General features: G+C 63.4%; 217 protein-coding genes, 1 pseudogene and 1 riboswitch (2 of these 219 cut by a window edge). Of the genes and pseudogenes, 104 read left to right on the top strand and 114 right to left on the bottom strand.

Annotated features, from left to right (window positions below; translation table 11 throughout):
* The 7 genes from HGP13_RS28920 to HGP13_RS28890 all read right to left on the bottom strand — a co-directional run.
* Positions 1–143, bottom strand: partial view of a Gfo/Idh/MocA family oxidoreductase gene (locus HGP13_RS28920; protein WP_172234883.1) — the beginning only. The gene continues 931 nt to the left of window position 1, outside the view; only the first 143 of its 1,074 coding nucleotides appear in the window; it begins with the start codon at positions 141–143; the stop codon falls past the left edge of the window.
* Positions 139–468 (bottom strand): L-rhamnose mutarotase, encoded by a 330-nt coding sequence (locus HGP13_RS28915; RefSeq protein ID WP_172232095.1) that lies wholly within the window; start codon positions 466–468, stop codon positions 139–141. The genes HGP13_RS28920 and HGP13_RS28915 overlap by 5 nt, the downstream gene beginning before the upstream one ends.
* Before the next feature lie 10 nt (positions 469–478).
* A complete protein-coding gene (locus tag HGP13_RS28910) occupies positions 479–1,591 on the bottom strand; it encodes a mandelate racemase/muconate lactonizing enzyme family protein (RefSeq protein WP_172232092.1) in 1,113 nt (370 codons plus the stop codon).
* Positions 1,592–1,596: 5 nt separating this feature from the next.
* A complete protein-coding gene (gene ugpC, locus HGP13_RS28905; protein ID WP_172232089.1) occupies positions 1,597–2,694 on the bottom strand; it encodes a sn-glycerol-3-phosphate ABC transporter ATP-binding protein UgpC in 1,098 nt (365 codons plus the stop codon).
* 4 nt (positions 2,695–2,698) lie between these two features.
* Complete coding sequence (locus HGP13_RS28900) at positions 2,699–3,565, bottom strand: carbohydrate ABC transporter permease (RefSeq protein WP_172232086.1); 867 nt, start codon at positions 3,563–3,565, stop codon at positions 2,699–2,701.
* Positions 3,565–4,461, bottom strand: a complete 897-nt coding sequence (locus HGP13_RS28895) for a sugar ABC transporter permease (RefSeq protein ID WP_172232083.1) — start codon at positions 4,459–4,461, stop codon at positions 3,565–3,567. Before HGP13_RS28895 ends, HGP13_RS28900 begins: the two co-directional genes overlap by 1 nt.
* Before the next feature lie 126 nt (positions 4,462–4,587).
* Complete coding sequence (locus HGP13_RS28890) at positions 4,588–5,907, bottom strand: sugar ABC transporter substrate-binding protein (RefSeq protein ID WP_172232080.1); 1,320 nt, start codon at positions 5,905–5,907, stop codon at positions 4,588–4,590.
* 169 nt (positions 5,908–6,076) lie between these two features.
* Between HGP13_RS28890 and HGP13_RS28885 the strand changes: the two genes are divergently transcribed.
* Together HGP13_RS28885 and HGP13_RS28880 are read left to right on the top strand one after the other, a co-directional pair.
* On the top strand, positions 6,077–6,862 hold the full coding sequence (locus HGP13_RS28885; RefSeq protein WP_172232077.1) for an IclR family transcriptional regulator: 786 nt from the start codon (positions 6,077–6,079) through the stop codon (positions 6,860–6,862).
* A gap of 65 nt (positions 6,863–6,927) precedes the next feature.
* Positions 6,928–7,767 (top strand): amidohydrolase, encoded by an 840-nt coding sequence (locus HGP13_RS28880; RefSeq protein WP_172232074.1) that lies wholly within the window; start codon positions 6,928–6,930, stop codon positions 7,765–7,767.
* A 64-nt stretch (positions 7,768–7,831) separates the two neighbouring features.
* Here the strand turns inward: HGP13_RS28880 and HGP13_RS28875 are convergent, their stop codons facing one another.
* From HGP13_RS28875 to HGP13_RS28865, 3 genes are read right to left on the bottom strand one after another with little or no spacing between them, the layout of a single operon-like run.
* A complete protein-coding gene (locus HGP13_RS28875; protein ID WP_172234882.1) occupies positions 7,832–8,977 on the bottom strand; it encodes a carbohydrate ABC transporter substrate-binding protein in 1,146 nt (381 codons plus the stop codon).
* A gap of 14 nt (positions 8,978–8,991) precedes the next feature.
* Positions 8,992–10,152 (bottom strand): CaiB/BaiF CoA-transferase family protein, encoded by a 1,161-nt coding sequence (locus HGP13_RS28870; protein ID WP_172232071.1) that lies wholly within the window; start codon positions 10,150–10,152, stop codon positions 8,992–8,994.
* A 2-nt stretch (positions 10,153–10,154) separates the two neighbouring features.
* A complete protein-coding gene (locus HGP13_RS28865) occupies positions 10,155–10,706 on the bottom strand; it encodes a MaoC family dehydratase (protein ID WP_172232068.1) in 552 nt (183 codons plus the stop codon).
* A gap of 65 nt (positions 10,707–10,771) precedes the next feature.
* Here HGP13_RS28865 and HGP13_RS38805 point away from each other — a divergent pair, with 65 nt between their 5' ends.
* On the top strand, positions 10,772–11,245 hold the full coding sequence (locus HGP13_RS38805) for a hypothetical protein (RefSeq protein ID WP_348647099.1): 474 nt from the start codon (positions 10,772–10,774) through the stop codon (positions 11,243–11,245).
* A gap of 126 nt (positions 11,246–11,371) precedes the next feature.
* On the opposite strand, the gene HGP13_RS28855 is transcribed toward HGP13_RS38805, so the two are convergent.
* Both HGP13_RS28855 and HGP13_RS28850 read right to left on the bottom strand, forming a co-directional pair.
* A complete protein-coding gene (locus HGP13_RS28855; protein ID WP_172232064.1) occupies positions 11,372–12,352 on the bottom strand; it encodes a Tim44 domain-containing protein in 981 nt (326 codons plus the stop codon).
* Positions 12,353–12,429: 77 nt separating this feature from the next.
* A complete protein-coding gene (locus tag HGP13_RS28850) occupies positions 12,430–12,729 on the bottom strand; it encodes a zf-TFIIB domain-containing protein (RefSeq protein ID WP_172232061.1) in 300 nt (99 codons plus the stop codon).
* Positions 12,730–12,761: 32 nt separating this feature from the next.
* Here HGP13_RS28850 and HGP13_RS28845 point away from each other — a divergent pair, with 32 nt between their 5' ends.
* Both HGP13_RS28845 and HGP13_RS28840 read left to right on the top strand, forming a co-directional pair.
* On the top strand, positions 12,762–13,031 hold the full coding sequence (locus HGP13_RS28845; RefSeq protein WP_172232058.1) for a hypothetical protein: 270 nt from the start codon (positions 12,762–12,764) through the stop codon (positions 13,029–13,031).
* A gap of 80 nt (positions 13,032–13,111) precedes the next feature.
* A complete protein-coding gene (locus HGP13_RS28840; protein ID WP_172232055.1) occupies positions 13,112–14,758 on the top strand; it encodes an acetolactate synthase large subunit in 1,647 nt (548 codons plus the stop codon).
* A gap of 35 nt (positions 14,759–14,793) precedes the next feature.
* Here the strand turns inward: HGP13_RS28840 and HGP13_RS28835 are convergent, their stop codons facing one another.
* Entirely contained in the window at positions 14,794–15,441 is a 648-nt protein-coding gene (locus tag HGP13_RS28835; RefSeq protein ID WP_172232052.1) for a GNAT family N-acetyltransferase, read from the bottom strand.
* A 178-nt stretch (positions 15,442–15,619) separates the two neighbouring features.
* Between HGP13_RS28835 and HGP13_RS28830 the strand changes: the two genes are divergently transcribed.
* Genes HGP13_RS28830 through HGP13_RS28815 form a run of 4 tightly spaced genes read left to right on the top strand, consistent with a single transcriptional unit; the run spans position 15,620 to position 19,956 of the window.
* Positions 15,620–16,921 (top strand): ArgE/DapE family deacylase, encoded by a 1,302-nt coding sequence (locus HGP13_RS28830; protein ID WP_172232049.1) that lies wholly within the window; start codon positions 15,620–15,622, stop codon positions 16,919–16,921.
* The gene (locus tag HGP13_RS28825) at positions 16,918–17,976 is read left to right on the top strand and encodes a phosphotransferase (RefSeq protein ID WP_172232046.1); all 1,059 of its coding nucleotides are present in this window, start codon (positions 16,918–16,920) and stop codon (positions 17,974–17,976) included. Before HGP13_RS28830 ends, HGP13_RS28825 begins: the two co-directional genes overlap by 4 nt.
* On the top strand, positions 17,977–19,287 hold the full coding sequence (locus tag HGP13_RS28820; RefSeq protein ID WP_172232043.1) for an aspartate aminotransferase family protein: 1,311 nt from the start codon (positions 17,977–17,979) through the stop codon (positions 19,285–19,287).
* 12 nt (positions 19,288–19,299) lie between these two features.
* Positions 19,300–19,956 (top strand): GntR family transcriptional regulator, encoded by a 657-nt coding sequence (locus HGP13_RS28815; RefSeq protein WP_172232040.1) that lies wholly within the window; start codon positions 19,300–19,302, stop codon positions 19,954–19,956.
* Between the two features lie 23 nt (positions 19,957–19,979).
* Here the strand turns inward: HGP13_RS28815 and HGP13_RS28810 are convergent, their stop codons facing one another.
* From HGP13_RS28810 to HGP13_RS28790, 5 genes are read right to left on the bottom strand one after another with little or no spacing between them, the layout of a single operon-like run.
* Entirely contained in the window at positions 19,980–21,284 is a 1,305-nt protein-coding gene (locus HGP13_RS28810; RefSeq protein WP_172232037.1) for an FAD-dependent oxidoreductase, read from the bottom strand.
* Positions 21,281–22,264, bottom strand: a complete 984-nt coding sequence (locus HGP13_RS28805) for a branched-chain amino acid ABC transporter permease (protein WP_172234881.1) — start codon at positions 22,262–22,264, stop codon at positions 21,281–21,283. The genes HGP13_RS28810 and HGP13_RS28805 overlap by 4 nt, the downstream gene beginning before the upstream one ends.
* The gene (locus HGP13_RS28800) at positions 22,261–23,169 is read right to left on the bottom strand and encodes a branched-chain amino acid ABC transporter permease (RefSeq protein WP_172232034.1); all 909 of its coding nucleotides are present in this window, start codon (positions 23,167–23,169) and stop codon (positions 22,261–22,263) included. Before HGP13_RS28800 ends, HGP13_RS28805 begins: the two co-directional genes overlap by 4 nt.
* A complete protein-coding gene (locus HGP13_RS28795) occupies positions 23,166–23,915 on the bottom strand; it encodes an ABC transporter ATP-binding protein (protein WP_172232031.1) in 750 nt (249 codons plus the stop codon). The genes HGP13_RS28800 and HGP13_RS28795 overlap by 4 nt, the downstream gene beginning before the upstream one ends.
* On the bottom strand, positions 23,912–24,712 hold the full coding sequence (locus tag HGP13_RS28790; RefSeq protein ID WP_172232028.1) for an ABC transporter ATP-binding protein: 801 nt from the start codon (positions 24,710–24,712) through the stop codon (positions 23,912–23,914). Before HGP13_RS28790 ends, HGP13_RS28795 begins: the two co-directional genes overlap by 4 nt.
* Before the next feature lie 125 nt (positions 24,713–24,837).
* Here HGP13_RS28790 and HGP13_RS28785 point away from each other — a divergent pair, with 125 nt between their 5' ends.
* From HGP13_RS28785 to HGP13_RS28755, 7 genes are all read left to right on the top strand, one after another.
* Positions 24,838–25,572 (top strand): GntR family transcriptional regulator, encoded by a 735-nt coding sequence (locus HGP13_RS28785; RefSeq protein WP_172232025.1) that lies wholly within the window; start codon positions 24,838–24,840, stop codon positions 25,570–25,572.
* The gene (locus HGP13_RS28780; RefSeq protein ID WP_172232022.1) at positions 25,569–26,057 is read left to right on the top strand and encodes a DUF3830 family protein; all 489 of its coding nucleotides are present in this window, start codon (positions 25,569–25,571) and stop codon (positions 26,055–26,057) included. The genes HGP13_RS28785 and HGP13_RS28780 overlap by 4 nt, the downstream gene beginning before the upstream one ends.
* A 1-nt stretch (position 26,058) precedes the next feature.
* A complete protein-coding gene (locus tag HGP13_RS28775) occupies positions 26,059–26,412 on the top strand; it encodes a TIGR04076 family protein (RefSeq protein ID WP_172232019.1) in 354 nt (117 codons plus the stop codon).
* Positions 26,409–27,464, top strand: coding sequence for an aldo/keto reductase (locus HGP13_RS28770; RefSeq protein WP_172232016.1), 1,056 nt, complete (start codon positions 26,409–26,411; stop codon positions 27,462–27,464). Before HGP13_RS28775 ends, HGP13_RS28770 begins: the two co-directional genes overlap by 4 nt.
* The gene (locus HGP13_RS28765) at positions 27,461–27,889 is read left to right on the top strand and encodes a hypothetical protein (protein ID WP_172232013.1); all 429 of its coding nucleotides are present in this window, start codon (positions 27,461–27,463) and stop codon (positions 27,887–27,889) included. Before HGP13_RS28770 ends, HGP13_RS28765 begins: the two co-directional genes overlap by 4 nt.
* A gap of 49 nt (positions 27,890–27,938) precedes the next feature.
* Positions 27,939–29,198, top strand: coding sequence for an ABC transporter substrate-binding protein (locus tag HGP13_RS28760; protein ID WP_172232010.1), 1,260 nt, complete (start codon positions 27,939–27,941; stop codon positions 29,196–29,198).
* 215 nt (positions 29,199–29,413) lie between these two features.
* Entirely contained in the window at positions 29,414–30,811 is a 1,398-nt protein-coding gene (locus tag HGP13_RS28755) for an FAD-binding oxidoreductase (RefSeq protein WP_172232007.1), read from the top strand.
* 1 nt (position 30,812) lies between these two features.
* On the opposite strand, the gene HGP13_RS28750 is transcribed toward HGP13_RS28755, so the two are convergent.
* The 8 genes from HGP13_RS28750 to HGP13_RS28715 all read right to left on the bottom strand — a co-directional run bounded on the left by HGP13_RS28750 (position 30,813) and on the right by HGP13_RS28715 (position 39,074).
* Positions 30,813–31,613 (bottom strand): ABC transporter permease, encoded by an 801-nt coding sequence (locus HGP13_RS28750; protein WP_172232004.1) that lies wholly within the window; start codon positions 31,611–31,613, stop codon positions 30,813–30,815.
* Positions 31,610–32,443: an ABC transporter permease gene (locus HGP13_RS28745; protein WP_246707145.1), complete on the bottom strand. Its 834-nt coding sequence runs from the start codon at positions 32,441–32,443 to the stop codon at positions 31,610–31,612. The genes HGP13_RS28750 and HGP13_RS28745 overlap by 4 nt, the downstream gene beginning before the upstream one ends.
* A 32-nt stretch (positions 32,444–32,475) precedes the next feature.
* Positions 32,476–33,579 (bottom strand): ABC transporter ATP-binding protein, encoded by a 1,104-nt coding sequence (locus HGP13_RS28740; RefSeq protein WP_172231998.1) that lies wholly within the window; start codon positions 33,577–33,579, stop codon positions 32,476–32,478.
* 76 nt (positions 33,580–33,655) lie between these two features.
* Positions 33,656–34,681 carry an ABC transporter substrate-binding protein gene (locus HGP13_RS28735; protein ID WP_172231995.1) on the bottom strand — a complete coding sequence of 342 codons (1,026 nt, stop codon included), beginning with the start codon at positions 34,679–34,681 and terminating at the stop codon, positions 33,656–33,658.
* A gap of 52 nt (positions 34,682–34,733) precedes the next feature.
* Positions 34,734–35,732 carry an AraD1 family protein gene (gene araD1, locus HGP13_RS28730; RefSeq protein ID WP_172231992.1) on the bottom strand — a complete coding sequence of 333 codons (999 nt, stop codon included), beginning with the start codon at positions 35,730–35,732 and terminating at the stop codon, positions 34,734–34,736.
* 35 nt (positions 35,733–35,767) lie between these two features.
* A complete protein-coding gene (locus HGP13_RS28725) occupies positions 35,768–36,547 on the bottom strand; it encodes an SDR family oxidoreductase (RefSeq protein ID WP_172231989.1) in 780 nt (259 codons plus the stop codon).
* An 11-nt stretch (positions 36,548–36,558) separates the two neighbouring features.
* Positions 36,559–38,286 (bottom strand): IlvD/Edd family dehydratase, encoded by a 1,728-nt coding sequence (locus tag HGP13_RS28720; protein WP_172231986.1) that lies wholly within the window; start codon positions 38,284–38,286, stop codon positions 36,559–36,561.
* Positions 38,283–39,074: a FadR/GntR family transcriptional regulator gene (locus HGP13_RS28715; RefSeq protein WP_172231983.1), complete on the bottom strand. Its 792-nt coding sequence runs from the start codon at positions 39,072–39,074 to the stop codon at positions 38,283–38,285. Before HGP13_RS28715 ends, HGP13_RS28720 begins: the two co-directional genes overlap by 4 nt.
* Positions 39,075–39,135: 61 nt before the next feature.
* Between HGP13_RS28715 and HGP13_RS28710 the strand changes: the two genes are divergently transcribed.
* On the top strand, positions 39,136–40,065 hold the full coding sequence (locus HGP13_RS28710) for an aldose 1-epimerase (protein ID WP_172231980.1): 930 nt from the start codon (positions 39,136–39,138) through the stop codon (positions 40,063–40,065).
* Between the two features lie 28 nt (positions 40,066–40,093).
* Here HGP13_RS28710 and HGP13_RS28705 read toward each other — a convergent pair whose 3' ends face one another.
* From HGP13_RS28705 to pcaQ, 8 genes are all read right to left on the bottom strand, one after another.
* Positions 40,094–41,539, bottom strand: a complete 1,446-nt coding sequence (locus HGP13_RS28705; RefSeq protein ID WP_172231977.1) for an aldehyde dehydrogenase — start codon at positions 41,537–41,539, stop codon at positions 40,094–40,096.
* Positions 41,540–41,578: 39 nt separating this feature from the next.
* Complete coding sequence (locus tag HGP13_RS28700) at positions 41,579–42,364, bottom strand: coniferyl-alcohol dehydrogenase (protein WP_172234880.1); 786 nt, start codon at positions 42,362–42,364, stop codon at positions 41,579–41,581.
* A gap of 2 nt (positions 42,365–42,366) precedes the next feature.
* A complete protein-coding gene (locus tag HGP13_RS28695) occupies positions 42,367–43,434 on the bottom strand; it encodes a branched-chain amino acid ABC transporter permease (protein WP_172231974.1) in 1,068 nt (355 codons plus the stop codon).
* Positions 43,431–44,327: a branched-chain amino acid ABC transporter permease gene (locus HGP13_RS28690; RefSeq protein ID WP_172231971.1), complete on the bottom strand. Its 897-nt coding sequence runs from the start codon at positions 44,325–44,327 to the stop codon at positions 43,431–43,433. The genes HGP13_RS28695 and HGP13_RS28690 overlap by 4 nt, the downstream gene beginning before the upstream one ends.
* Positions 44,324–45,052 (bottom strand): ABC transporter ATP-binding protein, encoded by a 729-nt coding sequence (locus tag HGP13_RS28685; RefSeq protein WP_172231968.1) that lies wholly within the window; start codon positions 45,050–45,052, stop codon positions 44,324–44,326. The genes HGP13_RS28690 and HGP13_RS28685 overlap by 4 nt, the downstream gene beginning before the upstream one ends.
* Positions 45,049–45,792: an ABC transporter ATP-binding protein gene (locus tag HGP13_RS28680; protein WP_172234879.1), complete on the bottom strand. Its 744-nt coding sequence runs from the start codon at positions 45,790–45,792 to the stop codon at positions 45,049–45,051. The genes HGP13_RS28685 and HGP13_RS28680 overlap by 4 nt, the downstream gene beginning before the upstream one ends.
* Before the next feature lie 21 nt (positions 45,793–45,813).
* Positions 45,814–47,130, bottom strand: a complete 1,317-nt coding sequence (locus tag HGP13_RS28675; protein WP_172231965.1) for an ABC transporter substrate-binding protein — start codon at positions 47,128–47,130, stop codon at positions 45,814–45,816.
* Positions 47,131–47,271: 141 nt separating this feature from the next.
* Positions 47,272–48,189 carry a pca operon transcription factor PcaQ gene (gene pcaQ / locus HGP13_RS28670; protein ID WP_172231962.1) on the bottom strand — a complete coding sequence of 306 codons (918 nt, stop codon included), beginning with the start codon at positions 48,187–48,189 and terminating at the stop codon, positions 47,272–47,274.
* Positions 48,190–48,282: 93 nt separating this feature from the next.
* Here pcaQ and pcaD point away from each other — a divergent pair, with 93 nt between their 5' ends.
* From pcaD to HGP13_RS28635, 7 genes are all read left to right on the top strand, one after another.
* Positions 48,283–49,092 carry a 3-oxoadipate enol-lactonase gene (gene pcaD / locus HGP13_RS28665; protein ID WP_172231959.1) on the top strand — a complete coding sequence of 270 codons (810 nt, stop codon included), beginning with the start codon at positions 48,283–48,285 and terminating at the stop codon, positions 49,090–49,092.
* The gene (pcaC, locus tag HGP13_RS28660; protein WP_172231956.1) at positions 49,085–49,492 is read left to right on the top strand and encodes a 4-carboxymuconolactone decarboxylase; all 408 of its coding nucleotides are present in this window, start codon (positions 49,085–49,087) and stop codon (positions 49,490–49,492) included. Before pcaD ends, pcaC begins: the two co-directional genes overlap by 8 nt.
* The gene (gene pcaH / locus HGP13_RS28655) at positions 49,482–50,237 is read left to right on the top strand and encodes a protocatechuate 3,4-dioxygenase subunit beta (RefSeq protein WP_172231953.1); all 756 of its coding nucleotides are present in this window, start codon (positions 49,482–49,484) and stop codon (positions 50,235–50,237) included. The genes pcaC and pcaH overlap by 11 nt, the downstream gene beginning before the upstream one ends.
* Positions 50,237–50,851 (top strand): protocatechuate 3,4-dioxygenase subunit alpha, encoded by a 615-nt coding sequence (gene pcaG / locus HGP13_RS28650; RefSeq protein WP_172231950.1) that lies wholly within the window; start codon positions 50,237–50,239, stop codon positions 50,849–50,851. Before pcaH ends, pcaG begins: the two co-directional genes overlap by 1 nt.
* A gap of 19 nt (positions 50,852–50,870) precedes the next feature.
* Positions 50,871–51,923, top strand: coding sequence for a 3-carboxy-cis,cis-muconate cycloisomerase (locus HGP13_RS28645; protein ID WP_172231948.1), 1,053 nt, complete (start codon positions 50,871–50,873; stop codon positions 51,921–51,923).
* Positions 51,923–53,095 (top strand): 4-hydroxybenzoate 3-monooxygenase, encoded by a 1,173-nt coding sequence (gene pobA, locus HGP13_RS28640; RefSeq protein ID WP_172231945.1) that lies wholly within the window; start codon positions 51,923–51,925, stop codon positions 53,093–53,095. Before HGP13_RS28645 ends, pobA begins: the two co-directional genes overlap by 1 nt.
* Before the next feature lie 294 nt (positions 53,096–53,389).
* Positions 53,390–54,424 (top strand): LacI family DNA-binding transcriptional regulator, encoded by a 1,035-nt coding sequence (locus HGP13_RS28635; protein ID WP_172231942.1) that lies wholly within the window; start codon positions 53,390–53,392, stop codon positions 54,422–54,424.
* Here HGP13_RS28635 and HGP13_RS28630 read toward each other — a convergent pair.
* The 3 genes from HGP13_RS28630 to HGP13_RS28620 form a co-directional block, all read right to left on the bottom strand.
* Positions 54,412–55,362: an alpha/beta hydrolase gene (locus tag HGP13_RS28630; protein WP_172231939.1), complete on the bottom strand. Its 951-nt coding sequence runs from the start codon at positions 55,360–55,362 to the stop codon at positions 54,412–54,414. The two genes, HGP13_RS28635 and HGP13_RS28630, sit on opposite strands and share 13 nt — an antisense overlap.
* 18 nt (positions 55,363–55,380) lie before the next feature.
* A complete protein-coding gene (locus HGP13_RS28625) occupies positions 55,381–56,529 on the bottom strand; it encodes a Gfo/Idh/MocA family oxidoreductase (RefSeq protein WP_172231936.1) in 1,149 nt (382 codons plus the stop codon).
* A gap of 269 nt (positions 56,530–56,798) precedes the next feature.
* Entirely contained in the window at positions 56,799–57,560 is a 762-nt protein-coding gene (locus HGP13_RS28620; RefSeq protein WP_172231933.1) for a DeoR/GlpR family DNA-binding transcription regulator, read from the bottom strand.
* 161 nt (positions 57,561–57,721) lie between these two features.
* Here HGP13_RS28620 and HGP13_RS28615 point away from each other — a divergent pair, with 161 nt between their 5' ends.
* The 12 genes from HGP13_RS28615 (at position 57,722) to HGP13_RS28560 (ending at position 69,321) form a co-directional block, all read left to right on the top strand.
* Entirely contained in the window at positions 57,722–58,522 is an 801-nt protein-coding gene (locus tag HGP13_RS28615; RefSeq protein ID WP_172231930.1) for a class I fructose-bisphosphate aldolase, read from the top strand.
* A gap of 3 nt (positions 58,523–58,525) precedes the next feature.
* Positions 58,526–59,476 carry a PfkB family carbohydrate kinase gene (locus HGP13_RS28610; RefSeq protein WP_172231927.1) on the top strand — a complete coding sequence of 317 codons (951 nt, stop codon included), beginning with the start codon at positions 58,526–58,528 and terminating at the stop codon, positions 59,474–59,476.
* 90 nt (positions 59,477–59,566) lie between these two features.
* Complete coding sequence (locus HGP13_RS28605) at positions 59,567–60,712, top strand: ABC transporter ATP-binding protein (RefSeq protein WP_172231924.1); 1,146 nt, start codon at positions 59,567–59,569, stop codon at positions 60,710–60,712.
* Positions 60,713–60,836: 124 nt separating this feature from the next.
* Positions 60,837–62,084, top strand: coding sequence for a sugar ABC transporter substrate-binding protein (locus HGP13_RS28600; protein ID WP_172231921.1), 1,248 nt, complete (start codon positions 60,837–60,839; stop codon positions 62,082–62,084).
* Positions 62,085–62,218: 134 nt separating this feature from the next.
* A complete protein-coding gene (locus HGP13_RS28595) occupies positions 62,219–63,115 on the top strand; it encodes a sugar ABC transporter permease (protein WP_172231918.1) in 897 nt (298 codons plus the stop codon).
* Between the two features lie 5 nt (positions 63,116–63,120).
* Positions 63,121–63,963, top strand: a complete 843-nt coding sequence (locus HGP13_RS28590) for a carbohydrate ABC transporter permease (RefSeq protein WP_172231915.1) — start codon at positions 63,121–63,123, stop codon at positions 63,961–63,963.
* 62 nt (positions 63,964–64,025) lie between these two features.
* Positions 64,026–64,847, top strand: a complete 822-nt coding sequence (locus tag HGP13_RS28585; RefSeq protein ID WP_172231912.1) for a sugar phosphate isomerase/epimerase — start codon at positions 64,026–64,028, stop codon at positions 64,845–64,847.
* A gap of 11 nt (positions 64,848–64,858) precedes the next feature.
* Positions 64,859–65,935 (top strand): Gfo/Idh/MocA family oxidoreductase, encoded by a 1,077-nt coding sequence (locus HGP13_RS28580; protein WP_172231909.1) that lies wholly within the window; start codon positions 64,859–64,861, stop codon positions 65,933–65,935.
* Entirely contained in the window at positions 65,935–66,756 is an 822-nt protein-coding gene (locus tag HGP13_RS28575) for a sugar phosphate isomerase/epimerase (RefSeq protein WP_172231906.1), read from the top strand. Before HGP13_RS28580 ends, HGP13_RS28575 begins: the two co-directional genes overlap by 1 nt.
* Positions 66,753–67,586, top strand: a complete 834-nt coding sequence (locus tag HGP13_RS28570) for an alpha/beta hydrolase (protein WP_172231903.1) — start codon at positions 66,753–66,755, stop codon at positions 67,584–67,586. The genes HGP13_RS28575 and HGP13_RS28570 overlap by 4 nt, the downstream gene beginning before the upstream one ends.
* The gene (locus tag HGP13_RS28565) at positions 67,583–68,305 is read left to right on the top strand and encodes a ribulose-phosphate 3-epimerase (protein WP_172231900.1); all 723 of its coding nucleotides are present in this window, start codon (positions 67,583–67,585) and stop codon (positions 68,303–68,305) included. The genes HGP13_RS28570 and HGP13_RS28565 overlap by 4 nt, the downstream gene beginning before the upstream one ends.
* Positions 68,302–69,321, top strand: a complete 1,020-nt coding sequence (locus HGP13_RS28560) for an ROK family protein (RefSeq protein ID WP_172231897.1) — start codon at positions 68,302–68,304, stop codon at positions 69,319–69,321. Before HGP13_RS28565 ends, HGP13_RS28560 begins: the two co-directional genes overlap by 4 nt.
* Before the next feature lie 72 nt (positions 69,322–69,393).
* Here the strand turns inward: HGP13_RS28560 and HGP13_RS28555 are convergent, their stop codons facing one another.
* The gene (locus HGP13_RS28555; RefSeq protein ID WP_172231894.1) at positions 69,394–70,722 is read right to left on the bottom strand and encodes a dicarboxylate/amino acid:cation symporter; all 1,329 of its coding nucleotides are present in this window, start codon (positions 70,720–70,722) and stop codon (positions 69,394–69,396) included.
* Between the two features lie 303 nt (positions 70,723–71,025).
* Between HGP13_RS28555 and HGP13_RS28550 the strand changes: the two genes are divergently transcribed.
* The 3 genes from HGP13_RS28550 (at position 71,026) to HGP13_RS28540 (ending at position 74,715) form a co-directional block, all read left to right on the top strand.
* On the top strand, positions 71,026–72,846 hold the full coding sequence (locus HGP13_RS28550) for a sensor histidine kinase (RefSeq protein WP_172234878.1): 1,821 nt from the start codon (positions 71,026–71,028) through the stop codon (positions 72,844–72,846).
* Entirely contained in the window at positions 72,843–74,228 is a 1,386-nt protein-coding gene (locus HGP13_RS28545) for a sigma-54 dependent transcriptional regulator (protein WP_172231891.1), read from the top strand. Before HGP13_RS28550 ends, HGP13_RS28545 begins: the two co-directional genes overlap by 4 nt.
* Before the next feature lie 64 nt (positions 74,229–74,292).
* Positions 74,293–74,715 (top strand): GNAT family N-acetyltransferase, encoded by a 423-nt coding sequence (locus HGP13_RS28540; RefSeq protein ID WP_172231888.1) that lies wholly within the window; start codon positions 74,293–74,295, stop codon positions 74,713–74,715.
* Here HGP13_RS28540 and HGP13_RS28535 read toward each other — a convergent pair.
* From HGP13_RS28535 to HGP13_RS28515, 7 genes are all read right to left on the bottom strand, one after another.
* Positions 74,712–75,827, bottom strand: a complete 1,116-nt coding sequence (locus HGP13_RS28535) for an anhydro-N-acetylmuramic acid kinase (protein WP_172231885.1) — start codon at positions 75,825–75,827, stop codon at positions 74,712–74,714. The two genes, HGP13_RS28540 and HGP13_RS28535, sit on opposite strands and share 4 nt — an antisense overlap.
* A gap of 242 nt (positions 75,828–76,069) precedes the next feature.
* Complete coding sequence (locus tag HGP13_RS38635) at positions 76,070–76,627, bottom strand: TonB-dependent receptor (protein WP_281410979.1); 558 nt, start codon at positions 76,625–76,627, stop codon at positions 76,070–76,072.
* The gene (locus HGP13_RS38630) at positions 76,624–77,178 is read right to left on the bottom strand and encodes a TonB-dependent receptor (protein ID WP_281411007.1); all 555 of its coding nucleotides are present in this window, start codon (positions 77,176–77,178) and stop codon (positions 76,624–76,626) included. Before HGP13_RS38630 ends, HGP13_RS38635 begins: the two co-directional genes overlap by 4 nt.
* The gene (locus HGP13_RS38075) at positions 77,112–78,257 is read right to left on the bottom strand and encodes a TonB-dependent receptor plug domain-containing protein (RefSeq protein ID WP_246707144.1); all 1,146 of its coding nucleotides are present in this window, start codon (positions 78,255–78,257) and stop codon (positions 77,112–77,114) included. The genes HGP13_RS38630 and HGP13_RS38075 overlap by 67 nt, the downstream gene beginning before the upstream one ends.
* A 133-nt stretch (positions 78,258–78,390) precedes the next feature.
* Positions 78,391–79,275 (bottom strand): AraC family transcriptional regulator, encoded by an 885-nt coding sequence (locus HGP13_RS28525; protein WP_172231882.1) that lies wholly within the window; start codon positions 79,273–79,275, stop codon positions 78,391–78,393.
* A 126-nt stretch (positions 79,276–79,401) separates the two neighbouring features.
* Positions 79,402–80,757 carry a glutamine synthetase family protein gene (locus HGP13_RS28520; RefSeq protein WP_172231879.1) on the bottom strand — a complete coding sequence of 452 codons (1,356 nt, stop codon included), beginning with the start codon at positions 80,755–80,757 and terminating at the stop codon, positions 79,402–79,404.
* Positions 80,758–80,978: 221 nt separating this feature from the next.
* On the bottom strand, positions 80,979–81,677 hold the full coding sequence (locus tag HGP13_RS28515; RefSeq protein WP_172231876.1) for a GntR family transcriptional regulator: 699 nt from the start codon (positions 81,675–81,677) through the stop codon (positions 80,979–80,981).
* A gap of 420 nt (positions 81,678–82,097) precedes the next feature.
* Here HGP13_RS28515 and ftsZ point away from each other — a divergent pair, with 420 nt between their 5' ends.
* From ftsZ to HGP13_RS28430, 17 genes are all read left to right on the top strand, one after another.
* Positions 82,098–83,135: a cell division protein FtsZ gene (gene ftsZ, locus HGP13_RS28510; protein WP_172231873.1), complete on the top strand. Its 1,038-nt coding sequence runs from the start codon at positions 82,098–82,100 to the stop codon at positions 83,133–83,135.
* A gap of 142 nt (positions 83,136–83,277) precedes the next feature.
* Positions 83,278–84,663 carry an SWIM zinc finger family protein gene (locus HGP13_RS28505; protein ID WP_246707143.1) on the top strand — a complete coding sequence of 462 codons (1,386 nt, stop codon included), beginning with the start codon at positions 83,278–83,280 and terminating at the stop codon, positions 84,661–84,663.
* A complete protein-coding gene (locus HGP13_RS28500; protein WP_172231867.1) occupies positions 84,660–86,087 on the top strand; it encodes a DUF5691 domain-containing protein in 1,428 nt (475 codons plus the stop codon). Before HGP13_RS28505 ends, HGP13_RS28500 begins: the two co-directional genes overlap by 4 nt.
* 29 nt (positions 86,088–86,116) lie before the next feature.
* Positions 86,117–87,196, top strand: a complete 1,080-nt coding sequence (locus HGP13_RS28495; protein WP_172231864.1) for an AAA family ATPase — start codon at positions 86,117–86,119, stop codon at positions 87,194–87,196.
* A gap of 4 nt (positions 87,197–87,200) precedes the next feature.
* Positions 87,201–89,444: a DUF5682 family protein gene (locus tag HGP13_RS28490; protein WP_172231861.1), complete on the top strand. Its 2,244-nt coding sequence runs from the start codon at positions 87,201–87,203 to the stop codon at positions 89,442–89,444.
* Complete coding sequence (locus tag HGP13_RS28485) at positions 89,437–90,672, top strand: VWA domain-containing protein (RefSeq protein WP_172231858.1); 1,236 nt, start codon at positions 89,437–89,439, stop codon at positions 90,670–90,672. Before HGP13_RS28490 ends, HGP13_RS28485 begins: the two co-directional genes overlap by 8 nt.
* Positions 90,673–90,909: 237 nt before the next feature.
* Complete coding sequence (locus tag HGP13_RS28480; protein WP_172231855.1) at positions 90,910–91,884, top strand: sugar-binding transcriptional regulator; 975 nt, start codon at positions 90,910–90,912, stop codon at positions 91,882–91,884.
* A gap of 45 nt (positions 91,885–91,929) precedes the next feature.
* The gene (locus HGP13_RS28475) at positions 91,930–93,375 is read left to right on the top strand and encodes an extracellular solute-binding protein (protein ID WP_172231852.1); all 1,446 of its coding nucleotides are present in this window, start codon (positions 91,930–91,932) and stop codon (positions 93,373–93,375) included.
* 159 nt (positions 93,376–93,534) lie between these two features.
* Positions 93,535–94,458 (top strand): sugar ABC transporter permease, encoded by a 924-nt coding sequence (locus HGP13_RS28470; protein ID WP_172231849.1) that lies wholly within the window; start codon positions 93,535–93,537, stop codon positions 94,456–94,458.
* A 9-nt stretch (positions 94,459–94,467) separates the two neighbouring features.
* A complete protein-coding gene (locus HGP13_RS28465; protein ID WP_172231846.1) occupies positions 94,468–95,325 on the top strand; it encodes a carbohydrate ABC transporter permease in 858 nt (285 codons plus the stop codon).
* A gap of 2 nt (positions 95,326–95,327) precedes the next feature.
* Positions 95,328–96,446, top strand: coding sequence for an ABC transporter ATP-binding protein (locus HGP13_RS28460; RefSeq protein ID WP_172231843.1), 1,119 nt, complete (start codon positions 95,328–95,330; stop codon positions 96,444–96,446).
* Entirely contained in the window at positions 96,443–97,567 is a 1,125-nt protein-coding gene (locus HGP13_RS28455; protein ID WP_172231840.1) for an ABC transporter ATP-binding protein, read from the top strand. The genes HGP13_RS28460 and HGP13_RS28455 overlap by 4 nt, the downstream gene beginning before the upstream one ends.
* Positions 97,567–99,120, top strand: coding sequence for an FGGY-family carbohydrate kinase (locus HGP13_RS28450; RefSeq protein WP_172231837.1), 1,554 nt, complete (start codon positions 97,567–97,569; stop codon positions 99,118–99,120). Before HGP13_RS28455 ends, HGP13_RS28450 begins: the two co-directional genes overlap by 1 nt.
* A 10-nt stretch (positions 99,121–99,130) precedes the next feature.
* Positions 99,131–100,171 (top strand): 2-hydroxyacid dehydrogenase, encoded by a 1,041-nt coding sequence (locus tag HGP13_RS28445; protein WP_172231834.1) that lies wholly within the window; start codon positions 99,131–99,133, stop codon positions 100,169–100,171.
* A 45-nt stretch (positions 100,172–100,216) separates the two neighbouring features.
* Positions 100,217–101,734, top strand: coding sequence for a glycerol-3-phosphate dehydrogenase (locus HGP13_RS28440; protein ID WP_172231831.1), 1,518 nt, complete (start codon positions 100,217–100,219; stop codon positions 101,732–101,734).
* Entirely contained in the window at positions 101,734–102,792 is a 1,059-nt protein-coding gene (locus HGP13_RS28435; protein WP_172231828.1) for a class II aldolase, read from the top strand. Before HGP13_RS28440 ends, HGP13_RS28435 begins: the two co-directional genes overlap by 1 nt.
* A gap of 49 nt (positions 102,793–102,841) precedes the next feature.
* Positions 102,842–103,783 (top strand): TIM barrel protein, encoded by a 942-nt coding sequence (locus HGP13_RS28430; RefSeq protein WP_172231825.1) that lies wholly within the window; start codon positions 102,842–102,844, stop codon positions 103,781–103,783.
* Positions 103,784–103,846: 63 nt separating this feature from the next.
* Here the strand turns inward: HGP13_RS28430 and fba are convergent, their stop codons facing one another.
* Positions 103,847–104,911 (bottom strand): class II fructose-bisphosphate aldolase, encoded by a 1,065-nt coding sequence (gene fba, locus HGP13_RS28425; protein WP_115143709.1) that lies wholly within the window; start codon positions 104,909–104,911, stop codon positions 103,847–103,849.
* 275 nt (positions 104,912–105,186) lie between these two features.
* Here fba and HGP13_RS28420 point away from each other — a divergent pair, with 275 nt between their 5' ends.
* From HGP13_RS28420 to HGP13_RS28410, 3 genes are read left to right on the top strand one after another with little or no spacing between them, the layout of a single operon-like run.
* The gene (locus tag HGP13_RS28420; protein WP_172231822.1) at positions 105,187–105,951 is read left to right on the top strand and encodes a DeoR/GlpR family DNA-binding transcription regulator; all 765 of its coding nucleotides are present in this window, start codon (positions 105,187–105,189) and stop codon (positions 105,949–105,951) included.
* A gap of 23 nt (positions 105,952–105,974) precedes the next feature.
* Complete coding sequence (locus tag HGP13_RS28415; RefSeq protein WP_172231819.1) at positions 105,975–106,733, top strand: triose-phosphate isomerase; 759 nt, start codon at positions 105,975–105,977, stop codon at positions 106,731–106,733.
* 28 nt (positions 106,734–106,761) lie between these two features.
* Positions 106,762–107,202 (top strand): RpiB/LacA/LacB family sugar-phosphate isomerase, encoded by a 441-nt coding sequence (locus HGP13_RS28410; RefSeq protein WP_172231816.1) that lies wholly within the window; start codon positions 106,762–106,764, stop codon positions 107,200–107,202.
* On the opposite strand, the gene dhaL is transcribed toward HGP13_RS28410, so the two are convergent.
* The 4 genes from dhaL to HGP13_RS28390 all read right to left on the bottom strand — a co-directional run bounded on the left by dhaL (position 107,199) and on the right by HGP13_RS28390 (position 110,898).
* A complete protein-coding gene (gene dhaL / locus HGP13_RS28405; protein ID WP_172231813.1) occupies positions 107,199–107,834 on the bottom strand; it encodes a dihydroxyacetone kinase subunit DhaL in 636 nt (211 codons plus the stop codon). The genes HGP13_RS28410 and dhaL overlap by 4 nt on opposite strands.
* 15 nt (positions 107,835–107,849) lie before the next feature.
* Positions 107,850–108,863 (bottom strand): dihydroxyacetone kinase subunit DhaK, encoded by a 1,014-nt coding sequence (locus tag HGP13_RS28400; protein ID WP_172231810.1) that lies wholly within the window; start codon positions 108,861–108,863, stop codon positions 107,850–107,852.
* Positions 108,864–108,925: 62 nt separating this feature from the next.
* The gene (locus HGP13_RS28395) at positions 108,926–109,399 is read right to left on the bottom strand and encodes a 6,7-dimethyl-8-ribityllumazine synthase (protein WP_172231807.1); all 474 of its coding nucleotides are present in this window, start codon (positions 109,397–109,399) and stop codon (positions 108,926–108,928) included.
* Between the two features lie 77 nt (positions 109,400–109,476).
* Positions 109,477–109,623: riboswitch (FMN riboswitch) on the bottom strand.
* A gap of 99 nt (positions 109,624–109,722) precedes the next feature.
* Positions 109,723–110,898 carry an MFS transporter gene (locus HGP13_RS28390; protein ID WP_172231804.1) on the bottom strand — a complete coding sequence of 392 codons (1,176 nt, stop codon included), beginning with the start codon at positions 110,896–110,898 and terminating at the stop codon, positions 109,723–109,725.
* 48 nt (positions 110,899–110,946) lie between these two features.
* Here HGP13_RS28390 and HGP13_RS28385 point away from each other — a divergent pair, with 48 nt between their 5' ends.
* Positions 110,947–111,486, top strand: coding sequence for an Lrp/AsnC family transcriptional regulator (locus HGP13_RS28385; RefSeq protein ID WP_172231801.1), 540 nt, complete (start codon positions 110,947–110,949; stop codon positions 111,484–111,486).
* A gap of 31 nt (positions 111,487–111,517) precedes the next feature.
* On the opposite strand, the gene mtnA is transcribed toward HGP13_RS28385, so the two are convergent.
* Together mtnA and mtnK are read right to left on the bottom strand one after the other, a co-directional pair.
* Positions 111,518–112,612, bottom strand: coding sequence for an S-methyl-5-thioribose-1-phosphate isomerase (gene mtnA, locus HGP13_RS28380; RefSeq protein WP_172231798.1), 1,095 nt, complete (start codon positions 112,610–112,612; stop codon positions 111,518–111,520).
* Positions 112,609–113,883, bottom strand: a complete 1,275-nt coding sequence (gene mtnK, locus HGP13_RS28375) for an S-methyl-5-thioribose kinase (protein ID WP_172231795.1) — start codon at positions 113,881–113,883, stop codon at positions 112,609–112,611. The genes mtnA and mtnK overlap by 4 nt, the downstream gene beginning before the upstream one ends.
* Positions 113,884–114,018: 135 nt before the next feature.
* On the opposite strand from mtnK, the gene HGP13_RS28370 reads away from it, so the two are divergent.
* From HGP13_RS28370 to HGP13_RS28360, 3 genes are all read left to right on the top strand, one after another.
* On the top strand, positions 114,019–115,530 hold the full coding sequence (locus tag HGP13_RS28370; protein WP_172231792.1) for a sugar ABC transporter ATP-binding protein: 1,512 nt from the start codon (positions 114,019–114,021) through the stop codon (positions 115,528–115,530).
* Between the two features lie 81 nt (positions 115,531–115,611).
* Positions 115,612–116,607, top strand: coding sequence for an ABC transporter permease (locus tag HGP13_RS28365; protein ID WP_172231789.1), 996 nt, complete (start codon positions 115,612–115,614; stop codon positions 116,605–116,607).
* 107 nt (positions 116,608–116,714) lie between these two features.
* Positions 116,715–117,704, top strand: coding sequence for a substrate-binding domain-containing protein (locus tag HGP13_RS28360; RefSeq protein WP_246707473.1), 990 nt, complete (start codon positions 116,715–116,717; stop codon positions 117,702–117,704).
* Between the two features lie 66 nt (positions 117,705–117,770).
* Here the strand turns inward: HGP13_RS28360 and HGP13_RS28355 are convergent, their stop codons facing one another.
* Complete coding sequence (locus tag HGP13_RS28355; RefSeq protein WP_172231783.1) at positions 117,771–119,825, bottom strand: bifunctional aldolase/short-chain dehydrogenase; 2,055 nt, start codon at positions 119,823–119,825, stop codon at positions 117,771–117,773.
* A gap of 86 nt (positions 119,826–119,911) precedes the next feature.
* Positions 119,912–120,877: a sugar-binding transcriptional regulator gene (locus HGP13_RS28350; protein WP_172231780.1), complete on the bottom strand. Its 966-nt coding sequence runs from the start codon at positions 120,875–120,877 to the stop codon at positions 119,912–119,914.
* A gap of 199 nt (positions 120,878–121,076) precedes the next feature.
* On the opposite strand from HGP13_RS28350, the gene HGP13_RS28345 reads away from it, so the two are divergent.
* The 5 genes from HGP13_RS28345 (at position 121,077) to HGP13_RS28325 (ending at position 129,875) form a co-directional block, all read left to right on the top strand.
* Positions 121,077–122,717, top strand: a complete 1,641-nt coding sequence (locus tag HGP13_RS28345; protein ID WP_172231777.1) for an acyl-CoA synthetase — start codon at positions 121,077–121,079, stop codon at positions 122,715–122,717.
* A gap of 432 nt (positions 122,718–123,149) precedes the next feature.
* Positions 123,150–123,755: a TetR family transcriptional regulator gene (locus HGP13_RS28340; RefSeq protein WP_172231774.1), complete on the top strand. Its 606-nt coding sequence runs from the start codon at positions 123,150–123,152 to the stop codon at positions 123,753–123,755.
* Positions 123,756–123,803: 48 nt separating this feature from the next.
* The gene (locus tag HGP13_RS28335; protein ID WP_172231771.1) at positions 123,804–124,946 is read left to right on the top strand and encodes an efflux RND transporter periplasmic adaptor subunit; all 1,143 of its coding nucleotides are present in this window, start codon (positions 123,804–123,806) and stop codon (positions 124,944–124,946) included.
* Between the two features lie 243 nt (positions 124,947–125,189).
* Entirely contained in the window at positions 125,190–128,330 is a 3,141-nt protein-coding gene (locus tag HGP13_RS28330; protein WP_172231768.1) for an efflux RND transporter permease subunit, read from the top strand.
* Between the two features lie 189 nt (positions 128,331–128,519).
* Complete coding sequence (locus HGP13_RS28325; RefSeq protein WP_172231765.1) at positions 128,520–129,875, top strand: LLM class flavin-dependent oxidoreductase; 1,356 nt, start codon at positions 128,520–128,522, stop codon at positions 129,873–129,875.
* Positions 129,876–129,935: 60 nt separating this feature from the next.
* Here HGP13_RS28325 and HGP13_RS28320 read toward each other — a convergent pair whose 3' ends face one another.
* The 16 genes from HGP13_RS28320 to HGP13_RS28245 all read right to left on the bottom strand — a co-directional run bounded on the left by HGP13_RS28320 (position 129,936) and on the right by HGP13_RS28245 (position 147,445).
* Positions 129,936–131,645 (bottom strand): APC family permease, encoded by a 1,710-nt coding sequence (locus HGP13_RS28320; protein ID WP_172231762.1) that lies wholly within the window; start codon positions 131,643–131,645, stop codon positions 129,936–129,938.
* 252 nt (positions 131,646–131,897) lie between these two features.
* Positions 131,898–134,267, bottom strand: coding sequence for an aminomethyltransferase family protein (locus tag HGP13_RS28315; protein WP_172231759.1), 2,370 nt, complete (start codon positions 134,265–134,267; stop codon positions 131,898–131,900).
* Between the two features lie 268 nt (positions 134,268–134,535).
* Entirely contained in the window at positions 134,536–135,159 is a 624-nt protein-coding gene (locus HGP13_RS28310) for a sarcosine oxidase subunit gamma family protein (protein ID WP_172231756.1), read from the bottom strand.
* Positions 135,152–138,133 carry a sarcosine oxidase subunit alpha gene (locus HGP13_RS28305; RefSeq protein ID WP_172231753.1) on the bottom strand — a complete coding sequence of 994 codons (2,982 nt, stop codon included), beginning with the start codon at positions 138,131–138,133 and terminating at the stop codon, positions 135,152–135,154. The genes HGP13_RS28310 and HGP13_RS28305 overlap by 8 nt, the downstream gene beginning before the upstream one ends.
* A complete protein-coding gene (locus HGP13_RS28300) occupies positions 138,133–138,408 on the bottom strand; it encodes a sarcosine oxidase subunit delta (protein WP_172231750.1) in 276 nt (91 codons plus the stop codon). Before HGP13_RS28300 ends, HGP13_RS28305 begins: the two co-directional genes overlap by 1 nt.
* A 10-nt stretch (positions 138,409–138,418) precedes the next feature.
* Positions 138,419–139,672 carry a sarcosine oxidase subunit beta family protein gene (locus HGP13_RS28295; protein ID WP_172231747.1) on the bottom strand — a complete coding sequence of 418 codons (1,254 nt, stop codon included), beginning with the start codon at positions 139,670–139,672 and terminating at the stop codon, positions 138,419–138,421.
* A gap of 36 nt (positions 139,673–139,708) precedes the next feature.
* The gene (gene glnT, locus HGP13_RS28290) at positions 139,709–141,016 is read right to left on the bottom strand and encodes a type III glutamate--ammonia ligase (protein ID WP_172231744.1); all 1,308 of its coding nucleotides are present in this window, start codon (positions 141,014–141,016) and stop codon (positions 139,709–139,711) included.
* 34 nt (positions 141,017–141,050) lie between these two features.
* Entirely contained in the window at positions 141,051–142,379 is a 1,329-nt protein-coding gene (locus tag HGP13_RS28285; protein WP_172231741.1) for an FMN-binding glutamate synthase family protein, read from the bottom strand.
* A gap of 6 nt (positions 142,380–142,385) precedes the next feature.
* Positions 142,386–143,117, bottom strand: a complete 732-nt coding sequence (locus HGP13_RS28280; RefSeq protein ID WP_172231738.1) for a GXGXG domain-containing protein — start codon at positions 143,115–143,117, stop codon at positions 142,386–142,388.
* Between the two features lie 4 nt (positions 143,118–143,121).
* Complete coding sequence (locus tag HGP13_RS28275) at positions 143,122–144,018, bottom strand: glutamine amidotransferase family protein (protein WP_172231735.1); 897 nt, start codon at positions 144,016–144,018, stop codon at positions 143,122–143,124.
* A gap of 85 nt (positions 144,019–144,103) precedes the next feature.
* Entirely contained in the window at positions 144,104–144,433 is a 330-nt protein-coding gene (locus tag HGP13_RS28270; protein ID WP_172231732.1) for a hypothetical protein, read from the bottom strand.
* Positions 144,430–145,119, bottom strand: coding sequence for a hypothetical protein (locus HGP13_RS28265; RefSeq protein WP_172231729.1), 690 nt, complete (start codon positions 145,117–145,119; stop codon positions 144,430–144,432). The genes HGP13_RS28270 and HGP13_RS28265 overlap by 4 nt, the downstream gene beginning before the upstream one ends.
* A 45-nt stretch (positions 145,120–145,164) precedes the next feature.
* Positions 145,165–146,559 carry an APC family permease gene (locus HGP13_RS28260; RefSeq protein WP_172231726.1) on the bottom strand — a complete coding sequence of 465 codons (1,395 nt, stop codon included), beginning with the start codon at positions 146,557–146,559 and terminating at the stop codon, positions 145,165–145,167.
* Positions 146,560–146,573: 14 nt separating this feature from the next.
* Positions 146,574–146,735: a hypothetical protein gene (locus tag HGP13_RS28255; protein WP_172231723.1), complete on the bottom strand. Its 162-nt coding sequence runs from the start codon at positions 146,733–146,735 to the stop codon at positions 146,574–146,576.
* A gap of 32 nt (positions 146,736–146,767) precedes the next feature.
* Positions 146,768–147,145 (bottom strand): hypothetical protein, encoded by a 378-nt coding sequence (locus HGP13_RS28250; RefSeq protein ID WP_019856864.1) that lies wholly within the window; start codon positions 147,143–147,145, stop codon positions 146,768–146,770.
* Positions 147,146–147,157: 12 nt separating this feature from the next.
* Positions 147,158–147,445, bottom strand: coding sequence for a hypothetical protein (locus HGP13_RS28245; RefSeq protein WP_172231720.1), 288 nt, complete (start codon positions 147,443–147,445; stop codon positions 147,158–147,160).
* Between the two features lie 286 nt (positions 147,446–147,731).
* Here HGP13_RS28245 and HGP13_RS28240 point away from each other — a divergent pair, with 286 nt between their 5' ends.
* Genes HGP13_RS28240 through HGP13_RS28225 form a run of 4 tightly spaced genes read left to right on the top strand, consistent with a single transcriptional unit; the run spans position 147,732 to position 151,515 of the window.
* The gene (locus tag HGP13_RS28240) at positions 147,732–148,865 is read left to right on the top strand and encodes an aminomethyltransferase family protein (protein ID WP_172231717.1); all 1,134 of its coding nucleotides are present in this window, start codon (positions 147,732–147,734) and stop codon (positions 148,863–148,865) included.
* Positions 148,866–148,906: 41 nt separating this feature from the next.
* Complete coding sequence (locus HGP13_RS28235; protein ID WP_172231714.1) at positions 148,907–149,503, top strand: dimethylamine monooxygenase subunit DmmA family protein; 597 nt, start codon at positions 148,907–148,909, stop codon at positions 149,501–149,503.
* On the top strand, positions 149,500–150,465 hold the full coding sequence (locus tag HGP13_RS28230; RefSeq protein WP_172231711.1) for a PDR/VanB family oxidoreductase: 966 nt from the start codon (positions 149,500–149,502) through the stop codon (positions 150,463–150,465). Before HGP13_RS28235 ends, HGP13_RS28230 begins: the two co-directional genes overlap by 4 nt.
* Before the next feature lie 9 nt (positions 150,466–150,474).
* Positions 150,475–151,515 (top strand): DUF3445 domain-containing protein, encoded by a 1,041-nt coding sequence (locus HGP13_RS28225; RefSeq protein WP_172231708.1) that lies wholly within the window; start codon positions 150,475–150,477, stop codon positions 151,513–151,515.
* A 166-nt stretch (positions 151,516–151,681) separates the two neighbouring features.
* Here HGP13_RS28225 and HGP13_RS28220 read toward each other — a convergent pair whose 3' ends face one another.
* Positions 151,682–152,395 (bottom strand): XRE family transcriptional regulator, encoded by a 714-nt coding sequence (locus HGP13_RS28220; protein ID WP_172231705.1) that lies wholly within the window; start codon positions 152,393–152,395, stop codon positions 151,682–151,684.
* Positions 152,396–152,659: 264 nt separating this feature from the next.
* Here HGP13_RS28220 and HGP13_RS28215 point away from each other — a divergent pair, with 264 nt between their 5' ends.
* Entirely contained in the window at positions 152,660–154,018 is a 1,359-nt protein-coding gene (locus HGP13_RS28215; RefSeq protein ID WP_172231702.1) for an NAD(P)/FAD-dependent oxidoreductase, read from the top strand.
* 6 nt (positions 154,019–154,024) lie between these two features.
* Here HGP13_RS28215 and HGP13_RS28210 read toward each other — a convergent pair whose 3' ends face one another.
* The 9 genes from HGP13_RS28210 to HGP13_RS28170 form a co-directional block, all read right to left on the bottom strand.
* Positions 154,025–154,825 carry a hypothetical protein gene (locus HGP13_RS28210; protein ID WP_172231699.1) on the bottom strand — a complete coding sequence of 267 codons (801 nt, stop codon included), beginning with the start codon at positions 154,823–154,825 and terminating at the stop codon, positions 154,025–154,027.
* A 7-nt stretch (positions 154,826–154,832) separates the two neighbouring features.
* Positions 154,833–156,812: an ABC transporter permease subunit gene (locus tag HGP13_RS28205; RefSeq protein ID WP_172231696.1), complete on the bottom strand. Its 1,980-nt coding sequence runs from the start codon at positions 156,810–156,812 to the stop codon at positions 154,833–154,835.
* Positions 156,809–157,882, bottom strand: a complete 1,074-nt coding sequence (locus HGP13_RS28200; protein WP_172231693.1) for a glycine betaine/L-proline ABC transporter ATP-binding protein — start codon at positions 157,880–157,882, stop codon at positions 156,809–156,811. The genes HGP13_RS28205 and HGP13_RS28200 overlap by 4 nt, the downstream gene beginning before the upstream one ends.
* Positions 157,883–157,959: 77 nt before the next feature.
* Positions 157,960–158,934 carry an ABC transporter substrate-binding protein gene (locus tag HGP13_RS28195; protein ID WP_172231690.1) on the bottom strand — a complete coding sequence of 325 codons (975 nt, stop codon included), beginning with the start codon at positions 158,932–158,934 and terminating at the stop codon, positions 157,960–157,962.
* Between the two features lie 26 nt (positions 158,935–158,960).
* Positions 158,961–159,116 (bottom strand): hypothetical protein, encoded by a 156-nt coding sequence (locus HGP13_RS28190; protein ID WP_172231687.1) that lies wholly within the window; start codon positions 159,114–159,116, stop codon positions 158,961–158,963.
* A gap of 236 nt (positions 159,117–159,352) precedes the next feature.
* Positions 159,353–160,117 carry an SDR family oxidoreductase gene (locus HGP13_RS28185; RefSeq protein ID WP_172231684.1) on the bottom strand — a complete coding sequence of 255 codons (765 nt, stop codon included), beginning with the start codon at positions 160,115–160,117 and terminating at the stop codon, positions 159,353–159,355.
* Between the two features lie 59 nt (positions 160,118–160,176).
* Positions 160,177–160,764 (bottom strand): hypothetical protein, encoded by a 588-nt coding sequence (locus HGP13_RS28180; protein WP_172231681.1) that lies wholly within the window; start codon positions 160,762–160,764, stop codon positions 160,177–160,179.
* A 97-nt stretch (positions 160,765–160,861) separates the two neighbouring features.
* Entirely contained in the window at positions 160,862–161,731 is an 870-nt protein-coding gene (locus tag HGP13_RS28175) for a DUF427 domain-containing protein (RefSeq protein ID WP_172231678.1), read from the bottom strand.
* 175 nt (positions 161,732–161,906) lie between these two features.
* Positions 161,907–163,562, bottom strand: coding sequence for an ABC transporter substrate-binding protein (locus tag HGP13_RS28170; protein ID WP_172231675.1), 1,656 nt, complete (start codon positions 163,560–163,562; stop codon positions 161,907–161,909).
* A gap of 114 nt (positions 163,563–163,676) precedes the next feature.
* Between HGP13_RS28170 and HGP13_RS28165 the strand changes: the two genes are divergently transcribed.
* The gene (locus HGP13_RS28165) at positions 163,677–164,579 is read left to right on the top strand and encodes a LysR family transcriptional regulator (protein WP_172231672.1); all 903 of its coding nucleotides are present in this window, start codon (positions 163,677–163,679) and stop codon (positions 164,577–164,579) included.
* 18 nt (positions 164,580–164,597) lie between these two features.
* Here HGP13_RS28165 and HGP13_RS28160 read toward each other — a convergent pair whose 3' ends face one another.
* From HGP13_RS28160 to HGP13_RS28125, 8 genes are all read right to left on the bottom strand, one after another.
* Positions 164,598–166,640: an ABC transporter ATP-binding protein gene (locus tag HGP13_RS28160; protein ID WP_172231669.1), complete on the bottom strand. Its 2,043-nt coding sequence runs from the start codon at positions 166,638–166,640 to the stop codon at positions 164,598–164,600.
* Complete coding sequence (locus HGP13_RS28155) at positions 166,633–167,511, bottom strand: ABC transporter permease (protein WP_172231666.1); 879 nt, start codon at positions 167,509–167,511, stop codon at positions 166,633–166,635. Before HGP13_RS28155 ends, HGP13_RS28160 begins: the two co-directional genes overlap by 8 nt.
* Positions 167,508–168,461, bottom strand: coding sequence for an ABC transporter permease (locus tag HGP13_RS28150; RefSeq protein ID WP_281411006.1), 954 nt, complete (start codon positions 168,459–168,461; stop codon positions 167,508–167,510). Before HGP13_RS28150 ends, HGP13_RS28155 begins: the two co-directional genes overlap by 4 nt.
* A 72-nt stretch (positions 168,462–168,533) precedes the next feature.
* Positions 168,534–170,198 (bottom strand): ABC transporter substrate-binding protein, encoded by a 1,665-nt coding sequence (locus HGP13_RS28145; RefSeq protein ID WP_172231663.1) that lies wholly within the window; start codon positions 170,196–170,198, stop codon positions 168,534–168,536.
* Positions 170,199–170,462: 264 nt separating this feature from the next.
* A complete protein-coding gene (locus tag HGP13_RS28140; RefSeq protein ID WP_172231660.1) occupies positions 170,463–171,647 on the bottom strand; it encodes a mandelate racemase/muconate lactonizing enzyme family protein in 1,185 nt (394 codons plus the stop codon).
* Between the two features lies 1 nt (position 171,648).
* Positions 171,649–172,755: a mandelate racemase/muconate lactonizing enzyme family protein gene (locus tag HGP13_RS28135; RefSeq protein WP_172231657.1), complete on the bottom strand. Its 1,107-nt coding sequence runs from the start codon at positions 172,753–172,755 to the stop codon at positions 171,649–171,651.
* Positions 172,756–172,790: 35 nt separating this feature from the next.
* Positions 172,791–173,483, bottom strand: coding sequence for a GntR family transcriptional regulator (locus HGP13_RS28130; protein ID WP_172231654.1), 693 nt, complete (start codon positions 173,481–173,483; stop codon positions 172,791–172,793).
* A 110-nt stretch (positions 173,484–173,593) separates the two neighbouring features.
* Entirely contained in the window at positions 173,594–174,382 is a 789-nt protein-coding gene (locus HGP13_RS28125) for a 2OG-Fe(II) oxygenase (protein ID WP_172231651.1), read from the bottom strand.
* A gap of 102 nt (positions 174,383–174,484) precedes the next feature.
* Between HGP13_RS28125 and HGP13_RS28120 the strand changes: the two genes are divergently transcribed.
* Complete coding sequence (locus HGP13_RS28120) at positions 174,485–175,393, top strand: LysR substrate-binding domain-containing protein (RefSeq protein WP_172231648.1); 909 nt, start codon at positions 174,485–174,487, stop codon at positions 175,391–175,393.
* 44 nt (positions 175,394–175,437) lie between these two features.
* Here the strand turns inward: HGP13_RS28120 and HGP13_RS28115 are convergent, their stop codons facing one another.
* Both HGP13_RS28115 and HGP13_RS28110 read right to left on the bottom strand, forming a co-directional pair.
* Positions 175,438–176,592, bottom strand: coding sequence for an efflux RND transporter periplasmic adaptor subunit (locus tag HGP13_RS28115; RefSeq protein WP_172231645.1), 1,155 nt, complete (start codon positions 176,590–176,592; stop codon positions 175,438–175,440).
* A gap of 15 nt (positions 176,593–176,607) precedes the next feature.
* On the bottom strand, positions 176,608–179,796 hold the full coding sequence (locus tag HGP13_RS28110) for a multidrug efflux RND transporter permease subunit (protein ID WP_172231642.1): 3,189 nt from the start codon (positions 179,794–179,796) through the stop codon (positions 176,608–176,610).
* Between the two features lie 53 nt (positions 179,797–179,849).
* On the opposite strand from HGP13_RS28110, the gene HGP13_RS28105 reads away from it, so the two are divergent.
* Positions 179,850–180,203: a hypothetical protein gene (locus HGP13_RS28105; protein WP_172231639.1), complete on the top strand. Its 354-nt coding sequence runs from the start codon at positions 179,850–179,852 to the stop codon at positions 180,201–180,203.
* A gap of 76 nt (positions 180,204–180,279) precedes the next feature.
* Positions 180,280–180,870: a TetR/AcrR family transcriptional regulator gene (locus tag HGP13_RS28100; protein ID WP_172234876.1), complete on the top strand. Its 591-nt coding sequence runs from the start codon at positions 180,280–180,282 to the stop codon at positions 180,868–180,870.
* A 416-nt stretch (positions 180,871–181,286) separates the two neighbouring features.
* Here HGP13_RS28100 and HGP13_RS38625 read toward each other — a convergent pair whose 3' ends face one another.
* The 11 genes from HGP13_RS38625 to HGP13_RS28045 all read right to left on the bottom strand — a co-directional run bounded on the left by HGP13_RS38625 (position 181,287) and on the right by HGP13_RS28045 (position 191,694).
* Positions 181,287–181,418: a hypothetical protein gene (locus tag HGP13_RS38625; protein ID WP_281411309.1), complete on the bottom strand. Its 132-nt coding sequence runs from the start codon at positions 181,416–181,418 to the stop codon at positions 181,287–181,289.
* Between the two features lie 68 nt (positions 181,419–181,486).
* Positions 181,487–182,515, bottom strand: a complete 1,029-nt coding sequence (locus HGP13_RS28090; protein WP_172231633.1) for an ABC transporter permease — start codon at positions 182,513–182,515, stop codon at positions 181,487–181,489.
* A complete protein-coding gene (locus tag HGP13_RS28085) occupies positions 182,512–183,897 on the bottom strand; it encodes a sugar ABC transporter ATP-binding protein (RefSeq protein ID WP_172231630.1) in 1,386 nt (461 codons plus the stop codon). The genes HGP13_RS28090 and HGP13_RS28085 overlap by 4 nt, the downstream gene beginning before the upstream one ends.
* Positions 183,898–184,000: 103 nt before the next feature.
* Positions 184,001–185,158, bottom strand: coding sequence for a fumarylacetoacetate hydrolase family protein (locus HGP13_RS28080; protein ID WP_172231627.1), 1,158 nt, complete (start codon positions 185,156–185,158; stop codon positions 184,001–184,003).
* A 166-nt stretch (positions 185,159–185,324) separates the two neighbouring features.
* On the bottom strand, positions 185,325–186,194 hold the full coding sequence (locus HGP13_RS28075) for an aldose 1-epimerase (RefSeq protein WP_246707142.1): 870 nt from the start codon (positions 186,192–186,194) through the stop codon (positions 185,325–185,327).
* 16 nt (positions 186,195–186,210) lie between these two features.
* Positions 186,211–186,966 carry an SDR family oxidoreductase gene (locus HGP13_RS28070; RefSeq protein WP_172231621.1) on the bottom strand — a complete coding sequence of 252 codons (756 nt, stop codon included), beginning with the start codon at positions 186,964–186,966 and terminating at the stop codon, positions 186,211–186,213.
* 15 nt (positions 186,967–186,981) lie between these two features.
* The gene (locus HGP13_RS28065) at positions 186,982–187,713 is read right to left on the bottom strand and encodes an ATP-binding cassette domain-containing protein (protein ID WP_172231618.1); all 732 of its coding nucleotides are present in this window, start codon (positions 187,711–187,713) and stop codon (positions 186,982–186,984) included.
* Between the two features lie 3 nt (positions 187,714–187,716).
* Positions 187,717–188,694, bottom strand: a complete 978-nt coding sequence (locus HGP13_RS28060; RefSeq protein ID WP_027058271.1) for an ABC transporter permease — start codon at positions 188,692–188,694, stop codon at positions 187,717–187,719.
* A gap of 76 nt (positions 188,695–188,770) precedes the next feature.
* Complete coding sequence (locus HGP13_RS28055; protein ID WP_172231615.1) at positions 188,771–189,748, bottom strand: sugar ABC transporter substrate-binding protein; 978 nt, start codon at positions 189,746–189,748, stop codon at positions 188,771–188,773.
* Positions 189,749–189,772: 24 nt separating this feature from the next.
* Positions 189,773–190,975: a mandelate racemase/muconate lactonizing enzyme family protein gene (locus tag HGP13_RS28050; RefSeq protein WP_172231612.1), complete on the bottom strand. Its 1,203-nt coding sequence runs from the start codon at positions 190,973–190,975 to the stop codon at positions 189,773–189,775.
* Complete coding sequence (locus tag HGP13_RS28045) at positions 190,972–191,694, bottom strand: FadR/GntR family transcriptional regulator (RefSeq protein WP_172231609.1); 723 nt, start codon at positions 191,692–191,694, stop codon at positions 190,972–190,974. The genes HGP13_RS28050 and HGP13_RS28045 overlap by 4 nt, the downstream gene beginning before the upstream one ends.
* Positions 191,695–191,797: 103 nt before the next feature.
* On the opposite strand from HGP13_RS28045, the pseudogene HGP13_RS28040 reads away from it, so the two are divergent.
* The 8 genes and pseudogenes from HGP13_RS28040 to HGP13_RS28005 all read left to right on the top strand — a co-directional run bounded on the left by HGP13_RS28040 (position 191,798) and on the right by HGP13_RS28005 (position 199,062).
* Positions 191,798–192,705: pseudogene (locus HGP13_RS28040) on the top strand (SMP-30/gluconolactonase/LRE family protein).
* 199 nt (positions 192,706–192,904) lie between these two features.
* Positions 192,905–193,789 carry an ABC transporter permease gene (locus tag HGP13_RS28035; protein WP_172231606.1) on the top strand — a complete coding sequence of 295 codons (885 nt, stop codon included), beginning with the start codon at positions 192,905–192,907 and terminating at the stop codon, positions 193,787–193,789.
* Positions 193,786–194,607, top strand: coding sequence for an ABC transporter permease (locus HGP13_RS28030; RefSeq protein WP_172231603.1), 822 nt, complete (start codon positions 193,786–193,788; stop codon positions 194,605–194,607). The genes HGP13_RS28035 and HGP13_RS28030 overlap by 4 nt, the downstream gene beginning before the upstream one ends.
* A 25-nt stretch (positions 194,608–194,632) precedes the next feature.
* Entirely contained in the window at positions 194,633–195,700 is a 1,068-nt protein-coding gene (locus tag HGP13_RS28025; RefSeq protein ID WP_172231600.1) for an ABC transporter substrate-binding protein, read from the top strand.
* A gap of 266 nt (positions 195,701–195,966) precedes the next feature.
* Complete coding sequence (locus HGP13_RS28020) at positions 195,967–196,575, top strand: cupin domain-containing protein (RefSeq protein WP_172231597.1); 609 nt, start codon at positions 195,967–195,969, stop codon at positions 196,573–196,575.
* Positions 196,565–197,650 carry an ABC transporter ATP-binding protein gene (locus tag HGP13_RS28015; protein ID WP_172231594.1) on the top strand — a complete coding sequence of 362 codons (1,086 nt, stop codon included), beginning with the start codon at positions 196,565–196,567 and terminating at the stop codon, positions 197,648–197,650. The genes HGP13_RS28020 and HGP13_RS28015 overlap by 11 nt, the downstream gene beginning before the upstream one ends.
* A gap of 355 nt (positions 197,651–198,005) precedes the next feature.
* Entirely contained in the window at positions 198,006–198,359 is a 354-nt protein-coding gene (locus HGP13_RS28010) for a SnoaL-like domain-containing protein (protein WP_172231591.1), read from the top strand.
* 352 nt (positions 198,360–198,711) lie between these two features.
* On the top strand, positions 198,712–199,062 hold the full coding sequence (locus tag HGP13_RS28005; RefSeq protein WP_172231588.1) for an ArsC family reductase: 351 nt from the start codon (positions 198,712–198,714) through the stop codon (positions 199,060–199,062).
* Positions 199,063–199,109: 47 nt separating this feature from the next.
* Here the strand turns inward: HGP13_RS28005 and HGP13_RS28000 are convergent, their stop codons facing one another.
* The 3 genes from HGP13_RS28000 to HGP13_RS27990 form a co-directional block, all read right to left on the bottom strand.
* Entirely contained in the window at positions 199,110–199,463 is a 354-nt protein-coding gene (locus HGP13_RS28000; protein WP_172231585.1) for a DUF488 domain-containing protein, read from the bottom strand.
* 23 nt (positions 199,464–199,486) lie between these two features.
* Positions 199,487–200,743 carry an aminopeptidase gene (locus tag HGP13_RS27995; protein WP_172231582.1) on the bottom strand — a complete coding sequence of 419 codons (1,257 nt, stop codon included), beginning with the start codon at positions 200,741–200,743 and terminating at the stop codon, positions 199,487–199,489.
* Between the two features lie 82 nt (positions 200,744–200,825).
* On the bottom strand, positions 200,826–201,740 hold the full coding sequence (locus tag HGP13_RS27990) for a LysR substrate-binding domain-containing protein (RefSeq protein ID WP_172231579.1): 915 nt from the start codon (positions 201,738–201,740) through the stop codon (positions 200,826–200,828).
* Between the two features lie 96 nt (positions 201,741–201,836).
* Between HGP13_RS27990 and HGP13_RS27985 the strand changes: the two genes are divergently transcribed.
* The 3 genes from HGP13_RS27985 to sbmA all read left to right on the top strand — a co-directional run bounded on the left by HGP13_RS27985 (position 201,837) and on the right by sbmA (position 204,722).
* The gene (locus HGP13_RS27985; protein ID WP_172231576.1) at positions 201,837–202,061 is read left to right on the top strand and encodes a hypothetical protein; all 225 of its coding nucleotides are present in this window, start codon (positions 201,837–201,839) and stop codon (positions 202,059–202,061) included.
* Between the two features lie 129 nt (positions 202,062–202,190).
* On the top strand, positions 202,191–203,348 hold the full coding sequence (locus tag HGP13_RS27980; protein ID WP_172231573.1) for a YbfB/YjiJ family MFS transporter: 1,158 nt from the start codon (positions 202,191–202,193) through the stop codon (positions 203,346–203,348).
* A 114-nt stretch (positions 203,349–203,462) separates the two neighbouring features.
* Entirely contained in the window at positions 203,463–204,722 is a 1,260-nt protein-coding gene (gene sbmA / locus HGP13_RS27975) for a peptide antibiotic transporter SbmA (protein WP_172231570.1), read from the top strand.
* Between the two features lie 25 nt (positions 204,723–204,747).
* Here the strand turns inward: sbmA and HGP13_RS27970 are convergent, their stop codons facing one another.
* Positions 204,748–205,755 (bottom strand): polysaccharide deacetylase family protein, encoded by a 1,008-nt coding sequence (locus tag HGP13_RS27970; protein WP_172231567.1) that lies wholly within the window; start codon positions 205,753–205,755, stop codon positions 204,748–204,750.
* A gap of 194 nt (positions 205,756–205,949) precedes the next feature.
* Here HGP13_RS27970 and HGP13_RS27965 point away from each other — a divergent pair, with 194 nt between their 5' ends.
* Both HGP13_RS27965 and der read left to right on the top strand, forming a co-directional pair.
* Complete coding sequence (locus HGP13_RS27965) at positions 205,950–206,615, top strand: tetratricopeptide repeat protein (RefSeq protein ID WP_172231564.1); 666 nt, start codon at positions 205,950–205,952, stop codon at positions 206,613–206,615.
* Between the two features lie 63 nt (positions 206,616–206,678).
* Positions 206,679–208,118, top strand: a complete 1,440-nt coding sequence (der, locus tag HGP13_RS27960) for a ribosome biogenesis GTPase Der (protein WP_172231561.1) — start codon at positions 206,679–206,681, stop codon at positions 208,116–208,118.
* A gap of 18 nt (positions 208,119–208,136) precedes the next feature.
* Here the strand turns inward: der and HGP13_RS27955 are convergent, their stop codons facing one another.
* Positions 208,137–209,054: a LysR substrate-binding domain-containing protein gene (locus HGP13_RS27955; RefSeq protein WP_172231557.1), complete on the bottom strand. Its 918-nt coding sequence runs from the start codon at positions 209,052–209,054 to the stop codon at positions 208,137–208,139.
* Between the two features lie 120 nt (positions 209,055–209,174).
* Here HGP13_RS27955 and HGP13_RS27950 point away from each other — a divergent pair, with 120 nt between their 5' ends.
* The 7 genes from HGP13_RS27950 (at position 209,175) to HGP13_RS27920 (ending at position 214,701) form a co-directional block, all read left to right on the top strand.
* The gene (locus tag HGP13_RS27950; protein WP_172231554.1) at positions 209,175–210,461 is read left to right on the top strand and encodes an MFS transporter; all 1,287 of its coding nucleotides are present in this window, start codon (positions 209,175–209,177) and stop codon (positions 210,459–210,461) included.
* A 142-nt stretch (positions 210,462–210,603) separates the two neighbouring features.
* Positions 210,604–211,788 (top strand): cell wall hydrolase, encoded by a 1,185-nt coding sequence (locus HGP13_RS27945; RefSeq protein WP_172231551.1) that lies wholly within the window; start codon positions 210,604–210,606, stop codon positions 211,786–211,788.
* 256 nt (positions 211,789–212,044) lie between these two features.
* The gene (locus HGP13_RS27940; RefSeq protein ID WP_172231548.1) at positions 212,045–212,452 is read left to right on the top strand and encodes an AtpZ/AtpI family protein; all 408 of its coding nucleotides are present in this window, start codon (positions 212,045–212,047) and stop codon (positions 212,450–212,452) included.
* Positions 212,453–212,509: 57 nt separating this feature from the next.
* Positions 212,510–213,268 carry a F0F1 ATP synthase subunit A gene (locus HGP13_RS27935; protein WP_095198738.1) on the top strand — a complete coding sequence of 253 codons (759 nt, stop codon included), beginning with the start codon at positions 212,510–212,512 and terminating at the stop codon, positions 213,266–213,268.
* A 63-nt stretch (positions 213,269–213,331) separates the two neighbouring features.
* The gene (locus HGP13_RS27930; protein ID WP_010914827.1) at positions 213,332–213,556 is read left to right on the top strand and encodes a F0F1 ATP synthase subunit C; all 225 of its coding nucleotides are present in this window, start codon (positions 213,332–213,334) and stop codon (positions 213,554–213,556) included.
* Positions 213,557–213,617: 61 nt separating this feature from the next.
* Positions 213,618–214,199 carry a F0F1 ATP synthase subunit B gene (locus HGP13_RS27925; RefSeq protein ID WP_172231545.1) on the top strand — a complete coding sequence of 194 codons (582 nt, stop codon included), beginning with the start codon at positions 213,618–213,620 and terminating at the stop codon, positions 214,197–214,199.
* 10 nt (positions 214,200–214,209) lie between these two features.
* On the top strand, positions 214,210–214,701 hold the full coding sequence (locus tag HGP13_RS27920) for a F0F1 ATP synthase subunit B (RefSeq protein ID WP_172231542.1): 492 nt from the start codon (positions 214,210–214,212) through the stop codon (positions 214,699–214,701).
* 241 nt (positions 214,702–214,942) lie between these two features.
* Here the strand turns inward: HGP13_RS27920 and HGP13_RS27915 are convergent, their stop codons facing one another.
* Complete coding sequence (locus HGP13_RS27915; RefSeq protein ID WP_172231539.1) at positions 214,943–215,638, bottom strand: ribonuclease HII; 696 nt, start codon at positions 215,636–215,638, stop codon at positions 214,943–214,945.
* A 151-nt stretch (positions 215,639–215,789) separates the two neighbouring features.
* The gene (locus HGP13_RS27910) at positions 215,790–216,944 is read right to left on the bottom strand and encodes a PA0069 family radical SAM protein (protein WP_172234875.1); all 1,155 of its coding nucleotides are present in this window, start codon (positions 216,942–216,944) and stop codon (positions 215,790–215,792) included.
* 150 nt (positions 216,945–217,094) lie between these two features.
* On the opposite strand from HGP13_RS27910, the gene HGP13_RS27905 reads away from it, so the two are divergent.
* Together HGP13_RS27905 and HGP13_RS27900 are read left to right on the top strand one after the other, a co-directional pair.
* The gene (locus tag HGP13_RS27905; RefSeq protein ID WP_172231536.1) at positions 217,095–217,622 is read left to right on the top strand and encodes a glycosyltransferase; all 528 of its coding nucleotides are present in this window, start codon (positions 217,095–217,097) and stop codon (positions 217,620–217,622) included.
* Between the two features lie 146 nt (positions 217,623–217,768).
* The gene (locus HGP13_RS27900) at positions 217,769–218,743 is read left to right on the top strand and encodes a hypothetical protein (protein WP_172234874.1); all 975 of its coding nucleotides are present in this window, start codon (positions 217,769–217,771) and stop codon (positions 218,741–218,743) included.
* Positions 218,744–218,746: 3 nt separating this feature from the next.
* Here HGP13_RS27900 and moaB read toward each other — a convergent pair whose 3' ends face one another.
* From moaB to HGP13_RS27870, 6 genes are all read right to left on the bottom strand, one after another.
* Positions 218,747–219,292, bottom strand: a complete 546-nt coding sequence (gene moaB, locus HGP13_RS27895) for a molybdenum cofactor biosynthesis protein B (RefSeq protein WP_172231533.1) — start codon at positions 219,290–219,292, stop codon at positions 218,747–218,749.
* Positions 219,279–220,199, bottom strand: a complete 921-nt coding sequence (locus HGP13_RS27890; protein ID WP_172234873.1) for a 4-(cytidine 5'-diphospho)-2-C-methyl-D-erythritol kinase — start codon at positions 220,197–220,199, stop codon at positions 219,279–219,281. The genes moaB and HGP13_RS27890 overlap by 14 nt, the downstream gene beginning before the upstream one ends.
* 5 nt (positions 220,200–220,204) lie before the next feature.
* Positions 220,205–220,390: a membrane protein gene (locus HGP13_RS27885; protein WP_013896713.1), complete on the bottom strand. Its 186-nt coding sequence runs from the start codon at positions 220,388–220,390 to the stop codon at positions 220,205–220,207.
* A gap of 83 nt (positions 220,391–220,473) precedes the next feature.
* Positions 220,474–221,334, bottom strand: coding sequence for a S49 family peptidase (locus HGP13_RS27880; protein WP_172231530.1), 861 nt, complete (start codon positions 221,332–221,334; stop codon positions 220,474–220,476).
* Between the two features lie 79 nt (positions 221,335–221,413).
* A complete protein-coding gene (locus tag HGP13_RS27875; protein ID WP_172231527.1) occupies positions 221,414–222,214 on the bottom strand; it encodes a tRNA1(Val) (adenine(37)-N6)-methyltransferase in 801 nt (266 codons plus the stop codon).
* The gene (locus tag HGP13_RS27870; protein ID WP_096455869.1) at positions 222,214–222,438 is read right to left on the bottom strand and encodes a DUF2007 domain-containing protein; all 225 of its coding nucleotides are present in this window, start codon (positions 222,436–222,438) and stop codon (positions 222,214–222,216) included. The genes HGP13_RS27875 and HGP13_RS27870 overlap by 1 nt, the downstream gene beginning before the upstream one ends.
* 202 nt (positions 222,439–222,640) lie before the next feature.
* On the opposite strand from HGP13_RS27870, the gene HGP13_RS27865 reads away from it, so the two are divergent.
* From HGP13_RS27865 to HGP13_RS27845, 5 genes are all read left to right on the top strand, one after another.
* Positions 222,641–223,657: a polyprenyl synthetase family protein gene (locus HGP13_RS27865; RefSeq protein WP_172231524.1), complete on the top strand. Its 1,017-nt coding sequence runs from the start codon at positions 222,641–222,643 to the stop codon at positions 223,655–223,657.
* Between the two features lie 113 nt (positions 223,658–223,770).
* On the top strand, positions 223,771–224,439 hold the full coding sequence (locus tag HGP13_RS27860) for a GntR family transcriptional regulator (protein WP_172231521.1): 669 nt from the start codon (positions 223,771–223,773) through the stop codon (positions 224,437–224,439).
* Between the two features lie 106 nt (positions 224,440–224,545).
* A complete protein-coding gene (locus HGP13_RS27855) occupies positions 224,546–225,139 on the top strand; it encodes a biotin transporter BioY (protein ID WP_172231518.1) in 594 nt (197 codons plus the stop codon).
* A complete protein-coding gene (locus tag HGP13_RS27850; RefSeq protein ID WP_172231514.1) occupies positions 225,136–225,573 on the top strand; it encodes a DUF1284 domain-containing protein in 438 nt (145 codons plus the stop codon). Before HGP13_RS27855 ends, HGP13_RS27850 begins: the two co-directional genes overlap by 4 nt.
* Positions 225,574–225,756: 183 nt before the next feature.
* Positions 225,757–226,574: the 5' portion of a tetratricopeptide repeat protein gene (locus HGP13_RS27845; protein WP_172231511.1), read on the top strand. The gene runs 958 nt beyond the window's last position; 818 of the gene's 1,776 nt are visible here — the first part of the coding sequence; the start codon lies at positions 225,757–225,759; its stop codon lies off the right edge, out of view.

Below are 226,574 nucleotides of genomic sequence, written 5' to 3'. Positions count from 1 at the left end.
GCAATCGGAAAGCCGGCCTTTCTGTAAGCCGGAAAATGCGCGTCGCCGACGATCGATCCGGCACCGAAAGTGACGATCGGCCTGGGCTTCGACGGTTTGGGCCAGGATTGGACGAGCGAGGCTGGGTCGAAGCCGCCCTCAATCATGATGGAAGACCTCATCCATGCTCGCCCACCACTCGCCCTGCTTGCGTGTCGCCAGCGGCTCCTGGCAAGGCATGCAGACGGCCCACCATTCCTGGGTCCTGGGGTCGGCGGCCATCCTGGCCATGTCAGCCACATAGTCGGTGCCGTGGTATTCGAAGGTGGAAAACAACAGGTTCTCCGGCCGCTTCAGGTAGATCGAATAATTCTTGATGTTGCAGACCGAGATCATGGTCAGCACGTCAGGCCAGACGGCGGCGTGGAGGCGGACATACTCCTCGACCTTTTCCGGCTTCAGCCCCAGCACCATCCCGATCCGCTGCATGCCCGTTCCCCTATTTGGTGATCGCCGTGGTGAATTCGGCGATGCTCATGGCCTTGACCGCGTCCCAGTCCCAATCGATGCCGATGCCCGGCTCGTCGGGCGCCAGCGCGTGGCCATCCTCGATGCGCATATGCTTGCCGGTCAACTCATCGAGTTGCGGAATGTACTCGACATAGCGGCCGTTCTGAACAGCGCAGGTCAGGCTGACATGCAGTTCCATCAGGAAATGTGGGCAGACCGGAATGTCGAAGGCTTCCGCCGCATGCGCGATCTTGAGCCAGGGGGTGATGCCGCCGATGCGGCCGACATCGACCTGCACAATCGAGCAGGCGCCTTTCTGCATGTATTCGCGGAAATGCCGGATGGAGTAGAGCGACTCGCCAATGGCGATCGGCGTCGGTGTCGAGTTCGACAACCTGATATGCCCGTCGATATCGTCGGCCGGCAACGGTTCCTCGATCCAGGCAAGGTCAAGCTCGCGCAGCCGCGCCGCGCGCCGGATCGCCTCGTCGACCGAAAACCCCTGATTGGCGTCGGTCATGATCTCGTAGCCGTCCCCGACCGCCTTGCGCACCGCCGACAGGCGGGCGAGGTCCTCCGATCCGTGCGGCCTGCCGATCTTCACCTTCGAGCCGCGAAATCCCTTGGCCTTGGCCGCCAGCGCATCATCGACAAGTGCTGCCGTCTCGATGTGCAGCCAGCCGCCCTCGGTCGTGTAGAGCGGGCAGCGGTCCTTGGCGCCGCCGGCCAGTTTCCACAGCGGCAGCCCCTGCTTCTTCGCCCTGAGATCCCAAAGTGCCGTGTCGATCGCAGCGATGGCGATGGCGGTGATCGCGCCGATCGTGGTGGCGTGCGTGGCGAATTCGAGATCGTGCCAGATCGCCTCGATCATGTCGGGGTCGCGGCCGATCAGGCGCGGCACCAGATGGTCGGACAAGAGCCGCATCACTGACGAACCGCCGGTGCCGATCGTGTAGCTGTAGCCGGTGCCGACCGCGCCGTCGGAATCGGTGATGGTGACGATCGGAGTTTCCTGGCTGACGAAACTCTGGATGGCGTCGGTACGCTTGACCTTGGGCACAAGGTCCACCATCCGCAGTTCGACTTTCTCGATTCTGGCCATGTCCGTCAGCTCCGCAATGTCTTTCCGGTCTCGGTGGCGAACAGATGCGCCTGCGACAGGTCGAGGCTCATGGCCACCCGCTCGCCCGGCCTAAGCGACCTCGGGTTCAGCATGCGGGAGACCCAGTCGGTACCGTTGAATTCGACGAACACCAGCGTCTCGTTGCCGAGCGGCTCGGTGACCGTGACCGGCAGCTCGATCTGGTGGACGTCGGCAGCACCGCCGGAGCTGATGCCATGACCAGCCGGATAGATGTCGTCGGGACGTAGCCCGAACACAACCTTGTCGCCGGTGGCGACATTGGCCTTGAACTGCCCGGGCAGGGGCAGCTTCTCGCCGCTGGAAAAGACCATCTGGCCGTCATCGATCGTTGCCTCATGCAAATTCATCGGCGGCGAGCCGATGAAGCCGGCAACGAAGCGTGTCGCCGGCCGCCGGAACACCTCGTCGGGCGTGCCAACCTGTTCGATATGGCCGTCGCGCATGATGACGATGCGGTCGGCGAGCGTCATCGCCTCGACCTGGTCGTGGGTGACATAGATCACCGTCGACTGCACCTTGGCATGCAGCTTCTTGATCTCGGTGCGCATCTGCGTGCGCAATTTGGCATCGAGATTGGATAGCGGCTCGTCGAACAGGAACACGTCGGGATCACGCACGATGGCGCGGCCCATGGCGACGCGCTGGCGCTGGCCGCCGGAGAGTTGCGATGGGCGGCGGTCGAGCAGCGTATCGAGACCGAGAATGGCCGAGGCTTCGGCGACGCGGCGCTCCATGTCTTCCTTGGCAGCACCGGCGATCTTCAGCGAGAAGCCGAGATTCTCGCGCACCGTCATGTGCGGATAGAGCGCGTAGGACTGGAACACCATCGAGATGTTGCGCGAGCGCGGCGGCAGATCGTTGACGACGCGCCCGCCGATCTCAATCGAGCCGGCGCTGATCTCCTCGAGCCCTGCGATCATGCGCAACGTCGTCGACTTGCCGCAGCCGGAGGGGCCGACCAGCGCGATGAATTCGCGGTCGGTGATATCGAGATCGATGCCATGCACGATCCCGACATTGCCGTAGCGCTTGGTCAGCTTTTTGAGGGAAACCGTTGCCATGGGATCAGCCTTTCACCGCGCCGGAGGTCAGGCCGCCGACAAGATGTTTCTGGACGATGTAGGTGAGGGTGAGCGCCGGAATGATCATCACCACGGCGAGCGCGCACATGCCGCGCCAGTCGATGGTGAACTCGGCCGTATAGTCGAGCAGGCCGACCGGCAGCGTCTTGGCGCTGACCGAGCGGGTCAGCTGCGAGGCCAGCGCGAATTCATTCCAGCAGGTCAGGAAAGCAAAGATCGCGGCCGACGCAATGCCCGGCCCGGCGAGCGGAAACTCGACCTGCCAGAAGGCCTGCCAGCGCGTACAGCCATCGATCTGCGCGGCTTCTGCGAGGTCTTTGGGCACCTGGCGGAAAAAGCCGTCGATCAGCCAGATCGTGAACGGCAAGTTGAGCGCGACATAGGCGAGGATCAGCCCGAAATGCGTGTCGATAATGCCGAGCCGCACATAGAGGAAGAACAGCGGCAGCGACAGCGCGATGCCGGGCACCGTGCGCGTCAGCATCAGGCCGAGGAAGACGCTGGATTTGCCGCGGAAGCGGTAGCGCGCGAAGGCATAGCCGCCGGCCATGCCGATCGCCACCGCAATGACAGTCGAGGTTACCGAGATGATCAGCGAGTTGCGGAAATATTCGATGACAGGGATGCCGCCCTTGCCGATGCCTGAGAACATCGAGACATAGGCATCGAACGAGACTTCTTGCGGAATCCAGACCGGCGGCTTGGCCATGATCTCGACGGTCGGCCGCAGCGACGAGATGACGATCCACAGGCCAGGCAGGCAGATCGTCAGCATCGCCAGGAACAAGCCGATGCGATAGACGATGCCAAGCAGCCGGCGCTTCAGGCGGGCGGAAGAATTCTCGTCCATCACCACTCCGCACCGATCTGCGTGCGCGCCGCGGCGAGCTTGTTGAAGAAATAGACGGTGAAGGCGATCGACAGCAGGATCGAGAAATAGGCCATGGCGTTGGCCATGCCCATGCGCCCATCGCTGTAGGCGGTGCGCGCCACCAGCGTCCACAACAGTTCGGTGCGGCCCGCAGGTCCGCCATCGGTCATGATCTTGACGATGTCATAGGCGCGCGCGACGTCGAGCGAGCGGATGGTCATGGCGATGTAGGCGAAAGGCATGACGAACGGCCACGTCACATAGCGGAACGTCTGCCACGGCGTGCAGCCATCGACACGTGCCGCCTCGATCGGCTCCTTCGGCATGGCCAGCAGGCCGGCTAGGATCAGGATGGCGAAGATCGCCGTCGACGACCAGATTTCGGCGATAGAAATGGCGATGAAGGCGAGATGACCCTCAATCAGCCACGGTATGGCGTCCTGCGTAATGCCGAGCGACTGCAGGGCATTGTTCACCAGGCCGATATTGTCGTTGAACATGAACTTGAACTGGAAGCCGACGAGGATCGGCGAGAACATCATCGGAAACATCATCAGCGTGCGCAGGATGCGCTGGCCGCGCGTCGCCTTCTCGACCAGCATGGCGAGGCCGAGGCCAAGCAGCATTTCGAGATTGAGCGCGATCGTCAGCAGCAGCACCGTGCGGCCGAACGCCCACCAGAAATCGGTGTTGGCCAGGATCGACAGATAGTTCCGGAAACCGATGAAGACATAGAATGTCTCGGGCTTGGTCAGGCGGAAGGGTGTGACGCTGGAATAGAGCGAGAGCAGCAGCGGCACGACGACGACCGCCGCCAGCACGATGAAGGCCGGAAGCAGCAGCAGGAACGGCGCGGATGGCTTGAAGCCCTTCATCAGAATTCCTGAAATGTTGCATTAGACTGGCGCTGACGCGACGAAAGGGCCATGTATCGCCGAGCATATGCCAAGACGCGATCGCCTCCCCCATCACGATGGGGGAGGCTGCCTTGGAAGTCGTTTCTACAGCTTGCCGGCGTCCTGGAGGATCTGCGTCGCCTTGGCGGCGGCTTCGTCCAGTGCCTGCTTCGAGGTCTTGTCGCCAAGGATTGCCGCCTGCAGTTCGGGATAGACGGCGTTCGAGATTTCGATCCATTCAGGTGTCTGCGGCACGGCGAAGGCGTGCTTGGCTTCTTCCTGGAAGGCGGAGAGAACCTCCTTCTTGTAAGGATCGTTTTCGGCCTGCTTCAGATCCCAGTCCCAGACCGCGGTGCGGGTCGGCAGCGGGCCGGCGGCGGCCTCGAGCTTCTGGCTGTCCTCATTGGTCAGCCACCACACCAGCGAAGCCGCTGCCTCCTTGTGCGGGCAGTTTTCGGTCACTGAGAAGCCGTGGAAGCCCGACCAGCCGGTGCGCTTGCCCGAAGATCCCTTCGGCGCGACTTTCACGCCGACATTGCCGGCGACCTTCGACGACTTCGGATCGTTGAAGAAGCCGGCCCAGCCCGGCCAGTCGAGGTTGATGGCGACGGTGCCCGAGGCAAAGCCCTGGCCGAGATCGTCCCAGAGGTAATTGGTGGTTCCGGCCGGTACGGCCTTGGCCTTGTAGAGATTGACGAACCAGTCGAGCGCCCGGATGCCGGCCTCGGAGTTGAAGACCGGCTTGCCGTCCTTGTCGAGATATTCGCCACCCTCGGCGACGACCATCTCGTAGAAACGGCCGTTGATCGCCTCTTCCTTGCCGGCAAATTGCGTGCCGTAGAAATTGGGCGGATTGGCGAAGAACTCGGCCTGGTCGGTGACCTCCTTCCAGGTGTCCGGCGGCATCAGATCATAGCCGTATTTGGCCTTGAACTTGGTCTTGTTGTCGGCGTTGTCGTAGAGGCTCTTCTGGTAGTAGAGCGCCGAGACGTCGAACTGCGCGCGCGGCAGCATCTCCAGCTTGCCGTTGATGGTCGCCGACTTGATCGTCGATGGCACGAAGGCGTCGATCTCCGACTTGGGCAGCAATTTGCTGAGGTCGGTGTAGAGGCCGGTGTACTGCGGCGCGAAGGACGAATGGTTCCAGCCGACGCACCAATTGGTGCTGCCCGAGGCGATGTCGGACTTGAGCTCCTTGTCGATGTCGAAGCCGTTCTTCTTGGTCAGGATGTTGACCTTGGCGCCGGTCGCCTTCTCCCATTCGGGAATGCGCTCGTAGAGCTTTTCATATTGCTGGCCGCCGATCAGTTTCACGTCGACGGTCACGCCTTCGAACTTGCCGGGCAAGTCGCCGGCAAGGGCCGTACCTGCACCTGACGCAAGCAACAATGCGCCGGCGGACACGCCGGAAAGCAGTCTGTTCATTGGTATCCTCCCTTGGTGCGCCTTGGCAGGCGACCGCAACTCGTCTGATGACAAGAAGTGCTACATTCATATACAAACAAAACATTCATGGATACGTCAAGGCGAAATTTGTTTCCGCCGGCAGCGTTCGTGCGTATATGAAGGGCAGAATTCACTGGAGAGATGGCCCATGGATGACAGCGAAGACGAGCGCTACCGCGCGCCGGCGCTCGACAAGGGGCTCGACATCCTTGAGTTGCTGGCTGGCGTCGACGGTGGCCTGACGCAGGCCGAAATCGCCAAGAAACTCGACCGCAGCCCCAATGAGTTCTACCGCATGCTCGATCGGCTGGTGCGGCGCGGCTATGTCACGCGGCTGGATGGCGACCGCTACTCGCTGACGTTAAAACTGTTCGGCCTGGCGCAATTGCATGCCCCGGTGCGGCGGCTGGTTTCCTACGCCACGCCGCTGATGCGCGAACTGGCCGAGACATCGCAGCAGGCCAACCAACTCGTTGTTTTTGATCGCGGTTCCGCCGTCGTCATCGCCCAGCAGGAGGCCCCGGACTACTGGGGCATCTCGATCCGGGTCGGCTCCCACATCAGCCTCTTCGACACCGGATCTGGCCATGTGCTGCTCGCCTTCCGCTCGCAGGAAGAGCGGCAGATGATGATTTCCGAATACGTCCGCAGCACCGACAAGACACCGCAGTCGTCGGAGTTCTTCACTCGGCTCGACCAGATCCGCGACCGCGGCTACGAGATGATGGCCTCGATGCAGACAGCCGGCGTCTTCAATCTCTCGGCACCGGTGCGCAGTTCCGATGGCAGGGCGATCGCCGCGCTGTCGATCCCCTACATCACCGTCATCAACACGCCTGCCGCACCGGACATCACCCGGACCATCGAGCTGTTGCTGGCAACGTGCGAGAAGCTGTCGCACCTGGCAGGCTCGACTGTCGGATCATCGGCGTAAATTCTTATTTGAATGAAGAATTCCTCCGTGAGATGATTTGAACAGCCAAGAGGAGGAGCCGCGCCATGATCATCGACACCCACCTGCATCTCATCGATCGTTCGGCCCTGCGCTATCCCTGGCTTGCCGGCGTGCCGGCGCTCAACCGCGATTTCTCTTATGAGGAATACGCCACTGAAGCGCAGCGTGCCGGCGTCGAGCGCGTGCTGCACATGGAGGTCGATGTCGATCCGGCCGATATCGAAGCCGAGACCGCACGGGTCGAAGTTCTGTCGCGGCAGGCAGACAGCATGCTCACCGGAGTGATCGCATCGTGCCGGCCGGAAGAGGCTGACTTTGCCACCTATCTCGAACGCCAGCGGGTCAATCCCTTCGTCAAGGGCTTCCGTCGCGTCCTCCACGTTGTGCCCGACGATCTCTCGGAACGCGCGATGTTCCGCGACAACATCAAGCGGCTTGGCGGCACCGGCCTGACCTTCGATCTCGTCGTGCTGCCGCACCAGATCCCCAAGGCGATCGCGCTGGCCGACCTGGCGCCCGACGTCCAGTTCGTCCTCGACCATTGCGGCGTGCCCGACATCAAGGGCAGAGCCGAGCATCCCTGGCGCGAGTATATGAGCGACATCGCGAAGCGTCCGAATGTCATGGCCAAGATTTCCGGTGTGGTCGCCTATGCCGATCCCGGCAGTTGGGCGGTCGCGACGTTGCGGCCTTATGTCGAGCACACCATCGCCGCGTTCGGCTGGGATCGTGTCGTCTGGGGCAGCGACTGGCCGGTCTGCACGCTTGGCGGCGGCCTTTCGACCTGGGTGGCAGCGACCCATGCGCTGCTTTCAGGCTGCAGTGCTTCGGAGCGCGAGGGCTTGCTGTCGGGCAATGCCCGCAAGCTGTGGCGGCTGAAATAGTTGGATTTGCATCGGCGCCTCGCCGCGGCGTGGCCTGCGGAAGTTCTCCTCCGGTCGGTTTCGTTCAGGCCCCTCCACCGGCAACGCCGGACACCTGCACCGGAGAACTCTCCCCGAACAGGCGAATGAGATCGGCAACCACCTGTGCGGCTTTGTGCCCGGAGATCATGCCGGAAAGGATGCGGTCGGATGCCGCCTGCTGGAACGCCATGTAGCCGTCATGGCGCGGCCGTACCCATGCGCCCTCAAGCGTCGCGCGCGTATCCCGATAGAAATTGCCGGTCGCGGCGTTGACCGTCTGATCTTCCCAGGCCGCCGCATGGCCAGGCTGGCCGCCAGCGGCGGCATAGGGACCAAGCTGGACGTCACCGCTGGCGACCCAATAGGCGAAGTCCGTCGCTGCATCTTTCGCTTTGGAAAAGGCCGACACCGCTATGCCCGTGCCACCGAGCGCCGAGCCGATTGGACCGTTGGAGCCGACGGCCGGGATGTCGGTGAAGGACAATCGGTGTGCGCGAAACCCTGATATCGCATAGGAGACATAGCCATAGATCAGCGGCGCACAGACGATGCGGGAACCGGCCTCCGCCATGCGTTCCGAAATGGCGATCGGATCCATCTCGAAGCAGGCGGGCTCGACCAGTGCTGTGATCTCGCGCATCGCTTCGAAGACTTGGCTGCCGGTCTCGATGTCGATGAGATCGCGGGACGGTTCGGTCGCGCAGGGATGACCGAGATTGCCGGCAAGCGTGTAGAACGTCATCAGCACGTGCGGCGGCCGCAACGGCAACAGCACGCGGGCTTGCCGGGCGAGATCGAGCACATCGCTCCAGCGCGCCGGCGGCGCATCGAGCACATCCGGCCGCCACGCCTGGACCTGGCTGGCCGCATCGATTGGGAAGGCCCATTGCCGTCCCTGCCAGTTGTAGCTCGGATAGGACTGGCCCACGCTGCCCGAAGCGATTGCAGCGCGCGCCGCCTCGCGGCCGGCAACATCCAGCGGCGAGAGGCAGCTCTCCGCCGTGATCTGCCCGACATGAGGATGGTCGATGACGATGAGGTCATAGGCACGCGCCAGTTCCTCGACCGGGAAGGATTCAAAATCCTGCAGCGAGCGCCTGTCCCATGCGATGGCGACGCCGGTTTTTTGCTGCCAGAGGGCCGAGCAGGCGACCATCGGATCGTAGCCGCGCGGATGGCTCCAGGTCATGCCCTTGAGCGTGGTCACAGGCCGAACTCCGCGCGGATCGCGGCACTGTGCTCGCCGATGCGCGGTGCGGCGCGATCGACCTTGGCCCTGATCCCATCGACCCTCAGCGGCGAACTGGTGGTGAGGATCGAGACATCGTCGTCGCGGGTCACCGTCTGCAGCATGTCGAGAGACTGAAAGCCCTCGCTGGCCAGCATCTCCGGCCAGGTCAGCACCTTGGCGCACCAGATGTCGGCGGGCTCCAGAATGGCCAGCCACTCGTCGATGGTTTTCGTCGCAATCCTCTGCGCGATGATCGCCTTGATATCGTCGCGCGCGGTGAACCAGGATGCGGGTTTGTCGCGATAAGGGGCCAACTCCTCGAGCGACAGCAGATCGGCGAGTTTGGGGATCGGCGTCATGGCGATGGCGAGGTAGCCGTCCTTGGCCGGATAGACGCCATAAGGCGCCGATAGGTAGGCGTGCGCGCTGCGGAAATTGGAGCGCTTGGGCAAGCGGCGGCCATCATTGAGATGCGTGGTCAGCACCTCGAACTGGAAGTCGACCAGCGCTTCGAGCAGGCTGGTTTCGATATGGCTGCCCAGCCCGGTGATGCCTCGCCGCACCAAGGCGGCCAGAATGCCTTGCGCGCAGGCCGCACCCGCCAGCATGTCGCCAATGGCGAGGCCGAACGGCACCGGTCCCTGGTCCTCATCGCCGTTCAGCCACATCACGCCGGAGCGTGACTGTGCGAGCAGGTCCTGGCCGGGCCGCTTGACCCACGGGCCGTCTTCGCCATAGCCGCTGATCGAGGCGTAGACGAGCCGCGGGTTGATCTTGCGGACGGCCTCATAGTCGAGGCCCAGTCGCTCGATGACACCCGGCCGGAAATTCTGGACCAGCACGTCGGCCTTGACCACCAGGCCGCGCAGCGCCTCGAGATCGGCCTCGTTCTTGAGGTCGATTGCAAAACTCTCCTTGGCCCGGTTGATGGCGTGGAAAATCGTGGAATCGCCGCCGATCTCGGTATCGCTGAGATAGAGCCGGCGCGACAGGTCGCCGCCGTCGGGGCGTTCAATCTTGATGACCCGGGCGCCGAGATCGAGCAGCCTGAGCGAGCAATAAGGCCCTGACAGGAACTGGCTCATGTCGACGACGACAAGACCGGCAAGCGGCAATTCGGCTGGCGCCGGCATCTCTATTTCTCCGTCTTGCCGACGAAATCGGCCGGGTTGCGGTACTTCACCGTCTGCAGATGCTCGCAATAGAGAACGAGCTCACCTTCGCCCTTGAACACTTCGTAGCTGGCGCGGATCAGCCCCATTTCCTTGTAGCGAGGCTTCTTGTCGAGGTTGGAGCGGATCGAATAGATCGTGTCGCCGATGAAGACAGGCTTTATGAAACGCAGTCTGTCGTAGCCATAGGAAAAGGCGTTGACGCAGTTGGTGGCGACCAGCCCGAGGCCTGCCGAAAAGACAAAGGCGCCGGCGATCAGCCGTTTGCCGAAAATGCCTTCGCTCTCGGCAAACATCTGGTCCTGCACATAAGGGTGGATGTCGAGCACCAGCGTGTTGAACAGGTGGCTGTCGCCCTCAGCCATGGTGCGCCGCAACGAGCGGATTTTCTGGCCGACCGGCCAGTCCTCGTAGAACCAGTTCTCGGCATTCCACACCGGCAGCGCGGCATGGTCCTCCGGCATGTTCTGGGGATACGTCGAGGCAATGCCGACAGTGGGTGCGAAGTCGTTCATGGCCGGCCCTGTCGCTCTCGCGAAAGGGTCCGGACAGCCGTTCGAACGCACGTCAAGGCGCCTGATTGCACGACGTCTCCTCCCGCCAATCTTCTTTTGTAAATAGTATTTTCACATATGGGGTTTCGTTGCAAGCGAGGACAGGCGAAATTTTGGCCAATCCCGCAACCCTCGAGCGCAGGCGGGCAGGGGAGGAAAAGATTAGCAAGGATTGTCTGGTGTTTGTCGGCAGCCTGAACCGCGAAGCGCCTTATTTTCAGGGTGCGCGCGGCGTCGGCCTCAGCGTCTACAGTTTCGAGGAGGCGACGCTGGAAATACGAAAACTGGCCGATGCAAATGACGTCGACCCGACCGTTTCGTCCATGGCTCCAAGCGTGGCCACGACGGCGTCGTCATCATGGCGATCGACCAGCAGACCGGCTCGCTCGGCCTCGTCGGCTATGTCCCTTGCGGCGGTGCAACACCGCGCAATCTGGCGCATTGTTCTCCGCCAACCAGAATGCCGACCGCATCTCGATCTTCGCGCGCGACCCGGCTAGCGGCCTGTTGACCGATACCGGTCGGACCATCGAGATCGGCACCGATGTGCGTCAAGATCGTCCAATGATTGCCGGCAAAGCCGGCAATCATTGTCGTCAGAGTGGCGGGCCGATACCCGCTTGGTGTCAAGCCTGCTGTATTGCCGAGAGCTTCCAGCTCGAGCCATTCTCTCGTGTGAATGTCCACAGCTCCGTCGTCTCTGTCGGATGGTCCTCGTCGCCCTCGACAACCTTGTTGGTGGCCCGTTCTCGCATCACGTCGCGGGACTCGTAGCGCAATGCGGCCGTGGCGTAGTCGCGGTCATCCTCGCGCCAGCTTTCCGCCACGTCGGCCTGCAGCAAAGTGATGTCGGATACCTCGTTCCTGAGACCTTTCTGGGCATTGTCGGCCAGCTCTTCCGAGAGATAGGACACCATCTCGGGCGTCGTCGCCCGGCGCAGGGCGGCATGGTCTTCGCGCCCGAATGCTTCCTGGACATCGGTCAACAACTGCTGGAACGTATCGAGATCGATCTGGGCGAGCGTGATCTCTTCAGAACCGGCGGCTGGAGAGCCCCCGCCTGAACCGCCACCAAAGCCGGGAATTGTGAACGAGCCCGCAGTTTGCTGCTGTGCCGCAGCACGGTTCTCAAATATCGACGCCTGGGCATTGCCGGCACCGGCGAGCGCGGGCGCAGGGCCACGCGCTGACTGCGACCTGAAGAAGCGGATGGCCAGCATGATCGCGCCACCGATGAGAAGGGCCTGAAGCAGGAAGCCGAACATGCCGGCCAGGCCGCCGAAGCCTTGGCCCAAGAGCAGCCCGATCAGGCCACCGATCAGCAGGCCGCGCATCATCGTCCCGCCGAAGCCGCTCATGAAGCTAGGTCTCTGCACCTGCGGCTGGCGGGCGGCAGAGTTCACACCGGTGTTGGGCGTCATCGAACGCTCGATCGGAGCGGTTGGCGCCGGTGCGGTCCGGGTCGGCGGCGCCGACTGGAACGTGCGCGTGCCGCGACTGCCAAAGCTGCCGCCGCGCCGCGCCTCGGCATGATCGATCGCAACCATGGAGAATGCCAGGAACAGCCCTGCAAAGAGGGTGGCAAATCGGCTTGTACGAGACATCATCGGCGTTGGCCTTTATTGACGTGTTTTTTAGAAAGTTTCAGCACGTGCTGACCCGGGTATCGTGCGGCGGCACGCAATCAATCGAACAATTCTTCGAAGAATGATTTCTTCCGCTTCGGATAGCGGTGTCCGTGCGAGCGGGAATAATCGTCGTCGAGGGATTGGCCGTGCGGCGGCTGTGAGAACACTGCTTGCTGCGGCTGCAGCGCGGGTGATGCCTCCCTGCCGGAACGTTCGATGATCTTGTCGAGTTCGCCTCGATCAAGCCAGACGCCGCGGCACTGCGGGCAGTAGTCGATCTCGATACCCTGGCGTTCGCTCATTGTGAGCGCGACGCGGCAGGAGGGGCAAACCAGGCCAAGGAGGGAAGTTGTCATACGCGGCTCCAAACCGAAAAGATTAAGCCCGCTTGACCGAAAAGGATGGAAACGGGCCCGTTAAAGCGGTCCGACATCACAACCACAGAAGCGATCGTCAGAGGGGCCCGGCCCGCACCAAACAATTAGGGATGCGGAGCCGTGCCTTCAAGGGCGGTATTGCCGCGAAAAATGATTTGTTCGCCGTTGCGGTTTTTCAGCCAGTTATCTGGCGCGTGGTCTTCGCCGAGCCCGAACCCAGCGATGCACTGTCCGCCGACCAGGTCTCCGAACCGCAACACGCGCCTTTGACCTGCGCTTGAAGACTGGCCCTTTGAGCTGTGGTGTTCCGGTGCCATATGAAGGTGCTGACGGAATGTGCGCATTGCAGGAGAGACGGTTGATGACCAAAGGTTCGGATCTGTTCGTCGCGGCCCTCGAGAATGAAGGGGTTGAGCGGATTTTCGGCATTCCGGGCGAGGAAAACCTCGACATCGTCGAATCCATCCGTCGCTCGTCGATCCAGCTGATCCTGACCCGCCACGAGCAGGCGGCGGCCTTCATGGCCGCCACCTATGGCAGGCTCACCGGCAAGGCAGGCGTTTGCATCACCACGCTTGGCCCCGGCGCGCTTAATCTGACGACCGGCTCGGCCTATGCGCTGCTCGGCGCGATGCCGATGATCATGATCACCGGTCAGAAAGGCATCCTGTCATCGCGACAGGCGCGCTTCCAGATCGTCGACATCGTCGCGGCGATGAAACCGCTGACCAAGCTCTCGCGCCAGATCGTCTCGCCCAAGATGATCCCGTCGCTGGTGCGCGAAGCTTTTCGCGTTGCCCAGGAAGAACGTCCCGGCCCCGTGCATCTGGAACTGCCGGAAGATATCGCGGCGGCGGAGTGCGAGCCGATCGCATTGGTGCCGACGCACCCGGTCGAACTGCCGCTGGCAAGCCCGGGCGCGCTCGATCGCGCCGCCCGCATGATCATGGAAGCCAGGCGCCCGCTGCTGATGTTCGGCGCGGCGGCGTCGCGGCCGCGTGTGACGCCCGATGTCGCCCAGTTCGTGCTGCGCACGCAAATTCCCTATTTCACCACGCAGATGGGCAAGGGCACCGTGCCCGGCGGCACCGAACTCTACATGGGAACGGCTGCACTCTCGGAGCGCGACTATGTGCACGAGGCCATCGAACAGGCCGACCTGATCATCACCATCGGCCACGACACGGTCGAGAAACCGCCCTTCATCATGGGGGCGAAGGGGCCGAAGGTGATTCACGTCGGCTATCAAACGGCCGATGTCGAGCAGGTCTATTTCCCGCAGGCCGAGATCGTCGGTGACCTCGGCCCCTCGCTGGCGCTGCTGGTGGATCGCATCGAAGGCAAGATCCCCAATGCGCAGGCCCTGCTCCCGCTCAGGGAAGGCATTTTGAGCCGGATCGCCGCGCGCGCCACCGAAGACCGTTTCACGCCGCAGCGCATCGTGTATGACGTGCGCACCGTGATGCCGGCCGACGGGATCCTGGCTCTCGACAATGGCATGTACAAAATCTGGTTCGCGCGCAATTACCGCACGCGCATGGCAAACACGCTGCTGCTCGACAATGCGCTGGCCACCATGGGTGCCGGCCTGCCGTCGGCGATGATGGCGGCACTGCTATATCCCCAGCGCCGCGTCATGGCGATCTGCGGCGATGGCGGCTTCATGATGAACAGCCAGGAACTGGAAACCGCCGTCAGGCTCAAGCTCAACCTCGTCGTGCTGCTGCTGGAGGACCATGCCTACGGCATGATCCGCTGGAAGCAGGCGGTCGACGAATTCCCGGATTTCGGCATGACCTTCGGCAATCCCGATTTCGTCAAATACGCCGAGGCCTACGGTGCCAAAGGGACCAGGGTTGATACGATCGCCGACTTGCGGCCGGCGCTGGAACAGGCCTTTGCCGGCGGCGGCGTGCATCTCGTCGTCGTGCCCATCGACTACTCCGAGAACACCAGGGTTCTTGTCGACGAATTGCGCGAGCGGCTGCCGGCACCGCAAACGCCCTGACGGCAGCGACAAAGCCGCCGTCAGGGCGTCTGGTCTCATTTGACCCCACTCCCCCATTCCGTTTCGATCAACGGGATCTGCGGGGCCGCATCGCGCGGCAGGGTTCCGTTGAGTCGGGGATCGTCGGTGATTTCGAAACCGGCCGCAAAGGGCTCAAACCCGCAAGCCCTGTAGAAACCGATGACGCTGTGATGATCGATACTGCTCGTGTGCAGCCAGATGCGGCCGGGGCCGAGGCGCCATGCCTGATCGAGCGCGCCGGCCATCAGCCGCTTGCCAAGGCCCCGGCCGGTCAGCAAGGGGAACAGGCCGAAATAGGTGATCTCGATCTCATCGTCGTCGGTCACGCAGAATTCGACCATGCCGACATGGTCGCCGCTATCATCATGGCCGTAATAGACATGCTGGCGAGGGTCGGAAAAATGCGCTGATATGTCGGCATCCGACATTTCGGCGGCGCGGTCCCACAGCCAGGGAGCGCCGATCTCGAGGAAGATCGCGCGGTAGCAGCCACTGTCGGGCTTGGTGATCCGTGTCATTGCCAAGGGTTGGGCGAGGCCCGACACCGGGGCACGCGCTTCCATCCATGTCACCGCATTGACGATCTTGCCGGCCGGCACGCGCCGGTAGCCGGACGACAGATCGGTGATTTCATCCGGCAATGCGCCTTGGGTGACCAGCATCTGTCCTCGATCTCTGCCACGCAACTTCGCTGGCATGCGTTAAGCTGATGCCAACTCTGCGCCCGCCTGCCAAGAGGTTCCCGGGTTGGGCCATCGTTTTGGCCTGACCTGTCTCTTTGGTTTTTCTTAGAATGGCATATGAGATATGATACATCATTCCCTAGGAAACCGGAATATCATGCCTGAGCGAATTGCCGACGAAGCCATTTTGGGCGCGGTCGATGACGGCTTCGCGCGGCAAGTCGCATTCCTGGCGGATCTCGTACGCTTTCCCTCCCAGCGTGGCGAGGAACACGCCGCGCAATCCTTCATGGCGGCTGCCTATCAGGCCGATGGCTATGCGGTTGACATGTGGCGCGTCGATGTCGACGCGATCCGCGACCTTCCGGGCTTTTCACCTGTTGCGGTTTCCTATGACGATGCCTTCAACGTCGTTGCCGCTCACACGCCGCGAAACGCCACCGGCCGCTCGCTGATCCTCAATGGCCATATCGACGTGGTGCCGACGGGACCGCTCGACCGCTGGGTGCGCTACCCCTACGACCCGGCCATCGAGGATGGCTGGATGCATGGTCGCGGCGCCGGCGACATGAAGGCCGGGCTGTCGGCCTGTCTCTACGCGCTGACCGCCTTGCGCAGCCTCGGCTATCAGCCGGCAGCGAACGTCTACCTCCAGTCGGTGGTCGAGGAGGAATGCACCGGCAATGGCGCGCTCGCTTGCCTGCAGCGCGGCTACCGCGCCGACGCCGCCTTCATTCCCGAACCGCTGGAACCAAGGCTGATGCGGGCGCAGGTCGGGCCGATCTGGTTCAGGGTCGAGGTCGACGGCGATCCGCAGCACGCCTCCGGCGCCTTCTCGGCCGGCGCTAATGCCATCGAAAAAGCATTTCTCATCATCCAGGCGCTGAAGCAGCTCGAAATCGCCTGGAATGCGCGCAAGGTCGATGACAAGCATTTCTGCGATCATCCGCATCCGATCCGCTTCAACCTCGGCAAGATCGAGGGCGGTGAGTGGACATCGAGCGTTCCGGCGCGCTGTGTCTTCGAAATGCGGGTCGCGACCTATCCCGGCCAGAAGCTGGAGGATGCGAGAGCCGAACTCGAAGCCTGCATCGCCGATGCAGCGCGCGCCGATCCGTTCCTGGCCAATCGCCCACCTACAATGACCTATAATGGCTTCATGGCCGAGGGCTATGTGCTGGAGGATGCCGACGAGATGGAAGCCGCGCTGCGCCGCAGCCATACCGCCGTCTGGGGCGAGCCGCTGACGGAGCACGTCACCTCGGCGACGACGGATGCGCGCTTCTTCGGCCTCTATGCCGACACGCCGGCGATCGTCTACGGCCCGATCTGCCGCATGCCGCATGGCTATGACGAGGCCGTCGATCTCGATTCTGTGCGCAAGGTCACCCAGACCATTGCGCTGTTCATCGCCGACTGGTGCGGCCTCGAGCCGATCGATCCGGAGGCGAGCTCATGAACGCGGCCGTGCCTGACGGTTTCGGCGAAACGCTCGCCGAGGATGCGCCTGACGTTTCGATCGCCGACGCGTTGGCCATCTTGCGCCGGCACTACGGCCTCACCGGCAGCGCGCGTCCGTTGCCCGGCGAACGCGACCACAATTTCCATATCCAGACCGAAGGCGAGGGCGAGTTCGTCCTCAAGTTCTCCCACCCGGCGGAAGAAGCTGGCTTCACCGATTTCCAGAACAAGGCGCTCGACCATATCCTTGCGGTTGATCCGACCTTGCCGGTCCCCTCGGTGCGCAAAAGCCTCGAGGGCGAAGCGCAATTCACGGTCAGTGTCGGTGGATCGGCGCCGCGCATCATCCGGCTGGTTACCTATCTGCCCGGCCAGTTGCTGTCGCGCTCGCCAACGTCGGCTGCACAGGATCGCAATCTCGGCATCTTCCTCGCCCGGCTTGGCCGGGCGCTGCGCGGCTTCTTCCATTCGGCCGCCGGCAGCGACCTTCTCTGGGATATCCGCAAGGTCGCCAAGACACGGCCGATGATGGCGCATATCGCTGATGGCGGCCACCGGGCCATGGTCGAACGTGTGATGGACGCCTTCGAGGAGCATGCTGCGCCGGTCATCCCTGGGCTACGCGCGCAGATCGTCCACAATGACATGAATTCCTACAATGTGGTGATGGATGCGTCGCGGCCGGAGGTCGTGACCGGCATCCTCGATTTCGGCGACATGATCCATTCGCCGCTGATCTGCGACATCGCCATCGGCGCCGTCTACCGTTGGCCGGCGCAAGGTCATCCGCTGGCACCGGCCGCGCGCTTTGTCGCCGGCTATCAATCCGTGCAACCGCTGGAGACCGAGGAGATCGGCATCCTCTTCGATCTGATCCGTGCCCGCCTTGCGCTCATCGCCAACATCGCCAGCTGGCAGGCGGAACGCTTCCCGGCCAAGCGCGACTATGTGCTGCGCCTCATCACCGAGGTCTGGGCCTCGCTCGAACGGCTGGATGGACTGTCGTCCGCGGATGCCCGCCGCTATTTTCTCGATCATTCCAATCCGGAGTAGATGCCCGTGTCCCAGTCCTCGCCATATCCTGCAAATGCCGACCCGACGCCATCCGAGCAAGCCCTGCTTGAGCGCCGCGCCAGGCTGCTCGGGCCGACCTATCGCGCCTTCTACCGCAACCCGATCCATCTGGTGCGCGGCAGCGGCGTCTGGCTCTACGATGCGCAGGGCCGCAAATTCCTCGATGCCTACAACAATGTCGCCTCGGTCGGGCACTGCCATCCGCGTGTCGTCGAGGCGCTGTCGGGGCAGGCCGCCACGCTCAACACGCACACGCGCTATCTCAGCGAGATCATCCTCGACTACGCGGAAAAACTGCTCGGCACCGTTCCGGCCCATCTCGGCCATGCCATGTTCACCTGCACCGGCAGCGAGGCCAACGACCTTGCCATCCGCATCGCCCAGCATTCCACCGGCAACATCGGCGTGATCATCACCGACTTCGCCTATCACGGCGCCACGATCGCCACCGCACAGCTGTCTCCGGCCGCGGTCGGGGCAAAGGGCGTGCCCGCGCATCATCGGACCGCGGCAGCGCCGGACACGTTCCGCGACCATGGCCGCGCCGCGCATGATTTCGCCAAAAATGTCGCGGCGGCAATCGAGGATATGCTCGCGCAGAATATCCGTCCGGCGGCGCTGCTGCTCGACTCGGCCTTTTCCAGTGACGGCATTTTCTTCCCCGACGCGGCGGTGATGCGCGAAGCGGCGGATCACGTCAGGAAGGCCGGCGGCATCGTCATTGCCGATGAAGTCCAGTCCGGCTTCGGCCGGCTTGGTCAGGGCATGTGGGGTTTTGCCAATTACGGCATCGAGCCTGACATCGTCACCATGGGCAAGCCGATCGGTGATGGACATCCGATGGGCGCGGTGCTGGTGCGGCCGCGGCTTGTTTCATCCTTCGGCTCCAACACCGGCTACTTCAACACATTCGGCGGCAATCCGGTCGCGGCCGCCGTCGGCATCGCCGTTCTGAACGTGATCGAAGGCGAGGGGCTGATCGAGAACGCGCGCAATGTCGGTGCCTATACGGCTGAGCTGTTGCGCGCGCTGCAGGGCCGGCATGGCATGGTCGGTGACGTCAGGCATAACGGCCTCTATTTCGGCGTCGAGTTGACGGCCGATGGCGACGAGGCCTTGGCCGCAAGCAAGACATCGGCGGTTGTCGAAGCCATGCGCCAGGATGGCGTGCTGATCTCGTCCTGCGGTCCGCGCGGCAATGTCCTGAAGATCAGGCCGCCTCTGCCCTTCGCCAGGGATAATGCCGAGCAACTGGCCGAGACGCTCGATCGCGCTTTATCGAACTGGTGATCGGGACCGCGCATGCTGAAGCTCGAACATCAAACCCTCAACGATCGCGCCTATGGCGCGCTCAAGCAGGAATTGATTTCAGGCGGCTTCAGCCCGGGCCAGACGCTGGTCATTCGCAAGCTCGCCGAGACGTTCGGCATCTCGACGACGCCGATCCGCGAGGCGCTGCAAAGGCTGGTCGCCGAGCGGCTGCTCGAAATGCAGAACAACCGCTCGATCATTGTGCCGCTGCTGTCGGCCCCTGCCTTTGAGGAACTGACCCACATCCGCATCGCCGTCGAAGGGCTGGCGGGTGAGATGGCCGCCACGCGGATGAACGAGAGTGGGCTGGTCGATATCCAGGCGACGCTGGCCGGCATGCAGAGCGCTATCGAGGCCGACGACGCCAGGGCCTATCTCTCGCTGAACGAGGCGTTTCACTTCGCCATCTACCAGCATGCCGGCGCGCCGATCCTGTTGAACATGATCCGCGATCTCTGGGGCCGCGTCGGACCCTACCTGAAACTGCTGATGCAGGCCGATCGCTACATTCCGCAATCGAACGACGCGCATCGCAGGATTGTTGCTGCGCTGGAGCAGCGCAATGGTCCCGCCGTCCGGGTCTCCCTCGAACAGGACATCGCCGTGGCAGCCGCGGTTCTCTCCGAAAATCTGCGCACGACGGCCTGATCCGCGCGGCAGGCTGGGTCGGCCTATCTCGCCTCGTCCAGCCGGTCGCGCAGCATGCTCCAGCCGAGCAGCATGTTGGGCGCGTGCCGCAGCAGCGCGTGGAAGGGAATTGGTGCCGGCGGTGCGAATGGCAGCGGCAAGTCACGCGCCTCGGTTCCCGCAGCCCAGTCGGCCAGCACCTTGCCCATCGCCGTCGTCATGGCGATGCCGCGCCCGTTGCAGGCGCGACCGGCGATCAGGCCCGGTCCGAGGTCCAGGAGGTGCGGCAGGAAATCCGGTTCGACCGCGGCCATTCCCGACCAGCCATAGGCAAGCGACGGCAGGTCAGGCAAATCGAGATGCCCGGCGAGGCGCCGCCAGATCGTCTGTGGCACGCGCGTGTCGGCGCCGGCGCCCAGAATATGCATGCCGCCGCTGATCAGCCGGTTGTCGGCATCGAAGCGAAAGGTGAAGAGATTGCGCCTGGTGTCACCGGCGCCTTGGCCGCCGGGAAGCAAACGCGTGCGGATTTCGCGCGGCAGCGGCTCGGTCGCAATCTGAAAAACCTTTAGCGGAATATAGGTTCGCTGCAGCAGCGGATTGAGCGACCCGCCATAGGCGTTGGTTGCGATTAGCACCTTGCCGGCACGCACCGAGCCCGACGGCGTTTTCAGTGTCCAGCCATCGGCCGCGCGATCGATCGAGGTGACCGGCGTGCGCTCGAAAATCTTGGCGCCAGCCGTCTCCGCTGCATCGGCCAGCCCGTGCGCGTAGCCGACCGGATTGAGCACCCCGCCCGAACGATCCATCCAGCCGCCGGCATAGCCGCGCACGCCCGTCAGCGCCTCGACGTCCTGCCAATCCAGGCTAACAGCCGGCCGGCCTCGCCGTGCCCATTGCCTGGCACGCAATTTGACCTTCTCGAAGGCGGCGGGCGAATGCGCCGGCTGGATCCATCCGTTCTGCACGGCGTCGCAGTCGATGCCGTGCCGCCGGATCAGGCCGAAGACCAGCTCGGCGCTGCCGGCGGCGAAATCGATCAGCCTCTCGCCGCGCTCGGGGCCGAGATGCGCAAGGATGCTGTCCGGGTCCATCTTGGCAAAGTTGGGCACGACGAAACCGGCATTCCTGCCGGTCGCGCCCCAGGCGACGATTTCGGCTTCGAGAACGGCAACGGAAAGTCCTTTCCCGGCGGCGTGCAGCGCGGTCGACAGGCCGGAAAAACCGCCGCCGACAATGGCGAGGTCGACATTGATCCCGTCGTGCAGCGCCGGCCGGTCGCGGCGGTTGCGGCTGACGGCATGCCAGAGTGAAGCGCCATGCGCTTCCTGCCGGATCGCATCGGTCATGAGCCGGAACTGCTCTTGGCCGTAGTCACCTTCGCTCGCTTGCCCGGACGTGGCCGCCGCAGTCTGTCGCCGAACAATCCGTTCGGCCGGATCAGCAGGATGACGCAGAGCATGACGCCGATGGCGACGATCTGCAGCGAGGCGGCGCGGGCCTGCTGCTCCGGCGCAAACAGCACGCTGGTCAGCGTGCCCGATCCAGCCCATATCCCCCACACCAGGATGCTGCCGATGACGGCGCCGAGATTGCTGCCCGAGCCGCCGACGATCAGCATCACCCAGACCTGAAAGGTCAGGATCGGCAGATAATTGTCCGGTGCGATGAAGCCGGTGAAATGCGCCTGCAACGCACCGGCCAGCGCCATGATGGCGCCGCCGACGGCAAAGGCCTGGACGCGGTAGAAGCGCGCGCTTTTGCCGAGCGAAATCGCCGCCCGCTCATCCTCGCGCAATGCCTTCAGCACGCGCCCCCACGGGCTGCGCGACAGATGCTCCAAGGCGAGATAGGCGATCAGCGTCACCGCCGCGACCACTGCAAGGTTCGACAGGTTGAACAGCAGCGGCGTCTCGGCAAGGCTGCCGAAGGGGCGCGGGATGAAGCCGATGCCGAACGGGCCGCCGGTCAGCTTCTGCGCGTTGAGCGCGACGAGTTGCACGACCACGGCGACGCCGAAGGTGGTGATCGCCAGATAGTCGGATCTGAGCCGCAGCGTCGCCATGCCGGTCAGCGCTGCGGCAATGCCGCCGACGACCATGGCACCGAGCCAGCCGACAAGGATCGGCAGGCCGAAGCCACCGAGCCGAGCGGCATCGTCAGGCGTGGTCAGCAGCGCGGATGTATAGGCGCCGATGGCGACGAAGCCGGCGAGGCCGACATTGAACAGGCCGGTCAGTCCCCACTGCAGATTGAGCCCCAGCGTGACCAGCGAAAAGATAAGCGCGGTGGTCAGGAAGAAGGCGCCGTAGCCGAGCAGGTCCATCAGCGTTCCCTCACACCAAACAGGCCGATAGGCCGCACGAACAGCACCGCCATCAGGATGATGAAGGAGACGGCGGCGCGCCATTCGGCACCAATCAGCTGCACTGCGCCGGCTTCGGCCAGCCCGATGATCAGGCCGCCGAGCACCGCGCCCGGAATGCTGCCGATGCCGCCGAGAATGGCGGCGGCAAACATCGGCAGCAGCATGTCGAAGCCCATGAACGGGCGGATCTGCACCAGAATGCCGATCATCACGCCGGCGACGCAGGCCAGCGCCCCGCCGATGATCCAGGTGACGCGCACCACGCTGGCGACATCGATGCCGACGATGCGGGCCAGCGCCGCATTTTGGCTGAGCGCCTGCATCGAGCGGCCGGTCTGCGTGCGTGTCATCAACAGGTGCACGCCGAGCACCAGCACTGCGGTCAGCAGCAGCAGCGCGATCTGGTCCGGCGTGATGCGGATGCCGAAGCCGACCGGCATGGCGATCTGGATCGCCCGGCTGAAATAGGTTGGGCGTGAGGTGAAGGTGAATTCGAGCAGGCTTCTAAGCGCCATCGAGGCACCGAAGCTTGCCATCACCACGATGATCGCTTGCCCCTGCGAGCGCAGCCGCGAAAACAGAACTCTGTCGAGCAGCAGTGCCAGCAAGGCGGTGAACGCCATGCCGGCGACCAGCGCAACCAGCAGCGGCCAGCCGAAAGACAGCGGGCCAATAGGCGCCACCTTGCCGAATATCGCGCCGATGGCGCTGACGGCGGTGAGCGTCGCATAGGTGCCCCAAGCCATGAAGTCGCCATGGGCGAAGTTGGAAAAGCGCAGGATCGAATAGGTGAGCGTAACGCCGATGGCGCCAAGCCCGATCATGGAGCCGGTCAGCAATCCGTCGACGACAAATTGCAGGCTCATACCGCGCCTCCCTTGCCGGCGTGAGAAGGGCGTTGGCCCAGGTAGAGCTCAGCGACGACCGGATCGTTCCAGAGCTCCGAGGCAATGCCTTCGTGCCGGTCCTTGCCCTCGACAAGCACATAGGCACGGTCGCCGATGGCCAGTGCCGCCTTGGCGTTCTGTTCGACCAGGAGGATGGTGACGCCGGATTTGCGGATGCCGGCCAGCATCTCGAACACCATCGAGACGAATTTCGGCGACAGGCCGGCCGACGGCTCGTCCAGCACCAGCACCTTGGGATGGACGATCAGCGCCCGTGCAACAGCGAGCATCTGGCGTTGCCCGCCCGACAGGTTACCGGCGGCAGTGCGGCGCGGGCGGACGAGGTCGGGGAAGGCGGCATACATTTCCTCGATGCGGCCAGGGATGTCGCGCCGTTCGAGGATACCGCAGGCGACCTTGAGATTGTCCTCGACCGACATCAACGGGAAGATGTTTTCGGTCTGCGGCACGAAGGCAAGGCCAAGCCGCACCATGGTGTGGGCCGGCGCGGCGGTGATGTCCTTGCCGTCCAGGAACACCGCGCCGCCGGTGATCGGGACAAGGCCGGCGATCGCCTTGATGAAGCTCGACTTGCCGGCGCCGTTGGGGCCGAGGACGACGACGATTTCGCCCTTGCTGACGGTGATCGAGGCGCCGCGCACGATAGGCACGCCAGGTTCATAGCCGGCTTCGAGGTCGCGCACATCGAGGACGATTTCGCTCATGCGACACCCCCGAGATAGGCCTCGATGACGCGCGGGTCGCGGGCGACCTCTTCCGCCGTGCCTTCGCTGAGCAACTGGCCGCTCGCCATGACCAGCACGCGATGGCAGAGCCGCGTCACCATGTCGATATTGTGCTCGATCAAAAGGAAGGTGATGCCGCGCGCATTGATGTCGCGGATGCGGTCGATGATGACTTCGAGCAGCGTTGCGTTGACGCCGGCCGCGGGTTCGTCGAGCAAGATGATCGCCGGGTCGGCCATCATGACGCGGGCAAGCTCAAGCAATTTGCGTTGGCCGCCGGAAAGTACGCGCGCCGGCTCATGCGCGAGATGGGTCAGGGTGACGAGTTCCAAAAGGTCGAGCGCCTTTGCCCTGGCCGCTTTTTCCTGCGCCGCCACCCGCCACGGCGTGACGAAATTGGCGAGAAGCTTTTCTCCGGCCTGGCCCTGTGCCGCCAGCAGGATGTTTTCGATCAGCGTCAGATTGGGCAGCGGGCGCGGGATCTGAAAGGTGCGGCCGAGCCCTCGGCCGATGCGCAGGTGCGCGGCTTCGCCCGAGACGCGCGTGCCGTTGAGGAGGATATCGCCGCTTGTCGGCAATATGCTGCCGGCAAGCAGGTCGAACATGGTCGTCTTGCCGGCGCCATTCGGTCCGATCAGGCCGAGGATCTCTCCTGGTTTGACATAAAACGAGACATCATTGACGGCGACAAGGCCGCCGAACCGCCTGACGACATGGCTTGCCGTCAGAACCGGTGCCCGGGTCTCCTGCCCTTGGCGCTCCGCTGCCTCGCTCATCAAACCCTCTGGCCGAAGACGATCGTCGCCGCCTCCTGATTTTTGATTTGTGATCACACTTGCTTTGATCACGCTATTCGGCTTTAATTTCATCCGCAAGCCGAAAACGGGGCAAAAGCCGGGTAATGCAGAAGGCTGCCATCGAAAAGAACAACGAAACGATCGCAGCCCAGCTGACGCCGGTCGGCCGTGAGACCGTGCAGGATCGCGTCTATTCCGAGCTGCGCCGGGCTCTGATCGGCGGCCTTTTCGAGCCGAACCAGGTGCTGACCATCCGTGGTCTCGCCGATGCGCTGGTCACCTCGACCATGCCGGTGCGCGAAGCACTCGGCCGGCTGATCACGGAAAAGGCGCTGGAGGCGCTGCCCAACCGCTCGGTGCGTGTGCCGCCGATCACGCTGGAGCGTATCGACGACCTTTTGCGCGCCCGCTCACTCATCGAAGGCGAAGCGATTGCGCTTGCCGCCACGCGCATGAGCCAGCGCCAGATCGCTTCCATCGAAGCCATGCTCGGCGAGTGGGACGAGATGCGGGCACTGAAGCACAAGAAGGATATCGACCGCGAAGCGACGCTCAACCAGAGCTTCCATTTCGAGATCTACCGCTGCTGCGGCTCGGCCGTGCTGATCCCGATGATCGAAAGCCTGTGGCTGCAATCGGGACCTTGCATCCGCGTCGCCATCTACGCCTTTTCCGAAGCCGGCGAGGTCGACACCGCGCACTATCACCGCGGCATCGTCGCGGCTCTCGCCAAACAGGATGCGCAAGCGGCGCGCGAAGCACTGGTGGCCGATATCAGCCGGCCCTTTGCTTTCCTGCGTGACAAGCTTCAATCCGCTGCCACGAAAGATCCGACATGACGAAGCCAGCCATCAGCATCACCGAGCCGCGCTCGAAGCTTTCCGTGACGGCGCTGTTGCTGCCCGAAAAGGCGCCGGAAAATGCCGCCTTTCTCCAGGCGTATCTCGCCGCGCCACGCGTCGTTCCGGGCATTCATGCGATGTGGACGGGACCTGAGATTTCCTGCCCGGTTCCGTCAGCCGATCTCGATGGCCAGTCCTATGCCCGGCCTCTGCCGGCGGAGAACGCAACGCTGACGCCGCAGCCGGGAGACATCGTGCTGTCCTATGTGCCGCCGCGCATGTGGGGCGGCAATCCCAATGCCATCTTCGACATCGGCTTGTACTACGGGCAAGGGGCGCGGCTTTTGTTTCCGATCGGCTGGCTCGCCGGCAGCGTGGTGGCGCAGGTGCGCGCCGATCAGCGCGACCAGTTCGCCGCTGCCTGCAGCGTGATCCGCCGCAATGGCGCCTGCGACATAACCTTCAGCCTGGTGGAGGCCTGACATGGCGGACGACAGTTTCGAGCTCTTCGATCTTCGCGTCGAGGCGGTCATCCCCGAGGGCAAACCGATCTATTGCGGCGCCAAATCAGGCGACTATTTCGAGCTCAAGGGCGAGATGCTGTCGATGCCGGCAGGGCAGAGTTTTTCGATCTATTCGCTTGCCTCCGTATTGCCGTTTCTCGCGGCAAAGCAGCGCTCGACCGACCGCAATGACTGGATGACATCGGACGCCGAGATCGCTTGTCCCGATCCCAATTGCGCCAGCCGGCTGCGGATCGTCAGGCTGGCCAAGCGGCGGTTCAGCCATGCCGAAACCACGGCCGTGCCGCTGCCGAAGGAGAACGACCAGACATGACCGCCAAGACCTTCGAACTCGGGCCTAGCTACACGATTTCGCGCGTCATCCGCGGCGGCTGGCAGCTCGCTGGCGGCCACGGCGCCGTCGAGCGCCAACAGGCTGTGAGCGACCTGATCGCAGCCTTCGATGCCGGCATCTGGACCTATGATTGCGCCGACATCTACACCGGCGTCGAGGAGCTGATCGGCGCCGCGCGCTTGCGGCTGGCCAGCGAGCGTGGCCTCGATGTCGCCGCCAGGATGAAGGTGCACACCAAGCTGGTGCCAGACCTCGAACGGCTCGCCGGCATCAGCCGGGACTACATCAGGGGCATCGTCGACCAGTCGCTGCGCAGGCTGAAGACTGAACGGCTCGATCTCGTGCAGTTCCATTGGTGGGACTATGATCAGCCTCGTTATGTCGAGGCGATGGGCTGGCTCAACGAGCTTCGGCTGGAAGGCAAGGTGCGCAATCTCGGTACCACCAATTTCGACACGCCGCGGCTTGCCGAAATCCTCGCCGCCGGCATTCCGCTGGTCAGCCAGCAGCTGCAATATTCCGTGCTCGATCAGCGGCCGGGCAACAGCCTCGCCGCACTGGCAAAGCAGAACGGCGTCAGCTTCCTCTGCTATGGTTCCGTCGCCGGCGGCTTCCTCAGCGACAAATGGCTTGGCGTGGCCGAACCCGCCACGCCGCTCGAAAACCGCTCACTGGTCAAATACAAGCTGATCATCGACGATTTTGGCGGCTGGGACCTGTTCCAGCAACTGCTTCAGGCGCTGAAGGCAGTCGGCGACCGCCACGGTGTCGACATCGCCACCATCGCCAGTGCCTGGGTTCTGGAACAGCGCCAAGTGGCGGCCGTCATCGTCGGTGCCCGCAACCAGGCGCACGCATTGGCCAATGCGAAAATCATGGACATTGCACTCGATGCCGACGATCGCGCGCGCATTGCTGCCGTCATCGCGCAAGGCGCCGGCCTCAAGGGCGATGTCTACACGCTGGAGCGCGACCGCCATGGCCGCCATGGCTCGATCATGCATTACAACCTCAATGCGGGGAAGAAATGAGCGGCGAGCCTTCCCTGTTTTCGCGTGCCAGCGCCGAGGTCATCGACCTGCATCGCTTCTTTGTCGACTGGTTCGTCGCCGCGCGTGCCGACACGGTGGATTTCAGCCGCTTCGAGCGCGCCATGGGTGACGGCCTGAGCATGGTCGCGCCGGACGGCAAGGTGCTCGATCGCGCTGCGGTCGTCGACCATGTCCGCTCAAGCCGGGCTTCTTGCGACGACGGCTTCGCGATCTCGATCGAGGACATCCGGCCCGGCTGGCAAAGCGCCGATACGATCGTTGTCTTCTACGTCGAGGCGCAGCTGCGCGCAGGCAAGCACAGCCGCCGCCAGTCGAGTGCCGTCTTCACCACCAGTTCATCGGCGCCCAATGGCGTCGAATGGCGACATCTGCATGAAACCTGGCTGCAGGTGCCGGAACGCTGAACAGGCTCCAGAGATCAAGTTAGAGTCGAGTAACGAAAGGGGAACAACAATGACAAAGACGATACTCCAACTCACCACGGCACTTGCCCTCGTGACGATGGCCGGTGCGGCGCAGGCCGCCGATTGCAAGATCACCGTCGGCCTCGTCATGGAACTGACCGGCCCGGCCGGCGAATACGGCCAGGCCGGCGCCAAGTCTGTCGAAATGGCTTTTCGCGATATCAACGCCGCCGGCGGCGTGCGCGGCTGTGATCTCGCCACCGACACACGCGACAGCCAGAGCCAGGGCAACATCGCGGTCGATGCCGCCACCCAGCTGGTTCAGGTCAAGAAAGTGCCGGTCATCATCGGCGGCATCATCTCATCGGTCTCGATCCCGATCCTGACCTCGGTCACAGCGCCGGCCAAGATCGTCCAGGTCTCGCCGGCTTCATCGTCGCCGACACTGACGGCGCTCGGCCGCGACGGCAAGACCAACGGCATCTTCTTCCGTACCATCACGTCCGATGCGCTGCAGGGCGTCGCCGCCGCCAAATACGCCATCGACAAGGGCTTCAAGAAGCTGTCGATCATCCACGTCAACAACGATTTCGGCGTCAACATGGTGGCCGAATTCTCGCGCGCCTACAAAGCGCTCGGCGGCACCATCGTCTCCGACACGCCCTACAATGAAAAGCAGTCGAGCTATGCCTCGGAAGTCACGGCGGCGATGGCTGGCGAACCGGACGGGCTCTATCTGGTCAGCACGCCGGTCGACGGCGCAACGGTAGCCCGCACCTGGATTTCGCAAGGCGGCGTGCAGAAATTCCTGCTCAATGACGGCATGAACAGCCCGGACTTCATCGAGTCGGTCGGCGCCGATTATCTGAAGGAAGCCTATGGCACGTCGTCCGGTACCAGCCCGACGGCTTCCACCGACTACTTCATGAAGAACTACAAGGAATTCTCCGGCATCGAGCCGTCGAACCCGGCAGCCGACCGTTCCTACGACGCCGGCGCCATCGTCGGGCTTGCCATCGCCATTGCCGGCTCCGAGGATCCGGCCAAGATCAAGGATGCCATGTACAAGGCCGTCGATCCGGCCGGCACGCCGATCTTCGCCGGCAAGGACGAGTTCGCCAAGGCGCTCGGCCTGATCAAGGACGGCAAGCCGATCCGCTACGAAGGTGTCATCGGCCCGGTCGCCTTCGACAAATATGGCGACATCACCGGCCCGTTCCGGCTGTGGAAGATCGTCGACGGCAAGGTGACCACGGACGGTGAAATGACCACCGACGACGTCAACGCGCTGCAGGCCAAGCTTCAGTAAGGCCGCGCAACTTCTTCCGGCATCAATCGCCTCACATCGCGATTGATGCCGGCATCGCCTAGGGCAGGCCGATATCGCTTGCACGGCAGGCGATCCCGAATAGGATCGGCCGGCTGCAATTGAGGGATGGCGAGCGTGTCGGACGGAAATACTCATCGGGCCATCCGGTCGGCGGATGCCGACGATGCGCTTCGCCACACAGGCGCCTGAGCCCGATGTCGCCCGAAACGCAACGACTTCTCTCCGCTCTTGGCGATCGGCTGGGTGCGGGCGGTGTGCTCGCCGGCTCCGATGTCGACCAGCGCTATCGCGACGACCCCGACGGCAAGCTTGGCGTGCTGCCCGAAGTGGTGCTGCGTCCGCGCGATACCGTTGGCGTCGCGGCAGCACTCGCCGGCTGCAATGCTCTGGGTCAGCCGGTCGTCGTCCAGGGCGGACGCACCGGGCTGGCCGGCGGTACTCGTGTCCAGCCGGGCGAGATCGTGCTGTCGCTGGAACGCATGAGCGGCCTCGCCGCGCCGGACGCTCAAGCCGCCACCATCATCGCCGAAGCCGGTGCGACGCTGCAGGCGGTGCAGGAGGCGGCCGATGGCGCCGGGCTGATGTTCGGTGTCGATATTGGCGCGCGCGGTTCGGCCACGGTCGGCGGCAACATCGCCACTAATGCCGGCGGCATCCGCGTGCTGCGCTACGGCATGTACCGTGCGCAGGTGCTGGGAGTGGAAGCGGTGCTTGCCGACGGCAGCGTGCTGTCCTCGCTAAAAGGCCTGCCCAAGGACAATTCCGGCTACGACCTCAGCCAGCTCTTCATCGGTGCGGAAGGGACGCTTGGCGTCGTCACCCGCGCCGCGCTCCGGCTGCATCCAAAGCCGGCATCCGAGGTGAACGCCTTCTGCGCTCTCGCTTCGCTCGATGCGGCCATCGCTCTGCTCGGGCTGCTCAGGCAAAAGCTCGGCCCGTTACTGTCTGCCTATGAGGTGAATTTCGCACCGCTTTATGACGTCATGGTTGCCAGCATGGCCATGCCGGCGCCGTTGCCGGCTGGCTCGCCCGTCTATGTGCTGGCCGAAATCCAGGGCAGCGAGCCCGAACGCGACGGCGAGCGCTTCGCGGAGGTTCTGATGCAGGCGGTCGAGGACGGCGTGGTCGACGATGTCGTCGTCTCGCAGTCGCCGCGCGAATTCCGCGCGCTGTGGGACGTGCGGGAGGATGCCAACCGCATCCTGTTTTCGATAAAGGGTCTGATCGGCGTCGACATCAGCATTCCCCTGGCACGCATGGGAACATTCCTGCAGGAAGCCGACGCCGCCATCCACGCCGTCGACCCCGCCGCCGACATCTACGTCTTCGGCCATCTCGGCGACGGCAATCTGCACTATCAGGTGCTGACGGCGGATCCGGCGGCGGCTTACGGCATCGTCTATCGCGGCGTGGCGGCGGCGGGCGGCGGCGTTTCGGCCGAGCATGGCATCGGCCTCGACAAGAAACAGTGGCTGCATCTGGTGCGCAGCGACGCTGAAATCACCGCGATGCGGCGGTTGAAGACAGCGCTCGACCCGAGGAACATCCTCAATCCGGGGCGCGTCTTCGACCTCGATCCAATTCTTCGATAACTCAGGTGCGTTCCGTCGCCATCTGCCTGGGGATCAGGAAACGGGCGGCGAGCACGCAGAGCAGCACGGTGAACATCAGGATCAGCGCCACCAGCGCATTGATGTCGGGTGAGAAGCCAAGCCGCATCATCGCCCATAGCCTGACCGGCAGGGTGCTTTGCGTGCCGGTGACCAGGATGGTGATCATCGTCTCGTCGAACGACAGCGCGAAGGCCAGGATCGCACCGCCGACCATGGCGCTCGACAGGTTCGGCAGGATGATGCGCCAGAAGGTCTGCCAGCCGGTGGCGCCGAGATCGTAGGAGGCTTCGACCAGCGTGCGGCTCATCGACTGCAGCCGCATCAGCACTGTGCGATAGACGATCGCCAGCACGAAGACGGTGTGGCCGATGACGACCGTTAGCAGCGAGCGTTCGAGGTGGATTTCGCGAAAGAAGATCAGCAGCGCCAGGCCACTGATGATCGGCGGCATCAGGAACGGCAGGAAGATGATGAACTGCAGGAAAGAGCGTCCGGATCGGCGGCTGTGATAGTAGAGCGCCAGCAGCGTTCCGCTGACCACCGAGAGCACGACGGTGCAGACGCCGACGATCAGCGTGGTGCGCAAGGCAGACAGGATGTCGTGATTTTCGGCCAGTGCCACATAGGTCGAAAGCGTCGGTGACGACCAGTCGACATTGCCATGCGAAATGGTGAAGAACGACGACACGATCGGCACGAACAGCGGGCTGTAGAGCAGCACCGCGACCAGTGTCGTGATCGCGGCCAGGAAGATGGTGGAGGGCCGGGGCAGGGCGTTCATATCGATGTCCCCCGGTTGCGTCCGAAGCGTTCGCCGATGAGGATGGCGCAGATCACCACGATCGCCAGCGCCACCGAGAGTGCTGCGCCGAACGGCCAGTTATAGGCCGTGCCGAACTGGCTGTAGAGGATGCGGCCGAAGGTGAAGCCGCTGATCCCGCCGACCATCTGCGGCGTCAGGAAATCGCCGATCGCCAGCACGAAAACGAAGCTCGCCGCCGAGGCGACGCCGGGCAGGCTGAGCGGCAGAGTGATGCGCAGGAATGTCTGCCAGCCGCTGGCGCCAAGGTCATCCGAAGCGCGCAGCAAGGTCTGCGGGATGCGCTCCAGCGACAGGAAGATCGGCAGGATGGCGAAGGGGATCAAAAGCAGGCTCAGCGTCAACAGGATGGCGTTCATGTTGAACACGAAAAGCGTCGACGGCTGATCCAGGATGCCGAGCGCCACCAGCGCCTTGTTGAGGAAGCCGTTGAGGCCGAGGATGCTGCGGATGGCATAGATCTTGATGACGTAGCTCATCAGCAGCGGCACCAGAAGCAGCATCAGCAAGGCATAGCGCCAGCGCCCCTTGAGCGTCGTCAGGAAATAGGCGGCGGGATAGGCGAGCAGGATGCAGATGACGGCCACCGACACGCACAGCACGATGGTGTTCCAGAACACCGGCAGGAAGATCGGGTCGGTGAAGAACCTGACATAGTTGCCAAGCGACAGTCCGTAGACGATCGTGCCCTGGTCGACGCTGAAGAAGCTGTAGCCGAGGAAGATCGCCAGCGGTACCAGGACAAATACCACCGGCAGCGCGAAGGCCAGCACCGTCACCAGCAGCGACAATCGCCTTTCCGCGGGATGTGTCGAGCCGGCGCTCATGCCAGCACCAGATGGCCTTCATGCGGCGCAAACGAAAGCGAGACCGTCTCGCCTGACTTGAGTGCGCTGCCGTCGATCCGGCTCGGCATGCGCAGCCGCAGGCGTTGCGCGGCAGTGTCCGCCCCCGCCGTGATGGTGGCGACGGTCGACGAACCGGCAAAGGCGAGGTCGGCGATGGTGCCGGAAAAGCGGTTGCCGCTGTCCGTAGCATCCGCGAGACGCAAGGCCTCTGGACGGAACGCCGCGAAGGCGCTGGCGCCATCGACCGCGGCCTTCAGATGCGGCTGGTTGCTGATCGAACAGACAAGCCGCCCAAGTGCCGTCTCGATCGTCCGTTGATCACCCTGGACAGGACCGAGCTTTCCGGCGACCAGATTGTTCTCGCCGAAGAAGCGTGCCACGAACTCGCAATTCGGCTTGTAGTAGAGGTCGTGCGGCGTGCCGAGCTGGCGGATATGGCCGGCCTGCATGACACAGATCCGGTCGGCCATGCCGATCGCTTCTTCCTGGTCGTGGGTGACGAACAGGAAGGTGGTCTTGATCTCGCGCTGGATAGATTTCAGGAATTCCTGCATCTGCCGGCGCAGCTCCAGATCGAGTGCTGCGAGCGGCTCGTCGAGCAGGATCAGGCGCGGCTGGCAGATCAGCGCCCGAGCGAGTGCGACGCGCTGGCGCTGGCCGCCGGAAAGTTGCGCCGGAAAACGGTCGGCGAAACGCCCGAGCTGCACCAGTTCGAGGGCTTCCGCGACACGGCGCGCGATCTCCTTGCGCTGGATATGGCGCACCGAAAGTCCATAGCCGACATTGCCGGAAACGGTCATATGCGGGAACAGCGCATAATCCTGGAACACGGTGTTGAACGGCCGCTTGTTGATCGGCATGCGGCTGATGTCCTGACCGTCCAGCCGGATCTCGCCCGCGGTCAGCGGCTCCAGCCCGCCGATCAGCCGCAGCACTGTGGTCTTGCCCGAGCCCGACGGTCCAAGCACGGTCAGGAACTCGCCGTCCTTGATCGACAGGTCGATGTCGTGCAGCACGGGAACCGTGCCGTAGGATTTCGAGACGGACCGCAGCGTCAGCAGGTCGGCGTTCTGGTTCATAAGCTATTCTCGCATACGCTGCGGCGGTGCGGAATGTCCGGACCGCCGGGTCCTTCGAAGTCGGGTGCGGAAAGGATCAGGGCGTCGCCTTGATCTCGTTCCACAGATCAGAGCGCTTGAGCGGGTCCTCGACATTGTTGAGCCAGACCAGCTTGTCGTTGCCGCCGGCGCTGCTCGACTCGACCACCGTGTTGCCGAAGCCGGTGCGTTCGGAAAGCGCGCCGCTGACCTTCTTCGTCAGCATGAAGTCGATCCATTTCTCGGCCGCCGCATTGTCGCGGACGCCCTTGGAAATGACCCAGTTGTCGAGCCAGGCCAGCGCGCCTTCGCTCGGATTGACGTAGACGACATGGGCGCCGATCTTCTGCAGCGCCTTGACCTGCTGCTGGCCGTAATTGGCCCAGATCAGGGCGACGTCATTGTTCTGGTAGATCTGCTGCGCCTCGTCGGCGGTGGTGTAGAAGCTAAGCACATTGCGCTTGAGTTCGACCAGCTTGGCCTTGACCGCCGCCATCTGCTCGGCGTCGAGATTGAACGGATCCTTGTAGCCTAGCGTCAGCGCCGTGAACGAGAAATTGTGCTCGCCATTGTCATAGGCCAGGATCTTGCCCTTGTAGGCCGGATCCCACAGCACCGACATCGAGGTCGGCGCCGGCTTGACCTTGTCGGTGTCGTAGATCAGGCCGATGGAGTCGAAGCAGAACGGAATGCCGTAGACCTTGCCGTCCTTGGTGTCGCCGCTGACCTGTGACAGATCGCGGAAGCGCGGCAGCACGTCCTTCTGGTTGGGCAGCTTGGTGATGTCGATCGGCGACACCAGATCGGCCTTGATGTAGCGCTGCAGCTGGGCGGTGTTGACGGCGAAGACGTCGAAGTCCTGGCCTTCGCTGCCCTTGATCTTGGCCCAGATTTCATCATCGCTGCCGATGAACACGACATCGACGCCGATGCCGGTGGCGGCGGTAAAATCCTTCACCCAGTCCGGGTCGGCGTAGCCGTCCCAGGCCAGCACGCGAAGGTTCGCGGCCAGCGCCGCCGATGTCATCAGGCCGATACCGAGCCCGATGGTCGCTAATCTCAGAAACGCCTTCTTCAGTCCCATTTTCAATCTCCCATTGTCGTTCTGGTGGACCGTAATTTTCGGGCCTGCGCCGTCACAGCGGGGTGACGGTGACCAGTCCCTCGTCCGGCACCGAGACCATCCGGTTGCGCAATGGCTTGCCGAATGTCTGCGCCTGGATTTCATACTCGTCGCCGGAAGCCGTCTTGACGCCGGAGGCGTAGCTCATCACCGCCGCGCCGAAGAAATAGGCGTGCAGATCGCCCGCCCTGCGGTGCATCGGGTAGCGGAAATGGAAATGTTCGAGATTGGCGACCGAGTGCGACATGTGCGTCTCGCCCGACAGAAACTCCTGCTCCCAGACAACGGCACCGTCGCGCAGGATGCGGGAATGGCCGCGCACTTCTTCGGGCAGGTCGCCGACCAAAAGCTCCGGACCGATCGAGCAGGAGCGCAGCTTGGAATGGGCGAGATAGAGATAGTTCTCGCCCTCCGTCACGTGGTCGGAATATTCGTTTCCGAGTGCATAGCCGATGCGATAGGGATGGCCGTCCGGCCCATTGAGATAAAGCCCGACGATCTCGGCTTCCTCGGCGCCGGCACGTGCGAAGGCCGGCATGGGCAGATCGGCACCAGGCGGCACGACGCAGGTGCCGACGCCCTTGAAGAACCATTCCGGCTGAATCCCGATCTTGCCGACTCCGGGCTTGCCGCCTTCCAGGCCCATCTTGAAGATCTTCAGCGAATCCGATTCTTCGGCGTCCTCGCCATGTGTCAGCAAGTGCATCTGGTTGCGCGCAGCGGCACTTCCTGTGTGGGTGAGGCCGGTGCCGGTGACCAGGAAGCGCGCCGGCTCGGGGTGATCGACAGGAGCCAGCACGCGGCCATCGCGCAACAGTTCATCATAGTCGACCGTTGCCGTGCCCGTCCGCGTCTCGACCAGCGATGCGATGGACACGCCCTCGGCGATCGCCGCCTCGGCGAGTTCCAGCACGCTGCCGGTCTTGTCGAGTGGATGCAGGTGATTGCCATCATCGGAGACACGGCCGACCCGCCTGCTGCCGTCAAGCATTGTGTACTGAACAAGACGCATGAAACTAACCTTCTTCCCTTGTGGTACGGTGCGGGTCACACCCAGCCCGCATCGACGATGAACTGCTGGCTCGTGCACATCAGGCTGTCGTCGGCGGCGAGGAACAGCGCCATGCGCGCGATGTCGGAGGGCTGCAGCCGGTCGGGCAGGCACTGCCTTTCCGCGATCTGGCGTTCGCCGGCCGGGTTCAGCCACAGCCGCATCTGGCGCTCGGTCATCACCCAGCCAGGCACCATGCAGTTGACGCGGATGCGCTCGGGGCCGAGTTCGCGGGCCAGCGCCCGCGTCATGCCGTAGACAGCGGCTTTCGCGGTGACATAGGCCGGGCAATCGGGATCGCCAACCATCCAGGTGATGGAGCCGAAATTGATGATCGAGCCGCCGCCCAGCGCGCTCATTTGCGGGCGAACCGCTTGGGCGGCGAAGAACTGGTGGCGCAGATTGACCGCCATGCGGTCGTCCCAGTATGCGACCGTCACGTCCTTGGTCTGATGGCGGTCATCATTGCCGGCGTTGTTGCACAGAACCTGGATCGGCCCGTTGTGCAGCATGGCCTGGGCAGTTGCTGCCTGCAGCGCCTCGACATTGCGCAGATCGCAAGGAATGAACAGCGGCGCGGGATTTCCTTCGGCGGTGATCGCATCGACCAGACGCTTCGAGGGTTCCTCTGCGAGATCGACGAAGGCAACGCGGCTGCCTTGCGCGCAGAAATGGCGCACCAGGCTTTCGCCGATGCCGCTGCCGCCACCGGTGATGAAGACGCTGCGGCCCTTGAGGCTGGGATAGGTCGCGTAGCTGCCGATCTGATCCGTCATCGCGCGCCTCTCTAATGGGAATGCCGGGGAATGCCGGCGTCGCGCCGGCCGACGAGGAAGTCGAAATCGCAGCCCTTGTCTGCCTGCAGCACGCGTTCGACATAGAGGCTCTGGTAGCCGCCTTCGGGTGGCGCCGGTGGCTGCCAGTCGCGGCGGCGGATCGCCAGTTCCTCGTCTGATACCAGCAACTCGAGCCGGCGCCCGGCGACGTCGAGCTCGATGAGATCGCCGTCGCGCACCAGCGCCAGTGCGCCGCCTGCCGCGGCCTCGGGCGCCACATGCAGCACCACCGTGCCGTAGGCCGTGCCGCTCATGCGCGCGTCCGAAATGCGCACCATGTCGGCGACGCCTTGCTTGAGCAGCTTGGCCGGCAGCGGCATGTTGCCGACCTCGGCCATCCCGGGATAGCCGCGCGGTCCGCAATTCTTCAGCACCATCACCGAGGAGGCGTCGATATCGAGCTCCGGGTCGTCGATGCGGGCGTAGTAATGCTCGATGTTTTCGAACACGACGGCCTTGCCGCGATGCTGCATCAATTCGGGCGTTGCCGCCGACGGCTTGATGACCGCCCCGTTGGGCGCCAGATTGCCACGCAGGATCGAGATGCCGCCTTGCTCGGTCAGCGGCTCGCTCATCGGCCGGATGACTTCGCTGTTGTAGTTGGGCGCACCGTCGATCAGTTCCCCGATGGTCTTGTCGCTGACGGTCATGACGTCGCGATGAAGAAGCCCCACTTCATCAAGCGACGCCATGACCGCAGCTAGCCCCCCGGCATAGTAGAAATCCTCCATCAGGAATCGGCCCGACGGCATCAGGTCGACAATGGTCGGCACGTCGCGGCCGAGACGGTCCCAGTCGTCGAGGTTGAGATCGACGCCGATCCGGTTGGCGATGGCGATCAGATGCAGCACCGCATTGGTCGAGCCGCCGATCGCGCCATTGACGCGGATGGCGTTCTCGAACGCCTCTCTGGTGAGAATGTCCGAAATTTTCACATCCCTGCGGACCAGCTCGACGATCTGGCGTCCAGCCATCTGCGCGAGCACGCCACGACACGAATCCACCGCCGGGATCGCGGCATTGTCGGGCATGCCGATGCCGAGCGCTTCCACCATGCTGGCCATGGTCGAGGCCGTCCCCATCGTCATGCAACTGCCGGCCGACCGGCTCTGGCCTTGCTCTGCGGCGAGGAAGTCGGCGACCGGCATGCGGCCGGCCTTGACCTCTTCGGCGAATTTCCAGACATGGGTGCCAGAACCGATGTCTTGCCCGCGGAACTTGCCGTTGAGCATCGGCCCGCCCGACACGGCGATGGTCGGCAGGTTGCACGACGCAGCCCCCATCAGCAGCGCCGGTGTGGTCTTGTCGCAGCCGACCAGCAGGATGACGCCGTCGATCGGATTGCCGCGGATGGATTCCTCGACATCCATGCTGACCAAATTGCGAAACAACATGGCCGTGGGGCGCATGTTGCTCTCACCCAGCGACATCACCGGGAACTCCAGCGGCAGGCCGCCGGCCTCGTAGACGCCGCGCTTGACGTGATCGGCCAAGGCGCGGAGATGCGCATTGCACGGGGTCAGTTCCGACCAGGTGTTGCAGATGCCGATCACGGGGCGACCGTCGAAAGCGTCGGCGGGAATCCCCTGGTTCTTCATCCAGCTGCGGTGCATGAAGGCGTTCTTGCCTTCACCGCCGAACCACGCCTGGGAACGCAGCTTGCGCTTCTTGTCCGTCACGATGTCTGTTCCCGATCCTGGCGGCGTTTGTTGCGGTTCTCGACGCTGCGGCGCACGTCGTCCTCGGCATTGTCGATGAGCACCAAGAGTGCCTTTTGTGCGCCGGCAGCGTCGCCTACGGCGATCTTCTCGGCCACCTCGCGATGCAGCGGCAAGGAGTGGCGCTGGCCTTCCGGATTGTCGTTGGAGAGGCGAAAGCTCATCACCAATGCGGTTTCGACCAGTGCCGCCAGCGAGCCGATCAGCTCGTTGCCGGTCATGCGCAAAATGGTCTGGTGGAACACCAGATCGGGCTTGGCGAAGCGGTCGCCGTCATCGCTCACCGCTTCCATTTCAGCGAGTGCGGCGTGGATCTCGGCGATCTGCGCCGGGGTGGCGCGCTGGGCGGCAAGTGCTGCCGACATCGGCTCGATGGCGCGCCGCAATTCGAACAGTGCCCGGACATCGTCGGCGCTGACACCGCCGGCGTAGCGCCATGACAGGACGTCCGGATCCAGGAAATTCCAGTCTGCGCGCGGACGCACCCGTGTGCCGGTCTTCGGTCGCGATTCGACCAGCCCCTTGCCCGCCAGAACCTTGATCGCCTCGCGCAGCACCGTGCGGCTGACCCCCAGCATCTCGCTGGAATCGTCGGCGTTGGGCAGGGCCTCGCCGGGCAGGAAATCGCCTTGCACGATGCGCAAACCGATCTGCTCGACGACGGTCGCGTGCAGCGCGGTAGAGCCGCTGGAAACCGCCACGGCAACCCGTGACGTGCGCGCCGTGCTGAAAGATTTCTTATTCTTCATACTATTCATATGATATGTCTTATAGCCATGGCGATTGGAGTCAAGGGACGGGGGAGCGCCGATGACAAAGAATTTTGCTACCGTTGCCGCGCAGCACACGGAGCTGGTCTCGATCAGCGACGGCATTGCGACGGTCGAGCTTGCTCCGGCTGCTGGCGGCGCCCTGGCGTCCTATCGCTGGTGGCACAATGGCTCTGCCCTGGATTGGCTACGCCCAGCGGATCCGGCAGCGATCGGCAGTCGCGATGCCGGCGCCATGGCCTGCTTCCCGCTCGTTCCCTATTCCAATCGCATTAGGGGCGGCTGCTTCGAATTCGCCGGCCGTACCATCCAGCTGCCGACGACCGCCGACGATCCCCATCATGAGCACGGCCATGGCTGGCGTTATCCCTGGACGGTCGTCAGGCATGAAGCCAGCACCATCCTCCTGCGCTATCGCCATGCTGCCGATTCCTGGCCATGGAGCTATGAAGCCGAGCAGGTGATCTCACTGGCTGGCGGCACACTTTGCATGACCATTCAGGTGCGCAACCTGTCCGACGCGCCGATGCCGGTTGGCTTCGGCCTCCATCCCTATTTTCCGTCGACGCCGTGGACGCATGTCCAGGCGCCGGTGTCCGGCGTGTGGGAGACGGATGCGGAGGTTCTGCCCATCCGGCATGTCCTGCCGCCGGTAGGCGCCGATCCATCCATCGGCTTTGACGTATCGGAAGTGGATTTCGATACGGTTTTCACCGGATGGGCGCGCCGCGCCCGGATCACGTGGCCGGAGCAGGGGCGGCAGCTGAACATCGAGGCCGAGGCGCCGCTCGATTTCCTCGTCCTCTACACGCCGCCGGGTGAGCCTTTCTTTTGCGCCGAGCCGGTCAGCAACATCACTGATGCCTTCAACCGGGTGCCCGGCGAGGACATCAACACCGGATGCATTGTGCTGGCGCCCGGGCAGATGCGATCCGCCAGCGTTCGCTTCACGCCGTCATTGGCTGTTTGACCTTCGTTATCGGTTGCCCGAAGCCGGATCAGAACGGGTAGTGCTGGCCCGGATCCTCGATCGTCACCCAGCGCAGATCGGTGAATTCGGCGATCGAGGCCTTGCCGCCGAAGCGGCCATAGCCCGAGCCCTTGACGCCGCCGAAAGGCATCTGAGCCTCGTCGCCGACGGTCGGGCCGTTGATATGGCAGATGCCGGCCTCGATGCGCGCGGCTACAGCCATGGCGCGCTTGATGTCGCGGCTGAACACGGCTGACGACAGGCCATACTCGGTGTCGTTGGCGACACGCACGGCCTCATCCTCGCTCTTCACACGGATCACCGGCTTGACCGGCCCGAAGGATTCTTCGGCATAGACGCGCATCGCCGGCGTGACATGGTCGAGCAGTGTCGCTTCCACCACAGTGCCGGTTCGCTTGCCGCCGGCGACGAGCTTGGCGCCCTTGGCAACAGCGTCGGCGACGAGTTCTTCCATCTTGTCGGCCGCCTGGCTGCTGATCAGCGAGCCCAGCACAACATGGCCGCGCGGATCTCCAGCCGGCAGTTGCGAGGCGCGGGCGGCCAGCTTCGAAACGAACTCGTCGGCGATCTTGTCGTCGACGATCAGCCGCTCGGTCGACATGCAGATCTGCCCCTGATGCATGAAGGCGCCGAAGGTGGCCGCGTTGACCGCGGCGTCGATGTCGGCATCGTCCAGCACCAGCAACGGCGCCTTGCCGCCGAGTTCGAGCAGCGCCGGCTTGAGGTGCCGGCCGGCGAGTTCGGCGATGATCCTGCCGACCTTTGTCGAGCCGGTGAAGTTGACGCGCTTGACCGCGGGATGCGCGACCAGCGTCTCGACGATTGCAGCGGCGTCTTTGGGGTCATTGGTGACGACATTGACGACGCCCTTGGGCAACCCGGCTTCGACCAGCACCTGGCCGATCAGCCGGTGCGTGCCGGGGCACATTTCGGATGCCTTCAGCACCACCGTGTTGCCGCAGGCGATCGGCATGGCAATGGCACGGGTGCCGAGGATGACCGGGGCATTCCACGGCGCAATGCCGAGGCAGACACCGGCCGGCTGGCGGATCGCCATCGCCAGCGTGCCCGGCTTGTCGGAGGGGATGATCTCCCCCGAAATCTGCGTCGTCATCGCCGCCGCCTCACGCAGCATGTTGGCCGCCAGCATGACATTGAAGCCGGCCCAGGGACCCGTAGCACCGGTCTCTTCCATCATCAGCTTGGTGAATTCGCCGACCTTGGAGGCCATCACGTCAGCCGCCTTCGACAGCAGAGCGCGGCGCTCGCCAGGTCCGGTCTTCGACCACGCCGGAAAGGCAGCGGCAGCGGCGTCAACGGCGGCATTGGCGTCGGCAACACTGGCCGCGGCGGCGCGCGTCGCCAGCTTCCCGGTGAACGGGTCCATGCGCTCGTAGGAGGCCGAGCCGGACGCATCCCTTTTGTCGCCGTCGATCAGAAGTCCGATATCCATGACTGTCTCCCTCGCTCCGTCAGGAGCGTATTCATTGAATTAGAAGCCGAACATTTCGGCATTGATCGATGCTTCGAGGCCACCGTCAACCGGCACGTTGGCGCCGTTGATCCAGCGCGCGCCGTCCGAGCACAGGAACAGCACCACAGGCGCGATATCGCCCGACGTGCCGGCGCGCCCGACCCTTGCGATGTCGCTGTCGACGCGGGCGTCGCCAAGCACGGTACGGAACTGTTTCAGGATCGGCGTCTCGACCGGGCCGGGGCTCACCGCATTGACGCGGATGCCACGGCGTTTGAACAGATCCTGATGTGCCGCGCGGAAAGTCCACAAGAGCAGCAGTTCCTTGGAAACGGGATAGCCTTCCTCGTTCCTGACCGCATGGGTGCAGACCACGTCGGTAACATCCGGAAAGCCCTCGATGGCGACCATCGACGCGGCGCGGTTGAGATTGGCGCGCCAGCCATAGCCGGCGATCGAGGCGACGTTGATGATAGCACCGCCTTCGCGAAGTCTTGGCACGAGGCCTTCCGAGAGTGCCCTGAGCCCGAAGAAATTGACGGCCAGCGTCGACGCCGCGCCGGTGTTGCCGGACAGCCCGGCGACGTTGCAGAGCGCGTCGATGCGCTGCGGCAGGCGCGCGATGAGGTCGTCGACGCCGGCCTTCGACGAGATGTCGGCCTTGACGAAACTGCCAACCACTGCCGCCGGCTCGCGCACATCGACACCGATCACATCGGCGCCAAGCTGGCCGGCGAGTTCCGCGGTGCGGGCGCCGATGCCGGAAGCGACACCGGTGATGAGGATCGTCTTGCCGAAAAGCATGGTCATGCCTTCTCCCGATGCTGTGTGGTTCGCTCCGGCGAGGCCGCGGTGCCGTCATCGGCTGGAGCATTTCCCGGGAGCCTGACGCGGTAGCCGACCGGCAGCAGGTGCAGCCCAAAACGCTCCTCGATCGTTCCCCACAGGCCGCGCGGCAGGAAGAGCGAGAACAGCACGGCCGTGGCGCCGAGCCCGACCAGGTACCAGACGCCGGTGCCGCCGAACCAGGTCTCGATGAGGAAGAACACCAGCGCGCCCAAAATGGCGCCCTCGAACGTGCCGATGCCGCCGACCAGCACCATGAAGATCATGTAGGCGGTCCACTGGACGTTGAAGTAGGTTTTCGGCTGGAAGGTGATGGAGGTCGCCAGCCACAGCGCGCCGGCAATGCCGATGCCGAAGGCGGCAAGCACGAACAGCAGCCGCTTGGTGCCGGTGACACGCACGCCGACCGAGGCGGCGGCATCCTCATTGTCGCGGATGGCGCGGATCGCCGCACCGGTGCTGCCGCGCAGCACGCCAAACAGGATGGCGAGCAGGGCCGTCATCGAGGCCAGCGCCAGCCAGTAGATGACAGTCCGCCTTGTGCCGGCGTCGTAGACGTTGAGCGAGATCAGCGACGTTCCGGTTTCGCCTTGCACCAGCCTGTCGAGATTGACGAGCAGATGCGTCAGCGCAGCGATCACCCACATGCCGATGGCGAACTCGCCATTCCTCAGCCGCAGCATGAACAGCGAGAGCGGCCACGAGACCACGCCGACGACAACAGCCGAAACGAAAAGCGAGGCGAAAGGGTTGAGGCCGGCATCGGCGAGCCGGATGGCGAAATAGGCACCGAGGCCGAAGAACACCTGCTGGCCGACCGACACAAGGCCGCCGAAGCCGGCCAGCGCATTCCACATCGCCGCCAGGATCACATAGATGAACAGCGCGGTCATGCGGTCGACCGCGCCGGCCGACAGGAACTGCGGTGCGATGGCAAGCAGCGCGATGATGACGGCTACAGCCACCGCCGCGATCCGCGACGTCGCCGTACCGCGTTCGATGACTGCCGAGGTCGAGACAGCCCTCATGACGCACTCCGGGACGGCAGGCGCAGCAGGCCGCGCAGGCCAAGGCCTGATGTCGAAAGCCGTACGAACAGCACGACAAGGAATACGGCATGGCCACCGATCAGAAAGCCCTGCGGATGCACTTGCGCGCCAAGCGTCTGCGCAAGCGCCAGGACGATGCCGCCGATCAGCGTTCCCCACAGCGAACCGGCGCCACCGATGACCGCGGCTTCGAAAGCAAACAGCAATTGCGGTGCGCCGGCATAGGGATCGAAGGTGGCGCGCATGCCGAGAAAGGCGCCGGCAAGGCCGACCGTGACCATGGCGATGGCCGCGGCAATGGCGTTGGCGCGGCGCGCATCGACGCCGACCAGGCCGGCTGTATCGGGGTCTTCCGAAGTGGCGCGGATTGAGCGGCCGAGCCTGGTGCCAGTGAGGAAAAGCTGCAGTCCGCCGAGCAGGATCACGGCGGTGGCGAACATGATCACGGCGAGCTTGCCGACATAGATGCTGCCCGGCCATTCCCAGGAATCATAGGACAGGCTGCCGATATAGGGCGCCAGCGAACGCGTATCGGCGCCGAACTGCTCGAACAGCATGTTGTCGATGACGATGGCGAGGCCGAATGTGGTCAGGATCGGCAGCAGCGCTCCGCCGCGCGCGCTTCGCTCAAGGAGGAAGCGCTGCAGCGTCCAGCCGATCGCCGCCATCAAAGGCAGCACGATGAGCAGGCCGACAAAGGGCGAGACATGGAACCGCGAGGCCAGCCACCACAACGCAAAAGCAGCGAACACGGCAAGACTGCCATGGGCGAGGTTGATGATGCGCATCACCGAAAACATGAAGGAGAGGCCGCAGGCGATCAGCGCATAGTAGCCGCCGAGCAGAATGCCCTGGATGATCTGGTTGCTCATGCCGGAACGCTCCCGGTGCCTTTCCGGTGCAGGCCGAAATAGGCCTTGGTCACATCGTCGCGCGAAACCTGCTTGCTCGGGCCTTCAAGCGCGACCCGCCCTTCGAGCATGCAGATGACCCTGTTGGATACAGCGAGCGCGCGGTTGAGGTCCTGTTCAACGAGGACGATCGTCGTGCCGGAAGCGATCAACCCTTGTAGTGCCGCATAAACACGGTCGACGATCAGCGGCGACAGGCCGAGCGAAACCTCGTCGAGCAAAAGCACGTCGGGATTGCTCATCAGCGCCCGGCCGATCGCCGTCGCCTGCTGTTCGCCGCCCGACAGATGGCCGGTCTTCGCATGGCGACGCGGCTTCAGATTGGGGAACATCTCGAGGACCTTGTCGACGCTCCAGTCGCCCGGCCGGCCGGCGGTCTTGCCGAGCAGAAGGTTCTCCTCGACCGTCATCTGCACGAACAGTTTTCGTCCCTCCGGCACCAGCGCGATGCCCATGCCGACGCGCCTGTGCGACGGCACGCTGGTGAGGTCAGCGCCGTCCAGCAGCACGCGGCCGGCGGCCGGCTGGTGCGCGCCGGCGATTGCCCTGAGCAGCGTCGTCTTGCCGGCGCCATTGGCGCCGACCAGCGCCAGCGTCTCGCCGCGTTCGATGCTGAAACTCACGCCGCGCACCGCCTGCAACAGGCCGTGCCGGACAACCACGTTCTCGACCGACAGCAGGCTCATTTCGGGCCTCCGCCGAGATAAGCGCGCACGACCTCGGGATCGGCCATGACGGCCTGCGGCTCGCCATCGGCGATGATTTTTCCCGCATCCATGCAGATCAGCCGTTCGGCCACCTGCAGCAGGATATGGACGATGTGCTCGATCCAGACGATGCCGATCTTGCGCCGGCGCAATTCCTTGATCGTGTCGACAAGTTCGCTGGCTTCGCCGTCGGTCAGCCCGCCGCCGATCTCGTCCAGCAGCAGCAGCGTCGGTCGCGCGGCAAGTGCCCGTGCCAGTTCCAGCCGCTTGCGGTCGAGCAGGCCGAGCGTCTCGGCGCGCCGGTTGGCAACGCCCAGCATGCCGCACAGTTTCAGCGAGCCGAGCGCCTCCTCATAGGCCTCGTCGCGGCCAAGCCCTGCGCCATGCGATGCAGCGACGAAGACATTCTCGAAAGTGGTCATGCCGCTGAATGGTTTGGGCACCTGATGCGTGCGCACCAGGCCGAGCCGGCAACGCTGCGTCGCCGGCAGGGACGTCACGTCGCCGCCTTTGAAGCTGACCGTGCCCGCACTCGGCGGAAAGGCGCCGGCGAGCACGCTGAGCAGAGTGGTCTTGCCGGCGCCGTTCGGGCCGACAATGCCGACCGCTTCGTCGGCTGCCATGGCGAAATCGACCGCATCCAGCACCACAAGCGCGCCGAAGCGCTTGTGGATGCCGGCAGCGGCGAGAACAGCCTGTTGTTGCGGATGGGTCACCAGACGGTCCTCGTCAGCGGTCCATCAGCCGTTGTAAGGCAAAAGCTTGGCTTCGACGGGCACTTTCGGGTCGGTGGCGTTCTCGGTCACCACATAGTCGAGCGGGAATTTGCTGCCTTCCTTGGCGGCCACCCACTGCGTGCCGATGATCGGACCTGGCGACACATTGGCCACCGGGCCGCTGGTGAAATCGACCTTGCCGATCATGGTCTCGGTCTTCAGCGTGCTTAGCGCCTTGGCCACGGCCGCCTTGTCCTTGGTGTCGGTGCTGGCCTTCAGCGCTTCGAAGCCGGCGTCGAGAAGCGACATCGAGGCGCCGAGCTGCTGCGTCCACTGTTTGCCGCTGGCCGCCTCATAGCCGTCGGCAAGCTCTGTGCCCGAAACTCCGGTCAGCGGCGACTTGTAGGGGAAGGCCTTATGCCAGTAGGCGGCGCTCGAAATCTTCATGCCGAGATCGCCGAGCGCCTCGATGTCGGACGGGAACAGCCCGGTCTTGGCGACCTGGCAGATCTTGATCTGCTTGATCAGGCCTTGCTGCGCCGCCTGCCGCCAGAACGCGGCGAAGTCAGGCGGGATCGGGAAGGAGTTGAAGATCTCGACGCCTTCCTGCTTGAACAGCGCGATCTGCGAGGAATAGTCGGTGGTGCCGGTTTCATAGGCGCCGGGATCGACAATCGTAAAACCTTGCTTGGCCAGTAGCGGCGCCAGATTGGCGCGGATGGCGTTGCCGTCAGCGTCGTTGGGATACATGACGCCGACCTTCTTGTTGGTCTCGATCAGGTTCCACTGCGAGATGTAGGTCTTGAAGAATTCGCCAACGCCAAAGCCGAAATGATAGGTCCATTTGAACGGCGAGGGCGCGCCCGGCTTGGCGCCACGGCCGAAATACCAGGCTTCCCAGGGCATGACCGTCGACAGGCACGGCACGCCGGCGGCCTCGCAGGCGTCGGCCACCGGGTTGATCACCTCCGGCGTCGACACCGCCAGCATCAGGTCGATGGCCTGGTTGTTGATCAGGTCCTTGGCGAGCTGGCCCGCGCGCGACGGATCCGATTGCGTGTCCTGGTCGAGGATTTCCACGCTGTATTTCTTGCCGCCGATCTCAAGACCGCCGGCCAGCGCCTTGCGCGCCAGGTCGAGCACATAGCCGTCGGTCTGGCCGAAACCGGCCAGCGGTCCGGTACGCGGACTGACGAAGCCGACCTTGAGCGTGTTGCCTGCCTGGGCGAAGGCCTTGCGGCCGCCAAGTGCGAGCGCCGCGCCGCCGGCAATCGAGGTGGCGATGAACTGACGCCGCGAAATGCCGCGAATACTGGATTTGCTGCCGATAGAATAGGTCATGCGTTCCTCCCTCTGTGGCTCCTCCATTGGCACAGTGCACCAGCGTTTTGGTTCGGTAAAATGATATTTTGCGGTGTTTCATTAACCCCAGGGTTATGAGATTACGATCAAGAATCGAGCCGGTCCGAAAAGTCCGACGCCTTATTTGCCCGGTCTGGCCGCCTCGCGAATGGTTTGCAGCAGGATGGTGAAGGCGGGCGAGGGGGCAGTGTCGGTGCGCATCGTCAGGCCGACCGGTCCTTTGGTTTCGTCGGTGTCGACCGGCAAGGCGACGAAGGCGCCGCTGGCGATCTCGTTGGCGACGACGCCGGCCGAAATGATCCACACAGCATTGCTCTGCCGCATGAAGGAGCGGCCGAAGGAATCCGAGACCGTCTCGATCTCGGTCGCCGGCGCGGTCATGCCGTTGGTGATGAACAGGCGATCGACAAAGGGGCGGATGACGGATTCCCGTGTCGGCATCAACACAGGGAATTCGTCAAGCCTGGCGAAGATGTCCGCCCCCAGTTCCAACAGCGGATGTCCGGCCCGCACCACGAACAGCACCTGTTCGGAATAGAGATGCTCGAAGAAGAAGCCGGTCATGTTCTCGGGCGCCGCCAGCCGTCCGACGACGAGATCGAGCGCGCCGGTGCACAACTGTTCCAGCAGCACGGCGTTCTCGCCGGTGACGATCTTGATCGCGGCTCCCGTGTTTTCTCCGAGGAACAGGCTCATGGCCCGCGGCATGACCTTCGCCGACACCGTCGGCAGCGCGCCGATGCGGATCGGATGGCGATTGCTGGCGCCGTCCTGGCGCACGGAATCGACGCCGCGCTTCAAAGCCGTGATCGCCGAGCCGGCATGGCCGAGAAAGATCTCGCCAAGCCTCGTGACGCGGATGCCGCGCCCGTCGCGCTCGACCACGGCGACACCAAGGGCCTCCTCCAGTTCGCGTAACGTCTTGGTCACCGCTGGCGCGCTGACATGCAGGAAGTCGGCGGCGCGGGCCACGCTTCCCTGTCGCGCGACTTCCAGGAATGCCTGCAGGTGGCGGAAACGGATGCGGCTCTCGGCCATGGATCTGATAACCCCTGAGTTAATGAAACGGCGCAAAATATCATTTTACCGAACCAAATGCCTTGTGCAATGTGGAGGCGGAGGATTGAAATCGTGCCATTCGTCACCATCGGCGGCATCACGCTGCATCATCGCCACGTCAAGGCGACCGGCAATGCGCGCACGGTCATATTCATCAATTCGCTCGGCACCGATTTCCGCATCTGGGACGACATCGTCTCGGCGCTTGATGGGGAAATGTCCTCGCTGGTCTATGACAAGCGCGGCCACGGGCTGTCCGATATCGGCGACATCAGGTCGATCGACGATCATGTCGACGACCTCGCGGCGCTCATCGATCATTTCGGGTTGGAGAAGGTGGTGCTGTGCGGCCTGTCTGTCGGCGGCATGATCGCGCAAGGGCTCTATGCCCGGCGCCCCGAGATTGTCAAGGCCATGATCCTGTGCGACACGGCCCACAGGATAGGCACGACGGAGAGCTGGAACACCCGCATCGCAACCGTCAAAAGCAGGGGCATCCAGGCCATTGCCGACGGCGTGCTCAAAGTGTGGTTCACCCCCGCCTTCCACGCGAACCGGGTGGCTGAGCTGGACGGCTACTGGAACATGATGACCCGGCAAGCTGCCGCCGGTTATCTCGGCACTTGCACGGCGGTTCGCGACGCGGATTTCACCGAAGCCGCGCGCCACATCGCCGTACCGACGCTCTGTGTCGTCGGCGACCAGGATGGCTCGACACCGCCCGATCTCGTCCGTTCGCTGGCCGCTCTGATCCCCGGTGCGCGTTTCGAGATCATCCGCGATGCCGGGCACATTCCTTGCGTCGAACAACCCAAGGCACTGGTCGCGCTGATCCGCGATTTTGTCGCATCGCTTGCCCCTGGAGCAGAAACCCATGGATGAAGTCCCCGGCAACGCCGCCAGATATCGCACCGGCCTCGCGGTGCGGCGCTCCGTTCTTGGCGACCGCCATGTCGACCGGGCAGAGGTCGCCGCCACCGATTTCGACCAGCCTTTCCAGGAACTGATCACCGAGGCCGCCTGGGGAACGGTGTGGGCACGGCCGGGTCTCAGCAAGCGCGAGCGCTCGATCGTCACGCTGGCGCTGCTGGCCGCACTCGGCCATGATGAGGAGGTTGCCCTGCATGTGCGCGCCACAGCCAACACCGGTGCCACGCGCAACGATATCTGCGAGGCGTTCCTGCATGTCGCTATCTATGCCGGCGTGCCGGCCGCCAACCGTGCCTTCAGAATAGCCAAGGACGTGTTTTCGGAAATGGACGGAGCCGACAATGCCAGCTGAGTCCGGCTCGAACCGGAGGCCCGAAACCGGCGCCTTCTTCCAGCGCGACCGGACATGGCATCCGCCGGCACTGACGCCGGGCTACAAGAGTTCGGTGCTGCGCTCGCCGCAGAAGGCACTTTTTTCCTTCGACAACACGCTGTCGGAAATAGCGGGACCGGTCTTCGGCCACGCCATGCTGGGTGAACTCGACGCCGACCTGATCCACAATTTCGCCAGGCCGGGCGAGAGCGCCATTGGCGAGCGCATCATCGTCCATGGACGGCTGCTTGATGAGCGCGGCATGGGCGTTCCCGGCGTGTTGCTCGAATTCTGGCAGGCCAATGCCGGCGGCCGCTACCGCCACAAGAAGGATGGCTATCTGGCGCCGCTCGACCCGAATTTCGGCGGCTGCGGCCGCGCCATCACCGATGGGCACGGCGGCTATGCTTTCCGCACCGTCAGACCCGGCCCCTATCCTTGGCCGAACGGGCCCAACGACTGGCGCCCGGCGCATATCCATTTCTCGGTCTTCGGCCATGGCTTTGCCCAGCGGCTGATCACGCAGATGTATTTCGAGGGCGATCCGCTGATCTGGAAATGCCCGATCGTGCGCGGCATCGCCGACAAGGCAGCCATCGAGGCGCTGACGGCCATTCTCGATACGCAGGCGACCATCCCGATGGATGCGCTCGCCTACAAATTCGACATCGTGCTGCGCGGCCGCCGTTCGTCGCTGTTCGAAAACCGGCTGGAGGGCAATTGATGGCCCAAGCGCTCGACCGGCTCAGGGAAAGCCCCTCGCAGACCGCTGGCCCTTATGTCCATATCGGGCTGACGCCTAATTTCTGCGGCATTGGCGGCGTCTATGCGACCGACCTTGGCGCGACCATGGTCAACGACAAGACCAAGGGCGAGCGTATCGGTCTCAAGATCCGGGTGCTGGACGGCACCGGCACGCCGCTCAAGGACGCGCTGATCGAGATATGGCAGGCGGATGCGGACGGGCTCTACAATTCGCCCGCCGAATTGCGCGGTGCCGCCGATCCGAATTTCCAGGGCTGGGGCCGTTGCCCGACCGACACGGAAACCGGCGTCTGCGCCTTCGAGACGATCAAGCCCGGCCGGGTGCCGTTCCGGGATGGCCGCCTGATGGCGCCGCACATCACGCTCTGGATCGTGGCGCGCGGCATCAATCTCGGCCTGCACACGCGGCTCTATTTTTCCGACGAGGAAAAGGCCAATGCCGAGGATCCGATCCTGGCGCGCATCGAGCACCGCGTCCGCGTGCCGACGCTGATCGCCGAGCGCCAGGGCGGCACCTACATCTTCGACGTCCATCTCCAGGGGGAGAAGGAAACGGTCTTCTTCGACAGCTGATGGTCAGGAGGAGCAGGACATGACCGTATCGCCCTTCGACCATCCATTGCTTTCCGCTCTTCTCGGTGACGAGGAGGCATCGAGGCATTTTTCCGTCGAGGCGGAAATCGAGGCCGCCCTGGCGTTCGAGAGTGCGCTTGCGGAAGCGGAGGTCGAAAACGGAGTCATCGCCAGGGATGCCGCGGCGGCGATCGTGGCGGCGCTTGGCACGTTCCGGTCAGACACCGCCCTGCTCAGGGCTGGCGTCGCCAGGGACGGCGTCATGGTGCCGGAATTGGTGCGCCAGATCAGGGTTGCGGTCGGCGAACCGCATGGCGACAAGGCACATTTCGGTGCGACCAGCCAGGACGTCATCGACACGAGCCTGGTGCTTCGGCTGAAATCCGTCGTCGAGCATCTCAGCCTGCTGCTGACCGAGACCATCATACGGCTCACCTCGCTCGAAGAGCGCTTTGGGGGGAGAGCGCTGACCGGCATGACCCGCATGCAGCCAGCGATCCCCATTCAAGTGACGGATCGTGTGAACGCCTGGAATGCGCCACTGCAGCGACATCAGGAAAGACTGTCGGAGCAGTCCAGAAGTCTGCTGGTGGTGCAGTTCGGTGGTGCTGCCGGCACGCTGGAAAAGCTTGGTGGCAAGGGGCCGGCGGTGCGCGCCGCGCTTGCCGCAAAGCTCGGTCTTGGCGATGCACCGCAATGGCAAAGCCAGCGCGACGCGCTCGCCGACTTCGCCGGCTGGCTGTCGCTGCTGACCGGCAGCCTCGGCAAGTTCGGTCAGGACATTGCGCTGATGGCGCAAGGTGGGACCGACATCGCGCTATCGGGTGGTGGCGGTTCGTCGGCCATGCCGCACAAGCAGAACCCGGTGAAGGCCGAAGCACTGGTGGCGCTTGCCCGTTTCAACGCCACGCAGCTTTCCGGCTTGCATCAGGCGCTCGTGCATGAGCAGGAGCGCTCAGGCGCGGCCTGGACGCTGGAATGGCTGCTGCTGCCGCAAATGGCCGTCGCCACGGCCGCGTCGCTGCGCCTCGCCGCCGAGCTGACCGCGCAGATCGAAAGTCTCGGCCTCTGATGCGCACCCAGGTCGCCATTATCGGGTCCGGACCCTCCGGCCTGCTGCTTGGGCAGCTTCTGGCCGGCATCGGCGTCGAGACCGTCATTCTGGAACGCTCGAGCCGCGACCATGTGCTCGGCCGCGTGCGGGCAGGGGTGCTCGAACAGGGCACGGTCGAATTGCTGGAAGAAGCCGGCGCCGCCGCGAGACTGCATGCCGAAGGGTTGCCGCATTCCGGCATTTCGCTCTCTTTCGACGGGCGCCTGCACCGCATCGATCTCGCGGCGCTCACCGGCGGCAAGCATGTCACCGTCTACGGCCAGACCGAAGTGACTCATGATCTGATGGACAAGCGCGAGGCGGCCGGCCTCGTCACCGTCTACGAGGTCGCCAATGTCGCACTGCAGGATTTCGACGGTGCCGCGCCTTTCGTCACCTACGAGAAGGACGGCGTCTCCCATCGCATCGACTGCGATTTCATTGCCGGCTGCGACGGCTATCACGGCGTCAGTCGCAAATCGGTGCCGGAGCGTGCGCTGAAAACCTTCGAGCGGCAGTATCCGTTCGGCTGGCTCGGCGTGCTGGCCGAAGTGCCGCCGGCCGATCACGAACTGGTCTATGCCAACCATGAGCGGGGTTTTGCGCTGTGCTCGATGCGCTCGACGCATCGCAGCCGTTACTATGTGCAGTGCCCGCAGGACGATCGTGTCGAGGCATGGTCCGACGATCGTTTCTGGGACGAATTGCGCCGCCGCTTGCCGGAACAGACGGCGGCAAGCGTCACCACCGGGGCATCCTTCGAAAAGTCGATCGCGCCGTTGCGCTCCTTCGTTGCCGAGCCGATGCGCTTCGGCCGGCTGCTCCTGGTCGGCGACGCCGCCCACATCGTGCCGCCGACCGGAGCCAAGGGCCTCAACCTCGCCGCCAGCGATGTGCGCTATCTCTTTGCCGGTTTTCGCGATTACTACCGCGACAAATCCGTGGCCGGCATCGATGCCTATTCGCAAAAGGCGCTGGCGCGGGTGTGGAAGGCGGTGCGCTTTTCCTGGTGGATGACGACGATGCTGCATCGCTTCCCCGACACCGGCGACTTCGGCCAGCGCATTCAGGAAGCCGAACTCGACTATCTCGTGCATTCGCAGGCGGCATCGACCGCGCTCGCCGAGAACTATGTCGGGTTGCCTTATTGAGGGCTGTGGTATGCGGATTTACCGCCCCAGCAGTTGCGCTCGACTGTCCTCAGATGCGCGAGCATGGCCTGGCTGGCGTTCTCGGGATCGCAGCGCATCGATTCCGTCTGCCATCTATGTGTGGTTTCAGGGCGTCAATAAATAATTTGACGCGCGAAACTCTTTTGCGTTGTACTGGAAACGCGAAAATTTGACTGAACAAATTCGGTCAAGCAATGCTGCCTCATGGCAACGGTCGCAAGACTGATTCTGGCAGGAAGGCTGGCAGAGAGGGCAAAGGGGCCTGAAATATCGATGGCGGAGAAGACCCACCGCACGATGGATGATTTCGCTAGGGCGTCCGGCGTGTCGCGTCCGACCCTGTCGAAATATTTCGACGACCCCGCCAGCGTGAAGCCGGCGACGCGGGCGCGCATCGAGGCGGCGCTGCGGTCCTCGGACTATCAGCCCAACGTTTTCGCACGCAACCTCAACCGCAAGCGCACCCGCAATGTCGGCATCGTCGTGCCGGCGCTCACCGATCCGTTCTATGCCGAGATGGTCAGCCGCATCGAACTGCGCTGCCGCGACGAGGGGTTCTGGCCGATAGTCATCTCTTCGCATGGTTCGCCGAAGCTGGAGGCGGAATCGGTCAGGACGCTGATGTCGCTGAAAGTCGCCGGCGCCATCGTCGCGCCCCTGGGATTGGTCTCCGAACCCGGCGTCTTCGAGCGGATGAGCGAAGAGATTCCGATCGTCTATTTCGACACCTACATCGAAGGCGACACGCCTTTCGTCGGCAACGACAATCACCAGAGCACGTCCACAATCGTCGACTACCTCTGCCGGTCCGGCGAACCGCCGGTCTATGTCGACATTCCGCACGTCAACCACAATTCGGGCGAACGCCTGCAGAGCTATATCGAGACGATGCAGGCCGCCGGCCTGGAACCTGTCGTTCTCGAGGCGGCGGGCGGCTACAACTGGGATTTTGAGCGCATCGGCCATGAGTGGATGGAGAGGACGCTCGAAAAAGGCGGCCTTCCGGCCCGCACGCTGCTTTGCGCCAATGATCGTCTCGCCTTCGGCGTCATGGCGGCGGCTTTTTCGCGCGGGCTGAAGATCGGCCGCCGGGCCGATTGCGACTTCCGTGTCGCTGCCCATGACGATCATCCGCTGAGCCGCTACACCTGCCCCGCACTGACCACCATGGCGCAGGATTTCGCAGCCATGGCCGGCCGCAGCGTCGAGATCCTGCTGGCCTTGCTCGACGAGACTGATCCGCCAGGCCAGGGTCTGGCACGCAACGTCAAGCTCGGCGCGACGCTGGTGATGCGTCAGTCGGCCTGAACGGGCCTCTGCTGTTTGAGCCAGGCCGCCGCCTCGCTCACCACTTGCCGCGCAGCCGGGATGTGGCGGCCCATCGAGACGAAGCCGTGAATCTGACCCGGCCTGTGCCGCAGGATCAGCGGCACCCCATAGGCGCGCAAGCGCTCGGCATAGGCCGTGCCTTCGTCGGCAAGGATGTCATGGCCGGCGATCACGACAAACGCAGGTGCAGCACCTGCGAGGCTCGGCGCCAGCAGCGGCGAAACGCGCCAGTCCGTGATGTCGTCTGGTGTTCGGACATAGTGGTCGCGGAACCAGGCCATGGTGGCGGCGGTCAGTCCGAAGCCATCGCCGAAACGCCGGTAGCTGTCCTCCGTCTGGCGGGCATCGGTGTTGGGATAGATCAGAATCTGGGCGGCAAGCCGGGGTGCAAGCCCGTCTCGGGCAAGCAACGCCAGAACGGCGGCAAGGTTGCCGCCGGCGCTGTCGCCGGCAACGGCGATGCAGGGCGGGTCTATGCCCAACTCGCCGGCATTCTCCACCATGAAGCGCAGCGCCGCCGCGCAATCCTCGAGCCCTGCCGGAAATTTGTGCTCCGGCGCCAGCCGATAATCGGGGCAGACGACGACGGCGTTGGCCAGATTGGCCAGCCAGCGGCAGATCTCGTCATGCGAGGAGAGATTGCCGATGACCCAGCCGCCGCCATGCAGATAGAGCACGGCGCGTGCCCCGATCCGCGGCGCGCCGAGGCCACGATGGATGCGGACCGTGACCGGGCCGTTCGGCCCGTCGACCTCTTGTTGCGAGGTCACCGCCACCGGCTCGATCTCGCCCTGCTGCGTCGGGAACGAGGCGTTGTAGGCGGCGCGCGCCGCCGCCACGCTGCCGTTCTCGAACGGCTCGCCGCCGCCCGCACGGCCAATTTCAAGGACACGCAACGCATCCGGATCGAGCGTCATTGCTGTCTCCGTCATGGACTAGGCGAGCAGGCTGCTTGCTTCATCCTCGGTCAGCAATGCCGGCTGGACGACATCGCCCGTAATGGCGACCGAGCTCTTCGTTTCGCCCGAATGCAGGATCGCCTCCATGATTTCCAGCACGTGCAGCGCCAAATTGCCGGACGCGCGCGGTGCCGCACTTGTCTTCAGCGAGCGTACCAGATCGGCGACGCCTAGCATGCGGTAATTGGCGCGGTCGGGCGCGGCATAAGGCCAATTGCGGGCGCCGTAGAGTTCGCCTTCGCTGGCGAAATCCTTCCAGTCCGCGCCGCGTTCGGACAGCGACACGGTGCCGCCGAACGTGTCGGGATCGGGCAGGCGCAGCGAGCCTTCCGTGCCATGCAGTTCGATCGGATGGTTGGAATGCTTGAAGACATCCCACGAGGCGCCGAAGGTGACGGTGGCGCCCGAGCGGAATTCGAGCAGCGACAGCACGTTGGTCGGCGTGCCGACCTTGAAGGTCGTGTTCTTGAACGGCCCTTCGGCAGTGATCAACCGTTCCTCCTGCCCCTTCGTCGCCATCGCCACCACCCGCGCGACCGGACCAAGCAGATTAACCAGCATGGTGAGGTAATAAGGACCCATGTCGAACACCGGGCCGCCGCCCGGCTGGTAGTAGAATTGCGGGTTCGGGTGCCAGTGCTCCATGCCGCGCCCCATCATGAAGGCGGTGCCGGTGACCGGGCGGCCAATTACGCCTTCATCCATCAGGCGCCGCGCCCGGCGTCCGGCGGCACCGAGGAATGTGTCGGGGGCCGAGCCAAGCAGCACGCCGCGTTTGGCCGCCTCCGCCACCAGCCGGCGCCCGTCGCTGGCAGAAGTCGCCAGCGGCTTTTCGGTGAAGACGTGTTTTCCCGCCGAAAGCGCGGAAACCGAAATGTCGAAATGTGCCGCGGGAATGGTCAGGTTGAGCACGAGATCGATCTCGGGATCGGCCAGCAGCGCATCGACGCTGAGCGCCCGGATGCCATATTCCTTCGCCCGCAGCGCCGCCATGTCGGACGAAATATCGGCGCAAGCGCGCAGCTCAATGCCACCGAAAAGCGCGGCATTGCGCAGGTAGGTCATCGAGATGTTGCCGCATCCGATGACGCCGATTCCGAGCTTATCCTTTGATTTTGCCTGCATTTCTGGCCGTACCTCCCAACTTCGTCATGCTCTGCCGGATCCGTTGCGCCGGCAACGGATCATTCTGGGAAAGCGCTATACAACGTTTTAAATCTTGACGCGCGTAAAATTTTTATAGATCATGCGAAAATGCTGGCGCGACATTCGGGAGGCTGCCAGCCTTGGGAGGAGAAAATGACAGACCTGAAAAAACGGCCGGGCGCCGATGTGAATCCCGTGGGTCATGCGCGAAGTGGATATTTCGGTCGCGGCCAGGGACAGCGACGGGGTCAGGCATAGATCATCTTGGCCCCGGTCCTCTCAAGCTGGCTGCGTATCGGGCCGGACAGGCCATCGTCGGTGATCACAACATCGACGCTCGACAGCGAAAATGCCTTGGAGGTCCCGCTGACGCCCCATTTGCTCGAATCCGCAAGCAGGACGACGCGTCGGGCCATGCGCACGAGGTTTCGCTTCGTTCGCGCCATGTCTTCGTTCACGTCGACCACATCCAGTGACGAGTCAATCGCATGCGCTCCAACAAAGACCTGATGCGCTACCAAGCCGCCGAGAGCCGTGTCGGCATCGGTGATCAGCGTGCTCACCGTGTCTGGATAGACCCGGCCACCGATCATGTGAACGTCGAGCCCGGGCCGATGCATCAGATGCTGCACGATATTCATCGCAGTGGCCGCGACCACGACATTGCTGAGCGGCGGTAACAGCATGGCAACCTGCATCAATGTCGACCCGCCGTCGAAGATGACCGATTGGTTGTCCTCGAACAGCTCTATCGCCGCCCGGGCGATGCGTTTCTTTGCATCGAGGTTCGTCTGCATCCGCCGGGCGAACGCGGCCGTGGTTGAATCCGTGGTCCGGGTCACCGCCCCTCCACGGGTCTTGGTCAGCAGCCCCTTGCGATCCAGTATCTCGAGGTCGGAGCGCACCGTGACTTCCGACACGCCAAAATCGTCTGACAGGTCCTTGATGCGAACCTGTCCGCTGCGTTGCACTTCACCCAGGATCGATTGGCGTCTCTGCTCTGACAACATTGCCCTGTCCTTGCCTCCATGCGCCAGCGATCACCCTGGCCTCGGTTCACTCTACCAAAAATACGCGAAATCGAAAGCTTTCGAAAGATTGCATTTATCCTTTCTTTCGAAAACACTGGGTCCAGGATTTTGAAGTCAATCAATTGGAGAGTTTTGAACTCATGAGCCTCGGAACCAAGGTGCGCCTGGCGCGCCTCTTCTCACATCCATCGGGAAACCTTTTTGGCGGCGCGGTCGACCACTTTGTCGGCTATGGCGACGTGCGCAAAGGAGGTCTTGCCGACCTGCCGGGCGCGCTGGCACGCGTCATGATGGGCAAACCCGACTACGTCAGCATCCAACCTGGCACCGCGCGCCATCTGTGGCCGCAATACGCGGGCAAGGCTGCCCTTGTGATCCAGGCCGGCTGCTTCACTCCGGACGATCGCATCAGTGAACTGATTGCAACGCCCGAGGATGCGGTGCGCGCTGGCGCCGATGCGTTGGCCGTGGCCATTCCGGTGCGTGGCGCGACCGAGGGCAAATACATACGCTGGCTGACCGATTCGGTAAATGCGGCGGCCCGTTACGGCATGCCAGTGGTGGCGCACATCTACCCTCGCGATTTCACCGACGGCGCAAAAATCGTCTTCACCCCCGACGAGATCGCCTATGCGGCACGCATCGGCTACGAGTCCGGCGTCGACGTGATCAAGATCGGCTACACGGGCGATTTCGAGTCGTTTCGAGAGACCGTTCGGACCTGCCCGGTGCCGGTTGTGATCGCGGGTGGGCCGAAGACCGACACGCTGCTCGGCGCCCTTCAGCAGACGGCGGACGCCATCCGTGCCGGCGCGCGCGGTGCCGTGGTGGGCCGCAATCTCTGGGGGCATGGCGATCCGGAAAAGGCAGCGATCGCCTTTCGGGGCGTTATCCATGACGGCCTTTCGGCGCAAGACGCCTTGGCGAAGGCGGGTGCCTGAACGATGCCCACCGTCCCTTCCATCCTCGGCTTCGGAGCTATTGCGATCGACGACATCGTCTATGTCGATCAGCCGTTGTCGGCGGGCAAGGGGAAGGTTCTGCAAAGTGCTCGGGCTTTCGGGGGAAATGTCGCGACGGCACTTGCCGCCGTCGCGCGCCTCGGCGGCCGCGCCGGGGTCGTCGGATGGCTGGGCAGTGCCGCCGACGACGCCGTGTTGTGCGATCTCGTTGCGAGCGGCGTTGAAACCGCATTCGCGCCGCGCCACGCCGAGGCGCGCCCGGTACGCTCGCGCATCACGGTCGGCTCGGACGGAGAGCGGTTCATCGCGTATGACGACGAAGCGATGCTGGGCACCGCGCCGGACTTTCCGGACGAGGTTCTTAGCCGCGCGACCGTGCTGATCGTCGATAGCTATGCGATCCGGTCGCTGGATGTCGTGGCTCGGGCTCGCGATCTCGGCCTTGCGATCCTCGGCGATATCGAATGGAGCAGCGGCCCGGCCACGGACCGGCTAATCGCGCTCTGCGACCATCTCATTCTTCCGCTCGGCTTTGCGCGGACCGCTACGGGTTGCCGATCGCCCGCCGAGATGCTCGATGCATTGTGGTCGCCGTCGCGATCCGCCGTGGTTCTGACCGATGGCGGCAGGGGCGTGTACTATCGCGGACGCGGTGAGACAGGGCTCTGGCACCTGCCTCCGCACCGGGTTGTCGTCGTTGACTCGACCGGTGCCGGTGACTGCTTTCATGGCGCCTATGCCCATGCATTGACGCGCGGTGCCGACACCGCTGGCCGGGTGGCATTCGCTGCCGCAGCGGCGGCCCTTTCGATAACGGGGCGTGGCGGGCGCGAGGCGCTTCCGACCGGCGACCAGGTCACGGAACTCTTGGCGTCGACGAACGCGCCGTCGGCAGTCGAACTGAACTATGCGCAACTAGATACCGGAACATAGCTCGAACTATCCGAGGAAAGTATTTCGCAGGTGAACATGAGCCGAGGAAGAGCATAAAAATCAGTGGCTTAGACTTGTGGAGGGAGGAATATGGCAGAAGTCGTTCTTGAGAATATCTGCAAGACCTACGGGAACAATTTTCACGCAATCGACCAATTGAACCTGTCGGTCGAGGACGGTGAGTTTTTGATTCTCGTCGGGCCGTCCGGCTGTGGAAAATCCACCGCGTTGCGGATGATCGCGGGATTAGAGGACATCACCAGTGGCAGCCTTCGGATCGGTGGTACCGACGTCGTCGACATGCCGCCCAAGGACCGCGACATCGCGATGGTCTTCCAGAGCTACGCCCTTTACCCGCATATGACGGTGTTCGAAAACATCGCCTTTTCGATGCGGCTGGCAGGCAAGCCGAAGGCCGAACGCAAGAAGCGCGTCGACGAGATCGCCAAGACCCTTCAGCTGACGTCTCTGCTGGACAGCAAACCCGCCAACCTTTCCGGCGGACAGCGTCAAAGGGTTGCCATGGGCCGCGCCATGGTGCGCGAGCCGGCCGCCTTTCTCATGGACGAACCGCTTTCCAATCTGGACGCGAAACTGCGCGTGCAAATGCGAGCCGAAATAACCCGCCTGCAAAAGCAGCTCGGCGTGACGACCATTTACGTGACCCACGACCAGACCGAAGCCATGACGATGGGGGACAGGGTCGCCGTGCTGAAGGGCGGCGTGCTGCAGCAGGTCGACACACCCAAGAGGCTCTACGAATCGCCGGTGAACGCCTTCGTTGCCGGCTTTATCGGTTCTCCCTCGATGAACCTTTTCGAGGCGACCATGACGGGCGGCGAACTGATGTCAGGCGCCTTTGCCATTCGGCTGCAGGATGCAGCCTTCGTGCGCAGGCCGGGTTTGAAGTCGTATGCGGGGCGCAAGGTCGTGTTCGGGATACGACCGGAGGATCTCTATGACAGCAGCCTCGAATCCGGCCGCAAGTATCAGACGATACCGGCAAAGGTGACCTCGATCGAAGAACTCGGGTCGGAACATATCGTCCATCTCAACATCGACGCGATCCGGGTGGACTCCGGCGACCCCGACGCGGTGCAGGATTTCGGCCTGACGTCGAATGCGGTGGCGAGATTCGAACCGGACAGCGCAGTCCGCTCCGGTTCGGCAATCCGGTTGGCCCTGGATGATACCAAGCTCCATTTCTTCGATCCCGAGACGCATCTGGCGATCTGAAGAACTGTGGCAGAGCCCGCAGGCGAGAGCGAGGCGCCTGCGAAAGTACGCGTAAGAAGACTTCTGAATGAAGCAGACGATCGGCTGCATTGTGCGGTCGATCCCAGAGAAGGAGGAGAAAGAAATGACGTTTCGGATAAAGCCCGCGATGCTGAAAATAGCCGCGGCCGCATGGTTGCTTGGCGCAACCGCCGCCATGGCAGACACGACGCTGGAATTCACCCAATGGTGGGAGCCTGAGCTGCCCGCAGGCTCCTTGCGGAAAATCATGGACGATTTCGAGGCCGCGAATCCCGGCATCAAGGTGACGCTGGTCAGCGGTCCCTATGCGACCACGCGAGACCAGATCTCGGTTGGTGCTGCAACCGGAACGCTCAGCGACGTCGTCGGTCTCGACGGCGCCTGGGTGAACAATCTGAACGCGCAGGGTGCGCTGGCCGACATGAACCCGATGATGGATGCGAGCAAGTTCGACAAAGCCCAAGTCGCGGATATCATCAAGGTGGACGGCAAGGCGGTGATGTTTCCCGTGGCTTCCTTCGTCTATCCTGTCTTCGTCAATCTGGACCTCGCCGCCCAGGCAGGCGTGACCAAGCTGCCGTCGACCCGTGCGGAGTTTCTCGAAGCCGCCAAGAAGATGACCCACGCCGACAAGAACCAGTATGGCTGGGTGCTGCCGCTGTCGCTGCAAACGCCATCCGGCGTCCAGAACGACATGATGTCGTGGGTTTGGGCTTCGGGCCAGTCGATGATGGCGAACGGCAAGCCGGACCTTGAGGGCAAACCGGTGGTGGATATGCTCACCTTCGTCAAATCACTGAACGACGCCGGCACCATCTCGCCCGGCATCGCCACCAAGACCGAACAGGAAAAGGTCGAGGAATTCGTCAACGATCGCGTCGGGATGATGATCGACTCGCTCGCGCATGTGAACCTCATCCGCAAGCGCAATCCCAAGCTGAACTTCGACCTCATCCCGGTCCCGGTCGTGGACAACTATACCGGCAAGCGCGGCCTTCCCTATGCATCCTGGGGCATCGGCATTTCTGCTGCCTCGAAACATCAGGAAGAGGCCTGGAAACTCGTCCAATATCTGATGAGTGAAAAGGTGAACGCCAAGCTCGTGTCGCTTGCAAACGCCTTCCCGGGAAACGTCAATGCCAAGCCCGATTTCGTGACCTCTGACAAGGCTTTCGCCAAGGCTTTTGAAATCTTCAAGACCGGCTATCTCGCCAATGAGTTCACCGGCCTGCCGGTGGCTGAAGACCTGATGACCCAGTTCGACGTGCAAGCCCAGAAGATGCTCGCCGGCGAGCAGTCTCCGGAACAAGCCGCCGCCGCCGCTCAGAAGGGCTGGATGGCGAAATTCTGATCGGCCTGTTTCCCGTTTATTCGACCGGGTGGCCTGACTTCGGGCAGGCCACCCGGCAACAACGGATCGGCAATTTGAGATGGACCTGTTTTTGAAGCTTACCTTCTCTTGAAGGCGTATCCCAAGGTTGGCACATGACCCGGCAAAAGCGCTCCCACCACAAGCTGAAACGAGCGGTCGCACCCTACCTCTATCTGTCGCCCTCGCTGCTCATCATCGGCCTTCTGATGCTGCTGCCGATGGTGACGGTGATTGCCTACTCGTTCCAGAACAGCGCGGTGCTGCGTCGCGACCCGTCCTTTGCCGGGCTGAAACACTACCAGGCGATCTTCAACGATCCGGTGTTCTGGGCTTCGCTGTGGCACACGCTCTACTTCACTTGCATGAGTGTCATTTTCCACATGACCATCGGCATGATCTTCGCGCTCATGCTGAACAGCGACCGCATCAATCCGATGCTGCGCAATATTCTGCGCGTGCTCTACATCCTGCCCTGGCTGTTCACCGCGGTGATCATCGCGGTGATCTGGCGCTTGCTGCTCGAGCCGAACGGCGTCGTGAACAGCATTCTCCTGCAATTGGGCATCATCGGTTCCAAGGTTGAATGGTTTTCCTCGCCTGAGACCGCGCTGCACGCCGTTACCTTCGCCAATATCTGGGCGGGCTATCCGCTCTTCATGGTCAGCCTGCTCGCGGGTTTGCAGGGCATTCCCAAGGATTTCTACGAGGCCGCCGATATCGACGGGGCGAAAGCCTACCAGAAGCTGATCTTCATCACCATTCCACAGCTGATGCCGATCATCATCAGCATCTCGCTGCTCGACTTCATCTGGACCATGCAGGTCTTCCCATTGATCTGGATAACGACGGGCGGTGGCCCGATCTACTCGACCGAGGTTCTCAGCACCTACACCTACAAGCTGGCGTTTTCGAGCTACAACCTGTCGCAGGCTTCGGCGAGTGCCGTGGTCATCTTGTTGATCTCTCTCGGCCTGACGCTGTTCTACATCCGCTATCAAAAGGCTCGGTAGTCACCATGAGGAAAAGGCATACGTCGAAAGACAGGCTGATCACCGTCGCGCTCCACGTAGCGCTTGCAGCGGGGCTCTTTTTCGCGGCATTCCCGATCTACTGGATGCTGAGCAGTTCGTTCAAATCGAATACCGAAATCTTTGCCCTGCCGCCAACCATCCTGCCCAAGGCCTTCACGCTGGAAGCTTACGCAGCCATCCTTGGCGACCCGGTAAAGCTGCGCTTCTTCTTCAACAGCTATTTCGTGGCGGGAACGGTGACAGTGCTGACGGTACTGATCGCCTTGCTGGCCGCCTACGGGTTCAGCCGCTTCAACTTCCGCGGCAAGGGCAGCCTGAACACACTCATCATCAGCACGCAGACGATTCCGCCGATCACACTTTTGATCCCCTTCTTCGGGCTTGTCGTCTCATACGGTATCTTCGATACCTACGTCGCACTGATCCTGACCTACCTGGTGTTTACGCTGCCCTACGCGATCCTGCTGATGACGGGATATCTGAACACCTTGCCCCGCGATCTCGATGAAGCCGTGGCTGTCGATGGCGGCACCAGTTGGACAGCGCTTTGGCGGGTGGTCGTCCCGATTTCATTGCCTGGTATCGTGGCGACGTCGGTCTACACCTTCCTTCTGTGCTGGAACGAATTTCTCTTTGCGCTCACGCTGACGAAGTCGACTTCGATGCGCACCGTCCCGATCGGCATCCAGCTGTTGATGGGGCAGCACGCCTTCGAATGGAACCAGATGATGGCGATGAGCGTGCTCGGCTCGCTACCGCTCTTGATCATCTACCTCGTTGCCCAGAGGTACTTCCTCGCCGGCATGACCGCGGGCTCGGTCAAATAGGATGTCCTTCCACGGCGACGCAGAGTGGCATCAAGCAATAAGCGGTATCAAGGATTGAAAGGATGAACGTGAAAGACCTCAAAGTCGGCTGCCAGACCTTTACCTGGGAAATGCTCGGCGACCGTTTTACCGGCGGCCCCGACGATCTGTTGAAGGCCATCGCCGATGGCGGCTATTCCGGCATCGAGATCACCGACACCATGATCGGCCGCTACGCCGACCGGCCGTCGGAGTTCGCCGCCGCGCTGAAGTCGTCCGGACTGACGCTCGTTTCCTTCGCCTTCGGCTCGGACAGCGGTTTTACGCTCAAGGAGGAGATCGGCGCCGACCTCGAGGCGGCGAAGCGCTGGATCGATTTCGCTTCCACCTTTCCCGGCGCGCTGGTGTCGATGGGCTCGGCGACCGTGGTGTCCGACGGGCCGCGCGACGACAAGTTCGCCATCGCCGCCGAGGTTTACAACAAGGCCGGCGAGCTTGGTCGCAAGGCCGGCGTCCAGGTGGCGGTGCACCCGAGCTCGCACCACAACACGCTGCTGTTCGACCGCGCTGATTACGACAAGATCTTTGCCTTGCTCGACCCCGATCTGGTCGGTTGGGTGCCGGATACCGGCCACATCTTGCGCGGCCATAAGGACATGCCCGACACGCTGCGCACTTATCGCAACCGCATCCGCTACATCCATTTGAAGGATGTCGATGCCAAAGGCACTTGGGCGATGCTCGGCCAAGGCGTCTGCGACACGCCGGCGGTTATCGAGATCGCAAGCACTGCGCCACACTTCAACGGCTGGCTGGTGCTTGAAGAGGAATCCGACACGGCCGCCGCCGATCCCGCTGGCGCGGTCAAGACCAACCGCCAGACAATGCGCAGCTACGGCGCCTGAAGAACGAGACGATGATCAAGAAACAAGACAGACGCCTCAGGGTCGGCGTGCTCGGCTGCGGCCCCATCGCGCAGTTCGCGCATCTGCAATCCTGCACCAAGGCCGCCAATGCCGATCTCTACGCCATCTGCGATGCAGCGCCCGATCTGCTCGCCCGCATGGGCGCCACCTACGAACCGCAAAAGATGTATGCCGACTACGACGCCATGCTCGCCGATCCTGAGCTGGAAGCGGTGATCGTCGCCACCTCGGATGCCTATCATGTGCCGATGTCGATCAAGGCGCTCGACGCCGGCAAGCATGTTCTCTGCGAAAAGCCGATCGGCACCTCTGTCGAGGAAGGCGAGGCGCTGGCCGCGGCGGTGAAACGCTCCGGCAAGGTGCTGCAGGTCGGCCACATGAAGCGCTTCGATCCGGCGCTGGAAGCCGCCCGCGATTTCGTCCGCGACGAGATAGGCGAGGTGCTGGCGCTGAAGGCCTGGTATTGCGATTCCACGCACCGTTACACCAACACCGACGCCATCCAGCCGCTGCCCGTCACCAGCAAGCTGGCGAGAAAGCCTTCGGGCAATCCAAAAGCAGACCTGCGGCAGTATTTCATGCTGGCGCACGGCTCGCATCTCGTCGACACGGCGCGTTTCCTGTGCGGAGACATCACAGCGGTTCGCGCGCGCCTCAACGAACGCTTCGGCGCCTATTGCTGGTTCGTCGAGACCGAGTTCGCCAGCGGCGCGCTCGGCCATCTCGATCTGACCGTCGCTGTGCGCATGGACTGGCACGAAGGCTTCCAGCTCTATGGCGAGAACGGTTCGGTCATCGCAAAAACCTTCAACCCATGGTATTTCCGTGCCAGCGAAGTCGACATCTTCCACGAGAAGGACGCGACCTCGCGCAAACCGCTCGGGGCCGACGGCCATTTCTTCCGCCGCCAGTTGGAAGGCCTTGCCGACACGGTGCTGAACGGCACGCCGATGCGCGGCGCCAATGTCGAGGACGGCATCGCGTCGATCCGCGCCATGGTCGCGATTGCCCGCTCCGTCGAGACCGGTGAGCGTGTTGAGCTAACCTCGGTTTCGGGTGCGGTCTGATGCGTCTGGGCATCTTCGCCAAGACTTTTTCGGGCACCGAACCGGCCGCGGTGCTGGCTGCGGTGAAACAGGCCGGCTATGAGACGACGCAGTTCAATCCCGCCTGCGCCGGCCTGCCGTCGATGCCGGATGCCGTGCCAGATACAGCCATTCTAGACATCCGTGCCGCCGCGCGATCGTCTGGTGTTTCGCTCGCTGCTCTGTCGGGCACCTACAACATGGCGCATCCCGACAAGGCGGTGCGCGATTACGGTCTTCGCCGTCTCGCCGTCGTCATCGAGATGGCGGCAGCCCTCGGCATCCCGCTGGTCACGCTCTGCACCGGCTCGCGCAATGCCGCCGATCAATGGGCATTTCATCCCGACAACACGACCCCGGCCGCCTGGTCAGACATGGCCGTTGAGATGGAGAAGGCGCTGGCGCTGGCCGAGGAGGCCGGCGTCGATCTCGGTATCGAGCCCGAACAAGCCAATATCGTCACTTCGGCAAGCGACGCGACACGCCTGATAGACGACATGGGTTCTAAGCGTCTCAAGATCGTGCTGGATCCGGCGAACCTTTTCGAGCACGCGACGCCGGACGAGGCGCGTGCGATCGTCGCCGCTGCGATCGACGAAGCCGCCGGCCACATCGCCATGGCGCATGCCAAGGACCGCCATGGTGACGGCCGCTTCGCCACATCAGGGCAAGGCATCGTGGACTTCCCTGATTTCGTCGCGCGGCTAAAGGCGGTAGGCTTCGATGGGGCACTCGTCACCCACGGGCTGTCCGCCGATGAAGCTCCGGGCGTTGCCGCCTTCCTGCGAGGGCTGCTCCGATGAGTGCGGGGCCAACGATCCTGCTGCGCGATGATGCCGCCCTTCGTGTCTTCGACACCGGTCAGGGCAGGGTTCCCGTTATCTTCCAGCATGGTCTCGGCGGCGATGCCGCCCAGGTGGCGCAGAATTTTCCAGACAGCGCGTCATACCGCCGGCTGACGGTGGAATGCCGCGCGCAGGGCGGTTCCGGTGCCGGCAGCAAGCGTCCGTTTTCGATTGCGATGTTCGCCGACGACGTGCTGGCCGCCGCCGATGCGGCCGGCCTCGACCGCTTCGTTGCCGGCGGCATTTCCATGGGCGCGGCGATCGCGCTGCACCTCGCGGCTCGCCACCCGGACCGTGTGCATGGTTTGGTGCTGGTGCGCCCTGCCTGGGCCTTCGATGCAGCGCCGCAGAACATGCGCCCCTATGTCGAAGTGGCCGAACTCATCCGCCGGCTTCCGCTGGCTGCGGCGCGCGACGCCTTCGCTTCGTCCGCGACATCAGCCCGCTTTCGCAGCGAAGCGCCGGACAATCTCGCCTCGCTGCTCGGTTTCTTCGCGCGTGAAAACGCCACCGTCTTCGCCGAGGTGATGCAGGCGATCGCAGCCGACGGACCCGGCGTGACGCGGGCGGAAGCTGCCCGCCTCGCAATACCCACGCTGGTCATCGGCAGCGGCATCGATCTCGTCCATCCCCTGGCGACCGCGCGCGACCTGGCCGAGACCATCCCCGACGCCGCCTTCGCCGAGGTGATGCCGAAAGCCTCAGACAAGGATCGTCATTTCGCCGAAATCCGCGCCGCCATCGGCGGCTTTCTCGACAGACATTTCAACAATCAGGAACAATCATGACTTCAAAGCCCCTGTCAGGCCCCGCCGCCATCGCCGCATTGCCGCGCGATCGCTTGATCGCCGAATTTTCGCTCTGGTCGGCCAATCTCGCCAATTTTGAGAGCGATTTGAGGCGTATCGAACCTCATGTCGATCTGCATCACATCGATGTCGCGGATGGCCATTTCGCGCCGTCCTTCCTGTTCTTCCCCGATCTCGTCGCCCGCATAGCCGGGCTGACGGCCAAACCCATCCATGTCCACCTGATGGTCGATGCTGGAATCGTCGAGGCGCAGACGCGCCAGTTCATCGAGGCCGGCGCCGACATGATCAGCATCCATGCCGAAAACGGGGAAGCGGGATTGCGCGCCGTGCGGCTGGCTCGTGAACTCGGCGCCGAGGCCGGAATCGTGCTCAGGTTGGAGACGCCCGTCGAGGCGGTGACACCTTTCGTTTCCGAGGTCGCCTTCGTCACGCTTCTTGGAACCGCGATCGGGGTCAAGGGCCGGAGCCTGTCGGTGAAGGCCTGCGACAGGCTGGGCGCCACCCGTGCGATCCTGAGAAAGGCCGGTCGCGAGGACGCCGTCGTGCTTGCAGCCGATGGCGGCATCCGCCACGAGACCGTGCCGTTGCTGCGTGCCGCCGGCGCCGAAACCGTTGTTCTCGGTTCGCTCGCCTTTGGCGACAAGGATCTCGCCGGTCGCATCGGCTGGCTGCATGGGCTGAAGGTTGCCGCATGACCACTGAAGTCGCCCTTGCGATCGATCTTGGCGGCACCGAGCTTCGTGCCGCGCTGGTCGACCGTGACGGCAAGATCCTGGCCTTCGCCGCGGTGCCGACACAGGCGCAGGCCGGGCCCGACGTGGTGATCGGCCAGATCGAGGCTTTGGCCGCGACCGTTCATGCCGAAGCGCCGGGGCTTGCCATTGTCGGCGTCGGTGTCGGCGCGCCGGGGCCGCTCGATCCGCTGGCCGGCATCGCCGTCGGGCCGCCGACGCTTGCCGGCTGGCAGGATGTGCCGCTGGCCGACATCCTCGAACGGCGGCTCGGCCTGCCGGTGCGGCTGGAAAACGACGCCAACGCGGCTGCCCTTGGCGAATGGCGCTTCGGCGCCGGCCATGGCGCCCGCTCGCTGGTCTTCGTCACGGTTTCCACCGGCATTGGCGGAGGAGTCGTTGCCGACGGACGCATCCTGCATGGCCGCCGTGGGCTGGCCGCCGAGATCGGCCATATGACCATCACCAATGAGGGCGAGCGCTGCGTCTGCGGCGTCGTCGGCTGTTTCGAGGCCATCGCCTCGGGCACGGCACTTGGCCGCCGCGCCAATGCCGCCACGTCAGCCTTCGACGGCTCGACACTGCGCCGCCTCTCGGCCAATGGCGAGGTCACGGGGCGCCACGTGGTCGAGGCCGCGCGGCTGCAGGACGACCTCGCTCTGGCCCTGCTCGAGGAGGAGGCGCGCTGGCTGGGCGTCGGCTTCACCAATCTGCTGCATCTCTATTCGCCCGACGTGCTGGTCGTCGGCGGCGGCATCGCCAATGGCCTCGACCTGATGCATCCGGTCATCGAGGCGACCATCCGGCAACGCGCCATGCGCGCCTATCGAGATGTGCCGGTGGTCCAGGCCCAGCTCGGCCGCCATGCCGGGCTGGTCGGCGCCGCCAGCCTTGTCCTGTTCGACGATGGCAGCTTGGCGGCTCGCATGCCTGTGGGTCCAAGCACGTTCCCGGAAGCACGGAGGGATTTCAACGGCTGACACGTCAAGGTAAAAAAGTGGCCGGAGGCATCGCTGCCTCCGGCCATTTGCATTGCCATGCGACCGCGCGGATTACTCGGCGGGAACGACATCCGCCGGCAGGCTGTCGTGGGCCGTTCCTGCCAGGGCTCTCGCCAGCTTGGCCTCGTCGAGCTCGCCTTCCCAGCGCGCGACCACCAGCGTGGCGACGGCGTTGCCGATGAAGTTGGTCAGCGCCCGGCACTCCGACATGAAGCGGTCGACACCGAGGATCAGCGCCATGCCGGCGACCGGCACCGAGGGCACGACCGAAAGCGTCGCGGCGAGCGTGATGAAGCCGGCTCCGGTGATGCCCGCGGCGCCCTTGGACGAGAGCATCGCCACCAGCAGCAGCAGGATCTGGTCGCCGATCGACAGATGGATGTTGGTCGCCTGGGCGATGAACAGCGCCGCCAGCGTCATGTAGATGTTGGTGCCGTCGAGGTTGAAGGAATAGCCGGTCGGAATGACCAGGCCGACCACCGAACGCTTGGCGCCGGCCTTTTCCATCTTTTCCATCAGCGACGGCAGGGCGGCTTCCGACGAGGAGGTGCCCAGCACCAAAAGCAGCTCTTCCTTGATGTAGCGCAGCAGCGACAGGATGGAGAAGCCGTTGTAGCGGCAGACGGCACCCAGCACGACGAACACGAACAGAAATGACGTGGCGTAGAAGGTGCCGACCAGCATGGCGAGGTTGATGACCGAGCCGATGCCGTACTTGCCGATGGTGAAGGCCATGGCGCCGAAAGCGCCGATGGGGGCTGCCTTCATCAGCACGCTGACCAGCTTGAACATCGGCGCCATCAGCGCCTGCAGGAAGTTGAGCACCGGTGCGCCCCTGTCGCCGACCAGCGCCAGCGCGATGCCGAACAGCACCGAGAAGAAGAGCACCTGCAGGATGTCGCCATCGGCGAAGGCGCCGACGATCGTGCCGGGGATGATGTTCATGAGGAAGCCGGTGACCGACTGGTCATGCGCCTTCGCGGCATAGGTGTTGACGGTCGAGGCATCGAGCGTCGCCGGGTCGATGTTGAAGCCGGCGCCGGGCTGCACGACATTGGCGACGATGAGGCCGATGATGAGCGCCAGCGTCGAGAAGGTGAGAAAGTAGAGCATCGCCTTGCCGGCGACTCGGCCGACCTTCTGCAGGTCGCTCATGCCGGCGATGCCGGTCGCGACCGTCAGGAAGATCACCGGCGCAATGATCATTTTGACCAGCTTGATGAAGGCGTCGCCGAGCGGCTTCATGCTCTCGCCGACAGACGGATAGTAATGGCCGAGCAGGATGCCGATGGTGATCGCCACCAGCACCTGCACATAGAGTTGGGCATAGAGGGGCTTGCGCTGCGCGGCTGGCGCGCCTGATTGGTCTGCGATGTGCATCGATCTCTCCCTTGCCGGATGGACGGAACCCGCCCTGCGTGACTTCTCCCATCGCGGCGTTCCGGTCGCCCGCCGCTGGAAGGAGTTTTGCAAGCGCTGTGCCAGATCGAGGAAAGACCGGAATCCCGGGATTCCGGGCATTCTTCAGCGGCCTTTGGTCGAGGTTTGTGCGGATTTCCGCACGCGGAAAGTTTGCTTGGGCGGAATTTCGCATTAGAGTGACCGCTAAGCCGCTAGCAAAGGGAGAGGCAGACGCCGCAAGCAAGCACCGATAGCGGTCCCGCAGGGTTTGCCGGTCGCGAACTGCTGCGTGAGGCGGTAGGCCGGCTGCGCGACGGCCGTTGGCTTGTCGTCGTCATCGCGCTTGCGATCCTGGCCGGCGCGATCGCCATTGCCGGGCGCATCGCTGCCGGCCAGGCGGCCGATAATCTGCGCGACACGGCGCTCGCCGCTTTGCCGCTGGCGGCGGGAACGCTGACCGGCGAGATCGAAAAGCAGCGCCTGGTTCCCTTGGTGCTGGCCCGCGACGATGCCGTGCGCGGGGCGCTGCGCCGGGCCGGCAAGATGCAGGAAGCGGCCCTCAACGACAAGCTCAAGGCGATCGCCGGCGACGCCTCGGCATCCGCCATCTATGTCATCGACACTGCGGGCATCGCGATATCGGCCAGCAATGCCGGCGAGCCGACGAGCTTTGTCGGCATCGACTATAATTTTCGCCACTATTTCAACGAGGCCATGGCGAAGGGTTCCGCCAGCCAGTATGGCCTCGGCACGATCAGCGGCCGGCCGGGCCTCTATCTTTCGAGCCGCGTCGACGATAACGGCAAGCCGCTGGGCGTCGCGGTGCTGAAGGTCGAACTCGACGGTGTCGAAACCAATTGGCGCTCCAGCGGCTTTCTCGTTTTCGTCACCGACGAACGCGGTGTTGTGCTGGCCACCAGCCAGCCTGAATGGCGCTTTCACGCGCTGGCGCCACTCTCGGCCCAAGATGCCGCCGCCGCCCATGAGCAGCTGCAATTGACGGACGCCGCCTTCGAACCCTTGCCGACCCGACGCAGCGCCGGCGATGGCTTGGCCACGATCGACAGCTCGGGTAAGCCGCGCCAGTTCGTCGAGGTGGTGCAGGACCTGCCTGGTGCGGTCCCCGGCTGGCGTCTCTGGCTGCTGACGCCTGCCGACGCCGCTCTGTCGTCAGCCGCCAACACGGCACGGCTGACCACGCTGCTCGGGCTGCTGCTGACGGGCTTGCTCGCCTATGTGCTGACAAGGCGCCGCCGCACACGCCGGCTGCGGCAGGAAGCGCTGGCGCGCATGAACGCCGAACTGGAAAGCCGGGTATCGACGCGAACGGCGGAACTGACCCGATCCAACACCGCACTTGCCGGCGAAATCGCCGAACGTGAGAGCGCCGAAGCCAAGGTCCGTCGGCTGCGCGACGATCTCGCCCAGGCCAACCGGCTTTCCATCCTCGGCCAGATCGCCGCCGGCGTGGCCCATGAGATCAACCAGCCGGTCGCCGCCATCCGCACCTATGCCGAGAATGCCGGACGCTTTCTCGAAACCGGCAAGACCGAACCGGCAAGCGGCAATCTGACCTCGATCGTCTCGATGACCGAACGCATCGGCGCCATCACCAGCACCTTGCGCACCTTCGCCCGCCGGCCAGGCGTTGCGGCCTCGCCTTTGCCGGTGCGCGAGGCGATCGACGGCGCACTGTCGCTGCTCTCCGGCCGCATCCGTGATTCCGGCGTCACCATCGTCAAGCCGCGCGGCAGCGCCTCGCCGATGGTCATGGCGAGCCGCATCCGGCTGGAGCAGATCCTCGTCAACCTGCTGCAGAACGCGCTCGACGCCATGAAGGACCAATCCGATCCCCGCATCGAGATCGAACTCGCCGAGCGCGACGACCGGGTGTTGATCTCGGTGCGTGACAATGGCCCTGGCCTTGGCGCGGAAGCGGCCGGCAATCTGTTCATGCCGTTCCAGACCACCAAGGAGAAGGGGCTCGGCCTCGGACTGGTGATCTCGCAGGAGATCGCCCAGGAATTGGGCGGCACGCTCCGGCTCGATCCCGACAGCGCCAAAGGCGCATCCTTCACCATCGATTTGAGGCGAATTGAATGACGCAGGGATCAGGGCTTGTGGCGCTCGTCGACGACGATGCCGACCTGCTGCACGCCACCACGCAATTGCTCGAACTTGCCGGCTTCACGGTGGTCGCGCGCGATGCCGCCGAGGCAGCGCTTGCCGTCGTCGACAGGGATTTCGACGGTGTGGTCGTCAGCGACATCCGCATGCCGGGCATGAACGGCCTGCAACTGTTCGGCCGCATCAAGGCGATCGACGTTGACATACCCGTGATCCTGGTCACCGGGCATGGCGACGTCGATCTTGCCGTCGCCGCGCTCAAGGACGGGGTCTACGATTTCATTCCAAAACCCTATGCCGGCGACCGCCTTGTCGAGGCGCTGAAACGGGCCAGCGAAAAGCGGCGGCTGGTGATGGAAAACCGGCGGCTGCGCGAAGCAGCCGCTCTGGCCGCCGACGGCTTGCCGCTGATCGGCGAGGCGCCTGCCATCCACCGGCTGCGCGAAACCTTGCGCCAGATCGCCGACATGGATGTCGACGTGCTGGTCGAAGGAGAGACCGGAACCGGCAAGGAAGTGGTGGCCGACCTGCTGCACCGCTGGGGCCGGCGCCGCGCCAAACCCTTCGTGGCGCTGAATTGCGGCGCGCTGCCGGAGACTGTCATCGAAAGCGAGCTGTTCGGCCACGAGGCCGGCGCCTTCACCGGCGCGCAGCGGCGGCGGATCGGCCGCGTCGAGCATTCCAGCGGCGGCACGCTGTTCCTCGACGAGATCGAATCCATGCCGCCGGCCCTGCAGGTCAAGCTGTTGCGCGTGCTGGAGACGCGCAGCCTTACACCGCTTGGCTCGAACGAGATCCGGCGCATCGATTTGAGGGTCGTGGCGGCGACGAAGGTCGATCTCGGCCTGCCCGACCAGCGCGGCGATTTTCGCGAGGATCTGTATTTCCGCCTCAACGTGGTGACGCTGCGCATCCCGCCTTTGCGTGAGCGGCGCGGCGATATCCCGATGCTGTTCGGCCATTTCCTCGGCAAGGCGGCAGAACGGTTCGGCCGGCCTGTCGCCAAGGTGAACGCCGCGGTCAGCGATCATCTCCAGTCGCATGCCTGGCCGGGCAATGTGCGCGAGCTCGCGCATTTTGCCGATCGCGTCGCGCTTGGCCTTGGGCCTGACGACGAGACGAGGGCGGTTCCCTTGCAATCGGTGCAGCCTGCCGCCTCGCTGCCCGAACGCGTGGGCCATTACGAGGCACAGCTCATCCGCGACGCGCTGCGTGACCATGGCGGCGACGTGCGCGGCGCCATCGACGCGCTCGGCGTGCCGCGCAAGACCTTTTACGACAAGCTCAAGCGTTACGGCATTGCCGCATCCGAATTCCGCAATGGCGGCGATCCGCAGCCTGTTCGAGAGCAGACATAGATTGCGCGGGCCTCACGCTTCATAACCCCTTCATCCCATCCAGCCGAGCATTCCGGAAAGAGCCATGAACACGACACTCGAAACGACGGCAAACCCCTTGCCGGAAGACCTCGCCTTTCTCAGCGAACGGCTGACGGCGTTCAACGACGGCGATGTCGGCGCTTCCGAGAGAAAGGCCCTGGCCGTGTTCGTGCGCGACGAGGACGGTGCGGTCGTCGCCGGCATTTCGGGCTACACCGCCTGGGGCTGGCTCTACGTGCAATGGCTGTGGGTCGATGAAAGGCTGCGCGGTCAGCACATGGCCGGCCGGATGCTGGACGCAGCCGAGCAGGAAGCCGTCGCGCGTGGCTGCAACAATGCCTGGATCGACACCTTCAATCCAAACGCCGACAAGGTCTACCAGCGCCAGGGCTATCGGCCCTTCGGCACGCTGGCCGATTTCCCGGTCGGTCGCAGCCGCATCTTCCTGCAGAAGAATCTGGCTTAACCGGCGAGCTTTCCACCGCGCATCGGCTGCGGCGCGCCGGTGGTGCTTGGAAAACTGATCGGCAGGCCGCGCAGCACGCGCACCGCGAGGAAGGCAAAGCACTCGGCCTCAACCGCGTCCCCACTCCAGCCGAGGCTTTCGGCCTGCACCACCTCGACACCGGCGCGGCTGGCCAGCATGGCCATCATCGTCGGATTGTGGCGGCCGCCCCCGCTGACCACCAGCTTCTTCGGCCGGCTCGGCAAGAGGTCGAGCGCCTTGCCGACGGCGCCGGCGGTGAAGGCGGTGAGCAGGGCTGCACCATCCTCGGCGTTGAGGCCATCGGCCATGGCGGCGCCGAAGTCGAAGCGGTCCAGCGACTTGGGGTAGGGCTTGCTGAGATAAGGATGCCGCAACAGCTTGGCGAGCCGGGCCTCGTCGACCGTTCCCGCACGGCCAAGCGCGCCGTCGCGGTCCATTTCGCCGAGCCCCTTGGACTTGATGAAATCGTTGAGCGGCGCGTTGGCGGGGCCGGTGTCGAAGGCGACGACATTGTCGGCGCCATCCCACCAGGTGATGTTGGCGACGCCGCCGAGATTGAGCACGGCCACCTCGCCGCTGGCTCCGGCGCTGCGCATCAGCGCGGTGTGATAGGCGGCGGCCAGGGGCGCGCCTTGCCCGCCGGCGCGCATGTCGGCCGAGCGGAAGTCATAGGCGACCTTGGTGCCCAATATGCTGTGCATCAGCTCGCCGTCGCCGAGCTGTCGGGTCTGGCCGAGTCGTCCGACCTGCGGCGCGCGATGCAGCACCGTCTGGCCGTGAAAGCCGACGACGCCGATATCGGCCATCGTCATGCCGTAGCCCTCGACCAACTCCTTCACTGCCGCCGACTGGGCACGCGTCAACGCCTCCTCGGCCTTGCGGAAGATTGCCGGTTCCGGTCCGGCAAAATTCCAAGCCCGGGCCTCCGTCAGCGTCTCCTCCAGCAGGGAGCGGATCGACGGGGGGTAAGGCATCAGCCGGTAGGTGCCGAAATCGTCGATGCGCTCGCCATCGGTCTTGATCAGCGCAACGTCGATATTGCCGTCAAGCACGGTGCCGGTCATCAGGCCGACGGCCCAGATTGGTTCCATGGTCGAACTCCATTGGCGAGACGCTGACTGCCCGGCCGAAGTGAAAAGATTCCACTGTCGGATGAGGTGTCGGATGGATTCGGCTGAGGGGCAAGGTCCACGTCAGATCATTGTAGAATTCCATCCACAGCCTGAAGCCGGTGGACCTTTATAGCCACTCGGCGGCGGCAACGCGGCGGCCGCCGCCAGCGCACCTGCCGTCTGCTGGTCGGATGGGTCATCGCTGGCGTGTCGGCAAAGCGCTACCAGGTCGTGTGCACTTTCAGCTTGAACGAGCGGCCTTCGCCGTAGGAGCAGGTCAGCGTCGTCTGGCAGCTAGCGACATAGGTCTTGTTGAACAGATTGGTGACGTTGAGATCGACGCCCCAATTCTCCTTCTCGTAGCCGAGTTTCAGGTCGGCCAGTGTCACGGCCGGCACCATCGCCGTGTTCGCGTTGTCGGCCCATGAAGAGCCGATATAGCGCAGACCGCCGCCAATCGAGATACCGTCATACCAGTCACCACGGAATGTGTAGTCGGCGGAGGCCGAGGCCATCACTTCCGGAACGATCAAGGGCGTGTTGCCGATGAGCGCCGAGTTGGCGTCCTTGGTGATGTCGATATCGTAAGCGGTGAAGGCGCCCGTCACCCGGAAATCATCGGTAATGTTTACCTTGCCTCCCAGTTCCACGCCGCGCGAGCGCATTTCGCCGGTCTGCATCTGCGTGAACAGGGTGACATTCGACGGCACGTTGTGACGCGTCAGGTCAAACAGCGACACGGTGAACAGGCCATCGACAAAGGTCGGCACATACTTCACGCCGACTTCATATTGCGTACCCTCTTCGGGTTGAACAGATTGCCCATCGCGTCGGTGCCGATGATCGGATTGAAGAAGCTTGCGATGCTGGCATAGGGGATTACGCCGTTGGCGAACTCATAGGCGAGGCCGGCGCGGCCGGAGAAGTCACCGACGGTTTGGCTCTGCATGCTGGAGCTCGCCGAGTAGAAGGTCGGACGATTATCGGCGTCGAGCCAGCCACGGTCGTAGCGGCCATTCAGCGCCACGAGCCAGCCATCGCCGAAGCGCAGCTGGTCCTGCGCATAGAAGCCAAGCTGCTGCTGCGTCAGGTTCTGGTTGAGGTAGCTGACGCGGGGCGTCAGCGGCGATCCGTATACCGGATGGAAGGGATCAATAGGATTGTCGTAGTTGGGATCGTAGAGACCAGAGGACTGTACCTGATCGACGTTGTAGTACTTGAAATCCAGACCGGCGAGGATCGTATGCTCGACTGGACCGGTCGTCACCTTGCCTTCGATCTGGTTGTCGAGCAGGAAGGTCTTTGCCGTGGTGTCGTGGTCGAAATTGATTCGCGCCAGGTCGGTAGGCCCATTGGTGAGCGACCAGTCGTTCGGATAGACACTGACTTCATCGATATCGGCGCGGTGAAGCGGGCGTTGGAACGCACGGTCCAGTCATTGTCGAAAGCGTGTTCGAACTCATAACCGATCGAGCCCTGTTCACGCTTGTAGAGATCGATGCTCGGTTCGGTGAAATTCGCATCGGGGTTGATGCGGCCGTAGTTCACGCCGCCGACTATATGGTCCGTCACCGTGCCTGCGTAAGGCAGGAAGCTGCCGCCATTGTGGTTCTCGTCGATGTGGCTGTAATTGGCCAGGATGGTCAGCGTGGTTGCTTCATCCGGCTTCCAGCTGATGCTGGGCGAGATGAAGCCGCGCCAACCGTTCTGCAAATCGCTGTAAGTGTCGCCGCCGGCGACCTTGCCATTGATGCGGTAGCTGACCGTGCCCTTGTTGGCCACGTCGCCGATGTCGAAGCCGAGATAGACATTGCCGGCATCGTTGACGCCGGTTTCGACAGTGCGTTTCCGTTCGAACTCCGGCCGCTTGCTGACATAGTTGACCAGCCCGCCGGGGTTGCTGCCGCCATAAAGCACCGAGGCCGGGCCCTTCAGCGCCTCGATGCGCTCGAGCCCAAAACTGTCGACATAGAAGCCGCCGAAGCCGTAGCTGAACAGCTGCAAGCCATCCATGTAGGTGCCGGTGGCCGTCGCATCGAAGCCGCGGATGTACAGCCAGTTGGTGTCGCTGTCCGGGCCGAAGGGCTGGGAAAAGACGCCGGCGGTGTAGCGCAGGGCCTCATCCACCTTCTGCGCGCCCTGATCGTCGATCTCCTGCCGGCCGACCACCGAGACCGATTGCGGGATATCCTTGATGTCGGTCGCGGTCTTCGAGCCGGCCGTGGTCTTCTTGGCAACGACACCTTCGACCGGACCGGTGGCGCTGCCTCCGGCCTCGCCCTCGACCACCACCGGTTCAAGCTCGGTGCCGGCAGGTGCTGTTTGCGCAAAGGCGGCCATCGGCGGGATCATCGCGCCAGCGGCGACGCCGCCCGCCAGCAACGCCTTCATCCGGTAAAGTCTGCTCATTAGGAAAGTCCCCGCTTGTCGTTGAGATACTTGATCATTTATATCAACTTATCTGAGGGTCATTGGACGGATCTGAGCGGCTTGTCCATTCTTGTCCAAACGAGGGACATCGCGGTGCCATGTTGCGGAAATGTCACTGGCGGTCGGCGCTCTTCATCCAGGCGCCGGGCGTCACGCCGACCACCGCCTTGAACACCCGCGTCAGATGCGCCTGGTCGAAGAAGCCCGTCGCCTCGGCAATGTCGGCAAGCGAGGCAGCGTCACGCGCCATCATCGCCTTTGCCCTGTCGATCCGCGCCTGCATCTGCCAGCGGTGCGGCGGTATGCCGGTCGCCGCCTTGAAGGCATGGCTCATCGCGGTCTCGGAGAGCCCGGTCAGCGCGGCGAGATCCGCAAGCCGGATCCGGTCCAGGCAGTGCGCGTCGATATAGTCGGTGACCAAGCGCAGCGTGCGGCGCGACAGCGGTGACCGACGCCTGGCGACATCCGGCGGGTCGATCCGGAAAAGGCTGGCGAACAAGGCATTGAGCAGGCCCTCGCCATAGAGATCATGCAGCTTCTGGTCGCTGCCGCATTCGGCGGCGATCAGGCCGGCCAGCATGGCGATGCGGTCGTCGCGAAACTGGAAACGCGACATCTGCAAGGCTTCGCGGTCGAGGCTGCGGCCGAAGCGGCGCGTCAGCGTCGCTACGTCGAAATGCAGGTCGAGGTGCCGGATGCGGCGCAGCCCCTCGACCCGGCCGCGGATCGGCACGCCGGCCGGAATGTAGGCCATGGAGAGGGCCCTGTCGTGGGGGCACAGTTCGCCCTTGGCGCCTTCGACGAAGAAGGCGCCGTCGCCGTCCACGTCGAGCGCGACAAACAGCCGGGGATCGGGAGAGACATAGTAGCCCTCGGCCCTGTCGCCGCACGAGACATCCCAGAGGTCGGCAACCACGCCGTCCCACAGGTGCCATTTCAGGTCGCCGATGACGGAAAAGCCCTCTATCCGGCTTTCCATTCGCGCAACGAAGGTCAAGTCCTGTCTATCCCCGAGTATAATACATGACAATAATAATCATGTTTATGCCCGATTGACGACAGCACCGCAAGCCCTAACGGCCGGTTCAAGGCCGTCCGCACCAAAGCCGATGGTCCGTGGAGCCTAAACGCTTTCGAGATAGGTCTCGATCTCGAAGTCGCTGACATTGAGGGCGAAGGTGTTCAGCTCCTGGCGTTTGCAGGCGACGAAGGAGTCGCGCAGGATCGCCGGAAAGATCTCCGCCACATGCGTTCCGTTCTCGAAGGTGGCGATCGCGGAGGCCCAGTCCGGCGGCAGCTTGGCCGGGACAACGCCTTGTCCGTCGCTGCCGGTCGGGTCGCCCGGCGACATCTGCCTTTCGATGCCGATCAATGCCGCGCCCAGTATGGCCGCAAGCACCAGATAGGGATTGGCGTCCGCTCCCGACACGCGATGTTCGATGCGGCGCGCCCCGGTCGGGCCGCCGGGAATGCGGATCGCGACCATGCGGTTCTCGTAACCCCAGGCGACCGCGGTCGGCGCATAGGAGCGCGGGCGAAGCCTGCGGTAGGAGTTGAAGTGCGGGGCGAACACCAGCGTGCTCTCGGCCATCGCCGCCAGCAGGCCACCAACCGCGTGGCGCATGATTTCGGAGCCCTGATCGGTGCCGTCGTCGAACACGTTGCGCCCTTCGGCGTCGATAAGGCTGAAATGGACGTGAAAGCCGTTGCCGGCGCGGTCGCCATAGGGCTTTGCCATGAAGCAGGCGGCAAAGCCGTGCTTACGGGCAATGCCCTTCACCGTGCGCTTGAACAACACCGCATCGTCAGCCGCCCGCAAGGCGTCGGCGACATGGTTCAGGTTGATCTCGAACTGGCCGACGCCGTTTTCGGCAATCGCCGTGTCGACGGGAATGCCTTGCGCTCGGCAGGCTTCGTAGACGTCATGGATAAAGGATTCGAAATCGTCGATCTCGTCGATCGACAGCGCCGCGTCGGAATCGAGACGGCGCCCGGTGACCGGTGACACTGGCCCGACCGGCCGTTCCGATTGCGGATCGACCAGATAGAATTCGAGTTCGGTTGCCGCGACCGGGGTCAGGCCAAGCGCCTTGTAGCGGTCGAGGATACGGGCCAGCGCCCGCCGGGGATCGCCGAGATACGGCGCGCCGTTTTCGTCGGCGAGCCAGAGCGGGACGAGTGCCGTTGGATGCGCTGTCCAGTCCACCGGCAGGATGCCGCGTCCGGTCCATTGGCAGAGGCCATCGGCATCGCCGGTCGAGAAGACCAGCGTGTTACCTTCGATATCCTCGCCCCAGATGTCGAGCCCGATCAGCGAATAGGGCATGCGCAGCTTGCCCTCCAGCGCCTTGCGCGCCTGCTCCACTGGAATGCGTTTTCCCCGCATGACGCCGTTGAGGTCGCACACCGCCGCCCTCAGGCTCTGGATGTCGTTTCTGCTTTCAAGCCAGCTCAGGACGTCCGCAATTGCATCGCTCAATTTAAAACCTCTGGTTTTCGAAAGTGCCTCAGCCGGATCGGCTGCACTGTTCCTGGTAAAAAATGCTTGTGAGTTTTCGGGAAGCATAACCGGTTGTTGCCGGATATTTTTCCTTATTTTTTCAAGTCACTAACCGGAATGTCGGGAGGCATTTTCAAAACCAATTGCGCGATCTGCGATCGCAACATAGAGGCAAGGAGGCAGAAAGCCAAGGGGCATTTCTAGGGCCTTGCTTCCGGAAATCTGGCCTGCCGCAGGATATGCGCGGCGCCTTCGTCGATGTCGCGCACGATGGCCGCGCGGGCACGCGGCGCGTCCTCGGCCTCGATCGCCGCGACGACTTCCTCGTGATAGTCGATGTCGAGGATGGAGGAGAGGTCGTCCTCGAAGCCCATGGCGAGATTCCTGAGGAAGGGGCCAACCTGCATCCACACGGTCTCGATCAGGAAGATCATCTGCTCGTTGCCGCAATGGCGGTAGATCGAGAATTTGAAGGCGTAATTTTTCCTCAGATAATCGTCGATATCGCCCTGGCGCGCCGCCAGGGTCAATTCGGTGCTGTGGCGCCGGATTGTCCGCAGATTGTTGCCGTTGATGCGTTTTGTCGCGAGCTCCGTCGCTGAACCTTCGAGGATCGTTCGCACGGCGGTCAATTGCGAGAATCGGTCGGCCGAAATGACAGGCACCTCGACGCTGCCGTTCGGCATCGGGCTCAGCGCCCGCAGCGCCTGCAGCCGCATGAAGGCGCTGCGCACCGGCATGTCGCTGGTGCCGAGTTCCTTGGCGAGCTTGCGCGAGGTCAGCTTCTGCCCGGGCGTGAGCTGGCCGGACATCAGGGCGCGCACAAGCTCCAGATACACCTTCTCATGCAGGGGCACGCTATCGACCGCGCTCAACCCGAATTGTGTTCTGTCGGCCATTGGCGGAGGCGCTACTTCATTCGTTCTGAAATCTACCCTGACGACAACAGCCGCGGACAATCCGATCGGGCCGAGCATGGCGGGACGCCGAAGCCAACGATTTATCGGCGCATAATAGACGCCTCAATCGTTGCGCGGCAAGTCTGGAACGGGGCACCAGCCGAGTTCCCGAGCGCAAGGCGTCCTGAAAAGCCGCCGGATTGCGGGCGATTGCCCGGGACCAGATAGCCGGTCGCACAAGGTTTGCCCCTTCATCACAAATCTTGAGCTTGCGCGCACTTGCACGTCCGGCCGCTCTCTGGCCTTTTGGGGCACCCATCCGAACGGACTGATTCGCGTCATGCCGCTCGATTGCAATGTCCTAGAGGCAGTCTGCGGATGGGTCGTGAAGTGCGCGCAATTGGCGAAGGAGAAGCAGGCATGGCCGAGTTCAAGAAGCCGGAAATCTCCGAGATGAGGCCCAAGATCACCGTTATCGGCGTCGGCGGCGGTGGCGGCAACGCCATCAACAACATGATCACGGAGGAGCTTCAGGGAACTGAATTCATCGCCGCCAACACCGATGCGCAGGCGCTGACCATGTCGAAGGCGACGCGGCTGATCCAGCTTGGCGCCCACGTCACCGAAGGCCTTGGCGCCGGCTCGCTGCCGGAGATCGGCCGTGCCGCGGCCGAGGAATCGCTCGACGAGATCATGGACCATCTGGCCGGCACGCATATGTGTTTCGTCACCGCCGGCATGGGCGGCGGCACCGGCACCGGCGCTGCGCCGATCATTGCGCAAGCGGCGCGCAAGGCCGGCATCCTGACCGTGGGCGTCGTCACCAAGCCCTTCACCTTCGAGGGCAGGCGCCGCATGCAGATGGCCGAGGAGGGCATCGAGCGGCTGCGCGAAGCCGCCGACACGGTGATCGTCATCCCGAACCAGAATCTGTTCCGCATCGCCGATGCCAAGACCACCTTCGCCGACGCTTTCGTCATTGCCGACCGGGTGCTCTATTCCGGCGTCAGCTGCATCACCGACCTGATCGTCAAGGAAGGCCTGATCAATCTCGACTTCGCCGACGTCAAATCGGTCATGCGCGGCATGGGCCGTGCGATGATGGGAACCGGCGAGGCGTCGGGCGAAAGCCGGGCGATGAAGGCGGCGGAAGCCGCGATCGCCAACCCGCTGCTCGACGAAGTGTCGATGAAGGGCGCCAAGGGCGTACTGGTCTCGATTTCAGGCGGCCGTGACATGACCCTGTTCGAGGTCGATGAAGCTGCCACCCGCATCCGCGAGGAGGTCTATGAGGATGCCGACATCATCGTCGGCGCCATCTTCGACAAAAGCATGGAAGGCCGCTTCAGGGTCTCGGTGGTGGCGACCGGTCTCGACCGTGCGCTCGGCGTGGGCGAGGCCGATGCCGGCATCGCGCATGACCGCGCCGCCCAGTCGCCATTGCGGACGCTCCAGTAAGTCGTAGGTTGGCTGGCGCAACGATCGCGGTCAGCTGTATCGATCTCTGTGCCGCTGCTGCTACAAGAATCCGTCATAGACGGTCCTCTGTACTGGCAGTCCGTATCGTTCGAGCGACGAGAGGCGCGGCGTGGAATTTGACTTGAAAACCATCGAAGCGCTCGCGCCCGACCAGGCGTCGCTGAGCTCCGCTTCCAAGTTGACCAAGCGATCGAACTGGCCCCGGCTCGAAAAGAACGAACAGCTGGCGCTCATCTGGGGAGAATGCCAGGGCTCCGGCTCCAATCCCTATCGCGTCGTCGTCGACACCGGCGACCACGGCTACAAATGCACCTGCCCGTCGCGAAAGTTTCCCTGCAAGCACACATTGGCGCTGATGTGGATCGCCGCCACCACGCCAGCGAGTTTCACCGCCGCCGGCTCGACGCCGGAATGGGTGAATGACTGGCTCGGCCGTCGCCGGAAGACCACCTCGCAGCCGGCTGCACCGGCCACCGGCGCGGCAGGCAAGAGCATTGGCGAGGCTTCGCGCGACGACGAAACCGCTGCCGTCGAGGACGCCGCCGCGATCGAACGCCGCGAGGCCGCACAGCGCAAGCGCGCCCAGGATACGCGTTCTTCTGTCTCGGCCGCACTGGACGAGCTCGATCAATGGATATCGGATCAGTTGCGGCTTGGCCTTGCCGGCTTTGTCGACAACAGTAGCGATCGTTGCCGCCGCATTGCGGCGCGGCTCGTCGATATGAAGGCGACAGCGCTTGCCGGCCGCATCGACGAGATACCATCCCGGCTGATGGGGCTGCGCAGCGAAGAGCGTCCGGACGCGGCGATCCGCGAACTCGGCAAGCTTGTATTGCTGGCCAAGGCCTGGCGATCGACACCTGACGACGCCGAACTGAAGCGGCTTGTATCGACGTCTGAAAGCCGCGAACAGGTTCTGGCCAATCCGGAAGCGATTCAGGTGGAAAGCGTCTGGGAGGTGCTCGGCGAGAAGATCGAGACGCGCCGCGACGGTCTTGTCAGCCACGCGACCTGGCTGCTCGATCTGAACAGCGCCAGCCCGCGATTTGCCCTGCTGCTCGACTATTTTCCAGCCTCTGCCGGCCGTCGATCCAACGCTTTCACGCCGGGCGATCGCTTCGATGCAAGGCTGGTGTTTTATCCGGCGCGCCAGCCGCTGCGGGCGCTGGTGGTCGAGCGCAAGGGCGATGTCTCGCCGAGGGAATGGCCAGATTTCGGCTTTGACATAGCCGATCCGCTCCCCGCCCATGTCGCTCTTCAGGACACGGCGCCCTGGCTCACCGATTGTCCCGTCATGCTGCCTCCCGGCGGAATCCTGCTGGACGATCGCGGCGAGGCCTGGTGGCAGTCCACTGACAATCCGCATGGCATCGCCTTGCCGATCGCCGATACCGTCAACCCGACGCTGCTTGGGCTGGACCTCGCGGCAACGGCCGCGCTCTGGAGCGGCAGCCGCCTTCATTTGCTGGCGGCGCAGAGCGGGTTTGGGAGGCTTGATCTGTCGTGAACGAGATCGAGCAGACGGGTCTGGCGACCATGCGCGATTGCTGGATCACCGGCGGCACCAGCTTTGACCTGGCCCCGGCCGCGTGGAAGGACATCGCCGCCACTGCCAACCCGGACGAGCGTGAGCGTCGGCTGCTGGCGATCGCCGCGCAAGCCCTCGAAATCGCCTTGCGGCCGGCAGCACCAAAGACGCTGAAGCGCCGCCCGCCGCTGCCCGAGCTTGCCTTGCCCATGCTGCCTGAGCGGCAGCGGCCGCTTTTGCGGGGAGCGCTGAAACACGCCGCCGACGCGAGAGCCAAGTCGCGTGTGGTGGCTCTCGTCGCCAGTCGCGGCTTCGTGCTCCATCCGATGGACTGGATGCCCGCCGCGTCGGATCAGACCAGCCCGGATGTCTATGCACCCTGGATCGATTGGCAGGCGGGTGTCGATGGGGAAAAACACACGAGACGTGAGCAACTGACGGCGCAGAATTGGGATGATTTCTATCCCGCCGCGCGCCGCACTGCGCTGGCCGATATGCGCCGTGCCGCGCCGGCCGTGGCCCGGCAACTGATCGAGACCAAGGGATCGAGCGAGCCGGCGGAGATCAGGCTTACGCTCATCGCACTCATGCACTTCGGTCTGGGACCCGATGACGTGCCCTTCCTGAAAGGCCTGTCCGCCGACCGTTCCGGCAAGGTGCGCGAATTGGCCGGCCGGCTGCTGGCGCGGTTGGGGCAGCTTGGCCAGCCAGGCGACAGCGGGCCGGAAGACCCGATAGCCGAACTCGCCGCCTTCATCACGGAAGGCAAATCCGGCTTCATCCGCCGCCGCACCACCTACTCGCCGGCAACGCTGAAATCGCCGGCGCAGGAACGACGCCGCGCCGAATTGTTCGAGACCTGCAACCTGGTCGATCTTGCCGCGCGCTTCGGAGTCACCGAACCCGATTTCATCGGCGCATGGCAGTTCGGCGCCCACAACAATGTCGATATCCTTGTCGCCCGCATGGTCGCCGCATCCGGCAGTGATGCGGCGGTCACGCACATGGCCGATACGCTTGTCGCCGAGGGCGGTAAGCCGGCGCTTTTCGTCCTCCATCTGATGCCGCGTCTGGACAGTCGCCGGCAGCGTGTTCTGATCAGGCTGATCCTGAAGGACACGCAATATCTTGGTGCGCTCAGCCTGGCCGAGGGCGTTGAAGCAGGCTGGCTGGACTGGGCCGACCTGACAAACGGCAAGACGCTGCCGGCGCTGCGCGCCGCTGTCGCCGGAAACGATGATGTCGTGAAGCGCGGCGTCGACCAGCTTCTGGAAACGCTGGGCTTTCTCGCCACTGCGGCGACGGCGGAAAAATTGATCGGCGATGTCGTCGCGGCCGGCATGGCGCCGGCAGCACCTTCGCTCGCTCTTCTGCGCCTCAACGCATCCCTGGCCGGGCCCTGAACCAACATGATCAATCCGGAGAACAGCAAATGAACGCAGCCATCCGCCTTCCGGTCGAGCAGGCCTACGCCACCGAATTGCAGGCGCTTGCGCGCAATGACGACCGGCAAAGACCCGCCGGCTGGAGCCTGTCGCCAAAGGCGGTGCTGACCTATCTGCTTGGCGGAAAGGCTGACGACGGCACGCTGATCACGCCCAAATATGTCGGCCGCCGCCGGCTGATGGAAACCGCGGTGGCGACGCTTGCCACCGACCGCGCGCTGTTGCTGCTCGGTGTTCCCGGCACCGCCAAATCCTGGGTGTCGGAGCATCTCGCCGCCGCCATCATGGGCGACTCGACGCTGATCGTGCAGTGCACGGCCGGCACCGACGAAAACCAGATTCGCTATGGCTGGAACTATGCGCAGCTGCTGGCCAAAGGCCCGAGCCAGGAGGCGCTGGTGCCGACGCCGCTCTACCGCGCCATGCAGGATGGCAAGCTCTGCCGCCTCGAGGAACTGACGCGCATGGGCTCGGACGTGCAGGACACGCTGATCACCGTGCTGTCCGAAAAGATGATGCCGATCCCGGAACTCAACACCTCGATCTACGCGCAGCGCGGTTTCAACATCATCGCCACCGCCAACAACCGCGACAAGGGCGTCAACGAGCTGTCCTCGGCGCTGAAGCGTCGCTTCAATGTCGTCGTGCTGCCTTTGCCTGAAGACATGGCGGAGGAAGTGGCCATCGTCTCCAAGCGCGTTGGCGAGATGGCCGGCGGCCTCGACCTGCCGGTGCCGAAGAATGTCGGCGAGGAGATCGCCCGGGTGCTGACCATTTTCCGTGAGCTGCGCTCGGGTACAACGGCGGACGGCAAGGTGACGTTGAAGACGCCGTCCGGATCGTTGTCCACGGCCGAGGCGATCGCAACCATGGTCGGCGGCCTCAGCCAGGCGGCATGGTTCGACAGCGGCAAGCTCGGCGCCGAAGGCCTTGCCGCCAGCCTGGTCGGCGCGATCGTCAAAGATCCGGTGCAGGACAAGCTGGTGCTGGAGGAATATCTGGAGACCGTGCTCAAGAAGCGGCCCGATTATGCCGGCTATTACGCGGCCTTGAACGCAGCGATCTGACACCATGGCGCTGGGCGACGTTTCCTATTTCGGCATACGCCATCACGGGCCCGGCTCCGCTGCCAGCCTGGTGCAGGCGTTGCAGGAGTTGAAGCCGGTCGCCGTGCTGATCGAGGGGCCGGCCGACGCCTCGGCGTTGCTGCCATTGCTCGCCCGCCTCGAAATGCAGCCGCCGGTGGCGCTGCTGTGCTACCCGGAAGACGATCCGGCCTCGACGAGCTTCTGGCCCTTTGCAGAGTTCTCGCCGGAGTACCAGGCGACGCTGTGGGCCGTCGCCAACAACGCCGCAGTGCGCTTCATCGACCTGCCGTCTTCGGCCCGGGTCGTATCGGCTGAGGTTGCGGAAAAAAACGATGGAACGGAAGCCACCGTCGGGCCTGAGACGGCGCCGCATCTGCGCGACCCGATCGGCACGCTGGCGCAGGCCGCCGGCTATGAGGATGGCGAAAGCTGGTGGGCTGACATCATCGAGCAGAACCCTGAGCCCGGCCCGATCTTTGCTGCCATAGCCGATGCGATGACGACGCTGCGCGAGGGTGAAGGTCCGCTTGCCGAATTCGAGGCAAAACGCGAAGCGCATATGCGGCTGGAGATCGCTGCCGCGCGCAGGGAATTTGACGGGCCGGTTGCTGTCGTCTGCGGCGCCTTCCATGTGCCGGCACTGCAGGCGGCACGTCCGCTGAAGGAGGATCAGGCGCTGCTCAAGGGGCTCGCCCGGCGCAAGAGCACAATGACCTGGGCGCCATGGACGGGGCCGCGCCTGGCGCTCGGCTTCGGTTATGGCGCCGGCGTCGTCGCGCCCGGCTGGTGCAAGCATCTGTGGCAGACGCGTGGGCAAGGCGACGCCTCGGTCCTGTGGCTCGCGCGCATCGCCACGGTGCTGCGGGCGAAGGGGCACATGGTGTCGACCGCCTCGCTGATCGAGGCCGAAAGGCTGGCCCGCATGCTGGCTGTGATCCGCGAGCGGCCAAAGCCCGGTTTCGAGGAATTGCGCGATGCAGCGATCGCCGCTCTGTTCAACGGCGAAGCCATATTGTGGGCACTCGTCGAAGCCGAACTGTTGCTCGGCGCCGATGTCGGTGAAATTCCGCCTGATACCCCGCTGGCGCCGCTGATCGAGGATCTGCAGCGCAACCAGAAGGCGGCGCGGCTGAAGCCGGAGGCGCTGGAGCGCGAATTGTCGGTCGACCTGCGCAGCGAAAGCGGGCTGTTCCGCTCGACCTTGCTGCACCGGCTGAACGTGCTTGGCGTGCATTGGGGCAGACTGACCGACAGCGGCCGCAGCCGCGGCACGTTTCGCGAGCGCTGGACGCTGGCGTGGCAGCCGGAATATGCCGTTCGCCTGGTCGAGAACCTGGTCCATGGACCAACCATCGAAAAGGCGGCCAATGGCCGGCTGATCCAGATGATCGGCGCCGCGACCTCTCTCGATGCACTGGCGGCGCTGGTTCAGGGCGCCATCACGGCCAACCTGTCGGAGGCCTCGACGGCTGGCCTCGCGACACTGGAGGAACGGGCGGCGCGCAGCAGCGAATGCCTGGAAATCCTGGCATCGGTGCCGCCGCTCGCCGACATCATCCGCTATGGCGAAGCCCGTAAGACGGAAACCGCACGCCTGTCCGGCGTGCTGGAGCGGCTGATCGTCGAAGGCGGTATCGCGCTCCCCTACGCCGCCCGCGATCTCGATGCCCAGGCTTCGACGGCGCTGGTCGGCGCCATGCGCAAGGCTGACGAGGCGATCAAGCTGGTCGAACCCGAGCAAAACGTTCTGGACGCCTGGCGCAATGGACTGGCGGCCGTGCTCGACGGATCGCGGTCGACGGCGCTGGTGGCCGGCTGCGCCGCGCATCTGCTTTACGAGGCCGGCCATCTGTCCGCTGACGCCACGGCGGGCCTGATCGCGCGGCGCCTGTCGCCGGGCACGCCGGTCGCCGAGGCCGCTGGGTTTTTCGAGGGCTTCTTCAGTACAGCCGGTCAGCGGCTGATCTATGACGAGGGCCTGCGCGGCGCCGTCGATGCCTGGCTCAAATCCCTCGACGAGGATGCTTTCATCGCGCATCTGCCGTTACTCCGCCGGGTCTTTTCGCACTTGGATTCGATGGAGCGGCGGCGGCTGATCGAAGCGGTCCTTGGCCGCGCCAGGCGCCTGCCGGCCGGGCTGACGCCGACGCCCAACGGTGACGAGGCCTGGCGCCGGCATCTGGAACGGCTTGGACCCTTGCTGATGAGCGAGAACGGCAATGGATGACGAGGCTGATATCAGCGAAACCGAGCCGACCGGCAACGGAGGGGAGCGCCGCTGGCGCCTGGCGATCGGCGCCGATGACGAGAACTCTTCAGCGCTGTCCGATACGGACAAGCGGCTGTCGGCAGCGCTCGATGCACTCTACGGCGATGGCGCCGGCGACGCGGCCGCCGATCCGCGCAAGCGGCGCGGCGGGCTTGGTCGCTCGGCGCCGAAGGTGGCGCAGTGGATGGGCGATATCAGGTCGTTCTTTCCCGCGCAGGTCGTGCAGATCGTCCAGAAGGATGCCTTCGAGCGGCTCAATTTGAAGCAGATGCTGATGGAGCCGGAATTCCTCAAGGCAATCGAGGCCGACGTCAATCTCGTCGCCGACCTGATCTCGCTGCGCTCGGTCATGCCGGCCAAGACCAGGGACATTGCACGCACGATCATCGCCGAAATCGTTGCCAAACTGATGCAGCGGCTGGAGCAGAAGACCGCCGAGGCGATCCGTGGTGCGCTCGACCGGTCGCAACGTACTAACCGCCCGCGCCAGCGCGACATCGACTGGCCGCGCACCATTTCGGCCAATCTTCGCCATTACCAGCCCGAGCACAAAACCATCGTCCCGGAGAAACTGGTCGGTTTCATGCGCAAGCAGCGCAGGCTGGTCGATCTGGACGAGGTCGTGCTGTGCGTCGACCAGTCGGGCTCGATGGCAAGTTCGGTGATCTACGCTTCGATCTTCGCGGCGGTGATGGCCTCCTTGCCGGTGGTGCGCACCAAGCTCGTCTGCTTCGATACGGCCATCGTCGACCTGACCGAGGAACTCAGCGATCCCGTCGAGGTCCTGTTCGGCGTGCAGCTCGGCGGCGGCACCGACATCAACCAGGCCGTCGCCTATTGCGCCGATCGCATCGAACGGCCGACCAAGTCGCATATGGTGCTGATCACCGACCTTTATGAAGGCGGCAACGGCCAGGAATTGCTGCAGCGGCTGGCAGCTCTTGTTCGCTCCGGCGTCAATGTCGTGGTGCTGCTGGCACTGACCGATCAGGGCAGGCCGGGCTATGATCCGAAGATGGCAGGGTCGGTGGCAGCACTCGGCATTCCGGTCTTCGCCTGCACACCGGATCTGTTTCCCGACATGATGGCAGCGGCCTTGCGACGGGAAGATGTAGGCGCATGGGCGGCAGGCGCCGACATCAAGCTGGTTCGCGCCGAGGACGACAGGCCGGCGGCCGACGCGTAAGGCGCGCTCGCCCCCGCGTAATCAAAAGCTGCAATCCGAAACCAGGCTTGACGAGCCGGCGATGCAGACCTGCACGCCGGAATGGCCTCCTTGCAGCACCATTCACTGACATCGCCAGACAGCCGGCCGAAGCCTGCTCCGGCCGTCATGTCGTGATTTGTGCCAACCGGTCGCTTGACTCTGATCGCGCCTTGTGAAAAATTTTGCAGCAACTGATAAAAATATCAAAGGGTGGAAATGGTAGGGTTCGGCAACGGTCTCCTGCGCGACGATGAAACCAGCATGGCGGCGCGTGCCGCGTGGCTTCACTATGCCGGCGGCCTGACCCAGTCCGAGGTTGCCAAGCGGCTGGGACTGACCAGCCTCAAGGCCCACCGCCTCATCACCAAGGCCAACCAGGAAGGGCTGGTGAAGGTCTATATCGACGGCGAAGTGTCGGAATGCGTTGAGCTTGAAGACGAGCTGTCCCGCCGCTACGGCCTCGACTATTGCGAGGTGGTTCCGGACTTCGATTCCGAGGATCTGCCGCTCAAGGCGCTCGGCATTGCCGGCGCCCAGTTCTTGAAACGCGAGATCGAGCGCGGCGAGGAGGCGCTGATCGGTGTCGGCCATGGCCGTACGCTCGCGGCTTGCGTCGAATATCTGCCGCGCACCTCGACCGACAAGATCCGCTTCGTCTCGCTGCTGGGTGGCCTGACGCGCAAATTCTCGGCCAACCCGCATGATGTCATTCATCGCCTGGCCGAACGCACCGGCGCCGAAGCCTATGTCATGCCGGTGCCGATGTTCGCCAACACGGCGGAGGACCGGACAGTCCTGCTCGGGCAGAAGGGCATCAGCGAGGTCTTTGATCTCGCCAAATCCGCAGACCTTTTGTTCGCCGGCATCGGCACTGCCGAACGCGAAGCATCGCTGGTCGCCACCGGCATGATCGAGAAGGGCGAGATGGAGGAGATCCGCCGCAATGGCGGCGTCGGCGAATTGCTCGGCCATTTCTTCGACGAGGCCGGCAAGGCGGTGGCGACGACCGTTTCCAACCGGGCGCTGGCCTTGACGCGCGAGGACATTGCCAGCCGCCGCATCGTCGCCGTCGCCGGCGGCAAGATCAAGGTTCGCGCCATCAAGTCGGTGCTGGAGGGCCGCTATCTCAAGGGCCTGATAACCGACGAGCGGACGGCGCGATCGCTCGTGGAAGAGACGCCGGTCGGGTAGCCGGTTTCAGTTTGGTTGAAACTACCCTGTGGAGGAGAAAACGAAATGCATGAGAAAGAGAAAGACCTCATTGATGCCTTCCTGCGCGGACAAGTCGACCGTCGCGGACTGATCAAAGGCCTGGGTGCGATGGGCCTTGCTGCCGGCACTGCCGGTACGTTACTCAACCTGGGACAGACCCGGGCGCTGGCGGCGGATTTCGACTGGCAGGCGCATAAGGGCAAGACCATCAAGCTCCTGCTCAACAAGCATCCCTATGCCGATGCGATGATCGCCGATCTCGAAAACTTCAAGAAGCTGACCGGCATGAACGTCGTCTATGACGTGTTCCCCGAAGACGTCTATTTCGACAAGGTCACGGCAGCATTGTCGGCAAGCTCGCCCGAATACGATGCCTTCATGACCGGCGCCTACATGACCTGGACCTATGGCCCCGCCGGCTGGATCACCGACCTCAACGAATGGATCAAGGATCCGGCCAAGACCAACCCGAACTATGCCTGGGACGACTTCCTGCCGGGCGTGAAGAATTCCTGTGCCTGGAATGGCAAGCCGGGCGGGGCGCTGGGTTCGGATGATGCCAAGCAGTGGTGCATTCCGTGGGGCTTCGAACAGAACAACATCACCTACAACAAGGCGATGTTCGACAAAGCCGGCGTCGCGATTCCCGGCAACATGGACGAGATGGTTGCCGCGGCGGCCAAGCTCACCAAGGATGTCGGTGGCGGCGTCTACGGCATCGGCGTGCGTGGCTCGCGCTCGTGGGCGACGATCCATCCGGGCTTCCTGTCGGCCTATGCCAATTTCGACCAGAAGGACCTCAACGTCTCGGCCGACGGCAAATTGTCGGCCGCCATGAACACCGCCGGATCCAAGGCCTTTCACAAGCAGTGGGTGCAGATGATCCAGGAGAGCGGCCCCAAGGACTGGTCGACCTACACCTGGTATCAGGTCGGTACCGATCTCGGCGCCGGCGCCTCGGCGATGATCTTCGACGCCGATATCCTCGGCTACTTCATGAATGGCGGCGACAACAAGATGGCCGGCAAGCTCGCATTCGCGAACTTCAAGGCCAACCCGGCAGCCAAGGCGGCGACACCCAACATCTGGATCTGGTCGCTGGCGATGTCCAACTTCTCGAAGGACAAGGACGCCACCTGGTACTTCATGCAATGGGCCTCCGGGCCGGAGCATGGGCTGTTCGGGGCGACCAAGATGGACTTCGTCAATCCTGTCCGCCAGTCGGTCTGGAAGGATCAGGGGTTCCGCGACAAGCTGAACAAGAGCTATCCGGGCTATGTCGAGATGTTCGACGCCTCGGCGCCGGGCGCCTCGATCAAGTTCACCGCGCAGCCGCTGTTCTTCGATCTCACCACCGAATGGGCGGCGACGCTGCAGAAGATGGTGGCCAAGGAAGTGCCCGTCGACGAAGGCCTCGACAAGCTCGCCGAAAGCATCAACGGCCAGCTCAAGGAAGCCGGCCTCGGTTAAGTCGCAACGAGGGCCGGCCTGCATGGCGGGCCGGCCCTCATCACACCTTTTGACGTTTGCGATGCGGTGCCGGAAGGCGGCCGCTATTTCGCCCGACCGGTCGCCTTGCTCCCTTGGGCGGCCGGCAGGGCGAAGCGACAGCAACAACGGAGCAGCTCGATGACTGCGGTGGTATCGCAAAGGCCCAAGCCATCCGGCTTCAGGATCAGCAAGCGGGTGCTGCCCTATGTGCTCAGCCTGCCGGCCTTGCTCGTATGCATCGGCATCCTCATCCCGTTCCTGACCTCGGTTGTCTATTCCTTCCAGCGCTACCGGCTGAGCCAGCCCTGGGCGCGGCAGTTCAATTGGGGCGACAACTACATCTCCCTCTTCACCGACCCGAAATTCTGGAACACGCTGAAGGTGTCGCTGCTCTATGCCGGCACCACCGTTGTGCTGGAACTGCTGCTCGGCCTCGCCATCGCCCTGCTGCTGCAGAAGCGCTCGACGCTGAACAATTTCATCTCGATCATGCTGTTGATGCCGCTGATGACGGCGCCCGCACTTGCCGCGCTGATGTGGAAGCTGATGACCAATCCCGGCTTTGGCGTGCTGAGCTATCTCGCCAGCCTGATCGGGCTGCAGGATTTCCGCTGGGCCTCGTCGCCGTCGACGGCGCTGTTCACCGTCGTGCTAGTCGACATCTGGGTCTACACGCCCTTCATCATGATCCTGCTGCTCGCCGGCCTGCGCAGCCTGCCGACGCAGCCTTTCGAAGCGGCGGCCCTCGATGGCGTGCCGAGGAGTTTTGTGTTCTTCCGCATCACGCTGCCGATGCTGACGCCCTACATCCTGACGGCGACTTTGTTTCGCCTGCTCGATTCCGTCCAGCAGTTCGACATCATCTACGCCATGACCCAAGGCGGGCCGGGCGATACGCTGACCGTCTTCCAGGTTGAGGCCTATCTCAACTTCTTCCAGTCGACCAATGTCGGCCGCTCGGCGGCGCTGATGATCATCCTGTGGGCGATCACCTATTTCCTCTCCAACATCTTCATCAAGAACTGGCTGCGGCTGCGCGAACGCGCCCGTGGTCAGGCATAGGAGGCCGGGATGGAACACACCTCGCTTCTCGAACGCATCCTGCGTGGCGTGGCGCTGACGCTGGTCGTGATCTTCTTCATGTTTCCGATCGTCTGGATCTTCATGATGTCGTTCCAGACCAACGAGACCATTTTGCGCATTCCGCCACAGCTGATCTTCGAGCCGACGCTTGCCAATTACACGGCGCTGATCACCGGCAAGTTGATCACCGCCGCTGGCACGCTTGACATCGCCTTCATGCGCAACCTCTGGAATTCGGTGTTTTTGTCGGTGACCTCGGTGGCGGTGTCGCTGCTGCTCGGCGTGCCCGCGGCCTACGCCTTCGCGCGGCACAAATTCCGCGGCTCGGAGGACATCGCCTTCACGCTGCTGTCGTTCAAATTCGCGCCGGCGCTGCTGGTGCTCTTGCCGCTGACCCTCTATTTCCAGAAGCTCGGGCTCGCCAACACCTATATCGGCTTGATCTGGGTCTACCAGCTGATCTGCCTGCCGCTGATCCTGTGGATCGTGCGCGGCTATTTCGAGGATATTCCGGCAGACATCGAATATGCCTACCGCATCGGCGGCCATTCCTGGTTCGCCACCTTCCGCAAGATCGCGCTGCCGCTCGCCGGTCCCGGCATCGCCGCCGCCGGCCTGCTCGCCTTCATCTTCGCCTGGAACAATTTCGTCTTCGCGCTGGTGCTGGCCTCGGCCGACAAGCAGCCGGTGACGGTCGGCGCGCTCGCCTTCATCACCTCCTCGGGCATCCAGTACGGCCAGATTTCGGCGGCCATCGTGCTTTCGATCACGCCGACGCTGGCGCTCGCCCTCTATGCACAGCGCTATCTGGTCGAAGGCCTCTCGCTTGGCGCGGTGAAAGGATAGACATGGCCAGCCTCGAACTCAGAAACATCGTCAAGCGCTACAAGAGCCAGACCGTCCTCGACAATCTGTCGTTGACCGTGGCCGACGGCGAAACCCTTGTGCTGTTCGGTCCATCCGGCGCCGGCAAGACGGTGCTGCTCAGGCTCGTTGCCGGCGTCATCGATCCGGATGAAGGTAAGATATTCATCGGCGGCGACGACATGACCGACGTCGATGCGGAGTTCCGCGGCATCGGCATGGCGTTCCAGAACTTCGCGCTGTTTCCGCATATGACCGCGTTCGACAACATCGCCACGCCGCTGGAGGCCAAGCGTTCGTCGCAGGGCGCGATCAAGGCTGGCGTCGAGAGCGTCGCCAAGCTTTTGAAGATCGCTCATGTGCTTTCCCACAAGCCCCGCGCGCTCTCCAATGGCCAGAAACAGCGCACCGCGCTGGCCCGCGCGCTGGTCGGCTCGCCGCCGCTTCTGCTGCTCGACGATCCCTTGCGCAATGTCGACGCCAAGCTGCGCTTCGAGATGCGGCTCGAACTGCCGCGCCTGCTCGCCGATCGCGGCGCCACCGTCGTCTACGTCACCCAGGACTACAAGGAAGCCATGGCGCTCGGCGACCGCATCGCAGTGATGTCGCAAGGCGTCATCAGGCAGCTCGGCACGCCCGAGCAGATCTATCGCGAGCCGGCCAATATCGAGATCGCGCGGCTGTTCGGGGACCCCACCATCAACCTGCTCGACGTCAAGCCCGCGCGAGATAGCAGAGGGATTTATGTCGGCCTGTCCAATGTCCAGGTCCATCTCGCCGGTGCTTACGACACGGCGGTCGGCCGCGACTGCGTGATCGGCTTGCGGCCGGAAGCGTTGAGCTTCGTCGAGGAAAGCACTCCCGGCGCCATTCCGGTGACGGTCGAGGCCGAGACGCCGCTCAACGAGAAGATCGTCACGCTGGTGCGCACCGTGCGCGGCCGCGAGATCCTGGTTTCGCGCCCGGCCGGAACGCCGGGGCGCAGCGAGGGCAAGGCCCATATCGCCGTCGACGGCAAGAGCGCCTTGCTGTTCGATCACGCCAGCGGCGACCGCATCGGTTCGAAGAACGTCGTCGCCTTGCGCAATGGAGAAGCGGCATGAGCCAGAGCGCACTCACCATTTCAGGTGTCGACAAGTTCTATGGTCCGATCGACCGGGGCGTGCACGCCGTCAAGAACCTGACGATGGACATCGCCAAGGGCGAGATCGTGGCCCTGCTCGGGTCGTCAGGCTGCGGCAAGACCTCGACGCTGCGCATGATTGCCGGTTTCGAGGACGTGTCGCGCGGCGAGATCGCGGTTGCCGGCCGCAAGGTGCACACTCTGGCGCCGGTCAAACGCAATGTGGCGATGGCCTTCGAAGGCTACTCGCTCTATCCGCCGCTGACCGTTCGCGAGAACATGGCCTTCGCGCTCAAGGCGGCAAGGTTGCCGAAGACAGAGGTCGACGCCAAGGTCGCCAGCATCGCCAAGCTGCTCGAAATCGAGGACATATTGGAGCGCTACCCCAGTTCCATCTCCGGCGGCCAGCAGCAGCGCGCCAGCCTCGGCCGGGCGTTGATCCGCGAGGCCGATTTGCATCTCCTGGACGAGCCGATGGGACAGCTCGAACCGCAGCTGCGCGCCGTGCTGCGCGGCCGCATCAAGCACTTCATCAAGGAGCGCGGCCTGACCGCGATCCTGGTCACCCATGACCAGACCGAGGCCAATGCGCTTGCCGACCGCATCGCAGTGATGGAAGGCGGCGTGCTGCAGCAGTTCGACACACCGGACCAGATCAAGGAGCGCCCGGCGAACCTGTTCACCGGCACCTTTGTCGGCGAACCGCCGATGAACGTCTTCGAGGCCTATGTCGGCACGGCCGCCGGTCGCATCAATCTCAGGCTGCCCGATGGCCTGTCGCTCGACTACGACAAGGACGCCTTCAGCGCTCCGGTTCGCGATCAGCTGCTCAGCCGCGAACGGGTCGTCATCGGTATCAGGCCCTATGCGGTCCGGCGCTCGAAGGAAGGTGTTCCGGCCAGGGTATCGGCCAATCAGTGGCTCGGCGACCAGACCCATATAGCTGCCGACTTCGCCGGCGGCTCGCTGGTCCTGGTCGAACATGACCGCACGCGTCTCGATCTGGGTGCGCCGATCAATGTCAGCATCGATCCGAAAAACCTGCACGTCTTCGACCAGGCAAGCGGCGAGGCGATTTCGCACGGCATGGAGCTTGCCTGATGCGCGACATACTGATCGGCATCGACGCAGGCACCTCCGTCATCAAGTCCATCGCCTTCGACATAGCGGGGCGGCAGATCGCCGCCGCGGCGCTGCCGAACCACTACGAAACGCTGCCGGGCGGCGGCGCCGAACAGGATTTGGCGCGCACATGGAGCGATGCCGCCACAACCCTGCGCCAGCTCGCCGACAAGGTGCCCAATCTCGCCAACCGGACCGTCGCGATCGCGGTGACCGGGCAAGGCGACGGCACCTGGCTGATCGACGACAAGGGCGAGCCGGTGGCGAAGGGCTGGCTCTGGCTCGACGCGCGCGCAGCCGCCGTCGTGGAAGAGATCCGCGCGCGGCCCGAAGACCGGCTCCGCTTCGAAAAGACCGGCAGCGGTCTCGCCGCCTGCCAGCAGGGTTCGCAGTTCGTGTTCATGAAGCGCACCATGCCCGAAATGCTCGGCAAGGCGGCGACCGCGTTCCACTGCAAGGACTGGCTCTATTTCAGACTGACCGGCGAACGCGCCACCGATCCGTCCGAGGGAACCTTCACCTTCGGCGATTTCCACACCCGCGACTATAGCGACGAGGTGCTCGACGTTCTTGGCGTCGCCGATCTCAGGCATCTGCTGCCGCCGATCGTCGACGGCACCAGGCACAGCACCGGGTTGTCGCAGGCGGCGGCCGATGCCACCGGCATGCTGGCCGGCACGCCGGTCGTGCTTGGCTATGTCGACGTCGTCTGCACCGCGCTCGGCGCAGGCCTGCTCGACCGCGAGCGCAAGCCGGGCTGCTCGATCATCGGCTCAACCGGCATGCATATGCGGTTGGCCGAGACGCCCGACGACGTGCAGTTGAACGACGCGGCGACGGGCTACACAATGGCGATGCCGGCGCCCGGCGTGTTCGCGCAGATGCAGTCGAACATGGCGGCGACGCTCAACATCGACTGGGTGCTTGGGCTGGCCTCCGGCATCCTCGCCTCGCAAGGTATTACCCGCAGCAATGGCGAGATGATCGCGCTGGTCGACACCTGGATCGCGGCCGCGCAGCCGGCGTCGCTGATCTATCAGCCCTATGTGTCCGAGGCGGGTGAGCGAGGGCCGTTCGTCGATGCCAATGCGAGAGCCGGGTTCGTCGGCATTTCCTCGCGGCATGGCTATGCCGACCTCGTCCGCGCCGTCTTCGAGGGGTTGGCCTTTGCGGCACGCGACTGTTACGCCGCCATGGGGTCGCTGCCACGCGAAGTCCGCCTGACAGGTGGCGCCGCCAGAAGCCCGGCGCTGCGCAAGATCCTGGGTGCGGCGGTGGGCGCCGACATTCGCACCAGCGCGCGTGAGGAAGCGGGCGCGGCGGGTGCGGCGATGATCGCCGCGGTCTGCGTCGGTCTCTACCCGTCCATGGATGCGTGCGTCGGCGAATGGGTAACGCCGCTGCTTGGCGAGGCCGAGCCGAGCGACCGCAACCTCGCCGCGATCTACGACAAGATGACCCCGTCCTACATGTTGGCGCACCAGGCGTTGCGGCCGGTCTGGCGCGCAATGGCTTCAGTGCAGGCAAATTGAGAAGTCGAGTATGCCCAGGAAAATAGCGATCATTGGCGACAACTTCATGCTGCCGGAGGTGTTTCGCGCCAAAATCGAGAAGGTCGCCACTGGCGACCTCGACATCAGGACATTGCAGACGGCCTGGCCCGACGAGCCGATGGAATTCGGCAATCCGGCACTCGGCCTCGACAAGGTCAAGGAGTATTTCGGCCACCCCGATGAGGTTGTCGACTTCATCGGCGATGCAGAGGCCCTGGTGACCCAACTGGCGCCCCTGTCGGAGGGTATGATGCGGCGCCTGCCTGATCTCAAGCTGGTCGCGGTTTCGCGCGGCGGGCCGATCAACATCGACATGGCTGCTGCCAGGGCGCACGGCATAATCGTGGTCAATGTGCCTGGCCGCAACGCGACGGCCGTCGCCGAGTTCACCCTCGGCGCCATCCTGGCCGAGACGCGTCTGATCCGGGTCGGCCACGAGGCCTTGCGCAAGGGCGAGTGGCGCGGCGATCTCTACCGCGCCGACCGCACCGGCCGCGAGCTCAACGAAATGACCGTCGGTGTCATCGGCTACGGCAATATCGGCACCAAGGTCGTCCGCCTGCTGCGCGCCTTCGGCTGCCATGTCCTCGTTTGCGACCCTTATGTGCAATTGAGTGCCGACGACCGCAATGCCGGCGTCGAACTCGTCGCGCTGGACGATCTGCTGTCCCGCTCGGATGTCGTCACGCTGCATCCCCGGGTGACCGAGGAGACGCGCGGCATGATCGGCACGGACACCATCGCGCGGATGAAGCCGGGCGTGATTCTCATCAACACCGCACGTGGGCCGCTGATCGACTATGACGCGCTCTACGAGGCGCTTGTTTCAGGCCAGATCGCCAGCGCCATGCTGGAGACGTTCGCGGTCGAGCCGGTGCCTGCCGACTGGCCGTTGCTGCAGCTCCCCAATGTGACGCTAACGCCGCATATCGCCGGTGCTTCGGTGCGCACCGTCACCTATGCCGCCGAACAGGCCGCCGAAGAGGTGCGCCGCTACCTCGCCGGGCTGCCTCCGGTCAATCCGTGCTGAGGCAGCCGCCATGACGCATCACATCGGCATCGAGGCCACGGCGACATGAACGGCGGTCCTGAAATCGTCGACCTCTTCGTCATAGGCGGCGGCGTCAATGGCGCCGGCATCGCGCGCGATGCCGCGGGCCGCGGTCTTTCGGTTATCCTGTGCGAAAAGGACGATCTCGCCGAAGGCACCAGCTCGCGCTCGGGCAAGCTCGTCCATGGCGGCCTGCGCTATCTCGAATATTACGAATTCCGCCTGGTGCGCGAGGCGCTGATCGAGCGTGAGGTGCTGTTGGAGTCAGCACCCCACATCATCTGGCCGATGCGTTTCGTGCTGCCGCACAGCCCCGACGACCGGCCGGCATGGCTGGTGCGGCTCGGCCTGTTCCTCTACGACCATCTCGGCGGCCGCAAGCGGCTGCCAGCGACCCGTGCGCTCAATTTGCGCACCGCGCCCGAGGGCGCGCCGATCAAGGATGCCTTCCGGCGCGGCTTCGAATATTCCGACTGCTGGGTCGACGATGCCCGCCTCGTTGTCATAAACGCGCTCGACGCCGCTGAGCGCGGAGCCAGGGTTTTCACCCGTACCGCTTGCACCGCCGCCCGCCGCGAGAACGGTCTGTGGGTCGTCGAGATGCAGGACGGCAGGACGGGCATCAGGACGGTGGTTCGGGCCCGCGCGCTGATCAATGCCGCCGGCCCCTGGGTCAACGACATCGTCAACCGTGTTGCCGGCCAGAACTCCAGGCGCAATGTCCGCCTGGTCAAGGGCAGCCACATCGTCGTGCCTAAATTCTGGGAGGGGCGGCAGGCCTATCTCATCCAGAACAGCGACAAGCGTGTGATCTTCATCAACCCCTATCAGAACGATCTCGCTCTGATCGGCACCACCGACATTCCCTATGAGGGCCGGCCTGAGGACGTGGCCGCCGATGAAAGCGAGATCGATTACCTGATCAAGGTGGTCAACCGCTATTTCAAGCGCGGCCTTGCGCGCGGCGATGTCGTTTATTCGTTCTCCGGCGTCAGGCCACTCTATGACGACAATGCCGACAACCCCAGTGCTGTGACCCGCGACTATATTTTCGAGCTCGACGCGCCGGACGCGCAGGCGCCGCTGCTTTCCGTCTTCGGCGGCAAGATCACCACCTTCCGCAAACTGGCCGAACATGCGCTGGACAGGATCGCTCCGTTCTTTCCCCGCATGGGCAAGCCCTGGACAGCGAAAGCACATCTGCCTGGCGGCGACATCGCCAACGCCGATTTCGAACAGTTTCTCGGCGATCTCGGTCGCGAGTATCCGTGGATGCCGGCATCGCTGCTCAAGCATTACGGCCGGCTCTACGGCACCAGGACACGGGCTTTGGTTGGCGCGGCGCGTTCGCTCGATGATCTCGGGCGCTGCTTCGGCAAGGATTTCTTCGAGCGCGAGGCCAATTATCTCTTCGACCGGGAATGGGCCATGACATCGGCCGATATACTGGAGCGGCGCACCAAGCATGGCCTGCATCTGTCCGCCGAGGAGAGGGCGGCCTTCGAGCATTGGTCCGCAAACCGGCTGGCGAGGGCAGGCTGATGGCGCATTCGGGCGACAACCACTCCAGCGAATTCTGCATGCTGCGCTCCTTGTCGGCCAGCATCGGCGCCGACCCGCTGCTGGTTCAGGGCGCCGGCGGCAACACCTCCATCAAGCAGGCCGGCGTGCTGTGGATCAAGGCCTCCGGCACCTGGCTGAAGAATGCGCGCGACGACGAGATCATGGTGCCGGTCGCGTTGGCGCCGTTGCTGGATGCCGTGGCTCAGCGGAGCCCGACGGCGGAGACGGCCGGTCAGTTCACGCTGGTGGATCTCAACCCTCGCCATCTGCGGCCCTCCATCGAGACGACCGTGCACGCGCTGCTGCCGCAGAAGATCGTCGTCCACGTCCATTGCGTCGAGACGATTTCGATCGCCGTGCAGGCCAATGCCGAAGCGGTGCTGGAGGAGCGCCTGCGTGGGCTCGATTGGGCGTTCGTGCCGTATCGCCGGCCCGGCCTGCCGCTGGCGCAGGCGATCGCCGAGCGGCTGAAGCCCGCGACCAATGTGCTGGTGCTTGGCAATCACGGGCTGGTGGTCGCCGCCGACACGGTCGGCGAAGCAGCCTTGCTGCTGCAACGGGTGACCGGGCTGCTCGCGCGGCCGCCGCGACCGGCCCCGCTAACCGATCTTGACGCTTTGCTGCGGCTCGCCGCCGGCAGCGACTATCGGCTGCCGGCCTCGGCTGCCGCGCATGCCGTCGCGACCGATCTTGCCAGTTGCCGCATCGCCGCTTCCGGCAGCCTCTATCCGGATCATGTCATCTTCCTCGGCGTCGGCTCGGTGATCGCCGGCCCTGGCGAGGACGCGGCGGCGGTCGTCGCCCGCACCGCGGCCGCGCCGAAGTCCATCCTCTTTCCCGGCAAGGGCGTGCTGATGCGCCGGGATGCCAATGCCGGCGCCGAAGCGATGGCGCGCTGCCTGGCCGATGTCGCCGCGCGCGTCGATGGTGCGGCGCGGGTCAATTATCTCAGCCCGAAAGAGAATGCCGAACTGCTGAACTGGGACGCCGAAAAATACCGTCAGCAGCTCAACCGCGAGGGGGCGACGCTGCAATGACGGCATTCCGCTCCACCATCGTGTCGTTGCTCGGGGAGGGATAGCGGCCTTGGCCTTCACGCTCTCCCTCAACACCAATCCACTGGTCAACCGCTTTGCCGACCCGGACGACCTGATCGATACCATCGCCTATGGCATCGGCATTCGGGACGTGCAGCTTACACATGAATTCGTCAATCCGGGCTGGCCGGCGGCGACGATCGTCAAATTCGTCCGCCTGTTTCGCAACGCACTCGCCCGCACCGGCGTGCGCGTCACCTCCGGCATGACCGGTCCCTACGGCCGGCTCAATCATTTCGGCCATCCCGACGCCGATGTACGCCGCTACTATGTCGACTGGTTCAAGACCTTCGCCGACATCTCAGCCGAGCTTGGCGCAAGCGGCATGGGCACGCAATTCGCCATCTTCACCCATCGCGACTTTGACGACCTCGAGCGTCGCGCCAGGCTGTTCGACATCGCGCTGGACTGCTGGCGCGAGGTCGCCGAGCATGCCAAGGCGGCAGGCCTGACCTATTTGTTCTGGGAGCCGATGTCGGTCGGCCGCGAGTTCGGCCACACCATCGAGAACTGCCGGCAACTGCAAGGCGCGATCGACGCCGCAGGCATCGCCATTCCGCTGGAGATGATGGTCGATATCGACCATGGCGACGTCACCTCCAGCAACCCGGCCGACATCGATCCCTATGCCTGGGCCGAAGCCTTTCCGAGGAAATCGCCGATCATCCACATCAAGCAATCGTCGATGAACAAGGGCGGCCATTGGCCGTTCACGGCGACCTACAACAGGGATGGCCGCATCACGCCGGCAAAACTGCTGGAGACGGTGCGGCGCGGCGGCGGCATCGACAACGAGATCTGCCTCGAACTGTCGTTCCGCGAGCGCGAGCCGGTCGACCATCAGGTTGTCGCCATGATCCGTGAGTCCGTCGACTACTGGGCGCCGTTCATCGAGAGCGGCAGGTCCGATCTCCGGCCAAAGGCCGAATAGAAATCGGGCAGGAGCTGATGCAGCTCCTGCCCGTCGAACTCTGCAGGTTTGAAGTCGCCAGACTCAGCCGAACTTCGGATCGAGGCTGCCCGATTTATAGCGCTTGGCCATTTCCGAGACCGGCAGCGGCTTGATCTTCTGGGCGTTGCCGGCGGTGCCGAACTCCTCGAAGCGCTGCTTGCAGAGCTTCCTCATCGCCGCCATCGCCGGCGTCAGATATTTGCGCGGGTCGAACTCGCTCGGATTTTCCGTCAGCACCTTGCGGATCGCACCGGTCAGCGCCATGCGGTTGTCGGTGTCGATGTTGATCTTGCGCACGCCGTGCTTGATGCCGCGCTGGATCTCTTCCACCGGCACGCCCCAGGTCGGCTTCATCTGGCCGCCGTATTTGTTGATGATCTCCTGCAGATCCTCCGGCACCGAGGACGAGCCGTGCATGACGAGGTGCATGTTCGGCAGCCGCCGATGGATCTCTTCGATGACGTTCATGGCCAGCACCGCGCCATCGGGTTTGCGCGAGAATTTGTAGGCGCCATGGCTGGTGCCCATCGCCACCGCCAGCGCATCGACATGCGTGTCCTTGACGAACTCCACCGCCTGTTCCGGATCGGTCAAGAGCTGGTCGTGGCTGATCGCGCCTTCGACGCCGTGGCCGTCTTCCTGCTCGCCGCCGCCGCTCTCCAGCGAACCGAGCACGCCGATCTCGCCTTCGACCGACACGCCGCCCCAATGCGCCATGTCGACGACGCGCTTGGTGATGCCGGAGTTATAGGCGTAGTCGGCCGGCGACTTGCCGTCTTCCTTGAGCGAGCCGTCCATCATCACCGAGGTGAAGCCGTACTGGATCGCGGTGACGCAGGTGGCTTCGTTGTTGCCATGGTCGAGATGCATGCAGACCGGGATGTCGGGATGGATTTCGACCAGCGCATCGATCAGCTTGGCCAGCACCACGTCATTGGCATAGGCGCGCGCACCGCGGCTTGCCTGCAGGATGACGGGCGATTTGGTCTCTTCCGCCGCCTCCATGATGGCGAGGCCCTGTTCCATGTTGTTCATGTTGAAGGCCGGCACGCCATAGCCGTATTCAGCAGCGTGATCGAGCAATTGTCTCAGTGTGATGCGAGCCAACGAATAGTCTCCCGTATCTGGTTTCAAACCTGGTGGTTGCGGACTGTCCGCACATCGTCCAGCCCACCGATGCTTCTGGCTGGATTTCGGCGCAACCGCAACCGTGACAGACCGTCCCGGCCGCAATTCTTGTTACAGCGCCGCGATCGGGGCAAGTGGAATATCCCAGGAAATTATCCCATTATCACAAAATATTTGATACTTTTGCGACGATAGCTGTTATATCCTGAGCTTTCGATCAAGGAGCCACGTTTCGGCGTTGGCGGTCGGCGGCAATGAAGAGCGATATCAGGCGGCAAGGCATCATGGAGTTTCTGATGGACGCCGGTCAGGCCGGCGTCGATGACCTCGCCTTGCGCTTTGGCGTTTCCAAGATGACCGTGCACCGCGACCTCGACGATCTCGAGGAAAGCGGTTTCCTGCGCAAGGTGCGTGGCGGCGCCTCGATCCAGCCGAGCAGCCTGTTCGAAAGCGATTTCCGCTACCGGCAAAAGCAGGCGACCGGGGAAAAGCAGCGCCTCGCGGCAGCCGCCGTGGCCATGATCGAGCCCGGCCAGACGGTAATCATCGACGACGGTTCGACAGCGGGCGGCATTGCGCGCCATCTCGCCGATCTGCGGCCGCTGACGGTGATCTCCAACAATCTGGCCGTCATCCAGGAGCTAGCCGGAGCGGGAGGCATCAACCTGATCGCGCTCGGGGGCCAATACAGCAAGAAATTCCACGGCTTCTTCGGCCTGCTCGCCGAGGACATGCTCAAATCGCTGCGCGCCGACGTCGCCTTCTTGTCCTCATCCGCCATCCATGGCGCCTCCGCCTTCCACCAGGACCAGGAGGTGGTGCAGGCCAAGCGGCTGATGATGGCGGCGGCAACCCGCAAATACCTGCTGGTCGATCACGGCAAGTTCGGCCGCACGGCGCTGCATTTTCTCACCGACCTCAAGGCGTTCGACACGGTCTTCACTGGCCGTGAGCTCGAACCGGGGTTGTACGAGGCGCTGGATGCCGCCGGTGTCTCGGTGGCCTTGGTCGGCAACTGAGTTCGGCACTGAAAGGAGCACACGTGGTGTATTGGGTCGGCACAAGCTGGAAGATGAACAAGACGCTCGCCGAGGCGCTGGATTTCGCCGAGCGCCTAGCCGGCTTCATTCCCGGTTTCGATGACCGCATCCAGCCCTTCGTCATCCCGCCTTTCACGGCGGTGCGCGAGGTCAAGCGGGCGCTGTCGTCGACGCGCATCAAGGTCGGTGCCCAGAACATGCATTGGGCCGATGCCGGCGCCTGGACCGGCGAGATCTCGCCGCTGATGCTGACCGACTGCGGGCTCGATCTGGTCGAACTCGGCCACAGCGAACGGCGCGAGCATTTTGGCGAGACCGACCGCACTGTCGGCCTGAAGACGGCGGCAGCGGTGAAGCACGGCTTGATCCCGCTGATCTGTGTCGGCGAGACACTGGCCGAGCGCGAAAGCGGCAAGGCCGATGCTGTGCTGAGCGCCCAAGTTGAAGGGGCGCTGCAATTCCTCGAAGGCGAGGCGAAGGGCGCGAAAATCCTGTTCGGCTACGAGCCGGTGTGGGCGATCGGCGACAAGGGCATTCCGGCCAGCGCCGACTATGCCGACAAGCAGCAGGCGCTGATCAAGACGGTGGCCGGCGGCCTGCTGCCGTCCGTGCCAGCGGTGCTCTATGGCGGCAGCGTCAATCCCGGCAATGCCGCCGAGTTGATCGGCCAGCCCAATATTGACGGCCTCTTCATCGGCCGCTCCGCCTGGCAGGCGGATGGCTACATCGACATTCTCGGCCGCGCTTCGGCGACGATCTGAAATCATCCAAACACGAAAGGGAAAAAACATGAAAATAGCCATTGGAGCCGACAGCGCGGGCAAGCCGCTGCTAGACGTCATCGCCGCACACCTTGCGACCAAGCCGGGCCTCACGGTCAGCGACCTCAGCCAGGCCGGCTACTATGCCGACCTGTCGCAAAAACTCGCCCAGACCATCATCGACGGCGAGAACGAGCGCGGCATCCTGTTCTGCGGCACCGGCATCGGCGTCTCGATCTCGGCAAACAAGGTGCCGGGCATCCGCGCCGCACTCACCCACGACACCTATTCGGCCGAGCGCGCGGCGAAATCCAACAACGCCCAGATCATCACCATGGGCGCCCGTGTCATCGGCCCGGAGCTGGCCAAGGCGATCGTCGATACCTGGCTCGCCTCCGAGTTCGACGAGAAGGGACCGTCGGCCGGCAATGTCCAGGCGATCGACAGGCTCGACGCCGCGAAGAGCTAAGCGAGACTGTCTCGCACCGCGCGGATGACGGTGACGGCCGACGCCGCGCCCGGGTCCATATGGCCGAGCGATCGCTCGCCGAGCCGCGAGGAGCGGCCCTTGGCGGCGATCATATCCTTGGTCGCTTCAGCACCAGACTCGGCGGCGGCGAGGGCCGCCTCGAGGCTCTGAGCCAGGGTCTTGCCGGCGACATTGGCTGCGGCGGCCGCTTCGGCCGCCGGCTGCCAGGCGTCGACCATCGTCTTTTCGCCTGGTTTCGCCTTGCCGCGATCCTTGATGCCTTGCGCCATAGCCTGGAACAGGGCGATGAAGTCCGGATCCGCCAGCGTCGCCTTGCCCTTGACGGCGGCGGCTGCGCGCATGAAGGCCGTTGCGTAGAGCGGGCCTGACGAGGCGCCGACGGCATTCAGGAACGATTTCGCTGCCATGTTGAGCAGCGCCGTCGGCTCGGTCGTTGCAAGGTCGAGCGGCGCCAGTGCATCGCGCACGGCATTGAAGCCGAGCTCCATCGCAATGCCATGGTCGGCGTCGCCAATGACACCGTCGAGCTGGCAGAGCCGGTCCCTGTCGGCCTCGATCGCCACCGCGATCGCATCGAACATTTTTTTCAGGTCGGCGGCATCGATGGTCACGGGAACGCTCTTTCGTCAGCCGGCACGGAACATGGCGCAGTCGCAGGGATGGTCGAGCATGGCCTGCAGCTCCTCGTCGAGGTGAAAAAGCGTCACCGAGGCGCCGGCCATCTCCAGCGACGTGCAGTAATTGCCGACCCAGGTCGCGTGGATGGAAACGCCGAGTGCGTCGAGCCGCTGCCTGACCCGGCGGTTCATGATGTAGAGCTCCATCAGCGGCGTCGAGCCGAGCGAATTGACCAGCACCGCGACCTTGTCGCCGCGCTTCGGCGCCATTTCGGCGAAAATCTTGTCCAGCATCTCGTCGGTGATCGCGTCGGCGGTGCCGAGCTTGCCGCGCGCGATGCCGGGTTCGCCATGGATGCCCATGCCGATCTCCATCTCGTCCGCGCCGATCTCGAAATTCGGCCGCCTTGTCTGCGGCAGCGAGCAGGGCGACAGCGCCACGCCCATGGTGAAGGTGTGGTCGTTGGCCTTGCGCGCGACGCGCTCCACCTCGTCCAGGGAGAGCATGAGGTCGCAGGCGGCACCGGCCGCCTTGAAGATGAAGAAATTGCCGGCGACGCCGCGGCGCTTGTCCCGCTGGTCACGCGGCGCCGAGGCGACGTCGTCGGTGGTCAGTACGGTTCGCACCTCGATGTCGTCCATCGCTGCCATCTCGGCCGCCATGTCGAAATTCATCACGTCGCCGGCATAGTTGCCATACATGAACAGCACGCCGGCGCCGCCGCTCACCGCCTTGGCACATTCGAGGATCGGATCGGGCGGCGGCGAAGCAAAGACATTGCCGATCGCCGCCGCGTCCGCCAGTCCCTTGCCGACAAAGCCGAGAAAGGTCGGCTCATGGCCCGAGCCGCCGCCGATCACCAGCCCGACCTTGCCGGGCCGCGGCCCGTCACGGGCGATGATCGAGCGCGGGCTGCCGTCCGCGCTCCTGAGATGGCGAGGATGCGCGGCGAGGATTCCTTCGAGCATCTCGTCGACGGCGCGATTGCCGTCATTGATAATCTTCTTGGTCTGCACCGGCATCCTCCCGACTTTTCGCAAATACTACCGGGTGTTATCGCGATTTCCACCCGGCCGGGAAGATTTCATGCCGCGATCTTTTCCCGTGCGGCGAGAATTTCCACGCAGGCCTTGGCCGCTTCCTTGCCCTTGACGGTGAAGTGCTCGAAGAAGAAGCGGTGGTGTTCGGCGCTGTCGTGATAATTGTGCGGCGTCAGCACCGCCGAAAGAACCGGCACCCCGGTCGATAGCTGCACGTTCATCATGCCGTCGATGACGGCGCTGGCGACGAACTCATGCCGGTAGATGCCGCCATTGACGACGAACGCCGTGCCGAGGATCGCGGCATAGCGCCCGGGCTCAGCCAAGGTCTTGGCGTGCAGCGGGATTTCGTAGGCGCCGGGCACGTCGAAGACATCGACGGCGAAGCGACCGCCGCCGATATCGGCCAGTTCCACCTCGAAGGCGTGTACGCATTGATCGACGATATCCGCATGCCAGCGCGCGCGAATGACGGCGATGCGAACAGTTTCATAGTCTTTGTGGGAATGCTGATTCATGGGTCCATCCTTCCGTTTCGAACCAGAATCAGGACGCACGATACGAAATCCGGCCCGCCAGGGCGGTCCGTTTTCCGTTTCGTTCTCTTTCATCCGGACTATACCGTCGGCTCCGGAATCACACCGGATCTGCTGACCTTTCCAACTCTGTTGGAAAGCGCTCGCGGGCTTGGATCGAGATCCTTACCGCCGGTGGGGACTTTCACCCCGCCCTGAGAACATTAACGGGCTTTGTATGGAAGGGCAGGGGTGCTGCTGTCAACCGCGCCAGGTCAGTGGCCAATCACGTTCTGTCGACTGGAGCAATTGTATGGAGAAATGCCTCAGCGTGTGCGCCACGCCGCCGCAGTAGTTGCAACCAGCATCAGCAGCGCAGCAACCATCGCGCAGAAGGCAAAGCCGAAGCTGGAATAGAGCGGCCCGAAGCCGGTGGTGCCGATGAAGACCGCCAGATAGGTCACCGCGCTGTTCAGGCCCATAATGGTGCCGCGCCGTGAGGGGTCGAGTGCGGAAAGGCGCATCACCAGGACATTCAGTCCGAAATGATTGGCAAGTCCCCACACCGCCACCATGGCGAGCGTCAGGCCGAAACTGTCGCTTGTCGCGGCGATGGCGACATAGACGGCGCCGACGAGAAGATAGGCGAACGGCATGACGCGCCGGGCGCCCAGCCGATCGATGACACCATCGAGAAGCGCCGCCATGCCGAAGCCCACGCCATAGGCAAGCGCAGCCAGCCCATTGGCGCTGACCGGCTCTCCCAGGCCGGCATGAAGATGGTCGCCCAGATAGCCATAAACACCGTAGAATGAGGTCATGAAGGCGGCGCAGGCAACCAGCAGCGGGAGAATGCCGGGAATGCTCAGCGCCTCCAGCGGGGCGGGCGCGGGCCCGGCCCTCCTAGCGTCGCTGAGCGACGACATGGTCAGCCCGACCCATGCTAGGGCGGCAAGCACCGCGACGGCGGCAAAGACGGCGCGCCAATGCACGAGATCGGCAAGCACGGCCGACAGCGAAACTCCGGCCACCATGCTGAGCGTCCACCCGGTCAGCACCACGCCGATGGTCCCGCTTTCGCGACCAGGCGGCGCGATCGCCGCCGAACTGGCATAGATCGCCGGCATGGCGACGCCGGCGGCGATGCCAGCGACGAGCTGAGCCGCGACCAGCATGATCAGTATCGGTGCGGCCGCGCTGGCGACGAGGGCTATGGCCAGCAACAGCAGTGCACCCTGCAGCATCCGGCGGGCGCCGAGCCGGTCGATGTAGCGGGCCAGGAACAGGGCGCTTGCCGAGGTGCCGAGCCCGAACGCAGCTGCCGCGATCATCACCACCGGTACGCTTGTTCCGAACGAGGAGGCGACGGCCGGGGCTATCGGCCCCAGGACCAGCGAATTCGAGCCGATCACGGCGATGCAGCCGGTCAGCAGATAGGCGAGGGCCGGGATCGGCGGCCTGGCATCGGCTGGCAGGGCTGTGGCTTGATTGCTGTTCGACATATCACCATAATGGCCGTATTGTATTCCGTGGCAACGGGGATTGTTGATATGGATGAAGAAACAGATACCATTCCGCGGAACACGCCAGCGCCCCGCGATGTCGATGCGATTGACCGAAAAATATTAGGCGTCCTCGTCGACGACGCCACGGTCAGCTATGCTGAACTCGGCGATCGGGTCGGTCTTTCACCACCTGCTGCCCATGAACGGGTCAAGCGCCTTCGGCGCAGCGGCGCCATTCGCGGCACCGCTGTCATCATCGACCCCAAGGCGGTGAAGAAGCCATTGCTGGCCTTCGTCCATATCGACACCAGGGGCTGGGGCAAGACCCCGGAGCTGATGGCGGTTTCGCAATATCCGGAAGTCGAGGAAATCCACACCGTCGCCGGCGATACCTGCATGTTGCTGAAGGTCCGCACGGAAGATACGAGGGCGCTCGAAGGTCTGCTCGCTCGCCTCTACGAAACACCCGGCATCACCTCGACGCGCAGCTATGTTGTGCTGTCGACCTATCTCGAGCGCCCGGTGCAGCCTGGCGTCACCGAGACATGGCCAACGCCCAAGCACATGGCCGAGCCTCTGTATTAACAGGCTGGAACGAGCCCGTGAAATGCTGGCGTTAGGCTCGTTCTGGGAACATCGCCTTCAGGCCCTCGCGCGAGGCCTTGGCGATGCCGCGTTCGGTGATCAGTCCGGTCACCAGCCGCGCCGGAGTCACATCGAAGGCCGGGTTCGCGGCCGGTGTCGCCTCGGGCGAGATGCGCACCTGGGCGATTTCGCCGGCAGCGGTCTTGCCCCAGACCAGCGAGACTTCATCCGCCGAACGCTGCTCGATCGGGATTTCGGCCAGCCCGTCATGCACCGTCCAGTCGATGGTCGGCGACGGCAGCGCGACATAGAACGGCACGTCATTGTCGGCGGCGGCCAGCGCCTTGAGATAGGTGCCGATCTTGTTGCAGACATCGCCATCGGCGGTGGTGCGGTCGGTGCCGACGATGACCATATCGATCGCGCCGCGCTGCATCAGATGGCCGCCGGCATTGTCGACGATAAGCGTGTGCGGCACGCCGTGGCCGGCCATTTCCCAGGCGGTCAGTTGGGCGCCCTGGTTGCGCGGCCGCGTCTCGTCGACATAGACGTGGACCGGAATGCCGGCTTCGGTCGCCAGGTAGATTGGCGAAGTGGCCGTGCCGTAGTCGACGGTCGCCAGCCAGCCGGCATTGCAGTGGGTCAGGATATTGACCGTCTCGCCCGGCTGTTTGCGGGCGGCGATCGCCTTGATGATGGCAAGACCGTTCTCGCCGATGGCGCGGTTCAGCTCGACATCCTCGTCGGCGATCTCGCTGGCCCGCCGATAGGCGGCTGAGGCGCGTTGTCCCATTGGCAGCGGGCGGAGGAAGCGCCGCATCTCGTCCAACGCCCAGCGCAGATTGATCGCCGTCGGGCGCGTCTCGTGCAACGTCTCCCACACGGCCTCGAGCGCTTCGTCGGAAGGGTCGTCCGCCATCTGCATGGCAACGCCATAGGCAGCGGTGACGCCGATCAGCGGCGCGCCGCGCACCCACATGTCGCGGATCGCGGTGGCGATGCCGGTGACCGTGCCGATCGTCTCGACGCGGAAATCATGCGGCAGCCAACGCTGGTCGATGATGTCGACCGAACGTCCATCGTCGCTCAGCCAGATGGTGCGATAGTGGCGGTCGCCGACGTTCAAATGCCGTTCTCCTGTTCGATCAGCGTGGCCAGGGTGTTGACCTCGTCGACGCTATGTATCTGGCGCCGGTTGACGGCGATGTGACGGCCGAATTTAAGCGCCTTCGCCTCGCAGGAGGCGCGCAGGTCCTCGTCGGCGATGGTCTCGAAATCGGCATTGTGGGCAAGGCCGAGGATACGCCTGTGCACCTCGATACCGGCAAAGCCCAGCAGGTCGGTCCAGATCTGGTGCAGGACATGGTCGAGCGCCTGTTCGGCGGCGAGCATGTCGCCCTGATCCTCGAACAGGCTCTTTTGATAGAGCATGCCGGTGCGCTCGCTTCGCCACAGATGCGAGAACTCGGTGCGGAACACTGCCCATGTCTCCGCGGTGACTCCGAGCAGATAGGAACGCATGGCATCGCGCGTGCTCTTCTGCTCATGCCCGCGCTGCGAGAAGAAGGACATCCAGAAATTGGCGAGCAACATGCCGACATCGAACGCCATCGGACCATAGAAGGCGAACTCCGGATCGATCATCCGCGTTTCCTGGTCGGTGACCATGATCGAGCCGGAATGCAAATCGCCATGCAGCAGCGTTTCGGCATTGGCGGCGAAAATATGCTTCAGCCGTTGCGCCTCGACCTTGAGGTCGCGATCGGCGCGCAGTTCGGCAACGAGGCCGTCGAGCTGCGGCGACGTATGCCGGTTCATCTTGGCGTCGAAGTAGGGATCGGAAAACACCAGGTTCTCGGTTATGTCGCAGAGGTCGACATTGTCGGCGAACAGCGCGAGATCGGCCTTGCGATCCCTGGTCACCATCGACAGGTCGGAACCACGAAACAGCGTACGGGCCATGAACAGGCCGGTATCCCTGGCGATGTTCGGCAGCTGGCGCCCGTCGATCAGGGCGCGCCTGAGAATGATGTGCGGCGGCGCCAGATACTCCATGATGATCAGCGCCTGGCCTTCATCGAAATAATAGATCGTCGGCACCGAGCCCGGCGCACGCGCCTCTTGCCTTGTCAGCGCGTGGTATTCGAAGAAGGAACGCTTCAGCGGCAGCGGCCAGCTATTGCCGACCAGGCGGACATAGGGCAGGGCCTGCTTGACCACAGCGGCACCGCTGGCGCCCTCGACGATGAACACCAGGTTGAGATTGCCGTCGCCGACCTCGCGGACATTCCATTGGGCCGTGTCCTTGCCGATCTTGGCGCACAGCGCCTCGTTGGCACCGAGGCGCGTTGCAAGCGTCTCGACCGACAGTGCTTCGAACGGCAATTTCTGAGTCATCATCATCCTCCCGCATGTGCGCTCCCGATATAACGGAGGCATGGCGGCGTGGCCAAGCTAGGAAGCGATTTGGCAATTGTCAATCGTGTTGACAATTGCCGATATTGACCATAGCGTCGGGTCAGGGAGGAACGCATGGTCGGCAATGCCGTGTTCCGCGTAGAGGGACTGAGGAAATCCTTTGGCCGTAACGAGGTGCTTGGCGGCATCTCGCTTGAGCTGCATTCCGGCGAAGTCACCGTGCTGATGGGCGCCAATGGCGCCGGCAAATCCACCCTCGTCAAGATCGTCAGCGGCGTCTATGAGCGCGGCGGCGGCGCCATGACGCTTGCCGGGCTGGAGTTCGCGCCCAACACGCCGGCGGAAGCAATCCGCGCCGGTGTCGTTACCGTCCACCAGAACATCAATGACGGCGTCGTCGCCGACCTCGATGTCGCCACCAATCTGACGCTTGACAGGCTGAGCGGCCGGGGCGTGCCGACCCTATTCAATCCGGCCCGCGTTCGCCGTGAGGCCAAGGCCGTCGCCGACCGCATGGGTTTGGCCATCGATCTCAAGGCCCGCGTCAACGACCTTTCGTTGGCCGATCGCCAGATGGTGGCGATCGCGCGTGCGCTGGCGCATCAGCCAAAAGTGCTGATCCTCGACGAGCCGACCTCCTCGCTCTCCAGCGCCGAGGCAGATCGGCTGTTTGCGCTGATCGACAGGCTGCGCGAACAAGGCGTGGCGATCCTCTATATCTCGCATCGCATGTCCGACATCAGGCGGCTTGCCGATCGCATCGTCTCGATGCGTGACGGCGTCATTTCGGGCGTCTTCGATACCAAGCCGCTCGACTATGAAGGCGCGGTCAACGCCATGCTTGGCCGTAAGATCCATCTCGACCAGATCGTTGCCAGGGACTCAGTCAAACCGGTCCTGACCGTCGAAGGCCTGCGCATCGCGCAAAGCGCCAGGCCGATTTCGCTGACGCTTGGCGATGGCGAGGTTGTTGCCATCACCGGCCTTGTCGGCGTCGGCAAGACGGCGCTTGCAGAAACGCTGTTCGGTGTGCGCAAGCCGCTCGCCGGCACCATGACGATGAACGGCAAGCCCTATGCGCCGCGCTCGGCCGGGGATGCGATCGCCGCCGGCGTGTTCCTCGTCGCCAAGGATCGTGCCACCAGCGGCATCGTCGGCGGCTTCAACATCGAGCGCAATGTCAGCCTGCCGTTCCTGAAGCGGATGTCGAATCTGAGCGTTCTCAAGCGCCGCCTCGAACGTGCCACCGCGCGCCGCCAGATCGAGGAACTCAGCATCGTCTGCCGCTCCGAGAAGGACGAGATGTCGGCATTGTCCGGCGGCAACCAGCAGAAGGTGATGGTCGCCCGCTGGATGGCGCAGAATGCCGCGCTGTTCATCCTCGACGAGCCGTTTCAGGGTGTCGACATCTCGGCCAGGCGCGACATCGCCGCCAAGCTGAGGGCGAGCGCCCACGGCCGTGCGACGCTTTTGTTCGTCACCGAACTCGACGAGGCACTGGAGACGGCCGACCGCATCCTGGTGATGTCGGAACACACGATCGTCGGCGAACACCGCAACGCCGAAGTCGATCTCGATCGCCTGCTGGCTGAGGTCGCCGGCGGGCCGCTGCACAGCGCTGCCTGAGCGTGGCGGCGGGTAGAATTGGAATGGAGAGAGCATGGGTTTGAGTTGGGTAAAGAGGGCAGCGGCGCCGGGGTGCGCTGAATGACGTTGCGCGACTACGCCATCCGTTACGGTTTCATCGTCCTGTTGTTCGGGCTGGTCGCCTATTTCGCGATCGCCGCCGACGGTTTCGTCTCGCCGCAAAGTGCCGTCTTCATCTTCCAGTCGGTCGCCATCACCGGCGTGCTGGCGCTCGGCGTCACCGCCACGCTGGTCGTCGGCGGCTTCGACCTGTCGATCGGCTCGGTCGCCACCTCGGCCATGATGGCGGCTGCCTATGTCATGGTGGTGCTCGAGCAGAACGCCGTCGTTGCGGTCGTCGTCTGCCTGCTCATCGGTGCCATTGTCGGCCTAATCAATGGCTGGCTGATCGTCTATATGCGCGTGCCCGATCTGCTGGCGACGCTCGGCATGATGTTCCTGCTTGTCGGCCTGCAGCGCATCCCGACCGAGGGCCGCTCGATCGCCACCGGCATGACCATGCCGGACGGCTCGGTTGCCAACGGCAAATTCTCCGATGCTTTCCTGGCGCTTGGCCGTCACCGCTTCGATTTCTTCATCCCGAATCTCATTCCGGTGTCGGTTGTCGTGCTGCTGGTGCTGGCCGTGCTGATCTGGTTCTTCCTCGAATACACCCGCTTCGGCCGCATGATGTATGCCGTCGGTTCAAATGAGCGCGCCGCCGAACTCGCCGGTGCGCCTGTCAAGGCATACAAGATCTGGGCCTACATTATTTCAGGAGTTTTTGCTTCGATCGGCGGCATTTTGCTCGCCGCCCGGCTTGGACGCGGCGACATCGCCTCGGGTAATAATCTGCTGCTCGATGCAGTTGCCGCGGCGCTGATCGGCTACGCGGTGCTCGGCGCCGCCAAGCCGAACGCCTTCGGCACCGCTGTCGGTGCGCTGTTCGTCGGCATCCTGCTGCAAGGCCTGACGATGATGAACGCGCCTTACTACACGCAGGATTTCGTCAAGGGCGTGGTGCTGGTCGTCGCCCTTGTCTTCACCTTTGCCCTTTCAGGCAGGGGCAGGGGATAGTTTCGACCGGACAGGATCTGGATTCAACAAGCGTGGAGGAAAACAAGGTGATTACAAGAAGACTTCTGGGCAAGGCGGCGCTCGGGCTGGCCGGCGCAACACTGCTGATGCAGTTCCCGGCGCTGGCCGCCGACAAGCCGGCGCCGTTCGACAAGCCCGGCGTCAAGATCGCGCTGGTGCGCTATCTCTCGACCGGTGACTTCTTCCAGGCCTATCTCTCGGGCGTCGAGGCGCAGTCGAAGGCGCTCGGCATCGACCTGCGCGTGCTCGACAGCCGCCAGGACGCCGCCCTTCAGTCCGACATGGTCGACCAGGCCATCGCGCTCGGCGTGCAGGGCATCATCATCCAGCACGGCCTGACGGAATCGATGAAGGACGCCGCGCAGCGCGCGGTCGACGCCGGCATCAAGGTGGTGGCTTTCGACGTCAATGTCGAAAACCCCAAGATCCCGCAGATCGAACAGTCGGACAAAGACCTGGCCCGCCTCGCGCTCGAACAGGCGGTCAAGGACAATGGCGAGAGCTGGAATGCAGGCTATGTCTATGTCGCCGGCATCGCGCCGCTCGACCGCCGCAACGAGACCTGGGTCGACGTCAAGAAAAAATATGCCGGCATCAAGGAAGTCGCGATGTTCGGCACGCTCGACAATCCGATCGCCAACTCCGTCGCCAACCAGGCGCGCTCGGTGCTGTCGGCCCACCCCGACATCAAGGTGATGTTCGCCCCCTATGACGAATTCGCCAAGGGCGTGAAGATCGCCGTCGACGAAGCCGGCCTGAACAAGGGCATCAAGATCTATTCGGCCGACATCTCGACATCGGACATATCAGCGATGCGCGAGCCCGACAGCGCCTGGGCGGCGACCGCCGCCACCAACCCGGCCGTCGTCGGCCAGGTCTCGGTGCGTGCTCTGGCGCAGCTGCTGGCCGGTGAGGACCCCGGCCACAACGTCATCGTGCCACCGACGCTGATCACCCAGAAGGAGCTGATCGACAAGGACATCAAGAACATGGAAGACCTGTCGGCCAAGCTGCCGCAGTTCGCCCATGCCGATGTCGCCATGCCTGCCTGGATGCCGAACCCGAACGCGAAGTAAGGTTCGTCACGACACATATGAAAAGGGCGGCCCATGAGCCGCCCTTTTTGTTGTCTACCGGAATGCCTACCGCAGCGCCGCCGCGATGTTGCCGCCGTCGACCGTAGTCACGTCGGCGGTGGTCCGTTCGGCCAGCGCATGATGCAGGAAGGCCTGCGCCACGTCCTGCGCCGTCACTTCCTGGCCGAGCAAATTGCCGGACATATATTCCTTCTCCGACACGCCTCGAGCGCCGGAGCGGCTGGCGATCATGGCGTCAGTCAAAATGCCCGACCGTATGCGGTCGGCGTTGACGGCGTTCGAGCGGATTCCATGGGCGCCATAGTCGAGCGCGTATTGCCTGGACAAGAACAGCGTCGCCGCCTTCGGCACGCCATAGGCGCCGAACTTCGGGCCCGGATTGACCGCCTGCTTGGAGGTGTTGAACAGAAGAGCGCCGCCGGTGCCCTGTTCGAGCATGATGCGCACGGCGTTCTGCGCCACCGACTGGTGGGCGAAGAAATTGAGCTCGAAACTCTTGCGCAGCAGCGCATCGTCGAGTTCGCCGATACGGCCTTCCCAGGCTGCACCTGCATTGGAGACGAGAATGTCGACGCCGCCGAACACGGCAACCGCTTTGTCGAAGGCGGCACGCACCTGAGCCGGGTCAGTGATGTCGGCGGCGACTCCGATCGAATTGTTTCCGGCTTTCTTGGCGGCATTCGCGGCCTTGTCGCCATCGAGATCGACGACGACGGCATGGGCGCCATTGTCGGCGAACAGTTTTGCCGTTGCCGCGCCGATCGCGCCGGCCCCGCCGGTGATCAGTACCACCTGGCCGGTCAGCGGCTTCGGCTTGTTGGAGGCAAGCTTGGCCTGCTCCAGCGACCAGTATTCGAGCGGGAACAAATCGGCCTTGGACAGCGGATGAAAACGGCCGACGGCTTCCGCGCCGCGCACCGCCTCGATCCACATCTCGCCGACATCCGACGCGACCCTGGCATCCTTCAGCGTGCGGCCATGGCCGAACATGCCGAGCCCCGGCACCAGCGTCAGCCGCGGCATCGGATCGAGCATGGTACGCTTGACGTCGTCGAGTGCGTCATTGGTTTCGAAATAGGCGCGATAGTCCTGGGCAAAGGCATCGACATGGCTCTTGATGACGGCCTTGTAGTCGCCGGCCTTGTCCGCATCGGGCGCCGGCACCGCCATCGGCCCGGTCTTGATGCGGATCGACAGATCCGGCGTCGACACACCGCGTCCGGCATAGTCGGCAATCCCTGCCGAATTGATGAAATCGACGATCGCGTCGGAGGTGCGGAAATCGGAGATCATGCGGTCGAAGCGGCCCTCGCCGCGCGCCACCGCAACCGCGCCACGCAGCATCGGCGCGATGGAAGCCGGTGTCGAGAGCTTTGCCGGCAGCGCCGCCTTTGCCGCCTTCGGCTTGGCGTTCTTGGCGACATACTCCTCGGCGACGTTCACATAGTGGATCATCCGGTCGTAGGCCTGTTTGGCGTCGTCGCCGAAGGTGAAGATGCCGTGCTTGTCGAGGATCAGGCCTTCGACTGTAGGGTCGGCGTCAAAGACGTCAGCCGCCGCCTTGGCGAGATCGAAGCCGGGCATGATGTAGGGCACATAGCCCATCTTGCTCCCGAACACCGCTTTCACCAGCGGCTTCGAGTCTTCCTGGTCGACGATCGCCAGGATGGCGGTCGAATGGGTGTGGTCGACAAATTTGTGCGGCAGGAAGGCGTGCAGCAGCGTTTCCACCGAAGGATTGGGTGAGGATGGGTCGATGAGGTTCGCCCGCTGCAGCGCCACCATGTCCTCGTCGGCGAGCTTGTCCAGCGCGCGCGCCTTGAGCAGGGCGCCCATCTTGACCGCCGGCAGGCCTTGCGGCTCGATGACGGCCATGTCCCAGCCGCTGCCCTTGACGCACAGCACGTCCCATTCGTCACCGACCAGGTCGGTCGCCTTGATCTTGCAGGAAGTGTTGCCGCCGCCATGCAGGACCAGTTGCGGCACGCCACCCAGCAGCCGCGTCGTGTAGACGCGCAGCGCGAGGTCGCGGCCGACGCCCTTCTTCGCATAGTCGGCAACGAGTTTCTCGGCCGCGTCGTCGTTCCACAAATTCTTCATGTTAGCTTCGTCCAGTTGTTGTCTTGGGTGGTGAAACAGGAATGCCGCGACGCCTTGATGACAATGCGCCGGCGAAGGGTTGCTTTTCAGGATGCTTTTTGGGGCGCCGCTCCGGCATGATCGAGCAGCCGCTGCGCCATATGCGCACCGACCACCAGATGCGTGCAAAGTCCGCCGGCGATCGCCGCCAGCAGCGGTTCGAACTTGCTGTCCTCCTGCACCACCATCAGCCGCCTGGCGATGGCACGCAGCGAGGCAAGCTCGGCGGAGATCACTCGCCTGTTATAGCTGCAGTCGAGCACCTTGCCTTCGGCATCGATGATCTGCCCGGCGATGACGCCGGCGGCACCTCGGCTGCGCAGTTCGGCCATTTCTTCTGACGTCAGCGCGCCGCATTTGACCAGATGGCTGTCGGCATCGACCGCGCCGACCGAATAAAGCGCCAAATCGCAGTCCTTGACCCCCGAAAGCTGCTCGCGGATTACCGGCTCGGCGCGCAGCGCGCGCGCCAGTTCTTCCGTCGAAAGCACCAGCGGCGCGTAGAAGTTCAACCCCTTGGCATTGAGCCGGCGCGCGATTTCCATCGTGCATTGGTCAGGCCGGTAGGAATAGGGTGCCCCGAGATTGCCGCAGAGCTGGACCACCGTGACATTCTGCAGGTCGGCATAGGACATGATGTCGGCGATCCTGTAGACGGTGCGACCCCAGGCGACGCCGATGCGGTCGCCCTTCTTGACCAGTTCGAGGAAGACACTCGCCGCCAGCACGGCAATGTCCGTCGACGGATCAGGAATATGGCCGTTCTCCGGCGCGATCCAGACTGCGTCGAGGCCCAGCGCGTCCTCGAGCTTGCGCGCCATCACATCGTCGGTGAACAGCTGGGTCGAGGTCGAGATGTTGACGATGCCGGTCTCGCGCGCCTTGCGCAGATACATGGCCACGGAAGCACGGGAAATGTTAAGCTGGCTTGCAACCTGGTCCTGCCGCAAGCCATGCGCATAATAGAGCCAGGCGGCTTTGTGTATGAGCTGTTCTGCCGGTCGGATCGCCATGCCGTCTCCTCGGGCTGACATTAGTCACGGCTCTCGACAAAAGTCAAATTGAGCGGGAGAGTGCAAACGTTCTTGCACTTGTTGATCGGGATCAAGGCGAAGCTGGCTGTGGTGTAGACAAGGCTTCCCTTAGAAGAATGGTGACGCGGCCAGGAGCCTGTGATTAGAAGTCTCCAACCAGGAAGCAAGGGGAGGCGGGATGGGCAATCCATATGAACAGGATCTCGACAGGAACGCGGCCAACCACCAGCCGCTGACGCCGCTCACCTATCTGGAGCGCGCGGCAAGGACCTATCCCGACCACATCGCCATCGTCCATGGCCGTCAGCGCATCTCCTATCGTGATTTCTGGCGCCGCTCGCTGAAGCTCGCCTCGGCGCTGCAAAAGCGCGGCATCGGCAAGGGCGACACGGTCACCGTCATGCTGTCCAACACGCCGCCGATGCTGGAGGCGCATTTCGGCGTGCCGATGACCATGGCGGTGCTGCATTCGCTCAACACCCGCCTCGATGCCGCGGTCATCGCCTTCCAGCTCGACCACGCCGAAACCAAGATACTCATCGTCGACCGGGAATTCTCAGGTGTCGTCCGGCAAGCGCTCGATCTGGCCAAGGCCAAGCCGCTGGTCATCGACTACGACGATCCCGACTACGCCGCCGATGCGCCCTATCCGAAAGGTGAGTGCATCGGCGCGCTCGACTATGAGGATTTTGTCGCCGGCGGTGATGAGGATTTCGCCTGGTCGATGCCGGACGATGAATGGGACGCCATCTCGCTCAACTACACCTCAGGCACGACAGGCAATCCGAAGGGAGTCGTCTATCACCACCGCGGTGCCGCCCTGATGGCCTACACCAACACCATCCATGCCGGCATGGCCAAGCACGCCGTCTATCTCTGGACGCTGCCGATGTTCCATTGCAATGGCTGGTGCTTCCCCTGGACGCTCGCCGTCCAGGCCGGGACCCATGTCTGCCTGCGCTGGGTGCGGCCGAAGCCGATATACGACGCCATCGCCGATCACGGCGTCACCCATCTCTGCGGCGCGCCGGTTGTCATGTCGGTGCTGATCAACGCGAAGGACGAGGACAAGCGAACGTTCGCGCAGACCGTGACCTTCAACACCGCGGCCGCGCCGCCGCCGGAAGCCGTGCTGTCGGGCATGGCAGATGCCGGCTTTGCCGTCACCCATCTCTACGGCCTGACCGAGACCTATGGTCCGGCTGTGGTCAACGAATGGCACGGCGAATGGGACAGCCTCGCAAAGGGCGAGCGCAGCGCCAAGAAGGCACGGCAGGGCGTGCGCTATGCCGCGCTCGAAGGGCTTACCATCATGGACCCCGAGACGATGCAGACGACGCCGGCCGACGGCGAGACGATCGGTGAGGTCATGTTCCGCGGTAACATCGTCATGAAGGGCTATCTCAAGAATCGCAAGGCAAGCGACGAAGCCTTCGCCGGCGGCTGGTTCCATTCCGGCGATCTCGGCGTCATGCATCCCGACGGCTACATCCAGCTCAAGGACCGCTCCAAGGACATCATCATCTCCGGTGGCGAGAACATCTCCTCGATCGAGGTCGAGGATGCGCTCTACAAACACCCGGCTGTGGCGTCATGCGGTGTGGTTGCCCGCGCCGACGACAAATGGGGCGAGGTGCCTGTTGCCTATGTCGAGTTGAAGCCCGGTAAGGCGGCGAGCGAGGCCGAGATCATCCAGCACTGCCGCGCGCTGCTTGCCCGCTTCAAAGTGCCAAAAGCGGTGATTTTCGCGGAGATACCGAAGACCTCGACGGGCAAGATCCAGAAATTCCGGCTGCGGGAAATGGCCAAGGTGGCTTAGCGCACCGTCATTCTTGCGATGGCCTTGGCAATTTGTCGCGGACCTTCCTGACTTCGTCATCCTGGGGTGGAGCAGTCGCGAAGCGACGTCGCGGAAACCCTAGGATCCATGCCGTGACCTGGCGGCCGTGCTCCAACAGTCGAGAATGGCTCGCCGCTGACGGGTGTAAACTTTTGATCCGTAGCACTTTTTGACTGACCTCCCGGCATGGATCCTAGGGTCTGCACTGCGTCGCTTCGCTCCTTGCTTCGCCCTGGGATGACGAACGCATGAGAGGCGCGCCGCCAATCGCGGGCGCCGCTTGTCGCACCCGCTCCCTGTCACCATCTGTCACTATCTTGTACGCGTACGTCGATTTCGCGTTGACATCCCGCTCTCTTCAATTTACGACTGACGAAAATTGAAATTCGTCACTTATCAAACGAAAGAGCCATGTCCGAAGCCGCCAACATAGTCGCCGATGCCGCCAGGCAGGAGAATGTGACGCGCATTCTCGACTGTGCCGAGCGCCTGTTCCGGCACTATGGCTATGGCAAGACCAATGTCGCCGACATTGCCCGCGACCTCGGCATGTCGCCGGCCAACATCTACCGTTTCTTCGCCTCCAAGGTCGAAATCCACCAGGCGGTGTGCGGCCGCATGCTCGGCGCCAGCTACAAGATGGCTTACGAGATCATGCATCTGCCGATCAGCGCTGAGGAGCGGCTGCGGCGGTACATTCACGCCCAGTATAAGATGACGCTTGAGACCATGCTCGACGAGCAAAAGGTCCATGAGATGGTCATCGTCGCGCTCGAGCGCGACTGGGCCGTCATCGACGCGCACGTCAACAGCATCCACGACCTGTTCGCCGAGGTCATCCACGAGGGTGTCGAGACCGGCGAGTTCAGGCAGCAGGATCCCGAAGCCGCCTCGCGCTGCTTCGGCGCCGCCACCGTCATCCTCTGTCACCCGCAGATGGTGGCACAGTGCCTTGCCAAGACCAACCGGGCAATGCCCGACGAACTTATCGACTACGCCATCAGAGCCTTGAAATAGCCGCCGCTCGCCGGTGTTGCCAGTCCGCCTCCAGTCGGGAGTACCACGATGTCTTTGTCCCATTCCATCATCCGCCGGTTGCCGGTCGCGGGCTTGATCGTCGGGGCGCTCGCTCTGGCCGGCTGCAGCCAGGAGAAGGCCGAGGTCAAGGACATCATCCGCCCGGTCAAGGTCGTAGAGATTGCCCAGGCTAGTGACACCCGCATGTTGTCCTATTCCGGTTCGGTGCGAGCCCGCACCGAAAGCGCCCTGGCGTTCCGGGTCAACGGCAAGATCATCGAGCGTCTCGTCGACATCGGGCAGCATGTGGCGCCGGGCGATGTGCTCGCCCGCATCGATCCCACCGATTACGACCTCTCGGTCAAGAGCGCGCAGGCCACCCTCGATGCCGCCGAGCGTCAGGTTGAGACGACAGAGCTTGCCCGCAAACGCGCCGAGCAGCTTTTCGCCAAGAATTTTTCGCCAAAATCGCAACTCGAACAGGCGACGCTGACCTATGACCAGGCGGTCGCCACGCGCGACTCTGCCCGCTCGTTGCTCGACCAGGCCAAGAACCAGGTTGGCTATACCGACCTCAAGGCTGACAAGGACGGCATCGTCACGGCGGTCAACGCCGATGTCGGCCAGGTGGTTGGCTCCGGCACGCCGGTGGTCACTGTCGCGGTCGACGGCGAAAAGGAAGTGCTGATCGCGGTGCCCGAAATGGAGATCGCCGAATTCAAGCCGGGCAAATCAGTCAAGGCCGGATTCTGGTCCGACAACACGCTGGCGCTCGACGGCAAGGTCCGCGAAGTCGCCGGCAGCGCCGATACCCAGTCGCGCACCTTTGCCGTCCGCGTCAGCCTGCCCAACGATCCGCGCGTGCTGCTCGGCATGACTGCCAATATCGAGGCCTCGGCGGCCAACGAAAAGCAACTCGTCTCGATCCCGCTGAGCGCGTTGGCTGAGAAAGACAGCCAGTCGATCGTCTGGACTGTCGATCGTGGCGCCGACACCGTTCATGCCCGCCCGGTCAAGGTCGCCGAGTTCGCTGCCGATGGCGTGCGCGTCACTGAAGGATTGAAGCCCGGCGACATCGTGGTCGCCGCCGGCACACAGTTCATGACCGAGAATCTGAAGGTGAAGCTCGCCGGCGGCGTGGCGCAGCAATCCGCCTCCGCCGAGGGCGAAGACGCCAGCCAGCTGCGCTGACGACAGACAGGTTGGCCGCGCGTTCCCGCGGCCGCAGGTTTCCGGGCGGCGTGCGCCCGAAGGTCGAGACGTCAAGGCCGATGTCCCCCCGCATCGATCTTCGCGTCCCACCGCGATGAGTGTCTCTCCACTTGGAAGGCCTCGCCGCCCGGAAGCCAGATCGAACGCAGATGATTTCGTTTCGCGCGCCGCGCTTCTTCGAAGCACCAGGCGCCGGCAACCAAGCAAAGTGGACCAGCACCGATGACGACCTCCACTGAAGAAAGGCCCCCCTTCAACCTGTCGCGCTGGGCGATCGGCCACCCCTCCATCGCGCGTTTCCTGTTCGGGCTGATCATCATCGCCGGTGCGCTCGGCCTGATGCGCATGGGCCAGAAGGAAGACCCCGACTTCACCTTCCGGGTCATGGTCGTGCAGGCGATCTGGCCGGGCTCCTCGATCAAGGAGATGGAAGATCAGGTCGTCAACAAGATCGAGCGCAAGCTGCAGGAAACGCCGCACCTCGACTTCGTGCGCTCCTTCACCCGCGCCGGCAGCGCCATCATCACCGTGCAGATCAAGGGCGACACCAACGCCGCCGAGGTGACGGACGCCTTCTATCAGGTGCGCAAGAAGGTCGGCGACATATCTGGTGACCTGCCGCAAGGCCTGCTCGGCCCGTACTTCAACGACGAGTTCGGCGACACCTTCATCACGCTGCATTCGATCAGCGGCGACGGTTTCTCCTATCCCGAGCTGAAGAAGTTCGCCATCCAGGCGCGTGACATGCTGTTGACGACATCAGGCGTCGAGAAGGCGGTCATCATCGGCGACCAGCCGGAAAAACTCTATATCGACGTTTCGTCCAAGGCGCTGGCCGAGCGCGGCCTGACGCTGACCGACCTGCAGAACGCGATCAAGGGCCAGAACAATGTCGATCCGGCCGGGTCCGTCGACACCGGTGTGAATTCGGTGCGCATCTCGGTCGAAGGCGACGTCACCAAGGCCGCCGATATCAGGGAATTGCGCTTGCGCGCCGGCGGACAGGTCACCCGGCTCGGCGACATCGCCACGGTGACATCGGGGCTCGAAGATCCCTTCCAGCGCAAATACCGTTTCAACGGTCATGACAGCGTGCAGCTTGGCGTCGTCATGGCCAAGGGCTTCAAGGTCACCGATGTCGGCAAGGATGTAGAGGCGACCTACAAGCGCTTCGAGGAGGCGCTGCCTTATGGCGTGTCGGTCGACCAGATTTCCGACCAGCCGGGCGTCGTCACGGATGCGGTCGCCGAATTCATGCATGCGCTCGGTGAAGCGCTGCTGATCGTGCTTGTCGTCTCTTTCCTGTCGATCGGCTGGCGTTCGGGCCTGGTCATCGCCATCGCCATTCCGCTGGTTCTGGCAGCCACTTTCGCCATAATGTACGAGCTCGGCATCGACCTGCAGCGCATTTCGCTGGGCGCCCTGATCATCGCGCTCGGCCTGCTTGTCGACGACGCCATGATCGTCGTCGAGATGATGGAGCGCAAGCTGGAGGAGGGGCTGGTCAAGATCGAGGCCGCGAGCTTCGCCTATTCCTCGACCGCCTTCCCGATGCTGACCGGCACGCTGATCACCACCGCCGGCTTCATCCCGGTCGGCTTCGCCGCCTCGACGGCCGGTGAATATGTGCGCACTTTATTCTATGTCGTCGGCATCGCGCTGATCGTGTCATGGTTCGTCGCGGTCTATTTCACGCCGTGGCTCGGCTACATGATCCTCAAGCAGCGCAAGCATGCCGGCAGCCATCACGATGCCTTCGATACGCGCTTCTACCGCCGGCTTCGTTCGACCGTCGGCTGGGCGGTGCGCCATCGCATCATCGTCCTGGTGATGACGCTGGTGACTTTCGGCACCAGCCTGTGGGCATTCCAGTTCATCCCGCAGAACTTCTTCCCGCAATCGTCGCGGCCGGAAATCCTCGTCGACCTCTGGCTGCCGGAAGGCACCAGCATCAAGGAGGTCGAGGTGCAGGCCAAGGCGCTTGAAGCCAAGATGATGGACGACAAGGACAAGCGCTTCATCGCCACCTATATCGGCGAAGGCGCGCCCCGTTTCTTCCTGCCGCTCGACCAGCAGCTCGCCAACCCGAACTTCGCCCAGATGCTGGTGATGGCCAATGACGAGCCGGCGCGCGAGCGCCTGATCGTCAAGCTGCGCACCGTGCTGGCAGAAGACTTCCCCTCGATCCGCGGCAAGGTTGACCGCCTGTTCCTCGGCCCGCCGACCGGCTGGCCGGTGCAGATGCGCGTCATGGGCCCGGATCGCCAGGAGGTGCGCCGCATCGCCGATCAGGTGAAGGCGAAGTTCCGCGAGGATCCGCTGCTGGGCGCCGTCCATGACGATTGGCTCGAACCCGTCCCGGCTATGAAGCTGGTGATCGACCAGGATCGTGCCCGTGCGCTCGGCGTCACCTCGCAGCGCATCCGCCAGATGCTGCAGGCATCGATGTCCGGTGCGCCGCTCGATGACTTCCGCGACGGCGAGGAGACGGTCTCCATCGTCGCTCGCGAGCCGGACGCCAGCCGCAGCCTGCTGTCCTCGGTCGACTCGGTCTATATCCCGACTGATTTCGGCGGCTTCGTGCCGCTGTCGCAGGTGGCCAAGGTCGTGCCGGTGCTCGATCAAGGCATCGAGTGGCGCCGTGACCGCCTGCCGACCATCAGCGTACGCGCCACGCTGCCCGACGGCGTGCAGTCCAACGACGTCGTCACCAAGATGTACAAGGACATGCAGGGCCTGCGCGACGGCCTGGCGCCCGGCTACAAGATCGAGATCCAGGGCGGCGCCGAGGATTCGGCTGAAAGCCAGGCTTCGATCGCCGCCAAGGCGCCGATCATGCTGGCCATCATCGTCGTGCTGCTGATGATCCAGCTGCAGAATTTCGGCAAGGCGATGTTGGTGCTGGCCACCGGTCCGCTCGGCATCATCGGCGCTGCCGCGGCATTGCTGATCAGCGGCGCGCCGTTCGGCTTCGTTGCCATCCTCGGCGTCATCGCGCTGCTCGGCATCATCATGCGCAACTCGATCATCCTGGTCGACCAGATCGACCAGGACATTGCGAGAGGCATGGACCGCTCCGAAGCGATCATCGGCTCCGCTGTCCGTCGTTTCCGGCCGATTGTGCTGACGGCGATGACGGCGGTGCTGGCGCTGATCCCGATCTCGCGCGCCGTGTTCTGGGGGCCGCTCGCCTACGCCATGATGGGCGGCATCGTGGTCGCCACCGTGCTGACCATTCTCGTCCTGCCGGCGGGCTATGCCCTGTTCTTCGGCCGCGAGCCCAAGAAGACAGTGAACAGCGAGCAGGCGCCCGAACCAGAACTGGCCACCGAGAGGCCGCAGCTGGCCTTGGCCGCGGAATAGAGCGGTTCCATCGCATCATCCGCCGTCGGCGATGGCGGATGATGCCGTGTGACGGCTGGTCCGTCACGCCGATGAAAATGCTCCCTGGAGCGGATTCTGCAAAACAGAATTCCTTCCCAGGACCGCAAAGCGGTCCCATCCTGCGTCATTATGGAGCGGCAACGCTCGTCCTCATCAGGGTGTCTTCCCATGGCAGAAAAACGGCAATTGCGGCTTGGTGCCTTCATGCGCCCGGTCAGCTTGCACACCGGCGCCTGGCGCTATCCCGGCGCCTATCCCGACGCCAACTTCAACTTCGCGCATCTGAAGCGCTTCGCGCAGACGCTGGAGGCGGCAAAGTTCGACGCCTTCTTCATGGCCGACCATCTGGCCGTGCTCAACATGCCGATCGAGGCGCTGCGGCGCAGCCACACGGTGACTTCGTTCGAGCCGTTCACGCTGCTGTCGGCGCTTGCTGCCGTCACCGACCATATCGGGCTGATCGCCACCGCATCGACGACCTTTGACGCGCCCTATCACATAGCCCGCCGCTTCGCGTCGCTCGACCACATCAGCGGCGGTCGTGCCGGCTGGAACATCGTCACCACGTCCAACCCTGATGCCGCGCTGAACTTCGGTCTCGACGAGCATGTCGAGCATGACGAGCGCTACCACCGGGCGCGGGAATTCTACGATGTCGTGACCGGCCTGTGGGACAGTTTTACCGACGATGCCTTCATCCGCGACGCCGAAAGCGGTCTCTATTTCGACCCCGCCAAACTGCATGTGCTTGACCATAAAGGTGAACACCTCTCCGTGCGCGGCCCGCTCAACATTGCGCGGCCGGTGCAGGGCTGGCCGGTCATCGTCCAGGCCGGCGCCTCGGAAGCGGGGCGGCAACTGGCCGCCGAGACGGCCGAGGTGATTTTCGCCGCCCATGGCGATCTTGCCGCCGGCCAACGCTTCTTTGCCGACATCAAGGGCCGAGCCCAGAAACTCGGCCGCTCGCGCGACGATATCAAGATCCTGCCTGGTGCTTTTGTCATCGTCGGCGACAGCATCGAGGAGGCAAAGGCCAAGCGGGCGAAGCTCGACAGCCTCGTCTACTACGAGAGCGGCATTGCCTCGTTGTCGATCGCGCTTGGGCATGACGCGTCGGCCTTTGATCCCGACGCGGCCATGCCGGAGATACCGGAGACCAATGCCTCGAAGAGCAGCCGCGAGCGGGTCATTGAACTGGCGCGGAACGAAAACCTGACGGTGCGCCAGCTTGCCCAGCGACTGGGCGGCTATTCCGGCCTCGCTTTCGTCGGCACGCCGCAAACCATTGCCGACGAGATGGAGGATTGGCTGGTGACTGAGGGATCGGACGGCTTCAACATCATGTTTCCCTATCTGCCCGCCGGGCTCGACGATTTCGCCGAGAAGGTGGTGCCTGAACTGCAGCGGCGAGGGCTCTTCAGGCGCGAATATGAGGGAACGACCTTGCGCGAGAATCTCGGCCTGAAGCGGCCGCCCAACCGATTCTTCGACGATGCGAAAGAGACGATCCGCAAGGCCGGCTGAGGCTCATCGTGAAGACAAACGGGCGCGCCGAGGCGCGCCCATTTCTTTTGCGCTTAGTCGTCAGATGGCGAAGAACCAGTTGGCGAGCAGCATCACCACAACACCGGCAACCAGCGTCAGGTAAGGCAGCATTCCCGCTTTCTTGACCGCGAGGTCGGCTCCCGTCATGCCGAGGTCGGCCAGCATGTGGTCGGGGAACTTGCCCTTGTCCTGGATGTAGTGACGGAAGCAGAACACCGGGATGATCAGCGCCGCGGTGATCAGGCCGGCCCACAGCGCCATCGGGTTCCACACCTTGGCGCCGGCGCCCATGAAGATCGCATTGACATAGGCGAAGATCGCTCCGATGCCCAAGAGCCAGCTCGGCGCCTTCCAGGGCCGAGCGATATGGCCGTTGTCGATGCGGTGGATCCAGCCGGCATTGAGGTTGAGGAAGTTGAAGATGATGTAGCCGCAGTTCGACACGGCGAGGATGAAGAAGAAGCTCGTCGCGTCGGCCGAGGCGATCGCCAGCACGATCAGGTTGAAGACGAGATCGGTCCACATCGCCCGCGTCGGCGCGCCATGCTCGTTGACGTGGCTGAGATAGCGCGGCAGCCAGCCATCCACGGAACCCTGATAGAGCGTGCGTGAGGAACCGGCCATGGCGGTCATGATGCAGAGCACCAGCGCCAGGATCATCAGCATGACCAGCAGGCTGTGGATCAGCGCGCCCCCACCGACCATGCCGGCCAGAGCGTCGGCAACGCCAGAGCCGTCGACGATCGGTGTCGCCAGCATGCCGTTCAGGCCCAGCACGCCCTGAAAGGTGAAGGGCACCAGGATGAACAAGAGCATGCAGAGCAAGCCGGAATAGAAGATGGCCTTGAAGGTGTCGGTGCCCGGGTTCTTGAACTCGGATGTGTAGCAGACGGCGGTTTCAAAGCCGTAGGTCGACCAGGCGGCAATGAACATGCCGCCGAGCACCAGCGTCCAGCCGGCGATGTTCCAGGTGCCGGGGTCGGGGGCATAGGCGGTGGCCAGCGGCACCAGCGGCGAGAAGTTCGCCCAGTTGATCTGGCCGGTGACGATCGGCACGACGCCGACGATCAGCATCGGGATGATGACCAGCAGGCCGATGTACTTCTGCACGTTGGCGGTGCCGAGGATGCCGCGATGCTGGATCGAGAAGATGATCAGCATCAGCACCGCGCCGATGAAGAAGGTCGCATTGAAGGTGAAGGAGACCGGACCCAGCGTGTGACCGTACAGCGTCCAGTTGCGGATTGCCGGCGTTGCGGCTGAAGTCACCGCGGTGATCGCGTCGGCGGGCGCCGTTCCGGCATGCGCCGCGATATAGGCAACGACCTCGGCCGAGGTTGCGGTGAACAGCGGCACTGGCGCCAGCGCGTTGAGGATATAGGCGGCGGCGATGGAGCAGCCGAGCGACAGCACCGGCGACCAGGCGAACCAGTTGCACCACACCGACAGCGGCGCGATGAACTTGGAATAGCGCAGCCAGGCCGTGGCGCCATAGATCGAGGCGCCGCCCGACTTGTTCGGGAACAGGCCGGCGATCTCGGCATAAGTGAAGGATTGCAGGAAGCCCATGATCATGGACACCGTCCAGATCAGGAAGGCCAGCGTTCCCGTCGTGCCGGCGATCCCGCCGATCGAAAACAGAACCAGCGCCGGAACGCCGCTTGCCACCCAGAAGGCGCCGCGCCAGTCGATATGCCTGAGCAGCTTGCTTTCGGCAGGCTGCTCCAGGGCCGTGCTTATGGTGCTCATGTCAGTGACTTCCCCTTTTGTAAGTGTTCCCCGCCGGCGATGCCTCGGCTTTGCGAAGCTTGCTCCCCGGCCAATGATCACAACCGGTGTGTTTCCACTCAGTCGTATTTTTTTCTTAAGAGTGAAGATTGATCCGGCGCGCTTTCACGTCAAGCGTTTTGTGAAACCGTGCCCATCACGCTTGCGCGCGTACGCAACAATACTCCCCACAGCGCTGCTGATGTACGGTTCTGCCTGTTCGGAAGGCAGCGCTCAGGAGCGTGGCTTGGTCTTCTGCGGGTCGTAATGGGCGAAGGCGACGACTCGCGCCGGCAGCCGTTTGGCATGGCCGTCGAGCTTGCCGATCTCGACCTCCGTGCCGATAGCCGCATGGGTGACATCGAGCCGTGCCAGCGCGATGTTCTTGTTCAGCACCGGCGAACGCACGCCCGACGTGACAACGCCGATCTGGGCGCGGCCGACATGCACGCAGTCGCCATGGCCGACCGCGACATTGCTGTCGATGTCGAGCCCGACCAGCTTTTTCTGCGGGTTTTCCTTGCGCCGGATCAGGGCCTCACGGCCGATGAAATCATCGGTCTTGCCCTTCAACGGCACGGTGAAGCCGATCCCCGCCTCGAACGGGTCGGTCTGGTCGGAAAATTCATAGCCCGCGAAGATCAGCCCGGCCTCGATGCGCAGCATGTCGAGCGCCTGCAGCCCCATCGGCTTCAGCCCATGCGGCTGCCCGGCCTCCCAGATGGCGTCGAACACCTTTTCGGCGTCACGCGGATGGCACCAGATCTCGTAACCGAGCTCGCCGGTGTAGCCGGTGCGCGAGACGACGACCGGAATGCCGTTGCCGCCGCCGATGCGTGCGACGGCGAAGCGGAACCATTCGAGCTCGTCGATCGACGGCTGCAACGGCGAGGTCCAGATCACTTCTCGCAGGATATCGCGGCTCTTCGGCCCCTGCACGGCGACATTGTGCACCTGGTCGGTCGAGGAGCGCACCAGCACGTTGAGGCCGAGCTTCTTGGCGGTTTCGCGCAGCCATTCGCCGGACAGATCATCGCCGCCGACCCAGCGGAAATTGTCCTTGCCGAGCCGCAGCAGCGTACCATCGTCGATCATGCCGCCATGCTCGTAGCACATGGCGGAATAGACGACCTGGCCGACGCCGAGTTTTTTGACATCGCGGGTCAGCGTGTACTGCAGCAGCGCTTCGGAGTCGGGACCGGTCACCTCGAACTTGCGCAGTGGCGACAGGTCCATGATCACGGCGTCCTGCCGGCAGGCCCAGTATTCGGCGATGGGGCCTTCCTTGGCGAAGGAATTGGCCAGCCAGTAGCCCCTGTACTCAGCGAAGTTGCGGGTGAGCTTGGCAAAGCTCGAATGAAAAGCGGTCTCGCGGGTCATTTTCGGTTCCGAATCGGGCGTCATGCGTCTGGCGATCGCTCGCGAGAATTTGTGCTGGCCGGAATAGGTCCGCACATGGATGTCGGTCAGATCCCAGCCATTGGCCGGCGTCGTGTCGTCAGGGCAGGCGGAGGAGACGCAGACGATGTCGGTCAGCGCTCGCAGCAGCACATAGTCGCCGGCGCGTGACCAAGGCTCGTCCGAGACCATGACGCCATGCGCGTCGATCGCCGTGTTGAAGAAGAAGTTGATTGCCATCCAGCCGGCGCGGGGATTGACGCCCTTGCCGGCCAGCGCGCCGTTGAAATTCTCCGAGCAGTTGGTGTGGCCGGGATAGCCGATGTCGTCGTAATATTTCGCCGCACAGGCGAGCGCAAAGGCGTCGTGCCGGCCGCATGTGTCCTGCACCACCTCGACCAGCGGTTCCATGTCCTGGTCGTAATATTTCGAATGCAGGCCAGGCATCGGATAGCTCGATCCCATCAGCGTGCGGGTCGTCGTCACGTCGAGCGGATGGTCGAGGCCCTTGTCCAGCTTGCGCGCCGAAAAGCACTGGAAGTCGGTGCACTGGCGGCCGTCGACATCGATGATCTGCAGATAGTCGCCGGCCTTGATGAAATAGGATTCCGCCGTCGCCGAATGGACGCGCAGGTCGAGCACCGGATCGGCAAGAGGATCGGCAAGCTGCGATTTTGTTTTCAGGCGGATCGTGGCGCGACGCACTATGACGGTGAGCGGCGTTGCGGTGTCATGACCGTCGACCAGCATCGGCCCGCCGGGCGCGGCGATGACCATCGAGCCGTCACGCGTGACCGTGAATGCCTGTTCCGTACCGGCAGGCGTGGTGGCGCCGAACACGCGCACAGCCTTGGCCTGGTCTAGCTGCACCTGCCGGCGCGCAATGCCGCGCCGCAACGCGCCGAGACTGTCGTCGCCCTCAGCAAGCAGTGCCTTGATGCCGGCGGCATTGCTGTTGGATTTTTCACCGAAGATGCCAGGGTCAGTCGCGCCGCTGCTGTCCCACGCCATCAGCTCGCAAGCCTGGCCGCCTTCGACATTGCGCACCGTGATCGTGTCGCCGGCTTCGACCTCGATCAGCACCGCACCATTGCCCTGGATCGTATAGCGCTCCATGCCCGGCGGCAGCGCGATCTGGCCGGGCCTCAGGATGAGGCTCGGGCGCGGCGGTCCGGCTGTGACTGTGGGGTAGGGCGACTGGCTCATCTCAGCCTTGCGGTTCGAGAAACAAGTTTGCCTGTGTGTGAAATTATTTTAGCAGCAAGAATAGCAGCGCAGTTGAGTTTGGCAAGGCGGAGGTGATGTAAGCTCCCCCTTCTCCCCCTGTGGGAGAAGGTGTCGCCGAAGGCGACGGATGAGGGGTGTTCCAGGGAACGCCAACGTCTCACTTCGCTGGAACACCCCTCATCCGTCTCGTCGCTGCGCGCCGATCCACCTTCTCCCACAAGGGGAGAAGGAAGGGCGCGCACAAACGCTACGCCAAATCCTCGGAATGGCTGATAGCAACACCATATTCCGCGGCCGAGTCGAGCATCGTGTGCCACAGGCTCTCGGCAAAAGTCGCAAACACCAGAAGGTTGAACACGGCCAATCCATCTCGATCATCGCCACGCCAGAGCGTAACGCTGGTATGATCCATCGAGGTCGCTGCGGCTGTGCTGACGGGGAATGCCCCCGGGTGCAGATCGATCGACGACAACTTGGCCAATATCGCCCGCGCCTTGGCGCCGGAGACGCTGATCAGCACCCGCGCATGCGATTGGTCCGACAGCGAGGCGGAAGAAGCAAACGCCTGAGGAAGTGTCCCAATCGAATGCTTGCCGCCCTTAGACAGCACAAAAAACTGATCCGGTCCCGACCAGATCAACGTGGCATCCGGCGTCTGCACCGCCTTGGGTGTTTCCGGAGCAGCAACGCCAAAGCGAGCTTTGGCAGCCTCGGCCATCTCCGCCGCCTTGCCACGCCGCGCCATCACCTGGACGAGGTCGAAATTGCGGATTTCGGTCAGCGCCACGCCGACATCGCCACGCGCGCCATACGGTCCGGCAACGAGCGCGCGGTCTATCGGGCTGCGGGCATTCCAGGAAAAATCAGCCACGCTGGCGCCCTCCATCCGGATCGTAGAAGACGGGATTGCAGAGTTCGACATCATAGTCTTCGCCGCGTATCGGATCATGCGCATGGACGATCTCGCCGATGCGTTCGCGGCCGCGCTCGACAAGTGCCAGCCCGATCCACTGGTCCGATGTCGGCGAGAAGCAGACAGAGGTGACATAGCCTTGGTCGTTGCCGGGGCCAGGTGTCTGCCCCTTCGGGATGATGTGCGCCCCGGAGCGCAACCGGCGTGCTCTGTCCGTCGGCTTGACGCCGACCACGACCTGCCGGTCCGGCGCCACCAGCGCCTCGCGCCCGGCCATGACGCGGCCGATATAGTCTTTCTTGGTCGACATCATCTTGCCCAGGCCAAGGTCGGCAGCCGTGGTCGTGCCGCTCAGTTCCGGTCCGGCGATGTGACCCTTTTCAATGCGCATGACGCCGAGTGCCTCGGTGCCGTAAGGCGTGACGCCAAACTGTTTGCCGGCCAGCATCAGATTGCGCGCCATCGCCTCGCCGTAGCGTGCCGGCACCGAAATCTCGAATGCCATTTCGCCGGAGAAGGAGATGCGGAACAGCCGCGCCTTGATGCCGCCGCGCAAAGCGACTTCGCGCGCGCCCATGAACGGGAAACCTTCGTTGGAAAGGTCTTCCGCAGGATCGACGATCTCCTTCAGCAGATCGCGGGTCTTCGGTCCCGCGATAGAGAATTGCGCCCACTGATCGGAGACCGAGGTCAGCTGCACATCGAGCTCGGGAAACAGCACCTGCCGGCAGAATTCGAGATGCTGCATCACCAGCCCGGCTTTGGCCGTGGTAGTGGTCAGGAAATAATGGTCCTCGGCCAGCCGCGACGTCGTGCCGTCATCATAGACGATGCCGTCCTCGCGCAGCATCAGCCCGTAACGGGCTTTTCCCACGGCGAGGTTGGAGAAGGTGTTGATGTAGACGCGGTCGAGGAAGGCGCCGGCCTCCGGGCCATGCACGTCGATCTTGCCGAGCGTCGAGACATCGCAGAAGCCGACGCCTGAGCGTACCGACTTGACCTCGCGGGTGACCGATTCCAGCCAGTCCTTCTCGCCGGCGCGCGGATACCATTGCGCCCGCTTCCAGAGACCAGTGTCGACGAAGATCGCGCCCTGTTCGGCGGCCCAGTGATGCGACGGCGTCAGCCGCGTCGCATGGAAAGTCTCGTCGCGATGGTGGCCGGCGAAGGCGCCGATGGCGACGGGTACATAAGGAGGTCGGTAGATCGTCGTGCCCGTCTCGGGAATGGACCGGCCGCTGACAGCAGCCATGATCGCGAGGCCGGCGACGTTCGATATCTTGCCCTGGTCGGTCGCCATACCGAGCGTGGTGTAACGCTTCAGATGCTCGACCGATTCAAAACCTTCGCGCTGAGCAAGCTCGATGTCGGACGCGGTGACATCGTGCTGGTAATCGACAAAGGCCTTGCCCTTGCCGGCGACATGCCAGAGCGGCGTCAGCGAAAAGCCTTCGTCGTCGGCGATTGGTGCTGAGCCGGCCTTGCCGGCACGCCCGGCATCATGCGCTGCTGCTACACCTGCAGCGAATCCTTCAGCCAGGCAAGCGCCAAGGCCGAAGGCGCCGTTGGCGGCGCCGGCGGCGACCATGCCGGGAGGCGCGCCATCGGGCACGAAGGCAGCAATATCATCGCGCCATTTTGGCCGGCCGCGATGATAGGAGGTCAGCCCGACCGCCGGGTTCCAGCCGCCGGAAACCGCAAGCCCATCAGCCTGGACTTCGGCGCGCGCGCCGCCGGTCAGCAACACCGCGATTTTCCGCACACCGTCCTTGCCGCCATCGACACCGCTGACGGAGCCATGCAGCACTGTGAAGCCATTCTTGGAGGCCAGCGAACGATGCGCTGGTGACACATCAGGCCGTGCGTCGATCACCGCCGCGATCTGCAGCCCGGCTGCGAGCGCTGTCTCGACCGTGCGCCAGCCGTCCTCATTGTTGGTGAACAGCGCTGTGCGCTTTGCAGGAGCGGCGGCATAGCGCGAGACATAGGTCCGCATGGCGGAAGCCATCATCACGCCTGGCGTGTCATTACCGGCGAAGACGATGGGACGTTCGATGGCGCCGGCGGCGACCACACAGCGCTTTGCCACGATCCGCCACAGCCGCTGGCGCACCTGGTGCTCGGGCGGCGAGGGCAGGTGGTCGCTGACCCGCTCCAGCGCGCCATAGGTGCCGCCATCATAGACACCGAACAGCGTCGTGCGGCTCATGATGCGCACATCGGGCATCGAACCCAGCTCGGCCAGTGTCCGCGACAGCCATTCGGCTGCGGGCAGGCCGTCGATCGTACCGCCATCCGAGAGCAGGCGGCCGCCAGGCGTGAAATCCTCCTCGCACAGGATAACGCGGGCACCGCTGCGGCCGGCGGCAAGCGCCGCGGCCAGGCCCGCCGGACCGGAGCCGGCGATCAGCACATCGCAATGCGCCCAGGCCTTGTCGTAATGGTCGGGATCGGCAACGCCGGCTGCGCGGCCAAGGCCGGCTGCGCGGCGGATCGCCGGCTCGTAGATCGCTTCCCAGAATTTCGCCGGCCACATGAAGGTCTTGTAGTAGAAGCCGGCAACGAAGATCGGCGCGAACAGCTGGTTGACCGACATCACATCGTGGCGCAGCGACGGCCAACGGTTCTGGCTGGCGGCTTCCAGCCCTTCGTAGAGTTCCGCCGTCGTTGCTTTGGTGTTCGGCTCGCGCCGGGCACCTGTGCGCAGTTCGACCAGCGCGTTGGGCTCTTCCGAGCCTGCTGTCAGGATACCGCGCGGGCGGTGGTATTTGAACGAGCGGCCGACCAGCTTGACGCCATTGGCAACCAGTGCCGACGCCAGCGTGTCGCCCTGGAAGCCGGAAAAGCTCTTGCCGTCGAAACGGAAATTCAGCGGCGCCGAGCGGTCGACGAGGCCGCCTTTGTCCAGGCGGTTTGTCTGGGCGCCGGCCATCACGCGCCAACCTTCGCGGCACCGGCGCCGGCCGCCGGTTCGACAGCGGAAATCTCATGCGTCAGCGTGTTGCGGGTGACTTTCAGCCACGCCCGGCAGCCGCCGCCATGATACCAGTTCTCGCTCATCACGCCGGCGATGTTGTCGCGCAGATAGACGTAGTCGAAGACCTCATCTTCCGAAGCGCCGGCCGTCGGCCGCACCGGCTTGGCGTCGCCGAGATAGGTGAACTCGCCGAGTTCGCGTTCACCGCAGAAAGGACAGACAATACGCATGTGACCGTCCTCAGTGCAGGTTCGGTTGGGCGCCCTGGCCCTTTTCGTCGATCATGGCACCAGCCCGGAAGCGGTCGAGACGGAACCTTGCAGCTTCTTCGTGCGGCGTGTCGCGGGCCAGAAGGTGGGCAAAGACAAAGCCGGAACCCGGCGTTGCCTTGAAGCCGCCATAGCACCAGCCGGCGTTGAGATAGAGCCCGTCCACCGGCGTCTTGTCGATGATCGGCGAACCGTCCATCGACATGTCCATGATGCCGCCCCACTGGCGCAAAAGCCGCACACGGCCGATCATCGGCATCAGCGCCATGCCGCCCTCGCAGACATCTTCCATCACGGGCATGTTGCCGCGCTGGGCGTAGGAATTGTAGCCGTCAATGTCGCCGCCGAAGACCAGCCCGCCCTTGTCGGATTGGCTGACATAGAAATGGCCGGCGCCGAAGGTCATGACACCGGGGATCAACGGCTTGATCGCCTCGGAGACAAAGGCCTGCAGCACATGGCTTTCGATCGGCAGGCGCAAGCCCGCCATCGCTGCGACGCGCGACGAAGAGCCGGCAACCGCCATGCCGACCTTGCCGGCGCCGATCCTGCCACGCGACGTCTCGACACCGGTCACCTTGCCATTGGCATCCCTGATGAAGCCGGTCACTTCGCAATTCTGGATGATGTCGACGCCGAGCCCGCTCGCCGCATGCGCATAGCCCCAGACCACGGCGTCGTGCCGCGCCGTGCCGCCGCGCCGCTGCAGCAGCCCGCCCTGTACGGGAAAGCGTGCATTGTCGTAGTTCAGGAACGGGATCATCTTCTTGACTGCGGCGAGGTCCAACAATTCGGCGTCGATGCCGTTGATGCGCATCGTGTTGCCGCGCCGTGCATAGGCGTCGCGCTGCGCGTCGGAGTGGTAGAGGTTGATGACGCCGCGCTGGCTGACCATCGAATTGTAGTTGAGGTCCTGCTCCATCCGCTCCCACAGCTTCATCGACAATTCGTAGAAGCCGGTGTTGCCGGGCAGGCCGTAATTGGAGCGGATGATGGTCGTGTTGCGGCCTGCATTGCCGGAGCCGATCCAGCCTTTTTCCAGCACGGCGACATTCCTGATGCCGTATTCGCTGGCAAGGAACCAGGCGGTGGCCAGGCCATGGCCACCACCGCCGATGATCACCACGTCGTAGCGATCCTTCGGCGTGGCGTCGCGCCAGGTGGGCTGCCAGTTCTTGTGGCCGGACAAGGCGGCGCGGGCGAGCGAGAAGATCGAGTATTTCATACGTTCATTCCGAGGTCGCTCGCACCGCTAGGACGATTATATATCCAGCGTGTGGTCGCGCTCCCATTGCGTGAAGTGCGAAGCATAGGAATTCCATTCCTGGTGCTTCAGCTTTAGGTAGGCCGACGAGAATTCCTCCCCCAGCGCCGCCTTGAGCGATTTGTCCTTGTCGAACTCGCGCAGCGCGTCGAGCAGGTTGAGCGGCAGTTTCGGCGCGCCCTTCACCGTGTGGCCGTGCTGGTACATGTCGATGTCGTAGCGCTTGCCGGGATCGGCCTTGGAGCGGATGCCGTCGAGGCCGGCGGCAATGATCACTGCCTGCAGCAGATAGGGGTTGGCCGCGCCGTCGGGCAGCCGCAGCTCGAAGCGGCCGGGTCCGGGCACGCGCACCATGTGGGTGCGGTTGTTGCCTGTCCAGGTCACCGTGTTCGGCGCCCAGGTCGCGCCTGAGATCGTGCGCGGCGCGTTGATGCGCTTGTAGGAGTTGACCGTCGGGTTGGTGATGGCGGCAAGCGCGGAGGCATGCTTCATGATGCCGCCGAGGAAATTCTTGCCCTTGGCCGAGAGGCCGAGTTCCATCGAATTGTCGGCGAAGACGTTGGTCTTGCCAGCCTTGTCCCACACCGAGATATGGGCATGGCAGCCATTGCCGGTCAGGCCCTGGAAGGGCTTTGGCATGAAGGTGGCGCGCAGGCCGTGCTTTTCGGCGACCGACCTAACCATGAATTTGAAGAAGGAGTGCTTGTCGGCGGTCGCCAGCGCGTCGTCGAAGGCCCAGTTCATCTCGAACTGGCCGTTGGCGTCCTCGTGGTCGTTCTGATAGGGGCTCCATCCCAGCGCCAGCATGTGGTCGCAGATCTCGGCGATCACGTCATAGCGGCGCATCACCGCCTGCTGGTCGTAGCAGGGCTTTGAGGCCGTATCGTACTGGTCGGAGATGACGCTGCCGTCCGGTGAGATCAGGAAGAACTCGGCCTCGACGCCGGTCTTGACATGCATGCCATCGCCGGCGGCCTCCGCGATCAGCCGCCTCAGCGTGTTGCGCGGCGTCTGGTCGACCTCCTTGTCGTCCATGACGCAGTTGGCGGCGACCCAGGCCACCTCCTTCTTCCATGGCAACTGGATGACCGAGTCTGGATCCGGCACCGCCAGCATGTCGGGATGCGCCGGCGTCAGGTCGAGCCAGGTGGCGAAACCGGCAAAGCCGGCGCCGTCCTTCTGCATGTCTGATATCGCCTGCGCCGGCACCAGCTTGGCACGCTGGCCACCGAACAGGTCGGTGTAGGAAATCATGAAATATTTGACGCCGTTCTCTTTGGCGAATGCGGCGAGATCGTTCCCCATTATAGTTCCTCGCTTATGATATTTGGATACTGTTTTAGAAACCGTTTTTCCCCGGTATCCAGTTGGTGCCGGCCAGCGGCACGCCGGCCATGGCGGCGGCTTCGATGGTGAGCGCGACGAGATCCTCGGGCTCGAGATTGTGCAGGCTGTTCTTGCCGCAGGCGCGGGCAATGGTCTGCGCCTCGAGCGTCATCACCTTGAGGTAGTTGGCCAGCCGTCGTCCGGCGGCCACCGGGTCGACCCGCTTCATCAACTCAGGGTCCTGCGTGGTGATACCGGCGGGGTCGCGGCCCTCATGCCAGTCGTCATAGGCGCCGGCCGTGGTGCCGAGCTCGTTGTACTCCGCCTCCCAGCGGGGATCGTTGTCGCCGAGCGCGACGAGTGCGGCGGTGCCGATCGAGACCGCGTCGACGCCGAGCGCCAGCGCCTTGGCGACATCGGCGCCGTTGCGGATGCCGCCGGAGATGATCAGTTGCACCTTGCGGTGCATGCCGAGATCCTGCAGCGCCTGCACGGCCGGCCTGATACAGGCGAGCGTCGGCTGGCCGACATTCTCGATGAACACTTCCTGTGTCGCCGCCGTGCCGCCCTGCATGCCGTCGACGACGACGACATCGGCGCCCGCCTTCACGGCAAGCGCGGTATCATAATAGGGGCGGGCGCCGCCGACCTTGACGTAGATCGGCTTTTCCCAGTCGGTGATCTCGCGCAGTTCGAGGATCTTGATCTCGAGATCGTCAGGGCCGGTCCAGTCGGGATGTCGCGAGGCCGAGCGCTGGTCGATGCCCTTCGGCAGCGTGCGCATCTCGGCAACGCGGTCGGAGATCTTCTGGCCAAGCAGCATGCCGCCGCCGCCGGGCTTGGCCCCCTGGCCGACGACCACCTCGATCGCATCGGCGCGGCGCAGGTCGCGCAGATTCATGCCGTAGCGCGACGGCAGATATTGATAGACCAGTTGCTTGGAATGGCCGCGCTCTTCCTCGGTCATGCCGCCATCGCCCGTCGTGGTCGAGGTGCCGGCCAGCGTCGCGCCGCGCCCGAGCGCTTCCTTGGCCGGGCCGGACAGCGAGCCAAAGCTCATGCCGGCAATGGTGATCGGGATCTTCAGTTCGATCGGCTTCTTGGCATGGCGGGAGCCTAGCACCACCGATGTGTCGCAGCGCTCGCGATAGCCTTCGAGCGGATAGCGCGAGATCGAGGCGCCGAGGAACAGCAGATCGTCGAAATGCGGCAGCTTGCGCTTGGCGCCGGCACCTCTGATATCATAGATGCCGGTCGCCGCGGCGCGGCGGATTTCGGAAAGCGTGTAGTCGTCGAAGGTCGCGGATTTGCGCGGCGTCGTCGGCGGGTTGCGATAGGTCATGCTGCCTCAATACGCGTCGGCGTTGTCGATATTGAAATTGTAGAGCGTGCGCGCCGAGCCGTAGCGTTTGAACTCCGACGGCTTGACGCCAGTGACGCCGGCACGGTCGAGCAGACCCTGCAGCAATTCCAGATGCTCGGGCCGCATCTCCTTGGCAATGCAGTCGGCACCCAGGCTGTCGACCTTGCCCCGCACGAAGAGGCGCGCCTCGTAGATGGAATCGCCCAGCGCATCGCCGGCATCGCCCAGCACCACCAGATTGCCGGACTGCGCCATGAAGGCCGACATGTGGCCGATATTGCCGTGCACGACGATGTCGATGCCCTTCATCGAAATGCCGCAGCGCGACGAGGCATTGCCCTCGATGACCAGCAGGCCGCCCTTGCCGGTGGCGCCGGCATACTGGCTGGCATCGCCTTTGATCGTGATCGAACCCGACATCATGTTCTCGCCGACGCCGGGTCCCGCCGACCCGTGCACGATAATGGTGCTGCCGGAATTCATGCCGCCACAATAGTAGCCGACGCTGCCGCGCACATCGATAGAAACAGGCTGGTCGACGCCGACGGCAACCGAATGGCTGCCCTTCGGGTGCAGCACTTCCCATGCCGTCTCATTCGAGCCGGGTGTCAGATTGTGCAGAGCCTGGTTGAGTTCGCGCAGCGACGACACATCGAGGTCGAACACCCGAGAGGCGTGGTCGCTCGCCGCCGCCTTTGAAAGTTTGGTTGCCGGCATGAACTCAATGCTCCCAGAAATAGACGGTTGCGGGTTCCGGTTCCCAGACCCTCGCATTGTCTATGCCGGGCAGTTTGGTCAGCGCGCGATATTCCGAGCCGAAGGCGACATACTGGTCGGTCTCGGCCATGACGGCGGGCTTGCAGGCGATCGGGTCGCGCACGACGCCAAAACCGTTCTTGGTGCCGACGACGAAGGTGAAGAAGCCGTCGAGGTCGGAGAGCGTGCCTTCCAGCGCCTCACCCAGGTTCTTGCCATGCGCCATCTGCGAGGAGAGATAGGCGGCCGCCACCTCGGTGTCGTTCTCGGTCTCGAATTTCATGCCTTCGCGGATCAGCTCGCGGCGGACATTGTTGTGGTTGGACAGCGAGCCATTGTGCACCAGGCACTGGTCGGCGCCGGTCGAGAACGGATGCGCGCCCATCGTCGTCACCGCCGATTCCGTCGCCATGCGGGTGTGGCCGATACCATGCGTGCCGGTCATCTTGCGGACGTCGAAGCGATCGACGACCGCCTCCGGCAGGCCGACTTCCTTGTAGATTTCGACGACATCGCCGGCGCCCATGATGCGGATGTCGGGGCGCAGCGTCTGGATGGCCTCGCGGGCCTCGTCGATCTTGTCGGGCGTGGTCCTGACGACAGCATGGGTCGACTTCACCGCAATGCTCACCGGCACGCCGATCGCCTTGGCAAGCTCGGCGTCAAGGCCCGGGAAATCGCGCGCGGGTTTCGCCGACTGGATGGTGATCTTGGCCTCATTCTTGGCGGGCGCGCCATAGATGGCAATGCCGGCACTGTCCGGGCCGCGATCGCTAAGCGAGACCAGCATCTCCGACAGCATCGCGCCGAGCTTAGGCTCCAGCGACTTGTCCTTCAAAAACAGTCCGACAATTCCACACATGTCAGCCTCCCGGCGTTTGTAGCTAAGAGATGATGTATCGAATGAGTCTCATAAATTCAATCATATGAAAAAAATATTCCTGTAGTTACGTATGCGGCGCAATGCCGCCATGCGAATTATCGCTGCCCTGCGCGGCATTGTGAACCCACAGGGTATGGCGGATGCGGGCGAGCTTGTAGGCGTCGAGAACCGACAGTGCATAGATCAGGAAGCCCCCGGCATGACGGCCGATGAAGCTGGCATCGGGTGGTGCGATCTTTGCGGTGACCCAGGCCAGGATCACCATGAAGAAAAGGAACTGTAGCCCGCGCACCGGCACGCCCAGAATGACATGGCCGCTGCCCGGCAACACGATTGCCGCGCCCAGAACGAGATAGGGGTTTGTCGGCGCCGGCGATGTGTCTGAACTTGTCATGCGGCTTGCCGTTCGCTTTTGTTGATGGCTTCGCCCAGCGCCGAGAGCGAGGTGAGCAGCCGCTCAATCAGCGCCGGATCGATCTGCGCGTCTCCGAACGCGGCCTGGCGGAAAACGCCGTAGCGCGCCCGCTCGGCTTCGGCCAACAGCCAGACGATGCGCACGCCGTTTGGCGTGATCAGCAGTTCCTTGGCGCGCCCTTCCGAAAACAGTTCCAGATGGTCGGCGATGAGGCCTTGCGGGAAACGCGTGCCCCGGCGGTCGGTCCGTAGCACTGCCTCGGCGGGAAATCCCGGAGCCTTGGGCAGCGTATGCTGGAGATGGTCGAAATTGGAGAACGTCGTCGGCGAGCCCGGCCGCATCATCATGTCGAAGGTGGCTGGAACGGCGACCTTTTCGGTGATCGAAACGCTGAGCCAGCATGCCGGCAGTTTTCGCGTCGCCAGCGTATCGACGATGGTCCGCAGTTGAACGCGTTGGCCGTTCCACGAGCCTTCCCAGGTGATGACACCGGCGGTGCCGTCCGAAACATCAGTGGCGTCGGCAATGAGGGTGCGGATGCCGGCCGCGTCGGCGGCGAGCGCTTCTGAAGCTCTGTTGCGGCTGCGCCGCGCCAGCCACGCAAGGTGAAGGGCGAGGGCCAGGACAATGGCCCCGGCGAGCAGTGCTGATGTCACCTCGGACATTTTATCATGCCTGGCCCATCCGGCATCCGGACGGGCCGTCTCCCATCAATAGCCCTGCGGTTTCGGCCACGGCATGGTGAACTGATCGCCGCGGCGCACATAGCGGTAGCGGTAGAAATGGAACCACAGCGAGATCAGGAAGTAGAAGGCGACCATGGCGATCAGCTGCGAGCCGTAGCCGAGGAAGATCGCAAAGAAGGTCACCACGCACAGGCAAAACAAAACGATCGCCGGCAGCGGATGGAAGGGGTGCGTGTAGCCACGGCGGATCGTGCCCAGCGGCCACTTCTTGCGGAACATCATGATGTTGATGCTCATGAACGTGTATTGCAGCACGCCCGACAGGATCGAGAAGGTGATCGCCTGGTTGAGGTCGGCGATGAAGGCGAAGGCGAGCGCAATGGGCAGCAGGAACAGGATCGAGCGGTAGGGCGTGCGGTATTTCGGATGGACCGCCGAGAACCAGCTCGGCAGATAACGGTCGCGGCCGAGTGAGAACCAGGCGCGGGCCGCATCGTTGATGCAGCCATTGGCCGATGCCAGCGCCGCCAGCAGCGTGGCGATGAACAGCAGGTTTTCCAGCAGCGGGCTGCCGGTAAGCTTGCCGGCGTCCCACAGCGGATAATAGGTGATGCCGAGATATTCCCAGGGCATCAGCGAGGCGCAGACATACCAGGTCATGGCGGCGGCGATCAGCAGCGTGATCATGCCGGCCATCGTGCCGTAGGGCAGCGAACGAGCCGGCGAGCGCACTTCCTCGGCGGCCTGCGTCGTGCCTTCGATGCCGAGATAATACCAAATGCCAAACTGGAAGGCGGCAATGACGCCGATCCAGCCATAGGGCAGCGCATTGCCCGGCGTCACCAACTCGTTGAGCTTCAGCACCGCGCCTTGCGTCCACGGGCTGACCGAGAAGAACAGGATGACGATCGAGATATAGGCGATTGCCGTGATGACGAAGTTGACGTTGAGCGTCATCAGCACGCCGCGATAGTTGAGCCAGGCCAGCACCACGATGGTGGCGGCGATGAACGAATTGTGGGTGAGCCCTTCGACGCCGGCCTTGGCGACGATCGTGTCGCCGAGCAGGATCGCGTCCGACACTTCCAGCATCGTATAGGCAAACACTAGGAACAGCGCGACGTTGAAGGCCATCAGCGGCCCGACAATGTGCTTGGCCTGCGCGTACTGGCCGCCGGCGGCGGCGACCGTCGATGTCACCTCGGAATCGATCATGGCGACCGAGGTGTAGAGCAACCCGACGACCCAGCAGACGATCAGTGCTGCCAGAGCGCCGCCCTTGTCGGCGGAAAAATTCCAGCCGGTGAATTCCCCGACCAGAACGATGCCGACGCCGAGCGCCCAGACATGGGCCGGGCCGAGCACCCGAAGAAGCGAAACCCTGTCGCCGTGAATTGCCGGTTCAAGTGCGGTCGTCATTGTTCAGTCCCCACTCAGATCCGGTGTTTTTCGGAAACGGCTTCAAGCTCGCCTTCGCGCGACGAGGTCAGGACCTCCTCGGAATAGGTCGTATCGACCTTGAACCAGTCGTAGAGCATCCACAAAGCCAGCACGACCGAGATGCCCCAGCATGCGTAAGAGAGTGAAATCCACATGGTGCGTCCCCGATTGCTTGTCTTCGAAGCTTTTACTTGTCGTCGAATTTTTCGTTGATGACGTCGCGATATTCGCGGTCGGAAGCGCGGAACAGGAAGACGAAATAGCCGATCAGAACCGCCGCCATGATGATCAGCGTCGGCCAATCGATGACATAGTGGAAGCGGTTCTGGATGACGTCATGCGCGGTCTCGGGCGTATAGCCGAGCTTTTCCCAGATCGCGGCCATGGTCGGGTTCTGACCAAGTGCTTCCCAGGTCTTGGCGTCGAGCGCGTCGATGGATTTGGCGGCTCCGGCGAGACCCAGTTTCAGCGGCAGCCACAGCGCCACGAAAATGGCGACCACCACGACGACGATATCGAAAACCTGGCCGGCCTTGCTCTGCTCCGGCGGCGTATAGCGCGACATCTCTTGTACCCTTCAGGACTTGCGGTTGCGGGATGCGTCGGCGTTCTTGATATCGAGGCCGTAGATGAAGTCCTTGTCTTCCTTGTAGTGCTTGACCATCGCCAGGATGGCGGCCGTGTTGAAGATGAGCACGGCGGCGGCGGCAATTGCGACGACGGCCTTGATGCCACTGTCGGGAATGTACGGCCATGTCATGAAGAGGACGAAGAGGATCGTCGCCCACAGGCAGATGATCAACAGCGCGGATCCGCGCAAATCGGAACGGTACAGCGCTTCGATGCGCTGCTGCAGGTCTGACATCGGTTTTCCCCTTTTTTCCGACACCCGGTTCCGAATCTGCCGCGCGCCGCTCTCTTTCAAGAGAGTGAAATTTTTTTCATAAATTCAGACCGTTTCCGGCAATTGTCAAGGCGAATTTACGTTGAGTTAACCGTTTGCTTGGGGCAGCCGATTTTGCCTGACAATGAAATTATTTGCTTTCAGGGGATTGCGGCCCTCTTCCGTTTGCGATCAATATTCAAGCCAAAGCTCCGGCCTTCGAGCCAAGGAGCAGGGAACAATGGATTTTTGAACGGAGGACGAGCGGATGACGGCATCCTGGAGATTTTCGACCCTGGCGGATCGCCATCGCGCGCTGGGTTCGAAGCTCGAAGACTGGAGCGGTATGGGAACCGCCTGGACCTACGACAAGGACGCCGACGAAGAGTACATCGCCATCCGCACCAAGGCCGGGCTGATGGATGTGTCGGGCTTGAAGAAGGTCCACATCACAGGCCCGCATGCCTCGCATCTCATCGACCTCGCCACCACGCGCGACGTCGAAAAGATTTATCCCGGCAAGTCGGCCTATGCCTGCATGCTGAACGAAGCGGGAAAATTCACCGACGACTGCATTCTCTACCGCACTGGTCCGAACAGCTGGATGGTGGTGCACGGTTCGGGCACCGGCCATGAGGAATTGCAGCGCGCCGCGATGGGCCGCGATGTCTCGCTGCGCTTCGACGACAATCTGCACGACCTGTCGCTGCAGGGGCCGACATCGGTCGACTATCTCGCCAAGCACGTGCCGGGCATCCGCGACCTCAATTATTTCCACCACATGCAGACGCAACTGTTCGGTTTCCCGGTGATGATCTCGCGCACCGGCTACACCGGCGAGCGAGGCTATGAGATTTTCTGCCGCGGCCAGGATGCCGGCATGGTCTGGGACAGGATTCTGGACGAGGGCAAGAGCGCCGGCATCATCCCATGCCGCTTCACCACGCTCGACATGCTGCGCGTCGAAAGCTATCTGCTGTTCTACCCCTACGACAATTCCCAAAAATATCCGTTCGAGAACGAAGGCCCCGGCGACACGCTGTGGGAGCTCGGCCTCGACTTCACCGTCAGCCCCGGCAAGACCGGCTTCCGCGGCGCCGAGGAGCACTATCGCCTGAAGGGCAAGGAGCGCTTCAAGATCTATGGTGTGTTGCTGGACGGCAAGGAGCCGGCTGACGAAGGCGCGCCGATCTATCGCGATGGCAAAAAGGTCGGCGTGGTGACCTGTGCCATGTATTCGCCGCTGGTCAAGAAATCGATGGGCATTGCCCGCTTGGACGTCGACTGCGCGATCAAGGACACCAAGCTCGAAATCCACAACAAAAGCGGATCGATCAAGGCGACGGCGCAGCCCTTGCCGTTCGATGATCCCAAAAAGACCAAGCGCACTGCCAAGGGTTGAGGCATCATCAACAGCGAGGGGTTCGAGGCACGAAGACTTAAATGGCAGCAAAAAGCATCATCAGCCGGCCGGTCTACGGAACGCTCTCTCCGCAGCCCGGCAAACACCATCTTTTCATCGCCGATGCCGAAGGTGCGCTCGCTATTTCAGACATGGCCGCAAGAGCGCCGGCCGGGTTTTTCGAAGGCGCCGAAATCGTCTTTATCGCAGGTCCCGACGGCAAGCACGTCGCTGAGCTCGAAGCGCTGAAGCCGGCGCAGTTCCATCAGGCGCCGTCCTTCGCCAGCCTGCTGCCGCGGCTGAAGCAGACGCTGACCAACGCCCATATGGGCCTGCGCCTCTACCTCGGCGGCACCGAAGGGCTGATCGGCCAGGCCATGCAAGTGGCGCTTGAGGCCGGCATCGACCACACCTCGATGCAGACAGAGCATCGCGGCTCGCTGGCGCGGCGCATGCAATGCGTGCATTGCAAGGGCATCACCGAAAACGTCACGACGCAACCGGCCACCTGCGCGCATTGCGGCCTGCTGCTTCTGGTCCGCGATCATTATTCCAGGCGCCTCGCCGCTTTCCAGGGAGTGTGCATCAATGCCGAGGATCGCTCGGAAATTCCTCCAATGGAGGAGGCCTTCCCATGAGCACCGGCACCACCAAGCTCGATGTCGTGGTCAGTGATGTCGTTCCGGTCAACGAGCTGGTCACCCGCTTCCATTTCCGCCGGCGCGATGGCGATCTCTTGCCGACCTTTTCCGGCGGCGCCCATGTCGTGGTCGAGATGCGCGATGGCGACCGCACAAGGCTCAATCCCTATTCGCTGATGGGCTCGCCGCTCGACACGCGCGAATACACGATCTCGGTGCGGCGCGACGATGTCGGCCGCGGTGGCTCGCTGTTCATGCATCGGTCCGTCAAGCCGGGCCTGGAGATGGTGATCAGCTATCCCGTCAACCTGTTCTCGCTCGACCTCAGGGCGAAAAAACATCTGATGCTGGCCGGCGGCATCGGCATCACGCCGTTCATGGCGCAGACCGCGCAACTGGCGGGGGAGGGCGGAAATTTCGAACTGCACTACACCTGCCGCACCGCTTCGCTCGGCACCTATGCCGATGTGCTGCGCGAGCGTTATGACCGCCGCATCAGGCTCTACCATGACGACCGCGAGGAGCGCATCGATCTCGACCGTCTGCTGTCGACACAGCCGCTCGGCACGCATCTCTATGTCTGCGGCCCGGCCGGCATGATCAACTGGGTACGCGACCGCGCAGCAAGCTTGGGTTGGCCTTCGGAAGCCGTGCATTTCGAGCATTTCGCAGCACCCCAGCCCGGCCTGCCTTTCGACGTGACGCTGGCCGTCACCGGCAAGACGATCCGCGTCGACGAGCAGCAGAGCCTGCTCGAGGCGATCGAGGCGGCCGGCGTCGATCCGCCCTATCTCTGCCGCGGCGGCGTCTGCGGTCAGTGCGAGACCAACGTCATCTCTTACGATGGCAAATTCATCCACAACGACCACTGGCTGAGCGAGGAAGACCATCGCTCCGGCTGCAAGATCATGCCGTGCGTCTCGCGCTTCGAGGGCCGGTCGCTGGTGCTGGAGCGGTAGGAGGAAATCATGGGCATCACCTTTCGCAAGGAAACGTTCCGCGACGATTTCACCTTCAAGAACAGCCCGGAGCATATCAGGCGGTTCCCGTTCCCGTTCCACGAAGACAGCTACATGTATGCGGTCAACATCGAGCCGCATGTCGTTGGCCCCAAGGGCAGCGTGCTGGAGAACCTGATCGACGTCGACGAACACTATGTCGCCGAGATGCAGGATCGCGCTTTGGTGCTGGCCGAGGACCCGCTGCGCTGCCAGTCGCTGCCGCATATGACGCTGGCCGGCTGGGATTTGCTCGAGCTTTTGATGGAACAGCAGGCGCTCGGCTATCCCGAACATTTCACGCTGACCCGCGATGGCGACCGCTGGCGCTGGATCAACCGGCCGCTCGGCATCGACGACACCTTCACCTTCGGCGACACCTCGACGCTGCCTTACGGACCGATGGAATACATCACCCGCCAGAGCCAGGGCGATTTCTGCATCCTCGACCAGCGCGACGGCAATCTGTGGATGGATGCCGGCATGGTCACCACGCAGGCCGACTGGTCGCTCGATTTCGACATCGGCATGAACTTCTTCGAGTGGCACGCGCCGGTGCCGCTGGCGCATGAGAAGGGCATTTTCACCAGGGCGCTGAAGTTCCTCACCAACATCCAGCAAGGCAAGCCGGCAAGGCGCCTCAACTGGACGATGACCATCAATCCACGCCTCGACACCAGCCCGGAAAATTACCACAAATGGGGACCGGACCGCACCACGGTGACGCCGGAGAATGTCGGCGACAAGGTACATCTGCGCGTCGAGTTGCAAAGTTTCTGGCGGCTGCCGCGCTCCAACGGCATCGTCTTTCCGATCCGCTGCTACCTGATCAAGATGGACGAACTGGTGACGCAGCCGAAATGGGCGCGGCGTCTGCACCGAGTGATCCGCGACCTGCCCGACGAGCTTGCCAACTACAAGGGCCTGACCCGGTATAGGCCGACGCTGGTCGAATGGCTGTCGAAGCTGGATGACGGGAGTGCGACATCGCCGGGGTTTGGGCCGGATTGAAAGGCTCCCTCATCCGGCCCTTCGGGCCACCTTCTCCCCGAGGGGAGAAGAGGATCGTCAATGCCGGCGCTAGCCTCCTCTCCCCTCGGAGAGAGGTCGGATTGCACCGAATTGCTTTTCGCAATTCGGTCTCGGCAATCCGGGTGAGGGGCCCGCGGCGGCCCGCCTAACCCGCGCTGTTCTGCGGATAGCAGATGATCGACAAATACCGCATCGGCAGTTTCGTCAGCTGCTCCGGTCCGTGCGGTGCATCGGCGTCGAAGAACAGGCTGTCGCCTGGCTTCATCGGATAGAGGTTGCTGCCGTGCCGGTAAACGACTTCGCCTTCCAACATGTAGAGGAACTCCATGCCCTCATGCTGGAAGGTCGGGAACACGTCAGAATCCTCGGTCAGCGTGATCAGATAGGGTTCGACGACCACACCGCTGGTGTTGGAGCCGATATGGCCGAGCAGATTGTACTGGTGGCCGGCGCGCGTGCCGCGGCGCTCGACATCCAGCCCTTCGCCGGCCTTGACGAAGACGGCACTTCGCTCCTCCTCGAAACGGCGGAAGAAGGCGGTGACGGGAACGCCAAGCGCCCGCGACAGTGCCTGCAGCGTGGTCAGCGACGGCGAGGTGATGCCGTTCTCGATCTTCGACAGCATGCCCAGCGAAATGTCGGTGGCGACCGCCAGATCGGCCACGGTGATGCCGAGCTTCTTGCGGAACGCCCGCACCTCGCGGCCGATCGCCACCTCCAGCACTTTCTCGCGCGTGTCGCGGATGGCGTGCGGGTTCTGCGTCAGCGGTGCTCGGATGGTCTTGCCGTCCGCCGAGACCTTTGGCAACGGCTTTGGCTTGGCGCCTGCAAGCCCGGCCTTGGAACTGTCTTTCGCCATGTCGCCCCCCGGACGTCGCGGATTTATTTCACTCACGGTGAACATTAGAGGTGGCGATACAGCAGCGCGGCGGTGTCGGCAAGCCGTCTTGTGTCGCACGAGCCGATCCCATGATTTCTGCGCGCGAATCTTTTTTCGCCAGGAATCCGTTGCGCGCAAACGCCGTTCCCGCAGATGTCTGTTGACAGCACCGAAGCGCCAATTAGTGTCACTGTCAGTGAAATTTGTTTCGCTGGGGAAATCAAAAAAGAGGAGGCCCTGGAAATGAAAACTCGCGTTGCCGTCATCGGCGCCGGACCGTCCGGCCTGGCACAGCTCAGGGCCTTCAAATCGGCTGCCGACAAGGGCGCTGACATTCCCGAAATCGTCTGTTTCGAAAAGCAGTCGGACTGGGGCGGCCTGTGGAACTACACCTGGCGCACCGGCCTCGACGAGCATGGCGATCCCGTGCACGGCTCGATGTATCGCTACCTCTGGTCCAACGGACCGAAGGAATGCCTGGAATTCGCCGACTACACGTTCGAGGAACATTTCGGCCGGCCGATCGGCTCCTATCCGCCGCGCGCCGTGCTGTGGGATTACATCAAGGGCCGTGTCGAGAAATCAGGGCTGCGCAAATGGGTGCGCTTCAACAGCCCGGTGCGCATGGTGACGTTCTCGGACGAAACGAAGAAATTCACCGTCACAGCGCATGACCGCAGCAACGACGTCACCTATTCGGAAGAGTTCGACAATGTCGTCGTCGCTTCGGGGCATTTTTCGGTGCCCAACGTCCCCTATTTCGAAGGTTTTTCGACCTTCAACGGCCGCATCCTGCACAGCCATGACTTCCGCGATGCGATGGAGTTCAAGGGCAAGGATATCCTGATCATCGGCCGTTCCTATTCGGCCGAGGACATCGGCTCGCAATGCTACAAATACGGCGCCAAGTCGATCACCTCCAGCTACCGCTCGAAGCCGATGGGCTTCAAATGGCCTGACAATTGGAAAGAGGTGCCGCTGCTGCAGAAGGTCGTCGGCAAGACCGCGCACTTCAAGGACGGCTCGACCAAGGATGTCGACGCCATCATCCTGTGCACCGGTTATCTCCATTCCTTCCCCTTTCTCACCGACGACCTCAAGCTCAAGACCGCCAACCGCATGTGGCCGCTGGACCTCTATGAGGGCGTCGTCTGGGAGAAGAATCCAAAACTGTCCTATATCGGCATGCAGGACCAGTTCTACACCTTCAACATGTTCGACGCGCAGGCCTGGTTCGCGCGCGACGTCATCATGGGCCGCATCAAGCTGCCGTCGGCCAAGGCGATGGCCGAGCACGGCGCCAAATGGCGTGCTCGCGAAGAAACGCTGGAAGACGCCGAACAGATGATCTGGTTCCAGGGCGACTACACCAAGGAACTGATGGACCAGACCGACTATCCCGGCTTCGACGTCGAGGCGGTCAACCAGACCTTCATGGAGTGGGAACACCACAAGGCCGAAGACATTATGAGCTTCCGCGATCACGCCTACCGCTCGCTGATGACCGGCACCATGGCGCCGCTGCACCATACGCCGTGGCTGCAGGCGCTGGATGATTCTATGGAGAGCTATCTCGAAGTGAAGGGCGTCGCGGCGGAGTAGGCGACCTCAATCCAGTGGATAGTCGGCAGCCGCGTCCGTCTCGGTCACCTTGACGGAGAGAATGTCGCAGTCGTTGGCCCAGTCCGGGCCATCGCCGCGCATTGCCATCATGTCGGCCATCAGCAGGAACTGCATGGTTCTGAGCGCCCAGTCGGTCGGCTCTTGCGGCCAGGCGAAGACGCCGGCGGCGTCGCCGCCGAACTTCACATCGTGGCAGACGAAGTCGACCTCGACCTTCCAGGACCGCAGCGCCACGCCTGGCGGCGGGTAGGGCGGGTCGGGAAGCTCGAAATAGCTGGCGACCATGAGCTTCGTCGGCTCCGCCGGCTCGATGTTCTTGGCTTTGAAGGCGGCAATGGCGTCGTCGCGAAAGCGCTCGAGCAGGCCATCCCGTGCCAATTTGTAGGTTGAACGAAAGAAGCCGCCGGCCCAGACCGACTCGTTCTTCTCGTTGGAGATGAGCAGCGAGGCGCGGAAGCGCCGCAGCCTTGGCGCCAGCATCCGCCAGTTGCACTCGGCTTCAGTCGCTGGCGTCGCGATAAAATCGTCGAGAAGATCGCTGCCGCGCACATTGGCGTTCAGCACCGAGCAATCCTCGCCATAAATGTGCCAGAGCTTCTGTAGCGCCTCGGCAGCGATGCCGGGCTTGCGCAGTTCCTCCACCGAGGCGCGAACCCGCGCGATGGCGTAGGATGTTGCCGCATCCAGCGTCTCAAATCCGCGAACCATATGCTCGCCATCCGGTTCGCCGGTCCTGGCCATGTCGTAGACGAGAACGGTAAAGGGCGGCTCATCCGGCTCGGCCATTCGGCTTCTATCCCAGCCTCGCTCTTGCCTTTGCCGTCCAGGCGTTGAACAGCCGGTCGGCGACGATGCCGATGAAGGCTATTGCCAGACCGGCGACAATGCCGCGGCCGGAATCGGCTTTGGACAGTGCGATAAACACCTCCTGGCCGAGATCGCGCGTGCCGACCATGGCGCAGATGATGATCATCGCCAGCGCCATCAGGATCGTCTGGTTGACGCCGAGCATGATCTCCGGCAGCGCCAGCGGCAGTTGCACGCGAAAGAATGTCTGGCGCGGCGTGCAGCCCGAAACTTTCGCCGCCTCGGTCAGCGCCGGTGACACCTGTCTTATGCCGTGATTGGTGTAGCGGATCGCCGGCACCACGGCGAAGGCGACTGTGGCGATCATCGCGGTAACGTCGCCGACTCTGAACAGCATCACCACCGGGATGATGAAGCAGAAGGACGGCAGCACCTGCAGCGTGTCGATGATGGGCGTCACGATCTTCTCGAAGCGATCGCTGCGCGCGGCCATCAGTCCGATCGGGATGCCGATCAGGCAGGCAATGAAGGCCGAGATGCCGCAGAGATAGACCGTCGCCATGGTCTTTTCCCAGAGCCCGGTGATAGCGCAGAAGGCGGTCAGTGCGGCGACCAGGGCTGCCAGACGCAGGCCCGAGAGCTGATAGCCGGCAAGGCCGAGCAGGAACACCGCGCCTAGCCACGGAAAGCCTTCGCAGAAGGCACGCACCGGGTTGAGCACATTGAGGATCAGCGCCACGCGAAACGCTTCGATGACGTCGAAGAAATTGATCGTCACCCAGTTCACCGCTGCCTTCCACAGCGGCGCGGTGGTGAAGGTGATCGCCTTCGGTACCGCGGCGAAGGCCGGCACGAACAGGCCGAGCAGCGTGGTAACGGCAAGGATCGCGATGGCCAGTCTCAGATTGGGATAGCGCCGCCAGAGAGTCGGGCTCGATTCCTGATGGACATGGCCCTTCGCCTGCTTGTGCGCGATGGCCTGGCTCAGCCGGTCGAGCGCGATCGCCAGCGCCACGATGGCGAGACCGGCCTCCATGGCTTCGCCGACCTTCAGCGCGCGCAGCGCCAGAAGCACGTCATAGCCGAGCCCGCCGGCGCCGATCATCGAGGCGATGATCACCATGTTGAGCGCCAGCATGATCACCTGGTTGACGCCGACCATCAGCGTCGGCCGCGCCGAGGGCAAGAGCACCCGCCACAGTTTCTGCCGCGAAGTGCAGCCGGCCATGTCGCTGAAGTCGCCGATCTCCAGCGGCACGCGGGAGAGGCCAAGCATCGTCGCCCGCACCATCGGCGGCGTGGCGAAGATGGCGGTGGCGATCATCGCCGAGACCGGACTGTTGCCGAACAGGAGTAGCATCGGGATGAGGTAGGCGAAGGTCGGGATCGTCTGCATCAGGTCTAGGGCAGGGGAGACGATGAGCCTTCCCGCCCATGGCTTGCGCCACGCCCAGATGCCGGCCAATAGGCCCGTGACGATGCAGAACGGCACGGCGATGGAAATCAGCGCCAGCGTCAGCATGGCGCTGGTCCATTGCCCGAACAGCGCGATGTAGAGGAAGCAGCCGCCGACCAGCAGGCTGAGTTTGCGACCGCCCACGGCATGGCCGGCGAGGAAGGCGGCAGCACACACCCCGACCCAGGACAGGCGCGGCAAGACGACCGTGTCGGCGCCATGGCCGAATTTGAAGCTCTTGGCCAAGAGATTGAGCGCGAAGTCGAGCGGGATGCCGAGCACCGCGGTGATCGAACGCGTCAGCCATGACAGGTTCGACTTGATCCAGCGCATCAGCGCGCTGACCCAGTCGGCGACCGGCACGACCGCTTCGGCGGGATAGTTGACTGCCCAGGGCACACTGCCCTGCAGCAGGAACAGCACGAGCACCGCGGCAAGGGCGAGTACCCAGACAAGCAGCCAGCGCTGAAGCGGTGGCCTCGCCTCGCTGGCGCTTGCCGTTACCGTCATACGGCAGCTCTCTCGATGCCGGCCAGCAGGTCGATCACCGCTTGCGGCGTGACTTCGCCGATCGGCTTGCCGGTGCCGTTGACCACCGCGAAAGGCTTGCCGGCGGAGACGATGCTGGCTGAGAAACTGGCGATCTTGGCCTCCGGCGAAACCGTGCCGCCATGCTCGGCGCCATCGCAGGCGCGCATCAGGCTGCGCGCCGAAATCACCTTGGCGCGGTCGACGTCGCGGGTGAACTCGGCGACATAGTCGGTCGCCGGATTGACCACCAGTTCCTCCGGCGTGCCGATCTGGATGACCTCGCCGTCCTTCATGATGGCGATGCGGTCTGCCAGTCGGATGGCTTCGTCGAAATCATGGGTGATGAAGACGATGGTCTTATGCAGCATGGTCTGCAGCCGCATCAACTCGTCCTGCATCTCGCGGCGGATCAGCGGGTCGAGGGCGGAGAACGGCTCATCAAGGAACCAGATTTCCGGTTTTGTCGCAAGGCTGCGGGCAATGCCGACGCGCTGCTGCTGGCCGCCGGATAGCTCGCGCGGATAGAAGTGCTCGCGGCCGCGCAGGCCGACGAGTTCGATGACCTCACGGGCGCGCGCTTCGCGTGTCGGCCGGTCCTGCCCCTGGATGCTGAGCGGAAAGGCGATGTTGTCCAGCACATTGAGATGCGGCAGGAGCGCGAAATTCTGGAACACCATGCCCATGCGATGGCGCCTGAGTTCGATCAGTGCCGCATCTGAGATCTTGAGCAGATCCTTGCCTTCGAACTCGACCTTGCCGTGGCTCGGCTCGACCAGCCTCGACATGCAGCGCACCAGCGTCGACTTGCCGGAGCCGGAGAGGCCCATGATGATGAAAATCTCGCCCTGGCGGATTTCGAGGTCGACGGCGCGCACCGCCCCGACCAGCCCGGCAGCGGTGACATCGGCCATGCTGGCCTTGCCGTCGCGCTCGCGGATGAAATTGACCGCGTTCGCTCCGAACAGCTTCCACACATTGCGGCAGGCAAGCTTTACCGGGCGTTCGTCCGTGCCCGGTTGCGCCGACCCCCGTTCAGTCCCGTCCGTCATCCAATCGTCCTTCTGGAACATCAAGATTTGAGCCCCGACCGATCAGCGGCCGGGTCTCGCGTTTCCAGTCGGAACGGTCACTGCGCCCAGGCTTTCCAGTCTGCCTCGTGGGCGGCAATCCAGGCGGCGGCGACATCTTCCGGCTTCTTGCCGTCAAGGTCGATCTCGCCGCTCATCTTGTTGAGCTCGTCGGTGTCGATCGTGAAGGCCTTGGCCACCTTGTAGGCGACCGGCCATTTGTCCTTCATGCCGTTCCAGGAGTATTTCCAGATTTCGCCATGCGGCTTGCCGCAGTCATATTTGGCGTCCGGGTTCACGCCCCATTTCGGGTCGTTGTAGCATTCGGGCGTGTATTCGGGGAATTGCACCCATTCGCCCTTGTACTTGGCCGGCGCCCAATGCGGCGAATAGATCCACAGCATGATCGGCGCCTTGCGCTGATAGGCCGAGTCGAGTTCGGCGAACATCGCCGCGTCGGTGCCGGCATGGATCACGGTGAAGGGCAGTTTCAGCGCCGCGACGCGCTCGTCGTCAAAGCCTTCCCAGGTCACCGGGCCGCCGAGATAGCGCCCCTTCGGCGCCGTCTCCGCCGTCGAGAACGAAGCGGCGCAAGTGGCGTCGAGTAAGGCATGCCAGTCCGGCAAGGTCGGGCATTTCTCCTTCATATATTCGGGAAACCACCATTCTTCCTTGGCCTTCGGTCCGAGCTTGCCGAGCCGTTCGGTCTGGCCGGTGGCATCGGACGCCTTCATGGCTTCGCCGGCGGTCGTGTCCCAGAATTCCAGGCCGACATCGAGGTCGCCATTGGTAAGGCCGGTGGTGAGGCTGGAGAGGTAGTCGGCGGTCGGATATTCGACGGTGTAGCCGAGCTTTTCCAGGATGCCGCCGAGGATCTTGGCGTTGAGGTTGACGCTGGTCCAGTCGAACAGCGCGATCTTGATCGGGTCGTTGGATTCCGGTGCGGCGGCGTGGGCGGAAGGCGTCAGCAGGCTTAGTGTCGCGAGCGCGACGGCGCCCATCGATAGTTTCGAAATTCTGCTCCGAAATGACATGCTTGTTCTCCTTCAAGCTGTGGCGGTTATTGTTCGTTCCCTTCTTGCGTCTTTTTCTCATTGTGTTGGAAAGACTGGTCGTTGCGCAAGGCCGTTGCCGCCACGTCGCGGCTAAAGGCGGGGCAGGCGAAATGATGCTGAATTTCGGTGATGATGGAGTATGCCGGGAGGGTCAGCGTCATGACTGCCGATGCATCGCTACGGGAGCGATCATCCGCGGATCAATTGCCAGTCTTGCGGCGCCCTGCAAGGTGCGAGCCATCAAGGTCCCATGATCTCGGCTGTTGGCCTGGCAAGCCCCTCTCGCCAAGCCGTTTCATGGGATGAAATTATATATACCAACGTTCATCTCACGCAACGACTAACGCTTCGCGGCTGCACAAATTCAGACCGCAGGCGAAGTCTGCGAGATGCGGTCCTACCAGCAGACGTAGCCGCCATCGACGATCAGGTCGAGGCCGGTGACGAAGCTCGACGCGCGGCCGGCCAGGAACACCGTCGGCCCGACCATCTCCTCCGGCGCCGCCATGCGTCCCATCGGCGTGTCGCGCTTGAAGATCTTGATCTCTTCCGCCACCTCGGGCCGCCTGTTCATCGGCGTCAGCGTATAGCCCGGGCTGACGACATTGACGCGTAAGCCCCGGTCCGCCCACTCCATGGCGAGGCTCTTCGACATGTGGATGACGGCGGCTTTCGAGGAATTGTAATGCGCCTGCGTCAACCCGCGATTGATGATGGTGCCTGACATCGAGGCGATGTTGATGATCGAGCCTTTGCGCCGCGCCAGCATTTTGCGGGCTTCGGCCTGGCAGGACAGGAACACGCCGGCGACATTGACCTCGTGCACCCTCTGCCATGTCTCCAGCGACATCGTCTCGGCCGGTTCCGAACCGGCAATGCCGGCATTGTTGACGGCGATGGTCAGCGCACCAAGTTCAGCCTCGACGCGATCGATTGCCGCCGCGAGATCGCTCTCAGACGTCACTGTGCCGGTCAACACCAGCGCCTTGCGGCCAAGTGCCGTGATCCGGTGCGCGGTCTCTTCAAGCCCGCCCTTCGATGCATGGCCGAAACAGGCGACGTCGGCCCCTGCCTCCGCCAGTCCGATCGCGATTGCCTGGCCGATGCCGCTGCCGGCGCCGGTGACCAGCGCGACATCGCCGTCCAGCTTGAAAAGATCCATCGATAGCCCTCCCTGATTCAGGGGAGGGTATGCGCTGCATGGCAGTTCGATCAACCTCTTCAGAAATCGCAAGCCTTGGGGCGCTTGTCCGAAGACCAGTCCTTGAGCGGCACTGGCCTGAACTTGCCCTTGATCGGCTCGCCGTCCTCGAGGCCCTTGGAGACAGTGCCCTTGCCGGTGAGATAGTTGATGTCGCAGCCACCAACCGTCGTCTCGACGCCATCCGATGTCTGTTGGTTCCATTCCCAGCTGCGGCTGTAGCCACCGACCAGGAATTGGCCCCGGCGATAGACGATTGTCAGCGTGTCTTCTGTCGACTTGCTGGCGCCGCAGCCGAAGCAGGACGTCACCGTCAGCGATCCCTTGCCCTTGCTTTCAAGGTCGATGACCCGGTCTTCGGTCAGCCCTTTCCTAACGAAATCGGGCCGACGCGAGGGATCGAACTTCTCCTCGCCGACCGCCAGGTAAATATACAGGTCGGGCGGCTCGCCGGGCTCCTGCAGAACTAGGGCCCGGTCCATCTTGCTGTCCTGGTCGATGTCGAGCTTGAGTTCGAAAGCCGGACCGTTTTCGGCAAATGCCGGCACCGGCAAAGCGGCCAGGGCGACGAGCCAGGGCAGGCCCGCAAGATGAAGTGCCGTCTTCATGAGCAATCGTCCGCAGCGAAATCTCAGCCTAGCACTGGCCCGGGCGAACGAGAACTCGAAACTCTGGATGACTTCGAACCCAGTCAGTTGGTGCAGCTCAGAAGTAGCCGCTGGACGCGGCCGTGAATTCCTTCGGGATCTCCACACCGTCGACCAGGATCTTGTCGACCCGTTCGTGGTGAAAGCAGACCAGGCCCTTGATCCGCTCGGCCTCATGCACCGGCTCTGGATAATACCAGACGAGGTTCTCGTGGCGCTTCTTGGGCGTGGTCACGTGATAGTAGCTGGAGATGCCCTTGTAGGGACAGCGCGAGATGTAGCGGCTGGGCGCGAACATATCGAGCCGCGTGTCGGCGATCGGCAGATAGTGGCGCACCGGATGGCCGGTCTCGAACAGGAACACGCCACGGCGTGAATCGGCAACCTGCTCGCCGTCGAGGATGACCTGGACCCGCCGCGAGGAGGGCAGGCAGTCGACCCGGCGGAACGGATCGCGGGCGTGGACGAAGATTTCTTCGTCCTCCTCAAACCAATGCGTCATCTTGGGCCAATAGAAGGACATATAGTCCGACAGGTCAGGCGATCCCTTGACCGGATCGACGTAGCGCCAGGCGGCATCCTCGACCAGCGTGATGCCGGTGTTCAGCGAATAATGCGTGGCGACGCCCTTGAACGGGCTCTCGGTCGTCGTCGTGCTGGGCAGCAGGAATTCCTCGCGCACGTCGCTGATCGGGAAGTAGTAGACCGGCAGATGGTCGCTCTCGTAGAGCACCAGCGCCTTGGTCGTGTCGGCGACGATCATCGATCCCACCTGCACGCGCAGCCGCTTCTGCATCGGCATGGTGAAGGCGACATAGCCGGGCTCGAACTCGTACTGCACGATGGTGTCGAGCAAGGGGAAATGCGGCCCGCGGCCGCGCAAATGAGGCTTGCGAATGGTAGTCTCCCGTTTCTTTTCTTTTGTCATCGAGCGTTGGCGCACAGCGAGATGAACCTGGATTGAATTGTGGTGCCGGAGAGGGTTTCCGGGCGGCGGGTTTCCCTTGCAGCGAGCGGCTCGAGCGATGGCCCCCCATCGCTATTCACAGCCCTGCCAGCGAATAGCCTCACCGCCCGAAAAGCGGAATTGTCCAATCCAGCCTCTATCCCAGCGACACGCGATCGAGCAGCAGCCCGGCGGCGATCGGCGGCAGGCCGCTGACATTCTTGCGCACCGGCACCAGCAGATCGGGGAAGTAGCTGAAAATCACAGGTGTCTCGTCGAGCAGCAGCTTCTGGATATCGGAGGCCGCCGCGCGCTGTGCGCCGATGTCGAGTGCCTTGAGGTAGGAGGTGACCGTGTCGTCATAGGCAGGGTTCTTGAAATGCGCCGCATTCCACGGGCCGTCGCCGACCAGCGGGCTCTTCAGGAACACATTGGGCACGCTGCGGTGGGCGTAGTCGGTGATCCCCAACGGGCTGTCCAGCCAGTCCGACTGGCCAAACACCGCCTTGCCGTAATATTTGTCCTGGTCCTCGATGTTGAGCGAGATGCGCGCACCGATCTCCTTGGCGAAATTCTGGAACAGCTGCGCGTAGCCTGGAATATCGGAATAGCGCAGCGTCGTCAGCGTGATGTCGAAGCCGTTGGCGAGGCCGGCTGCCTCGAGAAGCTGCTTGGCCTTGGCGATGTCCTGGACGCGCTGCGGCACAGACTTGTCGGTGGCGGGGAAGGCTGGTGCGAACGGGCTGTCATTGCCGGTCGCCGCCATGCCGCGGCAGAGGCCGTCGACCAGCTTGGAGCGGTCGATGCTGAGCGCCAGCGCCTGGCGCACGCGCTTGTCGGTGAACGGACCAGTGTCGCAGCGCATGTGCAACTGGCGGTGCGCGGTCGAGGCGACGCGCAGCACCGTGATGTCGGGGCTGTTCAGCACCACCTGGCTGACATCGAGCGGCACCGCGTCGAGGATGTCGACCTCGCCCGCCTGCAATGCCAGGATGCGTGGCTGCACGTCGCCGTAGAATTTGAACTCGAGCCGGTCGGGCAGCGCCTTCTCGCCCCAATAGTCTGGGTTGCGGATGAAGGTGGCGCCGACCTTCGGCGTATAGCTCTCCAGCCGGAACGGGCCCGTGCCTTCAAAGGTCTTTTCATAGTCGCCCTTGTAGCTCGCCGGCAGGATGACGGCGTTGTAATTGTCGATCGACACCGAATAGGGAAAACTGCCGTTCGGCGCATCGAGATGGAAGGCGACTGTGTGGTCGTCGACCTTCTGCGTGCCGCCCTTCGACAGCAGGCCCTTGAACACCGAAAGCGCATTCGAGGCGCCGTTCGGATCGGCCAGCCGATCGAAGGTCGCTACCACGTCGTCGGCCTTGAAGTCCTCGCCATTGTGGAATTTCACGCCTTTGCGCAGCTTGAAGGTCCAGACACTACCGTCCGCGTTCGGCGACCAGCTTTCCGCCAGCACGGGCTTCAAGGTGAGGTCCGGCTGCGTGATGCAGAGGAATTCGGCGGTCTGGAAAACCAGCTGGTAGCTGCCGCTGTCATAGTAGGTGACGGGATCGATGGCGCCACCGGGCGTGGCAACGCCGGCGCGCACCGTGCCGCCCGGCTTGCCTTCGGCGCGGGCCTTCTGCGTGCCGAGGCCGGCAGCGGCGACAAGGCTGCCCAGGAACGGCAAGGAAAGGCCGAGAACGCTGCCATGGCGCACGAAATCGCGGCGGTCGAGCCGGCCGGCCAGTAATTCGTCGACAGCGGAATTTTCGATTGCCGTCAGGTTTTTGCGAGCAGCATCGATCGTCATGAGAGGCCTTGGCATGGCTGCATTCCTCGCTTGCCCTTGGGGGGCGGCCATTTAGGTCATTGTTGACTGCGACCGGAAAGCGATATTTTTTGATAAGGGTCATCGAAATTTTCGATGCAAGGGATGAGTATGGATACTGAAAACCTGCGTAGCTTCTTGGAGGTTGCCGAACATGGCAGCTTCACTGTCGCGGCCAGCCGGCTCAACCTTGCGCAATCCACCGTCAGTGCGCGGATCAGGGGGCTGGAGGAGCAATTGGGACGCCGGCTTTTCGTGCGCGACCGCGACGGCGTCACACTGACGCCGGCTGGCCGGCAGTTCCTGCCGCACGCCTCCTCCATCACCCGCACTTGGGAGCAATCGAGGCAGGATATCGCCGTTCCCGATGGCTATGAAACACTGCTGCGGCTGACCGCTCCAGCCTATCTCTGGGACCTGATCACCTCGCCATGGGTCGAATGGATGCGTGCAAAACGGCCAAACGTGGCGCTAAGGCTCGAGGGCAGTTTTCCGGACCTGGCGATCGATCATCTGGCCGAAGGCTTGCTCGATATCTGCATCCTCTATCTGCCGCGCCCGCATCCCGGCATCGTCTATGAGACATTGGCCGTCGATCAGGTGGTGCTGGTCCAGCACGCGGCGCAGACGAAGCCGTGGACCGACAACTACATCCTGATGGACTGGGGGCTCGAATTCCGCATCGAGCATGACCGCGCCGTTGGCGGCATGGTCAAGCCGGCCATTTCCGCCGGGCTGGTCTTCATCGGGTTGCAGCATGTGCTGTCGCAGCAAGCCGCGGCATATCTGCCGCTCAGTGCCGTCAGTGGTCATATCGAGCGCGGCGAGATGCGGCGTATCGACAATGCGCCAATGTTCCAGCGGCCGATCTATCTCGCCTATCCCTCTAACCCCGTCTCGTCGGATGTGCTCGACGTCGCGCTGACGGGCTTGCGCTCGCTGGCCAAGGGCTGGACCAGCGATCAGGGTTTTTCGGAAGGCGACCGTTCCCTGGGCATGGCCGGCCTGAGGTAGCCGGCCAGCGATGCCCTGCTATGCCGCCTCGATCACGGCGGGTTTCTGCAGCCTCGCCAGTTCCGCATAGGGGATATGGCAGCGGATCGAATGTCCGGGCTGTGCTTCTGCCAGCGGCGGCTCCTGCTGCTCGCAGATCGGGCCGATCTTGCGCGGGCAGCGTGTGTGGAAGACGCAGCCTGATGGCGGGTTGGTGGCGCTGGGGATTTCACCGTCGAGCCGGATGCGCGCGGTTTCGGTCTGGTCGAGCTTGGGCACGGCCGACAGCAGCGCTTCGGTATAGGGATGATGCGGACCGGAGAAGACCTCCTCCGATGGCCCGATCTCCATGATGCGGCCGAGATAGAGCACGGCGATCTTGTCGGAGAGGTAACGCACCACGCCAAGGTCGTGCGAGATGAAGATGTAGCTGACATCCTCCTTGGACTGCAGGTCGGCAAGCAGGTTGAGGATAGCCGCCTGGACGGAGACGTCGAGCGCGGAGGTCGGCTCGTCGCAGACGACGATGCGCGGATCGCCGGCGAAGGCACGCGCAATGGCGACGCGCTGCTTCAGCCCGCCTGACAGCTGGCGCGGCTTGACGGCCAGATGCCGATCGGTGAGGCGCACCGAGTGGACGAGATCGTCGAGGCGCGCCTCCTGCGCCTTGCCGGACAGACCGGCCAGCCGCTTCAAGGCGCGGCCGAGGATGTGGCGGATCGAATGCGAGCGGTTGAGGGCTGAGTCCGGGTTCTGGAAGACGATCTGCATCGCCTTGACCTGATCGTCGCCACGGTTCTCCAGCTTTGCCGCCAGCGGCTTGCCCTCGAGCTCGATGGTGCCGCCCTCATCGGGCGGCACAAGGCCGAGCAGCAGCCTGGCGAAGGTGGTCTTGCCGCTGCCGGATTCGCCGACCAGCCCCAGTGTTTCGCCGGGCCGCAGATCAAGCGAGACATCCTTGACCGCGCGCAAGGGATGGCCATGGCTGGCATAGGTCTTGTTCAGCCCGGCGACACGCAGCACCGGTGCCGCTTCCGCCTTTGGCGCAGGCGCAACATCGCTGGGTGTGGCGCGCGGCAGGGCCTGCGCCTTGTCGTGATGGAAGCAACGCGACAAGCGTTTTCCGCGCTCGTCGCTCAGATCATAGAGCGGCGGCAATTCGGTGCGGCAGCGATCGTCGGCGAGCGCGCAGCGGTCGGCGAAGGCACAGCCCTTGATGTCAGCGCCAATACCCGGCAGGAAACCCGGAATGGTGTCGAGCCGGCCCTGGTCCTTGCGCTGGCCACCGCGCGGCAGGCAGCGCAGCAGGGCAACCGTGTAGGGATGGCGCGGATCGTTGAAGACGACGTCGGTCGGCCCTTCTTCCACCAGCATGCCGGCATAGAGCACGCCGACCCGGTCGCACATGTTGGAGACGACGGCGAGGTTGTGGCTGATGAACAGGATCGAGGCCGACAGCTCTTGCCGCAGCTGTGCGATGAGGTCGAGCACCTCCGCTTCGACGGTCGCATCCAGCCCGGTCGTCGGCTCGTCGAGGATCAGCATCGAGGGATCATTGGCCAGCGCCATGGCGATCGCCACGCGCTGCTGCATGCCGCCGGAGAGCTGGTGCGGGTAGCGCTGCATGACGCTTGGCGGATCGGAGATGCGCACGCGGTTGAGCATGGCAATGGCGCGATCCTCAGCCGCCTTGCCCGTGACGCCGGCAAGTTCAAAGATCTCGGTCAGCTGGCGTCCGATGCGGATCGACGGGTTCAGCGCCTTGCCGGGATCCTGATAGACCATCGAGACACTTTCGGCTCGCGCGCGCCGCAAGGCCTCGGCATCGAGCTTCATGACGTCCTGGCCGTCGAGCGAGATGGCGCCGCCCGATATCGAGCCGTTCCTCGGCAGATAGCGCACGACGGTGAGTGCCACGGTGGATTTGCCGCAGCCGGACTCGCCGACCAGCCCGTAGGCCTCGCCTTGGCTGATGTTAAGGCTGAGATTGCGCAGCACGGCGCGGTTGCGCCCGGCCACCCGATAGGCGACCGACAGATCGTGCAGCTCGAGGGCGTTTTCAGCCTTTGCTGAGTTAGTCATTGAGCGCTCCATGGACGCCGTCGGCCGCCAGGTTGACGCCGATCACCAGCGAGGCGATGGCGAGTGCGTCGAACAGCACCGTCCACCAGAAGCCGCCGCCGATCATGCCGTAATTGCTGGAGATCGACAGCCCCCAGTCGGGTGATGGCGGCTGGATGCCAAAACCCATGAAGGACAGCGTGGCGACCGCGAAGATGGCGTATCCCAGCCGCACGGTGGTCTCGACCAGGATCGGCGGGATGACGTTGGGCAGGATTTCGACGAACATCGTATGCAGCGCACTCTCGTGCCTCAGCTGGGCGGCGGCGACATAGTCGAGTTCGCGTTCGGCCAGCACCGCCGAGCGCACGGTGCGGGCAATGATCGGCGCGAAGCTCAGGCCAATGACGACGATGACGGTGGTCTTGGAGGTGCCAAGCGCGACGATGGCGAGCAGCGCCACGATGACGACCGGGATCGCCATGAAAGCTTCGAGGATGCGGCTGACGACATCGTCGACGATGCCGCGGAAATAGCCGGTGAGCAGGCCAAGTGCGGTGCCGGCCACCGTCGCCAGCAAGGTCGCCAGCGGGGCGACAGTGAGGATATCGCGCGAGCCGACGATGACGCGCGAGAAGACGTCGCGGCCGATCTGGTCGGTGCCGAACCAGTGCTCGCGCGAGGGCGGCGCCAGCGCGTTGATGATGTCGTCGGCAAGCGGGTCATAGGGCGCAAAATGTTCGCCGAACAGTGCGCAGGCGACCCAGAACAGTACGATGACGAGGCCGACGAGGAAGGTTCGCGAGCGCAGCAGCGAGAACAAGACCTCCGCCATGGGGCTGCGCCGGCGCGTGTCGTCTTGTGGGGGAGAGGTGGTCTGGACGGCGCTCATTGGTCTGACCCCAGCCGGATGCGCGGATTAAGCACGGAATAGAGGAAGTCGGCGATCAATGTCGCCACGGCATAGACGATGCCGATGGTGAGGATGCCCGATTCCAGCATCGGGAAATCCTTGCCGCGCGCGGCGGTGAAGATCAGCGAGCCGATGCCCTGGTAGCGAAACAGCGTCTCAATCACCACCAAGCCGCCGATGAGATAGCCGGTTTGCGTAGCGATGACGGTGATGGTCGGCAGCAGCGCGTTGCGCAGCACATGGCGCCAGATCACGGTGCGCCAGGGCAGGCCTTTGAGCACCGCCGTTCGCGTATAGTCGGAATCGAGCGCCTCGATCATGCCGGAGCGCGCCATGCGCGCGATATAGCCGAACAGGACCAGGAACAGCGGCAGTGACGGTAGGATCAGGTAATAGAGCTGGGTGAAGAAGCCGGCATCCTTCGGCCAGGCCGCCGAGATCGGCAGCCAGCGCAGCCACACACCGAAGATAAGGATCAGGATGATGCCGGTGACGAACTCCGGCAACACCGTCACCGACAGGCCGCCAAGGCTGATGATGCGGTCGAGCGGGCGGTTGAGATTGAGTGCGGCCACGACACCGCCGAGGATGCCGATCGGCACCACCAGCACGAAGGCGACGGCGGCCAGCTTCATCGAATTGCCCAAGGCATCGATGACGAACGGCGCCACCGGCGAGCGGAAGATGTAGGACGTGCCCATGTCGCCCCGGACGAAGTTCCAGATCCAGGTCGCATATTGGGTGAGCAGCGGGCGATCGACGCCGAGAGTGTGATTGAGTGCATCTACCGCGCGCTGGTCGGCAAACGGCCCCAGGATCGCTCGCCCGACATTGCCGGGCAGCACCTGGCCGCCCAGGAACACCATGATGCTGAGCAGGAACAGCGTCACGAGCGACAGGGAAATGCGCCGTGCAAAGAAGGAGAGAATGGCTAAGACTCCTTGTGGAGCCAGCCCCCATGCGGGAGCTGGCTGTTACAGGATTGGCTTTCCCTTTTCGCTTTAGGCCTTCGTTGCCTTTTCGAGGAACAGCTGCGACATGGCGGTCGGCTGCACGCCGGCCACGCCCTTCGCTGTCGCCGTCAGGTAGTCGTAGAAATAGCCGAAGATGACAGGCGTTTCCTCGAGCAGCAGGTTCTGGATTTTGCCTGCTGTGGCCTTCTGCGCCTCAAGGTCGAGCGCGGCGATGTAGCTGTTCGCCAGCGTGTCGTAGTCCTTGTTCTTGAAATGCGCGGCGTTCCAGGTGCCGTCGCTCTTCAGGGGTGCTGCAAGGAACACGTTCGGCACGCCGCGGTGACCATAGTCGGTAATGCCCATCACCGAATCCAGCCAGTTCGATTTGCCGAACACCGCATCGCCGTAGTAGCCGCCCTGGTCAAGGATGTTGAGCTCGAGCTCGATGCCGATCTCCTTGACCCAGTTCTGGATGAGCTGGGCGTATTCGGGAATTTCCAGGTAGCGCTCGGTGGTCAGCGTCACCTTGAAACCCTTGCCGGCGCCGGCCGCTTCCATCAGTTGCTTGGCCTGCGCGATATCCTGCTTGCGCTGCGGCACGCTTGTATCGGTCGACGGATAGGCAGGCGCGAACGGGCTGTCGTTGCCAGGCGAAGCGCGGCCTTTCATCAGGCCGGCGACGAGTTTGTCGCGATCGAGGCTGAGCGCGATGGCGCGGCGCACGCGCGGGTCCTTGAACGGATCGGAATCGCAGCGCAGATGCAGTTGCTGGTGCGCGACCGACTTCAGGCTGATGATGTCGACGCTCGGATCACTGAGCAGTGCAACGCCGGCCAGCACCGGCATCTGGTTGATGATGTCGACCTGTCCGCCCTGCAGCGCCAGGATCATCGGCTGCACATCGGTGAAGAAGGTGAACTCGCTGCGATCGGGCAGCGCCTTCTCGCCCCAATAGTTGTCGTTGCGGACGAAAGAGGCGCCTACCTTGGCCGTGTATTTTTCGATCTTGAACGGGCCGGTGCCGTCGAAGCTGGTCTCGTAGTCGCCCTTGTAGCTCGCCGGGATGATCACGGCGTTGTAGTTGTCCGACGATACCATGTAGGGGAAATTGCCGTTCGGCGCGTCGAGATGGAATTCCACCGTGTAGTCGTCGACCTTCTTGGTGGCGCCCTTCTGCAGGATGCCGGTGAACACCGACAGCGCGTTGGACGAGTTTGCCGGGTCGGCAAGGCGGTCGATGCTGGCCACCACGTCGTCGGCCTTCATCTCGCCGCCGGAGTGGAATTTCACGCCCTTGCGCAGCTTGAAGGTCCACACAGTGCCGGTATCGTTCGGCTTCCAGCTTTCCGCCAGAGCCGGCTTCAGCACGAGATCTGGGCCGTCGACGCAGAGGAATTCGGCAACCTGCTGCAGCACGACGAGGCCGCCGGCATCGGCAATGGTGACCGGGTCGATGGCTGCTGCCGGCACGCTGCTGGCAACGCGGATGGTGGCGCCGGCGGCGCCCGCGGCGCGGGCGAGCGACGGCATGCCACTGAGGCCGGCCGCCGTGGTGATACCGCCCAGAAGCGGCAGCGACAGGCCGAGCAGGCTGCCGTGGCGAATGAAATCACGGCGGCTGACACGGCCGTCGACGAGACCGTCGATGAGGTGATTTTCGAGCGGCGAGCGGCTGCGCCGGATCAGGTCGAGAATGCGATAGTTCTTGCTCATGGGTTTAACCCTTTCCCCTATTTCTTATGGCTGAGAATGCACTTCCGGTTGACGAAATTCCGTGGAGTTCTCCTTGCCCCGGCCATCAACGACGTGAGTTCGACCGGGACTGTAGCATGCGGCTTTGTCTGGTCCATCCGATCCTTGCGGCGCAGGGGTCAGATTTTCTTGAGGCAATGCTTCCACCGTCAGGCCCTGTCGTTGCGATCCAATCGCAGCAGTGGACTCTTGCTCTTGAATAAGTCTCCTTCCCTTCTCGTTTCCCTAGTTGAGCGGCAGGCGGCGATATGTGCCGGGCTTCGCCGGGTCGTGATATTTGTTGCACGGGCCGTTCTCGACGAAATCGCGATGGCAGGCCGCGAGGTTTTTCCGCGACAAGGTGACGCCGAGACCGGGTCCCTCGGGCACGCGCACGACATTGTTCCCAGGCGAAAACGGCCCTTCTTCGGTGATATCCATGGGCTGCATGCGAAACAGCGACTGGTTCGGCTCCCGGATCCAGCCGAGCGCCGCGCACAGATGCAGATAGGCCGCGCTGCCGATGCCGCTGTCGCCGCTGTAGCACCAGAAATCGACGCCGGCGTGCTCGCAGGCGCCGACGAAGCGCAGCATGCGGCCGATGCCGCCATGCGCTGTCGGGTTGCCGACGAAGGCGTCCGGAACCTTGAGGTCCATGGCGCGCGCAATGTCGATGTTGTGGGTTGAGAACGGGATCGAGCAATGCTGCCGCAACTGGCGCATCTCTTCGATCGTTGCCACCGGATCCTCCCAGTTGCGCACGCCGAGTTCTTCGAGCGGCCGCGCCAGCCGCCGCGCGGTGCTGAGCGAATAGGCCTGGTTGGAATCGATGCGGATCATCGCCTCGTCGCCGAGCTTTTCGCGGATCAGCTCGACCATTCTCAGCGAGACTTTCGGGTCTTGCGTCGAGAATTTGCCTTCGAAGAAGGTCGTGCCATGCGTCTCGTGCAGTTCGACGCAATAATCGGCGACTTCTTCCGGCGTCGTCTCGCCCTTCACCTTGGGTCCATCGCCGCGCAGCGAGAAATAGTCGGTGAACGGGATGTCCTTGCGCACGGCGCCACCGAGCAGCTGGTAGAGCGGTTGGTTCCACGCCTTGCCGCGCAGATCCCACAACGCCATTTCGACGGCGCCGAAAGCCATGATGCGGGTGCGGTCGTTGATCGACTGCACGCCGGTCCAGTAGGGCAGGCAGACATGCTCTGCGCCGGCGATATCGAAGGCGTCGCGGCCGATCAGGCGCTCGGCCAGAACATCATTGATGATGGCGGCTGCCGCCGGCGTCGGCGCTTCGCCCAAGCCGATCGGCCCATCCTCGGTCTCGACCTCGACAATGGTCTGCGAAAACCCGTCGAGCTCGCCGAACACCCAGCCATAGGGTGCCTCGAGGCGAAGATTGATCGGCGTGGCCTTGATGCTGCGGATCTTCATCTCAGCGTCCGATCTCGAAGAACGGCGCGCCGAGCGGGTCCGGAACGACGTCGATGCCGAGGCCCGGCCCGTCGGGAATGCCCATGCGGCTGCCAGTGACCGGCGGCTTGTTCGAGGCGGTGCGCACCGTCACCCATTCATGGAAGGCAATCGCGTGCAGCCGGCGCTCCTCCGGCGTCGACAGCGACAGATGCGCCATCGCTGCGGTGTCGATCTCGGCGCCGCCAGTGTCCTCGACCGTGATCATGAAGCCAAGATCGACGGCGACGTCGCGGATCAGGCGGGTCTTGGTGATACCGCCCAGCCGCGAAATCTTGAGCGTCAATCCGTCGGCCGCACCCAGGCGATGGATTTCCAGCATTGCCTCGAGCGAGATGACGGATTCGTCGAGCACCATCGGCTTGTCGAGCATGCGGCGCACCGACATGTTCTCGTCAATCGTCGTGCAGGGCTGCTCGAACGTATAGTCGATGCCGCGCGTGGCGTCCGCAAACTGCCGCGCCTGGTAGGGCGTCCAGCCGGCATTGGCGTCGCAGAAGATCACGGTGCCTTTCGGTACCGAGGCGGCGACCGCGGTGACGCGCTCGATGTCGTCATGGACATTGCCGCCGACCTTGACCTGCAGCCGGTGGAAGCCGTCCTTGACGATGCGCTTGGCCAGTGCGGCCATGGCGTCGACGCTGCCATGGGTGACAACCTTATAGAGCTCGGCCGTATCGCTTTCCTTGCCGCCGAGCAGCGTCACCAGCGGCAGGTCGGCGGCGCGCGCGGCGAGATCCCAGCAGGCCATGTCGAGCGCCGACTTGATGTAGGGATGGCCCTTGAACACCGTGTCCATCAGCCGGCCGATGCTGGCCAGCCCTCGCGGATCGTGGCCGATAAGGTGCGGCGCGATTTCCGGCACGCCCGCGCGCGTTCCCGCGGGAAACGCGGCCGAGTAGAAATTGCCGAGCGGCGCCATTTCACCCCAGCCGGTGAGGCCGCTGTCGGCGGTGATGGCGACGATCACTGCGTCGAAGGCGTCGGCTTCGCGTCCCTTGGACATCCGGTAGGGCCCGTCCACGAAGGGCTGCACGACATGGTAGGCCTTGATGGTTTCGATCCGCACGTGTCTGTCCGTTGGCTGCAATGTCGGGGGATTGATCAGGCGCCCCTTGATGGGCGCTGTTCGAGGCCGCGTGCGTAGGAAAGCAGCTCTTCGAAATCGAGGTGGATATGCTCGCGGGCATGGCGCTGGGCAGCGCGCATGTCGGCGCCCTTCATCAGTTGCACGTAAGTCTCATGGACGTCTTCGGCCGGCACCGGCTCGTTGCGCGCATGCTGGTGCAACGCGAAATACATCTGCAGCCGGCTGGTCAGCCGCTGCCAGGTTTCCAGCAGCACCGAATTGTCGGCCCATTCGTAGATCAGGCCGTGCAGTTGCAGCGCCGTTTCGATCTGTCTCGTGGTGTCGAGGTTGCGGGTCGCCTGCTTCACCGCTTCGTGGCGCCGATCAAGCTCGTCGAAGAAGCGCTGGTCGCGCAGCGGCCAGGTGCACTCGATGGCGAATTCGTCCAGCACCTGGTTGAGCGAATAGGCGTCATCGATGTCCTTGGCGGTGACGTCGATGACGAAGGTGCCAGCATAGGGAATGCTGGTCAGGATGCCTTCCTGCACCAGCTCGCGCATCGCCTCGCGCAGGGGCGCGCGGCTGACCCGCATCTGTTCGGAAATCCTGAGCTCATTGAGCTTCTGGCCTGGTTGCAGTTGGCCGGTTAGAATCGCGCGTCTGAGCAGCGCCACGATCTCGGCGCGGCGCGTCGTGTCGGCAATCGGGCTGAAATCCGTCTTCACCATCCGGCCCACTCCAGCGAGAACAGAAAGCAAGACAATCAGATTGTCGACAATCTAACAAGATGGCATTTTCAGATTTTTTCGCCCGACGAACTGGCACCGCATGCGGTCTCTCAGGCTGCCCGGCCGTAGAAGCCGACCCGCTCCTCGGCGCTGAACATAACTCCCTGCTTCTCATAGTAGGAAAACACCGCGATCATGCGTTCGCGCTCGCCTTCGACCGTGGTGACGCGGTGCGCGGTGTTCTTGCCGCGAAACACATTCAGCGTGCCCGGCTTCATGCGCAGGATTTTTGCGTCGGGATCACGCCCTTCGAGCAGCCGGGCGACGCCCTCATAATTCGGATTGTCATCCGATCTGAGGTCGGTGCGGTATTCGAGGTCGCCGCCGCGCTCCGCCTGCTGCAGCAGCAGCGTCGTGGTGAACTCCGAGCGATCGAAATGCCAGTTCAACGCCTCGCCGGCGCGATAGGCCATGACATTGGTGCGCGCCAGCGGATCCTGCATGACATGCAGTTTTTCCTTGCCCATGGTCGCCGCTAGGAACCGCACCAGCGGTTCATACTCGTAGATGGCAAGCACGGTGCTGCCGGGAATCTGGTCGGCGCAGACGGTGTGGCTGATGGTTTCGACCTTGCGCAGCGCGGGATGTCCGGGTGCGAGTTCGGGGATATCGGGCTTGAAGTAGATGTTGTGCATGCGCTTGTGCACATGGGACTGCGTGTCCATCACCGGCTTGATTTCCCGCACCGCCTGTTCGGCGACACCGGGCAGCAAGAAACCTTCGAGATTGAACATGCCGTCGGCCCTGAGGGCTTCGATCGACTGTTCGACGAGGCGATGCCATTCGGGGCTGCCTTCACGGTCGAGTGGATAGCGGTCGAGATCGAGAATGTCTTTCATGTCGGGTGCTCCAAGGGGTTGGACACAGAAGACGGCAAAAATTTCTTTCCCTCAACGCGGAAAATTATTACGACTTGCCAAGAAAAACTTATGGACCCTATCATGGAACGGCTGCCACCGCTGAACGCGATCAAGGCCTTCGAAGTCGCGGCCCGCGCCGGCAGCTTCACTTTAGCCGCGAGCGAGCTTGGTGTGTCCTCGGCGGCGGTCAGCCAGCAGATCCGCAATCTCGAAACCTGGTTCGGCAAGCAATTGTTCGTGCGCACAGGCAATCGCATCACGCTCACCGATGCCGGCCACGCCATCTATCCGCAGACGGCGCGCGCTTTGGGCGACATTGCGGCCATCGGCAAGCGCATGCTGGAAGGCGGCTTGAGGACACGGCTTGTCGTCAGCGTACCGTTCTCGCTGGCCGAACTGTGGCTGGCGCCGAGGCTGGCCTCACTGCTCGACGCCTTCCCGCACATGGCGATCGACGTGCGGGTGGAGGACGATCCGATCGACCTGATACGCCAGAATGTGGACCTGCGCATCTCCTATGGCGACTATCACTATCCCGGCCTGCGTATGATCCGGCTCGTCCATGACGATGTGCTGCCGGTCTGCGCGCCGGAGTTTCGGCACCGGTACGGCAATGGCGATCCGGATCTCACGGATCTGCATGAGAGCTTGTTCATCCACACCAATTGGGGGCCGAACTATGCCTCGCACCCGACCTGGGCGGACTGGTTCACGGCATGCGGCAGCAGCCGCTCGCCGGACCCGTCGCATGGGCGCCGTGTCGGCCTGTCCAGCCTGGCGATAACCTCGGCGAGGCTGGGTCTGGGCATTGCGCTTGGGCAGCGGGTGATGGCGCAGGCCGACCTGGAGGCTGGCCGCCTGATTGCGCTCTCGTCAGTCTCGGTGCGCCTTGGCCATCCCTATTGCGCCTTCATGCCGCCGGCCAAGGCTGACCGCGCCGATGTCGCCGCTCTCGTCGGCCTGCTGGTGAAAACGGCGCCCGCGACCTGAGAAAAGGTCGGGGGCGCCGCGCGGAAACCGGGCCTGCGGGGGATTCAGGTAGCCGGTTTCTGTGGCAGTGGCGAGATCGGCATTCCGGGTCCGATCTTCTGCAGATTGCCAGTAATCACCTGGTCGCCTTCGGCGACGCCACTCAGGATAGCCACCAGGTCGCCGCTGGTCGGGCCGAGCGAGACCAGCCTCTGGTCGACCGTGTTGCCCTTGCCGACGACATACAGATATTTGCCGAGCTGGCTCGAACCCAGCGCCGTCTGCGGCACCATCAGTGCATCGGGCTGCTGCCTGATATGCAGCCGCACGCGAACATACTGGCCAGGCATGAGCATGAACTTCGCATTGCCGATGGTGGCGCGGGCGGTGATGGTGCCGGTCGAGTGGTCGACCGTGTTGTCGATGAAGGTGAGTTCGCCCTTCTGGCTGCTCTCGGTCTCACTGGGAAGCAGGACCTCGACCTCGATCGGGCCGGCCGCGCGGGCCTGCTCGATCTCGGCCAGATCCGTCTCGCTCGGATTGAAGGTGACATAGATCGGGTCGAGCTGCACCAGCGTGTTCAGCACCGTGCCGGCGACGCTGACCAGCGTTCCGACCGAAGCCTGGTTGCGGCCCAGGCGCCCGGTGAACGGCGCATGGATCTCGGCGTAGCTCAGATTGAGCTCCGCCGTGCGCACGGCCGCCTGGTTGAGCGCCAGCGACGCCTGCGCTTCGCGCAAGGTGCTGGTGCGCTGGTCGAAACTGTCCTTGTCCAGGTAACCGCTCTTGGCGAGTTCGGTACCGCGGCCGAGATTGGAACGCGCATAGTCGAGCGTTGCCGTATCGCGCTGGACCTGGGCTTTCGCCTGGTCGAGCGCGGCCTGGAAGTCGTCAGGCGAGATCTTGTAGAGAAGGTCGCCCTGCCTGACATCCGCGCCGTCTTGCGCCGTCTGCTCCTGCAAATAGCCGGGCACGCGCGCCTGCAGCGTGACGCTGCGGATAGGCTCGATGCGGGCGGCATAGTCGAGATAGATCGGGATCGTCTTCTTGATCACGCTTGCCACCGGCACCGGCATGACGAATGCCGCTGGAGCCGGCGTCGCCGCTCCGGCCGTGCCGGCGCTGAGCCTGAGGTTGCCCATGTCAAGCAGGTGGACGCTGGCCACCGAGATCGCGCCTAGCGCGACAGCCGTTCCTAAAGCGATTTTCCATTTACGCATGATTAGTCTCCAATCTTATTCGGCCGCTTCCGCCAGGGGAGGGAAGGCGGGTTCGGCAGTTGGTTCAGTGTGTTTGGAGGAGGCGGGCTCGCCGCCTTCACGGCGTTCCCGCAATTGTTCGATGACCGCGTAAAAGACCGGCACGAACACCAGCGACAGGATGGTCGCGGCGACCATGCCTCCAAACACTGTGGTGCCGATCGACTGCCGGCTTGCAGCACCGGCGCCTGTCGCGAACATCAGCGGCAGCACGCCAAGGATGAAGGCGAAGGCCGTCATCAGGATCGGCCGGAGTCTCAGCCGCGCGGCTTCCATCGCCGCCTCGACGATGCTGAGGCCTTCCTCGCGCCGTCGTCTTGCGAATTCGACGATCAGGATGGCGTTCTTGGCCGCCAGGCCGATCAGCATGACGAAGCCGATCTGCGAATAGACGTCGATCTGCATGCCGCGCACCCAGAGGGCCGCGAAGGCACCGAACAAGGCCAATGGCACCGCCAGCAGCACCATGAACGGCATCGCCCAGCTCTCGTACTGCGCCGCCAGGATCAGGAAGACGAAGACGATGGCGAGGCCGAAGACGACCGACGCGATCGATCCTGCCTTGAGTTCCTGGAAGGTAATGCCGGTCCATTCGAAGCCGAAATCCCTGGGCAACGCGGTGGCCGCGGCCCGTTCCATGGCGGCGACCGCCTGGCCCGAGGAGAAGCCCGGTGCGGCGCCGCCATTGATCGAGGCCGAGGCGTTGTTGTTGTAGTGCGGCACGGTTTCCGGTCCGACGAACGGCACCAGCTTGCCCAATGTGCTCAGCGGCACCATGCCGCCCGACGCATTGCGCACATAGAGCCGCGAAATGTCGGCGGCACCCGCACGTGCATCCTTGTCGGCCTGTATGGTCACCCGGAAAGTGCGGCCGAACAGGTTGAAGTCGTTCACGTAGAGCGAGCCGAGATAGATCTGCAGCGTGTTGAAGACGTCGGGCAGGTTCAGGCCGAGCAGTTTGGCCTTGCTGCGGTCGAGGTCGTAGTTGAACTGCGGCGTCGAGGTCGAGAACGGCGAGAACAACTGCTGCGGATTGATTTCCGGCTGCTTGCGCGCCTCGGCGATCACGGCTTGCGTCGCGTCGTTGAGAGCCGTACTGCCGCGACCGGTGAGATCCTCGACGACGAATTCGAAGCCGCCCGTGGTGCCGATACCCGGGATCGAAGGCGGATCGAAACTCAACGCAAAGGCTTCCGGTATCTGCAACAGCTTGCCGCGTACGTCGGCGACGAGCTTCGACGCGTTTTGATCAGGGCCGCGCTCTTCCCAGGGCTTCAGGATAGCAAACTCGACCGCCGAGTTCGACTGCGCGGCGCTGGTCAGGAAGTTCAGGCCGCTGATCGAGCCGACAATGTCGACGCCGGGCGTCGCCTGCAGGATGTCGCGCGCCTTCTGCGCCACCGCGTCCGTGCGCTCCAGCGAGGCACCGTCGGGCAGCTGGATGACGACGAAGAAATAACCCTGGTCCTCGGTCGGGAGGAAGGTCGAGGGTAGCTTCTGCCAGACGAAATAGGTGGCGACCAGCCCGGCCGCGAACAGGCCGAGCATGATCCAGCGCAAGCGGATGAGAATGCGCACGCCACGGGCGTAGGCATGCGACAGTTTATCGAAACCCGTATTGAACCAGCGGAACAGCACGAACTGCGTCTCGCCGCGATGGCGCAGGAAGGCGGCGCTAAGCGCGGGGCTGAGCGTCAGCGAATTGAAGGCGGAAATACCGACCGAAATCGCCACCGTTAGCGCGAACTGGTTGTAGAGCTTGCCGGAAACGCCGGGAATGAAGGCGACCGGCACGAACACCGCCATCAGCACGGCGGTGGTGGCGATGATCGGGCCGGTGACTTCGGCCATGGCGGCCCTGGTCGCCGCCAGTGGTTTCAACCCAGCCTCGAGCTGTCTTTCGACATTCTCGACCACCACGATGGCATCGTCGACGACAAGGCCGATCGCCAGCACCATGCCAAGCAGCGAGAGCATGTTGAGCGAGAAGCCCATCATCTCCATGACGACGAGCGTCGCCACCAGCGACACCGGAATGGCGATGGTCGGGATGATTGTCGTGCGCCAGCTCTGCAGGAAGACGAACACCACGGCGACGACGAGCACCAGGGCTTCGCCGAGCGTGATCAGCACGTCATGCATCGAGGCCGAGACGAACCGCGTCGTGTCGTAGTGCATGGCGTAGGAGACGCCCTTCGGGAAACGGCCGGACAACTCCTGCATCTTGTCCTTGACGCGCTGCTGAAGGTCGAGTGCGTTGGAACCGGGCATCTGGTAGACGGCGAGCACGACGGTCGGATCCTTGCCGAAGAAGGCCGACGACGAATATTGCAGGGCGCCGAGCTCGATGCGGGCGACGTCGCGCAGCCTCACCAGCGAGCCGGTGTCGGTGTTGGCGCGCACCACGATGTCACCGAATTCCTTCGGGTCGCTCAGGCGGCCAACGGCGTTGACCTGCATTTCGAAGGCGGTGCCGGCGGGAGCCGGCGACTGGCCGATCTTGCCGGCGGCCACCTGGACGTTCTGTTCGGCGATAGCATTCTGCACATCGACTGCGGTGATGCCGAGATTGGCGAGCTTGTCGGGATCGAGCCAGACGCGCATCGAATAGCGCCGTTCGCCGAAGATCTGCACGTCGCCGACGCCTTGCAGACGCTTCAGGGGATCGACGACCTGCAGATAGGCAAGGTTCGAGAGCGCCACCGGATCGATGGACTTGTCGGGCGAGGTGAGGTTGACGATCAGGACGAAGTTCGGGTTCTGCTTCTTGATCGTCACGCCGCCCTGGTTGACGATCGCCGGCAGCGACGAAGCCGCCTGCGAGACGCGATTCTGGACGTCGACGGCGGCGGTGCTGAGCGAATAGCCGACATCGAAGGTAATGGTGATGGTCGAGGAGCCGTCATTGGAGCTCGTCGACGACATGTAGGTCATGCCCTGCACGCCGTTGATCTGCTGCTCCAGCGGCGTCGTCACCGTATCGGCCACAACCTGCGCGCTGGCGCCCGGATAGTGGGCGCTGACCACGACCTGGGGCGGCGTGATGTCGGGAAACTGCGAGACCGGCAGCAGGAAATAACAAATCGTCCCGGCGAGCACCATGATGATGGCGATCGCCGAGGCGAAGATCGGACGGTGGATGAAAAAGTTTACCACGACACACATGCCTCGCCGGCTGCTCTTGCCCTACCGAAGGCATTGGCAACCTTGGACAGCCTTTGGCCGCGCCCGTCACTGGACTCGTCCAGCGAACGCAGCAACGGCTCCTCGCGACGCTGCTCGTAGGCAAGCGAGCGAAGCATTTTCTCGAAGGCGCGGGGGTCAACCCCATCTGCCTTCATGACCAGCCGGATCATCGGATCCTGGACGGCCTCATCTATGGTAAGATCGCGGCGCTGTGGCATTGGCCGGCTCCTTATCTGTCGATTCGCAGCCCATGCTCGCGAACCTTTTTTCATCTCTTCACCGGCCGAAGCCGCATGAACCGCAGTTTTTCGCTCATTCCGATCTGGCAGGACCAGTTCACGGCCTTGTTATTGACGGAAGGCGACATAGGTGTTACCAGTAAGTAACATCTGCATAGTTACAGACCGGTAACACCCTAGTCAAGAGGTGGCCGTGGGTTTTAGGAAGCGAAAGGAGATCATGATGACAGACGGCGTCGTGGAACGCTCACGTCCCCGGGATCGAATCCTGCAGACGGCGCGTGACATGTTCCACAAGCATGGCATCAAGGGCGTCGGCGTCGACGCCATCACCGAAGCTGCCGGCACGAACAAGATGACGCTCTATCGTCACTTCGAATCCAAGGACGAACTGATCGTCGAATGCCTGCGCGCCAATGCGGCCAAGGCAGGCGCCATGTGGGACGCCTTCGAGGCCGAGTTTCCTGGCGACAAGCTCGCACAACTGCATGCCTGGGTTCGCAAGGCCGCCGCCATGCTCAATGCCGATGGCCGCGGCTGCGACATGGCCAATGCTGCCGCTGAGCTGACCGAGCCGGACCATCCGGCCAGGCTGGTGATCAAGGAACTCAAGGAAGCCCAGCGCCACCGTCTTGTGACGTTGTGCCGGGATGCCGGCATTGGGCAGGCCGAACTTCTGGCGGATACGCTATCTCTGCTGTTCGAGGGCGCGCGTGTCAGCGTGCAGACCGTAGGCGCCGAAGGTCCGAGTATGCAGTTCGTGCGCATGGCCGAAGGGCTGATCGTTTCCTTCCGAGGCACTGCCGCCGGTTGAATTGAGCCGCCGCTGACGCGCCGCCATTCCTTCGTCCGGTAAAGCGCGATGTGTGGCGCGCTTTGGCGTCGGCAATACGGCTATTTCTCCCGCTTGAACGAAAAAAGCCCGCTGCCGGGAGGAGGTGGCAGCGGGCTCGATTTCGAATGTGGCGCGGGAGGAGGTGCACCCCATTCAGCGTCGGCATCGCATCTGGGAGGAGTAGATGGCCGACAATCAGAACCTACGAGTTGCCCAATGATTCGGCAACAATGAATTGTGCATAGCAGCTGTGCAGATTTGCCGTGTCAATTATCCTACAAATGCGGGAGGCCGGGTTTGCCCAGCGTTCCAGGAAAAGTGCGAAACGGTTTTCCCGGGAAAGCGCATAGCGCTTTCCCCTTGGGAATTGCGTCAAAATTCTAAGCCGCACCGCCTCACTGCACCGGCACGTTTCCCCTGAAGATCAGGCGCGGCTCTATGAATTTACGGGTCAGATAGGGCGCCGATGAGGCAATGGAGCCGAGCAGGCGGATGACCGACTGTTCGGCGACCTGACGCGGCGCCATCAGCAGACCCATCAGATTGCATCAGTTGGGGTGATTTTTCCGGCCAGCCGGATGATTGGCCTCGAGGCTCAGCCGAGCGCATTGTCCCTGGCGCGATCGGCGCGCCGCTCGCGCCACAGCCTCGTCATCCGGTCGACCGCGAGGGCAAGCACGACCAGGGCACCTGTGGTGAAGGCGGCCCAGATGGCGTCCACGCCAAGCAAGGTCATGGCGCTCAGTATCGTCTGCAGGGCCAGCATGCCGATCGCGGCACCGATGACGCTGCCGTTGCCGCCCGAGAGCGATGTGCCGCCAATGATGGCCGCCGCGATCGCCAGCAGTGCGAACGTGCCGCCGTCACCGGGGGCAACGGCGCCCTGTGCGCCGATATGGATCACGCCGGCAAGCCCCGCCATTGCCCCCATCAGCACCAGCGTCAGCACCTTGACCTTGCCTGTTGGAATGCCGGCATAGGTGGCCGCCCGCGGATTGCTGCCCACGGCCTGGAGCCGATAACCGAAGCGGGTGCGGTGAAGCACGACATGCATCGCCAGCGCCAGCACGGTGAAGACGACGCCCGCCGCCGGCACAAAGACGAACGCCTTGCCCGACAGCGTGGCCAGGACATCCGCGCCCGGCGGCACGATTGTCTGTCCCCTGCCTGCGACCAGCGATAGGCCCTGGATCATCCACCATGTGCCGAGCGTCACCAGCAGGGCCGGCAGGCGCAGCGCGATCATCAGCAGGCCGTTGATCAGGCCAAGGCCGGCGCCAGCTACCACACCCGCCAGCGCCGCGAGCCAGGGGTCCACTCCGGCAACCATCAGCAAGGCGGTGGAGGTCGCTGCGAGATGGAACACCGCACCGGCTGAAAGGTCGATTTCGCGCGTGGCGAGCACGAACACCATGCCGATCGCCAGCAGGCCGGGCAGGGCAGCCTGGCCCAGCACCGACAGCAGATTGGCCGGTTGGAGGAAGACGGGACTCAGCCAACCCAGCATCGCGACCAACACGGCGAGGGCAACGATAGAGCCGGTCTCAACCGGCAGCCGAATACGGCGTCCAGGTCGACGGTTCGCTGAACCGGCAAGCAGCGGCGCGGTATCGGTCCTGGTCATGCTGCACTCTCCCGGCTGGGTTGTCGGTTTTCGTCCGCAGGCATGCCCGCCGTGATCAGCTTCAGAAGCCTGTCCACATCCATGTCGTCATTGCTGCCGATGTCGATGCCGCGGGCCGGCTCGTCGAGCAGCACCACCTGCGGGCCGATTTCCAGCCATTTGGCGATGATCACCTTTTGCTGGCCACCCGCTGAAAGCGAGCCCGCCGGTATCTGCGGCGTGCTCCTGATGCGCAGCGCCTCGATCTGCCGCGCGGCGCGGCCAAGTGCAGCGCCGGGCGAGTACCAGTGCGATCCCCAGTCGCGCGCCCCCACGACCACATTCGCAATGTTGAAGGCGATCGACTTGTCGGGCATCAGCCCGTTGGCGCGCTCGCCTGATATCATGCAGATGTTGCGCCGCGCCGCTTCCGTCTGCGTCCTCGGCAAGCCGTCGCCGTCGGGAAAACGCACCTTGCCCTGGCGCGGTTTGCGCTGCCCGAACAGCAGGGCAAGCACGTCCTGCGCTCCGGAACCGGCAAGCCCGACAATCTCGCCCGCGCGGGCCGTGAAGCTGATCCCATCCAGTTTGCCGCCGCCGAGCCCGTCGATTGTGACCTGCGGTCGCAGCGTGCCGCCGAGCGTCGGCAGGGCCCTGAGCGGCAGCGGGAACAGTGACTGGCGCAACTGGCCGATCATCGCCTCCTCGGAAGCCGTCAGTTCCTGCCGCGCCTTCGACAGCACGTCGCGGCCGTTGCGGATCACCGTCAGCTGGTCGGCGATGGCAAGCGCGTCCGCCAGCCGGTTCGACGCGTAGAGCATGCTCATGCCCCTGGCTTTCAGGCCCCGCAGCACGGCGAACAGCCGCTCGCTCTGGCGCTGGTCGAGCGCCGAATTCGGGTCGTCAAGGACGAGCAGCCTCGGGTTCTCCAGAAGCGCGCGGGCGATCGCGACCAGCTGCCGTTGACCGGACCCGAGATCGCCGAGCGGGGCATGGACATCGACATCGAGGCCAAGCTGGCGCAGCAGGTCACGGCTGCGTGCCTCCATTTCGCGCCGCGATATCAGCCCGTTGTGGACCGGTTCGCGATTGACGAAGAGGTTGGCCAGCACCGGGCGCTCGGGAAAAAGCCCCGGCTGTTGCAGGACCACGCCAATGCCGAGCTTGCGTGAAGCGTTGGGGCTGTCGATCGTCGCGGTCTTGCCGTCAAATTCGATGACACCACGGTCTGGTCGGACAATGCCCGCCAGCACTTGCGTCAACGTCGATTTGCCGGCACCGCTTTCGCCAACCAGCGCATGGATCGAGCTGCGCTCGACCACAAGGTTCATGTCTTCGAGCACGACCGTGCTGCCAAAACGTTTGGCGATGGTGCGCACGAACAGGATCGGCGAATCGGACATCGGAACGGCCCCCCGACCGCAGCGCGATCTTGAAGCGGATTGCGTTCGCCGTCACTGGGATTCCGCGTAAAATTGTGTTGATTGCGGCCGTTTCGGACAGATTCTAGATAAGATCGGCCTTCGCCAGGTCGCGCATGAGATGGCTGGCGCCGTAGGTCCAGTGCGGGCAATCGGGCGACAGCCGCACGCGGTTGACCAGCGCACCGAATTTCTCCGACGAGATGGTGACGATGTCGCCGACCTTGTGGGTAAACCCCTTGCCCTTTTCGCCGCGATCCTTCGACGGCACGAACATGGTGCCGAGATAGAGCGCCAGCCCATCCGGATACTGGTGATGCGGCCCCATCGCGGCGGCAACCAGCTCTTCCGGCGAACGGCTGATCTCGGCCATCGAGCTTGCGCCCTCCAGCGAGAACCCGTCATCGCCCTCGACCTTGAGGCGCACGACGGCCTGCTTGACGTCGTCGATCGAGAACGTGTCGTCGAACAGGCGGATGAACGGGCCAAGCGATGCCGAAGCATTGTTGTCCTTAGCCTTGCCGAGCAACAGTGCGGAGCGCCCTTCGACGTCGCGCAGATTGACATCGTTGCCGATGGTGGCACCGACGATCCGGCCGCTCGATGCGGCGATCATGGCGATCTCGGGCTCCGGATTGTTCCAGGTCGACACCGGATGCAGGCCGACATCAGCGCCGAAGCCGACCGAGGCCATTGGCTGGCACTTGGTGAAGATCTCGGCATCGGGGCCGATGCCCACTTCCAGATATTGCGACCAGGCGCCACGTGCGATCAGCTTGGCTTTGATCTCCATGGCTTCCGGCGAACCGGGCTTGAGCTTCGACAGATCATGGCCGATCAGCCCGGCAATGTCGGCGCGTATGGCGTCGGCCTTTTCCGCCGAGCCGCGGGCCTGCTCCTCAATCACCCGTTCCAGCAGGCTGACGACGAAGGTCACACCCGATGCCTTGACCGCCTGCAGGTCGACCGGGGAGAGCAGATACGGTTTTGTTAGATCGCGCTTGGCCTGAAAACTGTTGGCTGCGATGTCATCGAGCGAGCCGATCGGCTTGCCCTTGGCCGCGCGCACATGCCCTGCCGGATCGGCCATCTCGCAGATGTCCCGCACCGTCGGCGCCGTGCTCGACGTGATGTCGAGGACGGTGCCGTCACGCACCGTGACCACCAAAGGATGGGGCGCGGCCGGTGATCGAGCACGGCCGAGAAAGACACCATCGTCAGGCAGAAACGTCATATCAGTCATTATTCTCTATCTCTCGTCAGAAGGAAGGATGGTTCAATGTTGCAAGGTGCGCGCGGTCTCTTCAAGTCGGTTCGCTCTGAGGCGGCATGTGCCGGAGCGACAGACGCTCAACGGAAAAGGCCTGTGCCACCATGTCCTTGAGCCGCAAGCCACTCCCGATTCGACGCTACAGCTCATCCCAGCGTAGACGCAAACGCGCGCTTGTCGATCCGCCTTGTTCCAGTGCGGTCAGGCCGCTGCCGTGGTGGGCGTCCACTGGATGTGAAACGGGTTCGAAGCAGAAGAAATCGGCGTCTCGTCCCGGCGAATAGAGAACGAAGACGTTCAGCGACGGCGATGCCTCGACCGTGATGACGATGGCGTCATCCGGTTGAACGATCGAGGCGCGCCCATTCCAGCCTTCGAAGGCATTGTTGACCCAGGCGTCGGGAAGCGGCGCAGCGTGCGAAAAATTCCAGTCCGGGCGCGAGGCGAGCGGCACAACCTCCGTCGGCAGATGGCGTTCGTCCTCCAGCCAGACCCTTTGCGCCGATGCTTGCAGCAAAGTGTGCGGGCAGCGCGGAAACCACGGATGGAAACCGAGCCCATAGGGCAGGCGGATGGTGGCTCGGTTTTCGACGGTCAGGACGGCAGACAGTGCGCCGTCCTCCAATGCATAGCGGATGCTCGCGTGGTAGTGATAGGGTCCGATCGCTCCGTTTTCCAGGACCAGCTCCATTTCAGTGCCGGTTCGTCGTGTCAGCCGCCATGGCCTTTGGAAACCGTCGCCATGGAGCGGGAACGGCTCGCCTTCGACATTAGGCTCTATCGCGTGGAAGCGCCCTTCGAACTCGAAGCCCCCGCCGGAAATACGGTTCGACCATGGAATCAGCAGCTGAGACCCGAACGTCAGCAGGCCCGTCGATGGTTTGATGAGCGGCGTCGGCGCCCGGTCGGGGCGCAGTGCGTCGTAGCGCAGGATGGCAGCGCCCTCGCGAGGGCTCACCAACAGGCTTGCGCGCCCGTCGGCAAGTTCGACCACATCACTGTTTGTCATCGACGGAGCGCCACCGCTACCAGCCGCCATCGACGCTGATGTTCTGACCGCTGATCATGTCTGCAGCCGGGGAGACAAGGAACAGCACGAGATCGGCGACATGCTGCGGCTCGATACGGCGCTTCAAGCTTTGGTTGGTCAGGATCCAGTCATTGTATTCCTTGAGCCGTTCTCCGAAAACGCGCTCCTCCGCCTCGGAAACGACGGCGCCGGGCGACACTGCGTTTACGGTAATGCCATGCGGTCCCAATTCCCGCGCCAGCGACTTCGTGAGACCGAGCATGGCACCCTTCGAGGCTACATAAGGCACGTAACCCTCCCAGCGGCCATTTAGCGTCACTGAACAGAAATTGACTATTCTCCCGTGGCCCTTGTTCTTCATGCCAGGAGCGCAGGCGCGTACCAGAGCGAAGGCGGCTGAGGAGTTCACGCGGATCTGGTCCTCATATTCGGTGAGTGAAAATTCTTCGAACGGACGGTTGATGATAAGCGCTGCGTTGTTGATCAGGATGTCGATCGCGCCTTCTTCGTCGGCGAGCGCCTTGATCGTCGCTTCGGCTTCGGCCAACCGGTTCAGGTCGCCGCCGACATAGACGATCGTACCCTTGTTTGCCGCCGCCAATTCCGCCGCGATGCCGGGCCCTTCGGCATTCTCCGGTCGGTCAAGCAAGAGCACGCGCGCGCCGGCGCGGGCAAGTGTGGCGGCCTGGGCGCGGCCGAGCGAACCCAGACCACCGGTTAGGAGCACAACTTTGCCGGAAAGGTTCGTCATCGCCATTTCCCGCTTCTAAAGCACGCTGTGGACTTCATCGATGGAGGTTTCCTCGATGCGCTTGTCGAGCACGACCTCGCCGCGCGCCATCGCGACCACGCGATCACAGCAGTCAAAAACGTGATGCATGTTGTGGCTGATGAAAATGCCGGTCACCCCTTGTGCCTTCAGCCCACGTACAAAGCCAATAACCTTGCTGGTCTCCTTGACCGATAGGTGATTGGTCGGCTCGTCGAGGATCATCACCTTCGACTTGAAATGCATGGCGCGCGCGATGGCGACGCCCTGCCGCTGGCCGCCTGACAGTTCGCCGACCAACGCGTCGGGCGAGCGCAGATGCAGGTCGACATCGGCAATCGCCTTGATGCTTTCGCTAGCCATTTTCTTCTGATCCAGGATGCCAACACCGAACACGGAAAACCGCGTCGGCTCGCGGCCGATAAACAGGTTCCTGGCAATCGACATGGTGGGAACCATCGAATTGTACTGGTAGATGGTCTCGATGCCGAGGTTCATCGCGTCGCGCGGCCTGGCGATCCGCACCGGTTTGCCGTCGACCAGGATCTCGCCCTCATCGGCGGTATGGACGCCGGACAGGATGTTGATGAGCGTCGATTTGCCGGCACCATTGTCGCCGACCAGCCCGAGCGCCTCGCCCCGCTTCAGATCGAGGCTCACCCCCTTTAGCGCATGGACGCCGGAATACCATTTGTGAAGATTGCGGACGGAGATGATTGCGTCTTCCAAGCCTCAGCCCTCCATCTTGATCGCCTTGGCGCGCTTGCGCATCCAGGCATTGGCGACGACGGCGAAGATGGTCAGGAAGCCGATCGCGAATTTGAACCAGTTCGCGTCAACGTGGGAGAGCACAAGCCCGTTGTCGATGATGCGGATGAGGATCGTGCCGATGATGCCGCCAGCGACCGTACCGATGCCGCCTGCGAGCGAAGCACCGCCGATGACCGCCGACGCGACCGCCTGGAGTTCCAGACCCTCGCCGATGGACGGCAAAGGGGAGCCCAGCCTCAGCACCTGCAACATGCCGGCGAAACCGGACAGCATCGAGCAAAGCATGAAGCATGCGAGCTTCACCCTTGCGGTCGGAATGCCCATCGAGGCGGCAGCGGGATGAAAGCCGCCGGTGGCCTTTATCCAGTTGCCGAAATTGGTCCGGGAAAGCATCAGCGATGTCAGCACGGCAATTCCGACAAACCACACGAACGACATGCGGAACATATGGCCGGGACCGACAAACGAGGTGAACAGCCAGTTCGGCAGATCGACGGGAAGCAAGGGCGGAAACCCACCCGAGACAACGATCGTCAGTGACCGGGCGATGAAAAGCATGCCGAGCGTGGTGATGAAGCTCGGGATCTCGAACCAGATCGTCACATAGCCATTGATGAATCCGATCACGGCACAGACGACAAGCCCGGCCAGCAAGGCAAGGGGGAAAGGGACCCCCTCGACCATGAGGACGGCCATGCACATCGGCATCAGCGCGAACACCGACCCAACCGACAGGTCGAACTCGCCGCTGATCATCAGGATTGTGACGCCGATGGCGACGAGGCCCGTCTCAGGCAGAATGCCGAGTATGCCGCGAAGGTTATCCTGATTGAGGAACACGCCATCCGAGCGGATCTCGAAAATCACCACCAGAAGCGCCAGCAGGATCAATCCCGCCAGTTCCGGCTTTTCCAGATAGGTCTTGAAGAGGCGTTTCAAGGCAGGCTCCAGGAATTCGAGGCAAGGGACCGCCCGGCGGTGTGAACACCGCCGGGCGAACACATGGCGCGTGGGCCTAGCGCAGGCCCTGCGCGGAAAGCGTCATGATCGCGTCGGCCTGGTCGGGGCGTACGATGCCCTGGCCCGTATCAATGTCGGATGGTGCCAGACCGACCTTCTTGTTCAGATAGGCTTCCATCACCGGCATGAAGCCCTGCATGTAAGGTTGCTGGTCGACCAGGGCCTGGACGTAGCCCTTCTGCATTTGTTGCAGAACTTCCGGCACCAGGTCGAAGCCGCCAAGCAGGACTTTGCCCGGCGCGACGCCGCGATCCTGCAGCGACCGCGCAACGCCGGCGCACCAGAACCCGGTGTCGAAATAGGCGGTGGTGTCGGGATGCGCGTTGAGATAGGCGCCGACACGATCGGACGTGACCGCGAGATCCGTTCCGCTGTCGATCCGCTCCCATGAAACCTGACGATCGGGATGGGCCGCCTTGTACTCCTCCAGGAACTGCATCACTCCCGCGCCGCGACTTTCCGACCAGTTCTGGCCTGGTGCCGAAATGCCGACCAGAACCTTGATTGGCCCTTCTTTCGGGAAGCTCTCGGAAATCGCCTTGCCGAGCGAATAACCCGCCGGCTTGAAACCTTGCCCTATGAAGGCCTGCCGCGCATTGCCCTTGGCGCCTTCAGTGTCATCGACATTGACGGCAATCACCAACACGCCGGCATCGCGTGCCTCCTTGATGACGTCGTCGAACGCCTTGTTGTCGACGATCGATGTCAGCAAGGCATCCGGCTTGGCGGCAAGGGCGGCGCGCATGTTGGCGAGTTGCTGCTCGACCGAACCTTCGGTCTGGGTGAAGATCATGTTGCATTTGGCCTCGACCTTGCCGCAGGCATCGTCAAAGCCCTTCTTCACCGCTTGCCAGAACGTGTTCGAGGCCGACGAATGATGCGTGAAGACGATGTTGAGCCCGTCGGCGCTGGCCACGGAAGGCCCGGCGAGCAGCGTCGTCGCGAGCAAAAGCGTTGCAGTCAGTCGTTTCATTCTATCCCTCCCGTTGAGTGTGTTTCAGATGTCTGCCTTGTCGGAGACGCGGCGATGGACGGTGTAGGCCCGACCGAGGTCGGGATTGAGCTCCAGCCCGAGCCCGGGGCCGGGCGGCACGGTGATCATGCCGTCCTTGACTTCCGGTAGTGCGGTCACGAGGTCGCGGTACCAGGTCCGGTAGAATGCCCGCACGCTCTCCTGTACGAGTGCGTTGGGCGCGTTGAGGGACAAATGTGTGGACGCCGCCAGAACCACCGGCCCCGTGCAGTCGTGCGGGGCGACCGGCAGGTGCCACGCCTCCGCCATCGCCGCGATCTTGCGTGCTTCGGAAAGCCCGCCGCACCAGGAAATATCCAGCATGACGATGCCTGCGGCACCGGTCTCCAGAAGATCCCGGAATGCCCAGCGACTGCCCAAGGTTTCCGATGCCGAGATCGGCGCCGGGCTCGCGGCCTCATAGCGCTTGAGGTCGGCGAGGCTGTCCATCCGGATGGGATCCTCATGCCAGTATGTGCCATAGGGTCCGAGCGCTTTGGCGATCTTGATCGCCGGCAGGAGCTGCCACAGGGAGTGGAATTCGACCATGATGTCGATCTTGTCGCCGACAGCTTTGCGGATCTTCTCGAAGGGTTGCAGCGCGGCTTTGAGGTCAGTGGCGCTAATGTCTTGCCCCCGGCCTTTCTCGGCGGCATGGTCGAAAGGCCAGATCTTCATGGCCGTGATACCCTCTTCAAGCAGCTCTACCGCCAATTCGTCGGCGCGGTGGAGAAATCCATTCAGGTCGTCGTAGCCCTGCCTCGTGCCGAGACCATAATTTGCGGTTGTCTGCCCCTTGCCGTCCTTGATGTATTCGGTGCCGGCGCAGGTGTTGTAGGTGCGGATGGACTGCCGCGAAAAGCCCCCTAGAAGCTGTGCAATCGGCTGGTTCATGGCCTTGCCGAAAATATCCCAGAGCGCGATGTCGAAGGCGGAATTGCCGCGGACTTCGACCCCGCTGGAGCGGAAACCGAGATAGCCAACCAGGTCGGCGGAAAGCAGATCGATCTGCAGTGGATCGCGGCCGATGACGCGTGGCGCGACATATTCATGGACATATTCCTCGACCGTGCGGGCCAGGAAGAAGGTTTCGCCAAGGCCGGTGATGCCCTCGTCGGTATGAACCTCGATCCAGAGCAGATTGGGCCGCTCTTCGATACGAATGGTCTCAAGCGCGCGGATTTTCATGCGATCCCCGCATCGATCAGTGCCTTGACGCTTTTGTCGAAATGCGCGGCCATATGTTCGGCGGCAAGTTGCGGGTTCCCCGCGATGATCGCCCGGGCAATATCTCCGTGCCCATCGATCATCTTGATCTGCTCTTCCCCGGTGGCACGCGTGCGCCAGCCGATCACCCAGGTGCGTCGCGTGACACCGCTGAAAGCGTTGATGATCAACGAAAACACCGGGTTGTGAGAGGCCCGCGCGATCGCCTCATGGAATGCGATGTCGTGCTCCATGACGATCTCGGGCGCCTGATGGTTCTCGCGCATCAGCCGCGCACATTTTTGGATTTCAGCCGCCTCGGCGTCGGTCCGCCGGAGTGCGGCGAGCGCCACCGTGCGCATTTCGATGGTACGACGCACATCGTAAACCTGCTGGATGCTGATCTGTTCGGTGGTGACGCCATGCTCGATCACCATCGACATGGCGCCAATGTCGAGTTTGGCCACGCTGGCGCGACGTCCGGCGCTCATGTCGATCAGGCGCATCGCCGACAGTGATCGAAACGCCTCCCGCACCACTGTTCGCGAGACGCTGAGCTTGCGGGTCATGTCGGCTTCACTGGGCAAGAGGTCGCCAGGGCCAAGGCGCTCAACCCGGATGTGTTGGGTGATGGCCTGAATGGCGGCACTCACCAGGCCGGGATTTGTCTCGTCAGGTCCTATGCTGCGATCGCTCACCATTTGCCCAAAACCTGTATGACATGTTTTCTTGAAATGTGTATATCTTTGTGAAATCTTGTCTGTCAATAGCGGTTGACCACGCGACAGTCGGAAAGGGAAAAGGGTGGTGGATAGCGAAGAAAAGCAGCCAGGCTTCGTGTTTGATGCCCAGGATATTGTCGGCGAGAGCCTTGTCTGGGACGAGAGCACGAAGACACTGATCTGGGTGGATATCATTGGGCGACGCATCCACCGGCTCGATCCGCCACTCTAGATCACGAGAGCTGGCAGACACCGTACTTCGCAACCTCGATTGGCCTGCGCAGGGACGGTGGCGCAGTTGTCGGGCTGCGAAAGGACGTGGCACTGTGGGATTTCGGAGAAACCTTCAGGACGATCGCGACGATCGAACCGGACAGCCCTGACACACGGCTGAATGAGGGTGTGGTCGCCCCGGACGGCTCATTCTGGGTCGGCACCATGGAAAACAATATCGGCCCCGACGATCGTCCACGCGATATCTCGCGAGATGCGGGGCGGATCTATCGCGTCGACACTGCCGGCATTGTCGAGGCGCTCAGCGCCGATCGCTTCGGCATCACCAACACTATGGTCTGGACGGCGGATGATGCCTTCATCACGGCAGACACGACCAAGAACCAGATCTTTCGCTATCGCTGGGACAGGGTGCAATCGCGAATAACCGACAGGCGTCTTTTCTTCGCGGGCTTTCCACGCGGTTTGCCGGACGGGTCGTGCATGGATGCGGAGGGCTATGTCTGGAATTGTCGCGTCGCAGGGGGCGGCTGCCTGGTCCGTATTTCACCTGACGGAGTTCTGGACAAGGTGGTGGAACTGCCCTGCAGCTGGCCGACGAGCTGTGCTTTCGGTGGCGAGAATTTCGACATCCTCTTCGTCACCTCGGCTCGGTTCACCATGAGCGAGAGACATCTGCGGGCGAACCCGCAGGAGGGCGGGCTCTTCGCGGTGCACGCAGGCGTTCGAGGCACACCGACCAAACGGTTCGGATGAGATAACCCAGTTAACGCGGCTGAGAACGGCAGGCTTACCAGGTCGGCTACGGCTTTTCGACCATTCCGGGCAAAGCCGCAAGCGTTCCGGCGGTCGCCGGAGCGCTGACGGCAACAATTCATGAAAGCCGGATTCGGCTTGACAGTTTCATGAATATGAAAAAGTCTTAGCCAATTTCAAAACCCGGGTGAGCAGGTCGATGTCGACCCTAGTTGCAATGCAAGCGCCAGAGGCCCGGTCTTCATCGGCTTTCCGGCTCGCTATGCTGCTGCCGGGGGCGCTGGTCACTTTCGTGCTGATCCTGTTTGCGCTTGGCCTGGTGCTGTTCCTCGCCTTCCGTGGCAATGACGGTTCGCTGCTCGGCGTTGGGCTGACCGTTGAAAACTTCGCCACCGTGGTCACCGATCCGCTCTACTGGACGGTGACGCTGCGCTCGCTGGTCATTGCCGGCCTGGTGACGCTGGCGACCGTCGTCACCGCCTATCCCGTCGCCTACTATCTTGGTTTCCATGCCCGGCGGCGGCGTAGCCTGCTGTTGTTCCTGGTGACGCTGCCGTTCTGGACCAGCTATCTCCTGCGCGTCTTCGCCTGGAAAATCGTGCTCGCCTACAACGGCGTCTTGAACTCGGCGCTGATCGAAAGCGGTATCTGGTCCCAGCCGACATTGGCCTTCCTGAACACGCCGGCGGCGGTGGTCGTCACGCTCGCGCATGCCTATGCCCCCTTCGCCATCCTGCCCATCTATGTGGCGCTGGACACCATCCCGAAATCGATGCTCGAGGCTGCTTCCGACCTTGGCGCGCGGCCGTTCACCGCGTTCCGCCGTGTCGTGCTGCCGAACTCGATGCCGGGCGTGCTGGCGGCGGCCCTCGTCGTCTTCGTGCCGACGGTCGGCGACTATGTCACCCCGGCCATGGTCGGCGGCCCGACCAGCACCATGATCGGCTCGCTGATCCAGTCGCAGTTCGGCAAGGCCAATGACTGGCCGTTCGGCGCCGCCCTTTCGGTCTGCGTCATGCTGGTCATCCTGCTTGTGGTGCTGGTGGCGCGCGGCGCCGACCGCAGATTTGGCAGCCGCACATGAAAGCGGAACGCGCCAGCACGAAACGCGATGGCCGCTGGCTCGGTCTCTATGTGCTTGCCTATCTGGTGTTTCTCTATCTGCCGGTCCTGCTGATCCCGCTGTTTTCCTTCAACGATTCCATCCAGGCGGCGTTTCCGCTGCAGGGCTTCACGCTGCAATGGTACGAGACGCTCTATGGCAATCCGGCGCTGTCGGGCGCGCTCTTGAACAGTCTCGTCATCGCCGCCATCGCCGCCTCCGGCGCCACGCTGTGCGGCATCACCGTGTCCTATATGGACCTCTATGGCCGCTCGCCCCTTGCCGCCACCATCAGCGCCATAGCACGGCTGCCGATCCTCATTCCCGGCGTTATTGTCGGCATATCGCTCTTGATCCTGGTCAACCTCATCGGCCTCGGACCATCGCGCATCGCCATCGTGCTCGGCCACATACTGGTGGCGCTGCCGACGACGGTGGTCGTCATGCGCAGCCGCTTCGCCGCCATCCCGAAGACCGTTCGCGAGGCCGCGCTCGACCTCGGCGCCTCCGACTGGACGACATTCCGGCGCGTCATGCTGCCGCTCAGCCTGCCCGCCGTGCTGTCGGCCTTCATGCTCGCCTTCCTGATCTCCTTCGACGAATTCATCGTCGTCTTCTTCCTCGCCGGCACTGAGCCGACGCTGCCGCTCTACATCTGGAGCCAGCTGCGCTTTCCCCGCTCGCTGCCGACCGTGATGGCGCTCGGGACGGTGATCCTGGCCGTATCCTTCATCATCGCCGGCACAGCCGAGCTCCTGCGTCACCGCGGGCTTGGCGCCGGGCGCCGCAATACAGCCTGACCACAACAATGAGAGGAGAACGAAAATGGCATTTCTGAAATCGATAACCGGACACAAGGCCCGGGCCGGCCTCGCTGCACTGGCGCTCGCGCTGTCGTCGACCGTGGCGCTGGCCGCCGAAAAGCTGCAATACTTCACCTGGTCGGGCTACGAACTGCCCGACTTCAACAAGAGCTTCCTGGCCGCACACCCCGATGGCGTCGAGGCCTCGATCTTCGGTGACGACGACGATGCCTTCACCAAGGTCAAGGCCGGCTTCCGCCCGGATATTGCGCATCCCTGCTACGACAAGGTGGCGCGCTGGAACAAGGAAGGCCTGCTGCAGCCGATCGACACCAAGCGCATCAAGAACTGGGATTCGATCTTCCCGGTGTTCAAGAACCTGCCCGATCTGCAGGCCGGCGACGGCAAGGTCTGGATGGTGCCGTGGGACTGGGGCAACACCTCGATCCTCTACCGGACCGATCTGGTGAAGAACCCCGAGGCCAGCTGGAACCTTCTGTGGGACAAGCAATATGCCGGCCGCATGGCGACCATCGACGCCGTCCACGACACGCCGATCGTTGCCGCACTTCTGGCCGGCGTAAACCCCTTCGACATGACGCCCGAGCAGATGGACAAGGTCGCGGTAAAGCTGCGCGAACAGCGCCCGCTGCTGTCGAGCTACACCACCGACATGACCTCGGTCGAGCAGGCGCTGGCCAGCGGCCAACTGGTCGCCGCCATGACCTGGAACGCGTCCGCCACCTCGCTGAAGAAACAGGGCGTGCCGGTCGAGTTCATGAAGCCAAAGGAAGGCATGCTGACCTGGGCCTGCGGCTTCGTCATGCTGAAGGATGCCAAGAATGTCGATCTCGCCTATGACTTCATCAACAGCCGGCTGGATGCCGATTCAGGCAAATTCCTGATCCAGTCCTACGGCTATGGCAGCTCGCTCTCAACCGCCTTCGCCGGCGTGGCGAAGGATGAACTTGAAAAGCTGCAACTGCCGTCCGATCCGGAAGTGATGCTGAAGACCACCATCTTCACCGGACCAATGAAGCAGAATGACGATGTGGCCAAGATGTTCGAGAAGGTGAAGGCTGGCGGGTGAGCTGAGGTCTTCCCTTCTCGCCTTGTGGGGTGAGCAGCCGGTTCGCGTAGCGAATTCATCGTGCCGGTGGCACGATGAAAGGCCGGAAAACGCCGGGACGCTGCGAAGCAGCGGGGACCCGGCAGGGTAGATCGGCCACCACGCCCGGCCCTTCGCAGGCTCAGGGCGTTCGAAGCTCGAAAAGCCAAGCAATTGGCTTTTCGTTCGCTGGGCGAACCGCTTCTTACCCCACAAGGGGAGAAGGGAAAGACAACGAGGACGAATGCATGGATGTTCTTGACGAAGCCGCCGAGAAACCCAAGGACGATGCCGACGTTCGCGTCGGCCGGCGGGTGCGGGCGCTACGGCTGGAGCGCCGCCTGTCGCTGGCCGAACTGGCGGCAAAAGCCGGCGTGTCGATCGGCGCGCTGAGCCAGATCGAGCGGGGCATGTCCTCATTGCGCGTCAAGGTGATCTGGCCGCTCGCCGCTGCGCTGGACATCGAGCCGTCGGCGCTGATCGCCGACGGCAATGATGCCGTCAACGATCTCTATTGCGTGCGTGCCAACAGCCGCCGCGTGATTCCCGTAAAATCCGAAGGCATCGCCAAGGCGCTGCTGTCGCCGCCGGGCGCGACGCTGACCGGCATGCTGGTGACGGTGGAGGCCGGTGGCGGCACGGCGGAAGCCTATGCCCATGCCGGCCATGAATTCGGCTACGTGCTTTCGGGCGAGGTCGAACTGGTGGTGGATTCGACCAAATACGGGCTGAAGACCGGCGACAGCTTTGCCTTCAAGAGCACGCTTTTGCACGCCTTCCGCAATCCCGGCGCCGAGCAGTGCCAGATCCTGTGGGTCAACACCACGAAACCGTCCGAGGTTCGCGATGGCGCCTGATCCTCTCGTCCGGCTGCAAAATGTCTCGAAGATTTTTCCCGGTGGCATCGTTGGGCTCGATGCCGTCGATCTCGACATCATCAGCGGCGAGTTCATCACGCTGCTCGGGCCATCCGGCTGCGGCAAGACCACCAGCCTGCGCGTCATCGCCGGCTTCGAAAGCCCGTCGACCGGCAAGGTCTTACTCGACGGCCGCGACATCACAGCGCTTCGGCCCTTCGACCGGCCGGTCAACACGGTGTTCCAGGATTACGCGCTGTTTCCGCACATGAACGTCGCCGAAAATGTCGGCTTCGGCCTGTCGCTGCGCAAATTGTCCGGCGCCGAGCAGGCAAAGCGCGTCGGCGAAGCCCTCGACATGGTCGGTCTCGCCGACAAGCTTGGCGCCCGCGTCTTGGAACTGTCGGGCGGCCAGCGCCAGCGCGTCGCGCTCGCCCGCGCCATCGTCTGCGAGCCGCGCGTGCTGTTGCTCGATGAGCCGCTGTCGGCGCTAGACGCGCATCTGCGCGAACAGATGCAGGTCGAGTTGAAGCGGCTGCAGTCGCGCCTTGGCACGACCTTCGTCATGGTCACCCACGACCAGACCGAGGCGCTGTCGATCTCCGACCGCATCGTCGTCATGAACAAGGGTCGCATCGAGCAGATCGCGCCGCCGGCGACGCTCTATGATCGGCCCGCCACGAAGTTTGTCGCGAGCTTCATCGGCACCATGAATCTCCTGCAATCGCGTTTTATCGGCCGTGATGGCGATCGCCTGCGTTTCACCGCCGGCACGTTGCCGCTGGAAGCCATTTCTGAAACCGGCCCGTCACCCGGGGAAGGCGAGGTGCGCACCATTGGCGTGCGCCCGGAGGATTTGCTGGCCGCCACTGAGGCGACAGAAGGAACCGCGCCGGCGCGTGTCAACAGCATCGTCTTTCACGGCCGCACGCTGCGCCTGCACGCGGAACTGGGGCAAGGCATGCCTGTGGTGATCGATGCCCCGCGCCAGGCCGAGAGGTTTCAGTTCAGCGTCGGCGACGTGGCGCATATCAGCCTCCGCCGTGGCGCCAACTGCCCTATGCTCTCCGCATAAGTTGCCCGTCCCAGAAAACCGGAGCATCACTGGTGCGGAAGGCACCAGTCTCGCTTCATTTCCGCTGAAGCGCGTGTTGCCAAAATCCGAGAACGATCGATTGACCCGGTCAGCTGGTTGGTCCGGGATTTTGTGCCGATCCACAGTTCCCATCGGCAAGGGTTTCTACAAGGAGCGTGGGAGTTGGCAATTGACCGGCCAGGTCGATTCCATGGCCGGCATGTGAGAAATCGTCGTCAAACAGCCGCGCTATATCTATCGTCCTGACACGCCTTGTCAGCTGTCGTTCGGGCAAAGGTGGCGGGCCGCCAAGCTATTCCCTACTTCGAATGCGTCTGAACAGGAGGAATACAAAATGACCATCGCGGACATTGCCAAGGATTTCACCGAGCTGCTTAAGCAGGGTGATCACGCCGGTGCTGGCGAGAAATACAACGCCGACGATATCGTCAGCTACGAAGCCATGGGAGGGCCGATGGCCGTGGCCCGTGGCAAGGAGGCTCTCAAGCAAAAGGGCCAATGGTGGCAAGAGAACCACGAAGTCCATGGTGGCTCGGTCGAAGGCCCCTATGTCAACGGCGACCAGTTCGCCGTCCGCTTCAAGTTTGACGTAACGCCCAAGGCCACCGGCGAGCGTGTCACCATGGATGAGGTTGGCCTGTACACGGTCAAGAACGGCAAGATCACCGAAGAGCGTTTTTACTACTAAGGCCGGAGATACCGCCTTCGGAGCCCGCTCCTCGCTACAGGATCGAGTAACACGCATGGCGGCTGGGACAATGTCCTGGCCGCCATATGCAGCTTTTCACATCCTCTGCAAGCTGGTCTGCCCCCGTGCCCCAGGCATCGAAGAGGCCTATTTCCTGAGGGCTGTCGCCTCGTCGCGATGGATGGCGGTGGCGCTCTAGCGCGTGCCCTTGCCTGAAGCGCTCCCCTGACGGGTCGGCAACCCGGCAGCAAGCCCGAAAAATCCGCAGCTGCGAGCTTGGGCGCTGGCAAAGCGAGGAGGGCGGTTTTAGGCTGTGTCACGGATTCGACGGTCAGCCCAAGGGAAGCGCGCTTTGACGATCACCATCTACGGCATCACCACCTGCGACACGGTTAAGAAGGCGCGCGTCTGGCTGGAGAGCCATGATGTGCCCTACCGTTTTCACGATTTTCGCGCGGAGCGGCTCGACGCGAAGCGGCTGGATGGCTGGGTCGGCAAGGTCGGCTGGGAAAAGCTGCTCAACAAGGGCAGCACCACATTCCGAGAACTGGCGGATGCAGACAAGCAGGGCCTGGACGAGAAGAAGGCCAAGGCGCTGATGCTGGCCAAACCGACGATGGTCAAGCGGCCGGTGCTGGAGGTCGGTGACAGGGTTCTGGTTGGGTTCAAGCCGGAGGCTTATGAGAAGGCCGTAGGGAAGTAGGGCCGACCTTCACCTTCGTGCCCCCGGCCTCAGAAACATCAGCGACCTTAACCTGCGCGCAAATACCCCGCCAATGCCACGGCATTGTTGTGCGCCTCATCGTGCGCGCCATAGAGCAGTGTCACCTTACCCTGGCGGAGCAGTCCGCGCAGTTGCGCCACCGCCTCGCCATTCCCATCCAGTTCGGCTCCGTACCGCTTCCGAAACTCCGCCCAGCGCGCCGGCTCGTGCCCGAACCACTTTCGCAGCTCATCGCTGGGCGCGATCTCCTTCAGCCATAGCGCCAGCGCGGCCTCTTCCTTGCTGACGCCACGCGGCCAGATGCGATCGACGAGCACCCGCTGCCCGTCATCGGCAGCGGGCGGCTCGTAAATCCGCTTGACCATCAGGTCGAAGGCCATTCGACCTCCCTAAGGGGTGACCCTCAGGCCCACTCGCCCTTCCGCATCACCGGCACCTTGCGGCCGTCCTTGTGGACGCCGTTAATGTCGATTTTGTCCGAGCCGATCATCCAGTCGATGTGGATAAAACTCTTGTTACCGCCGCGCGCGGCGATCTCGTCCTGGCTGAGCGAGGCGCCATTGACGAAGCATTTCGAATAGCACTGGCCGAGCGCGATGTGGCAGGCGGCGTTTTCGTCGAACAGCGTGTTGAAGAACAGCAGCCCGCTGGCCGAGATCGGCGAGGAATGCGGCACCAGCGCCACTTCGCCCAGCCGCCGCGATCCCTCATCGGTGTCGAGCACTTTCTTCAGCAAATCTTCGCCCTTCGAAGCCTTGGCCTCGACGATCCGGCCTTCGTCGAACCGCACCGAGATGTCGTCGATCAGCGTGCCCTGGTAGGACAGCGGCTTGGTTGAGCAGACATGGCCCTCGACCCGCCTGGCGTGCGGCGTGGTGAAGACTTCCTCGGTCGGGATGTTGGGGTTGCAGGTGATGCCGTTCTTGGCGGTCGACGCGCCGCCCATCCATTCATGGCCGTCCGCCAGCCCGACAGTCAGGTCGGTGCCCGGTCCGGTGAAGTGCAGGGCGTGGAAATTATGGCCATTGAGCCATTCGGTGCGGCTACGCAGCGCTGCGTTGTGCGCCGTCCAGTTTGCGATCGGGTCTTCCACGTCGACCCGTGACGCAGCAAAAATGGCATCGGCGAGCTTCACCACGGCGACATCGTCGGCATCGCCGGGGAAAACCTGCCTGGCCCAGGCGAGGTCCGGATAAGCGACGATGTTCCAGTTGATGTCGAAGCCGGTGATCTTTTCCAGCGCCGGTTGATAGGCCATCGAGTTCGCCTTGTTGGCGCGCGCCACTTTCGCCGGATCCTGTGCCGACAACAGCGATGGATCCTCGCCGCGCACGGCAAGCCTGGCCGCATTGTTGGAAAAAGCCTTTGCCATGCCTTCATAGAGCCAGCCGGCGGCGTGGTCGAAACCGGCGTCCGCCCCGAAGCGGTAGCGCGCCAGCGTCATCTCGTCGTCGTTGAAGATCGGCGTCACCAGGCCGGCGCCGGCCTTGTAGGCGTGCTCGACGATCCGCCTGGTCAGCGGCAGGGCCGCGATCGACGAGGTCAGCACCAGGTCCTGTCCGGGCTGCAATTGCAGCCCGACCTTGATGGCGACTTCAGCCAGCCTGTCGAGCTTCACCGGGTCGATCGTTGCGGAAACGCCGCGCGAATGTGTGGTCATGATCCTGCCTGCCGTGATGTTTGATCTGGTCTTACATAGACCGCAGTCGGCATCCTTTCCACCGCGATTGCGGTGGGCCAGTTCAGGCCGCGCTTTCGAGTGACCCGAACTGCGCCATCGTCGCCGCGATCTCTTCCTTGATCCAGGCCTTGAAGTCCCGGACCTTGCGGCTCTCCGCCTTGGCCGACGAGGTCACCAGCCAGTAGCCGAGCCCGCTCTGGGCGCGGATTCCGAACGGCGCCACCAGCCGCCCGTCGGCCAGCGCATCCGCTGTCAGCAATTGCCAGCCCAGCATCACGCCATGGCCGGCAATGGCCGATTCCAGGCACAGCATCGGATCGGTGAAGCGCGCACCCTTCTGGAAGGTGACGGGTTGAACGCCGGCAGCGGCGAACCAGCTTTCCCAATTGATCATCGCCCGCTCGTCGGTGATGGCGCAGGTCTGGGCAAGATCCTCGATCGATTGCAATTTCCTGGCGATGACCGGGGCGCATACCGGAAAAACCTCCTGCGCCAGAAGCAGTTCCGCTCGCCCTTCCGGCCATTTGCCGTCGCCAAGCCGGATGGCGATATCAACGTCGGAGCGGTCGAGATTGGTGAGCCGCACCGTAGCGTCGATGCGCAGCAGCACATTGGGATGGCGGTCGAAGTGACGCGATAGTCTGGGGAGCAACCATTTCGAGGCGAAGGCCGGTGCCACCGAAACCACCAACGTGCATTGCGTCGCCTCGTCGGCCAGCGCTACGGCCTGGGCAAGCTCGCGAAACCCCGTGCCGAGACGGGTCGCGAAGACGGCGCCGAGTTCGGTCAGGACCAGACCGCTTGCCGTGCGCTCGAACAACGCCTGGCCAAGCTGCTTTTCGGTGCGGCTTATCTGCTGGCTGACGGCACTGACGGAAACATTGAGCTCGCCAGCGGCCGCCGCGAGCGAGCCGAGACGGGCAACGGTTTCGACGGCGCGAAGGCCGTTGAGATGGACGCGGTTGAGCAAGGCCATTTGAGATTTTCTAAACCGTTCCGACTGAAATCTCAATTGAAAGACACATGGAAACGGCAGACTTTATCAATGGGAGCCAGACCCGTGGAGCCGGAAATGTTAAGGATGCTGTCATCACTTAAGGTTCTGTTCGCTGGGGGCACGCCGTATGAGCCGCGCTCACAGAGCGATACGCAGACATGGCTCACCGATCCGCTGTCGCACCCCGTCCTGAACACCATGTCGGAGCGCGAACTTGGCGACGTGCCGTTCAGGCTGACGGCGCGGCGGACGGTGCACGAGACCGCTTCGTGGCAAGCCGGTTTCGGTGGGCGCTGCTGAGCGGATCCCACACCCTTTGGCTTAAGGAAAACTCGAGCTGGCGCGACACGCTGTAGGCCCACTGGGTAGGCCCACTGGCCCAACGAAAGGCGATTGTTTCAGCGTTCCCTGCATTTATTGTGCGCTGCAATGACATCGGCCTCAACAGCGCTGCGCTTCACCGTCGCCGGCATGATTGCGATGGCCGTCGCCATGGGCATCGGCCGCTTCGTCTACACGCCGATTCTGCCCGGCATGATGGAAGAACTGCATCTGTCGCCGGCCAGTGCCGGGTGGATCGCGTCTGCCAATTATCTCGGCTACCTCGTCGGCGCGTTTGTGGCGGCGGGCGGCTGGGCGCATGGCCGCGAGCGCCTGCTGATGCTGGGCGGTCTTGGCGCCAGCACCGTCCTTGCGGCCTTGATGGGACTGTCCGACACCATGGTCGCCTTTCTCGTCATCCGCTTTCTGGCCGGTCTGGCCAGTGCCTTCGTCATGGTTTTCATGGCCAGCATCGTTTTCAGCCATATCAATGCAGCCGGTCGCGGCGACCTGCAGGCATGGCATTTTGGCGGTGTCGGCCTCGGCATCGCGAGCTCCGCGGCGATGATGGCGGTGCTGGTCACCGAGCATGCCGGCTGGGCATCTGGCTGGTTGTGGTCGGCGGCGATTTCGGCATTTGGCTTCGTGGTCGTGGCGCTGCTGGCGAACGAAGGCCCGCTCGCCAACGGCCAAGCCGTCCGTGAGCCGGCCCTGCCGAAAGACCGGTCGCTGATGAAGATGATCGTCGCCTACGGGCTGTTTGGCTTTGGCTATGTGGTAACGGCGACATTCCTGGTCGCCATCGTCCGCCAAGGCGGCGGCAGCCGCGTCTTCGAAGCCATGGTGTGGATGGTCGCCGGCCTTGCGGGTTTTCCTTCGACGTGGCTGTGGCAGAAGATCGCTGGACGGATCGGGCTCTACGCCGCCTATGCGTTGGCGTGCTTCATCGAAGTCATCGGCGTCACCGCCAGCGTGGCGCTTGGCGGATATTCGGGGCCACTGCTTGGCGGTCTGCTGCTCGGCGGTACCTTCATTGCCATCACCGCACTTGGCCTGCAGGCGGCGCGCCAGCAGGCGCCGAAGGCGCCGCGGCGCATCTTTGCATTGATGACGGCCTCGTTCGGCCTTGGCCAGATCATCGGCCCGATCGCTGCCGGCCTTTTGGCGCAGGCGTCGGGGAATTTCTTCCTGGCTTCGATCGTCGCCGCGGCCATGCTGGTCGTGTCCGGCATCGTCACATGGTCGGCCGCGCCAAAATCGCCATGATTTGTGGTCTTGCTCTGCACCGGGTATCGGGCAGGCATTTTCTTTCCCCCTAATGTGTGACTTTATGCCCGCCAAAGTCAGCTGATTTGCCCACCGAGCAAGGAATTCGCCACAGTGTTCGTATCTTTTTTCCCGCAGCCGAAGCTGTTTTTCAGTTCGGCGGTCATCTGGAGCCTTGCGGCAATCCTGTTCTGGTTTTTCGGCGGTGAGCAGCTGGGAGCAGTTTTTGGCCTGCCCCCTGCCGCGGCCGGTGTCCCGCCCATCGTCGGCATCTCCGTGTTCTGGTCGCCGCCCTTTCTATGGTTTTATCTCTATTTCGCGTTCGGTGTGGGAGCGTTTTACGCCTTCTGGGCCTGGTATTCGCCACATCCATGGCAGAGCTGGTCGATCCTGGTAACAGCCGGCATCCTGTTCCTCATCTATTTCAATGTGCAGATAAGCGTCGCCGTCAACGCCTGGTACGGGCCGTTCTTCGACTACGTCCAGGGCTTGATGTCGGGCACCACCGCATCCACTGCCGGAGAATTTTATGCAGGACAGGCCAGCTTTGTCTGGTTGGCGTTGATCGGCATGAATGTTTCAGTCGTCAACGCCTTTATCGTCAGCCATTGGGTCTTCCGCTGGCGTACGGCGATGAACAGCTATTTCATGGCCAACTGGGGGCAGCTTCGCCATATAGAGGGCGCCTCGCAGCGTATCCAGGAGGATACCATGCGTTTCTCCCAGATCATGGAGGATCTTGGATCGAGCTTCGTCCAGTCGATCATGACACTGATCGCCTTTCTTCCGGTCATGATCGCGCTGCAGCAGCACATCACCGAATTGCCAATCATCGGCACCGTTCCTCAACCGCTTGTGGTGGCGGCGATCGGCTGGTGTCTCTTTGGAACGCTTGCGGTGATGCTTGCTGGTATCAAGCTACCAGGTCTGCAGTTTCGCAACCAGCGCGTTGAGGCAGCCTATCGCAAGGAACTCGTCTATGGCGAGGATCACGCTGACCGCGCTCAGCCGGCGACGACGGCGGAACTGTTCGACAATGTGCGGAAGAATTATTTCCGCCTCTATTTCCACTACATCTACTTCAACGTCGTGCGCTACACCTACCTTCAGGCAGACAACATATTCTCCTTCATCATTCTGGGCCCTTCGCTGGTCGCCCACAAGATCACTTTCGGCACCCTCAACCAAATATCGAACGCTTTCGGGCGGGTGACGGGATCGCTCCAGTTCCTGATCAATTCCTGGTCGACCATCGTCGAACTTCAGTCGGTTCACAAACGCCTGCGCGCCTTCGAAGCGACGCTGCAAGGGGAGCCGCTGCCGGCTATCGATCAGCGTTACCTGGAACGGCAGGGGGCCGAGGACCCGACCTAGTCAGGACGCAATGCAGCTTGGCGGCTCAGCCGCCCACGGCCGCCTGTCTTTCGCCGCCATCCTGCCGCGAAACGTAGTCGCGAAAACTGATGCATTCGACATCTGATTTGACGCAGACCTCGCCGGCAAAGCGCTCCAGCGCGCTCCAGTAGGCGCCGTCATTCATCAGCGTGAAGTGGAAGCCGAGTTCCAGCGGAACGCGTTTGCCCTGATACTGCGCGTCGAAGGCGGCGCGAAACGCCTGATAGGTCCGGTCGGTGAACTCGCCCGCCTTGCTTGGCCGTTCGAAACCGCCGGAGTGGCGGACATAGAGATTGTAGTCCATGGCGATCACTGGCCGCGATTTCGGCCCCTCCGGGATCTGCGGCAGGGAAAAGCGGGTGATGCCGCCGACGGTCGGCGGTTGGGCAGGGCCCTCTGAAACGCCGCTGGCGTCGAACTGGTAGCCGGCGGCCGGCAGCGCTTCGTAAAGCGCCTTGCTGGTCGACAGATAGGGCGCGCGAAACCCGACCACCGCGTGCCGGGCGAAATCGCGCCAACCCTGCGGTTCAGGCGCAATGCCGTTGATCGCGTAGGCGTTCTCGAGAATGTGCTTGAACGAGCCGAATTCCTCCCGCCAGTCGGCCTTGCTCCAGTCCTTGCCGTCGAAATGGCCGCAGGCATGGCTGGCGATGTCGTGGCCCTCATGCGCGGCAAGGCCGATCTGTTCGAGCCGATCGGCGACTTCCTGTTTGGAAGCGGCAAAGCCGATGTTCGATTTCCCGGCCGTTTTGCCGGGCGCCGTGTATTCCGTGCGTGTCTCCGGCGACAGCAGGAAGACACAGGAGAGAAAATAGGTGAAATGCGCGCCGGTGCGCTGTGCCAGCGCGCGGCTGCGCTTCCACTGCGAGATGTCGCGGGCACTGTCGAAGGAGATGATGACCACCTGCTTCGGTTTTGCCGGCACTGGTGGCGCGGGCGGATCGGCGAGGGCCACGCCGGCGGTGGCCAGCGAGGCGAGCGAAAACGCAGCAACGCGAGACAAACAAGGCATCGGCAAACTTACGGGCTCCTGACGGTCAGCAAGCCGGCTATCCCCGAAATGTGGCGTGGGTGCGGTTGGCCCTTTCGTCCGTTTGCCCCAAGGATTAGCCGATTTTCCGCTTGAACCCCTTCCATGCCGACAAAATTTCGCTAAAACGCGGGCTCATGAACCGCCCCGGCCCGGGGCAAAAGTGGTTTTGATTGATGTCCGACGACAGTTTTATCCGTGAAGTCAATGACGAGATGCGTCGCGAGCAGGCGCAGAAGCTGTGGGACCGTTTCGGCCCGGCCTTGCTTGTCATTGCGATCCTGGTGGTGCTCGGCACCGCCGCCTTCGTCGGCTACCGCTATTGGGACGAGACGCGCGCCAACCGCTCCGGCGATGCTTTCTCGCAGGCCTTGAAGCTTGCCAATGACGGCAAGAACGACGATGCGCTGGCCGCGCTCGATCAGTTGGAAAAGGATGGCTACGGCGCCTATCCGCTGCTCGCCCGCATGCGTGCCGCCACCGTCAAGGCGAGCAAGGGCGACACCGATGCCGCCGTCAAGGATTTCGACGACGTCGCGGCCGACACCGCCATTCCCCAGGGCATTCGCGACATGGCGCGGCTGAGGGCAGCGCTCCTGCTTGTCGATCACGGCTCCTTCGCCGACGTGTCCAGCCGCGTCGAGGCGCTGACATCGGACACCAACACGCTGCGCCACACGGCGCGCGAGGCGCTCGGCCTTGCCGCCTGGAAGGAAGGCAAGACGCAGGACGCGCTGAAACTGTTCGACCAGATTGCCGCCGATGACGGCGCCCCACGCAACACCCGCGAGCGGGCAACGTTGATGTCCGAGCTGATCCGCGGCTCGGGCAATGCCTCGTAAATGCATGTCGCCCAAAAGTGTGCAGCGGTTTTGGGACGATGACATGCATGATTGTAGGACCGTATGACCTTCAAAGTCGCCATCATCGGCAGACCTAACGTCGGCAAATCGACTCTTTTCAATCGGCTGGTGGGAAGGAAGCTGGCGCTCGTCGACGACACGCCGGGTGTCACCCGCGATCGTCGCGTCCATGCCGCCAAGCTCTACGACCTGCATTTCGATGTCATCGATACCGCTGGCTTCGAGGATGCCGGTGCCTCGACCTTGCCCGGCCGCATGCGCGCGCAGACCGAGATCGCCATCCGCGAAGCCGACCTGATCTTCTTCACCATCGACGCCAAGTCCGGCCTGCTGCCCGACGACAGGACCTTCGCCGAGATCGTGCGCAAATCCGGCAAGCCGGTCGTGCTGGTCGCCAACAAGGCCGAGGCCAAGGGCGCGCAGGGTGGCATGCTGGAGGCCTGGGAGCTCGGGCTGGGCGAGCCGATCCCGGTTTCGGCCGAACATGGCCAGGGCATGCCCGATCTGCGTGATGCGGTCATTGCAGCGCTCGGCGAGGCGCGTGCTTTCGGTGACGAGGAAGAGGGCGAAGACGATGAGATCGCCGCCACCGAGGTGCTGATCGGCGAGGACATCGCCGATCCAGACGCCGAGGATGTGCATACCTACGACGACACCAAGCCGATGCGCATCGCCGTCGTCGGCCGCCCGAATGCCGGCAAGTCGACACTGATCAACGCGCTGATCGGCGAGGAGCGGCTTTTGACCGGACCGGAAGCCGGCATCACCCGCGATTCGATCTCGGTCGACTGGGACTGGCATGGCCGCCGCCTGAAGCTGTTCGACACGGCCGGCATGCGCCGCAAGGCCAGGATCCACGAGAAGCTCGAAGTGATGTCGGTGCAGGATGGCTTGCGCGCTATACGTTTCGCCGAGATCGTCGTCATCGTGCTCGATGCCACCATCCCCTTCGAGAAGCAGGATCTGCAGATCGCCGACCTGATCATCCGCGAGGGCAGGGCGCCGGTGATCGCCTTCAACAAATGGGATCTGATCGATCATCCGCAGGAGCTGCTGGCGGAACTGCGCGAGAAGACCGAGCGGCTGTTGCCGCAGGTGCGCGGCATCCAGGCGGTGCCGGTCTCGGCCGAGACCGGGCGCGGCCTCGACAAGCTGATGGATGCGGTGCTGAGGACCCACAAGGTATGGAACAGCCGTGTCTCCACTGGCAAGCTCAACCGCTGGCTCGAAGCGATACTGGCGCATCATCCGCCGCCCGCCGTTGCCGGGCGCCGGCTGAAGGTCAAATACGTCACCCAGGCCAAGACGCGGCCGCCGGGTTTTGTTGTCCAGTGCTCGCGGCCGGACGCGATGCCGCAAAGCTACGTCCGCTACCTCTCCAACAGCCTGCGCGAAGCCTTCGACATGCCGGGCGTGCCGATCCGCATCGCGCTGCGCACCTCGGACAATCCGTTCGCCGGCCGGGCCAAGAAACGCAACTGAGCGTCAGTGCTCGTCCGATCAGGCGACCGCACGCAAGCCGGCAGTCCGCACCTTGTCCGGCAAGGCCTGCCGCGCCGCCTCCAGCAATATGTCTGCGAGACGAGCCGCCACGGGGTCGGGTTCGGCATCCCGGCGATGCAGGACGAGCGCCATCTTGGGCAGCGCCGGCAGGCCGGCTATCTCCGGCGTCATCGCACTGACGCTGGCCGGCAGGCCGATATCGGTGCGGATCGTCAGCCCTAGCCCTGCGGCCACGGCCGCCCAGATGCCGCCGAGGCTCGGGCTGGAAAAGGCCATGCGCCAGGGCAGCCCGGCGCGGTCGAGCGTTTCCGTCGCTACCGTACGCAATAGGCATGGCGCTTCGAGTGCCACCAGCGGCAGCGGTTCGCCGTCCCGCAGGCTGGTCTCGATGCGCTTGGCCGGACCGATCCAGCGCATCGGAACATCGGCGACATGCTCGCTGTAAGGCAGGGTCTGGCCGCTATGCCAGGCGAGCGCGATGTCGAGGCTGCCTGACCTCACCCTTTCGGCAAGCTCGTGGCTGCGCGCTATCCTGGCCTCGATCTTGACCTTCGGGTGGGCGCGGGCGAAGCGGCCGAGAACATCGGGCAATACAGCCTCGCCGAAATCCTCCTGCAGGCCGAGCCGCACCCAGCCTTCCAGCTCGACGTCATGGATGGCCGCTGCCGCCTCGTCATTCAGCTCGAGCAACCGGCGCGCATAGCCGAGCATGGTCTCACCCGCCTCCGTCAAGGCGAGGCCACGGCCCGCCTTGCGAAAGATCGGCGTCGCTGCCTGTTCCTCCAGTTTCTTCAACTGCGCGCTGACCGCCGAGGTCGAGCGGCCAAGCCGGTCGGCGGCCTTGGCAAAGCTGCCAAGCTCCATGCCGGTGACGAAACTGCGGAGAACGTCGAGGTCGAATGTCATGCGTTGCATGGAGAATGTCCTGTTTTTCAGGATCGATAGTCAAAAACTTCCTGATTTTAAGGATGGATTTATGACGATAGAGAGATGCCGTCAAGGTCTGGGCCACTGGACCACCACGGGAATGAAACCATGTCCGTCATCGTCGACTGCGCCGACCAACAGCCAACACAAATCCTGAAAGACAGCGGCGCCACCGGCAGGGTGTTCAGTCCCGGCCATCGCTGGAAGGTCCTGGGCATCGGCGTCGCCGCGAACGCTAGTTTCTCGGCTACCTTCTCCGGCATACCTGCAACGGCAGTGGTGCTTCGTCAGGGTTATCACCTGAGCAATGCGGACCTTGGCTTGGCGCTCGGGCTTCTCGGCTTGGGCGTTGCGCTCAGCGAACTGCCCTGGGGCTTACTCACCGATCGCTGGGGCGATCGCCGCGTGCTTCTGATCGGGCTTGGCGCGACAGCCGCTTGGCTCCTGGCCATGGCCATGCTCGTCGTGCCGACAAGGTCAGGCATCCCCGATGTCATGCTGCTGTCGGCAAGCCTGCTCATTACGGGACTGCTCGGCGGCAGTGTCAACGGCTCGAGCGGCCGCGCCATCATGGGCTGGTTTCAGGAAAACGAGCGCGGCTTTGCCATGAGCATAAGGCAGACGGCGGTGCCGCTTGGCGGCGGCCTCGGCGCGCTTGTCCTGCCGTCGCTTGCGCTTGCCTTCGGCTTTTCTGCGGTGTTCGCGCTGCTGGCGGGCGCCTCCGCTCTTTCCGCCCTGTTTGCCTGGCGTTGGCTGCATGAGCCGCCGACAGCGGGTCACGTCGTTTCATCGGCCGCGGCCGGACCGGCGCCGCTGCGCAACATTGAAGTCTGGCGCATCGCCACCGCCATCGGCCTGCTCTGCTTCCCGCAAGTGGCGGTGCTGACCTTCGCGTCGGTGTTCCTGCACGACTTCGCCGGGCTGGGAACGGCAGCGATCAGCGCGAGTCTCGCCGCGGTGCAGGTCGGCGCCATGGTTATGCGCGTCTGGAGCGGCCGCTTCACCGACCGCCACGGCAACAGCCGTCAGTTTCTGCGCTCATGCAGTGCGCTTAGCGGGGTGGCCTTCGCCGTGCTTTGGTTGATGATCCTGGCCAGCCCCGCCATGCCGGGCGGCCAGTCCTTCCTGGTCGCTGTCCTTCCCTTGGTGCTGATTGTCGCGGGCATCTCGGTGTCGGCCTGGCATGGCGTCGCCTATACCGAACTTGCCACGCTTGCCGGCGCCGGCCATGTCGGAACCGCGCTCAGTCTTGCCAACACCTTCGTCTTCGTCGGCTTCTTCCTGGTGCCGGTGGCCATTCCAGGGCTGTTGCACCTCTGGTCCTGGTCCGGCGTCTGGCTGTCGGCCGCCATCTGTGCGCTGATCGCGTGGCCGATCTTTCTGCGGCCGGCCTGAACGCCCGCCGCAAACCGCCCGACTTCGAAACCACGACCCTGAGCCGACTGAGAAAACCCGATCGATCCCGTTAACGTCCCATCAAGGTTAATGCATCATTTTGCTCTCCAGTGGGGTCAGTGGCGTTCCTGGAGAGTGTTCCGTGCATCGACGTGTGTTGAAGCGGCTTGTTGCCGCCGCCGGTGAGAAGAAACGCAGCTTCGTATCTCCGTTCATCATCGGTCTCGGCATCTGGATCGGCTTCCCGACCGTCGCCGCCTACCAGGACATGACCAGCCTCGTTTCCGGCCTGGAATCGCCGACCGCGCGCTGGAATTCCTATGTCGAAAGATCCGTCGCGGGCTCGACCCATGCCGCCGAGATGCCATTCGTCGATTCCGACGTCACCGGCTCGATCTCCGGATCGGGCATTCATCTGGCTGGCGTCGGCAACGTGTCGTTCCGCGGCAAGGGCGGCAAGGTCAGCGGCTCGCCCGACGAGGATCGCGTCGTGCGCGCCGACAAGAAGGGCCGCATCGTCCAGGTGTCTCCCGTTGCGCCGCCGAAGAACTTCAACGCCGGTTCGATCTTCCAGCGGACCTCTTCCTTGATGCGGCCGAGCATGGACGGCGGCCTGAAAATGGCCTTTGCCAAGCCTCAGATCAAAGGCAAGGAAATCCAGATCGCCGCGGAATTCCATGCGCGTGAGGACAAGAAGCCGGAGCCCGGCGTGCCGGCCATGCTTGCCGCCCTGGTCAACAACGACCATCCCGATGTTCTGGCGACGGCCTATGCGCAATCCGAGCCGGACTACGCCAAGGCCTCACCCTTCGAAGCCCTGCTGCAGGACGAGCAGCCCAACAGCGGTCGCTTCATTCCGCCGATGGCCAAAGGCGACCATTGGTGGATCCAGAACCCGCTGCCGGAGAGCGTCTTCTCCAAGCCCGAACAAAAATGCCTGGCCAATGGCATCTATTTCGAGGCGAGGAGCGAATCCGTGCGCGGCCAGGCTGCCGTTGCCCAGGTCATCCTCAACCGCGTCCGCAATCCGGCCTATCCCAATTCAATCTGCGGCGTCGTCTACCAGAACGACAGCTGGTTCAACCGTTGCCAGTTCTCCTTCGCTTGCGACGGCAGGAAGAAGCGCATCGACGATCCTGCCGCCTACAAGACCGCGCAGGACATTGCCATGGCGGTCACCGCCGGCAAGATATTCATCCCGGAGGTCGGATCGTCGACCCACTATTACGCCCAATATGTCCATCCGGGCTGGGCGCGAACCATGCAGAAGATGACCAAGATCGGCCTGCATATCTTCTACCGCACCTATGGTGGCGGCTGGAGCTGAGGTCCCGTCGGCCGCTGGTCTTTTCCACCGGCCACAGGCTCGATCATGGAGCCATTGCCTGGGGGATTCGCACACCGCATCCACGCCATCGCGACGGGCACGATGTCGCACCTCTCTAATTAATTGATTTTATTGCCTAAAATACATGACAATGAACTTCCGCCCGTGGCTTGACGGGCGCAACCCCTCTAACTATGTTGCCGGCGACTTTAGAAGCGGACGGACGGTGACGGTCTGACCGGGCAGGGGGGTTGCGATGGCCGACAAGAATGGGCCAGACGGAACCGGAGAAACCGGGCGCGGCAATCAGCATGAAACCGGCATCCGTGACGACGATCTTGAGCGACGTCGGCGTGAACTTGAAGCATCGCTTGCGACAAGGCTGCCGAACCGGCTCGAGGGGAAAGACGACGCGAAAGCGGGCAGTGCGGCCGGATATGGCCAGGCGGTCAAACTCTCCAGTGAATTTATCGCTGGCGTGGTGGTGGGCGCCGGTATCGGCTGGATCATCGACCGTATGGCGGGGACATCGCCGTGGGGGCTGATCGTTTTCCTGCTGCTTGGTTTTGGCGCCGGTATACTCAATGTCATGCGTTCCGCAGGCGTTGTGGCAGAATTCGGACAGGGCGATAAATCGCGCTCTGGTCGGGACGACAGGAAATAGCCGCCCTTCAGGCGGCAATGGTAATTTGGCCGTACGCGGCATTGACGGGGTTTGAACGTGGCAGCTGACAAGGTCGATCCGATCCACCAGTTCCATATCATCAAGCTGATTCCGATTAACATCGGCGGCTACGACTTGTCCTTCACGAATTCGGCATTGTTCATGGTCGCGACCGTGGTTGTCGCGGCTGCGTTCCTGTTCCTGACAACATCGAGCCGCAGCCTGGTTCCCGGCCGGCTTCAGTCGGTCTCCGAGATGGCCTACGAATTCGTCGCAAACATGTTGCGTGACGCCGCCGGCACTCAGGGCATGAAGTTCTTCCCGCTTGTGTTTTCGCTGTTCATGTTCGTGCTGGTCGCCAACCTGCTTGGCCTATTCCCCTATTTCTTCACCATCACCAGTCACATCATCGTCACCTTCGGTCTGGCAATACTGGTGATTGGCACCGTCATCGTCTACGGCTTCATGAAGCATGGCCTTGGCTTCCTGAAGCTGTTCGTGCCGAAAGGCGTGCCTCTTGTGATGATGGTGCTTGTCGTTCCGATCGAGGTGATTTCCTTCGTCTCGCGCCCAATTAGCCTCTCGGTTCGTCTGTTCGCCAACATGCTTGCCGGCCACATCACGCTGAAGGTGTTCTCGGGCTTCGTCGTCAGCCTCTCCGCGCTCGGCGCGGTCGGCGTCGCGGGCTCGATCCTGCCGCTGGCCATGGCGGTGGCGCTGACGGCGCTAGAACTGCTCGTCGCTTTCCTGCAGGCCTACGTCTTTGCGGTGTTGACCTGCATGTACCTCAACGACGCCCTGCACCCGAGCCACTAAGTTTCACCGGCGCATGACGCCAATTACAAACTGCAACGACAACGGAACCACAAGGAGTTTGACATGGAAGTAAATGCAGCAGCTGCAATCGGCGCCGGCATCGCTTGCCTGGGCATGGGTGGCGCGGGCATCGGCCTCGGCAACATCTTCGGCAGCTATCTCTCGGGCGCACTGCGCAATCCGTCGGCTGCCGACGGCCAGTTCGGCCGTCTGATTTTCGGCTTCGCCGTGACCGAAGCTCTGGGCATCTTCTCGCTCCTGATCGCGCTCCTCCTTGTGTTCAAGTAAGAAGCACGGCTGACGAAGGGAGGCGCATGGTGCGACCTTACCTTATGGACAGGGGACTGAGATGTTCGTGACATCTGCGTTTGCGGAAGAGACCGCGCCCGCCGCGACGGAAAGCACCGCGCATTCCGGCACCGGCGTGCCTGCCGAAGCGCATGGCACGTTCCCGCCATTCGATCCGGCGACATTTCCGTCGCAGCTTCTATGGCTGGCGATCACCTTTGGGCTATTCTACCTCTTCTTGAAAAAGGTAGCGATGCCGCGCATTGGCGGCATCATCGATGTCCGTAATGATCGCATCAGCCAGGATCTCGATCAGGCGAGCAAGTTGAAGGGCGAGGCCGACGCTGCCGTTGCTGCTTACGAGCAGGAACTGGCGGAAGCTAAGAAGAACGCCAACGCGATCGGTCAGCAGGCCGCCGATGCGGCCAAGGCGGAAGCCGAGGCTGCACGCAAGAAAATCGAGGCGGCGCTAGACGAGAAACTTGGCGAAGCCGAGGCACGCATTTCTTCCATCAAGGCCAACGCCATGAAGGAAGTCGGCAGCATTGCCGAGGACACCGCTTCGGCGATCGTCGAGGCCCTGGTCGGCGGCAAGGCCAGCAGGGCCGAGATCGCGGCCGCGGTCAAATCCGTGGCCCGGTGAGGAGCGCATCATGGACGCTACATCTCTCGCAACGCTCTGGGCCACGATTGCCCTGATCATCTTCCTGGGCGTCGCCATCTACATCAAGGTGCCTGGCCTGATTGCCAAGGCGCTCGACGCCCGCGCCGCCAGGATCAGCACTGAGCTCGACGAAGCCCGCAAGCTGCGTGACGAGGCCCAGCAATTGCTCGGCCAGTACAAGCAGAAGCGCAAGGAAGCCGAGCAGGAGGCTGCCGACATCGTCGCCGCCGCCAAGCGCGAAGCTGAGATGCTGGCTGCCGACGCGCATAAGAAGACCGAGGACTACGTCGCCAGGCGCACCGCGCTCGCCGAACAGAAGATCGGTCAGGCCGAGCGCGACGCGGTCGCCGAAGTCCGCGCCAGCGCCGTCGACATTGCTGTCGAAGCCGCCCGCGCGCTGCTCGCCGCCAAGGTTGACGTCAAGGCCGGAGCAGACCTGTTCAAGGCATCGCTTGCGGATGTGAAGGCGAAGCTCAACTGAGCTGACAACATTTGGAGATCAAAAGCCGCCTGGGCAACCTGGCGGCTTTTTTTGTGGCGCGGATAATCTCCCCCCTCGGGGGGAGATGTCGCCAAAGGCGACAGAGGAGGTCGGTTCGACCGGACGCGACGCCCATGAGAGATTGAAAGAAGAGGCGGCGCTTCACGCGCGGCGACCCCCTCTGGCCTGCCGGCCATCTCCCCCTCAAGGGGGGAGATGTCGCTCCGCCGCTTTCGCCAGTTCAGTCCAGTCCGGCCAAGCTCTCTTCTTCAGCCACCTCAGCCCCGCCAAGCCTGAATGGCGCGAACGACACGCGGTGCAGCCGCGCAACCGGGCCATGCGCCTCGATCGCCGTGCGATGCCGGACCGTCGCATAGCCCATATGGACCTCGAAGCCGTAGCGGCCGTGATGGTTGCCGCAGCCGCACATCATGCGGTCGCGCATCACCTTGGCGACGATCGAGGCGGCGGCGATCGACTGCGAGCGCTGGTCGCCCTTGATCAGTGCGCGGCCGTCGCATGGCAGCCCCGGTGGCACGTCGCGGCCGTCGGCAAGCGCGAGCTTCGGCCGAACCGACAGCCCGACCAAAGCGCGCCGCATCGCCTCGAGGCTCGCCTTGAGGATGTTGCTGCCGTCGATACCCTCGGCGCTGATCGAAGCCATGGAAACCGCCTGCGCCGAGCCAAGAATGCGCAGGAACAGCGCTTCGCGCTGCAAATGGCTGAGCCGTTTGGAATCGTCGAGGCCTTCGGGAATGTTGGCGGGATCGAGTACCACGGCGGCTGCGACCACCGGCCCGGCCAGAGGACCGCGGCCGGCCTCGTCCATGCCTGCGACCGGCCACAGGCCGTCGGCCATCGCCTTCGTCTCGAAGGAGAAATCGGGTTTCTCGACGATTTCGAAGAGAAGCGGAGAATCGGAACGCGCGCGAGCCATCTTGCGGCGAGGTTCGCATCGGCTCCGATTCTCCGCAAGTCCCTCCGGGCCGGTGGGGCGCCGGACCGGGAGGGCACCGTCTGCAGGCCGGGGCAGGCCGGACGGGATTTTCTTGCCGTGGCAGGTCAAAACGCCACGGCAAATTGCATTTTCAGAGCAGCATCAGCTGTTCCTGGTCTTTTCCAGCGGCGACGAACTGGTCGGTGCGCAGCGTGCGCCGTTCGGCATTGAGGCCGAGCCGCTTGGCGGTGATCTCGAAGCGCCGGCCGATCTGCCAGGCGTAGGGTCCGGCGCCCTTCATACGCTTGCCCCATTCCGAATCGTAATCCTTGCCGTCGCGCATCGAGCGGATCAGCGACATGACGTGGCGATAGCGGTCGGGATAGTGGCGCAGCAGCCAGTCCTTGAAGATAGGGCTGACTTCCAGCGGTAGGCGCAGCACGACATAACCCGCCTCTCGTGCGCCGGCCGTGTGCGCCGAATCGAGGATACGTTCCATCTCCTGGTCGGTGAGGCCGGGTATGATCGGCGCCACCATGACCGAAGCCGGGATGCCGGCATCCGAGAGTTGCCGGATCGCCTCCAGCCGCTTGGTCGGTGTCGACGCACGGGGCTCCATGGTGCGCGCCAGCATGCGGTCCATCGTCGTCACCGACAGCGCCACCTTTGCCAGCCCACGCTCGGCCATGCGCGACAATATGTCGATGTCGCGCGTCACCAGGGCGGATTTGGTGACGATGCCGACAGGATGGCCGCGCGCTTCCAGCACTTCGAGAATCTCTCGCATGATCCGGTACTGCTTCTCGATCGGCTGGTAGGGATCGGTGTTGGTGCCGATGGCGATGGTGCGCGGCTGGTAGCCGTCCTTCGACAATTCCTTGTCGAGCAGCCGCGCCGCATCCGGCTTGGCGAACAGCTTGGATTCGAAATCCAGGCCCGGCGACAGGCCCATGAAGGCGTGCGTCGGCCGCGCGAAGCAATAGACGCAGCCATGTTCGCAGCCGCGATACGGGTTGATCGACCGGTCGAAGGAGATGTCGGGCGATTCGTTGCGAGTGATGATGGTGCGCGGCTTTTCCACCTGCACCTCGGTCTTGAATGGCGGCAGTTCCTCCAGCGAACTCCAGCCATCGTCGAAGACATGCCGGCTGACCGGTTCGAAGCGGCCGGACGGATTGATGCCCGCCGACCGGCCGCGATTGCGGTCGGGACGGATGCGCATGCCACTCTGCTCGATCATCGCATTGGCCATCTCGGCGCGTCCTGCCCCGAATGCTGCAATGTCGGCATGCACGATCGGTTCCATCTTGGCCCGCTCCCAGGGACTGTCCATGTTGTTTCGAATCGCTCTGTTCATGAAATTATTCCTATTTCCCCAAAGAGAACAAAGCAAGAACTTTTTATGCTGCGCCGCAAAAACTGGCGCTTTGGGCGGCTTTCCGCTATTCGGCTAAATATGCTCAGTGTTCTCATCGAAACGCGCAATGACGAGGAGGCTCTCGCCCGCACGCTCGCCTCGCTGATTGGCGGCGCGGTCGAGGGGGTGGTGCGCGAGGTCGTCGTCTGCGACACCGGCTCCACCGACCAGACACATCATGTCGCCGAGCATGCCGGCTGCCATTATGTGGCGAGCGGCGGTATCGCTGCCGGGATACGGCAGGCCAAGGGTGACTGGCTGTTGCTGTTGGAACCGGGCGCACGGCTGGTGGAAGGCTGGATCGAAGCGGTCGTCGTCCACACCGGAAGGCAAACAATGGCGGCGCGGTTCTCTAGAGCGCGGGGTAGCCGCACGCCGTTCCTGGCGGGGGTCTTTTCGGGAAATCGGGCGCTCGCCGATGGACTGGTGATCAGCAAGCGGCAGGCCGCGTCCTTATCGAAGAGTGCCGGCAGCGCCGAGGCGCTGGCGCGTGGCCTGGCGACAAAGAGGCTCGACGCCGAGATCTGGGTGGCGCCGCCGAAGCAGCAGCACCGCTCGCCAAAGTGATTTTTTGCGCCTGCTCTGTTCATTGTGCGTTGCACAAAACCTGACGTGGGGCTAGCCTTCCTTCGAAGCGGGTGAATTGGGTTTGGGTCATGCGAGTGGTGAACACCGATGCGGCATCGGGTGTCACCCTCATGGACGAGGTGCCGATGAATCTTTCAACCCCTGACAAATCCGGTGCTGCCAGTCTCGAGGCCATTGCGCGCAATGGCAGCCTGCTGCGGCGCATCGCCGTGCGCATTCCGACCTATCTCACGGACCTTCGCGAAAACCCTGCCTGGCTGCCGATGTTCATGCTGGCGCGCACCATGCCGGGGCGCCGGATGCACTGGCTGGGTGCAAAACGCGCCCGTCCCGCCGACAATGCGGGCGATACGGTGTTTGCCGGTGTCGAGCGGGCAGCGGTGGTCGATGCGCTGCGTTCCGACGGCCTGTTTTCAGGCTTGGTCCTGCCGGCGGAGATCCATGAGGAGATTGCGGATTTCGCGAGGCGTAGGCCTTGCTTCGGCAATTTCGACCGCCGTCTCGAGTTCATGCCGGGCGAGCATGCGCAGGCTGAGAAACGCCTGGGCCGTTCGCTGCTCAGCGGGCACTATTTCGAGCGCATCCTCGACTGTCCGGCCGCACTCGCCATACAGCGCGATCCGCTGCTTCTCGACGTTGCGGCGCACTACCTTGGTGGCCAGGCGAAACTGATTACCACACGCGTCTGGTGGAGCTTTCCAACCGGCGAGGCCTCGGACGCCGACAAGAACCTTGCCTCGCTCGGCAAATATCATTTCGACCTCGACGACTGGCGCATGCTGAAGTTCTTCTTCTACCTCAAGCCTGTCGACACCGACACCGGTCCGCATGTCTATGTCAGGGGTAGCCATAACAGGCGCGCCATAAAGCATCAGCTGACCCTGTTGGTCGGCCATTCCGCCCAGGAGGTGCTGGACGTCTATGGCGAGCAGAGCCCGGTGACGCTGACCGGCGAAGCCGGCCTCGGCTTCGTCGAGGACCCCTTCGGTTTCCACATGGGCACGGTGCCGGCGCGCACGCCGCGGCTGATGATGGAAGTCGGCTTCGGTGTTTCGCGCCCCTCGCGCCGGCGCTTTCATGGCGAGCCGGTCATCCGCTGACGGCTATTTGCCCCGCCGCAGATGCTCGTCCAGGCGCGGCATGATCTCGACGAAGTTGCAGGGCATGTGGCGGTAATCGAGCTGCGCCTTGAGGATGCCGTCCCAGGCGTCCTTGCACGCGCCGGGCGAGCCCGGCAGCACGAAGACGAAGGTGGCGTTGACGACGCCGCCGGTCGCCCGGCTCTGGATCGTCGAGGTGCCGATCTTGTCGTAGGAAATGCGGTGGAAGACTTCCGAAAAGCCGTCCATGCGCTTTTCGAAGATTGGCTCCAGCGCCTCCGGTGTCACGTCACGTCCGGTGAAGCCGGTGCCGCCGGTGGTGATGACAACATCGATATCTTTGTCCCGCGACCAGGCCAGCACGCTGTCGCGGATTTTGTCGCGGTCATCGGTGACGATATCGCGGGCGGCCAGGATGTGGCCGGCCTCGGTGATGCGGTCGGCCAGCGTCTGGCCGGATTTGTCATCGGCAAGGCTGCGCGTGTCCGAAACGGTCAGCACCGCGATGCGCACGGGAATGAACGAACGGCTCTCGTCAATTCTGGCCATCAGCTCCCTCCGAGGCGATGCTGCGCGTCGCCGCGACGAACCAGTCGGGCTGGCGACTGCGGATCTCGGCTGCCGCGCGCTTGGCGACATTGCCGGTCTCGAACAGGCCGAAGCAGGTCGCGCCCGATCCGGACATGCGTGAAAATCCCGAGCCGGCCTTGTTGAGCCACGACAACGCCCGGCCTATGGCCGGCTGCATCGCAAGGGCTGCCGGTTCGAGATCATTGCGGGTGATCTCCAGCCAGTTGCGCAGGCTGTGAAAATCGATGCGGCGCGGCAGCGGCGGCAGGGGTTCGTTGTCGCGGCGGGAAAGTGCCGCAAAGACATCCGCCGTCGAGACCGGCGTGCCGGGGTTGACCAGCACCAGTCCAAGCGCCGAAAAGTCCGGCACCATCGACAGCTCGTCACCAATGCCACGCGCCACCAGCGGCTTTGCCGCCAGGCACATCGGCACGTCGGCGCCAAGCGAGAGGCCGATCCGCGCCAGCCCGGCGTCGTCCATGTCCAGGCCCCAGGTCTGCGCCAGTCCGCGCAGCACGGCGGCAGCGTCGGTCGACCCGCCGCCGACGCCGGAGGCCACCGGCAGGTTCTTTTGGAGTTTTATGGACACGGGCGAGGTTCGTTCGAGGCCGGCCGCCCTTCGCAAGGCATCGCGGGCCTTCAACACCAGATTGGTGCCGTCGAGCGGAACCGCCGGCGCATAGCGACCGGACACGGTAAACTCATCGCTGTCGGCGAGCGCGATCTCGACCCGGTCGCCAAAACGCGTGAACACCGCCAGGCTTTCGATCAGGTGATAGCCGTCAGGGCGCAGGCCGGTGACATGCAGCGCCAGATTGATCTTGGCATGCGCGTGCCAAGTCCGCGCACCGGTGTCGGTGTCCGCCGCAACTGATGTAAGCGAAATGATGCTCAGTCCTTGGCCAGCCGGTATTCGCCGGTCTTCGGATCCTTGACCAGCGTTCCCATCGCGCCGTTGGCCGCCTGCTTTTCGGTGCGCCGCACCTTGGCCGTCACACGCTCGGCTTCGCGCACGAAGGTGCGGTAGCCGAAATAGGCGGCGACGCCAACGACGGTGAAGAAAATGATCTGCGGCATGCCAAAACTCCTCCCACGCTGGGCCGGCGAAGGCGGCCGGTCGGGACGACTAAGCTCTCATGCTAGACGGTTTTGCCGGTTTTTCAAAGCCCGAAGCGAGCCCACAATGCGCGCTCTTCCGCCGCATCGATGACGCCGCTGGCGGCCGCCGCCGCGATATCCGGCGCTGAAAATCCCTTGCTCGACCCGAACAGGCCGAAGCGGCTGAGGAAACCGCGTGGGGCCGAGACCAATCTCAGCTGGGTTTTCGGCCCGAACCGGGTCTTCAGCACCGTGCGCATGTCGCCGAGCGCATCGACGAGGCCGAGCTCCAGACCCCTTTTGCCCGTCCAGAACAGGCCGGTGAACAGGTCCGGATCGTCCTTCAGCTTGGTGCCGCGCCGCTCCTTGACGAGATCGATGAAGGTCTCGTGCACCTCGAGTTGCAAAGCCTTCAGCCGCTCGACGTCTTCCTTCTTCTCGGGCTTGAACGGATCGAGCACAGCCTTGTTCTGGCCGGCGGTGTGGACACGGCGCTCGACCCCGATCTTCTTCATCAGTTCCGGGAAACCGAACGAAGCCGAAACCACGCCGATCGAACCGACGATCGAGGACGGATCGGCGAAAATCTCGTCGCCGGCGACCGCGATCATGTATCCGCCCGAGGCTGCGACATCCTCGACGAAGACCAGCACCTTCTTGTTCTTTTCGTTCGCCAGGTCGCGGATGCGCTTGAAAATCAGTCGCGACTGCACCGGCGAGCCGCCAGGCGAATTGATCGAGACGGCAACGGCCGGCGCGTCGAACGAAAACGCCTTCTCGATGAGGCCGGCGGTGGAGGCCAGCGACAGATTCTGCCGGAACTGGCCGCCCGACATGATCGTGCCGTGCAGCCGGATGACCGGAACGGTGACGACGGTGGAGCGCCAGGATTTCGGCAGCAGTCGGTTGAAAAGGCGTTTCACGAGGGCGCGGTCTCCGGTCGATGGGTTGCAGGCATGTAGGGATTTCCCGGCCAACGGCAATGCGGCGGCCAGGAATAGCTCAATCTCGAAACAGCGAGGCGTGCCCGTTGGTGATCATTTCGCTGCATTCATCAGGGCCGTTGCCCGACTGCGCGTGAAGCATCAAAGGCGGACGGATGGCAAGCTTTCCGCGTGCGCCGAGCGCCGCCCGCATGATGATGCGGATCGCCGCTGCGTCGGGGCGAGGGTGGACGGCGAGCATCTCGGCATCTCCGAAACGGCCTGATATCGCGTCGAGGATGGCGCCGAGCTGTTCGGGTCGCGCGATGACTGCAAGCCCGCCGCGCGGCCTGACCACCGCCGCCGCACTGCGGATCCAGCTTTCGAACAGCCCGTCCTCCATGACATGGGCTTCCTTTCTCAGGCGCTCCGGCGTGGCGCGGTCCCGGGCGGCGTTGAAAGGCGGGTTCATGATGACGTAGTCGAAATCATTGTCGGCGAGACCGGCCGCGGCCCGGGCTTGGCCCGACACAGCGACATCGGCGACGAGCACCGAGGCGCGATCGCTGAGATGGGCATTGCCGGGATGGGCAAGGGTAGCCGATGCGAAGGCCGCCATTTCCGGCGCACGTTCGACAAGCACGGCCTGGGCAGCCGGACAGCGCGACAACACCGCCAGGCCGGCAGCGCCGGCTCCGGCGCCAAAATCGGCGAGGCGCCCGCCAAAGCCGGAAGGCACGGCCGCCGCCAGCATCATCGCATCCATGCCGGCGCGATGGCCGCCATGCTTGGGCTGCACGAGCCAGAACCGGCCGCGATGGAAGGCATCGACCGTATGGGCCGGTGTGTCTGGGGCGAGGGCGGCTGGCGCGGCCGACATTATTTTGTGCGGATTTCGTTGGCGATGCCGGCGTCCGTCAGGATACGCCGCGCGGCATCGGCCTGGTCAGCGTCGACCATGACGCGCTTCTGCAAAAGACCGATCGACCCTTCGAGAATGCTCATATTCTGATCGGCGACAAAGCAGGCGATGCCAGCGTCGCGCATCAGCGATTCGACAAAGGAGATGATCACGGCATCGTTGGTGCGGACAAGTTCTATCATCGTGTGAAACTCGCAGTTTGCGCTATTGATGTAAACGGGCGGGGATTCCGGGGCAGAGCCTCGCTCCCTCCGGCTCGGTTAACAGGCTGTCACCAACGCCGCGCCAATTCGCCACTTGCCGTGGCCGTGTCCGCCGCCCTAGAGTCCGTATCGGGACTAAGGGTGCCGTCGCACGCGTTATACCAAGACGGGAGTGATTGTCGTGGGTGTCGTTCTCAACATCGAAAACGGGAAGCGGGAACCCGCCTCCATCAAGGACCTCATCGATCTGACGGCCGCCGATATGGGCCGAGTCAATGAGTTGATCCTGTCCAAGGCTGGCTCCGACGTCGAGATGATTCCCGAGGTCGCCAACCATCTGATATCGTCCGGCGGCAAGCGGCTCAGGCCGATGCTGACGCTCGCCGCCGCGCAGATGTTCGGCTATTCCGGCGAGGGCCATGTCAAGCTCGCCACTTCGGTCGAGTTCATGCATACGGCGACGCTTCTCCACGATGATGTCGTCGACGAAAGCGGCATGCGCCGCGGCAAGAAGACCGCCCGCATGATCTGGGGCAACCAGGCGAGCGTGCTGGTCGGCGACTTCCTGCTCGGCCAGGCCTTCCGCATGATGGTCGATGTCGGCTCGCTCGAAGCGCTCGACATTCTGTCCAGCGCCGCGTCGATCATCGCCGAGGGCGAGGTCATGCAGCTTGCCGCCGCCAAGAACCTCGAAACCACCGAGGACGAGCATTTCGCCGTCATCAAGGCCAAGACCGCAGCGCTGTTTTCGGCCGCCGCTGAAGTCGGCCCCGTCATTGCCCAGGCGACGCGCAATGACCGCGCGGCGCTGCGCTCCTACGGCATGAATCTCGGCCTTGCTTTTCAGCTCATCGACGATGCGCTGGATTATGGCGGCACCAGCAAGGATCTCGGCAAGAATGTCGGCGACGATTTCCGCGAGGGCAAGGTGACCTTGCCGGTCATTCTCGCGTACCGGCGCGGCACCAAGGCCGAGCGCACCTTCTGGAAGCGCGCCATCGAGGACAATGTCGTCGATGACGCCGGTCTGGAAAAGGCGATCGGCCTGATGACCCGCCACGGTGCCATCGCCGACACGATCGGCCGCGCCCGCCATTTCGGCGAGATCGCCCGCGACGCTCTGGCGCCTCTGGAAGAGACGCCGCAGAAATCGGCGCTGATCGACGTCATCGATTTCTGCATCAGCCGGGTGAACTGAGAAAGGCCGGCCTGTTCGCGCAACTCCCTCAGGCTCGTGCTGGCGGGAGTTCTTTTTGCGAATCCCACCTTCTCGTCTCGACAAGCTGCCCTGCTGCAAATTATCTATAAAACATGGCGAAAGGCACGGACGACACCATCGCGGTGCGCATCAGCAAGGCGCTGGCGGACCGCATCATCTCCGGCGCGATAGAGCCTGGGGCGCGGCTGCGCCAGGATCATGTCGCCGAGGAGTTCCACACCAGCCATGTTCCGGTGCGCGAGGCCTTCCGCCGCCTCGAGGCGCAGGGCCTGGCCGTCAGCGAGCCGCGCCGCGGCGTGCGTGTCGCGGCTTTCGATCTCGGCGAGGTCAAGGAGGTCGCCGAAATGCGGGCCGCCCTCGAAGTGCTGGCGCTGCGCCATGCCGCGCCGCATCTGACGTCAGCCATTCTCGATCTCGCCGAGGAAGCGACCAAGGCTGGCGACAAATCCCGCGACGTCCGGTCATGGGAGGAAGCCAACCGCGTCTTTCATCGGCTGATCCTGGCGCCATGCGCCATGCCGCGCCTGCTCGCCACCATCGATGATCTGCATGCCGCCAGCGCCCGCTTTCTGTTCGCGGCATGGCGCTCGGAGTGGGAGACGCGCACCGACCAGGACCATCGCGCGATCTTGACCGCGTTGCGGCAAGGAAACACCGAATCGGCCGCCGCGACGCTGGGACGGCATGTCCAGTGGATCGGCCGCAAGCCGGTCAAGACGGCCTCCGGCGCGACCCGCGAAGCCTTCGCGATCGTGGGTTAGGGAGATCCTTGCAAGCGAAGACTTGCTATATCAGCAAAAATATGGATTCGATAATAGATCGAAAACAGAAATTATCTATAATTTCAAATCGGTCGAAGGAATCCTCATGACAGACATCGCATTCTCGTCCCACAAGCCGTCCTTCAGCCCGCTCAGGCTCCAGGATCGCTCGCTCGCCTGGCAGGTTGGAGCCGTCGCGCTTGGCACGCTGTTCCTGGCGCTGTCATCCTACATCGAAGTGCCGATGGTGCCTGTCCCCGTGACTATGCAGACCTTCGCCGTGACGCTGATTGGCGCGCTTTATGGCTGGCGGCTTGGCGCTATCACCATCGCCGCCTGGCTGGTCGAGGGCGCGGTCGGCTTTCCGGTTCTGGCCGGAGGCGCTGCCGGCGTGGCACATTTCGTCGGACCGACGGGCGGCTATCTCTTTGCTTTCCCGGTCACCGGCGCGCTGGTCGGCTGGCTGTCCGAACGCGGCTGGAACGGCAACAGGGTTGTGCTTGCCTTCGCCGCCATGCTGCTCGGCAATCTTGCCTGTCTGGTGCTTGGAACGGCATGGCTCGCCGTCATGATCGGCGCTGAGAAGGCCATCACCTTCGGCTTCCTGCCGTTCATCGTCGGCGGTTTGCTGAAGTCGGCGCTCGGTGCGGCGACTCTGATGGCGCTTCGCGGCAGCAGGGCGAAGCCGGCCAATCCGTGACGATCAGGCTGCGGGCCCATCACCTCCTTTGCCTGCTCACCTATGTGGGCAAGGGATACAGCCCTGCTTTTACCGCCAATTACGACGGGATCGCGGAGCGCCTGAGCCGGGGCGAGGACATCCTCCTCGTTTCCGGCCCTGACGACATCTGCGCGCCCTTGCTCGATGAGCTGGAACCGCATTGTCTGGGCGAGAGCGTCATCGAACGGGACAGGCTTGCCGCGCTCGATGTCGGGGATCTGCTGGCCCGGCCAATCCAGGCCGGCGTCCGCCTCCACCTTGATGGGGCAATCCTGGCGCGGATGCGACAGGCGTTTTCCGTCGGTGGCGTACGCAAGGCTTGCGACGGCTGCGAATGGAACGAGCTGTGCAGCGTGATAGCGGCCGGCGGCTTTCCCGACACCAAGGTGCAGCGATCCGTCGTGCCGGGTTGACCTTGACGCCGGCTTTTCCTCGGTCGAAAATCCCCTCCAGCCATGGTTTGTTAATCGGCTGACCCGATTGTGAATTTCAGGCGGATTGAAGCGCGACCCCAAAAAGGCCATGCTTTGCCCGGAAAGATCGAGTCTACGTCGATCCCGCTGATGCGGAGATGGCGCCTGGCTGAAAGGAATACGATGCAGCAAGGACGTGCGCGCTGGCTGACAAGGCTGGCAATTGTGACGGGCATGGCGATTTCGGCTTTTCCGGCCTATGCCAAGCAATCCACCGAACCGGTCAAGATCTCGTCGTTCTCGGGCGCCTATCTGGCTGCCCGGATTGCCGAAGGCGACAACGACCTCGACAGCGCCATCGCCTACTACAAGCAGGCGCTGGCCTTCGATCCGAGCGACACCGGGCTGCAGCAGAGCCTGATGTTGTCGCTGATAGCGCAAGGCCGCTTCGATGAATCCCTAGTCTATGCCGACAAGCTCAAGGAAGTGCCCGATGTCGAGCGCTTTTCGCGCCTGGCGCTGGCGGTCGATTCCTTCCACAAGAAGGATTTCACCAAGGCGCAATACTGGCTCAAACTGTCGCTGGAATCCGACCTCGACCGGCTGATCTCCGGCGTCATGTCCGGCTGGGCCGAACAGGGTGCCGGCCAGGCCAGCGATGCGATGGCTTCGATCGACAAGCTGCAGGGGCCGGACTGGTTCGGCCTGTTCAAATCCTTCCACCGTGCCCTGATCGCCGATGCCTCCAACATGCCTGAAAAGGCCGAGGCGATCTACGCCGCAACGATGCAGGATACCACGGCCGGCGGTGCGGCGCCTGAGACCTGGATGCGCAACGCGCAGGCCTATGCCTCGTTCCTGGCCCGCAAGGGCGACAAGGCCAAGGCGATCTCGGTGCTCGACCAGGCCGAGGCGTTTTCGCCGGGCAAGCTGGAAATCGTCGCCTTGCGCGACCGGATCGCCAAGGGCGACAAGATCGCGCCCTTCGTTTCCGGCCCGTC

The sequence above is a fragment of the Mesorhizobium sp. NZP2077 genome, assembly GCF_013170805.1.
Taxonomy (GTDB): Bacteria; Pseudomonadota; Alphaproteobacteria; order Rhizobiales; family Rhizobiaceae; genus Mesorhizobium.
Note: the sequence above shows the minus strand (reverse complement) of the source record. Positions and strands in the feature narration are given on the sequence as shown.

Bases quoted from the DNA above. Each gene is read 5' to 3' on its own strand.
- HGP13_RS28915 (WP_172232095.1), bottom strand. From the start codon at position 468: ATGCAGCGGATCGGGATGGTGCTGGGGCTGAAGCCGGAAAAGGTCGAG.
- HGP13_RS28910 (WP_172232092.1), bottom strand. From the start codon at position 1,591: ATGGCCAGAATCGAGAAAGTCGAACTGCGGATGGTGGACCTTGTGCCC.
- ugpC (WP_172232089.1), bottom strand. From the start codon at position 2,694: ATGGCAACGGTTTCCCTCAAAAAGCTGACCAAGCGCTACGGCAATGTC.
- HGP13_RS28900 (WP_172232086.1), bottom strand. From the start codon at position 3,565: ATGGACGAGAATTCTTCCGCCCGCCTGAAGCGCCGGCTGCTTGGCATC.
- HGP13_RS28895 (WP_172232083.1), bottom strand. From the start codon at position 4,461: ATGAAGGGCTTCAAGCCATCCGCGCCGTTCCTGCTGCTGCTTCCGGCC.
- HGP13_RS28890 (WP_172232080.1), bottom strand. From the start codon at position 5,907: ATGAACAGACTGCTTTCCGGCGTGTCCGCCGGCGCATTGTTGCTTGCG.
- HGP13_RS28885 (WP_172232077.1), top strand. From the start codon at position 6,077: ATGGATGACAGCGAAGACGAGCGCTACCGCGCGCCGGCGCTCGACAAG.
- HGP13_RS28880 (WP_172232074.1), top strand. From the start codon at position 6,928: ATGATCATCGACACCCACCTGCATCTCATCGATCGTTCGGCCCTGCGC.
- HGP13_RS28875 (WP_172234882.1), bottom strand. From the start codon at position 8,977: ATGACCTGGAGCCATCCGCGCGGCTACGATCCGATGGTCGCCTGCTCG.
- HGP13_RS28870 (WP_172232071.1), bottom strand. From the start codon at position 10,152: ATGCCGGCGCCAGCCGAATTGCCGCTTGCCGGTCTTGTCGTCGTCGAC.
- HGP13_RS28865 (WP_172232068.1), bottom strand. From the start codon at position 10,706: ATGAACGACTTCGCACCCACTGTCGGCATTGCCTCGACGTATCCCCAG.
- HGP13_RS28855 (WP_172232064.1), bottom strand. From the start codon at position 12,352: ATGATGTCTCGTACAAGCCGATTTGCCACCCTCTTTGCAGGGCTGTTC.
- HGP13_RS28850 (WP_172232061.1), bottom strand. From the start codon at position 12,729: ATGACAACTTCCCTCCTTGGCCTGGTTTGCCCCTCCTGCCGCGTCGCG.
- HGP13_RS28840 (WP_172232055.1), top strand. From the start codon at position 13,112: ATGACCAAAGGTTCGGATCTGTTCGTCGCGGCCCTCGAGAATGAAGGG.
- HGP13_RS28835 (WP_172232052.1), bottom strand. From the start codon at position 15,441: ATGCTGGTCACCCAAGGCGCATTGCCGGATGAAATCACCGATCTGTCG.
- HGP13_RS28830 (WP_172232049.1), top strand. From the start codon at position 15,620: ATGCCTGAGCGAATTGCCGACGAAGCCATTTTGGGCGCGGTCGATGAC.
- HGP13_RS28825 (WP_172232046.1), top strand. From the start codon at position 16,918: ATGAACGCGGCCGTGCCTGACGGTTTCGGCGAAACGCTCGCCGAGGAT.
- HGP13_RS28820 (WP_172232043.1), top strand. From the start codon at position 17,977: ATGCCCGTGTCCCAGTCCTCGCCATATCCTGCAAATGCCGACCCGACG.
- HGP13_RS28815 (WP_172232040.1), top strand. From the start codon at position 19,300: ATGCTGAAGCTCGAACATCAAACCCTCAACGATCGCGCCTATGGCGCG.
- HGP13_RS28810 (WP_172232037.1), bottom strand. From the start codon at position 21,284: ATGACCGATGCGATCCGGCAGGAAGCGCATGGCGCTTCACTCTGGCAT.
- HGP13_RS28800 (WP_172232034.1), bottom strand. From the start codon at position 23,169: ATGAGCCTGCAATTTGTCGTCGACGGATTGCTGACCGGCTCCATGATC.
- HGP13_RS28795 (WP_172232031.1), bottom strand. From the start codon at position 23,915: ATGAGCGAAATCGTCCTCGATGTGCGCGACCTCGAAGCCGGCTATGAA.
- HGP13_RS28790 (WP_172232028.1), bottom strand. From the start codon at position 24,712: ATGAGCGAGGCAGCGGAGCGCCAAGGGCAGGAGACCCGGGCACCGGTT.
- HGP13_RS28785 (WP_172232025.1), top strand. From the start codon at position 24,838: ATGCAGAAGGCTGCCATCGAAAAGAACAACGAAACGATCGCAGCCCAG.
- HGP13_RS28780 (WP_172232022.1), top strand. From the start codon at position 25,569: ATGACGAAGCCAGCCATCAGCATCACCGAGCCGCGCTCGAAGCTTTCC.
- HGP13_RS28775 (WP_172232019.1), top strand. From the start codon at position 26,059: ATGGCGGACGACAGTTTCGAGCTCTTCGATCTTCGCGTCGAGGCGGTC.
- HGP13_RS28770 (WP_172232016.1), top strand. From the start codon at position 26,409: ATGACCGCCAAGACCTTCGAACTCGGGCCTAGCTACACGATTTCGCGC.
- HGP13_RS28765 (WP_172232013.1), top strand. From the start codon at position 27,461: ATGAGCGGCGAGCCTTCCCTGTTTTCGCGTGCCAGCGCCGAGGTCATC.
- HGP13_RS28760 (WP_172232010.1), top strand. From the start codon at position 27,939: ATGACAAAGACGATACTCCAACTCACCACGGCACTTGCCCTCGTGACG.
- HGP13_RS28755 (WP_172232007.1), top strand. From the start codon at position 29,414: ATGTCGCCCGAAACGCAACGACTTCTCTCCGCTCTTGGCGATCGGCTG.
- HGP13_RS28750 (WP_172232004.1), bottom strand. From the start codon at position 31,613: ATGAACGCCCTGCCCCGGCCCTCCACCATCTTCCTGGCCGCGATCACG.
- HGP13_RS28740 (WP_172231998.1), bottom strand. From the start codon at position 33,579: ATGAACCAGAACGCCGACCTGCTGACGCTGCGGTCCGTCTCGAAATCC.
- HGP13_RS28735 (WP_172231995.1), bottom strand. From the start codon at position 34,681: ATGGGACTGAAGAAGGCGTTTCTGAGATTAGCGACCATCGGGCTCGGT.
- araD1 (WP_172231992.1), bottom strand. From the start codon at position 35,732: ATGCGTCTTGTTCAGTACACAATGCTTGACGGCAGCAGGCGGGTCGGC.
- HGP13_RS28725 (WP_172231989.1), bottom strand. From the start codon at position 36,547: ATGACGGATCAGATCGGCAGCTACGCGACCTATCCCAGCCTCAAGGGC.
- HGP13_RS28715 (WP_172231983.1), bottom strand. From the start codon at position 39,074: ATGAAGAATAAGAAATCTTTCAGCACGGCGCGCACGTCACGGGTTGCC.
- HGP13_RS28710 (WP_172231980.1), top strand. From the start codon at position 39,136: ATGACAAAGAATTTTGCTACCGTTGCCGCGCAGCACACGGAGCTGGTC.
- HGP13_RS28705 (WP_172231977.1), bottom strand. From the start codon at position 41,539: ATGGATATCGGACTTCTGATCGACGGCGACAAAAGGGATGCGTCCGGC.
- HGP13_RS28700 (WP_172234880.1), bottom strand. From the start codon at position 42,364: ATGCTTTTCGGCAAGACGATCCTCATCACCGGTGTCGCTTCCGGCATC.
- HGP13_RS28695 (WP_172231974.1), bottom strand. From the start codon at position 43,434: ATGAGGGCTGTCTCGACCTCGGCAGTCATCGAACGCGGTACGGCGACG.
- HGP13_RS28690 (WP_172231971.1), bottom strand. From the start codon at position 44,327: ATGAGCAACCAGATCATCCAGGGCATTCTGCTCGGCGGCTACTATGCG.
- HGP13_RS28685 (WP_172231968.1), bottom strand. From the start codon at position 45,052: ATGAGCCTGCTGTCGGTCGAGAACGTGGTTGTCCGGCACGGCCTGTTG.
- HGP13_RS28675 (WP_172231965.1), bottom strand. From the start codon at position 47,130: ATGACCTATTCTATCGGCAGCAAATCCAGTATTCGCGGCATTTCGCGG.
- pcaQ (WP_172231962.1), bottom strand. From the start codon at position 48,189: ATGGCCGAGAGCCGCATCCGTTTCCGCCACCTGCAGGCATTCCTGGAA.
- pcaC (WP_172231956.1), top strand. From the start codon at position 49,085: ATGGATGAAGTCCCCGGCAACGCCGCCAGATATCGCACCGGCCTCGCG.
- pcaH (WP_172231953.1), top strand. From the start codon at position 49,482: ATGCCAGCTGAGTCCGGCTCGAACCGGAGGCCCGAAACCGGCGCCTTC.
- pcaG (WP_172231950.1), top strand. From the start codon at position 50,237: ATGGCCCAAGCGCTCGACCGGCTCAGGGAAAGCCCCTCGCAGACCGCT.
- HGP13_RS28645 (WP_172231948.1), top strand. From the start codon at position 50,871: ATGACCGTATCGCCCTTCGACCATCCATTGCTTTCCGCTCTTCTCGGT.
- pobA (WP_172231945.1), top strand. From the start codon at position 51,923: ATGCGCACCCAGGTCGCCATTATCGGGTCCGGACCCTCCGGCCTGCTG.
- HGP13_RS28635 (WP_172231942.1), top strand. From the start codon at position 53,390: ATGGCGGAGAAGACCCACCGCACGATGGATGATTTCGCTAGGGCGTCC.
- HGP13_RS28630 (WP_172231939.1), bottom strand. From the start codon at position 55,362: ATGACGCTCGATCCGGATGCGTTGCGTGTCCTTGAAATTGGCCGTGCG.
- HGP13_RS28625 (WP_172231936.1), bottom strand. From the start codon at position 56,529: ATGCAGGCAAAATCAAAGGATAAGCTCGGAATCGGCGTCATCGGATGC.
- HGP13_RS28620 (WP_172231933.1), bottom strand. From the start codon at position 57,560: ATGTTGTCAGAGCAGAGACGCCAATCGATCCTGGGTGAAGTGCAACGC.
- HGP13_RS28615 (WP_172231930.1), top strand. From the start codon at position 57,722: ATGAGCCTCGGAACCAAGGTGCGCCTGGCGCGCCTCTTCTCACATCCA.
- HGP13_RS28610 (WP_172231927.1), top strand. From the start codon at position 58,526: ATGCCCACCGTCCCTTCCATCCTCGGCTTCGGAGCTATTGCGATCGAC.
- HGP13_RS28605 (WP_172231924.1), top strand. From the start codon at position 59,567: ATGGCAGAAGTCGTTCTTGAGAATATCTGCAAGACCTACGGGAACAAT.
- HGP13_RS28600 (WP_172231921.1), top strand. From the start codon at position 60,837: ATGACGTTTCGGATAAAGCCCGCGATGCTGAAAATAGCCGCGGCCGCA.
- HGP13_RS28595 (WP_172231918.1), top strand. From the start codon at position 62,219: ATGACCCGGCAAAAGCGCTCCCACCACAAGCTGAAACGAGCGGTCGCA.
- HGP13_RS28590 (WP_172231915.1), top strand. From the start codon at position 63,121: ATGAGGAAAAGGCATACGTCGAAAGACAGGCTGATCACCGTCGCGCTC.
- HGP13_RS28585 (WP_172231912.1), top strand. From the start codon at position 64,026: ATGAACGTGAAAGACCTCAAAGTCGGCTGCCAGACCTTTACCTGGGAA.
- HGP13_RS28580 (WP_172231909.1), top strand. From the start codon at position 64,859: ATGATCAAGAAACAAGACAGACGCCTCAGGGTCGGCGTGCTCGGCTGC.
- HGP13_RS28575 (WP_172231906.1), top strand. From the start codon at position 65,935: ATGCGTCTGGGCATCTTCGCCAAGACTTTTTCGGGCACCGAACCGGCC.
- HGP13_RS28570 (WP_172231903.1), top strand. From the start codon at position 66,753: ATGAGTGCGGGGCCAACGATCCTGCTGCGCGATGATGCCGCCCTTCGT.
- HGP13_RS28565 (WP_172231900.1), top strand. From the start codon at position 67,583: ATGACTTCAAAGCCCCTGTCAGGCCCCGCCGCCATCGCCGCATTGCCG.
- HGP13_RS28560 (WP_172231897.1), top strand. From the start codon at position 68,302: ATGACCACTGAAGTCGCCCTTGCGATCGATCTTGGCGGCACCGAGCTT.
- HGP13_RS28555 (WP_172231894.1), bottom strand. From the start codon at position 70,722: ATGCACATCGCAGACCAATCAGGCGCGCCAGCCGCGCAGCGCAAGCCC.
- HGP13_RS28545 (WP_172231891.1), top strand. From the start codon at position 72,843: ATGACGCAGGGATCAGGGCTTGTGGCGCTCGTCGACGACGATGCCGAC.
- HGP13_RS28540 (WP_172231888.1), top strand. From the start codon at position 74,293: ATGAACACGACACTCGAAACGACGGCAAACCCCTTGCCGGAAGACCTC.
- HGP13_RS28535 (WP_172231885.1), bottom strand. From the start codon at position 75,827: ATGGAACCAATCTGGGCCGTCGGCCTGATGACCGGCACCGTGCTTGAC.
- HGP13_RS38075 (WP_246707144.1), bottom strand. From the start codon at position 78,257: ATGAGCAGACTTTACCGGATGAAGGCGTTGCTGGCGGGCGGCGTCGCC.
- HGP13_RS28515 (WP_172231876.1), bottom strand. From the start codon at position 81,677: ATGGCCGACAGAACACAATTCGGGTTGAGCGCGGTCGATAGCGTGCCC.
- ftsZ (WP_172231873.1), top strand. From the start codon at position 82,098: ATGGCCGAGTTCAAGAAGCCGGAAATCTCCGAGATGAGGCCCAAGATC.
- HGP13_RS28495 (WP_172231864.1), top strand. From the start codon at position 86,117: ATGAACGCAGCCATCCGCCTTCCGGTCGAGCAGGCCTACGCCACCGAA.
- HGP13_RS28490 (WP_172231861.1), top strand. From the start codon at position 87,201: ATGGCGCTGGGCGACGTTTCCTATTTCGGCATACGCCATCACGGGCCC.
- HGP13_RS28485 (WP_172231858.1), top strand. From the start codon at position 89,437: ATGGATGACGAGGCTGATATCAGCGAAACCGAGCCGACCGGCAACGGA.
- HGP13_RS28480 (WP_172231855.1), top strand. From the start codon at position 90,910: ATGGTAGGGTTCGGCAACGGTCTCCTGCGCGACGATGAAACCAGCATG.
- HGP13_RS28475 (WP_172231852.1), top strand. From the start codon at position 91,930: ATGCATGAGAAAGAGAAAGACCTCATTGATGCCTTCCTGCGCGGACAA.
- HGP13_RS28470 (WP_172231849.1), top strand. From the start codon at position 93,535: ATGACTGCGGTGGTATCGCAAAGGCCCAAGCCATCCGGCTTCAGGATC.
- HGP13_RS28465 (WP_172231846.1), top strand. From the start codon at position 94,468: ATGGAACACACCTCGCTTCTCGAACGCATCCTGCGTGGCGTGGCGCTG.
- HGP13_RS28460 (WP_172231843.1), top strand. From the start codon at position 95,328: ATGGCCAGCCTCGAACTCAGAAACATCGTCAAGCGCTACAAGAGCCAG.
- HGP13_RS28455 (WP_172231840.1), top strand. From the start codon at position 96,443: ATGAGCCAGAGCGCACTCACCATTTCAGGTGTCGACAAGTTCTATGGT.
- HGP13_RS28450 (WP_172231837.1), top strand. From the start codon at position 97,567: ATGCGCGACATACTGATCGGCATCGACGCAGGCACCTCCGTCATCAAG.
- HGP13_RS28445 (WP_172231834.1), top strand. From the start codon at position 99,131: ATGCCCAGGAAAATAGCGATCATTGGCGACAACTTCATGCTGCCGGAG.
- HGP13_RS28440 (WP_172231831.1), top strand. From the start codon at position 100,217: ATGAACGGCGGTCCTGAAATCGTCGACCTCTTCGTCATAGGCGGCGGC.
- HGP13_RS28435 (WP_172231828.1), top strand. From the start codon at position 101,734: ATGGCGCATTCGGGCGACAACCACTCCAGCGAATTCTGCATGCTGCGC.
- HGP13_RS28420 (WP_172231822.1), top strand. From the start codon at position 105,187: ATGAAGAGCGATATCAGGCGGCAAGGCATCATGGAGTTTCTGATGGAC.
- HGP13_RS28410 (WP_172231816.1), top strand. From the start codon at position 106,762: ATGAAAATAGCCATTGGAGCCGACAGCGCGGGCAAGCCGCTGCTAGAC.
- HGP13_RS28400 (WP_172231810.1), bottom strand. From the start codon at position 108,863: ATGCCGGTGCAGACCAAGAAGATTATCAATGACGGCAATCGCGCCGTC.
- HGP13_RS28395 (WP_172231807.1), bottom strand. From the start codon at position 109,399: ATGAATCAGCATTCCCACAAAGACTATGAAACTGTTCGCATCGCCGTC.
- HGP13_RS28390 (WP_172231804.1), bottom strand. From the start codon at position 110,898: ATGTCGAACAGCAATCAAGCCACAGCCCTGCCAGCCGATGCCAGGCCG.
- HGP13_RS28385 (WP_172231801.1), top strand. From the start codon at position 110,947: ATGGATGAAGAAACAGATACCATTCCGCGGAACACGCCAGCGCCCCGC.
- mtnK (WP_172231795.1), bottom strand. From the start codon at position 113,883: ATGACTCAGAAATTGCCGTTCGAAGCACTGTCGGTCGAGACGCTTGCA.
- HGP13_RS28370 (WP_172231792.1), top strand. From the start codon at position 114,019: ATGGTCGGCAATGCCGTGTTCCGCGTAGAGGGACTGAGGAAATCCTTT.
- HGP13_RS28365 (WP_172231789.1), top strand. From the start codon at position 115,612: ATGACGTTGCGCGACTACGCCATCCGTTACGGTTTCATCGTCCTGTTG.
- HGP13_RS28360 (WP_246707473.1), top strand. From the start codon at position 116,715: ATGCAGTTCCCGGCGCTGGCCGCCGACAAGCCGGCGCCGTTCGACAAG.
- HGP13_RS28355 (WP_172231783.1), bottom strand. From the start codon at position 119,825: ATGAAGAATTTGTGGAACGACGACGCGGCCGAGAAACTCGTTGCCGAC.
- HGP13_RS28350 (WP_172231780.1), bottom strand. From the start codon at position 120,877: ATGGCGATCCGACCGGCAGAACAGCTCATACACAAAGCCGCCTGGCTC.
- HGP13_RS28345 (WP_172231777.1), top strand. From the start codon at position 121,077: ATGGGCAATCCATATGAACAGGATCTCGACAGGAACGCGGCCAACCAC.
- HGP13_RS28340 (WP_172231774.1), top strand. From the start codon at position 123,150: ATGTCCGAAGCCGCCAACATAGTCGCCGATGCCGCCAGGCAGGAGAAT.
- HGP13_RS28335 (WP_172231771.1), top strand. From the start codon at position 123,804: ATGTCTTTGTCCCATTCCATCATCCGCCGGTTGCCGGTCGCGGGCTTG.
- HGP13_RS28330 (WP_172231768.1), top strand. From the start codon at position 125,190: ATGACGACCTCCACTGAAGAAAGGCCCCCCTTCAACCTGTCGCGCTGG.
- HGP13_RS28325 (WP_172231765.1), top strand. From the start codon at position 128,520: ATGGCAGAAAAACGGCAATTGCGGCTTGGTGCCTTCATGCGCCCGGTC.
- HGP13_RS28320 (WP_172231762.1), bottom strand. From the start codon at position 131,645: ATGAGCACCATAAGCACGGCCCTGGAGCAGCCTGCCGAAAGCAAGCTG.
- HGP13_RS28315 (WP_172231759.1), bottom strand. From the start codon at position 134,267: ATGAGCCAGTCGCCCTACCCCACAGTCACAGCCGGACCGCCGCGCCCG.
- HGP13_RS28305 (WP_172231753.1), bottom strand. From the start codon at position 138,133: ATGGCCGGCGCCCAGACAAACCGCCTGGACAAAGGCGGCCTCGTCGAC.
- HGP13_RS28300 (WP_172231750.1), bottom strand. From the start codon at position 138,408: ATGCGTATTGTCTGTCCTTTCTGCGGTGAACGCGAACTCGGCGAGTTC.
- HGP13_RS28295 (WP_172231747.1), bottom strand. From the start codon at position 139,672: ATGAAATACTCGATCTTCTCGCTCGCCCGCGCCGCCTTGTCCGGCCAC.
- glnT (WP_172231744.1), bottom strand. From the start codon at position 141,016: ATGGGGAACGATCTCGCCGCATTCGCCAAAGAGAACGGCGTCAAATAT.
- HGP13_RS28285 (WP_172231741.1), bottom strand. From the start codon at position 142,379: ATGACCTATCGCAACCCGCCGACGACGCCGCGCAAATCCGCGACCTTC.
- HGP13_RS28280 (WP_172231738.1), bottom strand. From the start codon at position 143,117: ATGCCGGCAACCAAACTTTCAAAGGCGGCGGCGAGCGACCACGCCTCT.
- HGP13_RS28275 (WP_172231735.1), bottom strand. From the start codon at position 144,018: ATGTGTGGAATTGTCGGACTGTTTTTGAAGGACAAGTCGCTGGAGCCT.
- HGP13_RS28270 (WP_172231732.1), bottom strand. From the start codon at position 144,433: ATGACAAGTTCAGACACATCGCCGGCGCCGACAAACCCCTATCTCGTT.
- HGP13_RS28265 (WP_172231729.1), bottom strand. From the start codon at position 145,119: ATGTCCGAGGTGACATCAGCACTGCTCGCCGGGGCCATTGTCCTGGCC.
- HGP13_RS28260 (WP_172231726.1), bottom strand. From the start codon at position 146,559: ATGACGACCGCACTTGAACCGGCAATTCACGGCGACAGGGTTTCGCTT.
- HGP13_RS28255 (WP_172231723.1), bottom strand. From the start codon at position 146,735: ATGTGGATTTCACTCTCTTACGCATGCTGGGGCATCTCGGTCGTGCTG.
- HGP13_RS28250 (WP_019856864.1), bottom strand. From the start codon at position 147,145: ATGTCGCGCTATACGCCGCCGGAGCAGAGCAAGGCCGGCCAGGTTTTC.
- HGP13_RS28245 (WP_172231720.1), bottom strand. From the start codon at position 147,445: ATGTCAGACCTGCAGCAGCGCATCGAAGCGCTGTACCGTTCCGATTTG.
- HGP13_RS28240 (WP_172231717.1), top strand. From the start codon at position 147,732: ATGACGGCATCCTGGAGATTTTCGACCCTGGCGGATCGCCATCGCGCG.
- HGP13_RS28235 (WP_172231714.1), top strand. From the start codon at position 148,907: ATGGCAGCAAAAAGCATCATCAGCCGGCCGGTCTACGGAACGCTCTCT.
- HGP13_RS28230 (WP_172231711.1), top strand. From the start codon at position 149,500: ATGAGCACCGGCACCACCAAGCTCGATGTCGTGGTCAGTGATGTCGTT.
- HGP13_RS28225 (WP_172231708.1), top strand. From the start codon at position 150,475: ATGGGCATCACCTTTCGCAAGGAAACGTTCCGCGACGATTTCACCTTC.
- HGP13_RS28220 (WP_172231705.1), bottom strand. From the start codon at position 152,395: ATGGCGAAAGACAGTTCCAAGGCCGGGCTTGCAGGCGCCAAGCCAAAG.
- HGP13_RS28215 (WP_172231702.1), top strand. From the start codon at position 152,660: ATGAAAACTCGCGTTGCCGTCATCGGCGCCGGACCGTCCGGCCTGGCA.
- HGP13_RS28210 (WP_172231699.1), bottom strand. From the start codon at position 154,825: ATGGCCGAGCCGGATGAGCCGCCCTTTACCGTTCTCGTCTACGACATG.
- HGP13_RS28205 (WP_172231696.1), bottom strand. From the start codon at position 156,812: ATGACGGTAACGGCAAGCGCCAGCGAGGCGAGGCCACCGCTTCAGCGC.
- HGP13_RS28200 (WP_172231693.1), bottom strand. From the start codon at position 157,882: ATGACGGACGGGACTGAACGGGGGTCGGCGCAACCGGGCACGGACGAA.
- HGP13_RS28195 (WP_172231690.1), bottom strand. From the start codon at position 158,934: ATGTCATTTCGGAGCAGAATTTCGAAACTATCGATGGGCGCCGTCGCG.
- HGP13_RS28190 (WP_172231687.1), bottom strand. From the start codon at position 159,116: ATGACGCTGACCCTCCCGGCATACTCCATCATCACCGAAATTCAGCAT.
- HGP13_RS28185 (WP_172231684.1), bottom strand. From the start codon at position 160,117: ATGGATCTTTTCAAGCTGGACGGCGATGTCGCGCTGGTCACCGGCGCC.
- HGP13_RS28180 (WP_172231681.1), bottom strand. From the start codon at position 160,764: ATGAAGACGGCACTTCATCTTGCGGGCCTGCCCTGGCTCGTCGCCCTG.
- HGP13_RS28175 (WP_172231678.1), bottom strand. From the start codon at position 161,731: ATGACAAAAGAAAAGAAACGGGAGACTACCATTCGCAAGCCTCATTTG.
- HGP13_RS28170 (WP_172231675.1), bottom strand. From the start codon at position 163,562: ATGCCAAGGCCTCTCATGACGATCGATGCTGCTCGCAAAAACCTGACG.
- HGP13_RS28165 (WP_172231672.1), top strand. From the start codon at position 163,677: ATGGATACTGAAAACCTGCGTAGCTTCTTGGAGGTTGCCGAACATGGC.
- HGP13_RS28160 (WP_172231669.1), bottom strand. From the start codon at position 166,640: ATGACTAACTCAGCAAAGGCTGAAAACGCCCTCGAGCTGCACGATCTG.
- HGP13_RS28155 (WP_172231666.1), bottom strand. From the start codon at position 167,511: ATGAGCGCCGTCCAGACCACCTCTCCCCCACAAGACGACACGCGCCGG.
- HGP13_RS28145 (WP_172231663.1), bottom strand. From the start codon at position 170,198: ATGAGCAAGAACTATCGCATTCTCGACCTGATCCGGCGCAGCCGCTCG.
- HGP13_RS28140 (WP_172231660.1), bottom strand. From the start codon at position 171,647: ATGAAGATCCGCAGCATCAAGGCCACGCCGATCAATCTTCGCCTCGAG.
- HGP13_RS28130 (WP_172231654.1), bottom strand. From the start codon at position 173,483: ATGGTGAAGACGGATTTCAGCCCGATTGCCGACACGACGCGCCGCGCC.
- HGP13_RS28125 (WP_172231651.1), bottom strand. From the start codon at position 174,382: ATGAAAGACATTCTCGATCTCGACCGCTATCCACTCGACCGTGAAGGC.
- HGP13_RS28120 (WP_172231648.1), top strand. From the start codon at position 174,485: ATGGAACGGCTGCCACCGCTGAACGCGATCAAGGCCTTCGAAGTCGCG.
- HGP13_RS28115 (WP_172231645.1), bottom strand. From the start codon at position 176,592: ATGCGTAAATGGAAAATCGCTTTAGGAACGGCTGTCGCGCTAGGCGCG.
- HGP13_RS28110 (WP_172231642.1), bottom strand. From the start codon at position 179,796: ATGTGTGTCGTGGTAAACTTTTTCATCCACCGTCCGATCTTCGCCTCG.
- HGP13_RS28100 (WP_172234876.1), top strand. From the start codon at position 180,280: ATGACAGACGGCGTCGTGGAACGCTCACGTCCCCGGGATCGAATCCTG.
- HGP13_RS38625 (WP_281411309.1), bottom strand. From the start codon at position 181,418: ATGGCGCCGCGTCAGGTCGCCGAACAGTCGGTCATCCGCCTGCTCGGC.
- HGP13_RS28090 (WP_172231633.1), bottom strand. From the start codon at position 182,515: ATGACCAGGACCGATACCGCGCCGCTGCTTGCCGGTTCAGCGAACCGT.
- HGP13_RS28085 (WP_172231630.1), bottom strand. From the start codon at position 183,897: ATGTCCGATTCGCCGATCCTGTTCGTGCGCACCATCGCCAAACGTTTT.
- HGP13_RS28080 (WP_172231627.1), bottom strand. From the start codon at position 185,158: ATGACTGATATGACGTTTCTGCCTGACGATGGTGTCTTTCTCGGCCGT.
- HGP13_RS28075 (WP_246707142.1), bottom strand. From the start codon at position 186,194: ATGACAAACAGTGATGTGGTCGAACTTGCCGACGGGCGCGCAAGCCTG.
- HGP13_RS28070 (WP_172231621.1), bottom strand. From the start codon at position 186,966: ATGACGAACCTTTCCGGCAAAGTTGTGCTCCTAACCGGTGGTCTGGGT.
- HGP13_RS28055 (WP_172231615.1), bottom strand. From the start codon at position 189,748: ATGAAACGACTGACTGCAACGCTTTTGCTCGCGACGACGCTGCTCGCC.
- HGP13_RS28050 (WP_172231612.1), bottom strand. From the start codon at position 190,975: ATGAAAATCCGCGCGCTTGAGACCATTCGTATCGAAGAGCGGCCCAAT.
- HGP13_RS28045 (WP_172231609.1), bottom strand. From the start codon at position 191,694: ATGGTGAGCGATCGCAGCATAGGACCTGACGAGACAAATCCCGGCCTG.
- HGP13_RS28035 (WP_172231606.1), top strand. From the start codon at position 192,905: ATGTCGACCCTAGTTGCAATGCAAGCGCCAGAGGCCCGGTCTTCATCG.
- HGP13_RS28030 (WP_172231603.1), top strand. From the start codon at position 193,786: ATGAAAGCGGAACGCGCCAGCACGAAACGCGATGGCCGCTGGCTCGGT.
- HGP13_RS28025 (WP_172231600.1), top strand. From the start codon at position 194,633: ATGGCATTTCTGAAATCGATAACCGGACACAAGGCCCGGGCCGGCCTC.
- HGP13_RS28020 (WP_172231597.1), top strand. From the start codon at position 195,967: ATGGATGTTCTTGACGAAGCCGCCGAGAAACCCAAGGACGATGCCGAC.
- HGP13_RS28015 (WP_172231594.1), top strand. From the start codon at position 196,565: ATGGCGCCTGATCCTCTCGTCCGGCTGCAAAATGTCTCGAAGATTTTT.
- HGP13_RS28010 (WP_172231591.1), top strand. From the start codon at position 198,006: ATGACCATCGCGGACATTGCCAAGGATTTCACCGAGCTGCTTAAGCAG.
- HGP13_RS28000 (WP_172231585.1), bottom strand. From the start codon at position 199,463: ATGGCCTTCGACCTGATGGTCAAGCGGATTTACGAGCCGCCCGCTGCC.
- HGP13_RS27995 (WP_172231582.1), bottom strand. From the start codon at position 200,743: ATGACCACACATTCGCGCGGCGTTTCCGCAACGATCGACCCGGTGAAG.
- HGP13_RS27990 (WP_172231579.1), bottom strand. From the start codon at position 201,740: ATGGCCTTGCTCAACCGCGTCCATCTCAACGGCCTTCGCGCCGTCGAA.
- HGP13_RS27985 (WP_172231576.1), top strand. From the start codon at position 201,837: ATGTTAAGGATGCTGTCATCACTTAAGGTTCTGTTCGCTGGGGGCACG.
- HGP13_RS27980 (WP_172231573.1), top strand. From the start codon at position 202,191: ATGACATCGGCCTCAACAGCGCTGCGCTTCACCGTCGCCGGCATGATT.
- HGP13_RS27970 (WP_172231567.1), bottom strand. From the start codon at position 205,755: ATGCCTTGTTTGTCTCGCGTTGCTGCGTTTTCGCTCGCCTCGCTGGCC.
- HGP13_RS27965 (WP_172231564.1), top strand. From the start codon at position 205,950: ATGTCCGACGACAGTTTTATCCGTGAAGTCAATGACGAGATGCGTCGC.
- der (WP_172231561.1), top strand. From the start codon at position 206,679: ATGACCTTCAAAGTCGCCATCATCGGCAGACCTAACGTCGGCAAATCG.
- HGP13_RS27955 (WP_172231557.1), bottom strand. From the start codon at position 209,054: ATGCAACGCATGACATTCGACCTCGACGTTCTCCGCAGTTTCGTCACC.
- HGP13_RS27950 (WP_172231554.1), top strand. From the start codon at position 209,175: ATGTCCGTCATCGTCGACTGCGCCGACCAACAGCCAACACAAATCCTG.
- HGP13_RS27940 (WP_172231548.1), top strand. From the start codon at position 212,045: ATGGCCGACAAGAATGGGCCAGACGGAACCGGAGAAACCGGGCGCGGC.
- HGP13_RS27930 (WP_010914827.1), top strand. From the start codon at position 213,332: ATGGAAGTAAATGCAGCAGCTGCAATCGGCGCCGGCATCGCTTGCCTG.
- HGP13_RS27925 (WP_172231545.1), top strand. From the start codon at position 213,618: ATGTTCGTGACATCTGCGTTTGCGGAAGAGACCGCGCCCGCCGCGACG.
- HGP13_RS27920 (WP_172231542.1), top strand. From the start codon at position 214,210: ATGGACGCTACATCTCTCGCAACGCTCTGGGCCACGATTGCCCTGATC.
- HGP13_RS27915 (WP_172231539.1), bottom strand. From the start codon at position 215,638: ATGGCTCGCGCGCGTTCCGATTCTCCGCTTCTCTTCGAAATCGTCGAG.
- HGP13_RS27910 (WP_172234875.1), bottom strand. From the start codon at position 216,944: ATGGAACCGATCGTGCATGCCGACATTGCAGCATTCGGGGCAGGACGC.
- HGP13_RS27905 (WP_172231536.1), top strand. From the start codon at position 217,095: ATGCTCAGTGTTCTCATCGAAACGCGCAATGACGAGGAGGCTCTCGCC.
- HGP13_RS27900 (WP_172234874.1), top strand. From the start codon at position 217,769: ATGAATCTTTCAACCCCTGACAAATCCGGTGCTGCCAGTCTCGAGGCC.
- moaB (WP_172231533.1), bottom strand. From the start codon at position 219,292: ATGGCCAGAATTGACGAGAGCCGTTCGTTCATTCCCGTGCGCATCGCG.
- HGP13_RS27885 (WP_013896713.1), bottom strand. From the start codon at position 220,390: ATGCCGCAGATCATTTTCTTCACCGTCGTTGGCGTCGCCGCCTATTTC.
- HGP13_RS27875 (WP_172231527.1), bottom strand. From the start codon at position 222,214: ATGTCGGCCGCGCCAGCCGCCCTCGCCCCAGACACACCGGCCCATACG.
- HGP13_RS27870 (WP_096455869.1), bottom strand. From the start codon at position 222,438: ATGATAGAACTTGTCCGCACCAACGATGCCGTGATCATCTCCTTTGTC.
- HGP13_RS27860 (WP_172231521.1), top strand. From the start codon at position 223,771: ATGGCGAAAGGCACGGACGACACCATCGCGGTGCGCATCAGCAAGGCG.
- HGP13_RS27855 (WP_172231518.1), top strand. From the start codon at position 224,546: ATGACAGACATCGCATTCTCGTCCCACAAGCCGTCCTTCAGCCCGCTC.